Source organism: Curtobacterium sp. MWU13-2055 (assembly GCF_023242305.1).
Lineage (GTDB): Bacteria > Actinomycetota > Actinomycetes > Actinomycetales > Microbacteriaceae > Curtobacterium.
This window is the reverse complement of sequence record NZ_JALLIO010000002.1, coordinates 1-223,029: the sequence shown is the minus strand read 5'-3', so window position 1 is coordinate 223,029 and position 223,029 is coordinate 1. Positions and strand designations below refer to the sequence as shown.

General features: G+C 71.2%; 235 protein-coding genes, 5 tRNA genes and 1 riboswitch (1 of these 241 only partly in view). Of the genes, 131 read left to right on the top strand and 109 right to left on the bottom strand.

All coding sequences use genetic code 11. From position 1 onward, the window contains the following. Both M4960_RS05765 and M4960_RS05760 read left to right on the top strand, forming a co-directional pair. Positions 1-1,705, top strand: partial view of an acyltransferase family protein gene (locus tag M4960_RS05765; protein ID WP_123291945.1) — the 3' portion only. Its footprint begins 428 nt before the window's first position; only the last 1,705 of its 2,133 coding nucleotides appear in the window; the start codon falls outside the window, past its left edge; the stop codon is at positions 1,703-1,705. 110 nt (positions 1,706-1,815) lie between these two features. Then, positions 1,816-1,995, top strand: coding sequence for a hypothetical protein (locus M4960_RS05760; RefSeq protein ID WP_131845817.1), 180 nt, complete (start codon positions 1,816-1,818; stop codon positions 1,993-1,995). A gap of 56 nt (positions 1,996-2,051) precedes the next feature. On the opposite strand, the gene M4960_RS05755 is transcribed toward M4960_RS05760, so the two are convergent. The 4 genes from M4960_RS05755 to M4960_RS05740 are packed head-to-tail and all read right to left on the bottom strand — an operon-like array spanning position 2,052 to position 4,726. Beyond that, positions 2,052-2,900 (bottom strand): ABC transporter permease, encoded by an 849-nt coding sequence (locus tag M4960_RS05755; protein WP_248703707.1) that lies wholly within the window; start codon positions 2,898-2,900, stop codon positions 2,052-2,054. After that, on the bottom strand, positions 2,893-3,726 hold the full coding sequence (locus M4960_RS05750; protein WP_248703706.1) for an ABC-2 family transporter protein: 834 nt from the start codon (positions 3,724-3,726) through the stop codon (positions 2,893-2,895). Before M4960_RS05750 ends, M4960_RS05755 begins: the two co-directional genes overlap by 8 nt. Beyond that, positions 3,716-4,162 carry a hypothetical protein gene (locus tag M4960_RS05745; RefSeq protein WP_248703705.1) on the bottom strand — a complete coding sequence of 149 codons (447 nt, stop codon included), beginning with the start codon at positions 4,160-4,162 and terminating at the stop codon, positions 3,716-3,718. Before M4960_RS05745 ends, M4960_RS05750 begins: the two co-directional genes overlap by 11 nt. A gap of 27 nt (positions 4,163-4,189) precedes the next feature. Continuing rightward, positions 4,190-4,726, bottom strand: a complete 537-nt coding sequence (locus tag M4960_RS05740; protein ID WP_248703704.1) for an ATP-binding cassette domain-containing protein — start codon at positions 4,724-4,726, stop codon at positions 4,190-4,192. Between the two features lie 76 nt (positions 4,727-4,802). Here M4960_RS05740 and M4960_RS05735 point away from each other — a divergent pair, with 76 nt between their 5' ends. After that, entirely contained in the window at positions 4,803-5,480 is a 678-nt protein-coding gene (locus M4960_RS05735; RefSeq protein ID WP_248703703.1) for a DUF402 domain-containing protein, read from the top strand. 6 nt (positions 5,481-5,486) lie between these two features. Here the strand turns inward: M4960_RS05735 and M4960_RS05730 are convergent, their stop codons facing one another. Then, complete coding sequence (locus M4960_RS05730; RefSeq protein ID WP_248703702.1) at positions 5,487-5,993, bottom strand: hypothetical protein; 507 nt, start codon at positions 5,991-5,993, stop codon at positions 5,487-5,489. A gap of 166 nt (positions 5,994-6,159) precedes the next feature. On the opposite strand from M4960_RS05730, the gene M4960_RS05725 reads away from it, so the two are divergent. Further along, positions 6,160-7,008 (top strand): ornithine carbamoyltransferase, encoded by an 849-nt coding sequence (locus M4960_RS05725; RefSeq protein ID WP_248703701.1) that lies wholly within the window; start codon positions 6,160-6,162, stop codon positions 7,006-7,008. Here M4960_RS05725 and M4960_RS05720 read toward each other — a convergent pair. The 6 genes from M4960_RS05720 to M4960_RS05695 form a co-directional block, all read right to left on the bottom strand. Then, the gene (locus M4960_RS05720) at positions 7,002-7,142 is read right to left on the bottom strand and encodes a hypothetical protein (RefSeq protein ID WP_248703700.1); all 141 of its coding nucleotides are present in this window, start codon (positions 7,140-7,142) and stop codon (positions 7,002-7,004) included. The genes M4960_RS05725 and M4960_RS05720 overlap by 7 nt on opposite strands. A 17-nt stretch (positions 7,143-7,159) precedes the next feature. Continuing rightward, on the bottom strand, positions 7,160-7,687 hold the full coding sequence (locus M4960_RS05715; protein ID WP_248703699.1) for a hypothetical protein: 528 nt from the start codon (positions 7,685-7,687) through the stop codon (positions 7,160-7,162). A gap of 11 nt (positions 7,688-7,698) precedes the next feature. Further along, positions 7,699-8,352: a signal peptidase I gene (locus M4960_RS05710; protein ID WP_248703698.1), complete on the bottom strand. Its 654-nt coding sequence runs from the start codon at positions 8,350-8,352 to the stop codon at positions 7,699-7,701. Next, positions 8,349-9,233 carry a hypothetical protein gene (locus M4960_RS05705; RefSeq protein ID WP_131921544.1) on the bottom strand — a complete coding sequence of 295 codons (885 nt, stop codon included), beginning with the start codon at positions 9,231-9,233 and terminating at the stop codon, positions 8,349-8,351. The genes M4960_RS05710 and M4960_RS05705 overlap by 4 nt, the downstream gene beginning before the upstream one ends. Continuing rightward, positions 9,230-9,826 carry a TasA family protein gene (locus tag M4960_RS05700; RefSeq protein WP_123291955.1) on the bottom strand — a complete coding sequence of 199 codons (597 nt, stop codon included), beginning with the start codon at positions 9,824-9,826 and terminating at the stop codon, positions 9,230-9,232. Before M4960_RS05700 ends, M4960_RS05705 begins: the two co-directional genes overlap by 4 nt. 152 nt (positions 9,827-9,978) lie before the next feature. Beyond that, complete coding sequence (locus tag M4960_RS05695; protein ID WP_248703697.1) at positions 9,979-10,533, bottom strand: alternate-type signal peptide domain-containing protein; 555 nt, start codon at positions 10,531-10,533, stop codon at positions 9,979-9,981. Between the two features lie 356 nt (positions 10,534-10,889). Between M4960_RS05695 and pnuC the strand changes: the two genes are divergently transcribed. Continuing rightward, a complete protein-coding gene (gene pnuC / locus M4960_RS05690; protein ID WP_123291957.1) occupies positions 10,890-11,555 on the top strand; it encodes a nicotinamide riboside transporter PnuC in 666 nt (221 codons plus the stop codon). Positions 11,556-11,682: 127 nt separating this feature from the next. Next, complete coding sequence (locus M4960_RS05685; protein WP_123291958.1) at positions 11,683-12,393, top strand: hypothetical protein; 711 nt, start codon at positions 11,683-11,685, stop codon at positions 12,391-12,393. Here M4960_RS05685 and M4960_RS05680 read toward each other — a convergent pair. The 6 genes from M4960_RS05680 to M4960_RS05655 all read right to left on the bottom strand — a co-directional run bounded on the left by M4960_RS05680 (position 12,390) and on the right by M4960_RS05655 (position 19,538). Further along, entirely contained in the window at positions 12,390-13,613 is a 1,224-nt protein-coding gene (locus tag M4960_RS05680) for an ABC transporter permease (protein WP_123291959.1), read from the bottom strand. The two genes, M4960_RS05685 and M4960_RS05680, sit on opposite strands and share 4 nt — an antisense overlap. Further along, entirely contained in the window at positions 13,610-14,536 is a 927-nt protein-coding gene (locus M4960_RS05675; RefSeq protein ID WP_123338726.1) for an ABC transporter ATP-binding protein, read from the bottom strand. The genes M4960_RS05680 and M4960_RS05675 overlap by 4 nt, the downstream gene beginning before the upstream one ends. A gap of 145 nt (positions 14,537-14,681) precedes the next feature. After that, positions 14,682-16,343 carry a glycoside hydrolase family 13 protein gene (locus M4960_RS05670; RefSeq protein WP_248703929.1) on the bottom strand — a complete coding sequence of 554 codons (1,662 nt, stop codon included), beginning with the start codon at positions 16,341-16,343 and terminating at the stop codon, positions 14,682-14,684. A 68-nt stretch (positions 16,344-16,411) separates the two neighbouring features. After that, entirely contained in the window at positions 16,412-17,317 is a 906-nt protein-coding gene (locus M4960_RS05665) for a carbohydrate ABC transporter permease (RefSeq protein ID WP_123291961.1), read from the bottom strand. Continuing rightward, positions 17,317-18,264, bottom strand: a complete 948-nt coding sequence (locus M4960_RS05660) for a carbohydrate ABC transporter permease (protein WP_123291962.1) — start codon at positions 18,262-18,264, stop codon at positions 17,317-17,319. Before M4960_RS05660 ends, M4960_RS05665 begins: the two co-directional genes overlap by 1 nt. Before the next feature lie 11 nt (positions 18,265-18,275). After that, positions 18,276-19,538, bottom strand: coding sequence for an extracellular solute-binding protein (locus M4960_RS05655; RefSeq protein ID WP_248703696.1), 1,263 nt, complete (start codon positions 19,536-19,538; stop codon positions 18,276-18,278). A gap of 168 nt (positions 19,539-19,706) precedes the next feature. Between M4960_RS05655 and M4960_RS05650 the strand changes: the two genes are divergently transcribed. After that, positions 19,707-20,963 (top strand): ROK family protein, encoded by a 1,257-nt coding sequence (locus M4960_RS05650; protein ID WP_248703695.1) that lies wholly within the window; start codon positions 19,707-19,709, stop codon positions 20,961-20,963. Here the strand turns inward: M4960_RS05650 and M4960_RS05645 are convergent. Next, positions 20,869-21,594, bottom strand: a complete 726-nt coding sequence (locus M4960_RS05645) for a CoA pyrophosphatase (protein ID WP_248703928.1) — start codon at positions 21,592-21,594, stop codon at positions 20,869-20,871. The genes M4960_RS05650 and M4960_RS05645 overlap by 95 nt on opposite strands. 134 nt (positions 21,595-21,728) lie before the next feature. Further along, on the bottom strand, positions 21,729-22,559 hold the full coding sequence (locus M4960_RS05640) for a siderophore-interacting protein (protein WP_248703694.1): 831 nt from the start codon (positions 22,557-22,559) through the stop codon (positions 21,729-21,731). A gap of 113 nt (positions 22,560-22,672) precedes the next feature. On the opposite strand from M4960_RS05640, the gene M4960_RS05635 reads away from it, so the two are divergent. Both M4960_RS05635 and M4960_RS05630 read left to right on the top strand, forming a co-directional pair. After that, complete coding sequence (locus M4960_RS05635; protein ID WP_248703693.1) at positions 22,673-23,209, top strand: hypothetical protein; 537 nt, start codon at positions 22,673-22,675, stop codon at positions 23,207-23,209. Next, positions 23,206-23,820 (top strand): bifunctional 2-polyprenyl-6-hydroxyphenol methylase/3-demethylubiquinol 3-O-methyltransferase UbiG, encoded by a 615-nt coding sequence (locus M4960_RS05630; RefSeq protein ID WP_123291967.1) that lies wholly within the window; start codon positions 23,206-23,208, stop codon positions 23,818-23,820. Before M4960_RS05635 ends, M4960_RS05630 begins: the two co-directional genes overlap by 4 nt. Before the next feature lie 7 nt (positions 23,821-23,827). On the opposite strand, the gene M4960_RS05625 is transcribed toward M4960_RS05630, so the two are convergent. The 12 genes from M4960_RS05625 to M4960_RS05570 all read right to left on the bottom strand — a co-directional run bounded on the left by M4960_RS05625 (position 23,828) and on the right by M4960_RS05570 (position 39,802). Then, on the bottom strand, positions 23,828-24,031 hold the full coding sequence (locus M4960_RS05625; protein WP_248703692.1) for a hypothetical protein: 204 nt from the start codon (positions 24,029-24,031) through the stop codon (positions 23,828-23,830). A 97-nt stretch (positions 24,032-24,128) separates the two neighbouring features. Beyond that, complete coding sequence (locus M4960_RS05620; RefSeq protein WP_248703691.1) at positions 24,129-25,112, bottom strand: glycoside hydrolase family 16 protein; 984 nt, start codon at positions 25,110-25,112, stop codon at positions 24,129-24,131. Positions 25,113-25,392: 280 nt separating this feature from the next. After that, positions 25,393-26,586 (bottom strand): alpha-hydroxy acid oxidase, encoded by a 1,194-nt coding sequence (locus M4960_RS05615; protein WP_123292314.1) that lies wholly within the window; start codon positions 26,584-26,586, stop codon positions 25,393-25,395. 128 nt (positions 26,587-26,714) lie between these two features. Further along, on the bottom strand, positions 26,715-28,193 hold the full coding sequence (locus tag M4960_RS05610) for a rhamnulokinase family protein (RefSeq protein ID WP_248703690.1): 1,479 nt from the start codon (positions 28,191-28,193) through the stop codon (positions 26,715-26,717). A 51-nt stretch (positions 28,194-28,244) separates the two neighbouring features. Further along, positions 28,245-30,344, bottom strand: coding sequence for a bifunctional aldolase/short-chain dehydrogenase (locus M4960_RS05605; protein WP_248703689.1), 2,100 nt, complete (start codon positions 30,342-30,344; stop codon positions 28,245-28,247). A 4-nt stretch (positions 30,345-30,348) separates the two neighbouring features. After that, entirely contained in the window at positions 30,349-31,521 is a 1,173-nt protein-coding gene (gene rhaI / locus M4960_RS05600) for an L-rhamnose isomerase (RefSeq protein ID WP_248703688.1), read from the bottom strand. Positions 31,522-31,684: 163 nt separating this feature from the next. Next, a complete protein-coding gene (locus tag M4960_RS05595) occupies positions 31,685-33,991 on the bottom strand; it encodes an alpha-L-rhamnosidase (protein ID WP_248703687.1) in 2,307 nt (768 codons plus the stop codon). Between the two features lie 120 nt (positions 33,992-34,111). Further along, on the bottom strand, positions 34,112-34,915 hold the full coding sequence (locus tag M4960_RS05590) for a carbohydrate ABC transporter permease (protein WP_243648916.1): 804 nt from the start codon (positions 34,913-34,915) through the stop codon (positions 34,112-34,114). A gap of 89 nt (positions 34,916-35,004) precedes the next feature. After that, positions 35,005-35,940 carry a carbohydrate ABC transporter permease gene (locus M4960_RS05585; protein WP_248703686.1) on the bottom strand — a complete coding sequence of 312 codons (936 nt, stop codon included), beginning with the start codon at positions 35,938-35,940 and terminating at the stop codon, positions 35,005-35,007. 4 nt (positions 35,941-35,944) lie between these two features. After that, complete coding sequence (locus tag M4960_RS05580) at positions 35,945-37,294, bottom strand: ABC transporter substrate-binding protein (protein ID WP_248703685.1); 1,350 nt, start codon at positions 37,292-37,294, stop codon at positions 35,945-35,947. A 332-nt stretch (positions 37,295-37,626) separates the two neighbouring features. Next, on the bottom strand, positions 37,627-38,712 hold the full coding sequence (locus M4960_RS05575) for a LacI family DNA-binding transcriptional regulator (RefSeq protein ID WP_248703684.1): 1,086 nt from the start codon (positions 38,710-38,712) through the stop codon (positions 37,627-37,629). 79 nt (positions 38,713-38,791) lie between these two features. After that, entirely contained in the window at positions 38,792-39,802 is a 1,011-nt protein-coding gene (locus M4960_RS05570) for a LacI family DNA-binding transcriptional regulator (protein WP_123291975.1), read from the bottom strand. A gap of 432 nt (positions 39,803-40,234) precedes the next feature. Here M4960_RS05570 and M4960_RS05565 point away from each other — a divergent pair, with 432 nt between their 5' ends. The 6 genes from M4960_RS05565 to M4960_RS05540 all read left to right on the top strand — a co-directional run bounded on the left by M4960_RS05565 (position 40,235) and on the right by M4960_RS05540 (position 44,979). Continuing rightward, positions 40,235-41,590 (top strand): MFS transporter, encoded by a 1,356-nt coding sequence (locus M4960_RS05565; protein WP_248703683.1) that lies wholly within the window; start codon positions 40,235-40,237, stop codon positions 41,588-41,590. Further along, entirely contained in the window at positions 41,587-41,928 is a 342-nt protein-coding gene (locus M4960_RS05560; RefSeq protein WP_131879475.1) for an L-rhamnose mutarotase, read from the top strand. Before M4960_RS05565 ends, M4960_RS05560 begins: the two co-directional genes overlap by 4 nt. 63 nt (positions 41,929-41,991) lie before the next feature. Further along, entirely contained in the window at positions 41,992-42,249 is a 258-nt protein-coding gene (locus M4960_RS05555) for a hypothetical protein (RefSeq protein ID WP_123291977.1), read from the top strand. Positions 42,250-42,272: 23 nt separating this feature from the next. Further along, complete coding sequence (locus tag M4960_RS05550; RefSeq protein ID WP_248703682.1) at positions 42,273-42,704, top strand: hypothetical protein; 432 nt, start codon at positions 42,273-42,275, stop codon at positions 42,702-42,704. Between the two features lie 70 nt (positions 42,705-42,774). Beyond that, positions 42,775-43,689 (top strand): metallophosphoesterase, encoded by a 915-nt coding sequence (locus tag M4960_RS05545; protein WP_248703681.1) that lies wholly within the window; start codon positions 42,775-42,777, stop codon positions 43,687-43,689. Between the two features lie 228 nt (positions 43,690-43,917). Beyond that, positions 43,918-44,979 carry an NADP-dependent oxidoreductase gene (locus M4960_RS05540; protein ID WP_248703680.1) on the top strand — a complete coding sequence of 354 codons (1,062 nt, stop codon included), beginning with the start codon at positions 43,918-43,920 and terminating at the stop codon, positions 44,977-44,979. A gap of 25 nt (positions 44,980-45,004) precedes the next feature. Here the strand turns inward: M4960_RS05540 and M4960_RS05535 are convergent, their stop codons facing one another. Genes M4960_RS05535 through M4960_RS05525 form a run of 3 tightly spaced genes read right to left on the bottom strand, consistent with a single transcriptional unit; the run spans position 45,005 to position 47,947 of the window. After that, positions 45,005-45,883, bottom strand: a complete 879-nt coding sequence (locus M4960_RS05535; RefSeq protein WP_248703679.1) for an ABC transporter permease — start codon at positions 45,881-45,883, stop codon at positions 45,005-45,007. Then, on the bottom strand, positions 45,870-46,832 hold the full coding sequence (locus M4960_RS05530; protein ID WP_123292318.1) for an ABC transporter ATP-binding protein: 963 nt from the start codon (positions 46,830-46,832) through the stop codon (positions 45,870-45,872). Before M4960_RS05530 ends, M4960_RS05535 begins: the two co-directional genes overlap by 14 nt. Positions 46,833-46,870: 38 nt before the next feature. Next, complete coding sequence (locus tag M4960_RS05525) at positions 46,871-47,947, bottom strand: sigma-E factor regulatory protein RseB domain-containing protein (RefSeq protein WP_165918788.1); 1,077 nt, start codon at positions 47,945-47,947, stop codon at positions 46,871-46,873. Between the two features lie 139 nt (positions 47,948-48,086). Between M4960_RS05525 and M4960_RS05520 the strand changes: the two genes are divergently transcribed. Beyond that, complete coding sequence (locus tag M4960_RS05520; RefSeq protein WP_248703678.1) at positions 48,087-49,556, top strand: FGGY-family carbohydrate kinase; 1,470 nt, start codon at positions 48,087-48,089, stop codon at positions 49,554-49,556. 116 nt (positions 49,557-49,672) lie between these two features. On the opposite strand, the gene M4960_RS05515 is transcribed toward M4960_RS05520, so the two are convergent. Genes M4960_RS05515 through M4960_RS05500 form a run of 4 tightly spaced genes read right to left on the bottom strand, consistent with a single transcriptional unit; the run spans position 49,673 to position 54,380 of the window. After that, positions 49,673-50,155: a ribose-5-phosphate isomerase gene (locus M4960_RS05515; protein ID WP_248703677.1), complete on the bottom strand. Its 483-nt coding sequence runs from the start codon at positions 50,153-50,155 to the stop codon at positions 49,673-49,675. After that, positions 50,152-51,894, bottom strand: coding sequence for a dihydroxyacetone kinase family protein (locus M4960_RS05510; protein ID WP_131879448.1), 1,743 nt, complete (start codon positions 51,892-51,894; stop codon positions 50,152-50,154). The genes M4960_RS05515 and M4960_RS05510 overlap by 4 nt, the downstream gene beginning before the upstream one ends. A gap of 11 nt (positions 51,895-51,905) precedes the next feature. Further along, positions 51,906-53,222, bottom strand: coding sequence for an MFS transporter (locus M4960_RS05505; RefSeq protein ID WP_207895492.1), 1,317 nt, complete (start codon positions 53,220-53,222; stop codon positions 51,906-51,908). Between the two features lie 27 nt (positions 53,223-53,249). Beyond that, positions 53,250-54,380 carry a zinc-binding dehydrogenase gene (locus M4960_RS05500; protein WP_123672438.1) on the bottom strand — a complete coding sequence of 377 codons (1,131 nt, stop codon included), beginning with the start codon at positions 54,378-54,380 and terminating at the stop codon, positions 53,250-53,252. 105 nt (positions 54,381-54,485) lie between these two features. On the opposite strand from M4960_RS05500, the gene M4960_RS05495 reads away from it, so the two are divergent. Continuing rightward, positions 54,486-55,358, top strand: coding sequence for a GolD/DthD family dehydrogenase (locus M4960_RS05495; RefSeq protein ID WP_248703676.1), 873 nt, complete (start codon positions 54,486-54,488; stop codon positions 55,356-55,358). Between the two features lie 25 nt (positions 55,359-55,383). After that, entirely contained in the window at positions 55,384-56,346 is a 963-nt protein-coding gene (locus M4960_RS05490) for a sugar-binding transcriptional regulator (protein WP_111084401.1), read from the top strand. Between the two features lie 125 nt (positions 56,347-56,471). Here M4960_RS05490 and M4960_RS05485 read toward each other — a convergent pair whose 3' ends face one another. Continuing rightward, positions 56,472-56,996 (bottom strand): DinB family protein, encoded by a 525-nt coding sequence (locus M4960_RS05485; protein WP_131921822.1) that lies wholly within the window; start codon positions 56,994-56,996, stop codon positions 56,472-56,474. Positions 56,997-57,206: 210 nt separating this feature from the next. Between M4960_RS05485 and M4960_RS05480 the strand changes: the two genes are divergently transcribed. Next, positions 57,207-58,739, top strand: coding sequence for an MFS transporter (locus tag M4960_RS05480; protein WP_159573218.1), 1,533 nt, complete (start codon positions 57,207-57,209; stop codon positions 58,737-58,739). A gap of 172 nt (positions 58,740-58,911) precedes the next feature. On the opposite strand, the gene M4960_RS05475 is transcribed toward M4960_RS05480, so the two are convergent. Further along, positions 58,912-59,940 carry a GTP-binding protein gene (locus M4960_RS05475; RefSeq protein ID WP_173169255.1) on the bottom strand — a complete coding sequence of 343 codons (1,029 nt, stop codon included), beginning with the start codon at positions 59,938-59,940 and terminating at the stop codon, positions 58,912-58,914. A 57-nt stretch (positions 59,941-59,997) separates the two neighbouring features. Here M4960_RS05475 and ykgO point away from each other — a divergent pair, with 57 nt between their 5' ends. Beyond that, positions 59,998-60,120, top strand: coding sequence for a type B 50S ribosomal protein L36 (gene ykgO / locus M4960_RS05470; protein ID WP_022905672.1), 123 nt, complete (start codon positions 59,998-60,000; stop codon positions 60,118-60,120). A gap of 28 nt (positions 60,121-60,148) precedes the next feature. Then, a complete protein-coding gene (locus M4960_RS05465; RefSeq protein WP_248703675.1) occupies positions 60,149-60,805 on the top strand; it encodes a histidine phosphatase family protein in 657 nt (218 codons plus the stop codon). A gap of 83 nt (positions 60,806-60,888) precedes the next feature. Here M4960_RS05465 and M4960_RS05460 read toward each other — a convergent pair whose 3' ends face one another. After that, on the bottom strand, positions 60,889-62,649 hold the full coding sequence (locus tag M4960_RS05460) for a glycerol-3-phosphate dehydrogenase/oxidase (RefSeq protein ID WP_248703674.1): 1,761 nt from the start codon (positions 62,647-62,649) through the stop codon (positions 60,889-60,891). Between the two features lie 191 nt (positions 62,650-62,840). Here M4960_RS05460 and M4960_RS05455 point away from each other — a divergent pair, with 191 nt between their 5' ends. From M4960_RS05455 to ald, 4 genes are all read left to right on the top strand, one after another. Continuing rightward, positions 62,841-63,803, top strand: a complete 963-nt coding sequence (locus M4960_RS05455; RefSeq protein ID WP_165901120.1) for a sugar-binding transcriptional regulator — start codon at positions 62,841-62,843, stop codon at positions 63,801-63,803. Positions 63,804-63,852: 49 nt separating this feature from the next. Then, complete coding sequence (locus tag M4960_RS05450; RefSeq protein ID WP_248703673.1) at positions 63,853-64,812, top strand: AraC family transcriptional regulator; 960 nt, start codon at positions 63,853-63,855, stop codon at positions 64,810-64,812. Positions 64,813-64,866: 54 nt separating this feature from the next. After that, positions 64,867-66,255, top strand: a complete 1,389-nt coding sequence (locus M4960_RS05445; protein ID WP_248703672.1) for an FAD-binding oxidoreductase — start codon at positions 64,867-64,869, stop codon at positions 66,253-66,255. Between the two features lie 128 nt (positions 66,256-66,383). Further along, a complete protein-coding gene (ald, locus tag M4960_RS05440; RefSeq protein ID WP_123291994.1) occupies positions 66,384-67,484 on the top strand; it encodes an alanine dehydrogenase in 1,101 nt (366 codons plus the stop codon). Positions 67,485-67,587: 103 nt separating this feature from the next. Here ald and M4960_RS05435 read toward each other — a convergent pair whose 3' ends face one another. After that, entirely contained in the window at positions 67,588-68,388 is an 801-nt protein-coding gene (locus tag M4960_RS05435) for a tryptophan-rich sensory protein (RefSeq protein ID WP_123292320.1), read from the bottom strand. Positions 68,389-68,552: 164 nt separating this feature from the next. Between M4960_RS05435 and M4960_RS05430 the strand changes: the two genes are divergently transcribed. The 7 genes from M4960_RS05430 (at position 68,553) to M4960_RS05400 (ending at position 75,794) form a co-directional block, all read left to right on the top strand. Further along, the gene (locus M4960_RS05430; protein ID WP_243698069.1) at positions 68,553-69,536 is read left to right on the top strand and encodes a magnesium and cobalt transport protein CorA; all 984 of its coding nucleotides are present in this window, start codon (positions 68,553-68,555) and stop codon (positions 69,534-69,536) included. 14 nt (positions 69,537-69,550) lie between these two features. Next, positions 69,551-71,665 (top strand): alpha-galactosidase, encoded by a 2,115-nt coding sequence (locus tag M4960_RS05425; RefSeq protein WP_248703671.1) that lies wholly within the window; start codon positions 69,551-69,553, stop codon positions 71,663-71,665. A gap of 60 nt (positions 71,666-71,725) precedes the next feature. Next, entirely contained in the window at positions 71,726-73,009 is a 1,284-nt protein-coding gene (locus tag M4960_RS05420; protein WP_123338757.1) for a chloride channel protein, read from the top strand. 54 nt (positions 73,010-73,063) lie between these two features. Continuing rightward, positions 73,064-73,318 (top strand): antitoxin, encoded by a 255-nt coding sequence (locus M4960_RS05415; protein WP_374202887.1) that lies wholly within the window; start codon positions 73,064-73,066, stop codon positions 73,316-73,318. A gap of 134 nt (positions 73,319-73,452) precedes the next feature. Further along, the gene (locus M4960_RS05410) at positions 73,453-74,745 is read left to right on the top strand and encodes an aminotransferase class V-fold PLP-dependent enzyme (RefSeq protein WP_248703927.1); all 1,293 of its coding nucleotides are present in this window, start codon (positions 73,453-73,455) and stop codon (positions 74,743-74,745) included. Continuing rightward, on the top strand, positions 74,742-75,191 hold the full coding sequence (gene sufU / locus M4960_RS05405; RefSeq protein ID WP_131921813.1) for a Fe-S cluster assembly sulfur transfer protein SufU: 450 nt from the start codon (positions 74,742-74,744) through the stop codon (positions 75,189-75,191). The genes M4960_RS05410 and sufU overlap by 4 nt, the downstream gene beginning before the upstream one ends. Positions 75,192-75,326: 135 nt before the next feature. Beyond that, positions 75,327-75,794, top strand: coding sequence for a GNAT family N-acetyltransferase (locus M4960_RS05400; protein ID WP_248703670.1), 468 nt, complete (start codon positions 75,327-75,329; stop codon positions 75,792-75,794). Between the two features lie 7 nt (positions 75,795-75,801). On the opposite strand, the gene M4960_RS05395 is transcribed toward M4960_RS05400, so the two are convergent. Both M4960_RS05395 and M4960_RS05390 read right to left on the bottom strand, forming a co-directional pair. Continuing rightward, positions 75,802-75,954 (bottom strand): hypothetical protein, encoded by a 153-nt coding sequence (locus M4960_RS05395; protein WP_165901119.1) that lies wholly within the window; start codon positions 75,952-75,954, stop codon positions 75,802-75,804. 16 nt (positions 75,955-75,970) lie between these two features. After that, positions 75,971-76,402: a GNAT family N-acetyltransferase gene (locus M4960_RS05390; RefSeq protein ID WP_248703669.1), complete on the bottom strand. Its 432-nt coding sequence runs from the start codon at positions 76,400-76,402 to the stop codon at positions 75,971-75,973. 63 nt (positions 76,403-76,465) lie between these two features. On the opposite strand from M4960_RS05390, the gene M4960_RS05385 reads away from it, so the two are divergent. After that, the gene (locus M4960_RS05385; RefSeq protein ID WP_248703668.1) at positions 76,466-77,035 is read left to right on the top strand and encodes a uridine kinase; all 570 of its coding nucleotides are present in this window, start codon (positions 76,466-76,468) and stop codon (positions 77,033-77,035) included. Between the two features lie 24 nt (positions 77,036-77,059). Here the strand turns inward: M4960_RS05385 and M4960_RS05380 are convergent, their stop codons facing one another. From M4960_RS05380 to M4960_RS05370, 3 genes are read right to left on the bottom strand one after another with little or no spacing between them, the layout of a single operon-like run. Further along, positions 77,060-77,635 carry an HdeD family acid-resistance protein gene (locus M4960_RS05380; protein WP_248703667.1) on the bottom strand — a complete coding sequence of 192 codons (576 nt, stop codon included), beginning with the start codon at positions 77,633-77,635 and terminating at the stop codon, positions 77,060-77,062. A 52-nt stretch (positions 77,636-77,687) separates the two neighbouring features. Continuing rightward, positions 77,688-77,930, bottom strand: a complete 243-nt coding sequence (locus tag M4960_RS05375) for a hypothetical protein (RefSeq protein WP_248703666.1) — start codon at positions 77,928-77,930, stop codon at positions 77,688-77,690. Between the two features lie 52 nt (positions 77,931-77,982). Further along, complete coding sequence (locus M4960_RS05370) at positions 77,983-78,465, bottom strand: MarR family winged helix-turn-helix transcriptional regulator (protein WP_248703665.1); 483 nt, start codon at positions 78,463-78,465, stop codon at positions 77,983-77,985. A 61-nt stretch (positions 78,466-78,526) separates the two neighbouring features. Here M4960_RS05370 and M4960_RS05365 point away from each other — a divergent pair, with 61 nt between their 5' ends. From M4960_RS05365 to M4960_RS05355, 3 genes are all read left to right on the top strand, one after another. Beyond that, positions 78,527-78,895, top strand: a complete 369-nt coding sequence (locus M4960_RS05365; protein WP_248703664.1) for a VOC family protein — start codon at positions 78,527-78,529, stop codon at positions 78,893-78,895. A gap of 210 nt (positions 78,896-79,105) precedes the next feature. Further along, complete coding sequence (locus tag M4960_RS05360) at positions 79,106-80,509, top strand: LLM class flavin-dependent oxidoreductase (protein ID WP_308221993.1); 1,404 nt, start codon at positions 79,106-79,108, stop codon at positions 80,507-80,509. A gap of 4 nt (positions 80,510-80,513) precedes the next feature. Further along, positions 80,514-81,017, top strand: a complete 504-nt coding sequence (locus tag M4960_RS05355; RefSeq protein WP_248703663.1) for a GNAT family N-acetyltransferase — start codon at positions 80,514-80,516, stop codon at positions 81,015-81,017. A 4-nt stretch (positions 81,018-81,021) separates the two neighbouring features. On the opposite strand, the gene M4960_RS05350 is transcribed toward M4960_RS05355, so the two are convergent. Both M4960_RS05350 and M4960_RS05345 read right to left on the bottom strand, forming a co-directional pair. Continuing rightward, on the bottom strand, positions 81,022-81,609 hold the full coding sequence (locus M4960_RS05350) for a VOC family protein (RefSeq protein WP_123292003.1): 588 nt from the start codon (positions 81,607-81,609) through the stop codon (positions 81,022-81,024). A gap of 117 nt (positions 81,610-81,726) precedes the next feature. After that, positions 81,727-82,482, bottom strand: a complete 756-nt coding sequence (locus M4960_RS05345) for an SGNH/GDSL hydrolase family protein (RefSeq protein ID WP_200849207.1) — start codon at positions 82,480-82,482, stop codon at positions 81,727-81,729. Between the two features lie 173 nt (positions 82,483-82,655). Between M4960_RS05345 and M4960_RS05340 the strand changes: the two genes are divergently transcribed. The 6 genes from M4960_RS05340 to M4960_RS05315 all read left to right on the top strand — a co-directional run bounded on the left by M4960_RS05340 (position 82,656) and on the right by M4960_RS05315 (position 89,845). Continuing rightward, on the top strand, positions 82,656-84,215 hold the full coding sequence (locus tag M4960_RS05340) for an NCS1 family nucleobase:cation symporter-1 (protein ID WP_123338768.1): 1,560 nt from the start codon (positions 82,656-82,658) through the stop codon (positions 84,213-84,215). An 82-nt stretch (positions 84,216-84,297) separates the two neighbouring features. Then, on the top strand, positions 84,298-85,062 hold the full coding sequence (locus M4960_RS05335) for an aspartate/glutamate racemase family protein (RefSeq protein ID WP_131879412.1): 765 nt from the start codon (positions 84,298-84,300) through the stop codon (positions 85,060-85,062). After that, positions 85,059-86,483, top strand: coding sequence for an allantoinase AllB (gene allB / locus M4960_RS05330; RefSeq protein WP_248703662.1), 1,425 nt, complete (start codon positions 85,059-85,061; stop codon positions 86,481-86,483). The genes M4960_RS05335 and allB overlap by 4 nt, the downstream gene beginning before the upstream one ends. A gap of 43 nt (positions 86,484-86,526) precedes the next feature. Further along, positions 86,527-87,759 carry an alanine--glyoxylate aminotransferase family protein gene (locus M4960_RS05325; RefSeq protein WP_248703661.1) on the top strand — a complete coding sequence of 411 codons (1,233 nt, stop codon included), beginning with the start codon at positions 86,527-86,529 and terminating at the stop codon, positions 87,757-87,759. Further along, positions 87,756-89,015, top strand: a complete 1,260-nt coding sequence (locus M4960_RS05320; protein WP_131879406.1) for an allantoate amidohydrolase — start codon at positions 87,756-87,758, stop codon at positions 89,013-89,015. The genes M4960_RS05325 and M4960_RS05320 overlap by 4 nt, the downstream gene beginning before the upstream one ends. Beyond that, a complete protein-coding gene (locus M4960_RS05315; RefSeq protein ID WP_123292009.1) occupies positions 89,012-89,845 on the top strand; it encodes a MurR/RpiR family transcriptional regulator in 834 nt (277 codons plus the stop codon). Before M4960_RS05320 ends, M4960_RS05315 begins: the two co-directional genes overlap by 4 nt. Here M4960_RS05315 and M4960_RS05310 read toward each other — a convergent pair. Together M4960_RS05310 and M4960_RS05305 are read right to left on the bottom strand one after the other, a co-directional pair. Further along, the gene (locus tag M4960_RS05310; protein WP_248703660.1) at positions 89,812-90,318 is read right to left on the bottom strand and encodes an SRPBCC family protein; all 507 of its coding nucleotides are present in this window, start codon (positions 90,316-90,318) and stop codon (positions 89,812-89,814) included. The two genes, M4960_RS05315 and M4960_RS05310, sit on opposite strands and share 34 nt — an antisense overlap. Next, positions 90,315-90,890 (bottom strand): GNAT family N-acetyltransferase, encoded by a 576-nt coding sequence (locus M4960_RS05305; RefSeq protein ID WP_248703659.1) that lies wholly within the window; start codon positions 90,888-90,890, stop codon positions 90,315-90,317. Before M4960_RS05305 ends, M4960_RS05310 begins: the two co-directional genes overlap by 4 nt. 44 nt (positions 90,891-90,934) lie before the next feature. On the opposite strand from M4960_RS05305, the gene M4960_RS05300 reads away from it, so the two are divergent. Both M4960_RS05300 and M4960_RS05295 read left to right on the top strand, forming a co-directional pair. After that, positions 90,935-91,972, top strand: a complete 1,038-nt coding sequence (locus tag M4960_RS05300) for a dipeptidase (RefSeq protein ID WP_248703658.1) — start codon at positions 90,935-90,937, stop codon at positions 91,970-91,972. 78 nt (positions 91,973-92,050) lie between these two features. Next, positions 92,051-93,079, top strand: a complete 1,029-nt coding sequence (locus tag M4960_RS05295; RefSeq protein ID WP_248703657.1) for a YhcG family protein — start codon at positions 92,051-92,053, stop codon at positions 93,077-93,079. Here the strand turns inward: M4960_RS05295 and M4960_RS05290 are convergent. Further along, the gene (locus M4960_RS05290; protein ID WP_123292329.1) at positions 93,070-93,741 is read right to left on the bottom strand and encodes a DUF899 family protein; all 672 of its coding nucleotides are present in this window, start codon (positions 93,739-93,741) and stop codon (positions 93,070-93,072) included. The two genes, M4960_RS05295 and M4960_RS05290, sit on opposite strands and share 10 nt — an antisense overlap. A gap of 166 nt (positions 93,742-93,907) precedes the next feature. Here M4960_RS05290 and cysK point away from each other — a divergent pair, with 166 nt between their 5' ends. Together cysK and epsC are read left to right on the top strand one after the other, a co-directional pair. After that, positions 93,908-94,846 (top strand): cysteine synthase A, encoded by a 939-nt coding sequence (gene cysK, locus M4960_RS05285; protein ID WP_111084370.1) that lies wholly within the window; start codon positions 93,908-93,910, stop codon positions 94,844-94,846. Then, a complete protein-coding gene (gene epsC, locus M4960_RS05280; RefSeq protein ID WP_248703656.1) occupies positions 94,843-95,427 on the top strand; it encodes a serine O-acetyltransferase EpsC in 585 nt (194 codons plus the stop codon). The genes cysK and epsC overlap by 4 nt, the downstream gene beginning before the upstream one ends. 56 nt (positions 95,428-95,483) lie before the next feature. On the opposite strand, the gene M4960_RS05275 is transcribed toward epsC, so the two are convergent. Further along, complete coding sequence (locus M4960_RS05275) at positions 95,484-95,783, bottom strand: excalibur calcium-binding domain-containing protein (protein WP_243649928.1); 300 nt, start codon at positions 95,781-95,783, stop codon at positions 95,484-95,486. Positions 95,784-95,938: 155 nt separating this feature from the next. On the opposite strand from M4960_RS05275, the gene M4960_RS05270 reads away from it, so the two are divergent. After that, positions 95,939-96,313 (top strand): MmcQ/YjbR family DNA-binding protein, encoded by a 375-nt coding sequence (locus M4960_RS05270; protein ID WP_248703655.1) that lies wholly within the window; start codon positions 95,939-95,941, stop codon positions 96,311-96,313. Here the strand turns inward: M4960_RS05270 and M4960_RS05265 are convergent, their stop codons facing one another. Next, positions 96,314-96,979: an MOSC domain-containing protein gene (locus tag M4960_RS05265; protein ID WP_133937901.1), complete on the bottom strand. Its 666-nt coding sequence runs from the start codon at positions 96,977-96,979 to the stop codon at positions 96,314-96,316. It lies immediately after the preceding gene. Between the two features lie 106 nt (positions 96,980-97,085). Here M4960_RS05265 and M4960_RS05260 point away from each other — a divergent pair, with 106 nt between their 5' ends. The 3 genes from M4960_RS05260 to M4960_RS05250 are packed head-to-tail and all read left to right on the top strand — an operon-like array spanning position 97,086 to position 98,586. Continuing rightward, positions 97,086-97,640, top strand: coding sequence for an RNA polymerase sigma factor (locus M4960_RS05260; protein WP_111084365.1), 555 nt, complete (start codon positions 97,086-97,088; stop codon positions 97,638-97,640). After that, positions 97,637-98,281 carry a hypothetical protein gene (locus M4960_RS05255; RefSeq protein WP_248703654.1) on the top strand — a complete coding sequence of 215 codons (645 nt, stop codon included), beginning with the start codon at positions 97,637-97,639 and terminating at the stop codon, positions 98,279-98,281. Before M4960_RS05260 ends, M4960_RS05255 begins: the two co-directional genes overlap by 4 nt. Beyond that, positions 98,278-98,586, top strand: a complete 309-nt coding sequence (locus M4960_RS05250) for a hypothetical protein (protein ID WP_248703653.1) — start codon at positions 98,278-98,280, stop codon at positions 98,584-98,586. Before M4960_RS05255 ends, M4960_RS05250 begins: the two co-directional genes overlap by 4 nt. Positions 98,587-98,660: 74 nt before the next feature. Here M4960_RS05250 and M4960_RS05245 read toward each other — a convergent pair whose 3' ends face one another. From M4960_RS05245 to M4960_RS05210, 8 genes are all read right to left on the bottom strand, one after another. Beyond that, positions 98,661-99,827 (bottom strand): low temperature requirement protein A, encoded by a 1,167-nt coding sequence (locus M4960_RS05245; protein WP_248703652.1) that lies wholly within the window; start codon positions 99,825-99,827, stop codon positions 98,661-98,663. A 92-nt stretch (positions 99,828-99,919) separates the two neighbouring features. Next, positions 99,920-100,687 carry a hypothetical protein gene (locus tag M4960_RS05240; RefSeq protein WP_248703651.1) on the bottom strand — a complete coding sequence of 256 codons (768 nt, stop codon included), beginning with the start codon at positions 100,685-100,687 and terminating at the stop codon, positions 99,920-99,922. Between the two features lie 413 nt (positions 100,688-101,100). Continuing rightward, entirely contained in the window at positions 101,101-101,556 is a 456-nt protein-coding gene (locus M4960_RS05235; RefSeq protein WP_111084361.1) for a MarR family winged helix-turn-helix transcriptional regulator, read from the bottom strand. A gap of 186 nt (positions 101,557-101,742) precedes the next feature. Further along, complete coding sequence (locus tag M4960_RS05230; protein ID WP_131921791.1) at positions 101,743-102,393, bottom strand: GntR family transcriptional regulator; 651 nt, start codon at positions 102,391-102,393, stop codon at positions 101,743-101,745. An 80-nt stretch (positions 102,394-102,473) separates the two neighbouring features. Beyond that, on the bottom strand, positions 102,474-102,947 hold the full coding sequence (locus tag M4960_RS05225) for a DUF1810 domain-containing protein (RefSeq protein WP_123292022.1): 474 nt from the start codon (positions 102,945-102,947) through the stop codon (positions 102,474-102,476). Then, positions 102,944-103,735: a YqjF family protein gene (locus tag M4960_RS05220; RefSeq protein ID WP_248703650.1), complete on the bottom strand. Its 792-nt coding sequence runs from the start codon at positions 103,733-103,735 to the stop codon at positions 102,944-102,946. The genes M4960_RS05225 and M4960_RS05220 overlap by 4 nt, the downstream gene beginning before the upstream one ends. Further along, entirely contained in the window at positions 103,732-104,130 is a 399-nt protein-coding gene (locus tag M4960_RS05215) for a hypothetical protein (RefSeq protein WP_123338786.1), read from the bottom strand. The genes M4960_RS05220 and M4960_RS05215 overlap by 4 nt, the downstream gene beginning before the upstream one ends. Before the next feature lie 29 nt (positions 104,131-104,159). Beyond that, a complete protein-coding gene (locus M4960_RS05210) occupies positions 104,160-105,434 on the bottom strand; it encodes a phosphopantothenate--cysteine ligase family flavoprotein (protein WP_248703925.1) in 1,275 nt (424 codons plus the stop codon). 64 nt (positions 105,435-105,498) lie between these two features. On the opposite strand from M4960_RS05210, the gene M4960_RS05205 reads away from it, so the two are divergent. After that, a complete protein-coding gene (locus tag M4960_RS05205; RefSeq protein WP_248703649.1) occupies positions 105,499-106,290 on the top strand; it encodes an NRDE family protein in 792 nt (263 codons plus the stop codon). Positions 106,291-106,452: 162 nt separating this feature from the next. On the opposite strand, the gene M4960_RS05200 is transcribed toward M4960_RS05205, so the two are convergent. Beyond that, complete coding sequence (locus tag M4960_RS05200; RefSeq protein WP_248703648.1) at positions 106,453-107,361, bottom strand: SDR family oxidoreductase; 909 nt, start codon at positions 107,359-107,361, stop codon at positions 106,453-106,455. 88 nt (positions 107,362-107,449) lie between these two features. Here M4960_RS05200 and M4960_RS05195 point away from each other — a divergent pair, with 88 nt between their 5' ends. The 3 genes from M4960_RS05195 (at position 107,450) to M4960_RS05185 (ending at position 110,190) form a co-directional block, all read left to right on the top strand. After that, the gene (locus M4960_RS05195; protein ID WP_248703647.1) at positions 107,450-108,559 is read left to right on the top strand and encodes an LLM class flavin-dependent oxidoreductase; all 1,110 of its coding nucleotides are present in this window, start codon (positions 107,450-107,452) and stop codon (positions 108,557-108,559) included. A gap of 149 nt (positions 108,560-108,708) precedes the next feature. Further along, on the top strand, positions 108,709-109,338 hold the full coding sequence (locus tag M4960_RS05190; protein ID WP_248703646.1) for a hypothetical protein: 630 nt from the start codon (positions 108,709-108,711) through the stop codon (positions 109,336-109,338). A 360-nt stretch (positions 109,339-109,698) separates the two neighbouring features. Next, on the top strand, positions 109,699-110,190 hold the full coding sequence (locus M4960_RS05185) for a pyridoxamine 5'-phosphate oxidase family protein (RefSeq protein WP_123292028.1): 492 nt from the start codon (positions 109,699-109,701) through the stop codon (positions 110,188-110,190). 128 nt (positions 110,191-110,318) lie between these two features. On the opposite strand, the gene M4960_RS05180 is transcribed toward M4960_RS05185, so the two are convergent. Beyond that, positions 110,319-111,560, bottom strand: a complete 1,242-nt coding sequence (locus tag M4960_RS05180) for a hypothetical protein (RefSeq protein ID WP_133937891.1) — start codon at positions 111,558-111,560, stop codon at positions 110,319-110,321. A gap of 226 nt (positions 111,561-111,786) precedes the next feature. Here M4960_RS05180 and M4960_RS19635 point away from each other — a divergent pair, with 226 nt between their 5' ends. Continuing rightward, complete coding sequence (locus tag M4960_RS19635) at positions 111,787-112,188, top strand: RidA family protein (protein ID WP_235035960.1); 402 nt, start codon at positions 111,787-111,789, stop codon at positions 112,186-112,188. A gap of 50 nt (positions 112,189-112,238) precedes the next feature. Here the strand turns inward: M4960_RS19635 and M4960_RS05170 are convergent, their stop codons facing one another. From M4960_RS05170 to M4960_RS05150, 5 genes are read right to left on the bottom strand one after another with little or no spacing between them, the layout of a single operon-like run. Beyond that, entirely contained in the window at positions 112,239-113,912 is a 1,674-nt protein-coding gene (locus tag M4960_RS05170) for an amidohydrolase family protein (RefSeq protein ID WP_248703645.1), read from the bottom strand. Next, positions 113,909-114,568, bottom strand: a complete 660-nt coding sequence (locus tag M4960_RS05165; protein WP_248703644.1) for a bifunctional 4-hydroxy-2-oxoglutarate aldolase/2-dehydro-3-deoxy-phosphogluconate aldolase — start codon at positions 114,566-114,568, stop codon at positions 113,909-113,911. Before M4960_RS05165 ends, M4960_RS05170 begins: the two co-directional genes overlap by 4 nt. Positions 114,569-114,623: 55 nt before the next feature. Then, positions 114,624-115,601: a sugar kinase gene (locus M4960_RS05160; RefSeq protein WP_123292033.1), complete on the bottom strand. Its 978-nt coding sequence runs from the start codon at positions 115,599-115,601 to the stop codon at positions 114,624-114,626. Further along, the gene (locus M4960_RS05155; RefSeq protein ID WP_123338793.1) at positions 115,598-116,443 is read right to left on the bottom strand and encodes an IclR family transcriptional regulator; all 846 of its coding nucleotides are present in this window, start codon (positions 116,441-116,443) and stop codon (positions 115,598-115,600) included. The genes M4960_RS05160 and M4960_RS05155 overlap by 4 nt, the downstream gene beginning before the upstream one ends. After that, on the bottom strand, positions 116,443-117,672 hold the full coding sequence (locus tag M4960_RS05150) for an alanine racemase (protein WP_248703643.1): 1,230 nt from the start codon (positions 117,670-117,672) through the stop codon (positions 116,443-116,445). Before M4960_RS05150 ends, M4960_RS05155 begins: the two co-directional genes overlap by 1 nt. A 171-nt stretch (positions 117,673-117,843) precedes the next feature. Here M4960_RS05150 and M4960_RS05145 point away from each other — a divergent pair, with 171 nt between their 5' ends. Then, on the top strand, positions 117,844-119,241 hold the full coding sequence (locus M4960_RS05145) for an MFS transporter (RefSeq protein ID WP_123938771.1): 1,398 nt from the start codon (positions 117,844-117,846) through the stop codon (positions 119,239-119,241). 164 nt (positions 119,242-119,405) lie between these two features. Then, positions 119,406-120,182 carry an endonuclease/exonuclease/phosphatase family protein gene (locus M4960_RS05140; RefSeq protein ID WP_248703642.1) on the top strand — a complete coding sequence of 259 codons (777 nt, stop codon included), beginning with the start codon at positions 119,406-119,408 and terminating at the stop codon, positions 120,180-120,182. A gap of 483 nt (positions 120,183-120,665) precedes the next feature. Here M4960_RS05140 and M4960_RS05135 read toward each other — a convergent pair whose 3' ends face one another. The 3 genes from M4960_RS05135 to M4960_RS05125 are packed head-to-tail and all read right to left on the bottom strand — an operon-like array spanning position 120,666 to position 123,357. Further along, positions 120,666-121,283 carry a methionine ABC transporter permease gene (locus tag M4960_RS05135; protein WP_111084480.1) on the bottom strand — a complete coding sequence of 206 codons (618 nt, stop codon included), beginning with the start codon at positions 121,281-121,283 and terminating at the stop codon, positions 120,666-120,668. Positions 121,284-121,333: 50 nt separating this feature from the next. Then, positions 121,334-122,404: a methionine ABC transporter ATP-binding protein gene (locus M4960_RS05130; RefSeq protein WP_173169286.1), complete on the bottom strand. Its 1,071-nt coding sequence runs from the start codon at positions 122,402-122,404 to the stop codon at positions 121,334-121,336. Continuing rightward, on the bottom strand, positions 122,404-123,357 hold the full coding sequence (locus M4960_RS05125) for a MetQ/NlpA family ABC transporter substrate-binding protein (RefSeq protein WP_248703641.1): 954 nt from the start codon (positions 123,355-123,357) through the stop codon (positions 122,404-122,406). The genes M4960_RS05130 and M4960_RS05125 overlap by 1 nt, the downstream gene beginning before the upstream one ends. 146 nt (positions 123,358-123,503) lie before the next feature. Between M4960_RS05125 and M4960_RS05120 the strand changes: the two genes are divergently transcribed. Continuing rightward, positions 123,504-123,998: a 2'-5' RNA ligase family protein gene (locus tag M4960_RS05120; RefSeq protein ID WP_248703640.1), complete on the top strand. Its 495-nt coding sequence runs from the start codon at positions 123,504-123,506 to the stop codon at positions 123,996-123,998. A gap of 182 nt (positions 123,999-124,180) precedes the next feature. On the opposite strand, the gene M4960_RS05115 is transcribed toward M4960_RS05120, so the two are convergent. From M4960_RS05115 to M4960_RS05105, 3 genes are all read right to left on the bottom strand, one after another. After that, on the bottom strand, positions 124,181-125,428 hold the full coding sequence (locus tag M4960_RS05115) for an FAD-binding protein (RefSeq protein WP_248703639.1): 1,248 nt from the start codon (positions 125,426-125,428) through the stop codon (positions 124,181-124,183). A gap of 41 nt (positions 125,429-125,469) precedes the next feature. Further along, positions 125,470-126,951 (bottom strand): MDR family MFS transporter, encoded by a 1,482-nt coding sequence (locus M4960_RS05110; protein WP_131879367.1) that lies wholly within the window; start codon positions 126,949-126,951, stop codon positions 125,470-125,472. 132 nt (positions 126,952-127,083) lie between these two features. After that, on the bottom strand, positions 127,084-127,365 hold the full coding sequence (locus M4960_RS05105; RefSeq protein WP_228504877.1) for an acylphosphatase: 282 nt from the start codon (positions 127,363-127,365) through the stop codon (positions 127,084-127,086). Between the two features lie 166 nt (positions 127,366-127,531). Here M4960_RS05105 and M4960_RS05100 point away from each other — a divergent pair, with 166 nt between their 5' ends. The 7 genes from M4960_RS05100 to M4960_RS05070 all read left to right on the top strand — a co-directional run bounded on the left by M4960_RS05100 (position 127,532) and on the right by M4960_RS05070 (position 134,046). Next, entirely contained in the window at positions 127,532-128,230 is a 699-nt protein-coding gene (locus M4960_RS05100) for an NUDIX domain-containing protein (protein WP_111084339.1), read from the top strand. Between the two features lie 8 nt (positions 128,231-128,238). Further along, positions 128,239-129,510, top strand: a complete 1,272-nt coding sequence (gene nadA, locus M4960_RS05095; protein ID WP_248703638.1) for a quinolinate synthase NadA — start codon at positions 128,239-128,241, stop codon at positions 129,508-129,510. A 69-nt stretch (positions 129,511-129,579) separates the two neighbouring features. After that, entirely contained in the window at positions 129,580-131,211 is a 1,632-nt protein-coding gene (gene nadB, locus M4960_RS05090) for an L-aspartate oxidase (RefSeq protein WP_248703637.1), read from the top strand. Further along, positions 131,208-132,086, top strand: a complete 879-nt coding sequence (nadC, locus tag M4960_RS05085; protein WP_173169291.1) for a carboxylating nicotinate-nucleotide diphosphorylase — start codon at positions 131,208-131,210, stop codon at positions 132,084-132,086. Before nadB ends, nadC begins: the two co-directional genes overlap by 4 nt. A gap of 2 nt (positions 132,087-132,088) precedes the next feature. Next, the gene (locus M4960_RS05080; protein WP_248703636.1) at positions 132,089-133,282 is read left to right on the top strand and encodes a cysteine desulfurase family protein; all 1,194 of its coding nucleotides are present in this window, start codon (positions 132,089-132,091) and stop codon (positions 133,280-133,282) included. A 93-nt stretch (positions 133,283-133,375) separates the two neighbouring features. Continuing rightward, complete coding sequence (locus tag M4960_RS05075) at positions 133,376-133,642, top strand: hypothetical protein (protein ID WP_123938580.1); 267 nt, start codon at positions 133,376-133,378, stop codon at positions 133,640-133,642. Positions 133,643-133,964: 322 nt separating this feature from the next. Beyond that, positions 133,965-134,046 (top strand) — tRNA-Ser (locus M4960_RS05070). 69 nt (positions 134,047-134,115) lie between these two features. Here the strand turns inward: M4960_RS05070 and M4960_RS05065 are convergent. Further along, positions 134,116-134,628, bottom strand: coding sequence for an MSMEG_6728 family protein (locus M4960_RS05065; RefSeq protein WP_248703635.1), 513 nt, complete (start codon positions 134,626-134,628; stop codon positions 134,116-134,118). Between the two features lie 89 nt (positions 134,629-134,717). On the opposite strand from M4960_RS05065, the gene M4960_RS05060 reads away from it, so the two are divergent. Further along, the gene (locus tag M4960_RS05060; RefSeq protein ID WP_165901113.1) at positions 134,718-135,314 is read left to right on the top strand and encodes an NAD(P)H-dependent oxidoreductase; all 597 of its coding nucleotides are present in this window, start codon (positions 134,718-134,720) and stop codon (positions 135,312-135,314) included. A 116-nt stretch (positions 135,315-135,430) separates the two neighbouring features. On the opposite strand, the gene M4960_RS05055 is transcribed toward M4960_RS05060, so the two are convergent. Both M4960_RS05055 and aroQ read right to left on the bottom strand, forming a co-directional pair. Further along, entirely contained in the window at positions 135,431-136,483 is a 1,053-nt protein-coding gene (locus M4960_RS05055; protein WP_248703634.1) for a Gfo/Idh/MocA family protein, read from the bottom strand. Positions 136,484-136,758: 275 nt separating this feature from the next. Further along, positions 136,759-137,202 (bottom strand): type II 3-dehydroquinate dehydratase, encoded by a 444-nt coding sequence (gene aroQ, locus M4960_RS05050; RefSeq protein ID WP_123313893.1) that lies wholly within the window; start codon positions 137,200-137,202, stop codon positions 136,759-136,761. Between the two features lie 143 nt (positions 137,203-137,345). On the opposite strand from aroQ, the gene M4960_RS05045 reads away from it, so the two are divergent. Both M4960_RS05045 and M4960_RS05040 read left to right on the top strand, forming a co-directional pair. After that, positions 137,346-139,016, top strand: coding sequence for a sodium:solute symporter family protein (locus tag M4960_RS05045; RefSeq protein WP_248703633.1), 1,671 nt, complete (start codon positions 137,346-137,348; stop codon positions 139,014-139,016). A gap of 22 nt (positions 139,017-139,038) precedes the next feature. Beyond that, a complete protein-coding gene (locus M4960_RS05040) occupies positions 139,039-139,374 on the top strand; it encodes a hypothetical protein (RefSeq protein WP_111084327.1) in 336 nt (111 codons plus the stop codon). 215 nt (positions 139,375-139,589) lie between these two features. Here the strand turns inward: M4960_RS05040 and M4960_RS05035 are convergent, their stop codons facing one another. Next, positions 139,590-140,117, bottom strand: a complete 528-nt coding sequence (locus tag M4960_RS05035) for a hypothetical protein (RefSeq protein ID WP_248703632.1) — start codon at positions 140,115-140,117, stop codon at positions 139,590-139,592. Positions 140,118-140,213: 96 nt separating this feature from the next. On the opposite strand from M4960_RS05035, the gene M4960_RS05030 reads away from it, so the two are divergent. From M4960_RS05030 to M4960_RS05020, 3 genes are read left to right on the top strand one after another with little or no spacing between them, the layout of a single operon-like run. Next, complete coding sequence (locus M4960_RS05030; RefSeq protein WP_248703631.1) at positions 140,214-140,630, top strand: VOC family protein; 417 nt, start codon at positions 140,214-140,216, stop codon at positions 140,628-140,630. Positions 140,631-140,679: 49 nt separating this feature from the next. After that, positions 140,680-141,351, top strand: coding sequence for a DNA-3-methyladenine glycosylase I (locus tag M4960_RS05025; protein ID WP_248703630.1), 672 nt, complete (start codon positions 140,680-140,682; stop codon positions 141,349-141,351). A gap of 50 nt (positions 141,352-141,401) precedes the next feature. Then, the gene (locus tag M4960_RS05020; protein WP_123292056.1) at positions 141,402-142,220 is read left to right on the top strand and encodes a DJ-1/PfpI family protein; all 819 of its coding nucleotides are present in this window, start codon (positions 141,402-141,404) and stop codon (positions 142,218-142,220) included. A gap of 61 nt (positions 142,221-142,281) precedes the next feature. Here the strand turns inward: M4960_RS05020 and M4960_RS05015 are convergent, their stop codons facing one another. Together M4960_RS05015 and M4960_RS05010 are read right to left on the bottom strand one after the other, a co-directional pair. Next, entirely contained in the window at positions 142,282-142,752 is a 471-nt protein-coding gene (locus M4960_RS05015; protein WP_248703629.1) for a GNAT family N-acetyltransferase, read from the bottom strand. Further along, positions 142,749-143,546 (bottom strand): LysR family transcriptional regulator substrate-binding protein, encoded by a 798-nt coding sequence (locus M4960_RS05010; RefSeq protein WP_248703628.1) that lies wholly within the window; start codon positions 143,544-143,546, stop codon positions 142,749-142,751. The genes M4960_RS05015 and M4960_RS05010 overlap by 4 nt, the downstream gene beginning before the upstream one ends. 33 nt (positions 143,547-143,579) lie before the next feature. On the opposite strand from M4960_RS05010, the gene M4960_RS05005 reads away from it, so the two are divergent. Further along, complete coding sequence (locus tag M4960_RS05005; protein ID WP_123292059.1) at positions 143,580-143,969, top strand: DUF5997 family protein; 390 nt, start codon at positions 143,580-143,582, stop codon at positions 143,967-143,969. Between the two features lie 38 nt (positions 143,970-144,007). After that, positions 144,008-144,514 carry a hypothetical protein gene (locus tag M4960_RS05000; protein ID WP_248703627.1) on the top strand — a complete coding sequence of 169 codons (507 nt, stop codon included), beginning with the start codon at positions 144,008-144,010 and terminating at the stop codon, positions 144,512-144,514. Between the two features lie 19 nt (positions 144,515-144,533). Here the strand turns inward: M4960_RS05000 and M4960_RS04995 are convergent, their stop codons facing one another. Further along, positions 144,534-144,974 carry a phage holin family protein gene (locus tag M4960_RS04995; RefSeq protein ID WP_248703626.1) on the bottom strand — a complete coding sequence of 147 codons (441 nt, stop codon included), beginning with the start codon at positions 144,972-144,974 and terminating at the stop codon, positions 144,534-144,536. Positions 144,975-145,170: 196 nt separating this feature from the next. Beyond that, the gene (locus tag M4960_RS04990; protein WP_248703625.1) at positions 145,171-146,646 is read right to left on the bottom strand and encodes an MFS transporter; all 1,476 of its coding nucleotides are present in this window, start codon (positions 146,644-146,646) and stop codon (positions 145,171-145,173) included. 112 nt (positions 146,647-146,758) lie between these two features. Here M4960_RS04990 and M4960_RS19265 point away from each other — a divergent pair, with 112 nt between their 5' ends. Together M4960_RS19265 and M4960_RS19630 are read left to right on the top strand one after the other, a co-directional pair. Beyond that, on the top strand, positions 146,759-147,325 hold the full coding sequence (locus M4960_RS19265; protein ID WP_123292063.1) for a TetR/AcrR family transcriptional regulator: 567 nt from the start codon (positions 146,759-146,761) through the stop codon (positions 147,323-147,325). Between the two features lie 9 nt (positions 147,326-147,334). Further along, positions 147,335-147,862, top strand: a complete 528-nt coding sequence (locus M4960_RS19630) for an Lrp/AsnC family transcriptional regulator (protein WP_123292064.1) — start codon at positions 147,335-147,337, stop codon at positions 147,860-147,862. 40 nt (positions 147,863-147,902) lie between these two features. On the opposite strand, the gene M4960_RS04970 is transcribed toward M4960_RS19630, so the two are convergent. Next, positions 147,903-148,334 (bottom strand): GNAT family N-acetyltransferase, encoded by a 432-nt coding sequence (locus M4960_RS04970; RefSeq protein ID WP_123292065.1) that lies wholly within the window; start codon positions 148,332-148,334, stop codon positions 147,903-147,905. Positions 148,335-148,445: 111 nt separating this feature from the next. On the opposite strand from M4960_RS04970, the gene M4960_RS04965 reads away from it, so the two are divergent. The 6 genes from M4960_RS04965 to ribH all read left to right on the top strand — a co-directional run bounded on the left by M4960_RS04965 (position 148,446) and on the right by ribH (position 156,235). Further along, on the top strand, positions 148,446-149,774 hold the full coding sequence (locus tag M4960_RS04965) for a hypothetical protein (RefSeq protein WP_248703624.1): 1,329 nt from the start codon (positions 148,446-148,448) through the stop codon (positions 149,772-149,774). Positions 149,775-149,862: 88 nt separating this feature from the next. Then, positions 149,863-151,512: a hypothetical protein gene (locus tag M4960_RS04960; protein ID WP_248703623.1), complete on the top strand. Its 1,650-nt coding sequence runs from the start codon at positions 149,863-149,865 to the stop codon at positions 151,510-151,512. 91 nt (positions 151,513-151,603) lie between these two features. Then, positions 151,604-153,997 carry a bifunctional lysylphosphatidylglycerol flippase/synthetase MprF gene (locus M4960_RS04955; RefSeq protein ID WP_148058251.1) on the top strand — a complete coding sequence of 798 codons (2,394 nt, stop codon included), beginning with the start codon at positions 151,604-151,606 and terminating at the stop codon, positions 153,995-153,997. A 167-nt stretch (positions 153,998-154,164) separates the two neighbouring features. Next, positions 154,165-154,299, top strand: a riboswitch (FMN riboswitch). 90 nt (positions 154,300-154,389) lie between these two features. Next, positions 154,390-155,079 (top strand): riboflavin synthase, encoded by a 690-nt coding sequence (locus M4960_RS04950; RefSeq protein WP_173169301.1) that lies wholly within the window; start codon positions 154,390-154,392, stop codon positions 155,077-155,079. Continuing rightward, positions 155,079-155,759 (top strand): 3,4-dihydroxy-2-butanone-4-phosphate synthase, encoded by a 681-nt coding sequence (ribB, locus tag M4960_RS04945; RefSeq protein WP_173169302.1) that lies wholly within the window; start codon positions 155,079-155,081, stop codon positions 155,757-155,759. Before M4960_RS04950 ends, ribB begins: the two co-directional genes overlap by 1 nt. Next, on the top strand, positions 155,756-156,235 hold the full coding sequence (gene ribH / locus M4960_RS04940; protein ID WP_123292070.1) for a 6,7-dimethyl-8-ribityllumazine synthase: 480 nt from the start codon (positions 155,756-155,758) through the stop codon (positions 156,233-156,235). The genes ribB and ribH overlap by 4 nt, the downstream gene beginning before the upstream one ends. Positions 156,236-156,595: 360 nt before the next feature. Here the strand turns inward: ribH and M4960_RS04935 are convergent, their stop codons facing one another. From M4960_RS04935 to M4960_RS04915, 5 genes are all read right to left on the bottom strand, one after another. Continuing rightward, entirely contained in the window at positions 156,596-156,766 is a 171-nt protein-coding gene (locus tag M4960_RS04935; RefSeq protein WP_159574085.1) for a hypothetical protein, read from the bottom strand. A 66-nt stretch (positions 156,767-156,832) separates the two neighbouring features. Then, complete coding sequence (locus tag M4960_RS04930; RefSeq protein WP_248703622.1) at positions 156,833-157,381, bottom strand: TetR/AcrR family transcriptional regulator; 549 nt, start codon at positions 157,379-157,381, stop codon at positions 156,833-156,835. Between the two features lie 95 nt (positions 157,382-157,476). Beyond that, on the bottom strand, positions 157,477-158,391 hold the full coding sequence (locus tag M4960_RS04925; RefSeq protein ID WP_123292072.1) for a carbohydrate ABC transporter permease: 915 nt from the start codon (positions 158,389-158,391) through the stop codon (positions 157,477-157,479). Then, positions 158,388-159,422: a carbohydrate ABC transporter permease gene (locus M4960_RS04920; RefSeq protein ID WP_111084305.1), complete on the bottom strand. Its 1,035-nt coding sequence runs from the start codon at positions 159,420-159,422 to the stop codon at positions 158,388-158,390. The genes M4960_RS04925 and M4960_RS04920 overlap by 4 nt, the downstream gene beginning before the upstream one ends. After that, positions 159,419-160,729 carry an ABC transporter substrate-binding protein gene (locus M4960_RS04915; protein WP_235036058.1) on the bottom strand — a complete coding sequence of 437 codons (1,311 nt, stop codon included), beginning with the start codon at positions 160,727-160,729 and terminating at the stop codon, positions 159,419-159,421. Before M4960_RS04915 ends, M4960_RS04920 begins: the two co-directional genes overlap by 4 nt. Positions 160,730-160,931: 202 nt before the next feature. Here M4960_RS04915 and M4960_RS04910 point away from each other — a divergent pair, with 202 nt between their 5' ends. From M4960_RS04910 to M4960_RS04890, 5 genes are all read left to right on the top strand, one after another. Beyond that, the gene (locus tag M4960_RS04910; protein ID WP_123292074.1) at positions 160,932-162,968 is read left to right on the top strand and encodes an aldo/keto reductase; all 2,037 of its coding nucleotides are present in this window, start codon (positions 160,932-160,934) and stop codon (positions 162,966-162,968) included. Next, positions 162,947-163,978, top strand: coding sequence for a LacI family DNA-binding transcriptional regulator (locus M4960_RS04905; protein WP_248703621.1), 1,032 nt, complete (start codon positions 162,947-162,949; stop codon positions 163,976-163,978). Before M4960_RS04910 ends, M4960_RS04905 begins: the two co-directional genes overlap by 22 nt. Before the next feature lie 398 nt (positions 163,979-164,376). Beyond that, a complete protein-coding gene (locus M4960_RS04900) occupies positions 164,377-165,900 on the top strand; it encodes an MFS transporter (protein WP_123292076.1) in 1,524 nt (507 codons plus the stop codon). A gap of 199 nt (positions 165,901-166,099) precedes the next feature. Next, positions 166,100-166,609: a flavin reductase family protein gene (locus M4960_RS04895; RefSeq protein WP_111084301.1), complete on the top strand. Its 510-nt coding sequence runs from the start codon at positions 166,100-166,102 to the stop codon at positions 166,607-166,609. A 44-nt stretch (positions 166,610-166,653) separates the two neighbouring features. Next, positions 166,654-167,268, top strand: coding sequence for a superoxide dismutase (locus M4960_RS04890; RefSeq protein ID WP_111084300.1), 615 nt, complete (start codon positions 166,654-166,656; stop codon positions 167,266-167,268). Between the two features lie 84 nt (positions 167,269-167,352). Here the strand turns inward: M4960_RS04890 and M4960_RS04885 are convergent, their stop codons facing one another. Continuing rightward, positions 167,353-167,928: a hypothetical protein gene (locus M4960_RS04885; protein ID WP_248703620.1), complete on the bottom strand. Its 576-nt coding sequence runs from the start codon at positions 167,926-167,928 to the stop codon at positions 167,353-167,355. Positions 167,929-168,082: 154 nt separating this feature from the next. On the opposite strand from M4960_RS04885, the gene M4960_RS04880 reads away from it, so the two are divergent. Beyond that, positions 168,083-169,054, top strand: coding sequence for a carbohydrate kinase family protein (locus M4960_RS04880; RefSeq protein ID WP_248703619.1), 972 nt, complete (start codon positions 168,083-168,085; stop codon positions 169,052-169,054). A gap of 63 nt (positions 169,055-169,117) precedes the next feature. Here the strand turns inward: M4960_RS04880 and M4960_RS04875 are convergent, their stop codons facing one another. The 5 genes from M4960_RS04875 to upp all read right to left on the bottom strand — a co-directional run bounded on the left by M4960_RS04875 (position 169,118) and on the right by upp (position 174,612). Then, the gene (locus M4960_RS04875; protein ID WP_248703618.1) at positions 169,118-170,575 is read right to left on the bottom strand and encodes a serine hydrolase; all 1,458 of its coding nucleotides are present in this window, start codon (positions 170,573-170,575) and stop codon (positions 169,118-169,120) included. Then, positions 170,572-171,921, bottom strand: a complete 1,350-nt coding sequence (locus M4960_RS04870) for a deoxyribodipyrimidine photo-lyase (RefSeq protein ID WP_248703617.1) — start codon at positions 171,919-171,921, stop codon at positions 170,572-170,574. The genes M4960_RS04875 and M4960_RS04870 overlap by 4 nt, the downstream gene beginning before the upstream one ends. After that, positions 171,918-172,430, bottom strand: a complete 513-nt coding sequence (locus M4960_RS04865) for a MarR family winged helix-turn-helix transcriptional regulator (protein ID WP_123338832.1) — start codon at positions 172,428-172,430, stop codon at positions 171,918-171,920. The genes M4960_RS04870 and M4960_RS04865 overlap by 4 nt, the downstream gene beginning before the upstream one ends. A gap of 278 nt (positions 172,431-172,708) precedes the next feature. Further along, entirely contained in the window at positions 172,709-173,479 is a 771-nt protein-coding gene (locus M4960_RS04860) for a winged helix-turn-helix domain-containing protein (RefSeq protein ID WP_123292081.1), read from the bottom strand. A gap of 497 nt (positions 173,480-173,976) precedes the next feature. After that, positions 173,977-174,612, bottom strand: coding sequence for a uracil phosphoribosyltransferase (gene upp, locus M4960_RS04855; protein WP_111084293.1), 636 nt, complete (start codon positions 174,610-174,612; stop codon positions 173,977-173,979). A gap of 76 nt (positions 174,613-174,688) precedes the next feature. On the opposite strand from upp, the gene M4960_RS04850 reads away from it, so the two are divergent. After that, entirely contained in the window at positions 174,689-175,120 is a 432-nt protein-coding gene (locus M4960_RS04850; RefSeq protein ID WP_248703923.1) for a nucleoside deaminase, read from the top strand. Positions 175,121-175,132: 12 nt separating this feature from the next. Here M4960_RS04850 and M4960_RS04845 read toward each other — a convergent pair whose 3' ends face one another. Then, complete coding sequence (locus M4960_RS04845; RefSeq protein ID WP_194672211.1) at positions 175,133-176,089, bottom strand: cation diffusion facilitator family transporter; 957 nt, start codon at positions 176,087-176,089, stop codon at positions 175,133-175,135. Between the two features lie 64 nt (positions 176,090-176,153). Here M4960_RS04845 and proC point away from each other — a divergent pair, with 64 nt between their 5' ends. Next, a complete protein-coding gene (gene proC / locus M4960_RS04840) occupies positions 176,154-176,984 on the top strand; it encodes a pyrroline-5-carboxylate reductase (RefSeq protein WP_248703616.1) in 831 nt (276 codons plus the stop codon). A 12-nt stretch (positions 176,985-176,996) separates the two neighbouring features. Here proC and M4960_RS04835 read toward each other — a convergent pair whose 3' ends face one another. Beyond that, on the bottom strand, positions 176,997-177,662 hold the full coding sequence (locus tag M4960_RS04835; protein WP_111084290.1) for a TrkA family potassium uptake protein: 666 nt from the start codon (positions 177,660-177,662) through the stop codon (positions 176,997-176,999). Positions 177,663-177,684: 22 nt separating this feature from the next. After that, the gene (locus tag M4960_RS04830) at positions 177,685-179,118 is read right to left on the bottom strand and encodes a TrkH family potassium uptake protein (RefSeq protein ID WP_248703615.1); all 1,434 of its coding nucleotides are present in this window, start codon (positions 179,116-179,118) and stop codon (positions 177,685-177,687) included. 74 nt (positions 179,119-179,192) lie between these two features. Between M4960_RS04830 and M4960_RS04825 the strand changes: the two genes are divergently transcribed. From M4960_RS04825 to M4960_RS04805, 5 genes are all read left to right on the top strand, one after another. Next, positions 179,193-179,708, top strand: a complete 516-nt coding sequence (locus tag M4960_RS04825) for a helix-turn-helix transcriptional regulator (protein ID WP_123292085.1) — start codon at positions 179,193-179,195, stop codon at positions 179,706-179,708. 100 nt (positions 179,709-179,808) lie between these two features. Then, entirely contained in the window at positions 179,809-180,003 is a 195-nt protein-coding gene (locus M4960_RS04820) for a helix-turn-helix domain-containing protein (protein WP_022902482.1), read from the top strand. Between the two features lie 128 nt (positions 180,004-180,131). Then, entirely contained in the window at positions 180,132-180,230 is a 99-nt protein-coding gene (locus M4960_RS04815; RefSeq protein ID WP_003792170.1) for a 30S ribosomal protein bS22, read from the top strand. 84 nt (positions 180,231-180,314) lie between these two features. Beyond that, positions 180,315-180,569 carry a glutaredoxin family protein gene (locus M4960_RS04810; protein ID WP_123338836.1) on the top strand — a complete coding sequence of 85 codons (255 nt, stop codon included), beginning with the start codon at positions 180,315-180,317 and terminating at the stop codon, positions 180,567-180,569. Next, positions 180,566-180,859, top strand: a complete 294-nt coding sequence (locus M4960_RS04805; RefSeq protein WP_123292087.1) for a Dabb family protein — start codon at positions 180,566-180,568, stop codon at positions 180,857-180,859. Before M4960_RS04810 ends, M4960_RS04805 begins: the two co-directional genes overlap by 4 nt. A gap of 160 nt (positions 180,860-181,019) precedes the next feature. Here M4960_RS04805 and aspS read toward each other — a convergent pair whose 3' ends face one another. Continuing rightward, the gene (gene aspS / locus M4960_RS04800; RefSeq protein ID WP_248703614.1) at positions 181,020-182,360 is read right to left on the bottom strand and encodes an aspartate--tRNA(Asn) ligase; all 1,341 of its coding nucleotides are present in this window, start codon (positions 182,358-182,360) and stop codon (positions 181,020-181,022) included. 227 nt (positions 182,361-182,587) lie between these two features. On the opposite strand from aspS, the gene M4960_RS04795 reads away from it, so the two are divergent. Both M4960_RS04795 and M4960_RS04790 read left to right on the top strand, forming a co-directional pair. Next, positions 182,588-182,872 carry a hypothetical protein gene (locus tag M4960_RS04795; protein ID WP_194646420.1) on the top strand — a complete coding sequence of 95 codons (285 nt, stop codon included), beginning with the start codon at positions 182,588-182,590 and terminating at the stop codon, positions 182,870-182,872. Next, positions 182,872-183,114 carry a hypothetical protein gene (locus M4960_RS04790; protein WP_248703613.1) on the top strand — a complete coding sequence of 81 codons (243 nt, stop codon included), beginning with the start codon at positions 182,872-182,874 and terminating at the stop codon, positions 183,112-183,114. Before M4960_RS04795 ends, M4960_RS04790 begins: the two co-directional genes overlap by 1 nt. Here the strand turns inward: M4960_RS04790 and M4960_RS04785 are convergent. Further along, positions 183,091-183,465 carry a MerR family transcriptional regulator gene (locus tag M4960_RS04785; protein WP_111084475.1) on the bottom strand — a complete coding sequence of 125 codons (375 nt, stop codon included), beginning with the start codon at positions 183,463-183,465 and terminating at the stop codon, positions 183,091-183,093. The genes M4960_RS04790 and M4960_RS04785 overlap by 24 nt on opposite strands. Positions 183,466-183,534: 69 nt before the next feature. On the opposite strand from M4960_RS04785, the gene M4960_RS04780 reads away from it, so the two are divergent. The 6 genes from M4960_RS04780 to ccsB all read left to right on the top strand — a co-directional run bounded on the left by M4960_RS04780 (position 183,535) and on the right by ccsB (position 189,838). Beyond that, complete coding sequence (locus M4960_RS04780; RefSeq protein ID WP_131879310.1) at positions 183,535-185,025, top strand: SulP family inorganic anion transporter; 1,491 nt, start codon at positions 183,535-183,537, stop codon at positions 185,023-185,025. Positions 185,026-185,093: 68 nt separating this feature from the next. Then, the gene (locus tag M4960_RS04775; RefSeq protein ID WP_123292091.1) at positions 185,094-185,750 is read left to right on the top strand and encodes a histidine phosphatase family protein; all 657 of its coding nucleotides are present in this window, start codon (positions 185,094-185,096) and stop codon (positions 185,748-185,750) included. Next, positions 185,747-186,367: a TlpA disulfide reductase family protein gene (locus M4960_RS04770; protein WP_123339052.1), complete on the top strand. Its 621-nt coding sequence runs from the start codon at positions 185,747-185,749 to the stop codon at positions 186,365-186,367. The genes M4960_RS04775 and M4960_RS04770 overlap by 4 nt, the downstream gene beginning before the upstream one ends. A 45-nt stretch (positions 186,368-186,412) precedes the next feature. Beyond that, positions 186,413-187,111, top strand: a complete 699-nt coding sequence (locus tag M4960_RS04765; RefSeq protein ID WP_123292336.1) for a cytochrome c biogenesis CcdA family protein — start codon at positions 186,413-186,415, stop codon at positions 187,109-187,111. After that, positions 187,095-188,804 carry a cytochrome c biogenesis protein ResB gene (locus M4960_RS04760; RefSeq protein ID WP_235036025.1) on the top strand — a complete coding sequence of 570 codons (1,710 nt, stop codon included), beginning with the start codon at positions 187,095-187,097 and terminating at the stop codon, positions 188,802-188,804. Before M4960_RS04765 ends, M4960_RS04760 begins: the two co-directional genes overlap by 17 nt. A 5-nt stretch (positions 188,805-188,809) precedes the next feature. Beyond that, positions 188,810-189,838 (top strand): c-type cytochrome biogenesis protein CcsB, encoded by a 1,029-nt coding sequence (gene ccsB / locus M4960_RS04755; protein WP_173169456.1) that lies wholly within the window; start codon positions 188,810-188,812, stop codon positions 189,836-189,838. A gap of 119 nt (positions 189,839-189,957) precedes the next feature. Here ccsB and M4960_RS04750 read toward each other — a convergent pair whose 3' ends face one another. Continuing rightward, positions 189,958-190,947 (bottom strand): o-succinylbenzoate synthase, encoded by a 990-nt coding sequence (locus M4960_RS04750; protein WP_248703612.1) that lies wholly within the window; start codon positions 190,945-190,947, stop codon positions 189,958-189,960. A gap of 133 nt (positions 190,948-191,080) precedes the next feature. Here M4960_RS04750 and M4960_RS04745 point away from each other — a divergent pair, with 133 nt between their 5' ends. Genes M4960_RS04745 through M4960_RS04730 form a run of 4 tightly spaced genes read left to right on the top strand, consistent with a single transcriptional unit; the run spans position 191,081 to position 194,642 of the window. Next, positions 191,081-191,491, top strand: coding sequence for a hypothetical protein (locus M4960_RS04745; RefSeq protein WP_123292094.1), 411 nt, complete (start codon positions 191,081-191,083; stop codon positions 191,489-191,491). A 22-nt stretch (positions 191,492-191,513) separates the two neighbouring features. Then, positions 191,514-192,443 carry a 1,4-dihydroxy-2-naphthoyl-CoA synthase gene (locus M4960_RS04740; protein ID WP_111084280.1) on the top strand — a complete coding sequence of 310 codons (930 nt, stop codon included), beginning with the start codon at positions 191,514-191,516 and terminating at the stop codon, positions 192,441-192,443. 16 nt (positions 192,444-192,459) lie between these two features. Further along, a complete protein-coding gene (locus M4960_RS04735; RefSeq protein WP_248703611.1) occupies positions 192,460-193,590 on the top strand; it encodes an AMP-binding protein in 1,131 nt (376 codons plus the stop codon). Positions 193,591-193,640: 50 nt separating this feature from the next. Continuing rightward, positions 193,641-194,642, top strand: a complete 1,002-nt coding sequence (locus M4960_RS04730) for a 1,4-dihydroxy-2-naphthoate polyprenyltransferase (protein WP_248703610.1) — start codon at positions 193,641-193,643, stop codon at positions 194,640-194,642. Positions 194,643-194,654: 12 nt separating this feature from the next. Here M4960_RS04730 and M4960_RS04725 read toward each other — a convergent pair whose 3' ends face one another. Continuing rightward, on the bottom strand, positions 194,655-194,990 hold the full coding sequence (locus M4960_RS04725; protein ID WP_123292098.1) for a DUF4229 domain-containing protein: 336 nt from the start codon (positions 194,988-194,990) through the stop codon (positions 194,655-194,657). 64 nt (positions 194,991-195,054) lie between these two features. On the opposite strand from M4960_RS04725, the gene M4960_RS04720 reads away from it, so the two are divergent. Then, positions 195,055-195,411, top strand: coding sequence for a PLD nuclease N-terminal domain-containing protein (locus M4960_RS04720; protein WP_131921755.1), 357 nt, complete (start codon positions 195,055-195,057; stop codon positions 195,409-195,411). Beyond that, positions 195,404-197,149: a 2-succinyl-5-enolpyruvyl-6-hydroxy-3-cyclohexene-1-carboxylic-acid synthase gene (gene menD, locus M4960_RS04715; protein WP_308221998.1), complete on the top strand. Its 1,746-nt coding sequence runs from the start codon at positions 195,404-195,406 to the stop codon at positions 197,147-197,149. Before M4960_RS04720 ends, menD begins: the two co-directional genes overlap by 8 nt. 19 nt (positions 197,150-197,168) lie before the next feature. Here menD and M4960_RS04710 read toward each other — a convergent pair whose 3' ends face one another. Continuing rightward, positions 197,169-198,428, bottom strand: a complete 1,260-nt coding sequence (locus tag M4960_RS04710; protein ID WP_248703608.1) for an isochorismate synthase MenF — start codon at positions 198,426-198,428, stop codon at positions 197,169-197,171. A 108-nt stretch (positions 198,429-198,536) separates the two neighbouring features. Here M4960_RS04710 and M4960_RS04705 point away from each other — a divergent pair, with 108 nt between their 5' ends. The 4 genes from M4960_RS04705 (at position 198,537) to M4960_RS04690 (ending at position 203,018) form a co-directional block, all read left to right on the top strand. After that, a complete protein-coding gene (locus M4960_RS04705; RefSeq protein ID WP_123313846.1) occupies positions 198,537-199,328 on the top strand; it encodes a demethylmenaquinone methyltransferase in 792 nt (263 codons plus the stop codon). Between the two features lie 32 nt (positions 199,329-199,360). Continuing rightward, complete coding sequence (locus M4960_RS04700) at positions 199,361-200,437, top strand: polyprenyl synthetase family protein (RefSeq protein WP_111084273.1); 1,077 nt, start codon at positions 199,361-199,363, stop codon at positions 200,435-200,437. 86 nt (positions 200,438-200,523) lie between these two features. Further along, on the top strand, positions 200,524-201,897 hold the full coding sequence (locus tag M4960_RS04695; protein WP_123338847.1) for an FAD-dependent oxidoreductase: 1,374 nt from the start codon (positions 200,524-200,526) through the stop codon (positions 201,895-201,897). 5 nt (positions 201,898-201,902) lie between these two features. Beyond that, positions 201,903-203,018 carry a heparan-alpha-glucosaminide N-acetyltransferase domain-containing protein gene (locus M4960_RS04690; protein ID WP_248703607.1) on the top strand — a complete coding sequence of 372 codons (1,116 nt, stop codon included), beginning with the start codon at positions 201,903-201,905 and terminating at the stop codon, positions 203,016-203,018. Between the two features lie 180 nt (positions 203,019-203,198). On the opposite strand, the gene cls is transcribed toward M4960_RS04690, so the two are convergent. Both cls and M4960_RS04680 read right to left on the bottom strand, forming a co-directional pair. Beyond that, positions 203,199-204,659 (bottom strand): cardiolipin synthase, encoded by a 1,461-nt coding sequence (gene cls / locus M4960_RS04685; RefSeq protein WP_123292102.1) that lies wholly within the window; start codon positions 204,657-204,659, stop codon positions 203,199-203,201. A gap of 5 nt (positions 204,660-204,664) precedes the next feature. After that, positions 204,665-205,153 carry a YajQ family cyclic di-GMP-binding protein gene (locus M4960_RS04680; protein ID WP_111084269.1) on the bottom strand — a complete coding sequence of 163 codons (489 nt, stop codon included), beginning with the start codon at positions 205,151-205,153 and terminating at the stop codon, positions 204,665-204,667. A 137-nt stretch (positions 205,154-205,290) separates the two neighbouring features. Between M4960_RS04680 and M4960_RS04675 the strand changes: the two genes are divergently transcribed. From M4960_RS04675 to M4960_RS04655, 5 genes are all read left to right on the top strand, one after another. Beyond that, positions 205,291-205,375: transfer RNA gene (locus M4960_RS04675), tRNA-Tyr, on the top strand. 57 nt (positions 205,376-205,432) lie between these two features. Next, on the top strand, positions 205,433-206,254 hold the full coding sequence (locus tag M4960_RS04670; RefSeq protein ID WP_248703606.1) for an inositol monophosphatase family protein: 822 nt from the start codon (positions 205,433-205,435) through the stop codon (positions 206,252-206,254). A 148-nt stretch (positions 206,255-206,402) separates the two neighbouring features. Then, on the top strand, positions 206,403-207,626 hold the full coding sequence (locus M4960_RS04665) for a M23 family metallopeptidase (RefSeq protein ID WP_159573795.1): 1,224 nt from the start codon (positions 206,403-206,405) through the stop codon (positions 207,624-207,626). Positions 207,627-207,719: 93 nt separating this feature from the next. Beyond that, a tRNA-Thr gene (locus M4960_RS04660) sits at positions 207,720-207,791 on the top strand. A 32-nt stretch (positions 207,792-207,823) separates the two neighbouring features. After that, a tRNA-Met gene (locus M4960_RS04655) sits at positions 207,824-207,897 on the top strand. Between the two features lie 154 nt (positions 207,898-208,051). Here the strand turns inward: M4960_RS04655 and M4960_RS04650 are convergent. Next, positions 208,052-208,450 carry a hypothetical protein gene (locus tag M4960_RS04650; RefSeq protein ID WP_248703605.1) on the bottom strand — a complete coding sequence of 133 codons (399 nt, stop codon included), beginning with the start codon at positions 208,448-208,450 and terminating at the stop codon, positions 208,052-208,054. A 129-nt stretch (positions 208,451-208,579) separates the two neighbouring features. On the opposite strand from M4960_RS04650, the gene M4960_RS04645 reads away from it, so the two are divergent. From M4960_RS04645 to M4960_RS04635, 3 genes are read left to right on the top strand one after another with little or no spacing between them, the layout of a single operon-like run. Further along, positions 208,580-209,029, top strand: a complete 450-nt coding sequence (locus M4960_RS04645) for a MaoC family dehydratase N-terminal domain-containing protein (protein ID WP_248703604.1) — start codon at positions 208,580-208,582, stop codon at positions 209,027-209,029. Further along, positions 209,026-209,451: a MaoC/PaaZ C-terminal domain-containing protein gene (locus tag M4960_RS04640; RefSeq protein WP_131921749.1), complete on the top strand. Its 426-nt coding sequence runs from the start codon at positions 209,026-209,028 to the stop codon at positions 209,449-209,451. The genes M4960_RS04645 and M4960_RS04640 overlap by 4 nt, the downstream gene beginning before the upstream one ends. Positions 209,452-209,465: 14 nt before the next feature. Further along, a complete protein-coding gene (locus tag M4960_RS04635; protein WP_248703603.1) occupies positions 209,466-210,482 on the top strand; it encodes a UDP-N-acetylmuramate dehydrogenase in 1,017 nt (338 codons plus the stop codon). Between the two features lie 114 nt (positions 210,483-210,596). Here M4960_RS04635 and M4960_RS04630 read toward each other — a convergent pair whose 3' ends face one another. After that, positions 210,597-211,778, bottom strand: coding sequence for a pyridoxal phosphate-dependent aminotransferase (locus M4960_RS04630; RefSeq protein ID WP_248703922.1), 1,182 nt, complete (start codon positions 211,776-211,778; stop codon positions 210,597-210,599). Positions 211,779-211,958: 180 nt separating this feature from the next. Here M4960_RS04630 and M4960_RS04625 point away from each other — a divergent pair. The 6 genes from M4960_RS04625 to M4960_RS04600 all read left to right on the top strand — a co-directional run bounded on the left by M4960_RS04625 (position 211,959) and on the right by M4960_RS04600 (position 215,514). Then, positions 211,959-212,031: transfer RNA gene (locus M4960_RS04625), tRNA-Trp, on the top strand. 35 nt (positions 212,032-212,066) lie between these two features. Next, positions 212,067-212,330 (top strand): preprotein translocase subunit SecE, encoded by a 264-nt coding sequence (gene secE, locus M4960_RS04620; protein ID WP_228504884.1) that lies wholly within the window; start codon positions 212,067-212,069, stop codon positions 212,328-212,330. 119 nt (positions 212,331-212,449) lie between these two features. Further along, positions 212,450-213,463 (top strand): transcription termination/antitermination protein NusG, encoded by a 1,014-nt coding sequence (gene nusG / locus M4960_RS04615; protein ID WP_248703602.1) that lies wholly within the window; start codon positions 212,450-212,452, stop codon positions 213,461-213,463. A 144-nt stretch (positions 213,464-213,607) separates the two neighbouring features. Beyond that, positions 213,608-214,039, top strand: coding sequence for a 50S ribosomal protein L11 (gene rplK, locus M4960_RS04610; protein ID WP_022906459.1), 432 nt, complete (start codon positions 213,608-213,610; stop codon positions 214,037-214,039). A 90-nt stretch (positions 214,040-214,129) separates the two neighbouring features. Beyond that, positions 214,130-214,819: a 50S ribosomal protein L1 gene (rplA, locus tag M4960_RS04605; protein WP_123292110.1), complete on the top strand. Its 690-nt coding sequence runs from the start codon at positions 214,130-214,132 to the stop codon at positions 214,817-214,819. 86 nt (positions 214,820-214,905) lie between these two features. Continuing rightward, positions 214,906-215,514, top strand: a complete 609-nt coding sequence (locus M4960_RS04600; RefSeq protein ID WP_123938622.1) for a Pr6Pr family membrane protein — start codon at positions 214,906-214,908, stop codon at positions 215,512-215,514. Positions 215,515-215,523: 9 nt separating this feature from the next. Here the strand turns inward: M4960_RS04600 and M4960_RS04595 are convergent, their stop codons facing one another. Both M4960_RS04595 and M4960_RS04590 read right to left on the bottom strand, forming a co-directional pair. Next, a complete protein-coding gene (locus M4960_RS04595) occupies positions 215,524-216,207 on the bottom strand; it encodes a YqaJ viral recombinase family protein (protein ID WP_248703601.1) in 684 nt (227 codons plus the stop codon). Between the two features lie 67 nt (positions 216,208-216,274). Further along, positions 216,275-217,486, bottom strand: a complete 1,212-nt coding sequence (locus M4960_RS04590; protein WP_185002799.1) for an ROK family protein — start codon at positions 217,484-217,486, stop codon at positions 216,275-216,277. 144 nt (positions 217,487-217,630) lie between these two features. Between M4960_RS04590 and M4960_RS04585 the strand changes: the two genes are divergently transcribed. From M4960_RS04585 to M4960_RS04565, 5 genes are all read left to right on the top strand, one after another. Further along, positions 217,631-218,377 carry a sugar phosphate isomerase/epimerase gene (locus M4960_RS04585; RefSeq protein ID WP_248703600.1) on the top strand — a complete coding sequence of 249 codons (747 nt, stop codon included), beginning with the start codon at positions 217,631-217,633 and terminating at the stop codon, positions 218,375-218,377. Further along, positions 218,374-219,519 carry a Gfo/Idh/MocA family protein gene (locus M4960_RS04580; RefSeq protein WP_248703599.1) on the top strand — a complete coding sequence of 382 codons (1,146 nt, stop codon included), beginning with the start codon at positions 218,374-218,376 and terminating at the stop codon, positions 219,517-219,519. Before M4960_RS04585 ends, M4960_RS04580 begins: the two co-directional genes overlap by 4 nt. Before the next feature lie 104 nt (positions 219,520-219,623). After that, positions 219,624-220,925 (top strand): ABC transporter substrate-binding protein, encoded by a 1,302-nt coding sequence (locus tag M4960_RS04575; protein ID WP_123938625.1) that lies wholly within the window; start codon positions 219,624-219,626, stop codon positions 220,923-220,925. 225 nt (positions 220,926-221,150) lie between these two features. After that, a complete protein-coding gene (locus tag M4960_RS04570) occupies positions 221,151-222,146 on the top strand; it encodes a carbohydrate ABC transporter permease (protein ID WP_111084254.1) in 996 nt (331 codons plus the stop codon). Next, positions 222,139-222,978: a carbohydrate ABC transporter permease gene (locus M4960_RS04565; RefSeq protein ID WP_111084253.1), complete on the top strand. Its 840-nt coding sequence runs from the start codon at positions 222,139-222,141 to the stop codon at positions 222,976-222,978. The genes M4960_RS04570 and M4960_RS04565 overlap by 8 nt, the downstream gene beginning before the upstream one ends. The last annotated feature ends 51 nt before the right edge of the window (positions 222,979-223,029 follow it).

The following is a 223,029-nucleotide window of genomic DNA, read 5'->3' as shown; positions in this document are numbered from 1 at the left end:
GGATTACCTCGCCGAGGGCAACGGCGCGTCCCCGTTCCAGCATTTCTGGTCACTGTCGGTCGAGGAGCAGTTCTACATCGCGCTGCCCCTGCTGCTGCTCGGGGTCCTGTGGTTCGCGCACCGCGCACGCCGAGCACAAGCCGACCCGGTCGTCGTGACCCGCGTCGTGCTCGGCGTCGTCGTGGTGCTCTCGCTGACGTGGAGCATCGTGCAGACCGGGACCGCGTCCGGGATTGCCTACTTCTCGACGGCGACGCGAGCGTGGGAGTTCGCACTCGGCGGACTCGCCGCGACGATTCCCCTGGGCGTGCCGCGGTCGAGTGGGACGCGGACGACCCGGGCGATCGTTGCCTGGGTCGGTGCCGGCGGGCTGGTCGTCTCGCTGTTCGCCATCACCGCTGCGACGCCGTTCCCGGGCATCGCGGCGGTGCTGCCGGTCGTGTCCGCGACGCTGGTCGTGCTTCTCGGTTCGCATTCGGGACTCGAGTTGGTCGGTCATGTCGCCCCTGTCCGTTTCACCGGTCGGATCTCGTACGCCGTCTACCTCTGGCACTGGCCCGCGATCGTCCTCCTGCCGATCGTCACGCGCCACGAAGCGACCACGCTGGACAAGGTCGTGATCGTCGTCGGTGCGCTGACCCTCGGCGCGGCCACCACCCTGCTCGTCGAGGAGCCGCTCCGGTTCTCCGCGCGCGTCCGGCGCCTCCGACCCCGCCGGGTTGCGGTCTACGGTGTGCTGAGCACCCTGGTCGTGGTGGCGCTGGGCGCGACCTCGCTCACGGCCCTCCACGTCCAGCAGGTCCGGACAGCGCTGCTGGCGGAGCGCCTCGGCTCCGGCAACGTCGCGTGCTTCGGAGCCGCGGCGGAGATCGCTTCGGCCGACCCGTGCGTGAACCCAGCCCTCGCCGACGTCCGCGTGCCGTCCGCAGCGAACGCGGTCGCCGACGACGCCAACCGATCAGCCTGCTGGTCGAACGACTCGAGCACGTTCCGAGTGTGTTCCCTCGGTCCGACCACCGGGTACTCGAAGCACCTCATCGCGATCGGTGACTCGCACAACAACGTGCTGGTGGACGCCTACGCGCGGATCGCGGAGCAGCGCAACTGGCGCATCGACGTCGCCGGTCACCAGAGCTGCTACCTGACGACTGCCGAGCAGCAGGCGGGGTCCAGACGCCAGGTCAACGCGTGCACCGGCTGGAAGCAGAACGCCATGGACCACCTCCGGTCACACCCCGACCTGGACGGCGTGATCGTGACGCACTCGAGCGGTAACGGCCCGGTCGTGGTGCCGGAGGGGAGCACGGACGAGCAGACGGTCGTCGACGGACTCGTCACAGGATGGAGCGCCGCCGCCGAAGCCGGTATCCCGATCATCGCGCTCCGCGACAACCCTGCAGCACGCCCCGATGTCGTTGCGTGCGTCGGTCAGATGTCGGGACCGACCACCCCAGCCTGCGACTCTTCGCGTGCCGACGCCCTCGCACGGTTCGACGGATCCGCGGAGGCCGTCGACCGCGTGCACGGCGCTGCCCGTCTCGTCGACCTCACGGACTCGTACTGCACCGACACGGTCTGCCCCGCCGTGATCGGCGGCGTACTCGTCTACCGCGACCAGACACACCTGACGAACACGTTCGCGACGACACTCGCGCCGTACCTCGGCGACGAGATCGACGCCGCGTTGACGGCGATGCGATCTTGATCGGAACCGCCGGCGGAGGAAGCCCCCGTTCTTGCCGACGGCTTGCCCCTGAGCGTCAACGGCGCTTCGCAATGGTTGCACCCGCGATCGGTCGCACCTACGCTGCCCGCATGTGGTGGTGGATCGGAACCGGCGTGGTCCTGGCTGTGCTCCTCGTGCTGTGGTTCGTCATGCACCGGTACACCAACTTCGGCTCTCGGGCGGCGCGGTACGAGGGGAGCGACCCCGAAGTCGCTGAAGCCCTTCGGCAGGCTGAGTCCGACATCGCGCGGGGGCGCATGTACTTCTGAGGCTCTCGCAGGCGAGCGAGCGAAGCGAAGGAGGACGTCCCCGGCTACAAGGGGCGTCAGGCCCCGGGGCTCGTGTAGTGCCGGGACTGCCGCATGAAGAACCACCATCCGAATGCGAGCATCAGCGGCCCGGCCATGGGTGCGATGTCAGCGAGCCACGTCGGGACCAGCAGCTCGTCGGTCTTGCCGAGCACGACGGTCGCAGGCAGGTACGCGATGAACGCCAGCGGCAGCGCGAACGTCAGCGCGAAGGCGCCCGCGGGACCGAACACGGGAAGCGGGTAGGCCCCGAAGTCGGTGAGCGTGTTGTCGACGCTGACCTTGAGGTCACGGGTGGATCCCAGCCGGAACGACAGCCCTGCGAGACCGATCTGCAGCCCGGCCTCGAGCAGACCGCCGCCGATCGCGGCCGCCACGGTGAGTGCGACCAGCCAGGGCGTCCAGTCGATCGGCGCGAGCGTGATGGCGGCCACGAGGATCCCAAGCCCGTGCACCAGGTCGCCGAGGGTGCCCAGGTTGAACCACCTGGTCAGCAGCTGGATCAGCGGTGGTACGGGGCGGAGCAGGAAGCGGTCGTACTCGCCCTCGCGGATCACCATGTCGGTCGCCAGGTGCTGTCCGAAGAACACCGTCCCGACGCCGTGTGCAGTGAGCCGCAGCCCGTACAGGAAAGCGATCTGCGCCGTCGACCAGCCGGCGATGACGCCGAACCGGTCGAGCAGGACGCCGATGAACAGCAGCTGCGTCCCTTGCAGGGCCGCACTGCCCGCCATCATCAGGATCAGGTTGCCCTTGTAGATGAGGGACTGCCGGAACGCCGCGGCGAGCAGGATCCGCCACTGGCGGAACCAGCCGGGAGGCTCGGTGGCGGTCCCCGGGGCGACCGTGCGTCCGATGTCAGCCACCGTTGATCACCGTCCTCCGCAGGGCGCGCAACCACACCAGGTGGGCGGCGAACGCGAGCGCGACGATCCAACCGGCCTGCAGGGCGAGCTCACCGAGGACGTTCCAGCCAGGCGTCCGGTCGAACCAGATCGAGAGCGGGGTGAAGATCTGCGCACTGAACGGCAGCACACGGAGCACCGCGGCGAGGCCGTCCGGCATGAACCACAGCGGGATGAGCGAGCCTGAGCAGAACGCCGCCGCCATGCTGTAGATCATGTAGGCGCCGCCGACGTCGGTGGTCCAGAACGCGGTCAGCCCGACGATGAGGTTGCACTGGATCGCGATGACCAGACCGAGGACGGCGCTGAGCACGAACACGAGGGTCTGCCACCAGGTGCTCGGAGCGGGAACCGCTCCGAGCAGCAGCGCCAGGGCGAGCCCGACGATCGCCTTCGGCGCGTTGGCGAGGGAGCTGCCGAGCTGCGCGGCGACGGTCTGCGTGATCAGCCCGACCGGCCGCATGATGTCGAACACCACATTGCCGTCGCGCACCCGTCGGTTCAGCGACGAGAACTGCCACGGCTGGAACACGACGGCGAACAGGGCGCCGAGGACCGCGTACCCGACGGCGTCGGCACGGTCGACGCCGCTCACCGAGGTGCGGTCGCCGTAGACCGCGTTCCACACGAGCATCACGAGGACGACCCGCATCACCGTGCTCACCGTGCCGACGAGGACATCGGCGCGGAAGACAAGGACGGAGCGCAGCCCTTGCCCGACCAACGCGAGGCGGACCGCGAGCGGGCCGGCGGGCCGGTCGCGGGCCTCCAGGACGTCAGCCGACACGGCGCACCGAGCGTGCCGTGTAGATCTCGGTGATCACGTCCTCGAGTTCCGGCTCGTGGACCGTGAGGTCCGCGATCGGCAGCGCGGCCGTGGTCCGGGCGATCGCGGTCGAGGTGGACACCTCGGTCGGGTCGTACCGGAGGTCGAGGAGGTGCGCATCACCGTGCTCGTGCGTCCCTGCTCGCTCGACGCCCTCGACCCACCAATCGCGCGGCTCCGGCCCGGACAGTTCGACGCGCAGGGTTCGGTGTGGCAGGTACGCCCGGCGGAGCGCGTCGATGTCGCCGTCGAACAGGATCCGACCGTCGTCGATGATCACCACACGACGGCACAACTGCTCCACGTCACCGATGTCGTGGGTGGTCAGCATGACCGTCGTGCCAGCGGTGCGGTTGCGCTCCCGGACGAATTCGCGGATGCGTGCCTTGGCGACCACGTCGAGCCCGACGGTCGGCTCGTCGAGCTACAGCACCGGCGGCTCGTGCAGCATCGCCGCGACGAGGTCCCCACGCATCCGCTGTCCGAGGGAGAGCGTCCGGACCGGCCGGTCGATGAAGGACCCGAGGTCGAGCAGGTCCACGAACTCGTCGAGCGTGCGTCCGTACGCCGACGGGGCGACGCCGTAGAGCTTCGCGAGGACGTCGAACGAGTCTCGGAGCGGCAGGTCGAACCACAACTGCGTGCGTTGCCCGAACACCGCACCGATGGTGCGTGCGTTCGCCGAACGGTCCTTCCACGGCACGACACCGTTCACTCGGACCTCGCCACTCGTGGGGACGAGCACACCTGTCAGCATCTTGATCGTCGTCGACTTCCCGGCGCCGTTCGGGCCGAGGTAGCCCACGATCTCGCCCGGCTCGATCGACAGCGAGACGCCGTCAACGGCCCGGTTCGTGATCGTCTTCGTGGTGAACAGGTTCCGCACACCCGAGAACGCACCCTGCACCCGGACGGGGCGTGAAAACTCCTTGACCAGACTGTCGGCGACGATGAGCGACATTCGTCCAACGTATCGAAGAAAGCCCCCAGTGGCGAGGAACCGACATCGCCCGACGCCGCTGTGAGAGCATCGCCGGATGCACGACGATGTTGCGAACGACGTGCGGAGCGAACCGTTCCGCGCCGGTGAATCCGTGGTCCTCCGCAGTCTGCACGCGCTCGGTTCGCACGGTCGAGCCGTCGCCTTCGCCGTCGCGGGTCGAGTCCTCGTCGATGACGACGACGTCGCGGTGGTCGCGAGTCCGCTCGGTTCCGCGGTCCGTCGCCGGGCCGGTACCGGCAGCGGACCGAACGCGCGCCTCGTCCTCCCCTCGGACTGGGACGGCTCCTACGTCGAGGACAGCTGGTTCGGAGCGACCGTGGTCCGCGTGCACCCGAAGGGCGCAGCGTGGTCGGTGTGGCGCTGGCACGATGGGACGCAGTGGCTGCCGGACTGGTACATCAACCTCGAGCTGCCCTGGGTGCGTACCTCCGTCGGCTTCGAAAGCCAGGACTGGACCCTCGACGTCATCGCGACCCGAGACGATGCGGGCCGCTGGTCGATTCGGTACAAGGACGAAGACGAACTCGCGTTCTACAGGGACGAGGGCCTGGTCACGGAAGTGGACCGCGCGATGATCGAACGCACCGGCGAGGATGCCACCGCGGCCGTGCACGCGGGCTCGTTCCCGTTCGAGACCGACTGGTCGCGGTGGGTGCCGGACCCGAACTGGTCCGCTCCGCAGATGCCCGCAGGGTGGGATGCCGTCCGCTAGCTCCGCTCAGTGCGTCTGCGCTGCGAGGTCGGCGTAGGCGGCGGCGTACCAGCTGACGGTCGAGTCACCTGCCGTCGGCCCGATGGTGATCGAGTCGGCCGACGTCACGACGTAGAGGTCTTCGTCGTGGCCGCACTGGACCGAGCGCGCCGCGAGCTCCCTGCCGGTGTCAGCGCCGTCGGCGATGCGACCGCCCCAGACGGCCATGCGGACGGTTCCGTGTCCCTGGCAGGCGAGGGACACGCGGACGTGTGCGCGCTCGCCGCCGTCTGCGACGCCCAGGGACAGCCGACTCGACGCGTCGTTGGTCCCGGCACCAGCGCCGAGTTCGCCGGGCTGGTCCGCCCACCGATCCTGGACGTTCTCCATCCAGGCGGAAGCGACCTCGACGTCGTCAACCGGCGTCGCATGCCCGGAGCAGGCGGTGAGCGACACCACGACCACGAGCGTCAGCCCGATGATGCTGCTCCATCGGCCGCGGCGAAGGTGGTCGTGCACAGACGAAGCAATCATGTCGATCACAGTGTCGTGCACGCCGGCCGCTCCCGCACCCTCCCGTTCTGGCGTCGTGCTCGTGACGGGGTGCGACGCATCGGAGCCGTACCTTCACGACGAGTTCGTCTGAGGCTGACGCCGTCCCGGTCCAGGAAGGCGCTCTGACAGTCCCTACGGTGGTGGGATGCGTTCTCTCGCCAAGCTCGATGACTGGTCTCCGTCCGACGTCCATGCGGTCTTCGAGCTTGCCGACGCGTACCAGCACCGCCGGGGACCGGTGACGGCGGGGTCGGCAGCCATGTTCTTCCCGCCGACCAGTCTGCGAACCAGGGTGACGTTCGAGCAGGGTGCTTCGCTGATGGGGCTCGATCCGATCGTGTTCCCGGACACGACGCTCGACAAGCCAGAGGCGCTGGCAGACGTCGCCCGGTACCTCGACAACTGGGTCGACATCATCGTGGTGCGTCACCGTGACCTCGCCGTCATCGAGGGACTGGCTGCCGCGCATGCGTTGCCTGTCGTGAACGCCATGACCGACGAGAACCACCCGTGCGAGGTCCTCTCCGACCTCTACGCACTGCGGCAGCGTGGGGAGATCTCGTCGCTCCGCTTCCTCTTCGTCGGGGCGGACGGCAACATCGCCAGGGCATGGCAGGAAGCTGCTCGAGTCCTGCGACTCGACCTGGTCCAATGCTGCCCGGCCGGCCTCGCAACGCCGGGCGCTGCATGGACCGACGACCTCGAGACTGCCGTGCGGTCAGCGGACGTGATCCTGACGGACGGCCCCGGAGCGCACGCCGACGCCCTCGAGTCGTACCGGATCACCGCGGCGCTCCTCGACCTCGCGCCCACGGGAGCCCGCTTCGACCCGTGTCCGCCGTTCGTGCGTGGCCGTGAGGTCAGCGCCGATGCCGTGGAACACCCCGCGTTCGTCGGGCACGGGTTCAAGGCCGCACTGCTCCCGGTGCAGCAAGCAGTGATGGCGTTCTGCCTCGGTCTCGGACCGTCGGGCGGCTCCGCCAGTCGTCAGTAGTCGGGGTCCTGGCGGTCCTGGTCCTGCCAGGGCAGCATCCGACCGGCGACCAGCGACAGCATGCCCCCGAACATGAAGACGAGCAGCACCGCCCACCAGGGGTTGCGTCGTTCGCGCGGCTGCTGTCCGTCCATGCCGTCACGATAGCGGGTCAGTCGGTCGCACCCCGGGGCGGTTCGACGAGCAACCCGACGCGGTCGGCCAGGTAGTCGGCGAGCGGGACGGCGGAGCCGGCAGCCGGTGACCAGCGGACGAGCGGCACGTCGTCCTCGACGAAGAGCACCCCGGTCGAGCCGACGAGCGTCCCGTCCAACGCGATCGCCGTTGCGCCGTGGTTGACGGTGTCGCCGGCCGCGAAGTGCCCCTTCGCCGCAGCAGCACGGTAGGCCCGACGGACCTCGGCCGAGACCGACTGGAACTGTGCCCGGCCCGGGTCGGTGACCCGGGTGATCGCCCCGGTGGCCCAGACCCGGCCGCCCGATTCGAGCGACGACCCGATCAGCAGTGCACCGACCCGCCACACGCGACCGAGGAGCCGCATGGTCGCTTCGCGCCGGATGCCGAGCACCGCCTTCGGCTGCGCGTACTCGCCGAGCGCCTCGTCCGGCACCCCGGCGGCACGGAGCCGTCGTGCGGCGTCGTCGAGCAGTTCCCTCGCTCGCTGCACTCCGTCGGTCACGTCCACCGAGCCTAGACCGAGGCCTGCCCCGAGCCCCGGTGCGATGCCCTGCGGCGCCCGTGACCGGCCGTCGCACGTCGCCCGCGCCCGGACGCCCCACGTCGACGGCGAGCGGCCGTGACCGTGCCGATGGTGATCATCACGCCGCCGTACGCCAACAGGACCCCGGCGACGGTCGGGATGAGCCAGCTCCGCGACCCGTTGACGAGCTGGTTGACGACTCCGATCTCGGGGATGCTGTACCAGACGACGCCCCGGATCTGCGCGGCGGTGACGGGGTGCGGGTCCGCCTTCGCGTTGTTGTCGCCCTTGAGCACGAAGGTGCGTTCGCCGTTCGACGACGAGGACACCGAGGTCACGCGGTGGCTGATGACGGCCGGCTGGCCGGAGACGATCTGGTAGGTGACGACGTCGCCCACCTCGATGTCGTCGACGGCGGTCGGGCGGACGACGAGCAGGGTGCCCGGGGGCAGCGTCGGCTCCATCGACTGGGTCAGGACCGTCAGCGGCATCGACCCGGTGGCCTTGGGGACGACGATGAGCACGACGGCGAGGGCCGCGACGAGCAGGAGCAGCCCGGTGCTGAGACCGAGGACGACGGCGTGCACGACCGCACGCCCACCGGAGCGCTCCGCACGTTCGGGACGAGCCGCCGCGCGGGTCACGCGCCGCACCGGATCGCCGCGCCGTTGTTCTGCGTGAAGAGCGTGACCGGGCCGCTCCCGGCGACGGTCGAGGTCGGGTTGCCGGCGCTGTCGAGGACCTTGACGGTGACGGTGAGCGTGCCGGAGGTACCCGCGCTCGCCGGGATGTCGCTCGGGGCGATGGTGATGAACGCCGAGTAGTCCTGGGCCTTCTGTCCGACCGGCGTGGTCCCGACGTAGGCGGCGTACCAGGTCTCCTTGGGGCGGCCTGCGGCGTCCCAGGTGACGTCGACGTAGTTGCCGCTGTGGTCGTTGCAGGTCAGCGCTGCTTCCGCTGCGGAGGTGTTCAAGTAGAAGCCTCCCTGCACGACGCCCGACGTCCAACTGCCGCTCGCCACGGTGAGGTTCACGTTCACGTTGGCCGTGGCGGATGCCGGCGCCGAGGACTTGGGCGTGCTGCGGGTGCACCAGATGGCCGAGGCGCCGGCGGCGAGCTTGGACGTCATGCTCGGCAGTGACGCCCAGGTGCCGGTGACCGAGCCGCTGCCGACCGCGGTGTTCGTCGTGCACGCCGCGGTCGTGGCGACGGGCCACGCGACGACGGTGACCGCCTGCGCGAGCGCCGTCGAGCTGCCGGAGACGACGGACACGGTGGTCGTCGCGGTGCCGGCGATGGAGCCCGAGTTGGTGAGCGTGATCGGCTTCGTGACCGACGTCACCGTGGACGAGAAGGTGGTGGTCAGCGCGCTCGTGCCGGCGATCGACGCGGAGACCTTGCCGATCGTGACGCTCGAGGCCGTGGTGCCGGACGCACTCCACAGTGCCCAGGCGGCGCTCGACCCACCGCCGACGAACACGGCGGTGAGCAGCACGGCGACGACGAGCCGGAGACGGCGGTTCATGCGGAGACCTGCGTTCCGGTGACGGTGAGGGTGAAGTCGGTGACGGCGCCGGACACGCTCTGCGGCGCGTCGGCGTCGAGGACCAGCTCGACACAGCCGACGGTGCTCGCACCGGGCTGGAGCGTGAACGAACCGCTACCGGTGTCGAAGGCGGCGAGACGGCCGCTCGCGCCGGACAGCCCGGCGGTGCAGGCCGCAGCCGATGACACGTTGGTCAGACGGAGCGTCAGCTCGCCGAGGACGGCCGCCGACGACGCGTTCGTCGCGTAGGCGACGTTCGTGGACGTCGTGGCGACGCGCATCGACAGTGGGATCGAACCGGTGTTCTTCACGGCGAAGGTGCCGGTGACTCCGGTACCCGGTCCGAGGACGGTGGTGTTCATCGTCGACAGGGTGCCGACGGTGATCGTCGCGGTCGCGGACTTCACGGTGGTGGCCGCGGTGCTGGCGGTGCCGTTCCAGAGGGCGTAGGTCCCGCCGACGCCGAGGAGCGCCGTAGCGACGGCGACGACCAGGGCGAGCGCGACGGGCAGGATCCACCGGTGGCGTCGTGCCGCGCGGTGGCGGCCCGTCGTCCTCGGTGTCCCGGTCATGTGCGTCCCCTGGTGCTCGTGAGCCTCTGCTGGTGCGGGCCACAAGGGCCCAGACGGGCCACAAGGGCCCAGCACGGGCCACAAGGGCCCAGCACGGGCCACGACCGGCGGATCAGGGGCCGGTCGTGGCCCGCGTCAGTGCGATCGGTGGATCAGGAACCGATCGCGGTCTGGGTGAGCGTGAAGGCCAGGGCGCCGACGTTGATCGACCCGTTCTGCCCGGTCGTCGCCGAGGACGGCATCGTGATCGTGAAGACGACCTTGACGGTCGAGGTCGACGCCGACGGCGAGACGACGAAGGTGTTCGCGTTCGACGTGGACTGCACGACGGTGGCGCTCGAGGACGTCACGGCGAGGGTCTTCTGCGTCGCGGCGAGGAGTGCGGAGTCACCGGTGATCGACTGGCTGGCGTAGGTCAGGTTCGCCTTGAGGTCCTGGCCGGTCGCACCGATGTTCAGCGTCTGCGTGAACTGGAACGTGTTGCCCGGCACCATCAGGGCGGTGGTGGGGTTGATCGCGGTCGAGCGGCCGTTCGTGATGTCCGTCCAGGCGCCGTCGTTGTTCGCGCTGAGGGTCAGCGTGCCGGAGCTCACCGAGGACGCGGCGCTGGAGGCACTGGCGTTCCAGAGGGCGAAGGTGCCTGCTCCACCGAGGAGGAGGGCGATGCCGGCTGCGCCGGCGATGGCGCCGGTGACGATCTTGTGCATGGTGGCGGGTCCGTTCTGTGCGTTCGGGGCGCACTGGATTCCACCGGCTCGTGATTCGGGTCGTCGTGCCGGTGGGACGGTGTCATCGACCTCGCGGGTGAGGGGTCGCGGCTGACCTTTGCCGAGAGCGGTCGCCGGGCTCCGGAGCGCAGATCTGCTGCTCGGGCGGGCTGGACTCGCTCTGATGACGACGGTACTCGTCCCCCAAAGTGCGGACAAGTAGGAACATGCTTTCGCATGGACCCAAAACGGGGGTGATTTTTGTCCACCCTGTGGAGGACATGTTTGTACCCCGATCACCACCGGAATGCCGGACATCCCCCGACCGTTGCACCGACCGGAAACGAGGAGGGCCCATGGGCATCGTGCGCTGGCTGTTCGACGCGCAGATCGTCATCGGCGACCAGACGGTGCTCTGGCGCGAGGTGATCGGCAACGTCTTCGGGCTGCTCAGTGCGCTCGGCGGGATGCGCCGCAAGGTCTGGGCCTGGCCCGTCGGGCTGGTCGGCAACGCGCTCCTGTTCACCGTCTTCATGGGCGCACTGTTCGACACCCCGAACCCCGTCAACCTGCTCGGCCAGGCCGGCCGCCAGGTGATGTTCATCATCGTGAGCATCTACGGCTGGTACCGCTGGACCCACCGCCCCGACGACACGTCCACCGTGATCGAACCGCACTGGGCATCGTGGCGGACCCGCGTCCTGCTGGTCGTCGGCATGGTCGGTGGGACCGCCCTGCTCACGCCGGTGTTCCGCGCCCTCGGGTCGTACGAGCCGGTGTGGAGTGACGCGTGGATCTTCGTCGGTTCGCTGCTCGCCACCTACGGCATGGCGAAGGGCTGGGTCGAGTTCTGGCTCATCTGGGTCGCGGTCGACCTGGTCGGTGTCCCGCTCCTGTTCTCGGCCGGGTACTACGCGTCGGGTCTCATGTACGTCTTCTACGGCGTCTTCACGCTGACCGGGTTCTTCGTCTGGGCGAAGCAGCGGGTGAAGCCCCCGGCAGCCCCCGTCACCGTCGGCTGACGAGTCGGCTGACGACCCGGCTGAACGGCCCGCCCACGCCGAGCCGGTCCACGCCGACCCGGCGTGGATGTGACGGCCCCCGGTCTGGGACGAGACAATGGGGTACCGCACACGATGGGATGGTCGGATGGAACCCCTGCACGGCGAACGCGTCGAGGACGATGAGTCCCTCGCCGAGCGCACCGTCCGCGGAGCGATCCGCGCCTACCGGCTGCACTCCTTCGACGCGGTCGACGCCTCGGTGGTGGCCGAGGTCGCGGGCATCCCGCTCGAGACCGTGGAGCGGTTGTTCCCCGCGTGGGAAGCCCTGTTGCTGGTGACGTACGACCGGTGGACGCAGCTGCGTGGCACCCGTCGGAAGACCCCGCCGGCGTGCACGATCGACCACGTCCGGCTGACCCTGGCCGAGGACGTCGCCGACCCGGGGCTCGTCCGCGTCCTCGCGGGGGTGATCACCGTCGCGAGCTCGGAGTCCGGCTTCGCCGAGCTGTTCCGCAAGCGCTTCGACGAGTACGTCGAGCAGCTCAGCAACGGTCTGCAGCGCGACTTCGACAACGGTGCCGAGGAGTCGGCGATCCCGTCGTACCAGGCGGCCACGCAGCTGCTCGCGGTGTACGAGGGACTGCAGATCCAGATGCTCGTCCGGCCCCACATCGACGTCATGGTGGAGTTCGACCGGTCGGTCCGGACGCTCCGCCAGGGCTGGAAGCAGCACGAGTTGCCGTCGTGGGACCTCGACGCCGACGTCCCCGAGCGCGAGACGCCACAGCGCCAGCGACCGGCTGAACACCAGCAGACCGCACGCGAAGCCGAGCGGGAACCCCAGAGCCGTCCCTAGCGGGAGACCGACCGCCGCCGCCACGACACGATCTGTCGCAGCGTCACCTTCGACCCGTACTGCGCGACCGAGTGCCGGAACAGGTACTCGGCGAACCAGAGCAGCAGGCCGGCGGCGACGAACACCTCGACGATGCAGACCACCGACTCGGTGACGCTCAGCGAGCCGACGGCGTTCCGCACCATGGCGGTGACGGGCGTGAACGTCGGGAAGTAGGTGAAGAACGCGGCGACGGGCGACGTTGGGGTGGTCATCACGAAGAACGCCGCGTAGAGCGGGATGATCAGGGCGAAGATCGCCGCCGACTGCAGTGCCGAGGCGTCCTTGATCGACGGCACCGCGGCACCGACAGCGACGAACAGCCCGGACGCCAACAGCACGCCGCCGACGAGCAGCAGGGCACCGACGAGCATCCGCCACGGGTCGATCGTCAGCCCGCCGAGCTGCGAGGCGACGAGTGGCAGGACGGCGAGCATCCCGACCAGCCCCGGGATGACGAAAACCCCGACCTGCACGAACCCGACGAGCAGCATTGCGATCACCTTGCCGCGGATCAGGTCGCCGGCGGTGACGGCGGTCAGGATCATCTCGGAGATGCGGTTCTCCTTCTCCTCGACCACGACGGTCACCATGCGTGCCGCGAGCAGGATGACGAGTCCGAAGAAGGCGGCGACGTACAGGAACGGCGGAACGATCGACAGCCAACCCGGCGCGACCTGCCCGTCGGCGTAGGTCGTGACGTCGGTGGCCGGTGGGGAACGCAGGAGCTCGACGGTCTCGGGGTCGTCGACGGTCGCGGCGACGCTCTGCTCGAGCACCCGTTCGGCGAGCGACGAGTAGCCACCGTTCGCGAACAGGCCGCGGTCGGCGGCGTCGACGGTGATCGGCGAGGTCGAGGGGGAGGACGGGAACGAGATGAAGGCGTCGAGGTCCCCGGAGCGCACGGCGGCGCGGTCGGCGTCTGCGTCGGTGGACGGCGACCCGCCCCACTTCGCCGCGACGGACTCGGACACCAGCCCGGAGTGGTCGACGTAGCGGAACGGGGTCTTCGTGGCGGACGAGCCCGAGACGACCGAGTCGGTGCCGGCTGCCTGTCCGATGCCGACGAGCAGGGACACGATGACGATGACGACCGGCAGCGCGAGCGTGCCGATCCAGAACGCGGGCTTCTTGACCGCGCGGACGAACTCGAACCGGACGACGGTCCCGAGGCGGCTCACGCTGCTGCCCCCGCGGCGGCGAGCGCGTCGTGGCCGTAGACCTGCACGAAGATCTCGTCGAGCGGGATCCGACGCATCTCGAACGCGGTGACACGGACACCGTCCGCCACGAGCGCCGCGAGGATGTCGGCACCGTCCGGTGCTGCGGCCGACGTCGGCACGAGGTAGGCGACGTGCCCCTCGTGCCGCGCGAGCTTGTACAGCGGCGAGCGGGGGACCGGTCCGTCGAGGCCGACCCGGGCGACGGCGCCGCCGAAGGCGTCCTGCACGTCGGGGATCGACCCGTAGGCGGCGGCGGTGCCGTCCTTCAGCAGCAGGATCCGGTCGCAGAGTCGCTCGACCTCGTCCATGTGGTGGGTCACGAGGATGACGGTCGCACCGTCGGCCTTCCGTTCGTCGACCAGGTCGAGCAGCAGCCGTCGGTTCACGGGGTCGAGGCCCTTCGTGGGTTCGTCGAGGATGAGCAGCCGCGGCCGGTCCATGATCGTGATGCCGAGCTGCACCTTCTGCTGCTGCCCGCCGGAGAGCTTGTCGACGCGGAGCTTGGCACGGTCGGCCAGGCCCACGCGTGCCAGGTAGTCCATGCTCCAGGCCGTCGCCTCGGGGCCCCGGAGCCCGCGGAGCCGTCCGAAGTAGGACATCACGTCGATGACGGATTCCTTGCGGTAGAGCCCGCGCTCTTCGGGCAGGTACCCGATGCCGCCGGTGGCCGGTCGGTACGGCTGGCCGTCGATGGTCAGGGTGCCCGCGGTCGGGGTGGTGATGCCGAGCAGGGCGCGGATCGTCGTGGTCTTGCCGGAGCCGTTGCTGCCGAGCAGGCCGAACGTCTCGCCGGCGGCGACGTCGAACGACAGTCCGTCGACCACGTTCCGGTCCCCGAACCGCATGACGAAGTCCTGCACGCTGATCGTCGCCCCGCTCATGCGGCGACCCTACCGGCAGCGGCTGACGTCTCGGATGCCGGTCGCGGCCCGAGATGGTGACCCCACGGCGGACGGGAGGCCCGGTGCCTGCCTGCACCGTGCCTCCTGTCCGTCACCTGGTCGCGTCCACGACGCGCACCCTGCGTCAGGAACGCAACCAGGCCGTCCCCACGCCCGTGAGGGCACCGTCTGCCACCGGTGCCGAGGCGAGCAGCAGCTCGCCGGCGGGGAGTTCGTAGGGCTCGTCACCGAACACCGTCACGCTCGTCCACCCGTTCGGGCGTCGGAACGCGAGCACGTCGTCGCGGCCGGTCTCGAGCCACTCCAGGTGCTCCTCGGACTGCAGCTGCCCGCGCAGCCCGAGGGCCTTCCGGTACAGCTTCAGGGTCGAGTCGGGGTCGGTGTCCTCGGCCTCGACGCTCGCGTCCGCGAACCACGCCGGCTGCGGCAGGTGCGCGGAGCCGGAGCCGAAGCCGAACGACGGGCCGGACCGGGTCCACGGGATCGGGACACGGCAGCCGTCGCGGCCGACGTCGACGCCCGGGTTCCGGAAGAACGCTGGGTCCTGGCGGTCGGCGTCGGGGATGTCGCCGACCTCGTGCAGACCGAGCTCTTCGCCCTGGTACAGGTAGGCGGAGCCGGGTAGTGCGAGCTCGAGCAGGGTCGCCGCCTGAGCGCGGCGCAGCCCCAGCGAGCGGTCCAGCGCGTCCTGCGACCCACCGGCGAGCAGCCACGCGCCGCCCTGCTTGTCGGGGGAGCCGTTCCGCGCCGGCAGCGCGTAGCGGGTGGCGTGCCGGACGACGTCGTGGTTCGAGAACACCCACGTGGTCGACGAGCCGGACTGCTCGGCCAGGCCGAGGTTGAACTCGATGATCTCCTTGAACGAACCGGCGTCGAAGTCGGCCTCGAGCAGGTCGAAGTTGAACGCCTGCCCCAGACCGTCGGCGCTGGCGTACCGGGCGCGGCGGTCGGCGGCGACCCAGGCCTCGGCGACCGCAGTGCGCGCCGGGGTGTACTCGTTGAACACGGTCCGCCACTCGGCGTAGATCTCGTGCACGTCATCGCGGTCCCACAGCGGGTGCGAGCCGTCCTTCGGGATCTCGGCGAGCTCCGACCAGGTCGGCAGGGCGCCGGAGGGCAGGTCCTTCGCGAGCCCGTGGGCGACGTCGATGCGGAAGCCGTCGACGCCACGGTCCGACCAGAAGCGCAGGGTGTGCAGGAAGTCGTCGCGGACCTCGCGGTTCGCCCAGTTCAGGTCGGGCTGCTCCTTGGCGAAGGAGTGCAGGTACCACTGGCCGTCGCCGACCGCGGTCCACGCCGGGCCGCCGAAGATCGAGATCCAGTCGGCCGGAGCCTGTTCGCCGGACGGCCCGGTGCCGTCGCGGAAGACGTAGCGGTCGCGGGCGGGGGAGCCCTTCGGCGCGGCGAGCGCCTCACGGAACCACTCGTGCCGGTCGCTCGTGTGGTTCGGCACGACGTCGACGATCACCCGGATGCCGGCGGCGTGCAGCGCCTCGACCATCCGGTCGAAGTCGTCGAGCGTGCCGAGCTTCGGGTCGACGTCGCGGTAGTCGTCGACGTCGTAGCCGCCGTCGGCGAGGGCGGACGGGTAGAACGGGCTGAGCCAGACGGCCTCGACACCGAGCGACGCCAGGTACGGCACGCGCTCGGTGATGCCGGGCAGGTCGCCGATGCCGTCGCCGTTCGCGTCCGCGAAGGAGCGTGGGTAGATCTGGTAGACGCTCGCCTGGCGCCACCAGGTCTCGTCGGCGCTGGTGGTGGCGGGCTGGGCGAGGGTGTCGGTCACGACGGGCCTTTCGTGGTTCGTGGCGGTGCCGGTCGGTTCGGTCGTACCGGCCGGGTCGGTCGTCTTGCTCACTTGATGGCGCCCTGGGTCACACCGGCCATCACCCATCGCTGCGTGACGAGGTAGACGATGATCGCCGGGGCCATCGCCATCAGGTACGAGGCGAACGACACGTTGTAGTTGTTGCTGAACTGGGTCTGGAACATCTGCTGCAGCACCGGCAGGGTCTGCAACGCCGGGTCCGAGGTGATCAGCGACGGCATCACGAAGTCGTTCCACGACGCCAGGAACGCGAAGATGCCGACGGTGGCGCTCATCGGTGCCAGCAGCGGGAACACGAGCCGCCAGAACACCTGGCCCGTGCTCGCGCCGTCGATGCGGGCGCTCTCCTCGAGCTCGGCCGGGATCGACCGCAGGAACGCGGTGAAGAGCAGCACGCTGAACGACAGCTGGAACATGACGTGCAGCAGCGCGACGCCGAACGGGTTGTCCAGGTGCGCGAGGCCGGTGAGCTTCACCTGCGACAGCGCGAGCACCGGGAACGGCAGGAACATGGCGGCGAGCAGGTAGAAGAACGACCAGCGGAACAGCCGACGGTCCCAGTTCCGGGCGATCGCGAACGCGGTGAACGACGCGAGCAGGATCGTGCCGACGACGGTGATCGCGGCGACGAGCACCGAGACGCCGAACGCCCGCGGGAAGTCGGTGAGCTCCCACGCCTGCACGAAGCCGTCGACGCTGAACGGAGCCGGCAGCGAGAACGCGTTGCCGTCGACGGCCTGGCCGGTCGTCTTGAACGCCATCGTCAGGGTGACGTAGAGCGGCACCAGGATCGAGAGCGCGCAGAGCACGAGGACGACGGTGACGGGCCAGTTGGCGTTGCCGCCGCGGCGGCCGGCAGTCCGGTCGGCGTCGACCGATCTGATGCTGCCCGTCTTCGTCGTCCCCGGACGGAGGGGTGTCTGGATGGTCATCAGAGCGCTGCCTTCCCGCGGGTCGCCCGCAGCTGGATCACGGCGATGACGACCGCGATGATGAAGAAGATCGTGGCGTTGGCCATCTGGTAGGCGTAGTCGCCGCCGTTGAAGCCCTTGAAGATCGACATCGCGACGCTCGTGGTCGAGGTGCCGGGGCCACCGTCGGTCAGGCCGACGATGATGTCGTACGAGTTCAGGAAGTTCTTGAACCCGATCACCAGGTTGATCAGGATGTAGCCGGCCGTCAGCGGTGCGGTGATCGAGATCAGCTGCCGCCACGCGCTCGCGCCGTCGAGGGCAGCTGCCTCGTAGACCTCGCCAGGGATGGACAGCACCCCGGCGATGTAGATGAGGAGCGTCGACGGGATCGCCTGCCACGCGGTGACGATCACGATGGCGACCCACGCCAGGTCGGGGTTCGCCAGGATGCTCTGCTCGAGCGGACCGAAGCCGATGGCACTGGCCAGGGCCGGCAGGCTGTTCGCGAACAGGAACGAGAACACGTACGCGATGACGATGCCCGAGATGACCATCGGCAGCACGAACACCGCGCGGAGGGCGATCTTGCCGCGGATCTTCGACGTCAGCGCGATGGCGAGCAGGAACGCGATCGCGTTGACGACGATCACGGTGACGAGCGAGAACCCGAGGGTGAACAGGTACGCCTGCAGGATCGCGGGGTCGGAGAACACCGCGACGTAGTTCGTGAGCCCGATGAAGCGGAACTCACCGAACCCGACGGAGTTCGTGAAGCTGAGCACGATGCCCATCACGGCCGGCAGCGTGATGGCGAGCGTGAAGAGCAGCAGGGTGGGGAGCAGGAAGGCGAGGAAGAGCGGTTCGATCCGCTTCCGCTTGTGGGTGACGGACGGGAGGCCCGGGGCGGCTCCGCCACGTCGGCGGCGGTCCGCCGTCGTGATGGCTTCGGTGGTCGTGGTTGCCATGGGACGTCTCCTTACGCGGCCGTGCGGAGCGCGAGACGCGCCCAGTCGGCGTCGAGGGTGCGGAGCTGGCGCTGCGGGTCGCCTCCGAAGGCGATCGACTGCGCGTAGTTCGCGACCGGGATCTCGGCGGGGATGAGCTGCGACGCACCGAGGTAGAAGGCGGCGTCGTCGTAGTACGACTGCATGCCGGTCAGCGCCGGGTTCGACGCCGGGGGAGCGTCCTTTCGGACACCGAAGCCGTTGTTGTCGGCGTTGTACTTGTCGTTGACCTTCGACTGCATCAGGAACGTCAGGAACTCGCGGGCGGCCTCCTGCTTGCGGGACGCCTCCGGGATCCAGAGCGCCAGGTCGACGTTCACCCGCACCTTGTTGTCCGCGGCGTCGTCGGTGACGGGCAGCGGGAAGGTGCCGAGGTCCATGTCCTTGTTCGTCTTGGCGATCTCGCCGAGCGCCCACGGCCCCTGCAGGTACATCGCGGCCTTGCCCTGTGCGAACGCGAGGTTGCCGTCGCCGTAGCCGCGGCTGGCGGCACCGTCCTGGTGCCATGCGCGCAGCTGGGTCATGCGTTCCATCGGCGCCCGCAGGTCCTTCTCGAACGACACCGACGAGTCCTTGCCGACGCTCGTGCCCTCGCGTCGCAGTGCGTCGAACGTCTTCGGGGTGTCGATCGCACCGCCGACCGTGTAGTCGAACATGCCCTGCGCGATCGTCCAGTTGTCCTTGAACGTCCCGTAGATCGGGGCGATGCCGGCCTGCTGCAGCCGCCCGCAGAGATCGGCGAACTCGCTCCACGTCGTCGGCACCTCGAGCCCCTGCTCGGCGAACAGTGCCTTGTTGTAGATCACCGAGGCGGCGGTCACCGAGTACGGCAGCGCGCTCTTGCGACCCGGGTAGTCGGCGGTCTGCTGCATGAGCGGCCACAGGTCCGGGTTGATCGTGTCGGCCTGCGACAGGTCGGAGAGGTCCGTCAGGGCTCCGTGCTCGACGAAGGGCACGACCGAGAAGTTGTAGTTCCAGCAGCCGAGGTCCGGCGGTCGGTTCCGGACGAAGTTCGCGGACATGCTCGAGGTCGAGTCGCGGACGACCCGCACCTTCGACTGGCTGTCGTGGAACTGCGCGATGACGCCGTCGAAGTACCCGATGACCTCGGGCTTCGAGACGTAGAACGTGATGGTCTCCGGCTTGGCGCTCGAGGACCCGATCGGGGCGCACCCGGCGAGCGCGAGGCCCGCTCCGATGCCGCCGGCTCCGAGCAGGAACGAGCGTCGGCTCACCGATGCCGCCGTCCTGGTCGTGGCGTGTGGTTGCACGTCGTCTCCGTCCGTCCGGACCCGGCAGCCCTGCCGTTCCGTCCTGCGATCGGCTCCGGTGCCGACCGCGTGATTAAATCTAGCGACAAAATCTAATTACGCAAGGAACTCGTTGCGCGATAAGGTCACGGCATGCCGCCACCCCGTCGAACGAGCGCCGAGACACTGCTCGCGCACGCCTTCGACGCTGGCGCCTTCACCGCGACCGAGGCCATCGACGCCACCGGCCTGACCCGCTCGACCGTGCTGGCCGCGTGCGAGGAACTCGTCCGACTCGGCTGGCTCCACGAGCTCGACGACGCCCGTGCCGCCGGGGAGTACCGGATCGGCCGGCCCGCCCGTCGCTACGAACTCGACACCGCCGCCGGGGTCGTCGTCGGCGTGGACGCCGGACAGCACCGGGTCACCGCCATCGTCGCCGACCTGCGCGGCACCGTGCTCGGTCGCGCCGAAGGGGCACTCGGTGAGTCGGGACTCGAGGTCCCCGTCCGGCTCGCAGTCCTCGCCGACACCGTGGACGACGCGCTCGCCGCCGCCGGAGCCGACCGCTCCCGCGTCCTGGTCACCGTCGTCGGCATCCCCGCGCCGGTCGACGCCGGCGGGGCATCGCCGGGCGACGGCGGCTTCTGGGACCGGATGAACCCGGGCTTCGCCGACGCCGTCCCGCACGGCCGCGTCGTCGTCGAGAACGACGCGAACCTCGCCGCGCTCGCCGAGCGGCCGTCATCGGGGGACGCCTCGTTCGCCGCACTGCTCTCCGGCGAGCGGTTCGGCAGCGGTCTCGTGGTCGACGGTGTGCTGCTCCGCGGTGCGCACGGCGGCGCGGGGGAGATGCGCGTGCTCGACATCGTCCAGGGCGTCGGGTCGTCGGACGGCATCGGCGCGACGGCGCGGACGCTGGTCGCCGAGGCGGTCGCTGCGGGCGAGGTCCGGCCGGGCAGTCCGCTCGCTGTGGACGCCGGTGCCTCCGCCGTGTTCCGCGCGGCGCAGGACGGCGACGCCGTGGCGCTGGCGATCGTCGACCGCCTCGGCGACCGACTGGCCCGGGTCTGCGTCCTGCTCGCCAGCCTGCTCGACATCGACCGCGTGGTCGTCGCCGGTGCGATCGCCCAGCCCGCCGTCGCCGTCATCGACCGTGCCCGCGCGCTGCTCGACGGCTGGCACTTCGACCCCGTGCCCGACCTGGTGGCGTCGACGCTCGGCGGCGACGTCGTCGTCATCGGGGCCGTCGCCCACGCGGTGGACGCGGTCCGTGCCGACCCGCTGTCGTTCCCCCTGGGCGGTGCCGACCGGATCAGTACCGACGATCGAGCGGCAGTTCCCGCTCCCGATCCCAGTCCTCGGTCCACCCGAGCCGGTCGAACAGCGCATCCAGCAGCATCGCGGTGAACCCCCACACCAGGTGGTCGTCGTGGTGGTCGTCGTCGTGGTGGTCGCCGTGCTCCGCATCGACGGTGAAGCCCGGCCCGCGCCACTCCTGACCACCGCGTCGGATCACCGTGACCCCGCGGTTCGCCGGGTCGAGCAGGTCCGCCACGGGGACCCGGAACACCGCGGCCGACTCGCGCTCGTCGACGACCCGGATCGGGGACGGCTCGCGCCACCACCCCAGCACCGGGCGCACCAGGTGGTTCGAGAACGCCAGCGGCACCGCGGGCAGCGTGCCGAGGACCTCGACGCCCGTCGGGTCGAGCCCGGTCTCCTCACGCGCTTCGCGGAGGGCTGCGGCGACGGCGTCGACATCGCCCGGGTCGATCCGTCCGCCGGGGAACGCGACCTCGCCCGGGTGCGCGCGCAGGGTCGTGGCACGCGCGAGCAGCAGGACGTCGAGGTCGCGTGGGACGTCGGTGGCGACGGCCGGGCGGTCGCTGGGAGTGCGGTCGAGCGTGCCGAAGAGCATCAGGACGGCGGCGTGCCGCGGGGTGGTCGTGCCGCCGGGTTCGACGGGAGGCTCGGCGTCGCCCCACCCGTTCGCTGCGACGGTCGCGAGTGCCGCCCGTGCTCGCCCCTCGTTGCCCATCACCCGCCCACCCTAGGCGTGCGGCGCTGGTGGCCGTGCGCCGTGCGCCGTGCTTCGTGAGCAGAAATGGTCGGGTCGGGAATCGGCACTCGACCATTCCTGCTCACGAAGACGCCGGAGGTGCCCGAACGCAGTCAGCCGGACCGGCCCGCGCGCCAGTACCCGGTGAAGGCGATCCGCTCCTTCGGGATGCCCGCGCCGACCCAGTGGCGTCGCGCTCCGCCGGCGAGGGACTGCTCGCCGGCGACCCAGGCAGCGTGGTCGGGGCTCACCGATGATCGGGTGACCGCGTCGAGCGCCGCGGCTCCGGGACGTCGACCGGGTTCACGGGTGATCCACGTCACGTCGATGCCGGTCGGGGCATCGATGGTCCGCACGTCGGCGTCCGTCGGGATCTCGAGGATCGCGGTGCCCTTCGTCGAACGGGGGAGCGACTCGAGGATCCCGGCTGCAGCGGGCAGGGCGCTCTCGTCCGCGACGATCGCGATCGGACGACCGAGGGCGTCCCGGTCGAAGCCGATGCCCTCGTCGATGAGCCCGGCCACGTCGCCGGGCTGTGCGCCGAGTGCCCACCCAGCCGCGGTCGGTCCGGTCGGTGCGTGGTCGTCACCAGTGCCGTGCACCACGAAGTCGACGTCGAGCTCGTCGCCCTGGTGCAGTCGGCGGAGGCTCCGCACGGTGTAGCTGCGGAGCATCGGTCGGCTCGCCTTCGCCATCGTCAGGAACTTCAGGTAGCTCACGGTGTCGAGCTTCTGCGGGGCCCGCGTGAGGTCACCGCCGTCCACCGGCAGGAACAGGCGGAACCACTGGTCGTAGCCCATGTGGGTGAATCGGCTCAGGTCGTCGCCGCCGAACACCACGCGGATGAAGGACGGCGAGATCCGTTCGGTCCGCACGACGTGCAGGGTGAGGAGCTCGACGCGTTCCGGCTTCGTGCGGGTCGCCTGCATGTTCGTCCGTGCCATGTAGGTAAGGCTAACCTAACTAATACTCGAGCGGGAAGGCTCAGCCGACTCCCGGGCACCGTCGGCATGGTGGAGGAACCGAGGACCACTCGAACATTCGACGAGGAGACACCGTGGACCGCTTTCGACGACTCCCGCTGCCGGCACTGCTGCCCATCGTGTTCGTCCTGGTCGGCGGACTGTACTTCGCCATCGGTCTGGCTTCGAACCCCGACGGTGGCGGTCTGGCCGCCCGCGCGATCGGATCGCTCTTCTACGCCGTCTTGATGACGGTGTTCTTCGGCTTCCTCATCGCCTACCGCCGCCGCCGAGCGGGTGGCACCGAGGGTGCTGCCGCGATCCAGCGAGCGGTGCGCTCCGGAGACCTGCCGGACGACGTCGACCACGTCGTGTGGACCCGCGAGCTCGAGTCGACCCGTAAGCGGTACCGGAACAACCGGGTCATCGTCCCGATCATGGTCGTCGTCTTCGCGGCGTTCTCGGTGTGGGCAGCTCTGACGGTCAGCCCGTTCTGGTGGGCGATCCTGGTGCTGTTCATGGGGATGTGCGCGTACTCCGTCTGGGAGACCCGACGGGCACTGCGGAACATCGACCACCTGCTGGCCACCCTGCGCGGAACCTGGACCGTCCCGCAGTCCAGCAGCACGTGACCCAGGACGTCCCGAGTCCGGAGCGGCCATGGAACCACAACACGCACTTCCACGCCCGGGTGCTCGATGCCGTGCCGGACGGGGCGCACACCGCCCTGGACGTCGGGACCGGCAACGGTCTGCTCGCCCGTGACCTGTACGACGCGGGGCTCGACGTCACGGCGATCGACCTGGATGCGGACGTCCTGCGCGCCACCCGCACCGCGAACGCCGACACCGGGATCCACTGGCTGCACGGTGACGTGATGGGACACGACTTCGGTCGGCAGTTCGACGTGGTGGCCTCGGTCGCGACGGTGCACCACCTGCCGGACCTGTCAGCCGGGCTCGCTCGCCTCGCAGACCTCACGGCGCCAGGCGGCACCCTGGTGGTCGTCGGACTCGCGAAGCCCACCCGGCTGCGTGATCACGTGCTCGGGTTGGCTGGTGTCGCGCAGCATCGTTGGTTCTCATGGCGGCGCGGCTACTGGGAACACTCCGCGCCGACGTGCTGGCCACCACCGCACTCGTACGCCCAGGTCCAGCACATCGCGCGAGCAGTCCTGATGGGCTCCGAGTACCGCCGACACCCGCTGTGGCGGTACGTGATCACGTGGCGCCGCCCGCGCTGACGCACGACTATCGGTCGCGCTTCGCCGATCGATGCGCGAACCGCCACGACATCACGCCCACGATGAGCAGCAGGATCCCGTACAGCGCATTCAGCAGGATGAGCGCGACGTCGGAGTCCGCTCGCACAATCCGCACGACCGAGGTCACGACGAAGACCGCGCCGCCCAGCAGTGCGAGCGTTCCGAGTACCTTCGCGCTGACGACGTCCATCGCCCGAACGTACCGCGGCACAGTCACCGAGTGAGCAGAAGACGTCGGGTCCCTGGTGGGGACCCGACGTCTTCTGCTCACTCAGTGGGCCGAACGCTCATTCCGTGGTGGAGACCCAGTCGATGAGCAGGTTGCCCTGGTCGCCCCAGTTGCCGACCTGGAACATGAAGCGGTGCGGGGTCGTCGGTACGTCGTGGGTGATCGTGTCGAGGACCTCGCCGTCGACGCTGTAGGTCACCGACTGTCCGGGCACCCAGTCCACCGTGTAGGTGTGCCAGTCGCGCCACGAGACGCCGGTGCCGATCTGGACGCGGTCGGCTTCCTTGCCCGGGGTCATCGAGTGGTGGAAGGCCGAGGGGCTGTCCTCGAAGTTGCCTTCGGGGAAGTCGATCTCGCCGTCGGACCAGGTGCCCGACGTCGGCCACAGCATGAACGCCGCGCCGTTGCCGTCGCCACCGGTCGCCTTGGCGCGGACGGAGAACGAGCCGCCGACGTGGTCCCAGGCTCCGGCGGAAGAGCCGAACGTGCCGGCCGCCCCTGCTCCGGTGCCGAGGGCGACGTCCATCACGCCGTCGTGCACCGAGACGGTCTTGCTCGGCGCGTAGATGCCGGAGGTGCCGTCGGGGTAGGGCTGCCACGACTGCGGGTAGAGCCGCGAGACGAGGCCGGTGACGGCGTCGGTGGTGAAGTCCTCGACGAACGAGGCGGCCGGCGCAGCGGAGGTGTCGGCGACCTCGTTCTGCGGTTCGGCCGCGACGTCGGCTTCCGGCTCCGCGGCTTCGGCGTCGTCGGTGGGCGCGACTGCCTCGGGTTCTGCGGTCGGGGTGGTGTCCTCGATCGGCGCGGCCTCGGCGGTCGGCGCGGGCGTCTCCGTCGGCGTCGCGTCCGAGTCCTCGTCGTCCGACGGGGCCGGGGTCGCAGTGTCCGAGGGGGTCGGGGTGGGGGTCACCGGGGCGTGCTGCCCGTGGCGGTGTCCGCCCCAACCCCACCAGCTGTCAGCGGAGGCGGCGGAGGCGGTGGGGACTCCGAGTGCCAGGCAACCGGCGGTCGCGGCCGCCAGGATCGCGCGACGGCGGCTCATCGGGTGTGCCGTTCGGTGGTGGTGGTGGGCGTGGTGGGAGTGGTGGTCGCGGGGGTCGTGCCGCGCATGGGCGTGCACGTGCTTCGGGTCGAGATGTCGGGCTCCTCGTGGTGCTCGGGCGCAGGATGCGGGGAGGGGACGGCGCGCCAGGGGGCAGGATGCCGAGGGGTTCGGTGACGCGTCCACGGACATCTTGCATCATTTGTGCCCCGTTCGGGGGTAATCGCCCGAATCGGCACTCGAACGCGCGGTGAACGGCGGGCAGCCCGCGCCCGCCGCCTCAGCCGCGCGGTACCGGCTGCAACCGCTGCAGCTGCGTCACGTGCCCGGGCTCGAGCTCGTCGAGCGACGTGACCCCGAGCAGCCGCATCGTGCGCTCGATCTGCTCCGACAGGATCTGGATCATCCGGTCGACACCGGCCTCGCCGCCCGCCATCAGCCCGTACAGGTACGCCCGGCCGACCATGGTGAACTTCGCACCGAGCGCCACGGCGGCGACGATGTCCGCGCCCGACATGATGCCGGTGTCGAGGTGCACCTCGGTGTCCATGCCGACCTCCTTCACCACGGAGGGCAGCAGGTGGAACGGCACGGGTGCCCGGTCGAGCTGGCGTCCGCCGTGGTTCGACAGCGTGATCCCGTCGACGCCCATGTCCGCCAGGCGACGCGCATCGGCCAGGGACTGCACGCCCTTGACGACGACCTTGCCCTTCCACTGGTCGCGGATCCAGGCGAGGTCCTCGTAGGTGACGGTGGGGTCGAACATGTGGTCGAGGAGCTCCCCGACGGTGCCGGACCACCGGTCGAGCGACGCGAACGCCAGCGGCTCGGTGGTCAGGAAGTCGAACCACCACCACGGCCGCGGGATGGCGTTCAGCACGGTCCGCGCGCTGAGCTGCGGCGGGATCGAGAAGCCGTTGCGCTTGTCCCGCAGTCGCGCGCCAGCGACGGGCACGTCCACGGTGACGAGCAGTGTGTCGAACCCGGCCTTCTCGGCGCGGGAGACCAGCGCCATCGACTTCTCGCGGTCCTTCCACATGTACAGCTGGAACCAGTTGCGGCCGTTCGGGTTGGCGTCGCGGACGTCCTCGATGGCGGTGGTGCCCATGGTGGAGAGCGAGAACGGGATGCCCGCGCGTCCGGCTGCCCGGGCACCGGCACGCTCACCCTCGGTCTGCATCATGCGCGTGAACCCGGTGGGGGCGATGCCGAACGGGTACGCGACCGGCGCACCCAGCACGTCCCGCGACGTCGACACCGTCGACACGTCGCGCAGGATCGCGGGCGTGAACTCGATGTCCTCGAACGCCTGGCGGGCGCGCGCGAGCGAGATCTCGGCCTCGGCGGCGCCCTCCGTGTAGTCGAACGCGGCCTTCGGCGTGCGGCGGGCGGCGATGTCGCGCAGGTCCCAGATCGTCAGGGCCTGTTCGAGGCGCTGACGCCGACCGGGCAGCGAAGGCTTCTTGAACTGCATGAGCGGCGCGAGGTCACGCACGGTCGGCAGCTGCCGCTTGATCGGGGTCCGCCGGGCCGACGGTGTGCCCGGGGTGGCTGCCGGTGCGCCCGTGGCGGGGTCGACGCGGTGCTGGTCGTCGGTCGAGGTCATACAGACATCCTACGTCTCGAGGTGGATTGGCGGAGGGAAGCGTCGGAGGAACGCGGGGTGTACCGGACGGGCTCGACGGTGCGCGCGATCGTTGCGCGCAGGGCCTCGAGCGATGCGCCGCGCAGGCCGCCGAGTCCGGCTGCCCGCGCCTGCACCAGGATGTTGCCGAGTGCTGTCGCCTCGACGGGCCCGGCCAGGACGGGCAGCCCGGTGCGGTCGGCCGTCAGCTGGCAGAGCAGCCGGTTCTGCGATCCGCCGCCGACGATGTGCACCTGTCGGACGTCTTTGCCCGTGATGGTGCTGATCGTCGCAAGTGTCTCCGCGTACGCGGCGGCCAGCGACTCGAGGATCGAGCGCACGAACTCGGCCCGCGACGCGGGCGCGCTCAGCCCGTGGTCGCCGCACCAGGCGGCGATGCGCGCGGGCATGTCGCCGGGCGCCGTGAACGACTCGTCGGCGGGGTCGAAGACGGGGACCGGGGCCGTGACGGCCGCTGCGGAGGCGAGCAGGGCCTCCAGGTCGATGCTCGCGCCGTCACGTTCCCAGGTGCGGACGCTCTCGGAGAGCAACCACAGTCCGGACACGTTCTTCAGGAACCGGACGCGGCCGTCGACCCCGCCCTCGTTGGTGCAGTTCGCGTCGCGCGCCGCGTCCGACAGGACGGGTGCGTCGAGCTCGACGCCGACGAGCGACCAGGTGCCCGACGAGATGTACGCGAAGTCCGGTTCGGTCGCGGGGACCGCGACGACGGCGGAGGCCGTGTCGTGCGAGCCGACGAGCGTGACGGGTGCCTGCCCGCCGACGGCGTCGGCGACGGACGGCAGCAGCGGCCCGAGTCGGTCGCCCGGGTCACGCAGGGTGGGCAGGAGGCCGGCCGGGAGGCCCGCAGCAGCCCGCAACGCCGGGTCCCACCCGCGGGTCGTCGCGTTCAGGGCCCCGGTCGTCGACGCGTTCGTGCGCTCGGCCGCCTCGACACCGGTGAGCCAGTAGCCGAGCAGGTCGGGGACGAGCAGCGCCCGCTGCGCGAGCTGCAGGGACGGGTCGGCCGCGAACTGGAACACCGTGTTGAAGGGCAGGTGCTGCAGACCGTTCCGGGCGTACAGCTCGGCCGCGTCCATCCGTCGGTGCACGCGGTCGACGCCGCCCTCGTGCCGCTCGTCACGGTAGTGGTACGGCAGGCCGAGCAGCCGACCGTCGCGCAGCAGGCCGTAGTCGACCGCCCACGAGTCGATGCCGATGCTGACGATCGCCGGGTGCGTGGCGAACGCCTGACGGAGGCCGTCGGTCACCTGTCGGTGGAGCTCGACGACGTCCCAGTGCAGGGCCTCGCGGTCGTGCTCGTGCAGGGTCACGGGGCCGTTCGGGAACCGGGCGACGTGCTCCATCCGGACGCCGTCGGCGTCGACGTGCCCGAGGATCACGCGGCCGCTGGTGGCCCCGAGGTCGACGGCGGCGACGGTGCCGCTGGTGGACATGCTCTTACCTCTTGTCGGACATCGGCTTGTCGTGCATCAGCTTGTCGTCCATCAGCGCAGGAACGCGGCGGCGACACCCGCGTCGACGGGCACGTGCAACCCGGTCGTGTGCGAGAAGTCGTCGGTGCAGATGGCGTAGACGGCGTTCGCGACGTTCTCCGGCACGACCTCGCGCTTGAGGATCGTTCGCTGGGCGTAGAACGCGCCGAGGTCCTGCTCCTCGATGCCGTAGGTCTTCGCGCGGTTCGCACCCCAACCGGACGCGAAGATGCCGGAGCCGCGGACGACGCCGTCGGGGTTGATCCCGTTGACGCGGACCCCGTGTTCGCCGAGCTCGGCGGCGAGCAGCCGGACCTGGTGCGCCTGGTCGGCCTTGGTCGCCGAGTACGCGATGTTGTTCGGGCCGGCGAACACCGAGTTCTTCGACGAGATGTAGACGATGTCGCCGCCGAGGCCCTGCTCGATGAGGACCTTCGCCGCCGCCTTGGACACCAGGAACGACCCCTTCGCCATGACGTCGTGCTGCAGGTCCCAGTCCTGTTCGGTGGTCTCGAGCAGGCTCTTGCTGAGGGAGAGTCCGGCGTTGTTCACGACGAGGTCGAGGCCGCCGAAGTGCAGGAGGGTCTCTTGGATGGCCTGCTCGATCTCCGCTGCAGACGTCACGTTCGCCGCGACGCCGATGGCCCTGTCCGTGTTCCCGATCTCCGCGGCAGCGTCTTGCGCCTTCGCCAGGTCGAGGTCGGCGATGACGACCGCGGCGCCCTCGGCGGCCAGGCGCTTCGCGATCGCCTTGCCGATGCCGCTCGCGGCTCCGGTGACCAGGGCGATGCGGGTGGCGAGCTTCTTGGGGGCCGGCATCCGCTGCAGCTTCGCCTCTTCGAGGGCCCAGTACTCGATGCGGAACTTCTCGGCCTCGTCGATGGGGGCGTAGGTGCTCAGCGACTCGGCGCCACGCATGACGTTGATCGCGTTGACGTAGAACTCCCCGGCGACGCGGGCGGTCTGGGCGTCCTTGCCGTACGAGAACATCCCGACGCCGGGCACCAGCACGATGAGCGGGTCGGCGCCGCGGATCGCGGGGGAGTCCGGGTTCGCGTGGCGGTCGTAGTAGGCCTGGTAGTCGGCGCGGTACTGCTCGTGGAGTTCGTGCAGGCGGGCGGTCTGCTCGTCGACGCTCGCGGTGGCGGGCAGGTCGAGGATCAGGGGCTTGACCTTGGTGCGCAGGAAGTGGTCGGGGCAGCTCGTGCCGAGCGCGGCGAGCTCCTCGGCGCGCGACGACGCCAGGAAGTCGAGCACGACGTCGCTGTCGGTGAAGTGCCCCACCACCGGCTTGTCGCGCCCGGCGATGCCGCGGATCGTCGGGGCGAGGGCGGCGGCGCGTGTGTGGCGTTCGTCGGTCGGCAGCGCCTCGAAGCCTGCTCGGGTTCCGCCGAACGGGTCGGCCTTCCCGTGCTCCGCGATGTACTGCTCGGCGGTGTCGATGATCCAGCGCGAGTTCGCCTCGGCCTCCTCGCTCGTCTCGCCCCAAGCCGTGATCCCGTGGCCGCCGAGGATCGTGCCGATCGCCTGGGGGTTGTCCCGCTTGATCGCGGCGATGTCGAGCCCGAGCTGGAACCCGGGTCGGCGCCACGGCACCCACACCACCCTGTCGCCGAAGATCGTCGACGTCAGGGCCGGTCCGTCCGCCGCCGTCGCGATGGCGATGCCGGCGTCCGGGTGCAGGTGGTCGACGTGCGCGGCGTCGACCAGGGCGTGCATCGCCGTGTCGATGGACGGCGCCGCACCGCCCTTGCCGTGCAGCGTGTAGTCGAACGCGGCGACCATCTCGTCCTCGCGCTCCACCCCCGGGCCTGTGTCTGATGCGTACATGTCCTGGAGGGCACGGACGCGGTCGACGCGCAGGACTGCGAGGCCCGCCGGGGTGAGGGTGCCGAGGTCGCCCCCGGAGCCCTTCACCCAGAGCAGCTCCACCGGCTCGCCCGTGACCGGGTCGGTGTCGGTGCCCTTCGCCGAGGTGTTCCCGCCGGCGTAGTTCGTGATCCGCGGATCCGAGCCGAGCGCGTTCGAGCGCGCGATGAGCGCACTGATCGTGGTGTCTGCATCCGTGAGCTGCGTTGCGGGGTCCACCCGAGCCTCCAGTGTGTGTGCCATGTGTCTACGCGCCCCAACCGGCCTGGACGCCGCCGACGCGGTCCTCGGCGATCGACTGCTGGTACCCGGAGTCCAGGTACGCGCGCATCGGGTTCGCCGGCAGGCCGCGGGATTCGCGCCACGCGGCGAGGTCCGCCCGGACGTCGGTCTGGTACGCGTCCATGAAGACCTCGTTCGCGCCGAGGACGTCGTGGGCCTCCTGCGCTGCGGTCAGGGCCACGCGATCGAGGAGCAGTGCCCGGGCCGTCATCTCCTGCACGTTGAGCACGGAGCGGATCTGACCGGGGATCTTGTCCTCGATGTTGTGGCACTGGTCGAGCATGAACGCGACGTCGTGGTTGTCGTAGCCGCCGCCGCGGATGACCTCGACCAGGATGCGGAACAGCTGGAACGGGTCCGCTGCGCCCACGATCAGGTCGTCGTCGGCGTAGAACCGCGAGTTGAAGTCGAAGCTGCCGAGCTTGCCGAGGCGCAGGAGCTGCATCACGATGAACTCGATGTTCGTGCCGGGGGCGTGGTGGCCGGTGTCGAGGCAGACCATCGCCTTGTCGCCGAGCGCGGACGTCTGCACGTAGCTCGTGCCCCAGTCCGGCACGTCGGTGTGGTAGAACGACGGCTCGAAGAACTTGTACTCGAGCACCAGGCGCTGGTCGGCACCGAGGCGGTCGTAGATCGTGCTGAGCGACTCGTGCAGGCGGTCCTGGCGGGAGCGCATGTCCTCCTGCCCGGGGTAGTTCGAGCCCTCGGCGAGCCAGATCTTCAGGTCGCGGCTGCCGGTGGCGTCCATCACGTCGATGCAGCGCAGGTGGTGGTCGATCGCCTTCTGCCGGATCGTCTCGTCGACGTGGGTCAGGGCGCCGAACTTGTAGTCGTCGTCCTGGAACGTGTTCGAGTTCACGGTGCCGAGCGACACCCCGTGCTCTTCGGCGTGCCGCTTGAGGTCGCTGAAGTCGTCGACGAGGTCCCACGGGATGTGCAGTGCCACGGTCGGTGCGAGGCCCGTGTACTTGTGCACCTGGGCGGCGTCGGAGATCTTCTCGTACGGGTCGCGCGGGGTGCCGGGCGTGCTGAACACCTTGAAGCGGGTCCCGGAGTTGCCGAAGGCCCAGCTGGGCAGCTCGATCTGCTGTCGTGCGAGCTGGTCGGCGATGCCGGTGAAGGTCGGGGTCGATGTCATCGTGTCACTTCCTCGTGTGCGATTGAATCGTTTCATACAGTACGGGTCGCGGCGGTCTGCCGCAACCGTGTGGTGCCGTTCCCCGCCGCACCACCAAAGTGCATTCGAGCCGCGCGATCGTGCGGCTCGAAGTCACTTTGGTTGTGCGGCGGACGACAAGGCCCTACGCCGCGGGGACCGCAGCCGGCGCGCGGAGCTCGTGCGAGCCAGCGCCGAGCCGCTGCTCCGCAGCACCCGGCAGGCGCACGACCGCGGTGACGCCCTCCGGCACCTGTGCACGGACGAGCAGCTCGCCGTCGACGAGCTCCCACCGCACCGCGATGTGCCCGTGCACGGAGTCGAGCGACGTCGACGCCCACGTCAGGCCGCCGCCCGGCTGCGGTGCGATGAGCACGGAGGCGTACCCCGGTTCGAGCGCCGACAGGCCGCCCACCACCCGGTGCATCCAGTCCGCCACGGCACCGAGTGCGTAGTGGTTGAACGAGGTCATCTCACCCGGGTTGATGGTGCCGTCCGGCAGCATCGAGTCCCAACGCTCCCAGACCGTCGTCGCACCCATCGTCACCGGGTACAGCCACGACGGGCACTCCGTCTGCAGCAGCAGCCGGTACGCGTCGTCGAGGTGGCCGGTCTGCGTCAGCGCGTCGGTGATGAACGGCGTACCCGCGAAGCCCGTCGAGATCCGGTACCCGGACTGCTCGGCCAGCTCCGCCAGGCGGTCGCCCGCACGGCGCTCGTCGTCCTCGTCGAGGATGCCGAACACGATCGCGAGCGCGTAGACGGTGGTGCAGTCGCTCCGGATGCGGCCGTCGGTCACGTAGTGCTGACGGAACGCGGCCTGGAGGCCCGTGGCGAGCTCCTCGGCTTCCGTCGCCTCCGCCTCGTGGCCCGTCAACCGCGCCGCCTGCGCCACCAGGGTCGCGCTGCGGTACGCGCACGCCGTCGCGACGACGCCCGGGTCGGCCTTCGCCTTGGCGGCGTCCTCCGGCGGGGCGTCCGGGTCGAGCCAGTCGCCGAACTGGAAGACGGTGTCCCACAGGCCCTCGGGTGACAGGTGGCCCTTGATGCGGCGGAGGTGCGCCGTCATCGAGTCGAGCTGCTCCTCGAGCACCGCGGTGTCGCCGTACGCCTGGTACAGGGTCCACGGCACCCAGACGCCGGCGTCCGACCAGATGGCGGTGGCGTCGGGGGTACCGAAGTCCTCGGCGGGGGAGTACTTGAGCACGTCCGGCACCACGAACGGGATGACACCGTCGGCGTGCTGCTGCTCGAGCCACACGTCGCGGAGCCAGTCGCCCAGGAACGCGCGGGTGTCGAACAGGTAGGACGCCGTCGGCGCGAACGCCGCGATGTCGCCCGTCCAGCCGAGGCGCTCGTCACGCTGCGGGCAGTCGGTCGGGACGCTCAGGAAGTTGCCCTGCATGCCCCGGATGACGTTGTCGTGGAACGTGTTGAGCAGCTCGTGGCTGGACTCGAACGTGCCCGTCCGGGTCAGGTCGGAGCCGACCTGCACCGCGGTGACGGCCGCGCGGAGTTCGTCGAGCGTGCCGGTCCACCCGTCGACCTGGGCGTACCGGAAGCCGTGGAAGGTGAAGCGGGGCTCGAAGCGGTCCTCGCCGCCGCTCAGGGTGAAGTGGTCCGTCGCCTTCGCGGTGCGCAGCGGGCGGGTGCCGAGCTCGTCGTGTTCGAGCACCTCGGCGTGCTTCAGGGCCAGCACAGTGCCCGCGGGCCCAGAGGCGACCACGCGGAGCCAGCCCACCAGGTTGACCCCGAAGTCGATCAGCGTCGCGCCGGACGGGCTCGTCCAGACCTCGACGGGGGCGATCTCGGCGAGGGGTCCCACCGGCGGCACGGTGTCGGCGACGAGTTCGCGCTCGCCGATGTCGACGGTGCGCACGGCGCTGGTGCGTCCCTCGTGGCCGTCGACGCTCGGTGTGGTGACCTCGCCGGGCGTCAGGAAGGAGCCGTCGCGGAGCCGGGCGTCGATGTCCTCACCGTCGTACAGCTGATCGGCGGTGATCGCGCTGGACAGCGCCTGCCAGTCCGTGTCGGTGGCGACGAGCTGTTCGTGGCCGTCGGCGAAGGTGATGCGGAGTTCGGCGAACCCGGCGGGCTCGTCGGCGTACCAGCCGCCGCCACCACCCCAGGCGAGCCGGCCGGCGGCCCAGCCCTTGCCGAGCACGAGTGCCAGCACGGCGGCACTGCCCGCGGCCGTCTCGGTCAGGTGCGCCGTGACGTCGTGCGAGACGACGCGGATGCGCCACTCGTAGCTCGTCCACCCCGGTTCGAGCAGGTGGTCGGAGACGCGTTCGCCACCGAGCCACGCCTCGACGACGCCGAGGGCGCTGACGTCGAGGGTCGCTCCGGTGACGGCGCCGTGGCCGTCGTCGAGGGTGAACTCACGGCGCAGGATCGGTGCGCTCCCGAGGTCGGCGTCGCTCGTGATGAACGGTGCTGTCCAGGCGGTCATGTGGTGTGTCCTTTCACGCGACCGGTCGTCGTCGACCGGTGCGGGGGTCCGGGGCCAGGCCGCCCGCCCGGGTGGGCGGTGCGGCGGAGGCGGGTCGCGCCTCCAGGCCGGGGTCGGGCGTCAGCCCTTGACTGCGCCGCTGGTCATGCCGGCGACGATCTGGCGGTTGAAGAAGATGTACAGGATCAGCGGCGGGATCGTGATGAGCAGGACGTCGGTGAACAGCAGGTTGAGCTGGCTGACCGACTGGCTCTGGAACGAGTAGAGCGTCTGCTGCACCGTGGCGTTCTCGGATCCCGGCAGGAAGTACAGCGGGTTCGTGAAGTCGTTGAACACCGTGACGGACTGCACGAGCACGACCGTGATGATGACCGGCTTGAGCAGCGGCAGCACGACGCCGAAGAACAGACGGATCGGTCCGGCGCCGTCGAGGACGGCTGCCTCGTCGAGCTCCTTCGGGATCGTCGCCACGAACGCCCGGAAGAGCAGGATGCAGAACGACAGGCCGAAGGTCGCCTCGATGAGGATCATCCCGCCCATGGTCTTGAACAGGTTGAGCCCCTGCAGCACCCAGATCGTCGGGACGATCGCGGGCGGGACGATGAGGCCCGCCAGGACGAAGAAGTTGATCACGCCGTTCCACTTGCTCGGACGACGCTGCAGCACGTACCCGACCATCGCGGAGAACACGACCATCACGATCACGCTGCCCACGGTCAGGACCGCACTGTTCAGGAACGCACGGACGATCACGCCGTCACCGGATCCGAACACGGCCTGCAGGTTCTGCCAGAGCTGCCACTCGGTCGGCAGGCTGAAGCCGAGCTGGTTCGCCTCGGCCGGGTTCTTCATGGCCTGCAGCAGGACGAAGACGAACGGCACCAGGAACACCACGAAGCTGACGACGATGGCGATCGAGCCGATGACCCACCGGCGGGTCCGGCCCGGGTGGCGGTTCCGGCTCGCCGGCGTCGGCGCACGGCCGGCGGTCCGGCGGGGGCTGGTGACGGCGGTCACAGGTCCGCCTCCTTGCGGTTGAGGAGCCACGAGATCGGGACCATGATCGCCGTGACGACCACGAACAGGACCACGTTGCCGGCGGTCGACAGGCCGTAGAACCCGGCCTGGTACTGCTTGTAGATGACGCTCGCGATGACGTCACTGGTGAACCCTGGCCCACCGCCGGTCATCGCCCAGATGAGGTCGAAGGACCGCAGCCCGCCGATCAACGACAGGATGATGACGGTGCCCATCGCGGGACGCGACAGCGGCAGGGTGATGTTCCGGAAGATCGACCACGCGCTCGCGCCGTCGACCCGTGCGGCCTCGAAGTACTCCAGCGGGATCGCCACGATGCCGGCGATGAAGATGAGCGTCGCGATGCCGACGCCCTTCCAGACGTCCACCGCGGCGACGCTCCACAGGGCGAGGGCCGGGTCGGTCAGCCACCCCGGAGTGGGGAGGCCGACCGAGCCGAGGACGCCGTTGATGATCCCGTGGAACGGGTCCATCAGCGCCTTGAACGTGATGCCGATGCCGATCGTCGACACGAGCACCGGGAAGAACACGACCGCCCGCAGGTAGCCGCGCCCCAGCACGGGCGACGTGAGGAGCAGGGCGAGGGCGAGTCCGATGACCACCTTCGCCGCGCTCGTCACGAAGCCGTACTGGAACGTGTGCACGAACCCGGAGACGAGCTGCGGGTCCTGGAAGAACCGGACGAAGTTGTCGAAACCGATGAAGGTCTGGTCGAACAGCGTCCAGCGGGTGAGGGAGAAGTAGAACCCGGCGAAGGTGGGGACCGCGAAGAACACGACGTACAGCGCGATCGCGGGGATGAAGAACCACGCGGGGTAGAACGAGCGCATCCGCTTGCGCGCGGGACCGGTCCCGCCGGAACCCGCTCGGGTCTTCGCCGGCTCGAGTGCCGTCGTGAGTGTCGCGGTCACCGTGTCACCAGCCCTTGATGCCGAGCTGCTGTGCCTGCTGGACGACGTCGTCGTCGTACTGGTCAGCACCCTTGGCCGCATTGGTGATGCCGGAGCCGACCTGCACGCAGATCTTCTCGAGGTTCGGGCCCTTGATCGGGGACAGGAACTCGAGCGCCGGGCTCGCCTTGCCGTCGTCCAGGTACTTCTGCAGGTCGTCGATCATCGGGGGCACGTCGTCGGGCAGCGAGCAGGTCGAGATGACGTACGGGCCACCGGGGGTTCCGGTGTCGTTCTGCACCTTGCAGCCGTCGGCCGAGTTCGCGAAGGCGATGAACTTCTTCGCGGCGGCGAGCTCGTCGCCCTCGGTGGTCTTCGGGATGTACAGGCCGTTCGGCTCCCAGATGGTCAGGTTCGTGTCGTCGGCGTCCTCGGCCGGCAGCGCGAACGCTCCGATGTCCGCGACCGCGTCGGGGCTGTCCTGCTGCAGGGTCGAGATCGCGTTCGTCAGCATCGGGTACTGCGCCCCGGTGCCGTCGGCGAGCATCTTCAGGCCGTTCGCCTGCGTGGCCGAGGCGTAGTCCTCGTTGTAGAGGTCCTTGTCCTTGCCCTCGGCGAGGTGGTCGAAGCCGGCGAGTGCGGGGTCCTTGGCGTAGGACTCCTTGTTCGCGGTGTAGTTGTCCGCCCAGTCCTTGTCCTGCGCCGTGATGTTGGCGAAGTCGCCGAGCACGAACAGCTGGCTGGTCCAGGTGTCGCCGTACGTCTGGATGATCGGGGCGACCTTGCCGGCGTCCTTGATCTTCTCGCTGTTGCTGATGAATTCGTCCCACGTGGTGGGGACGCTGAGTCCGAGGTCGGAGTAGACCTTCTTGTTGTACATGACGCCGCCGCCGAAGCTCGTGCCGAACGGAGCGCCGTAGACGCCCTTGTCGGTGCTGACGACCTTGGTGAACTGCTCGTCGACGTCCTTCGTCCAGCTCTCGTCGGACAGGTCCACCAGGGTGTTGTCCGGGTTGAGGGCCTGCATGAGCGAACCGGAGTTGTAGTTGAAGACGTCGGCCATCTCGCCGGTCGACAGCTGGGTCTTCACCAGGTTGTCGCCGTCGGTGCCCTGCGGGCGGGTGTCGAACTTGACCGTGATGTCGGGGTTGGCCTTCTCGAACGCCTCGATGAGCGGCTTCGCGGTGGCTGCGGTCGCGGGTGAGTTGTCGGCCTGGTAGGTGATCTGCACCTTGCCGCCGCCTTCGTCGGCGGAACCGCCGGACGAACACGCCGCGAGCCCGCCGATCAGGACCGTGGCGCCGCCGATGGCGACGAGCCGTTTGACGACGGCGCGCTTGGTGAGCGTCCTCGTGGTCAGGGAACGAGCTGACATTCCTTACCTCCTCGTAAGGCCCGGGGCGGGGTACCCCGGGTGAAACGGACCCGGATCCCGCGTCGTCGTGGGCTCCGGTTGCTGCTGTTTAGAACGTTTCAATCAGGATGGAACCACGTGGATTGAAGCGTGTCAATCGCTGTGCCGATTTCGTTACGGGAACGCGCATGCCTGGTGCGCGCGGTCCCGCCTCGCCCCACCCGCCCTGCTTCGCCCGCCCTGCCTCCGCCCCACCCGCGAAAGCGACAGTGTGCCGCGAACTGTTCGCGTGGATCTGTCGCTTTGCCGGACCAGACGGCGTCCCGTGCCGCAGGACTGTCGCTTTCGGGCGCTCAGGCCTCGGTGCGGCGCGGGTCGCTCGGCGCCGTGGCCCGCGCGGCCGCTGCACCGGCGCGGCCGAGCGTGCTCTCGCGGGGGACGAGCTCGCTGCCGAGCACCACGGTGCGGTGGACGTGCATCGGGTCGGAGAGTTCCTCGAGCAGCAGGGCCACGGCGGTGGCGCCCATCTCCTCGCCGTGCATGGTGACCGAGGTCAACGGCACCGCGCCGCCCCACGCCACCGAGTTGTGGTCGCACCCCGACACCGGGATGTCCTCCGGCACTCGGATGCCGGCGGCTCGGAGCTCGGAGACGACCGCCATCGCGAGCAGGTCCGTGACGCCCAGGACGCCGTCGGGCCGTTCGGCGACCGGCATCGCGGCGATCCGCGCGCCGGCGTCGGTGCCGCCGGGCGGGTCGATGTCACCGGCGTCGACGTCGACGAGTTCGACTCCGGGGTGTTCCGCGATCGCGCGGAGGAGCCCCGCGCGGCGACGGGCCACCGGCTGCAGGTCGGGCCGGGCGCTCACGAAGCCGATGCGTCGGCAGCCCTGCTCGATGAGGTGCTGCGCGGCCACGTACCCGGCCTGCTCGTTGTCGACGACCACCGAGCAGGCGTCCACCTCGGTCGGTTCGTAGTTGACGTAGACGACGGGTAGGCCGTGCTGCTTCGCCGCCTCGACCTGTGCGCGGGACTCCGTCATCGAGGCCAGCAGGATGCCGGACACCCGGGTGCTCTCGAGGAACGCGAGGTGTTCGCCCTGCGCCTCGAGGTCGTTCTCGCTGCTGGCGACGAGCAGGGTGCGCCGGCGATCGCGGGCGGTCGTGTGCGCGCCGCTGACCACGTCGGTGAACAGCGAGTTGCGGAGCGAGGCGACCACGAGACCGATCGCCCGGGTGCTGCCGGACACCAGTGCCCGGGCGTTGCGGTTCGGCGTGTACCCGAGTTCGGCGATCGCGTCGTGCACGCGTGCGGCCGTGGGCTCGGCGACCCGCTCGGGGTGGTTCAGCACGTTCGAGACCGTCGCCAGCGAGACGCCGGCACGAGCTGCGACGTGGTGCACGCTCGGCGGGCCGTCGCGCCGGGGGACATGCACCATGCTCCGATCGTAGGCCGCGGCGGCGGCCGGTCCGTGCCGCAGAGCAGGGCAGGCTGGTGGGCAGACGCGAGGCGGTCGGCTACGCGTCGGCGACGGAGGACTGCCGGACCACGAGCTCCGGCGTGAACTCGACGTGCTCGAGGTCGATGCCCTGCCCGAGCTCGACCTGCTTCGTCAACAGCTCGATCGCCTGGCGCCCGAGGTCCTGTGCAGGCTGGCGCACCGAGGTCAACGGGACGACGGCTGCCTCGGCGAAGGCGATGTCGTCGTAGCCCACGATCGCGATCTCGTCCGGCACCGCGATCGTGCCGCGCATGATGAACGCCTGTTCGAGGCCGACCGCGAGCAGGTCGTTCGCCGCGAACACCGCGTCCGGCCGTTCACCGCGGGGGCGTGCCTGGAGTTCTTCGCCGATGCGACGCCCTTCGAGCACCGAGAGTGACGCGGTCGGCAGGACCTCGAGCTCGATACCCGCTGCCCGAGCCGCCGACAGTGCCCCGGCGTGCCGATCGGCAACCTGGCGGATGCTGGACGGGCCACCGACGAACGCGATGCGTGTCCGCCCGATGGCCGCGAGGTGCTCGACCGCGATGCGACCGCCCGCGACGTCGTCCACCGACACCGAGGCGAAGTGCTCGTCGTCGGCGCGGCGGTCGACGAGCACGACGGCGGTGCCCTGGTCACGCAGGCGGGCGAGGCGGGACAGGTCGTCACCGGCGGGGGAGATGAGCAGGCCGGCGACGCGGCGTTCCTCGAACAGGTCGACGTAGGTGCGCTCGCGGTCGGTGGACTCGTCGGAGTTGCCGATCAGGACGGCCAGGCCCTTGTCCATCGCGGCGTCCTCTGCACCGCGCGCGACGTCGGTGAAGAACGGGTTGCCGCCGTCGAGCACGATCAGGCCGACGGTGGAGCTGCGGCCGGCCCGGAGCTGGCGTGCGGAGTCGTTGCGGACGAACCCGAGCGCGGCGATGGCGGACTGCACCCGGTCGACGGTGGTCGGGGCCACCTTGTCGGGACGGTTCAGGACGTTCGACACCGTCCCCAGGGACACGCCGGCGAGCGCTGCCACCTCTCGCACACTGACCGCCATGTGGCCATCCTGGCATCGCACCTGCGCTTCCGGGTGGTGCGCGCCGTGATCTGTGGAAAACGGCGGACGGGAGGCGCGGTGCGGGCTGGGCCCGGGCCTCCCGTCCGGTGGGTGGTCGCGTCCGCCGCACGGTGCGAGATCGTGGGTGCGGCCGCGCCCCGTGCGTGCTCCGCTCCGGCGTCGCACCGTGCGTGCTGCGCCGCCACGTGCGAGGTTGGCCGCTCGGTGCGCGCTTGCAGCGCCGCACGGAGCGGGCAACCTCGCACCGAGTGAGCGACCGCGCACCGTGCGGACGCGGGCGCGCACCGTGCGGACGCGGGCGCGCCGCACGCGGACGCGCACAGCACGGACTTGCCAACGCCCGCCGGGGCGCACTATCGTCTCGCTGTCCCGTTGAAACGATTCACTGGCGAACACGCGAACGGAGGACCAATGGCGGTCCGAATCGGAGCCCGGAGCACCACGGGCTGGAAGGCGACCGTCTCGGTCGCCATGTCGAACTACATCGAGTCGGGGTCGATCATCGCGATCGCCACGAGCCTCAGCCTGTGGCAGGCGCAGTTCCACGTCGGCGACCTCGAGGTCGGTCTGCTGGCGAGCCTGTCGGCGAACGCGTTCGGCGCGGCCGCCGGCGCCATCATCGGCGGACCGCTGTGCGACCGCTACGGCCGGAAGTTCATCTACACCTACGACCTGCTGCTGTACATGCTCGGCATCCTGCTCGCGGTCTTCGCCGGCAGCTACGGCATGCTGTTGGTCGGCTTCATCCTGACCGGCATCGCGGTCGGCGCCGGGGTGCCGGCGAGCTGGACCTACATCGCCGAGCAGGCACCGGCGGACAAGCGTGCGGCCCACGTCGGCACCGCGCAGCTCGCCTGGTCGATCGGCCCGATGGTCGGCTTCGCGTTGGCCATCGCCGCCGCACCCCTCGGACTGCTCGGCAGCCGGCTCATCTTCGCGCACCTGTTCGTCGTCGCCGCCGTCGTCTGGTGGCTTCGCCGCGGGCTGCCGGAGTCGGCGATCTGGAAGGACGAGCGCGCCGCGACCGGCACCGCGAACTTCTTCCACGGGATCACCCAGCTGTTCAGCCGGCGCCGGAACCTGACCGCGATGCTGTTCCTGTTCGGCGTCTACGCGCTCTGGAACACCGTCGCCGGGCAGGCCGGCATCTTCCAGCCGCGGGTGTACTCGGCCACCGGGGTCACGAGCGTGACCGAGCAGTACGGCCTGCAGATCCTGGTGTGGGGCTGCACCGTCGCCGCGACCTACTTCGGCTTCATGCGCTACGGCGACCGGGTCAGTCGACGGCTGCTGTTCGCCCTCGGCGCGGTGCTGGCGATCGTCGCCTGGGCCGTCCTGATCTACGCACCGGCGAACCTCGGCACGCTGCTGTTCTTCGCCGTGGCGTGGGGCATCTCGTCGGGCATCGGTGCCCAGGCGTTCTACGGCCTCTGGACGAGCGAGCTCTTCGCCACCCGGTACCGGGCCAGTGCGCAGGGCGTGCTCTTCCTCGCCGCGCGGGTCATGGTCGGTCTGCTGAGCATCTGGTTCCCGCTGCTGCTGTCCGACATCGGGCTCCGTGCACTCGGTGGACTCATCCTGGGGCTCCTCGCGATGTCGTTCCTGGTCGGCACCATCTGGGCGCCGCGCACGCAGGGCAAGACGCTCGAGGCGATCGAGGCCGAGCGGTACGGCACCGTGACCACCGTCACCGGTACCGTGCGCACCGCCGACGAGCGCGCCGTGCAGGACGCCGAACGGCGTCGCCGCGCCGAGGCCGACCGGTGACCCGCGTCTGCTTCCGACTGCAGGTGCAGGCCGAGCACCTGGACGCCTACCGCGAGCGGCACGCTGCGGTCTGGCCGGCGATGCTCCGGGCGATCGCCACGGCGGGGCGGCGGAACTACTCCCTGTTCCTCGACGACGACGGCCTGCTGATCGGCTACTACGAGACCGACTCGGTGGCCGATGCCGACGCGTCGCTCGCGGCCTCCGAGGTCGCGAGCGCATGGGAGGCGCACATGCAGGACCTGTTCGACGGTGCCGCGGGTCGGGCGGACCAGACCGCGCGGGTGCTGCCTGAGGTTTTCAACCTGGAGGACCAGCTGGCGGCCGCCGCCGAGTGAGGAGCGCTGGACACCTCGAACGGGGAGTCGTGCGCCGTCGGTCCGCGGCCCTACGGTGGCGGGATGCGATTCCTGCGTGGCCGAAACCCGTTCCAGTTCGCCCTCGGTGCCCTCGCGATCCTGGGTGCGGTGATCCTCGTCGTGCGGTGGATCACGAGCTTCGTCGCGCCGCACACGTACAGCTACGCCTACATCGCGGGCGCCGGTGTCTCGATCGACCTGCCGTTCATCGTGGTCGTCGAGCTCGTCACGATCCTGTCGTTCGTCGGGTGGCTCGTCGTCGGCGCGCTGCACTGGGGGCCGCGGCGCACCGACGGCTGAACACCACGGGTAGCGTCCGGTCCATGGCCGACGTGACCCACGCCGCGGACCTCGGGATCGACCTGTCCGACGGCAAGCCCCAACAGCTCTACCGGTGGTTCCTCGCGAGCATGCTCTTCGGCCGGCCCATCCGGCAGGAGCAGGCGGCGGCGACCTACCGCGTCCTCATCGACCACGGGTTCACCAGCCCGGGGAAGTTCGCGGGCGCCGGACGCGAGCAGCTGCGGAGGGTTCTGGACGAGGGCGGCTACGCGCGGTTCGACTACCAGATGACCGATGCCCTGCACGAGACGATGCACACGCTCGACGCCGACGAGGGCTCCGTGTCGCACCTGGTGAAGACCGCGGCGTCGCGGAAGGACCTGCGCGAGCGAATCGCCGCGCTCAAGGGGATCGGTCCGAAGACGATCGAGATCTTCCTGCGGGACATCCCGGACGCGGTGCTGCCGGACTGAGCACGGGTGCTCACGAACCGCTCCCGACCCGCCCAGCCCACCCATCGCCCCCGTGGCTACCGTGGACCCCATGCAGCCGCCCGCAGCAGGAACCCTCCGCGTCCTCCACCTCTCCGACACCCACCTGACCGGCGACGGTGCCCTGCACCAGGGGGCCGTCGACACCACCGCAGCGCTGGACGCCGTGCTCGCCCACGTCGACGGGGTGCCCGGCATCGGCCTCGTCGTCATCTCGGGCGACGTGTCCGAGGACGGCAGCCCCGAGTCGTACGCCGCCGTCCTCGAGCGGGTCGGCGGATGGGCCGAACGCCACGGAGCCGCCCTCGTCGCGGTCCCGGGCAACCACGACCTGCGCGAGGGCTTCCGCCAGGTGCTGTCCAACGGCCACGTCCTCGGCGAGGGCGGCCGCCCCGTCATGCACACGATGGAGTACCACCCGCCGACCGTGCCGGTGTGGGGGCAGTCGCTCGTCGCCGGCCGGAGGATCGTCACGGTCGACACGAGCGTGCCGGGTGCCGGCTACGGCGAACTCAGCGACGCCAGCCTCGAACGATTCCGCGCCGCGCTCGCCGGGGACCACGCCCCGCACGGCACGGTCGTCGTCCTGCACCACCCGCCCCTGCCGGCCCCGACCGAGCTGCACGAGGCGCTCCGGCTGCAGAACCCCGAGGCGCTCGCTGACGTGATCCGGGGGTCCGACGTCCGCGTGGTCCTGGGCGGGCACTACCACCACCACTTCGCCGGATCGCTGGCCGGCGTCCCGGTCCTCGTCGCCCCCGGGGTCGCGAACGACACGGACGTCACCGGCGCCTACGACCAGGAATCCGCGTACGCCGACAGCGGCGCCCTCGTCGTGGACGTCGCCGAGGACGGCTCCGTCTGGTCGACGCCGCTGCGCGTCCCACGCCCCGACACCGACCCGCTCGCGTTCCACCTCGACGCCGAGACCGTCGCGTCCGTCATCGCGGCAGCCGGCAAGCACTGAGCGGCAGCCGGAAAGCACCGAGCGGCTGGCGTGCAGTGAGCGCGCGACGTGCACCGAGCGCGCGAGGCGCACTGGACGTGCGCGACCGACGGACGGGAGGCCCGTGGCGACGCCGCCACGGGCCTCCCGTCCGCTCGTCGGTACCGCCCACGGCCGGTACCCCGCCTGCTCGGGCTGCACGCGGGGAAACCGAGTAGGCCGGAGGCACACGCCAGCGAAGGAGCACCCATGCGGAACGGCAAGGCAGTCCAGTACGACCGGTACGGCGACTTCAGCGTGGTCGAGCTCGTCCCCCAGGAGAAGCCGACGGCCGGCCCCGGCGAGATCGTCGTCGAGATCGTCGCCGCCGGGCTGAACCACATCGAGCGCTTCCTGCGCGAGGGGAAGCTCCGGGACCACATCGAGCTCGAGTTCCCGGCACGGCAGGGCGTCGACTTCGCCGGCATCGTCCGGGCGCGGGGCGACGGGGTGAAGGACCTGCGGGTCGGTGACGAGGTCATGGGGCACGCACCCCAGGGCGGCTCGCACGCGAACTGGATCGCGGTGCCGCGTGGTGCCGTCATCAAGAAGCCCGAGTACGTCGGGTGGGAGGTCGCCGGTGGCCTGTACCTGGCCGGGTGCACGGCGGTGTCGGTGGTGCGATCGCTCCGCCTCGGACCGGACGACACGGTCGTCATCACCGCTGCAGCGGGCGGTGTCGGCCACATCGAGAGCCAGCTGGCGCACGACGCCGGTGCGACCGTGATCACCCTCGGCAGTGCGCGCAACCACGACTACCTGCGGCAGATCGGTACGCTGCCGGTCGTGTACGGCGAGGGCGAGGAAGACCGGATCCGAGCGATCGCGGACGGCCGACCGATCACCGCCTTCATCGACAACCACGGGGAGAGCAACGCCGAGCTCCTGGCCGAACGCCTCGGGGTCAGGGACGAGCGCTTCGTGTCCTCGGAGGAACGGCGCGACATCGAGCTGCGGTTCCTGCGCGCCCCGGCAGAGGACGAGGAGACCCGGGAACTCCTGACCACGTTGGCGAAGGCCCTGCAGGAACGTCGCTTCCAGGTGCTCATCTCGGGGTTCTACCCGTTCGAGTACATCGTCGAGGCGTACGAGGACCTCGCCGAGATGAAGTCACGCGGCAAGGTCGTCATCGGGATGCAGACGGTCGAGACCGGAGCACGGCTCGACTGGTACCGCTCCGAGAAGGCCCGCGACCTGCGGGACCGCTACGCGGATGCGCGCGGCTCGGAGGCGGAGACGATGGCGGGCGGCTCAGCGAGCCCGGCGAGCTGACGGCGGTCGGGCTCGGCGGTCGGGCTCAGCTCAGGATGTCCTTCGAGGCGAACCGGCTGTACGCCAGCGCGCCGAACACGACGACGTAGCCGAGCTGCAGCAGTGAGTTCGACCCGAACGAGTCGAACGAGATCGGGTCGCGGAGCAGGTCGCCGAACCCCAGCCACTGGTGCGAGAACAGGTACGGGTGCAGCCAGTCGAGCTGGGGCAGCTGGTCGAGGACCTGGGAGGCCCCGGCCAGCACCACCGTCGCGGCCATCGCCCCGACCGGCACGTTCGTCAGCGTCGACGCGAACATGCCGATCGCCACGAGTCCGAGCATCGACATCGCCACGTAGAGGGCGAGGAGCAGTGCCCGACCGGCGTACGACGCTCCGCCGACCTGGGTGCCGGACAGCAGGGTGACCGGACCGATCGGGAACAGCACGGCACCGATCGCCGCACCGACGAGCACCACGAGCAGCGTCGCTGCCAGGCAGAACGCGACCGCGCCGGCGAACTTGACCAGGATGAACCGCACCCGGCCGGTCGGTGCGACGAGCAGGTAGCGGATGGTGCCGTGGCTGGCCTCGCCCGCGACGGTGTCGCCCGCGACGACGCCCACCGTGAGGGGCAGGAACAGCGGGATCGACACCGTCAACGCGGTGAACGCCACGAACAGGCCGTTGTTGGTGATGTCGCCGAGGAACGCCGGGCCGCCGTCGTCGCCGTCGGTCGTCAGCTTCACGGCGACCGCGATCAGGACGGGGACGAGCGCGAGCGCCCCGAGCATCGCCCACGTGCGGCGACGTCGGAACACCAGCGCGAGTTCGGAGCCGAGCAGGGCGAAGGGACGCTGGCGGCGCGGGGCCTCGGCATCGGCCTCGGCGTCGGGCAGCGCACGGGCAGTGTCAGGCAGCGACATCGAAGCCCTCTCCGGTGAGCGCGACGAACAGGTCCTCGAGCGTGCCGCCGCCCACCGTCAGCCCACGGACGCGGACGTCGGCGCGGACGAGTTCGGCGGTGATGGTCTCGGGCAGCAGCTCGTGCGGCAGGTCGGCGACCAGGACGTCCGCGCCGCCGTCGTGCCGGGGGACGAGCCCGAGCCGGGTCAGCACGCTGCCGGCCTGCCCGATGTCGGGCGTGCGGACGGTCACGGTGCGGGCTCCGGCGGACCGCAGTTCGTCGAGTTCGCCCTGTGCCACGAGCTTGCCGGTGCGCATCACCGCGGCGTGGGTGCAGACCTGCTCGATCTCGGCGAGCAGGTGGCTCGACACGAACACCGTCGTGCCGTCGTCCGCCAGGGACCGGATGAGGTTGCGGACCTCGCGCGTGCCCTGCGGGTCGAGGCCGTTCGTCGGTTCGTCGAGCACCAGCAGGTCGCGCGGGGAGAGCAGTGCGTTCGCCAGGCCCAATCGCTGCTTCATGCCGAGCGAGTACGCGTGCGCCTTCTTGTCCGCCGCGTGCGTCAGGCCGACACGGTCGAGGGCGCTGGCCACGCGGGCCTTGCGGGTGCGCGGGTCCGACGTGGGGTCGGCCGCGTCGAAGCGCTGCAGGTTCGCGCGCCCGGACAGGTACGGGTAGAAGGCCGGACCCTCGACCAGGGCACCGACGCGCGGCAGCACCTGGTGGAGCGCCTTCGGCATCGACTGGCCGAGCACCTCGATCGTGCCGCCGGTCGCGCTCGACAGCCCGAGCAGCATCCGGATCGTCGTCGTCTTGCCGGAGCCGTTCGGCCCGAGGAACCCGAACACCGCGCCGCGCGGCACCGACAGGTCGATGCCGTCGACGGCGCGCTGCTTGCGGAAGACCTTCTGGAGGCCCGTGGTGCGGATCGCGAGGTCGGTGCCCGTGGTCGGACGGGTCGCGTCCACGGCGGCCGGTTCCGTCGTGTGCGCGGGTTCCGGTGTGCTCACTTCGCGGCGGCGACCAGCGACGACACCGGCACGGCGCCGGCGAGGACCCGGCCGTCGTCGGTCAGGTAGACCGACACGAGCGAGGTCTGGACGGCACGGCCGCCGTCGACGGCCTTCGTGAGCTGGCCGAGCAGGCCCGATGCCTCGTCGCCGAGGGACGACTGGTCCACCGTGCCGGCGGGGAGCTCGGCGATCGTGCCCCAGCCCTCGCCCGTGAAGGTCGGCTCGTCACCGTCGTGCGCACCGCGGGCGTGGTCGCCCTTCGCGTGCGCACCGTGCTCGGCGTCGGACAGGTCCTTCTCGGTGACCTTCGCGTTCGACGGGGGAGTGAAGTCGAAGAGCCGTGCGGCCGGGGCGCCGTAGTCGAGGCTCGTGAACCCGACCTGCACCGCGGGGTCGTCCTGCCCGGCGGCCTGGATCGTCGCGCGCAGCGGGAGCCCGGTCTGCTGGTCGACCGCCAGTCGGACGGTGCCGACCAGGGTGTCGGAGGACTTCGGCGTCAGCGTGATCTGCCAGGCGTCGTGACCCGCGACGCTGACCTCGGTCGGCTTCGAGACCGTGGTGCTGGGGGTGATGGCGTCGATGGCCTGCTCGGCGATGTCGGTCGGCGTGGTGGCGCCGTCCTGCAGGTCCTTCGCGGTGTCGGAGGGCAGGGTCACGTGCGTGGCCGTGCGTTCCTTCGAGTCCCAGGTCCAGACCTCGGACCCGTTGCGGACCACGTCCTGCTCGGCGAGCTGCTGCGTCAACTGCACGCGCTGCTTGTCGGCGCCGTCGACGTACACGCGGGCGGTGTGCGACGAGGTGAGCAGCCCGAGCACGTCCGAGGCGTCGCCCTCGAGCGAGGAGCCGCCGGAACCGGTCGGCAGTTCGGGGAGCCCGAGGTCGCTCGACTGCGAGAGCTTGCCGGAGTACTGCGCGTCCGAGGACTTCGCGATGCTGGCGATGACGTCGGCCGCGGTCGGGTTCGTCCCCGCGATCGGGTCGTTCGCCGCGTTCGCGATCATCGGGGCGGCGACGGCGCCGGCGACGACCACCGGCGCGATGACTGCTGGCAGCCAGGCTGACTTCTTCATCGGGTTCCCCTCGTGGAGCATCGGAGTCGTGAGTACGGTACGTCCGGCCCCCGACAGGACGCTGGGCGTCGACGGATCGCGATCGTTCGTAGACTCGGGACGCGACCGACGGCGGTCGCGTGGCGGCGAAGGAGGCGGCATGCGGGCGGTGCTCGGTCTGGACATCGGGACGTCGAGCACGAAGGCGCTGCTGGCCCGGTTCGACGGCACCGTGATCGCCGAGGTGAGCCGTCGGCACGACGTCGACCGTCCTGCCCAGGGACTGGTCGAGATGGACGCGGCCGTGTGGTGGGACGAGTTCACGACGTTGACGCACGAGCTCCTCGCGCTCGTCCCCGATGCCGACGTGCAGGCCGTGGGCGTGAGCGGCATCGGCCCCTGCGTCCTGCTGACCGACGACGCGGGTGATCCGCTGCGCCCGGCGGTCCTGTACGGCATCGACACCCGGACGGCCGACCTGCTCGACGAGGTCACGGCCGAGCTCGGGGGCGAGGACACGATCCGCGCCCGGTGTGGCTCTGCGCTGAGCACCCAGGCCGCCGGGGCGAAGCTCGCGTGGGTCGCCCGGCACGAGCCCGACGTCTGGGAACGGGCGGTCCGGTTCACGATGCCGGCGTCCCGCGTGGTGGAGCTGCTGACGGGGGAGTACGTCCTCGACCACCACTCGGCCAGCCAGACCACGCCGCTCTACGACGTCCACGAGAACACCTGGATCACCGAGTGGTGCGAGCAGCTCGCGCCCGGCCTGCCCCTGCCGCGGCTGCTGTGGTCCGGCGACCAGGCGGGCGTGGTGACGCGCGAGGCGGCCGCGGCCACGGGCCTCCCGGTCGGTATCCCCGTGACGGCCGGCACCATCGACGCATGGGCGGAGGGCGTGAGCGTCGGGGAGTCCGTGCCGGGCCGGATGTTCCTGCAGTACGGCACCACGATGTTCATGATCGCGCCGACCGCCGAGCCGACGCCGGTGCCGGGCATGTGGACGACGGTCGGGACGCACCCGGGACAGCCGAGCGTGTCGGGTGGGATGGCGACCTCCGGGGCGATCACCGACTGGCTGCGTCGGCTGGTCGACGGCGAGTGGCCGACGATGCTCGAAGAGGCTCGGTGTGCGGGCATCGGCGCGAACGGGCTGCTGATGCTGCCGTACTTCGCGGGGGAGCGGACGCCCATCGCCGATCCGGACGCGCGCGGGGTGATCGCCGGGCTGACGGTGCGGCACACGCGTGGGGACATCTACCGGGCGACGCTCGAGGCGACGGCCTACGCGGTCCGGCACAACATCGAGGTACTGCGTGCGGCCGGGGTCGAGGTCCGCGAGCTCGTCGGGGCCGGCGGCGGGTTGCTCGGACGGCTCTGGCCGACGATCGTGAGCGACGTGACCGGGCTGCGGCAGACGGTGCCGTCGGTGACCGTGGGAGCGTCGTACGGGTCGGCGTTCTTGGCGGCGCAGCTCGTGGCCGACGTCGACATCCGGCAGTGGAACCCGCCGGCCACGGTCATCGAGCCGGACCCCGTCGCGACGGCGGCCTACGAGCCCGGGTACCGCGACTACCGCGAGCTCTACGAGGCGACGAAGGCCGTCGTGCACCGCTTGGCCGCGCGCAGCTGAGGTGGCGACCGCGGCGCGCACAACCAAAGTGAGCCCGAACCACGCGATCACGTGGTTCGGGCCCACTTTGGTTGTGCAGAACGGTTGCGCGCCGCGCCGCGCCTACGCCGCCGCGCCTACGCCTGGGCGTCGACGCCGGCGGGCGCGCTGCCGTCGTACTCGCAGATGGCCTGGACCTTCTCGGCGCTCGCGCTCGTCCGGTCGAACTCGTAGCCCAACCACTCGCGAGCCATCCGGCGGGCGACCTCGACGCCGACGACCCGCTGGCCCATGCAGAGGACCTGGGCGTCGTTCGACAGGACCGAACGCTCGACGCTGAACGAGTCGTGCGCCGTGACGGCCCGGATGCCCGGGACCTTGTTCGCCGCGATCGCGACGCCGAGTCCGGTGCCGCAGATCAGGATCGCGCGGTCGGCCTCACCCGACGCGACGAGTCGCGCTGCGTCGACGGCCACGTGCGGGTACGCGGTGTGCCCGTCCGCGTCGACGCCGACGTCGACGACCGACGCCACCCGCGGGTCGGCCTGCAGGTCCTGCTTGATGATCTCCTTGTAGTCGAACCCGGCATCGTCCGAGCCGACCACGAGACGGTACGTCATGCGTGTGTTCCTTCCAGTTCGTTCGCACGGGCAGCGAGGACTTCGCCGACCCGCGTGAGGATCATCCCCATCGAGGTGGCACCCGCGTCGGGTGTCCCCAGGCTCTTCTCCGCCAGCGGCCGGGCACGCCCGACCTTCGGCGTGAGGTCGGCTGTCTTGTCGGCCTCGTCACGAGCGACTTCCGCTGCAGCCTGCCACGCGTCGGTGAGCGAGGAGCCAGCCGACACCGAGGTCCGCAGTGCATCCACGAACGGCAGCAGTGCGTCGAGCAGCGTCTTGTCCCCGCGGGACGCCCCGCCCAGGTGGACGATCGAGTCGGCGAAGGCCTGTGCGGCCTCCACGACGTCGGACGCCTCGTACGCGGAGCGGTCGTCGCGCAGCGACCGTCCGAAGGCCTCGAGTGCCGCACCCCACAGGACTCCCGAGGTGCCGCCCGCGAACTCGGCCCACGCGTCACCGGCGCGTCCGAGGACGAAGGCGACCCCTGCCTCCTGGCCGACCCGGTCGACTGCCTTCCGAGCCGCGCCGATCCCCTTGACCATGCCGCGTCCGTGGTCGCCGTCGCCGGCGACGGCGTCGATGCGGCCGAGCTCCTCCTCGTGCTCCCGCAGGAGCGCGTCGATCGCCTCGATCGCGTCGCGTGCCGTCTGCGCGGCCTGCCGGGAGGCATCACTCGCGTCCGGCACGACCGTCGCCTCGTCCTCGGCGTCGTCCACCGCGTCGGCCGGCAGCAACGCTGCGATCGGCGCGGCCGCCTTGCGGTACGCGGGCGTGTAGGTGTCGGCACGCCACAGGGGGTCGAGCTCGTCGTCGAGCCACTGGAGGGTCAGCGAGCAGCCGCCCATGTCGAGGCTCGTGACGAGTTCGCCGACCTCGGGTTCGACGATCTCGAGGCCGGCGTCCCGCAGCAGCGGGAGGACGCGTCCCCAGAGCAGGAACAGTTCCTCGTACTTGGTGTCGCCGAGGCCGTTGAGGATCGGGGCGACCCGGGTGCCCGCGTTCGCCGGTCGGTCGGCGAGGAGTCGTTCGACGAGCAGCGCCGCGAGGTCGGTGGCGCGGAGCAGTGGGACGTCCTCGATGCCGGGTTCACCGTGGATGCCGAGCCCGAGTCCGAGGTGGCCGTCGGGCACGGTGAAGAGCGGCTCGGTGGCGCCGGGCATGGTGCACCCGGAGAACGCGACACCGATCGTGCGGGTGGCGGCGTTCGATGCGTTGCCGAGGCGCTCGACCTCGTCGAGGTCCGCGCCCGCGGCGGCCGCGGCACCCATCGCCTTGAAGACCGAGAAGTCCCCGGCGATGCCACGACGCTTCGACTCCTCGTCGGCGCTCGCGATGTCGTCCGTGACCACGACGATCCGGGTGTCGATGCCCTCGGCACGCAGCCGCTCGGCGGCGAGCCCGAAGTTCATCGTGTCACCGGCGTAGTTGCCGAACGACAGCACGACGCCCTTCCCCTGGTCGGCCGCCTTGGCGACCGAGTACACCTGCGCGGTGGACGGCGAGGTGAAGACGTTGCCGACGACGGCGCCGGTGGCGAACCCCGGGCCGACGATCCCGCAGAACGCGGGGTAGTGGCCGGAGCCGCCGCCGACGACCACCGCGACCTGGGGGTCGGCGCCGTCGGTGGGCAGGGTGACGACGCCGCCGTGGACGCCGCGGACGCGGTCGGCGTAGAGCGCGAGCCAGCCGGCGAGCTGGTCCTCGGCGAACTCGTCGGGAGCGTCGTGGATCGTGGTCATGCTGGAGTCCTTCAGTGGGAGGTGCGGGTGCCCTGCGGCACCTTGAGGAAGTGGATCATCACGAACGCGCAGGCGTACAGGCCGACGAACGTCCAGGTCGCGGCCTGACCGCCACCGCCGAGCGCGAAGACCGCGGCGACCACACCGGTGCCGAGGAACGCCGCGCCACCGGCCGCTGTCGTGTACATCGCCATCGCGGCGCCCTTGTGCTCGGGGGCGAGCGCCGGCATGATCGCGCCCATCGGCACGAAGCCGGCGAGCAGGCACCCGAACACGCAACCGGCGACGACGGAGAGCACGTAGCCCCAGTCCGAGCCGGCGGGGACGAGCTGCGGGACGTACCACCAGGCAATGAGGCCGAGGGCGGACCCGACGATGCCGAACCACTTGACGGTGCGCTGCCAGCCGATCTTGTCGCCGACCCAGCCGAACAGCGCGTTCACCAGGATGTTCGTCGCGTAGACGCACACGGTCATGAGCAGCCAGCGGCTCTGGCCCCACCCGCGCTCGTTCGCGATCACGGCGGGCAGGACGACGAACATGCCGAACTCGGGCGCGGTGTTGATCAGGCGGACCAGGAAGCCCATCAGGATCTTCGGCCGGGTGACGGTCAGGCGGATGCCGCTCGTCAGCACCTGCCAGGCGCTCTCACCGGCCGGTGCGATGCGGGAGAACCCGTTCGGCAGCCGCACGCCGAACAGCATGATGAGGAAGCCGATCACGACGAGGCCGATCGAGGCGACCATCGCGCCGGTCTCACCGATCGTGCCGCCGCCGAACACCGGGATGGCGCCGATCGCGAAGAGGGAACCGAGCGTCGGCAGGCCACCCGTGAAGGCGACGTAGAACCAGCCGACCGCCGAACCGTTCCGCTCGACCGGGGTGGTGATGTTCACCCAGACCAGGAACGCGAAGGCGAAGAGCGGGTAGCCGAAGCCCCGGACGGCGTAGGCGACGGCCGCGAACGGCACGCTGCCGATGTTCAGCGCGAGCAGGAAGAGCACCTCGAAGACGACCCAGACGGCGAACCCGAGGATCATCACCCGGCGCGGCCCGATCAGGTCGGAGAGGGCGCCGGAGACGTAGCTGCCGATCAGGGCGGCGAGGCTGTAGAAGGTCACGATCGTCGCGACGGTGGCCTCGGGACTGCCGAGGACCGCGACCATGTGCGGGGTGATGAAGTTCGACTCGACGCCGTTCCCGGTCATGAAGACCAGGACGGCGACGAACCCGAGGGCGAGCGGGCGGGGGATCCCCATCCGGTCGAGGCGGCCCTCGGCGCGAGGGGTCGTGGGCGCACCGGTGGCGCGCTGTGTCGTCGTTGACATGCTTGCTGACTCCAGGGGTCGGCGGGCTCAGGCCTGCAGGGACGGGAGGATCGAGACCTTGACGCTCGCGCCGGCGGAGTCGCCGACCAGGTCGAGGGCCTCTTGGAACCGCTCGAGCGGGAACTGGTGTGTGCAGATCTCCGACATCGGCAGGGTCTCGGCCTCGAGCAGCTTGATCGCCGCCGGCCAGGTGTGCGGGCCGAGGTGGGCGCCCCGGACGTCGAGCTCCTTGTCGTCCGAGATGATCGACCAGTCGACGGAGACGGCGTCCTTGAACACCGAGTACTCGACGAAGGTGCCGAGCTTGCGCAGCAGGTTGAGGCCCTGGGGGACCGCGGACGGGTGGCCGGTCGCCTCGATGTAGACGTCGGCGCCGTACCCGTCGGTCAGTTCCTTGACCCGGGCGACGGCGTCGTCCTCGGCGATGTTGATCGTCAGGTCCGCGCCGACCTTGCGGGCCAGCTCGAGCTTCGCCTCGACCACGTCGAGGGCGATGATCCGGAGCGGGTTCTTCTGTCGAGCACCGGCGATGGCGGAGAGGCCGATCGGTCCGGCGCCGGCGATCACGACGGTGTCGCCGAACTTGATGTCGCCCCGCTCGACGGCGTGGAACGCGCAGGACAGCGGCTCGGCGAAGGCGGCGACCTGACCGGGCAGGGCGCTCGACACCGGGTGGGTCAGGGCCTTGGCGGGGACGAGGACGTACTCGGCCATCGCGCCGTCGTAGCCCTTGAAGCCGAACATGTCGTGGACGTTGCACATCCAGTACGCGCCCTCGAGGCAGTAGCGGCACTCCCAGCACGGCACGATCTGCTCGCACGCGATGCGGTCGCCGAGCGAGACCTTCCGCTTCGCCAGGGTGTCGTCGTCGCCGGAGACGATCGTCCCGACGAACTCGTGCCCGGGGATGCGGTCCGTCTCGGCCCAGGCGGCGCGGTTCTCGTCACCCCAGAACTTCGCGGCGCCGTGGTAGCACTTCAGGTCGCTCGCGCAGATGCCGACGGCGTCGGTGCGGAGCAGGAGCTCGCCGGGGCCGGGCGTCGGCACGGGGCGTTCCTCGAGCCGGTAGTCGCCCGGGCCGTGGACGACGACGGCTCGCATCGTCGTGGGGATGGTCGTGGTGGCGGTCGTGGCCGCGTTCTCGGTCGTCGTCGACATGCGCTGCTCCTTCGTTGGATGGCTTCGGCGACGACTGTACACCTCGCAGAACGTTTGTCCAGAACACAATTTCTGCTAGGTTCGACCCGACGCAAAGGAGCGAACATGACGACCAGCACCACCCCCGACTTCGCCGCAGCCCTGCGCCCGGGCCCGGACACCGTCGACCTGACGAACGACTTCACCGGCCGCACCGCAGTGGTGACCGGAGGCGCCTCGGGCATCGGGAACGCGATCGCCCGGGCGCTCGCCGCACGGGGTGCGCGGGTCGCGATCGTCGACGTCCGTGCGGACGGCGCCACGGCGGCGGCGGCCGACCTGCCGGCCGCCGCCGATGCACCGGCCGCGGCCGACCTGCCGGCTGCGACCGATGCGCCGGCCGCGGCCGCGGGCCTCCATGCTGGGTTCGGCTGCGACGTGACGGACGAGACGTCCGTGGCGCGCACCGTCGCCGACGTCGTCGCGCACTTCGGTCGCGTCGACGTGCTCGTCAACTGCGCCGGGATCGCCGCACTCGCTCCGGCGGACGAACTGTCCGCCGAGACCTGGTCGAGGACGATCGACGTCAACCTGACCGGCACCTTCCGCGTCGCCCAGGCCGTCGGTCGGCACATGCTCGCTGCCGGGTACGGGCGCGTGGTGAACATCGCCTCGCAGGCCGCGCACGTCGGCATCGATGGGCACGCCGCCTACTGCGCCTCGAAGGCGGGCGTCATCGGACTCACCCGTGTGCTCGCGCTCGAGTGGGGCGGTCGCGGCGTCACCGTCAACACCGTGTCGCCGACCGTCGTCCTCACCGACCTCGGCCGTGCCGCGTGGGCGAACGAGAACGGCATCCGGCACCAGGACGAGATCCCCACCGGCCGCTTCGCCACCCCCGACGAGATCGCCGCCGCGGTGCTGTTCCTGGCGGGGGAGTCGAGCGCGATGGTGAACGGCGCCGACCTCCGGGTGGACGGCGGGTTCACGATCCGCTGAGGTGTGCCGGGGATACGATCGGCGCATGTCCGCCGAGAACCCTGCCGCCGAGGGTGCCCGGACCCGGTTCCCGCTCGACACCGTGTACCAGGCGGCGCGGATGTACTACCTCGAGGACGCCACCCAGGTCGAGATCGCCTCGCGCCTGGGTGTCTCGCGTCCGACGGTGTCGCGGCTCGTGGCCGAGGCGCGCAAGGCCGGTCTCGTCCGCATCGAGGTCGTCGACCCGTTCCAGGACGAGACCGTCGCGCTCGCCGAACGGCTGCAGGTCGTGCTCGGCATCCGAGCGGTGCACCTGGCCGCCGTCACGCACACCGCCACGCTCGGCGCCGACCTCGCCGCGCCCCTGGCCGCAGCGGTCGAGGGCATGGGACTCGTCCCCGGCGACGCCGTCCTGATGTCGTCGGGCCGCACGGTGTACGACGTCGCACACGCCGGCATGCCGAGCCTGCCCGGCGTGCAGCTCGTCCCGACGGTGGGCGGGCAGGCCGACCCGATGCCGTGGTTCCAGACGAACGAGATCACCCGGACCGCCGCGGAGCACTCCGGAGCGATCCCCGCCTTCCTGTTCGCGCAGGCGCTGCCGTCGCCCGCGATGCGCTCCTCGCTCGACGAGGACCCGGCCTTCCAGCACGTCGTCGGGCTCTGGGGCCGGGCGAAGGGCGCGATCCTCGGCATCGGGGCGCCGACCCCGACGCGCGACGCCCTGGCGCGGGGCGTCCCCGTCGAGGACGCCGCGTTCGACCACGCCGCCGGTGACGTCTGCCTCAACTTCTACGCCGCGGACGGCTCGCCCATCGAGTTCCCCGGCAGCGACCGGATGGTCCGGACCTCACGCGAGGTCCTGTCCGGTGTGCCGCACGCCGTCGGCGTCGCCGTCGGCAGCGCCAAGGTCGGCAGCATCGTCGGCGCGGTGCGCGGGGGGCTCGTCAACGAGCTGGTGTCGGACGCCGCGACGGCCCGCGCCCTGCTCGACGCGCTCGCCTGAGCGGTCTGCTCGGCGCCTGCAGGTGCGCGTTCCTTCCCAGAACGGGCGCGATGGAAGGCGCTTTCGGGCATACCTGGTCGTTTCTTCGTGGCAGGTACGCCCGATTCCGGCAGGTACGCCCGAACCTAGTGCGTGCGCCGCACGTCCCACAGGTGGTGGACGGGGTCGTGCGCGTAGTACGTCGCGAGGCTCGCGACGGTGAAGGCACTGCCGTCCGACCGCAGTCCGGTGCGCTCGAGCTGGTCGTCACGGACCTCGTCGAACGCCCGCGCTGCCCGGTGTGCGGCCTCGCCGAGCTCCCGGACGACGACGGCCGGGTCCTGCTCGCCGTACTGGTCCTGGACCGCGGTGGCGTCCTGGTCCCAGTTCGGGAACGTCGGGGCGTCCTCTGTGAGCATCAGGGCGAGCCGCTCGGTCATCTTCCGGTGCACGTCGCGCACGTGGGCGCCGTACTCGAGTGCCGACCAGGTGTGGTCGTCGGGACGCTCGCGCACGTCATCCCGGCCGAGTTCGGTCGGCCACGCAGTCGTGTTCGCGTCGATGATCCCCGGCACGTCGCGGATCGACACCGTGGTGCCGTCGTAGCCGCACTCGGGGCAGGTGCCCTCGATGACCCAGGTCCAGCTCTTCGTCTCGGGCTCGATCGCCATGCGCCGATGTTATGTCCTCGATACTCAGCCTTCCGGATCCGCAGGCGCATGCGGATCGGGCCCTCCCCCCGTTCGGGTGACACGCCGCTGCCTGGGAATCACCGGCCAATGACATTTCGGTCGCTCGGTAACGTCGCTCGCTGTTCCTGAGCCGGTCTCCACCGGCCCGAGCCGGTCCCTGCCGGCTCGTCACGATCCTCGAGGAGAGACATGGGCTCCGATCCCAGCCATACCCCGACCCGGCCGCACCGACGTCTGCGCGAGAGCGACGTCACCGTGGTCGACAAGAGCATGATGCGCCGCGCGGTGAGCGGCATGGTCGTCGGCAACACGATGGAGTGGTACGACGTCGGCGTCTACGGCTACCTGGCGGTCACGATGGGGAAGGTCTTCCTGCCGACCGCCGAGCCCGCCGTGCAGATCCTGTTCAGCCTCGGTGTCTTCGCTGCGACGTACATCGCCCGTCCGCTCGGCGGCATCGTCTTCGGCCGTCTCGGCGACCGCATCGGGCGCCAGAAGGTGCTCGCGACGACGCTCATCATGATGGCGGCGTCGACGTTCCTCATCGGAGCGCTGCCCGCCTACGCGACGATCGGGGTGTTCGCACCGATCGTGCTGGTCGTGCTGAAGCTGGCGCAGGGGTTCTCCACCGGCGGTGAGTACGCCGGTGCGACGACCTTCGTGACCGAGTACGCCCCGGACCGTCGCCGCGGGTTCTTCGCGAGCATCCTGGACTTCGGCAGCTACCTGGGCTTCGCGCTCGGTGCGACCGTGGTCTCGGTGCTGCAGATCACCCTCGGCGAGGACGCGATGGTCGCCTACGGCTGGCGCTTCCCGTTCCTGGCAGCCGGTGTGATCGGCGTCGTCGCGATCTGGTTCCGTCTGCGCATCGAGGAGTCGCCGGTGTTCCAGGCGACCCAGGCCGCGCAGGAGGCCGCCTCCGAGACCCGCGCGTCCTTCGACGGGGAGCGTCCCGCGAACGTGCTCGTGATGGTCCGAGACCACTGGCGGCCGATCGTCATCGCGATCATGCTCGTAGCGGCGTCGAACACCGTCGGGTACGCCCTGACCTCGTACATGCCGACCTACCTGACCGACTCGCTCGGGTACTCGCCGCTCGACGGCACTCTGCTGACGATCCCGGTGCTCCTGCTGCTGGCGGTCATGCTCCCGCTCACCGGCAAGCTGTCCGACAAGCTCGGTCGACGCGTCGTGATGTGGATCGGTGCCGCGACGACCGTGGTGCTCGTCGTGCCGGCGTTCATGCTGATCGGGCACGGTGCGCAGTGGTCCACGCTGGCCGGGCTCGGGCTGCTCGCACTGATGACCGCGCTGTGGGTGTCGAACCAGGCTGCGTCGCTGCCGGCGCTGTTCCCGACCTCGACGCGGTACGGCGGCATGGGTTTCGCCTACAACATCGCCATCGCGGTCTTCGGTGGGACCACGCCTCTGATCGTGCAGGCGCTGCTGACCGTGACCGGGGACGAGCTCGCCCCGGCGTACTTCTTGATGGCGATGAGCGTGGTCGGTGCGATCGGCGTCTTCTGCATGAAGGAGTCCTCGCGCCGTCCGCTGCCGGGTTCGATGCCGGCGGTGGAGACCGAGGCCGAGGCGAAGGAGCTCGTGCTCACGCAGGACACGAACCCGAACCTGGACCTGGGGGACCTGCCGTTCGCCGCGCAGGACGCCGCCGCCCGGGCCGCGGGCGAGGCCGCCGACGCCGAGGCCGTGCCGGCGCGCTGACGCCGGGGGCGCCCGCGGGTCGCTCAACTCGGAACGACGAGGTCGATGTCGTACGACATCGACCTCGTCGTTCGTTGCACGCGCGGGCTGTTGCACGGGGGCGGGAACGACATCGTGGTCGTCGCACGACGTCGCGGATGTCGTTCGGAGTCGGAGCAGTCGCGCTCGCGCCTCACTCGTGCCGGTGCTCCGACGCCGGGTCCACCGCCGGCCACACGGGGAACGGGTCCGCCCACCCGCGCCACAGATCCGGCCCGGCCAGCAGCTCCGGCGGCGTGAGCAGTGCCCCGTCGAGGGCCCGTTCGATCGCCCGCACGTCGAGCCGCTCGCCGACGAACCACAGCGCCTGCCCGATCGGGGCGTCGGCGTCCCACGACGGGTTCGCGGTGGGGTCGAGCGCGAGCATCGCGCCGAAGCTCGACCACGAGCCGACGTGGTCCGGGCGTGACGCCAGCCGGAAGAACCCCTTCGAGCGGAGCACCCGGCCCGAGGCCCCGGCGGCCAGGTCCCGCTCGATCACGGTGGCCAGTCGCCCGGGGTGGAACGGCAACGGCTCCCGGTAGCGCATCGCGACCAGGTCGTCGCGGGCGTCCCGGCCGGTGTCGGCTCCGCTCGACAGGGCGCGCATCCACCCGGCGCCCGAGGCCAGGACCCGAGCGGCTCCGCCGTTCGATGCGGGCAGGTCGCGCGCGGTCCGGAGTGCGGGCAGCGCCACGATCACGGCCTGCGGCGCGAGCCGGTGGAGCAGTGCGACCAGTGCGCGACGGCGGCGCAGGGACAGTGGCGCGAGACGGTCGAGTGCGATGACGGTCGCGTACTCGACGAGGGACGCCACCCGGTCGGCGGCCACGAATGCGTCGTCGACGTCGGACCACAGCAGGTGGGCGACGTCGTCGGCGCGCAGTACCCCGACCACGTGCCGGAGCACCCGGTCGTCACCGGTCTCGCTCCGGGCGGCGTTCGCGAGCATCATGCCCACGGCACGGGCGTCGGAGCCGGGCTGCAGCGTGACGACGAGGCCGTGGTCGGCGTCGGGGCCGCAGGCGCGGTCGAGGTGGTCAGCCCGCTCGGCGACCGCGCGGGCCGCTGCGAACGCACTCCCGTCGACGTGCATCCGGTGCCCCGTGGCGATCCGGGCGGCGACGCGGTCGGCGTCGACCTCGTGGAGGGCGGTGACGAGGGTGATGGCAGCAGCACGCATGTCGAGTACCCTACCTGAAAACCGTTCTCAACAAGAGAGCGCCGACGGAGGAGAACCATGAAGGTCCGCAACTCGCTCAAGGCACTGAAGAAGATCCCCGGCTCGCAGGTCGTCCGTCGCCGCGGCCGGGTCTACGTCATCAACAAGCAGAACCCCCGCTGGAACACCCGCCAGGGCTGACGTCGGCGGTGGTCCGTAGGGTGGATCCATGCGACTGCTGCTCATCCGCCACGGCCAGACCCCCGCGAACGTGAACGGTGTCCTCGACGCCGTGGTGCCCGGACCCGGCCTGACCGAGCTCGGCCAGCAGCAGGCGGATGCCCTGCCGGCAGCCCTGGCCGACCGGGGGATCGAGCGGCTCTTCGCCTCCACCATGATCCGGACGCAGATCACCGCGGCACCCCTGGCGGCGTCGCTCGGGCTCGAGCCCGTCGTGCTGCCCGGTCTGCGTGAGATCGAGGCCGGGGACACCCAGGGCAAGAGCGACAAGGTGTCCGTGCAGCTGTACATCTCGACGGTGCACGGCTGGTCCGGCGGGGACCGCACGACCCGGATGCCGGGGGCGGAGAGCGGGCTCGAGTTCTTCGAGCGGTACGACGACGCCGTGCGGCAGATCGAGGCCACCGGCGTCGGCGTGGCGGCGGCGGTGAGTCACGGTGCGGCGATCCGTACCTGGGCGAGCGCGGCCGCCGACAACACCCCGGACCACTTCGGCACCAAGCGCCACCTGGAGAACACCGGCATCGTCGAGCTCGAGGGGTCCTTCGCCGACGGCTGGCACCTGGTCGACTGGGAGGGCGAGCCGATCGGTGGTGACCAGCTCATCGACCGCACCGCGCTGGACCCGACCGGCGAGCGCTACTGACGCACGAGAACGCAACCCCATGACGGACGGGAGGCCCGGTACCAGCTGGTACCGGGCCTCCCGTCCGTAGGTGGTCGCGTCGACTACGCGAGCTGCGACGCCGACGCCTGTGCCGTTGCGGACGTCAGCGGCACGATCACGCGGTGCGCCTCGCGCAGCACGTCGAGCGTGCGCTGGACCTCGTCCGCGCGCTCCTCGGGCGTCCAGTCGAGCGCCCCGGCGAGCACGTCGGCCAGCTCGTCGAGCAGATCGATCGTGACACCGCCGACGAACGCGAGGTTCGTGCGGCGCAGCACCACGTCGACCAGGTGGACGGCCTGCTCGTGCTCGGCGAAGTACGCGACCTCGGCGCGGGTCAGCGACGGGTCGGACTCGAGCGCCTCGACGGGGCCGTCGGTCAGGACGTCCACGACCTCGGCCGCACGGGTGCCGTAGCGCTCCAGCAGGCCCTCGACCAGGGATTCGTCGAGGCCGTCACGGTGCGACGTGATCCACAGGGCGCGCTGCGCGTCGGTGGTGGGGAACTCCTTGCCACCGCCGATCGCCATGCCGGTGGTGTCGACCTTGCGGGGCATGCCGAGCTTCGTGGTGGCCTCGGTCGACAGGTGCGCGGCGAGGGCACGGAACGTCGTCCACTTGCCGCCGACGAGCGACAGCACGGTCGACTTCGGCAGCCCGGCGATCTGGGTGTCCACGATCCGGTAGTCACGCGACACGAAGCCGGGGGCGGTGTCCTCGTGGCGGGGGAGCGGGCGGATGCCGGAGTAGCTGTAGACGATGTGGTCGCGCGTGACGTCGATCTGCGGGAACACGTGCTTCACGAGCCCGAAGAAGTAGTCGATCTCCTCGTCGGTCGTCGTGACCGGCTTCGAGGGGTCGGCGTCGATGTCGGTCGTGCCGATGAGGACCCGGCCCTTGAGCGGGTAGATGAGGACGATGCGTCCGTCGTCGTTCTCGAAGAACAGTTCACGGCCCTTGGTGGCCTCGAGCAGCTCGTCGTTCTGGACGACGATGTGCGAGCCCTTGGTGCCGCCCATGAACTTCGTCTCGCCGCCGAACGCCTCGTTCGTCAGGTCGGTCCAGGGGCCGGACGCGTTGATGACGACCTCGGCGGTGAACACGAACTCCTCGCCGGTCTCGCGGTCGCGCAGCAGCACGCCGCCGTCGCGGGTGCCGGCGGCCTCGACGTAGTTCGTCGCACGGGCGGTCGCGGCGGAGCCGGTCCCGGTGCCCGCGGCGATGCCGTCCTTGAGGACGTCGAGGGCCAGGCGCTCGGGCTCGTGCACGCTCGCGTCGTAGTAGGTCCCCGTGTACTTCAGGTCCTTGTTGAGGGCGGGCATGTCCTCGAGCGCGGCCTTCTTGGTGCGGAAGACGTGCTTCGGGACGGAGCCGCCGTCGCGCGAGAAGGAGTCGTAGATCGTCATGCCGATCTTGATGAGCATCGCGCCGCGCTCCTTGGTGGAGCGCTGCTTGTGCGTCAGCATGCGCAGCGGGGCGTTCATGATGCCGGAGAACGTCGAGAAGATCGGCATCGTCGTCTGCAGCGGCTTGACGTAGTGCGGGGCGATGCGGATGAGGCCGTTGCGCTCCTGGACGCTCTCGCGCACCAGGCGGAACTCGCCGTTCTCGAGGTAGCGGATGCCGCCGTGGATCATGTGGCTCGACGCGGCGGACGCACCGGAGGCGTAGTCGCCGCGCTCGACCAGGGCGACGTCGACGCCCTGCAGCGCGAGGTCGCGGAACGTGGCGATGCCGTTGATGCCGCCGCCGACGACGAGGACCTGCGCGTTCGGGCGCTCGGTGAGGGCGGTCACCGTGTTCCGGGGCTGTGTCTTCTTCGACATGGTTCGTCGCTTCCTTCGTCTGTTCTCGTGGTCAGGATCGATCGTGCGCCGGTTTGGGAGGTCGGGCAACTCGCGTGCACGAACGTGCAGCACACGTGTCGTGCGCTCCGATCCGGGGGCCGGGAGGCGCGACAGGGGTTGCAGAGGCCGTGCACGTCCGTGCATGGTTGCGTTCGACAGATCGGAGCACCATGAGCGATGCGGCTCAGCCCATGCGCACGCAGCAGGCGCTGCGCGCCGCCCACCTGTACTACCTGCAGGACCTGACGATGGACGCCATCGCGGACGAACTCGCCACCTCGCGCTCCTCGGTGTCACGCCTGCTGAAGTACGCCAGGGACACCGGCCTCGTCGACATCCAGATCCGCTCACCCCTCGACCAGGCCGCCGCGCTGAGCCGCAGCATCCGCTCGCGGTTCGGCGTGCACGCGCACGTCGTCCCGGTGCCGGACCACACGAGCGACGTCGACCGCCTGGAACGTGTCGCCCTGTCCGCCGCCCGGATCCTGACGCAGTACGTCGAGTCGAACATGGTGATCGGGATCTCGTGGGGCTCGACGGTGAGCGCGGTCAGTCGGTACCTCGTGCCGAAGACCACGCACGGGTCGACCATCGTGCAGATCAACGGCGCCGCGAACACCCGGACCACGGGCATCGTCTACGCCTCGGAGATCCTGCGGCGGTTCGGCGAGGCGTACGGCGCGTTCGTGCAGCAGTTCCCGGTGCCCGCGTTCTTCGACGACCCCGCCACGAAGGAGGCGCTGTTCCGCGAGCGCTCGATCCGCCGTGTGCTCGACCTGCACGAGCGGATGGACCTGGTCGTGTTCGGTGTCGGCGCCCCGCAGGCCCCGGTGCCGTCGCACGTGTACTCCGGCGGCTACCTCGACCCCGCGGACCGCGACGAGCTGACGAAGGCCCAGGTCGTCGGCGACGTCTCGACCGTGTTCTACCGGGCCGACGGGTCGTGGCGGGACATCGGCGTGAACGCGCGCGCGGGCGGCCCGGACCTCGACACCATCAAGCGCGCTCCGCGTCGGGTCTGCGTCGTCGCGGGCCGGTCGAAGGCCGCGTCGTTGCGGGGTGCGCTGGCGTCCGGGCTCGTCACGGACCTGATCCTGGACGAGAGCGTCGGGCAGGCGATCCTGCAGCCCTGAGTCAGGATGTGACCCGGTTCTGTCGGGGGTGCCGGGTACGTTCTCGGCCATGGTGATCTCGATGGACCGACCGGGCGGCCGGTACTCCCGTCGCGTGGTCGGCACTGACGTCGACCAGGCGCTCGCGTTCTTCGGGCGCGACTACGACTTCCGGGCACCCGCGGTCCGGCGCACCCGCCCCACCGCGCACTGGGACTTCGCCGGCGTCGGCGACGACCGGATGTCGCTGCGGTCGTCGCGGTTCATGGTCGACCTGCGCAGCGAGAGCCAGGTCGACGACGAGTTCCTGGTGGCCTGGATGCGGAGCGGTTCCAGCCGGATCACCTGCGGCGGCGACACCTGGGCGCTCGAAGCCGGCGTGCCCGTCGTGCTGCCGTTCGCCGAGCCGTACTCCCTGCACCACCGCGACATCGCGCTGAACCTCGTGCACCTGGACCGCGACTTCGTCCGGGCGATCGTCGGCGAGGACGACTTCGCCTTCGAGCCGATGCAGCGCCCGACGGCTGCGGGCACGGCCGCGTGGCAGGACGTGGTCCGGACGCACTCGTCGACGTGGCTCAACGTCGACCACGACCTCGACCCGATCGCGCAGCGCGACATCGCCGAGGCCTTCGCGACCGCTGCGATCCGCGCGTTCCCGCAGCGCGATCGCTGGCGCTCGACCGTGGCCGGCGGCGGTCCGGAGCACGGCCGCGTCCGCCGGGCGCTCGACTTCGTGCACGAGCACGCCCGCGAACCCATCGGCACACCCGAGATCGCCGCGGCGGCGGGGCTCAGCCCGCGCGGGCTGCAGCAGTCCCTGCGACGGCACCTCGACCAGACGCCCGGCGACCTGCTGCGCGAGGTGCGGCTCGACGGTGCGCGGGCGGACCTGCTCGGGGGTGCGCGCAACGAGACCTCGGTCGCCGAGATCGCCCGGTCGTGGGGCTTCGGGCACCTCGGGCGGTTCTCGGCGACGTACCGTGCCCGCTTCGGCGAGCTGCCGAGCGAGTCGCTCCGTACGCGCTGACCGCCGTGGGGGCACCGAGCCGGGGAGTCCACCCGGCGGCGGTAGCGTGACGACATGGACACCGTCGTCACCGAGCTCCGCTCCGCCCTGCACGACCCCGACGGCACCGTCGTCCGGACCGAACCGGGCGTGCTCGACGCCGCGCGGACCGACAAGTCCGGCTGGATCGCACCCGGCGGTCCGGTCGCCGTCGTCGAGGCCCGCACCGTCGAACACGTGCAGGCGACGCTCCGGACCTGCTCGGCCCTGGGCGTCCCCGTCGTCCCGCGCGGCGCCGGCACCGGTCTGGCGGGTGGCGCGAACGGCACCGAGGGCACGGTGGTGCTCAGCGTCGCGCGGATGGACCGCATCGTCGAGGTGTCCGTCGAGGACGAACTCGCCGTCGTCGAACCCGGGGTGCTCAACGGTGCGCTGAACGCCGCCGTCGCCGAGCACGGGCTGCGCTTCGCACCGGACCCCGCGAGTGCGGCGATCGCGAGCGTCGGCGGGAACATCGCCACGAACGCCGGTGGTCTGCGGTGCGTGAAGTACGGCGTCACGCGCGAGGCCGTACTCGGACTCGACGTCGTGCTGGCGGACGGTCGGCTCGTGTCGACCGGCCACCGCACCGTGAAGGGGGTGACCGGCCTCGACCTGACGGCGTTGCTCGTCGGGTCCGAGGGCACGCTCGGCGTCATCGTCGGCGCCACGGTCCGACTCGTCCCGATCCCGGCGGGGGAGCCCGCGACCCTCGGGGCCGTCTACCCGTCCGTGCAGCAGGCGGCGGCCGCGGCAGCGGCCGTCGTGGCGGGAGCGGATCGGCCGTCGACGGTCGAGCTGCTGGACGTCCTCGCCCTCGAGGGGATCGCGGCGTACCTGGGACCCGAGGTGATCGTGGAGACGGTGGGGAGCACCGCGGCGGGCGGGGTCTTCCTGCTCGTGGAGTTCGACGGCCCGGGCGCGACCGAGGCCGCGCTGGGAGCCGTGCCGCGCCTCCAGGCCGAGGGCGGGACCGTGCACCTGGCCGGGTCGGCGGCGGAACGCGAGCGCCTGATGACGATCCGTCGGTCCTTCCACGCCGCGATGGAGTCGCGAGGCCGGGTGCTCATCGAGGACGTCGCGGTGCCGCGCAGCCGGCTCGCCGAGATGTTCGCCCGTGTCGAGGCCATCGGCCGCGAACACGGCGTCCCGATCCCGACCGTGGCGCACGCCGGTGACGGCAACCTGCACCCGAACTTCGTCTTCGACGGCGACGAGGTGCCGGCTCAGGTCTGGGACGCCGCTGATGCGATGTTCCGTGCCGCGATCGAGTTGGGCGGCACCCTGACGGGCGAGCACGGCGTGGGGGTGTTGAAGCGTCGGTGGATCGGTGACGAGCTCGGGGACGACGTGCTCGAGCTGCAGCGGGGGATCCGACGGGTGTTCGACCCGGCAGGCATCCTGAACCCGGGCAAGGTCTTCTGAGCGGCTGATCGCCGAATCTCATCGCACGGATGCGCCGTGTGTCGTCAGGATCTTCGGCCGTAACGTCACCGCAACGAATCCGGCGCTGAATGGTGTGGACGAGAGCACCACCCACGAAGGAGTCTGCGATGCGCATCGGCGTCCCCACCGAGATCAAGAACAACGAGTACCGCGTGGCGGCCACCCCGGCGGGTGTCGCGGAGCTGGCGCTGCACGGCCACCAGGTCCTGGTGCAGGCCGGCGCCGGCACCGGGTCGGCGTTCCCCGACGACGAGTACCGCACCGCGGGCGCCGAGATCGTCGACACCGCCGCCGAGGTCTGGGCGCGCGCCGAGCTGATCCTGAAGGTCAAGGAGCCGGTGGCGTCCGAGTACCCGCTCATCCGTCCGGGACAGGTGCTCTTCACGTACCTGCACCTGGCGGCCGACCGCCCGCTGACCGATGCACTCATCGACTCCGGGGCCACCGCGATCGCCTACGAGACCGTGCAGCTGCCGGACCGCTCGCTGCCCCTGCTGTCGCCGATGTCCGAGGTCGCCGGACGGCTGTCCGCCCAGGTCGGCGCCTACAACCTGATGCGCACGAACGGCGGACGCGGACTGCTGCTCGGTGGGGTGCCCGGCACGCCGAAGGGCCGCGTCGTCGTGATCGGCGGCGGGGTCGCGGGCGAGCACGCGGCGACGATGGCGCTCGGCATGGGGGCCGACGTGACGGTCTTCGACATCAGCCTGCCCCGGCTGCGCGCGCTCGACGCCCGGTTCGACGGGCGGATCACGACGCTGCGGTCGTCGGCGCACGCCATCGCGGAAGCCCTGCGGGACGCCGACCTGGTGATCGGTTCCGTGCTCATCCCCGGGGCGTCCGCGCCGAAGCTCGTCACCGATGCCATGGTCGCGGACATGCGGCCGGGATCGGTGCTCGTCGACATCGCGATCGACCAGGGCGGCTGCTTCGAGGGCTCGCACCCGACCACCCACGACGACCCGACGTTCGCGGTGCACGACACCGTGTACTACTGCGTGGCGAACATGCCCGGTGCCGTCCCGCGCACGAGCACGATCTCGCTGACGAACGCGACGCTGCCGTACGCCGTCGCGATCGCCGACCGCGGGTGGGAGGCCGCGCTGGCCGCCGACCCGTCGCTCGCCCTCGGCCTGAACGTGCACGCCGGCGAGGTCACGAACGAGGCCGTGGCGTCCGCGCACGGGCTCGTGGCGTCCGCGCGGTAGGCCCCGGCCGCCTGCGGGCCCGGCGCTGGCGCGCGTTGTTTCGCGCTCAGCGACAGTTCACGCAGCCTCGCGGCCGTGAACTGTCGCTGAGCGCGAATGTTGGCTAGGCCGTGCGCGCCGCCAAGCCACGCGCGCCGGACCAACCCGCACGCGCCCGCACGGCGACCGTCACCACCACGACCGCGGCGGCTGCGACCACCGCGGCCACGGCGGTCGGCGTCGACACCAGCGGACCGTCGAGCCGCGCGACCGCCACCCAGGCCAGCCCCCAGGCCAGGGAGAGCATCGGCGCCAGGCGACCCCGACCCCACACCGCCAGCAGCAGCCCGACGAGCCCGGCCACCGCTGCGACGAGCACACCCCACACGTCCTGCCCGAGGTCGAAGCCCCGGAAGCCCGCTGCCGTCAGCACCGCGGCCGTGTTCGCTGCCGTCGCGACGCACACCCACCCGAGGTAGAGGCCGAACGTGCCGTCGGTGACGATCGCCTCGACGACGCCGGAGGGCTTCGTCCGCCGCAGGATCGTGAACGTCCAGACCAGCACCGCGAGCAGGGCTACGATGATCGGTTCGCTCGCCCACAGGAACCCGAACTGCACCGACAGGATCCACGCCGCGTTGAGCAGCAGCGACAGGATCGCCGGCACCGCCAGCTTCGCGTGCCGGTCATCGTCCGACGTGCGGAAGAGCTGGCGGATGGCGTAGGCGATGAGGCCGACGTAGACGACGCTCCAGATCGAGAACGCCGGGCCGTCCGGTGCGATGGCGGTCGACGACGCGGACAGTGCTCCGCCGGCAGCGTCCTGGATCGGTGTCCCGCCGGCGGCGCCGGACCCGACGAACGCCCCGACCACCGCGACGACGGCACTCACGGCGACCGCGATGCGCTTCCAGATCCTCTTCATGACCGTTCCCTTCGTCAGCATGCTGATGACCTGCACCGTAGGCGGGCGGTCCTGTCGGGCGCGCAGCGTGCGTTCAGCCTGTGGGGGACGGCGGACTGGAGGCCCGTGGCGGGCCCGCCACGGGCCTCCCGTCCGAAAGCCGGTCACCTGCGTACGGTGGTCGCGTGAGCGTCGAGATGAACACCGTGTACGTCGACCGGATCGCCCCGATGGCGAGTCCGTCGCTGGACGACACCTTCCGGATGCTCGACGAGCAGGGCGCGAGCGCGTGCATCGTGCTGTACCAACCGGACGCGCAGGAGCTCGGCGACGTCGCGGTCGCCCTGGGCCTGCACGAGCTCGCGGTCGAGGACTCCGCCGAGGGGCACCAGCGGCCGAAGCTCGAGCGGTACGGCTCGACGCTCTTCGTGGTCCTCAAGCCCGCGCTCTACAACGACGGGCAGGAAGAGGTGGCGTTCGGCGAGGTGCACGCCTTCGTCGGTGAGGACTTCTTCCTCGTCGTGGTGAAGGCCGACCCGCGCGGCAAGCCGACCGTCCCGCGAGCGCTGCAGCGGATGAGCGGCAAGCCCGGCCTGGTGACGGTCGGACCGCAGGCGCAGCTCTGGGCGCTCATGGACACGATCGTCGACGGCTACGTGCCGGTGATCGACGGGCTGGAAGAGGACATCAACCAGATCGAGGACCAGCTGTTCGCGGGCGAGGCCGGGGTCTCTCGGCGCATCTACGAACTGTTCGGCGAGGTCGTCGACTTCCAACGTGCGGCCCGACCGCTCATCCACATCATCGAGAACCTGCACCGCGGCGCCGAGAAGTACCACCTGCCGATCGAGATGCAGCGCCGGTTCCGCGACGTCCTCGACCACGCCATCCGCACGGTGGAGCGGCTGGACACGTTCCGGCAGCTGCTGCAGAACGCCCTGACGGTCGACTCGACGCTCGCGGCGCAGAAGCAGAACGACGACACGAAGCGGATCTCCGGCTGGGCGGCGATCCTGTTCGCCCCGACGCTCATCGCCGCCATCTACGGCATGAACTTCACGCACATGCCCGAGCTGACGTGGACCTGGGGCTACCCGCTGTCGATCGTCGGGATGGTCCTGTTCGCCGCGATCCTGTGGGTCGTGTTCAAGGTCAAGCGCTGGTTCTGAGGAAGACTGGGGCCGTGACCTCGTCCGACCTCGTCCACCTGACCGCCGGGGGCGTCTCCCTCGTCCTCGACTGCCGTGACCACGCGCTGCCCGCGGTGGTGCACTGGGGAGCAGCCCTCGGGCCACTCGACGACGACGCGCTCGTCGCACTCGCCGACGCGGACGTCGCCCCCGTGGCCCAGAACGAGATGGACGACCCCGTCCGTGTCGCCGTGCTGCCCGAGCCGAACCGCGGGTGGAGCGGACGACCCGGCCTGGCCGGACACCGCGACGGCCACGACTGGTCGCCGGCGTTCACCGTCCGGGCGCTCGACGTGACCGACACGACCGTCACGGCCGAGGCTGCCGACGACACCGCGGGGCTCGCCGTCCGGCTGACGATCGAGGTGCTCGTCTCCGGACTCGTCCGCGCCCGGGCTGCCGTCACGAACACCGCCGACGGCGTCTACACGGTGGACGACCTGACGGTGGCGATGCCGATCCCGTCCGGGGCGCGCGAGGTCCTGGACTTCGCCGGTCGATGGGGCAAGGAACGCACCCCGCAGCGCCGCGAGCTCGTCGTCGGCACCCACCAGCGCGAGAGCCGCAAGGGCCGGACCGGCGCCGACGCCGCGACCGTCCTGACGGTGGGGGAGCCCGGCTTCGGCTTCGCCCGCGGGCAGGTCTGGGGCGTGCACACCGGGTGGAGCGGGAACCACCGGCACCACGCCGAACGCCTGTCGACCGGGCGCCAGGTGATCGGCGGCGGCGAACTGCTGCTGCCGGGCGAGGTCCGGCTCGGCACGGGCGAGACGTACGAGGGGCCGTGGGTGTGGTTCACCCACGGTGACGGGCTCGACGACCAGGCCCGACGGTTCCACCAGTGGCTCCGCAGCCGGCCGCAGCACCCGACGACGCCGCGGCCGATGACGATCAACGTCTGGGAGGCCGTGTACTTCGACCACGACCTCGCCCGGCTGACCGACCTGGCTGAGCGCGCCGCGGCCCTCGGGGTCGAGCGGTACGTGCTCGACGACGGGTGGTTCCGCGGCCGCCGGAACGACCACCTCGGGCTCGGCGACTGGTACGTCGACGAGGACGTCTGGCCCGACGGGCTCGGGCCGATCGTGGACCGTGTCCGGGCGCTCGGCATGGAGTTCGGCCTGTGGTTCGAACCCGAGATGGTGAACGAGGACAGCGACCTCGCCCGCGCCCACCCGGAGTGGATCATGCAGGCGGACGGCCGTCTGCCGATGCGGTCCCGCGACCAGCAGGTGCTCGACCTGGCGATCCCCGAGGCGTACGAGTACGTGCTCGAGCGGATGACGGCGATCATCGGCGAGTACGGCATCGAGTACGTCAAGTGGGACCACAACCGCGACCTGGTGGAGGCCGGGTTCCCCGGTGGCGGCGCGGCGGTGCACGAGCAGACCCTGGCGACGTACCGGCTGATGGCGACCCTGAAGGGGCGCTTCCCGACGCTCGAGATCGAGTCGTGCGCGTCGGGTGGCGCCCGGGTCGACCTCGGCGTGATCGAGCACACCGACCGCGTCTGGGTGTCCGACGACATCGACCCCCTCGAGCGGCAGCAGATGCACCGGTGGACGCAGCAGCTCCTGCCCCCGGAACTCCTCGGCGCGCACATCGCGAGCGGCAGGAACCACTCGACGGGCCGCGTGCACGACCTGGCCTTCCGGGCCGGCACCGCGCTCGTCGGGCACCTGGGCATCGAGTGGGACCTCACCGAGGCGACGGCGGAGGAGTCGGCGTCGCTGGCCGAGTGGATCGCGCTGTACAAGGAGCTGCGCGGGCTGCTGCACGGCGGCGACCTGGTGCGGATGGACGAGGTCGACGACTCCCGGCTCGTGTACGGCACGGTCACGCCGGACCGGCAGCACGCCGTCTTCTTCCTGGCGAGCATCGGGCGGTCCGAGGTGTCCGGCACCGGTCGGGTCACCTTCCGCGACCTCGACCCGGACGCCTCGTACCGCGTCGACCCGATCGTGGTCGGCGACGGGCACGGGATCGTCCGGCCGGACTGGTGGAGCGGCGCACGGGTGTTCAGCGGTCGCGTGCTCGGCACGGTCGGCCTGCACCCGCCGCTCATGCCCGCCGACTGCGTGGTCCCGTTCCGTCTGACGGCCGTCTGACGGCGGGTGGGACGACCGGGAGGCCCGGTGCCGGTGATCGGAGCCGCTAGGGTTTCCGACATGCCGCGCTCCGGACACGCGACCCCCGTCTGGGCGCTCAAGCTCGCCGTCGTCACCGCCCTGGTGGGCGTCTCCGGCGGCATCGCCGGCATCGCCGTGTGGCTCGCGCTGCAGCTCATCCAGTTCGTGGCCTTCGGGTACGGCTTCGGTGGGCACCTCGAGGCGGCGGACGCACCGTCGGCGCTGAACCGGTTCCTCGCCCTCGTGGCCGCCGGTGTCCTGACGGGCTTCGCCTGGTGGGCGCTCCGGCGCTGGGGGCGTCCGATCGTGTCGGTCACCGCGGCGGTCGGCGGCAAGCGGATGCCCGCGCTGGCGACCCTGGCGAACGCCGGCGTGCAGATCCTGGCGGTCGGTCTCGGCGCCTCGATCGGCAAGGAGGTCGCGCCGCGCGAGGTCGGCGCCTGGCTCTCCCAGCTCGTCACCCGTCGTGCCGGTCTGACCCCGCGCGAGACGAAGATCCTGGTCGCCTGCGGAGCGGCAGCGGGCCTCGCCGCGGTGTACGACGTCCCGCTCGGTGGTGCGCTGTTCGCCGTCGAGGTCCTGCTCGGCGAGATCAGCTTCGCCACGGCCCTGCCCGCGTTCGCCACGAGTGCCGTCGCCGCGTTCGTCGCCCGGCTCGTGATCCCGGACGAGGTGCTCTACCACGTGCCCGCGATGCACATGTCGCCGTCGCTGCTCGTCTGGGCGATCATCGTCGGGCCCGTCCTCGGCCTGGCGGGCGTCGGGTTCGTGAAGCTCACCAACCGGCTGCAGGGCATCGCGCCCAAGGGCTGGCACCTGCTCGTCGTGCTGCCGGTGGTGTTCGCGATGGTCGGGCTCATCGCGGTGCCGTTCCCCGAGATCCTCGGCAACGGCCGGGCGCTGGGCATCGTCGCGATGAACGCCTCGCTCGACGACGACACCGTCGCCGGCCTGGCGCCGATCGTGCTGCTCCTGCTGCTCGGCGTCGTCCGCACGATCACCACGTCGGCCACGATCGGTGCCGGCGCGGTCGGCGGCACCCTGACGCCCTCGATCGCGATCGGTTCGGCGATCGGCGGCGGCCTCGGTGGCGCGTGGCTCCTGCTCTGGCCGGCCGACGGCCCGGGCCTGGCGGCCTTCGCGTTCGTCGGCGCCGCGGCGTTCCTGGCGACCACGATGCGGGCCCCGTTCACGGCGCTCGTCCTGGTGGTCGAGTTCACCCAGGAGGGCACCGACATCCTCATCCCGTCGCTCCTCGCGGTGTCCGGGGCGGTCGCGGTCGGGTACGTCCTGGCACGTCGACGCAGCGCACAGATGGTGTGAACACTTCGTCACGTTCCGGGACAGAGGTCGGTTCTGCGGCCTACGATCTGCGGCATGACGGAGCGATGGGCTCCGCACCGAGCTGAGGAGCAGGCCATGGCGGGGTTCGACGACATCACGAAGAAGGCCCAGGACTTCCTGAAGGACAACAAGGTCCAGGACGCCCTGAAGAGCGAGAAGGCCGAGGACATCAGCGACAAGGTCCTCGGGGGCGTCGCCGACGCGGTCAAGAAGGCCACCGGCGGCAAGTACGACGACAAGATCGACGGTGCCCGCGACGCTGCGGACAAGAAGATCGGCAACGAGTAGCCCCACCGTGCGACGGCCCAGGACCCGGCGTGGTCCTGGGCCGTTCCCGTGCCGACTGGACGCCGTCGGGAACAACGGCCACCATTGACGGGTTGCTCCGGACAGCAACACCAGGAGGACGAGACGTGACAGTCGTGGCGCCGAACCAGCCGCTCACCGAGGCCGAGGTCGAGACGATCAAGTCGGACTTCCCGATCCTCGCGCAGGACGTGAACGGGCAACCGTTGGCGTACCTGGACTCCGGGGCGACGGCGGAACGCCCGACCCAGGTCCTCGACGCCGAACGCCGGTTCCTCGAGCACGACAACGCCGCCGTCCACCGCGGGGCGCACACGCTCGCGGCGCTGAGCACCGATGCCTACGAGGACGCCCGTGCCACCGTCGCCGACTTCATCGGCGCTGCCGGTCCGAGCGAGGTCGTCTGGACCGCGAACGCCACCGACGCCCTCAACCTCGTCGCCTACGGCATCGCGAACGCCAGCCGTGGCCGCGGCGGGGTCGACGCCGCTCGCTTCCGCATCGGACCGGGCGACGAGATCCTGGTCACCGAGGCCGAGCACCACGCGAACCTCGTGCCGTGGCAGGAACTCGCCGCGCTGACCGGCGCGACGCTCCGCTGGGTCCCGGTCGCCGCCGACGGCACCTGGACCGCCGAGGACGCCGCGGCCCTGATCACCGACCACACCAAGGTCGTCGCGTTCGCGCACGTCTCGAACGTCACCGGCATGGTCGCCCCCGTCGAGCAGATCGTCGGTCTCGCTCACGCCCGCGGCGCACTGGTCGTCCTCGACGCCTGCCAGTCCGCGCCGCACCGGCCGCTCGACGTGCAGCAGCTCGGCGTCGACTTCGCCGCGTTCTCCGGGCACAAGATGCTCGGCCCGAACGGCATCGGCGTCCTCTGGGGCCGCAGCGAGCTGTTGAACGCGCTGCCCCCGTTCCGCACCGGCGGGTCCATGATCACCACCGTGACCATGCAGGCGTCGGAGTTCATGCCGGCACCCGAGCGGTTCGAGGCCGGCACGCAGCCCGTCTCGCAGGCCGTCGCCCTTGCCGAGGCCGTCCGCTACCTGCAGGGCATCGGCATGGAACGTGTCCGCGCGCACGAGGAGCACCTCGCCCGGCGCATGCTCGACGGCCTGGCCGCCGTCCCCGGCATCCGCGTCGTCGGTCCGCCGGTCGGCGTCCCGCGATCGGGCCTGGTGTCGTTCGACGTCGACGGCGTGCACGCCCACGACGTCTCGCAGTACCTCGACGCGCAGGGCATCGCCGTCCGCTCGGGGCACCACTGCGCCCAACCCCTGCACCGCCGCCTCGGCCTGGTCGCCACCAGCCGCGCGAGCACCTACGTCTACACGACCGAGCACGACGTGGACCGGTTCATCGCGGCCGTCGGCGAGGTCCGCGGCTACTTCGGAGCGACCGTATGAACTCCCTCGACAGCCTGTACCAGCAGGTCATCCTCGACCACGCCAAGGCCCGGCACGGCGACGGCGACCTGCCCGACGCCGACGCCTCGCACTTCGAGCGCAACCCCACGTGCGGCGACGAGATCACCGTCCGCATCCGTCTCGAACCGGGCACCGACCGCATCGCCGGTCTCGCCTGGCAGGGCGACGGCTGCTCGATCTCGATGGCGTCGGCATCGGTCCTCACCGACATGGCCGTGGGCCGCACGGTCCCGGAGCTCCTCGCACTGACCGACGAGTTCCGCACGATGATGCGCTCCCGCGGCGTCGGTGAGCCCGACGAGGACGTCCTCGAGGACCTCATCGCCTTCCACGGCGTCTCGAAGTTCGTCATGCGGGTCAAGTGCGGCATGCTCGCCTGGGTCGCGGCGGAAGCCGCTGCGCGTGAGGCGACGGCGTCCCGCTGAGCCGGGTGCGGCTCGCGATCGCGACCACGTGACGGCCAGGAGGCCCGGTGCGGGCCCGCCCAGCGCCTCCCGTCCGCAGCTGGTCACCGACCGGGCCCCGAACGGCTTGAATGGTGTGCCTGTTGAAGGAGCGCGATGATCTTCGAGGCGGAGCGACCCGGCGCAGGCCGGGCCGACGCGATCGTACGGGGCTACCTGACCGAGGTCGCGTCGCGGTGGTACGGGCGGGCGGCGACGCCGGCCGAGGTCGACCGCGCGATGCTCGACGAGCCCTTCGACGACCTGCAAGGGGACTCCGGGCTGTTCGTCGTCGCCTCGGACGGGGGAGCGGTGGTCGCGTGTGCCGGCGTGCGTTTCGTGGGTGCCGTCGGTGAGCCGACGAAGGTGTTCACGCTGCCGGAGCGCCGCGGTCGGGGTGCCGGTTCGGCGCTCCTGCGCCACGTCGAGGAGGTCTGCCGGGTGCGCGGGATCACGTCGCTGCGTCTCGACACCCGGGCCGAGCTCGCCGAGGCCTGCGCGCTGTACGAACGGCTCGGGTTCGTGCAGGTCGCGCCGTTCAACGACGACCCGCACTCCGACCGCTGGTACGCGAAGGTGCTGTAGGGCCTGGTCAGGGACGGTACTCGTCCCGCGGCTTCGTGGATCGGGTGGGTGGCTGGGCCGGGGCGGTGGCACCGCCGGAACCGATGGCGCTCAGTACGGCGGCCAGGTACTGCAGCGTGGTCAGCACCACCCGGCCGATGGATCGCAGGACGTGGCTCATGCGTCGAACCTATCGTTCAGACGTGACGATGCGTCATGAAGACGTCGACGTCGTCCTCGGTGTCCACGACGAAACCGTGCCGTTCGTAGAGCCGGCGCGCGGCGCTGCCCTGCAGGACGTTGAGTCGCGTCGCACCCGTGTGGGGCTCGGACAGGACGGTCCGGAGCACTGTCGATCCGACGCCCCGCCCCTGGACCTCCGGCGCGAGGTAGAAGTGCTCGATCCACCGGGTGTCGGCGTCCGGACGCACGGTGATCGAGCCGCGATCACACCCGTCGACCACGACGACCCGGGTGTGCTCGGGCGCGAAGGCATCACGCATCCGCCCGCGGACCCGGACCGCGTCGAAGCGGCCGAGACGCTCCAGGTCGGCACGGAGGACCTGTGCACGCAGCTCGACGAGCCACTCGATGTCCTCGGGGATGCTGTTCCGCAGTGTGACGTCCACCCGTCGAGCCTAGGAGTCGTCGGCGTGGATCCCGTGCTGGTGATCGGCTCGTACCCTGGTCCGATGGATCAGGACGGTGTCATCGACCTCGTGGCGGCACGCCGCGCCTCGGCCGGGTACCCCATCGTCGTCGGCATCTCGGGGTACTGCGGCTCCGGGAAGTCCACGCTGGCGCGCAGTCTGGCCGGGACGGTGCCGGGCGCCGTGCGGATCCGTGGAGACGACTTCCTCGATCCGGAGCGGTCCCACCGGCGGTCGGGTGACTGGGACGGTGTCGATCGGGAGCGTCTGACGTCGTCCGTCCTCGAACCGCACCGGACGGGGCGAGCGAGCACGTTCCAGCGGTTCGACTGGTCGGTCCGGGCACTCGGTCCCGCGGAGCCACTGCCGACGACGGACGTCGTGGTCGTCGACCTCATCGGCCTCTTCCACCCCGACGCGATGCCGCTCATCGACGTGGCGGTCTGGTGCGACGTGGGCCTCGACACCGCCGCTCGTCGCGGCATGGCCCGCGACCGCCGGCTCGGACGTGATCACGACGACCTGTGGTGGGACGTGTGGATCCCCAACGAACGCGACTTCGAAGCGCAGTTCGCCCCGAGGGACGCTGCCGACGTCGTCTTCGACGGGTGACGAACCCCCGCACAGAGGTCGTGGTCAGGCCGCTCGACCGGCGGCCGTGGCGGATCGGTCAGTGCGTCCGACGGTGACCCCGAGGGCGATCTGCACGATGCCGAACAGGATCAGGAAGCCGGCGATGGCGACGACGGCCAGCGCTGCCCCGATGGACGGCAGGTTGATGACGAGCACGCCGATGACGATGCTGAGCACCGCGGCGCCGATCGTCAGGGCACGGTTCGTCGGTGTCGGGGCGTAGAGCAGGGTGATGCCCTCGACCAGCCAGGCGAAGCCGATCACGAACGCGATCCACCGCACCCCGACCGGCGGGGCGACGAGCGCCACGATGCCCCCGGCGAGGATCAGCGCACCGAGGACGACCAAGCCGATGCGGCGGCCGGTGCCGATCCCGCGGGCGAACGCACGGACGATCATCGACAGGCCGGACACCAGCAGGTAGATGCCGAACACCCACGCGACCGCGAACAGCGTCGCGTGCGGGAGCGCGAGTGAGGCGACACCGACGAGGACCGCCACGATGCCGACGATCAGCAGCGCGGTCCGTAGTCGTCGATCCCCGCCGACGTCGGTGACGACGTCGTCCTGCAGCGCCATGGTGTCCGCCCTTCCCTGAGAGGATCTGGTCCTGCGCGCTTCTGCGTCAGGGCTACTCCTCGGAACCGCCCGTGTCCGGTGCCGATGCGGACGCATCGGTCCGCGCGGGGTCGGTCCGGCCGGGCGGGCGCGCCGGCCACGTGACGAGCAGCAGCACCGCGAGCGGGCCGAACAGCAGCGTCAGGAGGAACCAGGTCCACGCCGATCGGTTCCGGGTCCGGGCGTACCCGCCGGCGAGCGTCGCGACGCTGAGCCAGAGGCTCGACAGGTACAGGCCGGTGAAGTCCTCGTGCACGAACAGTTCCCTTCGAGAGATACATCAATACCGGTCGAAGGGTAGCGCGTCGTCAGACCGTGCCGGCCTCGTCGTCGCTGGTGCGGCGGAGTGAGCGCACCATGCTGCGCAACGCCCCCCGCGCCGCCACCTGCTGCTCGTCCGACAACCCGTCGAGCATCCGGACCTCGACGCCGCGGACAGCCGCGCTCGCGAGCTCGAGGCTCGCCCGGCCGCTCGCCGTCAACCGCGTCGGGAGTGCCTTGCCCACCGGTGCCTCGGTGGCCCGCGTCACGAAGCCGTCCCGTTCCAGGGCCTGCAGCAGCACGTTCATCGACTGCCGCGTGACGAAGGCGCCGCGTGCGAGCTCGGAGTTCGACAGCCCGGGCCGCTGTGCCAGGAGTTCGAGGCACGAGTAGTGCGTCATCGTCATGCCGAGTGGGCGCAGCACGGCCTCCATCGCGGCGCGGAGCGCGCTCGCGGCTTCCTTGAGCAGGTACCCGAGGGACGTCTCGAGGTCGATGACGTCGCTGCTGTCGGTGCCGTCTTGACTCATGTCAGGAGTCTGACATAGGTTGTGCCGTGTCAGAAAACTGACACAACCGAAGGAGCACCACATGCCCGTCACCGGCCCCGACTTCATCTCCCTGCAGACCCGCGACCTGGCGGCGTCGCAGGCGTTCTACGAGCAGTACCTCGGTCTCGTCCGCTCCCAGGCCGGCCCGCCACACGCCGTCGTCTTCGAGACGACGCCCATCGCCTTCGCGCTGCGGGACGTCGTCCCCGGCGCCGACCTCGACGCGGTCTCGCAGCCGGGCATCGGCGCGGCGATCTGGCTGCACGCGACCGACGTGCAGGCCATCCACGACGCCCTGGTGGCCGACGGCCACACGATCGTGTCGGCACCGATCGACGGCCCGTTCGGCCGGACGTTCACGTTCGCCGACCCGGACGGCTACCAGGTCACGCTCCACGACCGCGCCTGAGTCGTGGGCAGTGCACCGCCGCACAACCAAAGTGCATCCGAGCAGGGTGAATCGCCGGTTCCGGACGACTTTGGTTGTGCGGGACGGACCGGCACCGGCACCGGCACCGGCACCGGCAACGGCACACGCAGCAGCACCTACCGACAGTCGGCCGTCACGCTTCGTCACGATGGATGACGGACGCAGACCCCGCACGTAGCGTCGCCAGGCGTGACCAGCAGCAGCGAGCCCCGGCAGATCCGCTTCAACGCGTTCGACATGAACTGCGTCGCGCACCAGTCCTCCGGGCTGTGGCGTCACCCGCGCGACCGATCGCGGGACTACCGCGACCTGACGTACTGGACGGACCTGGCGAAGACGCTCGAGGGCGGGGCGTTCGACGGCATCTTCATCGCCGACGTGCTGGGCACGTACGACGTGTACGGCGACTCGAACGAGGCCGCGCTCCGAACGGGCTCGCAGGTGCCGGTCAACGACCCGATCCTGCTGGTGTCGGCGATGGCGTCGGTGACCGAGCACCTCGGCTTCGGGATCACGGCGGGTACGGCGTACGAGCACCCGTACCCGTTCGCTCGGCGGATCTCCACGCTCGACCACCTGACCAAGGGGCGCGTCGGCTGGAACGTCGTCACCGGGTACCTGCCGAGCGCCGCGCGGAACATGGGCCAGACCGACCAGCTGTCGCACGACGACCGCTACGACGTGGCCGACGAGTACCTCGAGGTCCTCTACAAGCTGTGGGAGGGCTCGTGGGAGGACGACGCCGTCGTCGCCGACCGCGCGTCCGGCGTCTTCACCGACCCGGCGAAGGTGCACCCGATCGAGCACCACGGCAAGCACTTCGACGTGCCGGGCATCCACCTGTCCGAGCCGTCGGTGCAGCGTTCGCCCGTCATCTACCAGGCGGGCGCGTCACCGCGCGGCATCCGCTTCGCAGCGGAGAACGCCGAAGCCGTCTTCGTGGGCGCACCGACCGTCGAGCAGCTCGCGTCGACCGTCGCGAAGGTCCGTGACGCCCTGGAGGCAGCTGGTCGCGACCGCTACGCCGCTCGCGTCTACACTTTGCTCACCGTGATCACGGACGCCACCGACGAGCTGGCCCAGGCGAAGTACGAGGACTACCTGTCGTACGCGTCGGAGCTCGGTGCACTCGTGCTCAACTCCGGCTGGATGGGCGTCGACCTGTCGCAGTGGGACCTCGACGAGCCCCTCGGCGACGTGGAGTCGAACGCGATCCAGTCGGCGGCGGCCAACATCGCCGCGGCGACCGGCGAGGACGGCAGCTCGTGGACGATCCGCGACCTCGCCCGGCACACCGCGATCGGCGGACTCGGGCCGGTCGCCGTCGGCGGGGGAGCGACCATCGCCGACCGGCTGCAGGAGATCCAGGAACGCACCGACGTCGACGGCTTCAACCTGGCGTACGCGGTGACCCCGGGCACGTGGGAGGACGTCATCGAGTTCGTCATCCCCGAACTCCGTGCGCGCGGGGCGTACCCGACCGGCTACGAGCTCGGGTCGCTGCGGCACAAGCTGCACGGCCGCGGTGACCGGCTGCCCGACGAGCACCGTGGGGCGTCGTTCAGGATCGGCAGCAGCGCGGTCGTAGGCTGACCGGGTGATCGAACCGTCCGTGTCCGTGCGTCCAGCGGCCCCGGACGAGGTGTCGGCGTGTGTCGACCTGTGGGTCGCAGCGGTCGCGGCACGGGACGGCGTTCCGGAGTCCGATGCGGTGCGAGCCCGCGCGGCGTCGAAGTTCGCCGTGCCGCGCGTCGCACTGCTCGTCGCTGCCGGAACGGCCGGTGCGATCGACGGCTTCGCGCTCGTGACGGCGCCGGGGTCCGGGCGTCCGACCGACCCGTCCGACGCCGCCTACCTGTCGCTGCTCGCCGTCCGCCCGGACGTGCAGGCGCGGGGTGTCGGGCGTGCGCTCCTGGCCGCGTCGGTCGACGCGGCGTCAGCGGCGGGACACCCCGCGGTGGTCCTGCACGCACTCGCCGGCAACGAGCGGGCGCTGCGGCTCTACGAAGCCGGCGGGTTCCGGGCGGACGGGGTCGAGTTCCCGCACGCACTGACGGGCGGGCCGACGCGGACGTACATCGCGACGGCCCCGGCGCGCTGAACCGTCAGACGCGCCACTTCGGTCGCGGGGCGTGGTCCTCGTACGACTGCCGACTCGGGTAGGTGATCAGCTCGATCGTCGATCCCCACGGCGTTCCGACGTACACGAACCGGTTGCCGAACCCACCCTCGTTGCCGCCGAGGTCACGCGGGTCGGCGTACCGCTGGCCGCCCGCCGTCTCGATGTGCGACAGCGCGTGGTCGATGTCGTCGACGTAGAACGCCACGTGCTGCCAGCCGAGGTCGCTCGCGCGGACGGCCGGGCGCTGGTCGGGGCCGTGGTACTCGAAGAGCTCGAGTCCCGGCCCGTTCGGCAGCGCGAGCATACGCAGTGCCCCCTGGGCCATGGTCTTCGGGATGCCGAGGCGCCGCTGGACGTCGGGTTCACCGCGGAGCGGTTCGCTCCGGAGGAACCGGTCGTACAGGGGGACGGCGTCGAGTCCCAGGACGAAGAAGTCGGTGGCCTGGTCGATGTCGGGCACGGTGAGGCCGATGTGGTCGATGCCGTGTGCGGTGCTGGGGGTGCCCGTCGGGGTGGTGACGGTTGCAGGACGTGTCGCGGTGGTGCCGGATGGGCGTGGCGCAGTGTGCATGGTGCCGTCTCCCCTGAGTTCGGCTCGGACGTGGATCACCCGAGTAGAACGGCTGTTCGCGGGGGAGGACAAGCGGAGCGCGGGACGCGTGCGGAGAACCGCCGCGATCGTGCGTGATCAGTCGACGGGGGTCCACGCCGGGTAGGTTGCCGAGCGTCCGTCGCCCGAGGACCGCCGGGTGACGCGGCGCTGTACCCAGGGCAGGACGTGCTCGCGGTAGTAGCGGAGTTCCTCGGAGAGTCGGGTGCGGCCGGTCTGTTCGGACGCCGGCTCGATCGGTGCCGGTCCGTCCTCGATCGCGTGCAGGGCGAGGTCCGCGACGCGCTGGTGGCCGGTGTCGTTCATGTGCAGCCGGTCCTCGGACCAGAACTCGGCACGGCGCAGGTGCGGATCACGGGACACGTCGACGAAGGGCAGGTCGTACCGGTCGGCGAGGTCGGCGAGGGCGTCCGCCCAGGCGTCGCCGCGCGCGTTGATGAGGCGTCCGAGGGGGAGTCGTGCGCTCGGGTCGGCGGGGCTCAGCAGCGCCAGCCGGACCCCGCGGCCCAGGACCGTGTCGACCGCCGCTTCGAGTGGTGCGATGAGGGCGTGGGCGTCGAACCGTGGCCGCAGCAGGTCGTTGCCGCCCGCGCAGAACGTGATCAGCGTCGGTGCGGGGTCGAGTGCGAGAGCCGCGTCGAGCTGCTCTCCGAGGACCCCGGCGAGCAGGCGCCCGCGGACCGCGAGGTTGGCGTACCGGACGTCTGCGTCGTGCGCACGGGCCATGCCGCTCGCGAGTCGGCCGGTCCAGCCGGGGAACGGTACGGCGCCGGCGTCGCCGATGCCCTCCGAGAAGCTGTCGCCGATCGCGACGTAACGGATGGTGTCGGGCATGCGGCCATCATCGTGCACATGTCTGTGCACGTTCTGGTGTGGAACGAGCGTTTCAGGACAGCGACCACGACACACGACCGTTACACGAGGGAAACGGCGGGCGCGAAGAGGCTCCCTAACTTCTGTGGTGGAGGCGATCACCGCCTCCCCACCCCACTCCCTCGGAGGACGCCATGGCTACCGATCTCGTGACACCCGTCGCAGCGCCCCACGCCCCCACCACGACCGCCGCACCCGCTGGTGCCGGCGTCGTCAAGCCCGGGTACGACCCGGCGCTCACGAACGAGGACCTCGCCCCGCTGCGCAAGCAGAGCTGGACGAGCTACAACTTCTTCGCCTTCTGGATGTCCGACGTGCACTCGGTCGGCGGCTACGTCACCGCCGGGTCGCTCTTCGCACTGGGCATCGCGAGCTGGCAGGTGCTCATCGCCCTGGTGGTCGGCATCCTGATCGTGCAGGTCTTCGCCAACCTCGTCGCCAAGCCGTCGCAGCGCACTGGCGTGCCCTACCCGGTCATCAACCGTGCGGTGTTCGGGGTGCTCGGGGCGAACGTGCCCGCGATCATCCGCGGGCTGATCGCGATGGCCTGGTACGGCGTGCAGACGTTCCTCGCCGCGCAGTCGCTCAACATCATCTTCCTGAAGTTCATCCCCGCCTCGGCCGGGCTGCTCGACCACTCGTTCCTGGGGCTGTCGGCGCTCGGGTGGATCTCGTACGCGATCCTGTGGGTCGCGCAGGGGGCCCTGTTCTGGATGGGCATGGAGGCCATCAAGAAGTTCATCGACTGGGCGGGCCCGGCGGTGTACGTCGTGATGATCGCGCTGGCGATCTACCTCGTCAGCCAGGCCGGCATCGGCAACATCTCGTTCACGCTGTCGGTGGGGGAGCCGCTCTCGTTCGGCGCGTCGATCCCGGTCATGCTCTCCGCGGTCGCCCTGGTGGTCAGCTACTTCTCCGGCCCGATGCTCAACTTCGGTGACTTCTCGCGCTACGGCAAGTCCTTCGCGTCCGTCAAGCGGGGCAACTTCTGGGGCCTGCCGATCAACTTCCTGTTCTTCTCGGTGCTCACCGTGCTGTGTGCGAGTGCGACCGTGCCGGTCTTCGGCAAGCTCATCACCGACCCGATCGAGACCGTGCAGGCGATCGGCGCCCCGTTCGCGATCCTGCTCGGCGGCCTGACCTTCGTCACGGCGACGGTCGGCATCAACATCGTCGCGAACTTCATCAGCCCCGCGTTCGACTTCTCGAACGTCGCTCCGCGCAAGATCTCGTGGCGAGCCGGCGGCATGATCGCCGCGGTCGGCTCCGTGCTGCTGACCCCGTGGAACTGGTACGGCAACGACCAGGCCATCCTGTACACGCTCGGGGTGCTCGGCGCCCTCATCGGCCCGCTGTTCGGCATCCTGATCGCCGGGTACTACATCGTCGGGAAGCAGCGCATCGCCGTCGACGACATGTACACGAAGGACACCTCGGCCCGGTACTGGTACCGCGGCGGCTTCAACCCGAACGCCATCGGTACCCTCGTCGTCACCGGGGTGGTCTCGGTCGCCAGTGCGGTCCTGCCGCCCGCGCTCGGGATCCTGCCGGGGCTGAACAACTACAGCTGGTTCATCGGCTGCGGCCTGGGACTCGTGGTCTTCTGGGGACTCGAGCGGGTCCGGCCGAGCATGCCGGAGCTCGCCTCGGACGACCCGACGGTCGACGACGGCGCCGCCGTCGGACGAGCCTGAGACGCCGCAGCGACACCGCACCACCAGCGAGACCCGTACCACCAGCGACACCCGCACCGCCCGCACCACCGGAAGGACCCCGATGCGCATCCGCGTCGTCAACCCGAACACCACCGCCTCGATGACCCGCTCGATCGGCGTCGCCGCCACCGCGGTCGCCGGCCCGGGCACCATCGTCGAGGCGGTGAACCCCACGATGGGCCCGGCGTCGATCGAGAGCCACTACGAAGAGGCGCTCGCGGTGCCGGGGCTCCTCGAGCAGATCGCGCTCGGGGAGCAGGACGGCGTGGACGCCTACGTCGTCGCCTGCTTCGGTGACCCGGGCCTCGACGCCGCGCGGGAGCTCGCCGCCGGGCCGGTCATCGGGATCGCCGAGGCGGGCTTCCACGCAGCGGCGATGCTCGGGCGCCGGTTCGGCGTCGTGACGACCCTGGCGCGGACGACCGGACGGGCCCACGAGCTCGCCGAGCGCTACGGCTTCGCGTCGCTCGTCACCGAGATCCGGGCGTGCGAGGTCGCGGTGCTCGAGCTCGACGACCCCGCTTCGGGCGCACGCGCCCTGGTGATCGAGGAGTGCCGGGCCGTCATCGCCGGCGGAGCCGACGCGGTCGTGCTCGGCTGCGCGGGGATGGCGGACTTCTGCGCCGAGGTCTCGCGGGCGATCGGGGCACCGGTCGTCGACGGCGTCGCCGCGGCGACCGTGCTCGCCGAGTCGCTCGTGCGGCTCGGGCTCTCGACGGGCAAGCACGGCGAGTACGCCACCCCGCCGACGAAGGCGATGTCGGGTCTGCTGGCGGGCTTCGAACGCCAGCCGGCGGCGGGCGCGACGGTCGGGGCGGGCGCATGACGGGCCTCCCGGCCGACGGCAGCACCGAGTCCCGCACCGACGTCGACACCGACACCGTCGCGGACCTCGTCCTGCGCGCAGATCGCGCCTGGATCGACGGAGCCTTCCGCCCCGCAGCGGTCGTCGTGCGCCACGGCCGCGTCGACACCGTCCTGCCGGTCGACGCAGCCGTGGCCGCCGTCGACGACCGCACCGTGCCGGCCGACCAGGTCCTGCTGCCCGGCCTCGTCGACACCCACGTGCACGTCAACGAACCCGGACGCACCGAGTGGGAGGGGTTCGCGTCCGCGACCCGGGCCGCCGCACTCGGCGGGGTCACGACCATCATCGACATGCCGCTCAACTCGATCCCCGCGACGACGACGGTCGAGGCGCTCGCCGTGAAGCGCGCGAGTGCCGAGGGGCGGGTCGCCGTCGACGTCGGGTTCTGGGGCGGGGCGGTCCCCGACAACGCCGGCTCGCTCGGCGCACTGCACGACGCGGGCGTCTTCGGGTTCAAGTGCTTCACCGCGCCGTCCGGGGTCGACGAGTTCCCGCACCTCGACGCCGACCAACTGCGCGACGCGATCGAGGAGGTCGCCCGGATCGACGCCCTGCTCATCGTGCACGCCGAGGACCCCGAGTTCCTGGTCGACCACGCTGCGCTCGGCGGGCACTACGAGGACTTCCTCGCCACCCGCCCGGTCGACGCCGAGCGGTCCGCCATCGCGCGGGTCATCGACGGCGCACGGGCCACCGGCGCCCGGGTCCACATCCTGCACCTGTCCGACGCCGGTGCGATCCCGATGATCCGCGCCGCGAAGGACGACGGCGTCCGGATCACGGTCGAGACCTGCCCGCACTACCTGTCGTTCGAAGCGGGGTCCATCCCCGACGGCGCGACCGAGTACAAGTGCTGCCCGCCGATCCGTGACGACGCGAACCGTGACGCCCTGTGGGCCGGTGTGCTCGACGGCACGATCGACATGATCGTGTCGGACCACTCGCCGTCGACCGCCGACCTCAAGGTCGACGACTGGGGACTCGCCTGGGGCGGGATCGCCGGCCTGCAGGTCGGCTTCCAGGCCGTCTGGACCGAGGCCCTCCGCCGCGGCGTCCCGCTCGAGGTGCTGTTGCCGCTGTTCACGACCGGTCCGGCAGCACTCGTCGGCTTCCCCGACCGCGGGGTCATCGCCCCCGGCTCGCTGGCCCACTTCGCCGTGTTCGAACCGTCCGCCACGGCGGTCATCGACGTGGCCGGCCTCGCACACCGCAACCCGGTCTCCGCGTTCGCCGGCCTGGAGGCCCGTGGCCGCGTCACCGAGACCTGGCTGCGCGGGCGCGTGGTGGCGTCCACCGCGTCCGGCGTCACCGCCGTCGAGGGGCAGCTCGTCGCGGCTCCCGCGACCGCGGATGCCCGGGTCACCGAAACACGTCTGTAACGATCGTTCCGGTACGCTCGTGACCGGAACGGAAGGACCAACCATGCACCCCGTGAACCCGCCAGCCCGCCTCCTCATGGGCCCCGGCCCGATCACCGCCGACCCGCGTGTGCTCCGCGCCCTGTCGACCCCGCTCGTCGGGCAGTACGACCCGTGGATGACCTCCGCCATGAACGACACCCAGGAGCTCTACCGCGGTGTGTTCGGCACCACGAACGAGGCGACCGTGCTCGTCGACGGCACCTCGCGCGCCGGGATCGAAGCGGTGCTCGTGTCGCTCCTCGTGCCGGGTGACCGCGTGCTCGTGCCGGTGTTCGGCCGGTTCGGGCACCTGCTCGCCGAGATCGCGGGCCGTGCCGGGGCCGAGGTCCACACCATCGAGACCGCGTGGGGCCAGGTCTTCACGCCGTCCGCGATCGAGGACGCCATCGTCCGTGTCCGGCCGAAGGTGCTGGCGATCGTGCAGGGCGACACCTCCACCACGATGAACCAGCCGCTCGACGAACTGGGCGCGATCTGCGAGCGGCACGGCGTGCTGTTCTACACCGACGCCACGGCGACCGTCGGCGGTAACCCGCTCGAGGTCGACGCCTGGGGCATCGACGCCGTCAGTGCCGGCCTGCAGAAGTGCCTCGGCGGGCCGTCCGGCAGCGCGCCGGTCACCGTCTCGCCGCGTGCGACCGCCGTGCTCGACGAGCGCCGCAGCGTCGAGGCGGGCATCCGCGAACCCGGTGACGACGTCGCCGACGAGCCGATCCGCTCGAACTACCTCGACCTCGCGATGATCCTGGACTACTGGGGTCCGCGGCGGCTGAACCACCACACCGAGGCCGCGTCGATGCTCTACGCCGCCAACGAGTGCGCCCGCATCCTGCTCGACGAAGGGCGCGAGCAGGCGATCGCACGCCACGAACTCGCGGGCCGCGCGATGCTGCAGGGCGTCCAGGCGCTCGGGCTCGGGGTGTTCGGTGACGTCGCACACAAGATGCACAACGTCGTCGCGGTGGAGATCCCGTCCGACGTCGTCGGCGACCAGGTCCGTGGTTCGATGCTCGACGACCACGGCATCGAGATCGGCACCTCGTTCGGACCGCTGCACGGCAAGGTCTGGCGCATCGGCACCATGGGCTACAACGCCCGCAAGGACACCGTCGTGACGACCCTCGCCGCCCTCGAGCACGCGCTCCGCCGGGCGGGGCACGCCGTCCCGCACGGCGGTGGGGTCGACGCGGCCCTCGACGTCTTCGCCGGTGCGCCGGTCGGGGTGCTGGCGTGAGCGCGGCCCCGGTCGTGACCGCCACCGCCCTGGGCACCGCCGACGCCGAGCTCGTGGCGCGCTGGTGCGACGAGCTGGCCCTGGTCACCGAGGAGACCGGCCGGATCACCCGCGTGTACCTGTCGCCCGAGCACGCCCGCGTCAACGGGATCGTCGCCGGGTGGATGCAGGACGCCGGACTCACCACCTGGCAGGACGCCGCCGGCAACCTGCACGGACGGGTCCACGGCGCGACGCCGGACGCCCCCGTGCTGCTGCTCGGCTCGCACCTCGACACCGTGGTGGACGCCGGCCGCTACGACGGGATCGTCGGGGTCCTGATGGCCATCCGCACCGCTGCGCGCTTGACGGCCGCGGGACCGCTGCCCGTCGCGCTCGAGGTCATCGCGTTCTCCGACGAAGAGGGGACCCGCTTCGGCAAGGCCCTGCTCGGGTCGTCCGCCGTCGCCGGGGTGTGGGACGAGTCCTGGTGGGACCTGGCGGACGGCGACGGCGTGACCCTGCGCGAGGCCTTCACCCGGTTCGGGCTCGACCCGGCCCGGGTGGGTGACGCGGCGGCCGACCCGACCACGCTCGCCGGCTACCTCGAGGCGCACATCGAACAGGGTCCGTACCTCGAGCAGGCCGGTCAGGCGCTCGGCGTCGTCACGAGCATCGCGAGCGCCCGACGCTTCTCGGTCGAGGCCGTCGGCGAGGCCCGGCACGCCGGCGGAACGCCGTACGAGCGCCGCCACGACGCGCTGCTCGCCGCGGCCGAGGCCGCCTTGGCCGTCGAGCGGATATGCCGGGCGTCGCACCACGTCGGCACCGTCGGCACGATGACCGTCGAACCGGGCGCGGTGAACGTGGTCCCCGGGCTCGCACGGTTCTCGGTGGACCTGCGCGGCGAGTTCGACGACGGCCGCGACGCGGTGTGGGACGAGCTCACGAAGGCGTTCTCGCTGATCGGGGAACGACGCGGGGTCAGCGTCACGCCGACCGAGGTGCACCGCGCGCCGGCGGTGTTCTGCGCGCCGCGGCTGATGGACGCCGTCCGCGCCGGCATCGAGTCGACGGGCGAGGCCGCGCCGATGGAGCTGTTCTCGCGAGCTGGACACGACGCCATGTCGCTCGGGCTCGTCACCGACGTCGCGATGCTGTTCCTGCGCAACCCGGACGGCATCAGCCACCACCCGGACGAGTTCGTCTCGACGCCCGACATCGCGCTCGGGCTCGACGCGCTCGCCGTCGCGGTGGAGCGGGTGGCCCGGGCATGAGCACCGCCGGACCGGACGTCCGCGCCCGCATCGACTCCGTCTGGGAGCAGCTCTCGCCCGCCGAACGACGCGTCGCCGCGATGGTCCGGCACGACCCGGAACTCCTGCTCGTCGGGACCTCGGCCGAGCTCGCCGCCGAGTCGGGCACGTCGAAGGCCACGGTGTCCCGGCTCGTCCGGTCGCTCGGGTTCCAGGACGCGGCCGAGGTCCGGCAGAACCTGATGTCCGCACGCGGTTCCGGCCTGCCGTGGGTTGCGGAAGACGCCGCCCACGTCGACCAGCGCGCCGTCGAGGCCCGCAACCTCGACGCGGCCTTCGCCTCGCTGGCCCGTGCCGATCGTCCGCGACTCGCTCGCCGCATCGTCCGCGCTCATCGCGTGCTCGTGTTCGGGGAGCGCGGCGCCTACCCGGTGGCGCTGCAGCTCCGCGCGCAGCTCGCCCAGGTCCGCTCCGACGTCCGGGTCGGTCCGGCACCGGGGCAGCGGCTCGGCGAAGAGGTCGCCGACCTCGACCGCCGTGACCTCGTCGTCCTGGTGACCGTGCGTCGGCACACTGCCGGGGTCGACCGGATCGTGCGGCACTGCGTGTCGACCGGCGCCGACGTCGTCGTGCTGGGCGATCCGACCGCAGCCGTCATCGCGGCACCGGCGAACACCGCGATCCTGTGCCCGGTCGACTCACCGGCGGCGTTCGACTCGATGGCGGCCTTGTTCGCGGTCGTCGCGGCCATCGCGAACGACGTGTACGAAGCCTCGGGACCGGCCGGCCGCGCGCGGGTCGACGCGGTGGCGAGTGCCTACGACGCGCTGGGGGAGCTCGCAGCGCCCTGACCGTCGGGGCTGTCGGGGCCGTCGGCGTGCAGCTCGGTGGCGAGCGACGCGTTGCGCTCACGGATGAGCCGCGGCAGGTAGCGCTCGAGGGCGACGACCTCGGCCAGACGACCGAGCGGGCCGAACGGTGCGCGGAACGTGATGGTGTCGACCATGCGCGTGCTGCCGGCCGACGGCTCGAACCGGTGCTCGTGGTGGAAGCGGGCGAACGGCCCACGCACCTGTTCGTCGACGAACCGGTGTGGGGCCTCCAGGCTGGTGATCTCACTCGTCATCCGCCAGACGATCCCGAAGTGCCGCGCGCGCCAGGTGACGGACTCGCCCAGGCCGATCGTGCCGGACGTCGTGCCGGCGACGGCGCGTTCGTCGGTCGCAGCCATCGACCGCTCGTGCGCGCCGATGTCGAGCGACAGCGCGAACGCGCGCTCGGGCGGTGCCGCGAGCTCGGTCACCACGCGGAACGTCACCGTCACGAGGCTGGCCAGACCGTCGGCGTCGAGCGGTCGTCATCGTGCAGAGCAGCCGCGATGAGCTGGTCGTGGCGTCGTCCGCGGTGGAACACGCCGGACCGGAGCCGTCCCTCGTAGCGGAGCCCGAGCCGCTGCGCGATCGCCGCAGACGGGGCGTTCGCCGCGATCGCCCGCCACTGCACGCGGACGAGCGCGAGCCCGTCGGGCGACGGCGCGAACGCCCACGCCAGGACGGCGGCTGCGGCCTCGGTCACGAAGCCGAGGCCGCGACCGTCCGGGTGCACGGCGTAGCCGACCTCGGCCGCGCCGTCGACGAACCCGAACAGTCCGATCGTCCCGAGCAGTCGGAGGTCGTCGGCCCGCCGGATGCCGAACTCGTAGCGGGAGTCCGTGGACCAGCCAGCGCGCACGACGTCGGTGATCCAGTGGTGCGCCTCGGCGTGGCCGTACGGCACCGGTACCGGTGTGTAGGCGACGACGTCGGGATCGTTCGCGTAGGCGATGACGTCCTCCGCATCGGACGGTTCCGGCACGGAGAGCACCAGGCGATCGGTCCGGAGGGTGACGGGGTCCACGCACCGAGCCTAGCCACGGGGACGTGCGCGGTAGCGTCGGGGGCATGACGTTCGACGCGATCCCGTTCCCGGTCATCGACGGCCACAACGACCTGCCGTGGGAGCGCCGCGAGACCCACGACTCCGGGGTGGAGGGCATCGACACCGAGGTCGACTCGCTGCACACCGACCTGCCGAAGCTCCGCGCCGGTGGGGTCGTCGGCCAGTTCTGGTCGGTCTTCGTGCCCGTCGACGAACCGGACCCGGTGCGGACGACGCTGCAGCAGATCGACCTGGCGCACCGGATCATCGAGCGGTACCCGGAGTCGCTCGCACTCGCCCGGACGGCGGCCGAGGTGCGGGCGGCGGTCGAGTCCGGCCGGATCGCGTCGCTGCTCGGCGCCGAGGGCGGGCACTCCATCGGCGACGACCTGGCGGTGCTCCGCGACTTCGCCCGACTCGGCGTGCGCTACATGACGCTCACGCACAACGACGACACCCCCTGGGCCGACTCGGCGACGGGCTCGCGTCCGCACGGCGGGCTGACCGATCGCGGCCGCCAGGTGGTGGCCGAGATGGAGCGGATCGGCATGCTCGTCGACCTGTCGCACACCGCACCGGCCACCATGCGGGACACCCTCGACGTCGCCACGCAGCCCGTCGTCTTCAGCCACTCGTCCACCGTCGCCGTCGACGACCACCCGCGCAACGTGCCGGACGACGTGCTCGCCCGGTTGTCGGACAACGGCGGCATCGTGATGATCACGTTCGTGCCGAAGTTCGTCTCCCGCGACTGGGCGGACTGGGAGGACGCCGGCTCGGTGGGGGAGCCGCCGCTCGTGACGGTGTCGGACGTCGCCGACCACGTCGAGCACGCCCGCGACCTCGCCGGCGCAGCACACATCGGCCTCGGCGGGGACTACGACGGCACCCCGGTGCTGCCGCCGGACCTGCGAGACGTGTCCCGGTACCCGGTGCTCGCCGCTGAGCTGCAGCGGCGCGGGTGGGGAGCGGACGACCTGCGGGCGCTCGCCGGGGGCAACGTGCTGCGGGTGCTCGAAGCGACCGACGAGCGGTTCGCGCGGACGGCGTTCGTGCGCTGACCCTGGCCATGTGCCCTCACACGTGACGTCCATACCGATTCGTGGACGGCGCGTGCCAGCAGCCCCCACGATCGGCGGATGACTGATGGATCGACGCTCCCGGCCGAGTACGAACACACGTTTCGAGTGATCCGCGAACAGGTGACCGCGACGCGGCATCGCGTGCAGCTGGCAGCGAACGCGCAACTGGTGCACCTGTACTGGTCGATCGGCACGGTCCTGCTCGAGCGGTCGAAGAGCGGGCAGTGGGGGAGCGGTGTCCTGAACCGGCTCGCCGACGATCTGCGAAGCGAGTTCCCGTCGATGAAGGGGCTGTCGGTGACGAACCTCAAGTACATGCGGCAGTTCGCGGCAGCCTGGCCTGAGGAAGCATCAATTGGTCCACAGCTTGTGGACCAATTGCCGTGGGGGCACATCCGTGCTCTGCTCCCAGTGGCGGAGCCTGATCGCCGGGCTCGGTACGCAGTAGCTGCAGTTCAGGGCAGCTGGTCGCGCAGCGCGCTCGTGCACAACCTGCGAACCCGTGTCCTGGAGCGCCGCGGGACTCCGCCAACGAACTTCAGTCGTCTCCTGGACGAAGACGGTGCCGATCTGGCTCGGCAGATGACCCGGGACCCGTACGTGCTCGACTTCCTCGCCGTCGACGGCGACCTCGACGAGCGAAAGCTCGAGCGCGCACTGGTGCACCGGATCGAGGAAACCCTCCGCGAGTTCGGTACCGGGTTCGCATTCGTCGGGCGGCAGGTGCACTTCGACGTCGATGGCAACGACTTCTTCGTCGATCTCCTCTTCTTCCACGTCGAGCAGCTCCGGTACGTCGTCGTGGAACTCAAGACCGGGGAGTTCCGGCCGGACAACATCGGGCAGCTCTCGTTCTACGTCGCCCTCGTCGACGACAGACTGCGTCGCGACACTCACGCGGCGACGGTCGGTCTGTTGCTGGTCGCAGGCAAGAACGACGCGGTCGTCCGGTACTCGCTCGGTACGTCGAGCGCGCCTGTCGGCGTCTCGTCGTACGAGTTCCTGCCTGCGGAGATCCAGCGAGCGCTGCCTTCGGAGGCGCAACTCCGGCGGGCGCTGCGGCCCGCGGAGGACACTCAACCGTAGGTGGGGTACTGCGGCCAGCCCTCGGGGCTGTCCTCCCAGTCCTGCTGGCGGCCGTACGCGGTGCGGTCCATGATGTGCGCGACGGGCAGGATCGCCTCGGTCCCACGCGATCCGGTGGCGTACGTCAGGTAGGGCACGCCGTCGCGCAGCAGGTAGTACGAGTAGCCCGGCACCGGACCGTCGTAGTCGTCGTGGTGCAGGGTCCACCCCCAGTCGTCGTGGTAGCTCGTGGCACCCGACGACACCCACCGGTGCGGCCAGCCGCGCAGCTCCCGCCAGCGCTCGAGCTTCTCGATCGGAGCCTGCGAGACCATGGCGAACGCGATGCCCTCGTCGTCGAGCCGACCCGTGTTCGCCGGCAGGTTGTCCACGGCCCAGGTGCAGCTCGGGCAGCCGTCGTCCCAGTCGGGCGCGAACATCACGTTCTGCACGAGGAGCAGGTAGCGGCCGTCGAACAGCTCGGAGAGCCGGACCGGGCCGTCGGCGCCCTGGAACTCGTAGTCCTCCACCTGGACCATCGGGAGTCGTCGGCGGGCGGCGGACACACGGTCGCCGTGCCGGGTGAGTTCCTTCTCGTCGCGGACCTGGGTGGCGAGTGCCTCGTCGAACGCGGCACGGTCGACCACGGGCGGTGCGACCTCGGGTTGCTGCAGCTTGGACATGGCGACCTCCTCGTCGTTGCCCGGCACCGTACGCCCAGGTGGGCCACACGGCAACGGGAGCCCGATGCCGTGGACAGGACCACCTGGGGTCCGGTCGCTAGGATCGGGCGCACACCGCGCCTCCAGGAAGAGCGATGCGCGACCTGACCCGATGAGGACGGACCGGATGAGCGGCACGATCTACGACAACATCTCCCAGGCGTTCGGCAACACCCCGCTCGTCAAGCTGAACCGGCTGCCGAAGGCGGGTGGCGCCGAGGTGCTGGCCAAGCTCGAGTTCTACAACCCCGGCGCCAGCGTGAAGGACCGCCTCGGCGTCGCGATCATCGACGCGGCCGAGCAGTCCGGCGACCTGCAGCCGGGCGGCACCATCGTCGAGGGGTCGTCGGGCAACACCGGCATCGCCCTCGCGCTCGTCGGTGCGGCCCGCGGGTACAAGGTGATCATCACGATGCCGGAGACGATGAGCGTCGAGCGTCGTGCGGTGATGCGCGCCTACGGTGCCGAGATCGTGCTCACCCCCGGTCCCGAGGGCATGAAGGGCGCGGTCGAACGAGCGGCTGCGATCGTCGACGAGACGCCCGGCGCGATCCTCGCCCACCAGTTCGAGACCGCCGCGAACGCCGCGATCCACCGGAAGACCACCGCTGAGGAGATCCTGCGCGACACCGAGGAGCACGTCGACGTGTTCGTCGCCGGCGTCGGGACCGGTGGCACGATCACGGGTGTCGGCCAGGTGCTCAAGGAGCGCGTGCCCGGCGTGCAGATCGTCGCGGTCGAGCCGAAGGACTCCCCGCTGCTGACCGAGGGCAAGGCCGGACCGCACAAGATCGCGGGCATCGGTGCGAACTTCATCCCCGAGGTCCTCGACCAGTCCGTCATCGACGAGGTGTTCGACGTCGAGCTCGACGACGCCCTGCGTGTGGCGCGGGCGCTCGCGACCGACGAGGGCATCCTCGCCGGCATCTCGTCCGGCGCGATCATCCACGCCGCGCTCGAGATCGCCGCACGACCCGAGAACGCCGGCAAGCGCATCGTCGCGATCGTCTGCGACACCGGGGAGCGCTACCTGTCGACGGTGCTCTTCGAGGGACTCACTGCGTGAGTCGTCCCGTCCGAGGAGGCGTGCTGCGGACGGTCCGGGAGGACCTGGCCGCAGCACGCCGCGGCGACCCCGCCGCCCGTGGTGACCTCGAGAACGCGATCGTCTACTCCGGGCTGCACGCCATCTGGACCTACCGCGTGACGCACCGGCTCTGGCTCGCCAGAGGCCTGCCCGGGTCCCGGTTCGTCGCACGGGTCATCGGCCAGGCAGCACGGTCGGTCACAGGCATCGAGATCCACCCCGGCGCCCGCATCGGCCGACGGTTCTTCATCGACCACGGCATGGGCGTCGTGATCGGGGAGACCGCGGTGATCGGGGACGACGTCGTGCTGTTCCACGGGGTGACCCTGGGCGGGCGCGGTGGCGACCACGGCCCAGGAGCTCGCCGGCATCCGGTCGTCGGCGACCGCGTCGTGCTCGGCGCGGGATCGTCCCTGATCGGGGCGATCAGCATCGGACAGGACTCCGTCGTCGGTGCGAACACCGTGGTGACGAAGGACGTCCCCGCGGGGTCGGTCGTCACCGGGGTCGCCGGGACCGCCCGCCCGCGGTCCGGGCACGAGGGCGTCCCGACGCTCTGAACGCCCCGCCGGATCGACGGGGCGTTCGAGGGCCAGCGCTTCGGTGCGTCAGCGCGTCAGCTCTTCTCGCAGGCGATGCCGTCGGCGTCGCGGTCCATCTTCTTGTTCGCCTTGTACAGGGCGTCGTCCTTCTTCACCGTCCCCTTGAGGGCGCGGTAGGTCACCTTGCCATTCGAAGTGACCTTGTTCTTCGTGACCGACTTCTTCGCGATGCCGCCCGAGTACACCTTGTGCACCGCGGTGCAGTTGGCGTATGTCTTCGGGGCGGCCTGCGCGGTGGAGGCCCCGCCGACGACGACGGTGGTGGCGAGGACTGCGGTGGCGGCGGCGATGCCGAGGGTACGGATGATGCGCACGGGTTCCCCCTGGAACGAGTGGGTGATCGCCGGAGCGACCGCCGCGTCGGGTACGCGGCGACCTGATCCTACGATGTGAACGACGCTCATGACATGCCCCCGAACAGGTCCGGTCCGCGAGCCGCGGTGTCGGGCGTCTGGGGCATGCTGGGTGCATGGACGGCGCGCAGTTGCACGAGATCGCGAGTCGCACCGCGATGGCCCTGCCCGCGGTGTTCGAGACGGAGCCCTTCGGCGAGGGCGCCCTGGTTTACAAGGTCGTCGACAAGATGTTCGTGATGACGAGCGAGCTCCGCGGTGTGCCGATCGTCAACCTGAAGTGCGCGCCGCCGCACGGGGCAGCACTCGTCCGCGACCACGCCGAGATCACACCGGGGTGGCACATGAACAAGCGGCACTGGATCACGCTCGCTCCCGGTGACGGCATCGACGAGACCCTGGTCGAGGACCTCGTCGCGAACGCCTACGACCTGGTCGTCGCCGGGTTGCCCCGAGCGAAGCGGCCCCTCGACCCGACGCGCGGCGACTGATCAGGAGCTGGCGGCTGCCGAGGACCGGGCGGCTGCCGAGGACCGGGCGAGGACCTTCGAGACGTCGCGGACGACCTTCGGCGCGAGTCGCTCCCCGGACTCGAGCACGGCACGGGCACGCTCGGGGGTCAGCCCCGCGAAGACCTCGCCGATCGTCACGCCGTGCTCCGGCCGGTACGTCACGACGACCGGGTCGCCTGCTGCCACCGGGCCGGACTTCACGACCCGCAGGTAAGCGCCCGGACGGCCTTCCTCGGTGAACCGCCGGACCCACTTGTCGACGCCCATCCGGCGCGCGAACGTGCCGCACGGGATCCGCGGGATCGTCACCTCGAGCTCCAGCGTCTCGCCGATGCGCCACCGCTCGCCCGTCACGGCCCCGGTGACGTCGACACCCGTCGTCCGCAGGTTCTCGCCGAACAGGCCCGGCGGGATCTCGCGCTCCAGCGACGCGGCGAAGTACGCGGCGTCCTCGTCGGCGTAGGCGTACACGGCCTGGTCCTCGCCACCGTGGTGCTTCCGGTCGGCCTGGACGTCGGCGTACAGCCCGAGCGGTCGGACCCGGACCTTGCCGTCGACCGGACGCTTGTCGATGGCGGTGACGCCGATCGTGCCGGAGTCGGGTAGCAGGCGGTCGACGCGGCAGACGGCGGTGACGAGCGACATGCCACAACTCTGGCGCAAGTGTGACGAGAAGTGTGACGATCCGCCGTCCTCGCGCGTCCCATCAGCGACCGACCTCGTTCCCAGCCCCGACCAGTAGAAGGAAAGCGTGCACCACCAGTCCCTCGCCGAGCTCGACGACGCGGTCCTCGCCGGCCGGTCGTCCGATGGCGACGTCCGGGCCTTCGAGGTCCTGATCCGCCGCTACACGCCGCTCCTGCGCGCCTACGCCCGTCGGACCCTGGGATCGACCGACGAACTCGACGACGTCGTGCAGGAGACCTTCATCACCGCGTGGGACCGCCTGGACCGGCTCGAGGACCACGCCAAGGTGAAGTCCTGGCTGATGCGGATCCTCAGCCGGAAGTGCCTGGACCGCATCCGGGCCCGACGGTTCCACGACGACGTCACCGAACTCGAGGTCGCCGCACCCGCCGACGACGCTCCCGACCGGGTCGCCGAGGCCCGCTCGCGTGAGGAAGCGGCGGAGACGGCGCTCGCTGAACTGCCCGAAGCCCAACGACGCTGCTGGATCATGAAGGAGGTGCTCGAGTACAGCTACGACGACATCGCCGCAGAACTCGACCTGCCTCCCTCGACGGTCCGCGGACTCCTGTCCCGAGCGAGGAAGAACATGATCCGACTCATGGAGGGATGGCGATGAGCGACCTCGACGCACTCGAACTCGACGACCTCGACGGCCACTCCATCGACGAGCTCGCCGACTACCTGGACGCCGGCATGCAGCCGCCGGACCCCAGCATCGACGGCTCACCCGCGTGCCAGAACGCCCTCGCGGCGATCCTGCGGGTGCGGCACGCGTCGCTCGGCTCCCTCGAGGCCGCCGCCCGCGACGAAGCCCCGGCCGACGAGTCGTGGATCGGCGGCGTGCTCGCCAACATCTCGTTGGAGTCCCGCTCCGGACGGGACGTCCCGCTCCGCGCGCAGTCCGAGTCGGAGCGCCCGGTGATGACCGAGGGAGCCATCCGATCGCTCATCCGCCGGACCGGCGACGGTGTTCCCGGCGTCCTCGTCGCCCGGTGCCGGCTCGAGGGCGACGTCACCGAACTCGCCGCACCGATCCGCGTGGTCGTCGAGGTCGCGATCATGTCGGGTCCGTCGATCGTCGCGACGGCGGACCTGGTCCGCACCGGGGTCGCCCAGGCGCTGGCCGAGCAGACCGACCTGGTCGTCGAGTCGATCGACGTGGTGGTCCGCGACCTGCTCGAACCGCAGCCCGACGCCGACGCCGACGACCCGCACACCGACACCGACACCGACATCGACACCGAGGGGACCCGATGAGCACCACCGACGACACCCTCGCCGCGGTCGAACAGGCCGTGGTCGACGTCCCCGGCGTCACCGACCTCTACCGCGCCCGCCCGACCGTGGCCAGCACGGTCAGCGCCGTCCGCGGCATGGCGTCCAGCACGGCCCCCGCCCGCGTCGTGGTCGACGACGGCGTCCTGCGGGTTGTCATCGGCACCGACGGACACCGCCCCGCGCCCGAGGTCGCCCGCGCCGTGCACGACGTCGCCCTGACGACGGCGTCGGCGCACGGCCTGGCGCTCACGCGGGTCGACGTGCGGGTCGCGCGGGTGGGGTGAACCCGGCCCACTGACGGACGGGAGGCCCGTGGCGGCACCGCCACGGGCCTCCCGTCCGACCCCCGGTCGCGTCCTCAGCGCACGCGGCGCGTCCCCGGCCGCCGCTCGGCGACCTCGAGCACCACGACGATCGCGGCGACGAGCAGCGCGGTCGCGACGAGGGAGACGTCGGGCACCACGATCGTCGCGAGGATCGCGACGGCGAGCACGACGACGATCGCGTTCCACCCGGCGGACAGTGACGGCCGGAGTGCGAGCGCCCAGATCGCGAGCACGAACAGCGCGACCGGGACGGCCACGGTCGCAGCCACCGTGGCGTGCGACAGGTCGGCCTCACCGGCGTCCGCGCTGACCGCGACCTCGATCCCGGCCGGCAGCGCACCCGCGGCGGCGAAGACGAAGTAGTGGCCGTAGCCGAACACGAGCGCGCTCGGCAGGTTCCCGATGTGGTCGTGCTGCTCACGCGAGAAGTAGATCCACCACAGTCCGGCGACGATGACGAGCCCGGCGGCGGCCAGCACGAGCAGCGACGCGAGGTGGTCGGCCTGGGCGATGCCGTCGATGACCGCGTTCGCCGAGGCGACGAGTCCTTCGCCCAGCACGATGAGGGTGAACAGGGCGTACCGCTCGGCGATGTGGTGCGTGTGCCACGGCGTCGTCTCGCCCGTGCCCTCGGCGATCGGCGGGACGAGGACCTCGAGCAGGACGAGGACGGGGAACGCCCACGCCGTCGATCCCTGCGGCAGCGCGAGCATGCCGACCCAGAGCACCTGGACGACGACGATGCCCACGGCGTACCGGAGTGCGGTGCGGCGGTACCGCGAGGACGACACGGCGACGCGGAGCCACTGCGCCACCATCGCCAGGCGCATCACCACGTAGCCGATCACCGGGACCGTGAAGTCCCCCTCGGTCATGGCGGCGTGCACCCCGGCGGCGAGTACGAGCACGCCGGCCATCTGCACGAACGTCGTGACGCGGTACAGCCAATCGTCGGTGTCGAACGACGTCGCGAACCAGCTGAAGTTCAGCCACGCCCACCAGATGGCGAAGAACACCATGGCGTACGCCACCACCGCGGAGCTGACGTGCCCCTCGGTCTCGATCTCGTGCAGGTTGGTGGCGGCGAAGCCCACCGCGACGACGAACACCAGGTCGAACAGCAGTTCCAGGGGGCTCGCGGCACGGTGTCCCTCGGCGGGGTCGCGGGGCGCCATCCGGCGCAGTCCGATCGTCGTCACCCGGCATGCCTACAGGACGAACGGCCCCGGGCGGTACCCGGGGCCGTTCGACGTGCAGGTGCGTGGGCCAGCAGGCGGCCAGCCCGCGCCGCTCAGTAGAAGTTGCTCGCTTGCGAGTGCGCCCACGCCGAGCACGGGGTGCCGTACGCGGCGCTGATGTACTGCAGGCCCCACTTGATCTGGGTCGTGGCATTGGTCTGCCAGTCGGAGCCGATGGTCGCCATCTTCGAACCGGGCAGCGCCTGCGGGATGCCGGTCGCCCCGCCGTTCGCGTTGACGGCCTGGTAGTTCCAGCCCGACTCCTTGGTCCACAGGTTGTCGAGGCACTGGAACTGGTCGGAGCCCCAGCCGTACTCGGACGACGCCAGTGAGGTCGCCGTCGCCTTGGCGCCTGCGACGGTGTTGCCCGCCGCCAGCTTCTGTGCGGCCTCCGCTGCTGCTGCGGCCGCCCGCTTCTCGGCGGCGGCCTTCGCGACGGCTGCTGCCTTCGCGTCGACGTCGCGCTTGTCCTGCGTGGCGCTGGCCTGCGCGACGTGCGCGGTCGACTCGACGGTCGACGAGATGCGCGTCGTGAGCGCGGCGCCGGACAGCTCCGGGTAGTCACTGAGCGCGTCGATGTGCTGCTCGAGCGAGGCCGTGTCGGTCTTGGCGTTCGCCGTCGTCATCACGGTCTTCGCGGTCGAGATGGTCGCCGCTGCCTGGGCACGGTCGAGGGCGGTGCCGCGCAGGGCGGGCTGGGCCGTCGCGATCGCGCTCGCGGTGCCGGTCGGCATGCCGAGCGCTTCGCCGATGGCGGGCTGGGTGCCGATCGTGAGGGCACCCCCGGCGACGGCGAGGACCGCGGCGCCGCCGACGATCAACGTCGCACGGTGTCGGAGCGCACGGTGGTGGAGGGCGCGGCGCACACGCCGGCTGGGGGAGTTCAGGGCCTCACGTCGGGTCGAGGCGGTGGTGGTGGGGAGGTCGGGGGTGTGTCCTGGCATCGGTTCCGGTGGTCGGGCGGTTCGTGGTGCGGGACTCCGGGCTGCGCGACGCGTCGGGGACGGTGAGCGATGCTGCGCGCGTCGAGGTGCGCGCAGCAGGGGGAGTCCGGCGAACCGGGGAGGACCGGACGGTGGTGTGGGGCCCGTCCGTCCGCCGCGACCGGCCCTGGGGAGGCCGCCGTCGGGCGAAGCCGACACGATGACTCGTCAGACTGGATGACGCGTCCAGGATCGCTGGCAGAACCGTCCGTCCACCCGTTGGTAACGGTTCGGTAACGGCCCGTTCGGACCTAGAACGTGTGAGGTTCCTGGGTGCGGTCGCCCTGGGCGACGCGTTCGAGGGCGTCGAGCGCTCCGGCGATCGCGGTGACGTCGGACTCACCGAGCTCGGCGATGAGCTCGGCGACGATCCCGGTGCGGTCCGAGCGTGCTCGTTCAACCGCCGCGATGCCCTCGTCGGTGGCCGAGACCATGAAGGCGCGGCCGTCCCTCGGGTCCGCTTCGCGCTCGATGAAGCCGCGCTGTTCGAGCTCGGTCAGGATGCGGGTCATCGTGGGCTTCGTGACGACCTCGATCCGCGACAGGTCGCCCGGGCGCAGGGGTCCTTCGCGCTGGATGGTGGCGAGTGCGGACACGATCCCGTACCCGAGCGAGGCCGAGTCCGTCCGTGCTCGCCGGTTGATCCGTCCGACCGCCGCGGCCAGACGTGCGGCGACCTCGGTACGGTCCGTCGATCGAGGACTCATGTGCTGCTCCGGGTGGGCGATCGGGTGGTCGCCAGCGATGCTATCGGCTCGCCGGATCCGCAGTCTGGGAGCGTCGTGCGCGTCGGTCGCGGGTCCGGACGGGGTGTCCGGGAGGCCCGTGGAACGCGGACCGCCCGCCTCGCATGCGCGAGACGGGCGGGTTCCTGTACGGCGGTACAGCCGGACTCAGTGCTTCTCGCCCGGCAGCTGGTGGATCGCCTCGGTCGCGAGCTCGGCGGCGACGTTGTCGCCGGACTCGGTCGCGGTGCGCAGCCGACGGAAGTCCGCGGTCATGCGGTCCCAGTCGACGAGCTCGTCGAGGTTCGGCAGGCGCAGGCGGAAGGCCAGACCGTCCATGGTGTCGCGGCACACGCGCTGCAGGTTCTCGTTGCCGCACTCGGCGACGTAGAGCGCGAACACGTCGAGCGAGTCGTGGTTGACGGCGGGGACGTCGTGCGACTCGAGCTCGGCGATCGTCTTGTCGAGCTGCGCGAGGATCTTCTTCCGTGCACCCGCGCCGAGGCGCGGGACCGCGAGGCGGACGACACCACCGAACAGCACCCCGAGGGTCTGCATCGCCTCGATGACCTCGGCGGGGTTCGGCGTCGTCACGCGCGTGTACCGGTTCGGCGCCATCTCGATGAGGCCGGCGCGGGAGAGCTGGCTCAGCGCCTCGCGGATCGGGGTGCGGGAGACGCCGAGCCAGGCGATGAGCTCGTCGTCGTTGAGCCGCTCGCCGGGGACGAGCGTGCCGTCCATGATCGCGTCGTGGATCTTGTGCCGGACGGTGTCGCGGAGTAGTTGGTGCTCGGTCGGGGCGCTGCGGGGGACCGGCATGGGTTCTCCTTCGATCGGGGCGCGGTCAGTGCACGCGCACCGATCAACGTACCTGATATGAGACCGGCGTTCCGCTCGGCTCAGCGCGTGTCACCGGTCGCTCGCTCGCCCGCGTCCAGCAGCCGGACGGTGACCGGGTCTTCCGCCCCGTCGTACCACCGGTCGAGCACCGCCGCGAAGGGCTCCGGGTCGGTCGCCGCCCGGGCGAACAGCGTCATCGAGGACCGGAGCTTCAGGGCGTCCGTCCCACCGAGCAGCGCCTCGGCCGACGGGGCCGGCGCCGCCGCGACGACGGTCGCGGCGGTCCGGAGTCGGTCCCCGAGCACCGGGTGCGCTAGGTACGCGCGGGCCTCGGTGAGCCCGCGCACGCCGTAGCGCTCAGCGGTGGCGCTCCGCCCGAGGCCGGCGAGCTGCGGGAAGACGAACCACATCCAGTGCGAGGTCTTCCGTCCATGCCGCAGCTCGGCGAGGGCGTCGTCGTGCACGCCGTCCTGCGCCCGCACGAAGCGGTCGAGGCTGTCCTGGGCGGCATCGTCCGTGGCGTGGTCGCTCACCGCACGACCCCGCCCCAGGCGTACCGCACCGTGGTGCCGTCGACGACGAGCAGCGAGTCGGGTGCCCGGTCGAACAGCCCCGGCATGCCGACGGCGTCCGGCAGGTCCCCCTCGAGCCGGTCGAGGTGCGCGGCCCGAACGGTCAGCGGCGGGTGCTGTCGCTGCCAGAACAGCGTCTGGGCCAGGTACCGGGCGTGGATGCCGGCGCGGGTGGTGAGTTCGGCGGCCAGTGGCGTGTCGACGACGTCGCCTGCGGTGACCCGGATCGAGGCCGCGTGCCGGGGTCTGGCCGTGCCCGAGGGGCGTTCCTGCCGCAGCGACCGCGCCCAGCGCACCGGGTGCAGTGCACGTGCGGGGTGCCGGACCGACCGGTGCGCGACGACCTCGCCGCGGCGGCGCGACCGGGCGTGCGCGAAGGTGTACGGCACGCCGAGCAGCGCGTGTGCGGCCACGATCGCCGGCACGTTCGCGGTGTCCACGGTGCGGTACGCGACGCCGCGTCGGCCCTGGTCGTCCACGGTCAGGACCTCGATGGTGACCTCGGTCATGCGGCCGAGGCGGCCGGCGGAGGGGAACGGCGGCACCCGCGTCTCGTGGAAGACGTAGGCCGTCAGTCCCACCCAGGCGCTGCCGTCGACCACGTCGGGACGCGTTCCCCGCGGGACGAGTCGCGCCAGCGAGCCCGGGTCGTGTCGCCAGTGCGCGAAGACGATGTCGTCCCACGCGTGCTGGGTCACCGGCCGGTGCAGCAGTGGTGCGGCCGCACGGGTCCAGGACGGCTGGGTCACCGCTTCGGTGCGTGCCGACCGACGCGCACGGCCCACAGGACGAGCGGGGCCTGCAGCGGGAGCCGCAGCACGGAGACGAGGCGCATCGCCCGGGTCGACCGCGGGCTGTCGAGCAGGTCGTTCGCCATCTTCACGTTCGCGGGGAAGACCGCGGCGAACAGGGCAGCTGCAGCCCACCCCGAGGCCCGGCGAGTGGCCGGGAACGCGAGCCCGGCGGCGATGCCGAGTTCGGCGACGCCGGACGCGACGGTCGTCAGGCGCGGTGGCAGTGTGTCCGGCACGATCCGGTCGTAGTGGCGCGGCTGCAGGAAGTGGGTGACGCCGGCCCCGCCGAGCAGCACCGCGAGCAGTGTGGCAGTCCGGGTGGCTCGTTTGATCCGCTCACGTCGTCGCATGCCCCCATCGTGCTCGCCCGTCCTCGGAATCAGGTCAGTGCGGTCGCGACGAGGTCGAGGACCGCCGCCGCCATCTCGGCCTTCGTGCCCGAGGTCTCGCGGACCACCTCGCCGCCCGGCACCAGGACCTCGATCGCGTTCTCCTCGCGCTCGAACCCGGCCGACCAGCCGACGTGGTTCACGACGAGCAGGTCGGCGGGCTTGCGGGCGATCTTCGCGCGGCCGAGTGCGATGCGGGCGTCGCGGTCGGGTTCGGTCTCGGCGGCGAACCCGACGATGACCTGCCCGGTGCGCCGCGCCGCCACCAGGTCGGCGAGCACGTCGGGGTTCCGCACCAGCTCGAGCGTCATCCGCTCGCCCTGGGCGTCCTTCTTGAGCTTCTCGGCGAGGACCTCGGCCGGCCGGTAGTCGGCGACGGCAGCGGTCATCACGACGACGTCGGCATCGACCGCCGCGGCGTGCACGGCCTCGGCGAGCTGGAGCGCTGACCCCACCGGCACCACGGTCGCGTCGATGCCCGCGGTCAGGCCGGCCTCGACGTTCGCGGCGACGACGGTGACGACGGCGCCGCGCGCCGCTGCGTCGGCGGCGATCGCCAGGCCCTGCCGACCGCTCGACCGGTTGCCGACGAAGCGCACCGGGTCGAACGGCTCGCGGGTGCCGCCCGCGCTGACGACCATGCGGACGCCGGACAGGTCGCCCTGCTCGCCACGGGCCCCGGCGCCGGACTGCGTCCCCCCGTCGGTGCCGGCGCGACGCCCCGCGCCTGCACCGGCCGGGTCGTCCAGCACGGCGAGCGCCGCGGCGACGATGTCCTCGGGTTCCGCCATCCGGCCGATGCCGGCGTCGTCGCCCGTCAGCGCGCCGACCACCGGTCCGACCAGGTGCACGCCCCGCTCGCGCAGGACGGCGACGTTGGCCCGGGTCGCGGGGTGCTCCCACATCTGCGGGTGCATCGCCGGAGCGACGACGACCGGGGCGTCGGTGGCGAGCAGCGTCGTGCCGAGCAGGTCGCTCGCTAGGCCGTTCGCCATCCGTGCCAGGGAGTCCGCGGTCGCCGGGGCCACCACGACCAGGTCCGCGCGACGGCCGAGGGCGACGTGGCGGACCTCGGAGACGTCGTCCCAGACGCTCGTGGTGACGGGGTTGCGGCTGAGCGCCTCGAGCGTCGGCAGCCCGACGAAGCGCAGCGCCCCCTCGGTCGGGACGACGTGCACCTCGTGCCCGCGCTTGACGAGGTCGCGGACCACGCCGACGGCCTTGTAGGCGGCGATGCCCCCGGTGATCCCCACGATGACGGTCAGGGTGCGCTCTGCTGCTGCGTTCACGCCGCTCACGCTACCGGGGGCACGTGCGAGGATCGACGGCATGTGCACCGTCGTCGTCCGCGTCGACCCCGGGTCCGCGTGGCCCGTCACCGTGCTCGCCCTGCGGGACGAATCACCCGAGCGTCCGTGGGATCCGCCCGCTGCGTGGTGGCCCGATCGCGACCCCGGGGTCCGCGGCGTGCGTGACCGTGCTGCCGGCGGTGCGTGGCTCGCCGCCTCGGACCGCGCCGGACTGGCGGTCGTGCTCAACCGCGGCGAACCGGTGCCGAGTGTCGACGGCACGTGGACGACCCGCGGCGTGGTGCCGGTCGACGCCGTCGCCGACGACCTGTTGCCCGGACACGACGGCACGCTGCCGACCACCCGCGCGTTCAACCTGGTGCGGGCGACCGCCGACGGCGCCGCGGTCCTGACCTGGGACGGCACACGGGTCCGTACGACCGAACTCGGCCCCGGCGTGCACATGGTGACGCACGGCGAACCGGACGACCCGGCGGCGCCGCGCATCGGCCGGTGGCTCGAGGCCTTCCGCGCCGCGGAAGCCCCGGTCGGGCCACCGGTGCTCGGACCCTTCGACGAACTCCGGACGGTGGACGCGGGCGACGACGCCGGAGACGGGTGGAGCGGCTGGTTCGGTGTCCTGGCGGAGTCCGCAGCGCTGCCGAGCGACCACCCCGACGCGATCCTCCGCGACGCGCACGAGGCCGAGGGGCACATGACGACGCTGTCGATCGTCGCCGCGGCGATCGGTCCGGACCGCACGGTCCTGCAGCACGCCCGCCTGACCGAACCCGGTCGGCTGGACGGGTCCGTGGAGCTGCACCGCGCCTGACGCGGGCGGCGGGCCGGACGCGCCACGGGCCTCCCGGCCGCGCCCCGCGCCCGCGCACCGTGCGAGGTTCCGTACTCAGTTCGAGCCGCGGTCCGCCGCACCGAGTGCGGAACCTCGCACCAGACCGCAGCGCCCTCGCACCGTGCGAGCGGCGCCCCGCGCTCAGAAGGGCGGACGCGTCCCGGTGAGGTCCTCCGCGACGGCCCAGAGCGAGCGGGCGAGGTCGGCGCTCCGTGCCGACCCGGGGATCGAGACGGCGGTCGTCGGTCCGGTCAGGCCGAAGGGGCCGGCCGGGCCGTAGTAGGCGCCACCGACCGCGTTCGGGCCGACCGCGGCGTAGAGCAGCGGCTCGGTGCCCTGCTCGACCGCCTGCGTGAAGGGGAGCGCGCGGTTGCTGGGCCGCACCGGCTTCGCGCGTCCGAGCGAGCGCCCGGCCGACTGCAGGTTCGTGCGGGTGTAGCCGGGGTGCGCCGCGGTGCTGACGAGGGGGACGTCCGCCTCGACGGTCAGTCGGTGCAGGTGCAGCGCGAGGAGCAGGTCGGCGAGTTTGGACTGGCCGTAGGCGCGCCAGCCGTTGTACCCGCGGTCCCACTGCAGGTCCCCGAATCGGATCCGGCCGGGGATCGCGGCGAGGCTCGACATGGTCGCGACCCGCGGCGCCTCGGCGCGCAGCAGCGAGGGCAGCAGCAGGTTCGTCAGCGCGAACGGGCCGAGGAAGTTCGTGCCGAACTGCAGCTCGAACCCGTCGACCGTCTCGAAGCGCTGCGGCGGCGCCATGACCCCGGCGTTGTTCACCAGGACATCGATCGGGCGGTCCTCGCCGACGATGCCGTCGGCGAAGCGGCGCACGCTCGCCAGGTCCGCGAGGTCGAGTTCGCGCACCTCGACGTCGGCGTTCGGGTGGGCTGCACGGATCTCGGCCGCGGCGGCATCGCCCTTCGCGGTCGTGCGCACGGCGAGCACGACGCTCGCGCCGGCGGCCGCGAGACGGGTCGCGGCTTCCTTCCCGGTGCCACTGTTGGAGCCGGTGACGACGATCCTGCGTCCGGTCTGGTCAGGGAGCTTCGGCATGCGGGCGACCGTACACGCGGGCGCTGGCCATCACGGCTCGGCCGTGCTAGTTTGATGCAAACGCATGGAAGTGCGACCAGGAGGAACCATGAGCAACGCATTCGGCACCGACCGCCCCTCGGACGTCCCGCCGCCCGCACCCGAGCGGATCGGACGCGTGGAGCTCGGCATCGACACCTTCGGCGACGTCACCGAACTCGCTGACGGCAGCCTCAAGTCCGACGCGCAGAGCATCCGCGACGTCGTGGCCCAGGCCGTCCTCGCCGACCAGGTCGGCATCGACTTCATCGGCGTCGGCGAGCACCACCGCGCCGACTTCGTGGTGAGCGCACCCGAGGTCGTCCTCGCCGCGATCGCCGCCTCGACCTCCCGCATCCGGATGGGCTCCGCCGTCACGGTGCTGTCGTCCGACGACCCCGTGCGCGTCTACGAGCGCTTCGCCACCGTCGACGCGATCTCGGACGGCCGTGCCGAGGTCATCCTCGGGCGCGGTTCCTTCACCGAGTCGTTCCCGCTGTTCGGCCACGAGCTCTCCGACTACGAGGTCCTGTTCGAGGAGAAGCTGCAGCTCTGGGCGGCCCTGCGCGGCGGCGACGCCGTCACCTGGTCCGGCACGAAGCGCGCGAGCCTGGTCGACCAGGACGTCTTCCCGAAGCTCGAGCACGGCGCCATCCCCACCTGGATCGGCGTCGGCGGTTCCCCGCAGTCGGTGATCCGTGCGGCGTCGTACGGCCTGCCGCTGTTCCTCGCCATCATCGGCGGGCAGCCGGCCCAGTTCGCCCCGTTCTCGCGGCTGTACCGTCAGGCGCTCGCCCAGCTCGACCTGCCGCAGCAGCCCATCGCGATGCACTCGCCGGGCTTCGTCGCGGCGACCGACGAGGAAGCCGCCGAGCGCTACTGGCCGTACCACAAGGCCGTCACCGACCAGCTCGGCCGGGAGCGCGGCTGGCCGCCCCTCGACGTCGGCGGCTACCACGCGGGCCTGTCCGCCGGTGGCTCGCTGTACGTCGGGTCGCCGGAGACCGTGGCGCGGAAGATCGCCCGGAACATGCGGATCCTCGGCGCCTCGCGGTTCGACATGCGGTACGCGACCGGTCGTCTGCCGCACGAGGACATGCTGCGGTCCATCGAGCTCTACGGCACCCGGGTCGCGCCGCGCGTGCGCGAGCTGCTCGCCGAGCCCGTCCCCGTCCCGTAGGCGATCACCCCGGCGGGCCTACCCCGCGAAAGCGACAGATCGCCGCGGAACGTTCGCGGCGATCTGTCGCTTTCGCGCACCCGTCGGCCGGGAGGCGCGGGTCGGCTCCGTCGGTCCGGCTCACGGGCGCGCCGGGTACGGTCCACGGCATGCCGTCACGCCCCAGCACCCCTCCCGTCGAGCGCCGGTTCCGCGGCCGGATCATGGGCGTCGGCACCACCTCGGGCGTCCGGATCGTCGTCGGGATGTGGGACCGCTCGCCGTTCGGGGCGTTCACCGACGTGTTCCTCGAGCTCCCCGACGGCACCAGCGTGCTGCTCGCGCCGGACGAGATCGTCGCCGCCTACGTCTCCGGCACCTACCGGTTCGACACCGTGTCCGTGGTCGACGTCCGGGCGCGACGGACGGCCCGTGGCCTGGAGCTCGACGCCGGCGCCCTGCAGGTCTCGGTCGACGTCGGCACGATCTCACCGCTCGGCCGGGTGCTGCGCGTCGTGCCGAAGCCGATCGCCCGCGACCCGCGGTGGCTCGCCGTGATCGACCCGATCGCCCGGCTCGTCGCTCCGGGGTCCGGCACCGCCGGCTCGGCGGGGAACGGCCGCCGTGAGTACTACGGCGTGACCGGGGCGCACGACGTCACCGGCGTGCGCGGGACCTGGGCGGGGGAGCCCCTCGGCACCCTGGCGCCGCTCGACCCGCCCGTGGCGTTCGGCTTCGCATCGATGCCGCGGGTGCCGCAGGTCGTCGACGTCGAGACCACCATCCGCGAACCCGCCTGACGCGTTCCGTACGGGCGCATCTTCCGTCGATCCACCACCGGATCGACTCGTGGAGTGTCGCTCGTTGCGCATGCATCCGGTGCGTGTGCATGTTCCGACGATGCACGCGGTGATCGTCTGGTGGAGTGTCGCTGTGTGCGGACGCATGGAGCGCGCCGGACCGGGTGCGGGCACTGCGGACCGGCCACCTGCGTGGCCGGAAGTGTCCGGGGGAGTCGGCACGGGCCTCCCGGTCGGGGTGGTGCTGCCACGTGCCGGACGCGCCCAGCGTCGAGGGGCACACTGGCGGGAACGGTACGGCCCCGCCGGACCCGCGGTCGAACGTCGGGACGGGTGGGGCGCACGACGCAAAGGAGCATCATGACCGACACGCAGACCGACCAGCGCGCCGCCATCTCGGACATCGTCCACGGCGCCCACACGGCCCTGTTGACGACGGTGAGCGAGGACGGCCAGCTGCACGCCCGGCCCCTCGCCGTGCAGGACAAGGCGTTCAACGGGACCCTCCGCTTCCTGGTGCAGGACGGCAGCGAGAAGGTCGACGACATCGCCAGGAACCCGCACGTCAACGTCTCCATCGAGTCGCAGGGCGGCTACCTGTCCATCGCCGGCACCGCCACGGTGACGCAGGACAGTGCCGTGATCGACGAGCTGTGGTCGCCGTTCGCCGAGGCCTGGTTCCCGGACGGTCGCGACGACCCCTCGATCCGACTCCTCACCGTGTCGGGGGACTCGGTCGAGTACTGGACGCAGGACACCGGCCCGGTCGGCAGTCTCGTGCAGACGCTCAAGGCCGCACTCGGCAAGCAGAGCCAGCCGGACACCGGGGACCACGGGACCGTCGAGCTGTAGGGGCGGGGCGGGGCGGGCTCGGCTCGGCTCGAACCGACTCCGAACGACGGGACCGATGTCGTACGACGTCGGTCTCGTCGTTCGGAGTCGGAGCTGTCGTCGGGCCGCTGCCGGCGTCGCCGTCCTCGCTACGGAGGCCCGAGCAGCCAGAGCACCGCGACGAGCACCGGCTGCCCGGCCAGCGCCGCAGTGACGAACGTCCACCGCATCCACGGCTTCGCGACGAGCTCCGGCGAGCCGAACAACGGCGCCAGGGGCATGAGCAGCCGCGGGGTCGAGGCCATCGGCAGCGACACCGCGAAGATGTAGAGCGCGTAGGCGGCCGAGTACAGCACGGTGGTCGACCCGAGCCGCTTCGTCGACCGGCGGAGCAGCCAGATCGGGAACCCGACGAGCAGGAACACCACGATCAGGATCCCGCCGACGCCGAGCCAGCGCCCGGCGATGAGGAACCACGGCGACAAGGGCACGAAGTCCACGCGGCCGATGAAGTTCACCCACCACGACATCTCGGTCTCGAGGTAGGCGTTCGGCGTGCCGGTCACGTGCGACGCGATGACCGGCCACGCGAGGCCCGCCGCCACCATCACGGCACCGGCGGCCACGACCTGCACCTGCTCGCGGATCGGGAAGGTGTCGAGCACCCGCCCGGTCTCGCGGCGAGCCCGGACCCACCGCACCAGGGCGATGACCCCGAGCACGAGCGGGACGGCCAACGCACCCGGACGGGTGAAAGCAGCGGCGACCCCGAGCACGGTGAGCAGCCCGTACCGGCGACGCTCCAGGGCGAGCAGTGCGCCGAACGTGAGCGCGAGGAACATGCTCTCCGCGTAGCCGACCTGCAACAGGAACGACAGTGGCCCGCACGTGAAGAAGAACACCGCCCACATCGCGGCGGCGTTGCCCGCACGGTCCCGGACCAGGCGGTGCAGCAGGTAGGTCGCCAGCAGACCGGCCAGCACGGAGATGAGCGGGGCACCGACGGTGAACGGCAGCCCGGTCGATGCGGTGAGCATCCGGATCGTGAACGGGAACGCCGGCAGGAAGGCCCAGGCGTTCTGTGCCACGTTGCCGACGGCGTCGAGCGGCAGCACGTCGGGGTACCCGTGCAGCGAGATCTGCTCGTAGTACTGGCCGTCCCAGGCGGTGAGGAACGCCGTGAAGCCGTGCCCGTTGCCCCAGATGGCGTTGTCCGGCATCGCCCGTCCGATGAGCGGGTACGCGAGTGCCAGCCACAGCGTCGACACGATCCGGCCGCCGGTCCAGACGAGCAGCACGGCCGCCCACGCCGGCAGGGAGGTCACGGTGTCGAGTGCGCGGCGCCGTCCGGTCGCGGCGGTCCCGGTGACCGCGCCGTCGAGCCGGCTCATGCGCGTGCTCGGCGCGAGCCCGTGCGCGCTCGGCGGCGTTCGGGCAGGGAGGACGGCACCCGGCCAGGGTAGTCGCCCTCCACCTGGGTGGTCGGTGCGGCACCCCGGACGGGAGGCCCGCCCCGCGTTCTGCAATGCGGAATGCGCTGGTCGGGTGGTCGGCCCCACCGAGTGGCGTCCGCCTAGCCTGGAGTCCGCCCACGACCGACGAACCACAGGAGCAACCGTGCCGAACCCCACCGCGCCGAAGACCGCCATCGTGACCGACAACGCCCCGAAGCCCGCCGGGCCCTACAGCCAGGGCATCGTCGCCAACGGCTTCATCTACACCGCCGGGTTCGGCCCGCAGGACCCCGCCACGGGTGCGATCGCCGACGACGTGGCCGGTCAGACCGCGCAGGTGCTGGCCAACGTCGCAGCGGTCCTGGCCGAGCACGGTGCCACCCTCGACGACGTCGTCAAGTCCACGGTGCACCTCGAGCACTCCGACCGCGACTTCCCGGCCTTCAACGAGGAGTACGCGAAGCACTTCTCGCAGCCGTACCCGGTCCGCACCACCGTGCAGTCGCACCTGGCGAACATCCTGGTCGAGATCGACGTCGTGGCGGTGCTGCCGAGCGCTTCGTGACGTCGGCGCAGGCTGTGAGAAGCCTCACCGAGGCGCCTCGCCGCGCTGGATCACCGACCCCCGGTGCCCGCTGCTCCCTGCCCGTGGTCGATCCGACCCGGGTGGCGACGCAGCCCGGCACCGGGGGTCGCGTGCGTCAGGGCGCCTTCGGCCAGCACGGGGACGCCGGCGACGAGGACGTCGTCGATGCCCTCGGCCAGGCGCATCGGTTCGTCGTAGGACGACCGCGCCGCGACCCGATCGGGATCCACGACCACCAGGTCGGCGACCGCCCCGACGGTGACTGCGCCCCGTCGACCGAGACCGAGTCGCTCGACCGCAGTGGCGGACAGGTGCCGCGAGGCCTCGAGCCACGTCAGGAGCCCCGTGCGGGCGAAGTCCTGCAGGTACCGCCCGAACGTCCCGTACGCCCGTGGGTGCGGGTGCGTGCCCACGAAGATGCCGTCGGACCCGGCCGTGTGCCCGGGCAGCCGGAAGAGCGGTGCTAGGTCGTCGGCAGTCCGAGGACGGGGCACGCGCATCACGGCGGTGACCTGCAAGGCCGAGTCGACCAGGACGTCGAGGGCCAGGTCCACCGGATCCGTCCCGGTCGCCTCGGCGGCGTCGGCGAGGGTGCGGCCCTGCAGCGCGTGGAACTCGGCGGCGGGCACGTGCGACAGCGTGATCTGCTCCGCCCAGCCGGTGCCGAGGTCGGCGCGGGACAGCACGCGGTCGAGCACGGCCGCCCGGACCGCGGCACGACCCTCGTCGTCGGCGATCGCGTGGGCGAGGTCCTCGGTGCCGGGGCGGGCCAGGGCCGCGGGCAGCAGCAGCATCGACAGGATCGTGCAGCCGCGCGAGTACGGGTAGGCGTCGAACGACATCGGGGCGCCCTCGGCCTCGAGCTCGGCCAGTGCGGTCACCGCGAGGTCGACGGGCGCGTGCAGGTGGGAGACGTGTGCGCGGACGCCCGACGCGCGGACGATGTCGGCGATCTCGTCGAGGCCGGCGCGGGCGTTCCCCTCGTAACCACCGCGCATGTGCGACACGTAGAGGCCGTCGACGGCAGCGACCTCGGTGCACAGCGCAGCGAGTTCGGCGGTGCCGGCGAACAGGCCGGGGACGTAGTCGAGCCCCGTCGCGAGGCCGACCGCACCGTCCGCGAGGCCGTCGCGCACGAGCTCCCGCATCGCGGCCAGCTGCGCGCGGTCCGCCGGCCCGGGGTCGTCGCCCATGATCTGGTGCCGGACCGTGCCGGCGGGCACGAGCGTCGCGATGTTGATCGGGGTCGTTCCGTCGTAAGTCGTCAGCAGGCCGTCGACCCCGCCACCGCGGTACGTCGGGTGCGGGCCGTCGATGGCGGCGAAGTACGTGTCGGCGTACGAACCGTCACCCGGCGCCGGTCCGACGCCGTCCTGTCCGGTCACGATCGTGGTCACACCCTGGCGCAGGAGCGCGAGCTGCACGCCCTCGTCGAACACGAGCGACCCGGCGTGCGAGTGCGCGTCCACGAAGCCCGGCAGCACCAGGCGTCCGTCGCAGTCGATCACGTGCGCGTCGGCAGGGGCGTCCAGGTCGGCACCGACGGCGCGGATGACGGCGTCGGTGACGAGGACGTCGGCGCGCACCGGGGCCCCGTCCGCACCGAGGACCGACCCGCCGCGCAGCAGGACGACGCCGCCGGCGGACTGCTCGCCGGTGGGCTGCTCGGAGCCCGTCAGGTGCTCGGGATCGCCGGTGGTCATCGGTCGAGCGCCGCGACGAGCCGGCCGGCCCGCTCCCGCAGGGCGTCGAGGTCGCCCGAGGTCAGCGCGTCGCCGACGAGCGGGGACCCGAGTCCGACGGCGACCGCACCGGCGGCCAGGTAGTCCGGGGCGTCGTCGACCCCGATGCCCCCGGTCGGGATGACGTCGACGAAGTCGAGCGGTGCCAGGACCTGCTTCAGGAACGCGGGGCCGCCGAGCTGCGCCGCCGGGAAGACCTTCACCGCGCGGGCTCCGAGCCGCCACGCGTGGACGATCTCGGTCGGGGTCGCGGCACCGGGGTACCAGCCGAGGCTACGCTCGTGCGCGCGCTCGCCGAGTTCGGCGTCGAGGTGGGGACTGACGGCGAACGAGGCGCCGGCGGCGGCGGCCTCGTCGAGCTGGCGGACGTCGAGCACCGTGCCGACGCCGATGGAGGCCGCGGAACCGTACCGCTCGACCGCCCACGCGATGCCCTCGCGCCAGCGTGGGGTGTTCGTGGTGATCTCGATCGCCGTCACGCCGGACTCGACCAGGGTGGCGATGACGTCCTCGACGTGGTCGCCGGTGCCGCCGCGGAGGATCGCGATCGCCGGTCCGGCCTGGTGGCGGTGCCGTGCGCCGGCGTGCTGCTCGGTGCTCGTGGTGTCGTTCGTCATGGTGCGCTTCCTCGAGTGGTGGTGTTCGGCGGACACGGTGTCGGCGGACGCGGTGTCAGCGGTCGACGTGGTCGTGCACGGTGTGGTCGGTGTCCGACGGGTCCGGGGCGTGGTGCAACGCGGCCGGGTCCGGTCGGCGCCAGTCGCTCTCGACGGTGCAGGCGAGGGCGCCGGCGTCGGCGGCCCGGTCGAGCGCCTCGGCGGCGTCCGCTCCGCCCATGCTCGCCGCGAGCCAGCCCGCGACGAACGCGTCACCGGCACCGACCGGGTCGACGACGCGCACCGGGGTCGCGGGCCGACGGACGAACACGCCGTCGATCGACGCCACGGCGCCGCGGGAGCCGAGCTTCACGACCGCGCGGCCCCGTGCCAGTGCGGCGAGGTCGTGCGCGAGTGACTCCTCGTCGTCGTCCTGTTCGTCGCGGTCGAGCACGAGTCGGGCCTCGTCGTCGCCGGCGAACACCACGGCGGACCGTGCTGCGACGGCTCGGTACCGGTCTCGTGCAGCGTCGGCGCCGATGAGCTTCGGCCGGTGGTTGACGTCGAACGACACCGGCACACCGGCGGCGGCGGCCCGGTCGAGCGCTGCGGTCACGGTGTCGTGTGCGGACTCGGAGAGCGCGAGGGTGATCCCGGTGACGTGCACGAGCGCAGCGGTCTCGACGACGCTGCCGGGCAGGTCCGTCGCGGCCAACGCCGAGCCGGCCGAACCACGGCGGTGGTAGGTCACCCGGGTGCGGCCGTCGAGCAGCCGCTCCTTCATCATGATGCCGGTGGAGCGCTCGGCGTCGGGGACCGCGAGGACGTCGACGCCCTCCCCACCGATGTCGGCGGCGACCCGGTCGCCGGCGGGGTCCGTGCCGACCCGACCGATCCACGTGGCCGGCACCCCGGCGCGGACCAGGCCGATCGCGACGTTGCTCTCGGCGCCGCCGGTGTCCACCCGCATGTGCTCCAGGTCCGGCACCGCGCCGACGTCGCGCCCGGTCAGGAGCAGCATCGTTTCGCCGAACGTCAGCACCGAGCCGGTCACCGGGCACCCCGCGCGAGGGCGAGCTGCGCCGACGAGGACCCGAGCGCGACGGAGATCTCGTGGGCAGTCCGCACGACGCCGTCGCCGAGTTCGCGGACCGCTGCTGCGGGGAACCGCGAGGCCAGCCCGGAGATGCTCATCGCGCCGACCACCTGGTTCGCGTGGTCGAACACCGGGGCGGCGACGCACCGGATGTCCGGCTCGTTCTCGCGGTCGTCGATGCCGTACCCCCGTCCGTGCGTGCGGTCGACCTCGTGCCGCCAGCGGTCGTCGTCGGTGATGGTGTGCTCCGTCATGACCTGGGCCGGTTCGGCGAGCACCCGGTCGAGCAGCTCCGGTTCACCGAACGCGACGATCGCCTTGCCGGACGCCGTGTTCCGCATCGGCAGGCGGTTCCCGATCCGGGAGCCCATGCGGACGGTGCCGCGGGTCTCGACCTTGTCGACGTAGACGATGTCGGTGCCGTCCGGCACGACGAGGTGGCACGTCAGCCCGGTCTGCTCCGCCGTCCGACGCAGGAACGGGGCAGCGGCGGAGCGCAGGTCGATCCCCTCGAGGTAGCTCTGCCCGAGCAGCAGGGCGCCGAGGCCGAGCGTGAACCCGGCGTCCGGGGTGCGGCGCAGCAGGTCGTTCTCGAGCATCGGGGCCGTCAGGCGGAGCACCGTCGACTTCGAGGTGCCGAGCTCGGCGGCCAGCACGGACAGGCTGACGGACACCGCGCCGCTGCGGGTCCGGTCGGCGATGCAGTCGAGCAGGCGGAGCCCGCGACGCAGGGACAGTGCAGCGTTCCGGGCAGGACCGTCGCCGTCCGTCGGCACCGGGGCCGCGGTGGTCGCGCGCATCAGAACCACGTCGCGATCGTCCGGAGCACGGTGTCGTCGTCGGCCAGGACGTGCACCTGCCGCCACTTGTCGAACACCGTGCAGGGGTGCGAGATGCCGAACACGACGACGTCGCCGGGCGTCAGCTCGGGGGCACCGTCCGCCAGCGCGAGGTAGCAGTGCTGGTCGTCGAGGCGGGTGACGGTGACCGCCCCGGGCGGCGGGACGACCTGTGTGGCGCCCGCCGGGCCTCCTGGCAGGGTCGGCCGTACCGACCGCACCGACCGCACCACCGGCAGCCCTTCGTCGAAGGAGATGTCGCGCTTGCCCACGGCGACGAACGCGAGCCCGGGCTCCGGGCAGGACGTCACGCGTCCCCAGACCTCGATCGCGGCGACGAGCGAGCCCTCGGCCGGGTGCCGGCCGAACGGCGTGCGCTCGGCGTAGAAGCCGTCGTCGTGGGTCAGGTACGCACCCGACCGCAGCAGCACGTCGAGGTCGTCGGTGCGGTCTGCCACGGCGTCCACGACGGCGTCGAACCAGGCGCTGCCGCCCATGCTGAGGAGCTCGCGACCGTCGACGAGCCCGCGGACGGCCTCGGCGACGTCGAGCACGCCGGCGACGTACTCGCGTGCAGCGTCGACGCCGGGCAGCCCGCCCTCGTACCCGGAGACACCGCGGAGCACGAGTCCGGCGTCGTGGGCGAGCAGCGCGAGGGCACGCGCGTCGTCGGGGGAGCGGACCCCGGTGCGTCCGCCCGGGAACCCGAGTTCGACCAGGACGTGCAGCTCGCCGGCGACGGTGCCCTGCGCGGCGACGGCGGCGGTGACGCCTGCGGCGGAGTCGACGTAGCAGAGGACGTCGGCGTCCGGGTCGACCGTGCGCCGGGACGCGAGCCACGCGAGGCCGGCGGGGTCGAGGACCTCGTTCGCGACCAGGATCCGGTGCACCCCGTGCTCCCACGCGACCATCGCCTGCTGGACCGACGCGACCGTGACTCCCCATGCCCCGGCGTCGATCTGCCGTGCGGCGAGGTCCGGTGCCATGTGCGTCTTCATGTGCGGCGCGAACAGCAGCCCGTGGCGGTCGACGTAGGCCTGCATGACGGCGGTGTTGTTCGCCAGGGCGGACTCGCGCAGCGTCATCACGGGCAGGTGGGCGTGGTCGAGGACGTGGTGCGGAGTGCCCGCTGCCGGGTCCCAGGCGCCCTTCGTGGTCACGGTCCGGGTCGTCGTGTCGGCGTCGGTCATCGGTGAGCCTCCTGTCGTCGCGCAGCCTCCACGCTCCCGCTCGGCGGACCCGCAGGGCAACGCGCTGGTGCGCATCATTCTGCAATGCACAACACGATCGCGGAACCTCCTGACACGATCCCCCCGCGACCCGGCACCGGGCATAGCCTTTGACGCGACATGGCGACGACGATGACGACACCCAGACGGCGGACGGGCAGCACGGCGGTCGCCGTGCTCGTGGCGGGGACCTTCTTCATGGAGCTCCTCGACGGCACGATCCTGGCGACGGCGGCGCCCGCCATGGGACGCGACCTCGGCGTCGACTCGGCCGCCGTGGGCGTCGCGATCACCGCGTACCTCGTCACCCTGGCGGTCTTCATCCCCGTCTCCGGCTGGCTCACCGACCGGATCGGGTCCCGCACCGTCTTCGCTGGCGCGATCGCGCTCTTCACGATCGCATCGGCGCTCTGCGCGATGTCGACCGGCCTCGTCGACCTGACGCTCTGGCGCATCCTGCAGGGGCTCGGCGGTGCACTGATGGTGCCCGTCGGCCGGCTCGTGGTGCTCCGGAGCGCCGGCCGCGAGCAGCTCGTCACGGCCATCGCGATCCTCACCTGGCCCGCCCTCGCCGCGCCGATCATCGCCCCGTTCATCGGCGGCGTGCTCGTCGACACCCTGACGTGGCACTGGATCTTCCTGATCAACATCCCGCTCGGCGTCATCGCGTTCGTCGCCGCGCTCGTGCTCGTCCCGCAGGAGCGCGCCGCGCAGCGTGTGCCGTTCGACTGGTTCGGATCGCTGCTCGCGTGCTTCGGCCTCGGGTCGCTCGTCGTGATGGCGTCGCTGCTCGCGCTCGACGTCATCCCGGTCCTGGCCGTCGTGGTGTCCGGTGTCGTCGGTGCCGTCTGCTGCTGGTTCGCGATCCGGCACTTCCGCCGGGCGCCGCACCCGATCATGGGGCTCGAGGCGTTCCGGCTCGAGACGTTCCGGGTGTCGCACGCCGGCGGCAGCCTGTTCCGACTTGCGGTCTCCGCGGTGCCGTTCGTGCTCCCGCTGCTGTTCCAGGACGCCTGGGGCTGGAGCGCCGTGCTCGCCGGGTCCGCCGTGCTGTGGGTCTTCGTCGGCAACCTCGGCATCAAGCCGATGACGACACCGTTCCTGCGCTGGTTCGGCTACCGCCCGGTGATCATCGTGTCGAGTGCGATCGCTGCGCTGACCGTCGTCGCGATGGCGTTCATGACCGAGGACACCCCGTTCTGGCTGCTCGCGGTCCTGCTCGTCGTCAGCGGAGCCGCCCGCTCCGTCGGCTTCACGGCGTACAACACCATCGCCTTCGCCGACGTCGAGCAGGCCGACATGACCCCGGCCAACACGCTCTCGTCGACGCTGCAGCAGACCGCCGCCGGCTTCGGCGTCGCCGTCGCCGCGGTCGTGATCCGCGCGGCCGGCGGGCTCGGAGGCGACGGCCCGTACTCCGTCGCGTTCTGGGTCATCGCGGCGCTGCTCGCCGTCGCGTGCGTCGAGGGCATCCTGATGAGCCGCACAGCGGGGGACACCGTCCGCCCTGCCCGCCGGGTCCGCGCCTGACCCGGGCGGTTCCACGAGGCTCTGCCCGCGGCCCGCGACTGTCCGTTTCCGTCACGGTCACACGCGCGAAACCCGACAGGCGTTACAGTCTCAGCATCCGTTTGCGAACGCCGAGTACGGTTGCCGCGGCAGGGTGACCCGGACCACCCGGACAGGAAGGCAGCATGGCCGCGCCAGAACAGCAGAGCACGATCGCCACCGACGCAGGCGTGCCGCCCACTTCCCTCCGGGTCGTCAGCTACAACCTCCGGGAGCACACCGCGAACGGTGAACTCGCCGCCCTGGCCGAGGCCTCCGACGCCGACGTCCTCTGCGTGCAGGAGTGCGACAGCAACGACCTCGCCCCGTCGATCGGTGGGCTCTCGCTCGCCGCGTCGACCCGCACGAACCGCCTCGGACTCGCCATCTACAAGCGCGACGACCGCTTCGAGGTGCAGGACTTCAGCATCCACTCGCTGCAGAAGTCCCTGCACGACCGGGTCCTCGCACCCGCGCACGAACGGCTCATCGCGATGCACCTGCGCGACACCGAGGCCGACGCCGAGGTCGTCGTCGCCTCGTTCCACGCCTCACCGCTGACCGCGACGAACTCCCTGCGTCGCAAGCAGATCGAGGCGGCGCACCAGTTCCTCCGCGAGCTCGCGAAGGACGTCCCCGCGGTCATGGTCGGCGACTTCAACTACCCCTGGTTCCAGACGAACCTGCGTCGCAAGATCGAGCAGGGCGGGTTCGCACTGTCGCTGTCCGACCAGCCGACGTACCTGCGGTACCGCAAGTTCACGGGCCACTTCGACTTCGCGACGAGCGTCGGGCTGCACATCGCCGGCGTCGAGACCCTGCCGGCGGGCATCTCCGACCACCGTCCGATCCTGGTGCGCGCGCACTACGAGCACCCCGGAGCGACCGGCACGATCGAGACCGTGGAGTCCCCGGCCGCCTGACCCGCGCGAGGCCCCGCGCCCCCGCCCCCGCGCCCGCCCGCCCCACTGCTCCCGAGGTTCCGAAATCTCGGCATCTCGGCGTTCGCAGCGGATGTTCGTGGAACCTCGGCGGATCGCGTGCGGCAAGTCGTGGAACCTCGACGACCTGACGGAGCAGGCACGGCACCGAGCGGCGCCTGGGACCCGCCCCGGCCCCGCCCCGCCCGCGCCGCTGCCCCGAGGTTCCGAGATCTCGGAACCTCGGCGTCCCCAGCGGGCGTTCGTGGAACCTCGGCGGAACGCGTGCGGCGAGTCGTGGAACCTCGGCGGGCGTGGGTGGCGCCTCGTCGGTGACCGCTCGGCGGACGACGCGGGGCGCGCCCGCAACGCGGCAACGCACTGGAGGCCCGGTGCCGGTTCCAGGAACCGGCACCGGGCCTCCAGGCAGTCACGACCACGGCACGTGCCGAGGTCGCAGCACACGCCGCGCGCGGCGCGCCCGCGTCAGCGACGCAGGGTCGCGCGCGCCAGCCGGTTGCCGACGAACTGGCCGAGCTGCACGATGACGACGATCGCCGCCACCGACACGTAGACGATCCACCAGTCGTACCGCTGCGATCCGTAGGTGATCGCGTACTCACCGAGTCCACCGCCACCGATCAACGCACCCTGCGCCGTCATGTCGACGATGCCGATGTAGATGAACGTGTAGCCGAGGATGAGCGGCCCGAGGCCCTCGGGGATCAGGACGGTCAGCAGGATCGAGATCGGGTGCGCACCCGATGCTCGAGCTGCCTCGACGACGCCGGGGTCGACCGCGAGCAGGTTCTGCTCGACGATGCGCGACACGGCGAAGGCCGCTGCCAGTGAGATCGCGAAGGTCACCGCGGGCACGCCGATCGTGGTCTGCACCACGACGCGCGACAGCGGGGCGATCGCGGCGAGGAAGATCACGAACGGGATCGGCCGGACCAGGTTCACGACGACGTTGATGATCGTGTACGCGGTGCGGTTGCCGAGCAGGTTGCCCGGCCGGGTCGCGTAGAGCAGCAGCCCGAGGGCGAGCCCGATGACGCCGGCGATGACGAGCGACACGAGCGACATGACGATGGTGTCGCGCATGGCGGCGAGGAAGACGTCGAACGTGTCGATCACGCTCTGGAACGAGTTGTTCACGCTGCTGCCTCCTCGTCGGTCGTGACCCCGTCGGCGCGCAGGGCGGCGACGGCGCGGTCGATGGCGTCCGGTGCACCAGCACCAGCACCGGCGTCGGCAACCCCGCCGGCCGTCAGCTCGTACGTGAGCGAACCGATCCGGCGCTCGCGGATCTCGCCGACCCCGCCGTAGACGAGCTCAGCGGTGACCCCAGCGGAGCGGAACACCGCGTCGATCCGGTTCTGCAGCCCGGCCTCGTCGGTGATCTGCACGGTCACCAGACGACCGGGGTGGCGTTCGCGCAGGCGAGCGAGCGTGTCGACCGAGGGGCGGTCGTGCAGCGCGGTGCGGACGAACCGCTGCGCAGCACCCGTCTTCGGCGCGGAGAACACGTCGTAGACGTCCCCGACCTCGACGACGCGACCCTGCTCCATCACGGCGACGCGGTCGGCGATCTGCCGGACGGCGTCCATCTCGTGCGTGATGACGATGATCGTGACGCCGAGTTCCTTGTTCACCCGGCGGAGCAGCCCGAGCACCTCGGACGTGGTCTCCGGGTCGAGGGCGCTGGTGGCCTCGTCGGCGAGCAGCAGGTCGGGCGACGCCGCGAGGGCCCGCGCGATGCCGACGCGCTGCTTCTGACCGCCGGACAGCTGCTCCGGGTAGGCGTGGGCGCGCTCGAGGAGCCCGACGAAGTCGAGCAGCTCGGCCACGCGACGGTCCCGCTCCTCCTTCGGCACACCAGCGACCTTGAGCGGGTACGCGACGTTGCCGGCGATGGTGCGGGACCGGAACAGGTTGAACTGCTGGAAGATCATCCCGATGTTGCGACGCGCCAGACGGCGATCCCGCTCGGGGATCGCCGTCAGTTCCTTGCCCGCCACGGTGACGGTCCCGGAGCTGGGGAGCTCGAGGGCGTTCACCAGACGGACCAGGGTGGACTTGCCGGCACCGGAGTACCCGATGACGCCGAGGACCTCTCCCTGGTGCACGTCCAGGGAGACGTCCTCGACGGCCACCACGGTCTCGCCGGTGTCGGCGCGGCGGTAGTGCTTCGAGACGCCGCGGAGTTCGACGAGGACCGGCACTACTCTGCTGCCGCCTTCGCGTCGGACTCGACCGTGGTGAGCTCCTTCTGCAGCGAGGCGGCGCTCTCGTCGCTCGGGACGGCGTCCGGGTAGTCCTTCGCGAAGACCTTCTGCACGGCCTCGTCCTGGAACAGCTTCGCCAGGTCGAGGTACGTCTTGTTGGTCTTGTCGGCGTCGCGGACGGCGAAGACGTTCACGTACGGGGCAGCCGAGGCGCTCTTCGGGTCGTCCTGGAAGATCGCGTCCTTGGTGTCGAGCCCGGCCGAGGTGGCGTAGTTCACGTTGACGATCGCGCCCTCGACGGAACCCTGCTGCAGGGCGTTCGCGGTCTGCGAGGCGTCGAGCGTCTGCACGTCGACCTTGTGCGAGGTGATGTCGGCCGTGGTCGAGAAGGCGTTGCCGCCGTCCTTGAGCTCGAGCAGGTCAGCGGCCTGCAGGACCAGGAGCGCACGGGCCTCGTTGATGGCGTCGTTCGGGATCGCGACCTTCGCACCGTCCTCGAAGTCCGCGACGTCGGAGACCTTCGTCGAGTACAGCGGCAGCGGGTAGACGGCCGTCGCGCCGATCGGCTGCAGGTCGTCGTCCGAGGTGACGTTGTAGTTCGCCAGGTACTGGATGTGCTGGAACTGGTTGATGTCGATCTGCTTGTCCTTGAGCGCAGGGTTCGGCAGCGAGTAGTCCGAGAAGTTCTGGAGCTTCACGGTGACGTTGAGCTGCTCCTTGGCGGCCTTCACGTACGTGTTCCAGTAGGGCAGCGACTTGTCCGAGACACCGATCGTGACGGTCTTCGGCGCAGCGTCACCGGCGGCAGCGCCACCGCTGTCGCCACCGGAGCGCACGACTCCGACGATGACGGCGACGACGATCGCCACGACGACGATGACGGCGGCGACGATCCAGCCGATCGGGCGCTTGCCCTTCGGCTTCTCGGGCAGTGCGGGGGCTGCGGACATGCTGGTGCTCCTCGTGGGCCGTGCTGTGCGGGGGAGCCGCGGTGGTCCGCGGCGTGGAGTCGAGTGTGACGGGAGCGGGTCCCCGGTGCGAGTTCCGTTCCGCCGTGTTACATCGCCGTCACGGGGTGCGTTGGTTCACTCGGTACGTGCGCAGCATCGAACTCGTCCTCGACGGCCCCTCGGACGCGGCGGTCCGTGCACTCTGGCAGACCCTCGTCGCCGCGGAGCTGCCGAGCCTCGGCCACTCGGGGACGAACGACCCACACGTCACCCTCGTGGCCGGCGAGGCCGTTCCCGTCCCGACGGACCTCGACGTCGCGGTGCCCGAGACCCTGCGCGTCGCCGGCGTCCTGCTCTTCCCCGCCGGCCCCGGTCGCCACGTGCTCGGCCTCGGCGTGGTCGTCGACGAGCCACTGGCCCGTTTCCACCGCGCGGTCGATGCCGCCGCTCCGGGCTCGGTCGACCCGTCGCTGCCCGGTCGGTGGGCGCCGCACGTCACCCTCGCTCGGCGGATCCGCGACGTCGACCTGCCGGCGGCGCTCCGGGTCCTCGCTGCGGACGCGCCCCTGCCCGAGGTGCTCACGGTGGGCGGTCTCCGGCACTGGGACGGGGGTGCGAGGGTGGTCACCCGCTTGCGCTGACGCACGCTGCGGACCGGCACCGGGCCTCCCGGACGGAAGGGGCGGCACGGTCGGCAAGGGCCTGCGGAACCAGGTTCCGGACACGGAACTGCGCGATCGCGTGGTGCTGTGTCCGGAACCTGGTTCCGGGGCGCAGGTGCGCGGGTGCGCGGGGCGCAGGGGCGTCGGACTGGAGGCGCGGGTCAGGCCCGCAGCACCCGCTCGCCGAACGCGGATGCGAACGTCCGGTCCGGGTCGGCTCGTGCGATCAGCTCACGGACGTCCGCCACCCTCGGGTACAGCTCCGCGATCGCGTCGCCGTCGAGCGAGCTCATCTTGCCCCAGTGCGGTCGCCCGTCGAACGGAGCGAGCCGCGCCTCGAGGTCGGGCAGCAGCGCAGCGACCGCCTCCGGGTGCTTCTGCCAGGTGAACGCGATGCAGAGCACGTCCTCGCCCTGGGTCGGGCTCAGCCAGAGGTCGTCGGCCGCCATCGTCCGGAGCTCGCACACGTGCAGGTGCGGCTGGATGCGGTCGGCCAGCCCGCGCAGGGCGTCGAGCGCCGCCGCCGCGTGCCGGAGCGGGACGAAGTGCTCGCTCTGCACCTCGGACCCGTGGCTCGGCACGGACTCGATGGGGAAGTGCGGCAGCCGGTCCCACCAGGGGCCCACCGACCCGTCGCGGGCCGTGTGGTGGCCGTCGCCGGGGGAGCCGGGCAGCCGGGGAGCGCCGAACAGGTCGTCCGGCACGGCGGTGTCGTCGGCGCCGTCGGGGACCCGGGACTTCACGAGCGCCTCGCTGATCTCGTCGCCGAAGACCGTGTAGGCGCACACCGAGTACCCGGCGGCGTGGACTGCGACGACGTGGTCGGTGAACGTGCTCCACGGGAACGGCCCGTACGAGTCCTGCCGCATCCGGTACGTGGGTTCGAGGTCGAGCGTGACCCGGGTCACGATGCCGAACAGCCCGAGGTGCAGGGCGGTGCCGGGGAACGCCGGGTCGGTGCGGTCGACGGTCCGGAGCGAACCGTCGGGGCCGAGCAGTTCGAGGGACCGGACCGCGGTGGTCAGCGAGCCGAGGGTGGTGCCGGAGCCGTGGGTGCCGGTGGCGACCGCGCCGCCGACGGAGATGTGCGGGAGCGAGCCCATGTTGTGCAGCGCGAACCCGGCGCGGTCGAGGTCGGGAGCGACGACGCCGTAGCGGGTGCCGGCTCCGAGGGTCGCCGTCCGCCGCTCGGGGTCGACGACCAGGTCGGTGGGGATCGCGGTCAGGTCGAGCAGGACGCCAGGGGCGTCGGCGGAGTCGTTGAACGAGTGCCGGGTGCCGAGCCCGTGCACCCGCGGGGAGCGTGCGACGACCTCGGCTGCTTCGTCGATCGAGCCCGGTCGGAGCACCTGCTCGGCCGTGTAGGTGACCGTGCCGGACCAGTTCAGTTCGCTCGCCGTCGACCGCATGCCGCCCACGATGTCACGTGGACCCGTGGGCGGCACTGCTGTCAGTGCGCGGGCGGGGGCGTCGGCGCGCCCTCGGGCACCGCCGGACGGGTGACGAAGACCGATGCCAGGATGCCGAACAGCGAGATCACCGCGCCGACCATGAACGCGGTCTTCACACCGGAGGCGGTCGCAGCGGCCACGGCGTCCGCACCCGCGCCGGTCGCTGCCGTGGCGGCGCCGATCGTGAGCAGGGTGACGAACAGGGCGGTGCCGGCGGCTCCGGCGAGCTGCTGCGCCGTGCCGAGGACCGCGCTGCCGTGCGAGTAGAGCTTCGGGGGCAGGCCACCGAGCGCCGCCGTGAACAGCGGGGTGAACGTGAGTGCCAGGCCGATGCTCAGCACGACGTGCGCCCCGAGGACGAACCACACGCTGGTGTCCACGCCGACCGTGGAGAGCGCCCAGAGCACCGCGCTGACGATGATCGAGCCGGGGATGAGCAGCACGCGCGGTCCGCGACGGTCGTAGATGCGTCCGACGATGGGGGAGAGGAGCCCCATGAGCAGCCCGCCGGGGAGCAGCAGCAGTCCGACGTTCAGGACCTCGAGCCCGAGGACGCGCTCCAGGTAGATCGGCAGCAGGATGAGCGTGCCGAACATCGCCATGAAGCTCAGCGCCATCGCGACGATCGGGACGGTGAAGCCGCGGGTCTGGAAGGTGCGCAGGTCGAGCAGGGCGCTGTCGGTGCGCTGCAGTCGGGTCTGACGGAGGATGAAGACCGTCAGGGCGACGGCACCGACGACGAGCGCGGTGACCGGGACGAACAGGCCGGTGGTGCCGGCCTCGCCGATGCTGGACAGGCCGTAGACGATCCCACCGAACGCGAACGCGGACAGGATCACCGAGACGACGTCGAGCGGTGCCCGGCGGGGCGTCGAGACGTTGCGGACCTTCACCATGCCGAGGATGAGCGCGGCGATCGCGATCGGCAGGACGAAGCCGAACAGCCAGCGCCACGAGAACGCGTTGAGGATGAGCCCGGAGATCGTCGGGCCGATGGCCGGCGCGACCGAGATGACGATCGAGATGTTGCCCATGATGCGGCCGCGGTGGGCCGGGTCGACGAGGGTGAGCACCGTCGTCATCAGGAGCGGCATCATGATCGCGGTGCCGCTGGCCTGGACGATGCGGCCGACGAGCAGCAGCGTGAACCCGGGTGCGAGCAGGGCGATCAGGGTGCCGGCCGAGAACAGGCCCATCGCCCAGACGAAGACGGGGCGGGTGTTGAACCGCTGCAGCAGGAACCCGGTGATCGGGATGACGACCGCCATGGTGAGCAGGAAGCCCGTGGTCAGCCACTGCCCGGTCGCCGCACTGATGTCGAGGTCGTCCATGAGCCGCGGCAGCGCCACGCCCATGATCGTCTCGTTGAGGATGACGACGAACGCGGAGACGAGCAGCAGCCCGATCACGAGACGGGTCTCGGCAGCGGTCGGTTGCGAGACGCTTCCCGTGCGGGGGGCGGAATCGACGGCCTGGGTCATGCGGGAGCTCCTGGTGGATCACGACTGGTGGAACGAGGTGGCGCAGAACGCGCAGACAGGGCAACCGCCTGAGTGGATTCGATTATTCCGCTCCGCACCGACATCCGCACGTGAACGGTCGGTGCGACCGGGTCAGTGCAGGATCGCGAACCCGTCGGCGTCGCCGTGCGGCACGACCGGCCGGAACTCGACGTCCGTCACGGTGGCGGACGGTGGCCCGCTCCGCAGGCACTCCATCAGCGTCTCGACCGCGACCGACGGCCCCTCGGCCTCGACCTCGACGGTGCCGTCCCAGAGGTTCCTGGCGTACCCGACGAGGTCGAGCCCGTCGGCCTTCCGTGCCGTCCAGTACCGGAACCCGACCCCCTGGACGGTCCCCGACACCACGGCATGCATCCTCGTCACCGTCGTCATGATCCTCACCGTATCCACGCGGGGCCTCCCGGAGTTTTCGGCCTCGTGACGATCTGTTTCCGGTTCGTGACGACCCGGAGCCGCCTGCGGGCGCAACACACCGCGAAGCGGTGATAGGGTCATCGCAACCCGAACACTTCGAGTCAGAATGACATTAAGGTCCACCATGGACGAAGCAGGCATCCGCGTCGCGGTCTCGACCGTGATCGTCGCGCTGCGCCCGCACCCCGACACCGGGGCGCCGGCGCTGTGGATGCCGCTGGTGCGCCGGGTGGCCGAACCGTTCGAGGGGTCGTGGGCATTGCCCGGCGGTTGGGTCGGCGTCGACGAGGGACTCGAGGACTCCGCCGCGGCCCGACTGCGCGAGACGACGAACGTGCAGCCCCGCTACCTCGAACAGCTCTACGCGTTCGGCGACGTCGGCCGCTCACCGAGCCGGGTGGTGTCGATCGTGTACTGGGCGCTCGTGCACCCGGACGAGGCGAACGTCGTGCCGGACGACTGGAACGTCCGCTGGTTCCTCGCCGACGAGCACCCGCCGCTCGCCTTCGACCACGACCGGATCGTGGAGTACGCGCTCTGGCGGCTCCGCACCAAGATGTCGTACTCCCGCATCGCCCAGGCCTTCCTGGGGGACCGGTTCACCCTCGCCGAGCTGCGCGGGGTGTACGAGGCGGTGCTCGGGCGCGCGCTCGACCCCGCGAACTTCCGTCGGCAGGTCGAGAAGACCGACGCGATCCTGCCGACCGACGAGACCACGAGCGGGGGTCGGCACCGTCCGGCCCGGCTGTACCGCTCGAACCCCGACCTGGCCTACGCGGACAACGGCCCGCTGCAGCAGGGCACACGACCGCAGAACCGATAGGAACCACCGTGTCCATCGCGACGACCATCGACCTCATCTCGAACGGCAAGGCCGGCGGCAGCACCTGCACGCCCGACCTCGCCATGCCCACGTGGGACTTCGACTCCCGGCCCGGGTACGGCCCGGGCTCGTCGATGACCGACGTCATCCCGACGAGCGCACCGCGGCAGGGCGTGCTGCCGGACGAGTACAAGACCGCGCCGACCGACGAGCTGCACGAGCGCATCGAGCGGGCGAAGGCGACGCTCGGCGACCGGGTCGTCGTCCTCGGGCACTTCTACCAGCGCGACGAGGTCGTCCGGCACGCGGACTTCCTCGGCGACTCGTTCCAGCTCGCCAACGCGGCGCTGACGAAGCCCGACGCCGAGGCCATCGTGTTCTGCGGCGTCCACTTCATGGCCGAGACCGCCGACATCCTGGCCCGCGACGACCAGCGCGTCATCCTGCCGAACCTCGCGGCCGGCTGCTCGATGGCGGACATGGCCGACATCGACAGCGTCGAGGCCGCCTGGGCCGAGCTGACCGCCGTCTACGGCACGGAGCCCGACGCCGACGGCCGGGTGCCCGTCATCCCCGTCACCTACATGAACTCCGCTGCCGACCTCAAGGCGTTCTGCGGGCGCAACGGCGGCATCGTCTGCACCAGCTCGAACGCCGCGACGGTGCTCGAGTGGGCGTTCGAGCGCGGGCAGCGCGTGCTGTTCTTCCCCGACCAGCACCTCGGTCGCAACACCGCCAAGGCCATGGGGATCAGCACCGACCTGATGCCGATGTGGAACCCCCGGAAGCCCCTGGGCGGCAACGAGACGAGCGACCTCGAAGCGGCGAAGGTCATCCTCTGGCACGGCTTCTGCTCGGTGCACCGCCGCTTCACGGTCGACCAGATCGACCGGGCCCGCCGCGAGCACCCCGGCGTCCAGGTCATCGTGCACCCCGAGTGCCCGATGGCCGTCGTCGACGCCGCCGACCACGCCGGCAGCACCGACCTGATCCGGAAGACCGTCGCCGCGGCCACCGAACCGACGACGTTCGCGATCGGCACCGAGATCAACATGGTGAACCGGCTCGCCGCCGAGTACCCGCAGCACACGATCTTCTGCCTCGACCCGGTCGTCTGCCCGTGCTCGACGATGTACCGGATCCACCCGGGCTACCTCGCCTGGGTGCTCGAGGCCCTCGTGCGCGGCGAGGTGCTCAACGAGATCGTCGTGCCCGCCGAGGTCCAGGCCGACGCCAAGGTCGCGCTCGAGCGCATGCTCGCGGCCAAGCCCCGCGGCTGAGCCCCGAGCCCCGCGGCTGAACCCAAGCGCGAGCCCGAGCCCGAACCCGAACGACCGAGGGAGACCACCGTGCACGTCGTCATCGTCGGCTCCGGCATCGCCGGACTGACCGCAGCGATCCGTGCCAGCGCCGTCCACGACGTCACGCTGGTGACGAAGGGCGCGCTCGCCGACAGTGCCACCGCGTACGCCCAGGGCGGGGTCGCGGTGGCGCTCGGAGCCGACGACTCGCCGGCACTGCACCAGGCCGACACCCACGTCGCGGCAGCCGGCAGCGCGGACGCGCGCGCCGTCGAGGTCCTCTGCACCGACGGGCCGGCCCGGGTCCGCGACCTGCTCGCCCTCGGTGTGCCGTTCGACCGCTCGACCGACCCGTCGGCACTCGACCGGTACGGCGACGACCTGGCCCGCGGGCGCGAAGCCGCGCACGGACGCTGGCGCGTGGTGCACGCCGACGGCGACGCGACCGGCGCGGCGATCGAGCGTACGCTCATCGACGCGCTGCACCGCCAGCACGTCACGATCCTCGAGCGCACCTGCCTCACCGACCTGGTCGTGCGCGACGGCACCGTCGTCGGCATCGACGTCCTCGACCTGCTCGGCGAACCCCGACGGATCGACGCCGACGCCGTCGTGATCGCCTCCGGGGGAGCGGGACACCTGTACCGCGAGACCACCAACCCGCTCGTGGCGACGGGGGACGGCGTGCCCGCCGCGTGGCGTGCCGGAGCGGTGGTCGCCGACCTGGAGTTCGTCCAGTTCCACCCGACCCGCCTCGCGGTGCCGGACGGCGGGCTCGTGTCCGAGGCCGTCCGCGGCGAAGGAGCCGTCCTCCGCGACGCGCGCGGACGCCGCTTCATGACGGCGGTGCACCCGGACGCCGAGCTCGCTCCACGCGACGTCGTCGCCCGCGGCATCGCCGCCGCCGTCCGCGACCAGGGCGGCGCACCGGTGCTCCTCGACGCCACCGGACTCGGCGCGGACTTCCTGACCGGACGCTTCCCCGGACTCACCCGGGCCACCCGTGCGGCCGGTTTCGACTGGACCCGACAGGGTGTGCCGGTGTCCCCGGCGGCCCACTACTCGATGGGCGGCATCGCCACCGACGCCGAGGGGCGCACCAGCCTCCCGGGGTTGCTCGCGATCGGCGAGGCCGCGTGCACCGGGGTCCACGGCGCGAACCGACTGGCCTCGAACTCCCTGCTCGAGGGGCTCGTCTTCGCGGTCCGCGCAGCGGACGCGGTCGCCGGAACCCGGCCCGGCCTGCTCCGCCTGCGGGGGAACGCAGACCTGCGCGTGACCAGCGTTCCCCGAGCGGCGGACGTGATCCGCGCCTCCCGTCAGACCCTGCCTGGAGGCGCGACCCACCTCGACGACGTCGGTGCCGTCCGGCAGGCGGTCCAGGCCGTCATGACCGACCGCGTCGGGCTGCTGCGTGACGCGACCGGACTGGCGAGCGCCCGGCGCGACCTCGACGCGCTCACCGCGCCCGCCACCGGCGGCGTGCGCGAGCACGAGGACCGCGCACTGCTCGACCTGGCACGGCTGGTGGCGCTCGCCGCCGAGACCCGCACCGAGTCCCGCGGTGCCCACGCCCGCACCGACCACCCCGACACCGATCCAGCAGCCCCGGCCTCGTACGCCTGGGTCGCCGAGACGGTCACTCGACACATCGCCGTTCCGCAGGAGGTTCCCGCATGACCATCGACCCCGGCACCATCCCGCCGCACGCCCTCCGCCGCGTCATCGAGACCGCGCTGGAAGAGGACGCGCCCTGGGGCGACGTCACCAGCGAGACGCTCATCCCGGCCGACGCGACCGCGACGGCGACGCTCGCGGCCCGTGAGCCCGGAGTACTGAGCGGCGGGACCGTCTTCGTGGCGGTCATGCACGCGGTCGACCCGTCGATCCGGGCGAGCCTGCACGCCGACGAGGGGTCCGCGTTCACCGCCGGCGACACTCTCGCCACCGTGACGGGGTCGGCGCGTTCGGTGCTCCGCGCCGAGCGGGTCGCGCTGAACCTGGTGCAGCGCATGTCGGGAATCGCCACCGCCACCGCGGCCCACGTCGCGGCCGCAGCGGGCACCTCGGCGCGCATCGTCGACACCCGGAAGACCACGCCAGGGCTCCGTGCGCTCGAGCGGTACGCCGTGCGCTGCGGCGGCGGGCACAACCACCGCACGTCGCTGTCCGACGCCGTGCTGGCCAAGGACAACCACCTGGCCGTGCTGCTCGCCGGCGGCATCGGCATCGGTGACGCGATCACCGCAGCGCGGCAGCGGCTCGGGCACACCGTGCACGTCGAGGTCGAGGTGGACCGCATCGACCAGATCGAGCCCGTCGTCGCGGCGGGCGTCGACACGATCATGCTCGACAACTTCACGCCGGCCGAGCTCGAGACGGGTGTCGGCATCGTCGCGGGTCGCGCGCTCGTCGAGGCGTCGGGCGGGGTGTCACTCGACACCGTCGCGGCCATCGCCGCGACCGGGGTCGACGTCATCTCGGTCGGGGCGCTCACCCACTCGGCCCGGGCGCTCGACCTCGGGCTCGACATCGCGGTGGCGGCCGGGGACTGACCGTGTTCTACCTGGACCGGGCGGCCACGACCCCCGTCCGCCGCGAGGTCCTCGAGGCGATGTGGCCGTACCTGACCGGCGTGTTCGGCAACCCGTCGTCGACGCACGGTGTCGGTGACGAGGCCGCGCGCGGGCTCGCCGCTGCACGGGCCACGGTCGCCGGCGTGCTCGGCTGTCGACCGGCCGAGGTCGTCTTCACCACGGGTGGGACCGAGGGTGCGAACACCGCGGTCAAGGGGATCGCGCTCGCCGCCCCACGCGGACGCCACGTCGTCACCAGTGCGATCGAGCACGAGGCCGTGCTCGAGAGCTGCGCGTACCTGGCACGCTTCCACGGCTTCGACGTCACGGTGCTGCCGGTCGCGTCGGACGGCCTGGTCGACCCGTCGGTGCTGCGTGCGGCGCTCCGGCCGGACACGACCCTCGTGTCGATCGCGCACGCCGACAACGAGATCGGCACCGTGCAGGACGTCCCGGCGCTCGCCGCCGAGGCCCACGCGGTCGGCGCGCGCTTCCACACCGACGCCGTGCAGTCCGCGCCGTGGCTGCCGGTCGGGCTCGACGTCCTGGGCGTCGACGCACTGTCGCTGTCCGGGCACAAGATCGGGGCGCCGAAGGGGACCGGCGTGCTCGCGGTCCGGTCGGGGGTGCCCGTCGAACCGTTGCTGCACGGCGGGGGACAGGAGCGGGGCCGACGCTCCGGCACCGAGGACGTCGCCGGCGCGGTGGCGGTCGCGACGGCGCTCGGGCTGGTGGCCTCCGGCGGTGCTGCTGCCGCCGGTGGTGCTGCTGCCGCCGGCGGTGCTGCTGCCTCTGGTGGTTCTGCTGCTGCCGCCGCCGCGACGACCGTCCGTGACGCCGTGCTCGACGGGGTGCTCGCCGCCGTCCCCGGCGCGTTCGTGACCGGGTCGCGCGAGCACCGGCTGCCCGGGCACGCGTCGTTCTGCTTCCCCGGGGTCAACGGCGAGACCGTGCTGCTCGAGCTGGAACAGCGCGACGTCGTGTCCTCGTCGGGCAGTGCCTGCGCGGCGGGCAGCACCGAGGCGTCGCACGTGCTCACCGCGCTCGGGATCCCGGACGAGGTCGCCCGCACCGCGCTCCGACTCACCTTCGACGGTTCCCTCGGCGCCGAGGACGTCCCGGTCGTCGTCGGAGCCGTCGCGGACGCCGTGGCCACCGTCCGTGCACTCGGCTGACGTGTCGAACGCAGGGTGTACTAGACGTTCTACTCCATGAGTGGGGTCGTGTCCCCCCTTATGCGGACACGGAATCTGCGCCAGAGTGTCCACATGGCAAACGTGATGTTGACCCGGACACGACGGGACGACCGCTTCCGAGCGGTGCAGCTCCTGCCCGCACCGGCGACCCTCGTCGCGCTCGCCCTGGCTGCGCAGCACGACCTCGGCACCGCCCCCCTCGGGCTGATCGCCGCCGTCGGAGCCCTCGCGACCGTCGGGAGCGCCCTGCTCCCCATGATCCGACCCGCCGCCGCTCGACGATCGATGCCCGCACCGATCGAGACGGACCGGTACCGAGAGGACACCGAACACCCTTGAGGTCCGACACCGCCCGGCTCCTCCCGTGATCCGGCCGGTGCCCCAGACCGGATGCCGATACCCCTGATCGACATCCGGAGCGGGGCGCGACGTTCCCCCTGTCGTCGCGTCCCGCCACACACCGCGACCCGCCGTGGGCCGACGTCGACCCCCTGAACGACGTCAGTTCCCCTGCAGCCCACGGCGGGCTCCCGGTGTCTCCCGCTCCCGCTACCGTCGGGGCATGCCCTCGTACCGTGTGACCCTGGCGATCGGCGCGCTCGCCGCCGGCACCGCGCCCGACGCCGTCCTGCCCGCTGCGGCCCGGCTGGTCGCCGAGCACGCCGTGGTCGAGGCGCAGGACGTCCGCCTGCTGCGCGGTGTGCCGTGCGCGGTCGTCCGGTTCGAGTCCGACGACGACGCCACGGCAGCGGTCGTGCGCGACCGGGCCGTGCACGGCCTCCGCGACGTGGTCGAGATCCGCTCCGACGTCGTCACGCGCCGCGACGGTGCGCGGTGGATCCCGGTGGCGTGACGGCTGCGGCCGTGCCGTCCGGGGCGTGCGGCGCGCCCGGCCAGACGTAGTCGAGGTCGTCGGGCGCGTCCAGGAACAGTGCGCGGTAGTGCTCCGGCGCCTTCTGCACCAACTTCGAGCGGTGTGACGCGTGCAGGGCCTCGTCGTCGTTCCACGGCGGGATCGGGACGTCGCCGCGCTCGTACGCCGCCAGGTCCTCCGGGACCCGCCCGAGGTCCAGCAGCGTCTTCTCCAGGCAGGTGTCCACGTGCCCGCGGTCGACCCAGACGCGGCACGTCGCCTCCTGGTACGCCATCAGCGCCGGACGGTAGCCGCGCCACATCGCGGTGACCGGGTGGTGCTGCCAGCCGTACCCCGGCAGCGTCAGCGCGCGCATCACCTGCAGGGTCTCCACGCGCTGCTTGCCGAGACGCCGGTCGTCGAGGACCTCGGCAGAGGCCCGGAAGTCGGCGTACGGCAAGAACGTCTGCATGCCGCGGGACGGTACCCGGGGGGCCTGGCACCCGACACATGTCGTCACACGCGGACCGCCCCGGTGGCAGGCGTGTGAGCATCGACCGCATGAGTGGAGAACTGGTCGTCGGCGTCAGCGGTAGCCCTTCGGACCCCTCGAGGACGTCCACCCTGGTCGCGGCCACGGTGGCGCGCCTCGGGCAGGAGATCGAGGGTGCCCGCACCGAGACCATCGAGATCGGCCCGCTCCTGGCCGACCTCGGTGCCGCGTCCTCGCGCGAGGCGATGTCCGAGCGCACCCGGGCGGCACTCGAGACCGTCGAGGCCGCCGACGTGCTCGTCGTCGGCAGCCCGGCGTTCCGCGCCGCCTACTCCGGCGCGTTCAAGCTGTTCTTCGACTGGATCGGGCAGTACGACCTCGTCGACACCCCGGTCCTGCTGACCGCGACGGGCGGCAGCGACCGTCACGCCCTGCTCGTCGAGCACCAGATGCGCCCGCTGTTCGGCTTCTTCCAGTCGACGACGCTGCCGATCGGGGTGTTCGGCAACGAGCGCGACTTCACCAAGCGCGAAGGCGGCTACGACATCGGCAACGTCGACCTGGAACTCCGCATCGACCAGGCCGTGCGCCGGGCGATCCCGATCATCCGCGGGGGCTTCGCCACGGCCGGCCTGGCCGACGTGCGGCGCCCCGCGGACTTCTGACGCGGGGCCGCCGCTCTCCCGCGCGTTCCTGGCCGATTCGGGCGTACCTGGTCTGAAGTTCTCACCAGGTACGCCCGAATCGACCTCGCATCGCAGACGTCGTGGGAAAGAACGCGCTACGGAGCGGGGACGGTGACCGTCTCGCCCGACGCCGCCGACCGGCGCGCCGCGTCGAGCACCTCGACCACGTGCACCGCGTCGTCGACGGGCACCGGCACCGGACCGAGCCCGCGGACGGCCTGCGCGAACCGCTCGTAGTAGTCCGTGTAGGAGCTCTGCGCCGACGGGACGTCGACCGTGCCGGACTCCGTCGTGAGGGTCCCGGACGAGGGCTCGACTCCCCAGGTCGACCGGTCGTCGGCAGGTGACGCCCCCGCCACGGCTGCCTGTGCCTGCACGTCGGTGCTCGTGGCCTCGTACGTCCCGTCGACACCGTCGAGGCGGAGCTGCCGTGCACCCAGCCAACCGGCCTTGTTCGACGTCAGGACGGACTCGACGCCGGACACGTGCGTCGCTGCGAGCGTGAAGCCGGCGTCGATCGGGCCGTCCTGGTCGCGGCCGAGCGAGCGGGCATCGCGGACGTCGAGCGTGCAGGACACCCGGGCGATCGGTCCGAACAACGACACGGCCTGGTCGACCAGGTGCGATCCGATGTCGGAGAGCACACCGCCGCCGATGCCGGTCGCGATGCCGTGCCGCTCGACCATGTCGAAGCGGGACCAGAAGCGCAGTGGCGTCCCGACCCGTCCGGCGTCCAGCACGCTCCGGAGGGTGGTGAGGTCGGTGTCCCAGCGGCGGTTGTGGAAGGGCGTGATCACGACGCCGGCGTCGGCCGCGGCCTGCCGGATCTCGCGCGCGGTGGCCGGGTCCGGGGCGAACGGCTTGTCCGCGACGACGGCGACCCCGGCGGCGATCGCCTGCAGGACGAGTTCGCGCCGGGTGGACGGGGGAGTGGTGACGACGACGGCGTCGACGCCCGCGGCGATCAGGTCACCGAGGGAGTCGTACACAGTGACGCCGGGCAGGTCGGTCGCGAGCTGCTCGCGCTTCGCGGCCGAGCGGGCGACGACGCCGACGAGGTCGATGCCTGCCGCGTCCAGCAGGAACGGGCGGTGGAATGCCCGCCCTCCGATGCCGTAGCCGACGAGTCCGATGCGCACTTTGTCCATACATGTGAACCTAGCGCGTCCAGCCCGCGTTGGGAACGTTCCAACGAGGCGGACGGGAGGCCCGCGGCGGCCCCGCCACGGGCCTCCCGTCCGCCTTTTGCGCGCGTGTCGGGCGCGACGTGCGCGCGTGACCTGCGTGACGTGCGCGACCGCCAGGTTCCACGACTTGCCGTCCGCGTGACACCGAGGTTCCACTCCGAGGCGGCAGCGGCGCCGAGGTTCCGAGATCTCGGAACCTCGGCGGGGCGAGAGACGCCCGTGCGGCGTGACGGGTGTCAGGCGATGAGGGACGCGACGTGCGCGACCGCCAGGCGGTAGCCGTCGGCGCCCGCGCCGGCGATGACCGCGGTCGCGGCGGTGGCGACGTGGTCGACGTGCCGGAAGGGCTCGCGCTTCCACGTGTTCGACAGGTGCACCTCGACGACCGGGACGGACAGCGCCTCGACCGCGTCGTGCAGCGCGACCGAGGTGTGTGCGTAGGCCGCGGGGTTGATCACCACGGCGGCGAAGTCGTCGAGGGCCTCGTGCAGCCACTCGACCAGTTCGCCCTCGCGGTTCGTCTGGCGGAAGTCCGCGTCCAGTTCGTGCACGGCCGCCTCGGTGTGCACGATCGCCTCGAGCTCGGCGAGCGTCACGGTGCCGTACTGCTCCGGGTCGCGCCGCCCGAGGATGTCGAGGTTCGGTCCGTTGAGGACGAGGATGCGCGCCTGGTCGGTCATGGGGCGAGCCTAGCGATCGCGGGCCACGGGGTACCGCCGGGCAGACACATACCTCGGCTATGTGAACGGTCACAATTCGGTGTAACGTCTCCGTCCGGGTCGGCGGAGTTGTCGACTGCAACACACTGACGTGGAGATGTTGAATGGTTCTCGCTGCAGCGAACGAAGGGATCCGGCTCGACTTGGGCTGGGTCGACTACCTGATGGTCATCGTGTACTTCGCGGTCGTCATCGGGATCGGGTTCACCGCCCGCAAACAGGTCCGGACGAGCATGGACTTCTTCCTGTCCGGGCGCTCGATGCCGGCGTGGATCACGGGCCTGGCCTTCGTGTCCGCGAACCTCGGTGCGACCGAGATCCTCGGCATGGCCGCCAACGGTGCCCAGATCGGCATGGCGACCCTGCACTACTACCTGGTCGGCGCGGTGCCGGCCATGGTGTTCCTCGGGCTCGTGATGATGCCCTTCTACTACGGCTCCAAGGTCCGGTCGGTGCCGGAGTTCATGCTCCGCCGCTTCGGCAAGGCCCCGCACCTCGTGAACTCGATCGCGTTCGCGGTGTCGAACGTGCTCATCGCGGGCATCAACCTCTACGCCATGGCCATCGTCATCGAGGCGATGCTCGGCTGGCCGGAGTGGCTGGCCATCGTCGTGTCCGCCGGCTTCGTGCTCGTCTACATCACCCTCGGCGGGCTCTCCAGCGCGATCTACAACGAGGTCATGCAGTTCTTCGTGATCATCGCCGGGCTCATCCCGCTGACGATCGTCGGTCTGCACCGCGTCGGCGGCTGGGACGGACTGTCGTCTGCCATCGTGGAGACCCAGGGCGTGCAGCACCTGCAGGCGTGGGCCGGCACCGGCTTCGGTGACGTGACCAACCCGATCGGCGCCAACTGGCTCGCGATCGTGCTCGGCCTGGGCTTCGTCCTCGGCTTCGGCTACTGGACCACCAACTTCACCGAGGTGCAACGCGCGTTCTCGGCGAAGAACATGTCCGCAGCACGCCGCACGCCGCTCATCGCCACGATCCCGAAGCTGTTCATCCCGGCCATCGTCGTGATCCCCGGTCTCATCGCCGCGGCGGTCGTCGGCAACCAGTTCGCCGACGGCTCGCTCACCTACAACGACGCGATCCCGAAGCTCATCCAGATGTACCTGCCGACCGGTGTCCTCGGCGTCGCGGTGACCGGCCTGCTCGCGTCGTTCATGGCCGGCATGGCGGCCAACGTCTCGTCGTTCAACACCGTCTTCACGTACGACATCTGGCAGCGCTACATCAAGCCGAACATGCCGGACATCCACTACCTGAAGACCGGTCGCTGGGTCACCGTCGTCGGCGTCCTGGTGGGCATCGCGACCGCGTTCATCGCGGCCCAGGCGTCGAACATCATGACGTACATGCAGACGCTGTTCTCGTTCTTCAACGCGCCGCTGTTCGCCGTCTTCATCCTCGGTCTGCTCTGGAAGCGGATGACCACGCAGGGTGCGCTCTGGGGCTACGTGCTCGGCATCGTCACGCCGACGATCACCTGGATCGCGTACCTCGTGAACCCGGACCTGTTCGCCACGGCGACCGCCGAGACCCTGTACGGCGCGATCATCTCGTTCGTGACCGTCCTGATCGTCGGGTTCATCGTCTCGATGTTCACCACGCCCAAGGACGAGAAGGAGCTCGGCGGTCTGGTCTACGGCATCGGCAAGATCGACCTGCACGGCGACTCCGTCGCGACCGACACCGCCTGGTACCGCTCGCCCGCACTGCTCGGCACCGTCGCACTGATCCTGTGCGTCGTCCTGTACCTGCCGTTCCTCTGATCCGCGAAGGAGATCACCGACCATGAGTGACACCACCACCCCCGGCGCGCTGACCGAGGAGCAGAAGGCCGCCCTCGTCCGTTCGACCCGTCGTCTCGACCTGCGCCGCATCCTCGGCGGCCTGTTCGTGCTCTACGGCGTCATCGTGACGATCGTCGGCATCGTCCACTGGGACACCGACCCCGAGAAGACCGGCGGCATCCACATCAACCTGTGGGTCGGACTGTCGATGCTCGTCGGCGGCCTGCTGTTCTTCCTCTGGGACCGCCTGAACCCGGTGCCGGCCGAGGACATCATCGGCCAGGCCGAGGCCGAGGCCGACCAGAAGGCTGCCGGCGAGGGCCGCGCGTCCGCCTGACCTCGGGCGCGCGCCACTGAGCCGACTCGGAACGACGAAGCCGCTGTCGCTCGACAGCGGCTTCGTCGTTCCGAGTCGGTGTCCTGGATCACTTGACGTGGCCCGCGCTGGACTCGTAAAATTGATATGTCGACCGCGTGCTGCTCGGTCGAAAGTGAGCCCCGGAGAATCCTGCAGCCAGCGCGGGACCGGGGTTTTGCGCTGTCCAGGGTCGTTCACCCCACGCGGACAAGGGTGCTGTCGAGCTCGTCGTCGAGGCCCGCCACGTGCGCACCGCAAGCAAGATCAGCCAGTGCGACCAGTGGTTCATCGACCCCGCGGACGTGCTCGTGTCGCACCGGAACGCCGACTCCTCGTCGTCGAAGGGCATCGAACATCGACCGGTCGCCGTCATCTCGTGCCCTCCCTCGCGATTCGAGGACGAGGAGTGTGACGCCCCGCACCTCGAGCTCCCAGACGAGTCGCTCCAAGCACCGGCGTCGTCGCCGTTCGGCGCGCGCAGCGGCTCCCTCGTAGCGGACGACGACGATCTCGACAGCCCGTCGGAGGAGGTCGAGCCACGAGAGCCGCTGACCGGGGAGGGCTTCGTACCAGTGCAGCTTCCGCATCCGCCTCGGTGTCGCTGCCCGCACGTCCACACGTGCGGTTTCGCAGGCGGATGCCGTGATGACCACGGCCGCCATGACGTACGTCGTGTGGTCGCGTCCGCCGCCCGGCTCCGATTCGTCGACGTACGCCCGCATCGGTCCAGCATATTGCGTATCAGTCCGTACCCCGACGGAACGGTTGCGCATCGCCGCGCCACGGGCCAGGTTGAGCGTGACGAAAGGAACATCCCCATGGACACGATGGTCTTCATCAACCTGCCCGTCACCGACCTCGACCGTTCGAAGGCGTTCTACGAAGCCCTCGGCTACTCGATCAACCCGATGTTCAGCGACGACACCGCTGCGTGCATCGTCATCAGCGACACGATCTACGTCATGGCGCTCACCCACGCGAAGTTCGCCGACTTCACCGAGAAGACGATCGCCGACGCCGGCACCGTCGAGGTCATCAACTCGCTCACCGCCGGGTCGAAGGACGAGGTGCACCGCATCGTCGACGCCGCCGTCGCGGCCGGCGGGAGCGAGGACCGCGCGCCGATGGACCTCGGCTTCATGTTCCAGCGGAGCTTCACCGACCCGGACGGCCACCGGTGGGAGTACGTGTGGATGGACCCGCAGGCCGCCCAGGACGGCCCGCCGGCCGAGTGACCACACGGCCGGCAACGACGGTGTCGGCGGCGCACGCCAGGATGGTGCGATGAGCACCGAGCCCGCAGCCACCGAGCCCGCAGCCACCGAGCCCGCAGCCACCGAGCCCGCAGCCACCGAGCCCGCGCCCCACTCCGACCTGGTGATCGGCGACGACGGACTCGCCCGACCGGTGTGGGCATCGACGGACGAGCTGCTCCGCGACTACTACGACACCGAGTGGGGCATGCCCGTGCGGGGCGAGCGCGGCGTCTTCGAGCGGCTGTCACTCGAGGCGTTCCAGTCCGGCTTGTCGTGGCGCACGATCCTGGCGAAGCGTCCGGCGTTCCGTGCGGCGTTCGCGGACTTCGACCCCGACACCGTCGCGGGCTTCGGCGAGGACGACGTCGCTCGGCTGATGGCCGACGCCGGCATCGTCCGGAACCGGGCGAAGATCCTCGCGACCATCACCAACGCGAACGCGACGGTCGCCCTGCGGCAGGACGGCGGGCTGTCCGACTTCGTCTGGTCGTTCCGTCCGACGACGACGCCCGAACCGGAGTCGTACGCCCAGGTCCCGACGACCTCCGACGAGTCCGTCGCACTCTCGAAGGCACTGCGGAAGCGCGGCTTCGCGTTCGTCGGTCCGACCACGATGCACGCCCTGATGGAGGCGCTCGGCATCGTCGACACGCATCTGCTCGGCAGCCACCGGCGCGGGACCTCGGGCGTCTGGAACTGACCAGGACGCCGACCCCACCGCCGGCGAGGGCACCGGGCTAGGGTCGCGGCATGAGCACCGACCAGCCCAACCCGCGCGTGCGTCCTGTCCACCCGGTCGACGCCGACGTCGTCGACGTGCCCGTCGACGTGCCGGCCCCCACGCCGGACACGGCCGGGGACGCGGCGACGGAGCCGGAGCCTGGCCACGACCCCGCCGAGGTCCGGATCGCCTTCCTGCTCTTCCCGGACCTGACGCAGCTCGACTTCACCGGTCCGGCGCAGGTGCTCTCCCGGGTGCCCGGCGCACGCGTCGAGTACGTGGCGGCGACGCTCGACCCGGTGCCGACCGACTGCGGGTTCGCGCTGGTCCCGACGACGACCATCGCCGAGGCGGGTCCGGCGGACGTCCTCGTGGTCCCCGGCGGTGACGGCGCCTTCGACGCGATGCTCGACCCCGAGCTCATCGGGTTCGTCCGGCGCGAGGCCGAGCGCGCCACCTGGGTGACCTCGGTCTGCACGGGTGCGTTCGTCCTCGGTGCCGCGGGACTCCTCGCCGGCAAGCGTGCGACGACCCACTGGGCGTCGAAGCCGATGCTCGAGGCGTTCGGGGCGCAACCGGTCGACGAGCGGATCGTCGACGACGGCGCGGTCGTCACGGCGGCCGGCGTCAGTGCGGGCATCGACATGGCGCTGTGGCTGGCGGCCGAGCTCGCGGGGCGGGCAGCGGCCGAGGCGATCCAGCTGCAGATCGAGTACGACCCGCAGCCGCCGTTCGACGCGGGCTCCGCGGAGCGCGCCGACGCCGTCGTGGTCGCCCGCGCACGGGCTGCGGCTGAGGCAGCTCGCGGGGACCGCGTCACCCGCGCAGCGGCTGCCGTCCTGCCGTGACGACACAGCGCCGCGACGACACAGCGCCGCGACGAAGCGGCAGATTCCAGCGGCAGAACCCTCAGACCAGCGGCTTCTGCATCTGCGTCGCCGTGACCTCGTACCCGAGCGAGGCGTACAGGTCCTGCGCGCCGGTGTTGTAGCCGAACACGTTGAGCCCGATGCTCGTCGCGCCGTGCTCCGCTGCAGCCCGCTGGCCGAGCTCGAGCGCACGTCGGGCGTGCCCGCGACGACGGTGCGGTTCGTCGATCTCGACGTCGAACACCCACCAGTCGGTCCCGCCCGGCGCGAACGGGCCGATCCAGAGGTACCCGACGGCCGTACCGTCCTGGTCGAGGACGTCCCACACCAGGTGTCCGTCGGCCGGGGCCCCGCCCGGGAACCACTGGTCGAGCGACTTCTGCTTGTTCGCCTCGGCCTGTTCGCGGGTCTCACCCGCCTGCATCCGCGACGCCACGTACTCGGCCATGGTCCGGTCGAGCCAGGCCGGGAGGCGCGTGGCCGGCATCTCCTGCAGGCGCGTGTCCGTCATCGGTTGCCCTTCGAACCCCGGCTCGGCTTGCCGCGCATCTTCCCGCGTCCGGGGGTGGGGCCCTTGCCGGTGTTGGACTTCTTGCCGCTGCCGGACTTGCCGCTGCCGGGCGACTTCGCCTTCGCCTTGCCGCCGGCGCTTCCGGCACCCGCTCCGCCCTTGCCCGATCCGCCCTTGCCTGATCCGCCGCCGGCCTTCGAGCCAGCTTGCGTCGCTCGCAGGGCCTCTTCGACGTCGCGATCGGTGCCGGTCGGCTGGTTCCGCGAACTGTTGGCGGTGCGTCCGCGCACCACGCCGATGAACTCCTCGGTGGTCTCGGTGGCGTCCTCGTCACGCCAGACCAGCGCGATCTGCGTGCCGGGGGCGCCGAAGAGCGGGCGCGCGACGAGGTCCTTGCGGCTCGCCGCGCGGAAGAGCGACTGGGGGAGCACGACCACGCCGACGTTCGCCTCGACCAGGTCGAGCGCGGCGGCGATGTCGGCCGGCACCGGACCGGCGTCGACGACGTGCACCTCGGCGTCGGCGAGGTCCACCTCGGCCAGGTCGGCGAGGGGGGAGTCCTTCGGCATCGCGACCACGGCGGTCTCGGTCCAGAGCGGGATGGCGTTGTGCTGGTCGGAGACGGGCATGCGTGCGAAGACCATGTCGACCTCGCCGTCGAGCGTGTCGTCGACGTCGTCGGACCCGATCGGCCGCAGTCGCAGTTCGATCGAGGGGTGTCGATCCCGCCAGACACGGGCCCACTTGGCCGGGGAGACCCCGGGCACGAATGCGATGGTGAGTGCCGCGGTCATGCAGACGAGCATAGGGGCCGTACTCTAGGGGGCATGGCGCAGGAACAGACCATGAAGCCCGAAACGGCTGCGAAGAAGCTCGGCATCTTGCTGGCGGCCGCTCCGGAGTCCTTCCAGGGCGCTCCCGTCACACGGACCGCCTTCGACGAGCTCCGGACCGAACCCCCGACGTGGCTCGAGGACCTCCGACGCGACGGCCCGCACCCGCGACCGGTCGTGGCGCAGAAGCTCGGCATCTCGATCTCCGGGCTGACCCGTGCGGGGATCGACGACGCGCTCACCACGGCGGAGATCAAGACGCTGCTCGAGCAGAAGCCCGAGTGGCTCGTCCGCGAGCGCGAGACGCAGGCCGCCGTGCACGTCGAGAACGCCCGTGTGAAGCAGGAGCGCGCCGCCAAGGCCGCTGCCCGCGCCGAGGACTGACCCGCCCGGCACCGCGCCGCCGCAGCTGAGGACCCGCCGTGCACGAGACCGTCGCCGACGCCATGCTCGTCGTGCCGCAGTTCGCGTCGGTGTGCTGCATCGTCGGGGACCGCTACCGACCGCGTCCCGGCGTGATCGTGCCGGCCGCGGTGATGCTCGTCGCGATGCTCATGCCCGTCGTGCACGCCGGTGCGGTGTGGACGCTCTTCGCGGCGACGCTCCTGCTGTTGCTCGCACCGCTGCCGGTGATGCGCCGACGCCGTGCCGACGGCCGCCGCGCCGAGCCGATGGACGTGCACCGCGCGCTGTCGGCGGTCGTGATGGCCGGCATGCTCCTGATGGGCCACGCGACCGGCTTCGCCGACGGGCACGCGGGGCACGGCATCGCGTTGTCCGCGGTGCTCGGTGCCGGCGTGATCGGCTACTGCGCGTTCAGCGGGTGGCTCCTGCGGTACGAGTGGGCGCAGGAGGACCGCCGGGCCGTTCGCAGCGGCGAGGTCTTCGCGATGACGGTCGCCGTCGTCGGCATGACCCTCGCGATGTAGCGCTCGAGCGCCGTCGGGGTCAGTCGGTCGTGGCCGACGAGTCGCCCGTGTGCGTGACACGGTCCTTCGCTGCGCGGAAGGTGTCCTTCGGCACCGGCGGCACGCCCCGTCGGATGCCTCGGAGTCCGACGACGAACAGGACGGCGGTGACGACGGCGAACACCACGAACGTGATCCCCGTCGCGGCCCAGATCGGCAGTGCCAGGGCCAGGAGCGCCACCACGAGGCCGGCCAGCAGCACGAGCGTGGTCAGTGCGAAGGCCACCGCGGCGCCGGTGAGCACCAGCCCGGTCTTCGCGCCGTTCGCCCGTTCGCTGATCTCCCGCCGAGCCGAGGCCACCTCGTCACGGACGGCGCGCAGCACGGGCTCCAGCGCCTTCTGCACCAGGCCGGCGGTGACGGTGTCGCGGAAGGACGGCTTGCTGCTGGTCGTGGTGTCGTCGTGGTCCGTGGTGCTCATGGGTCTCCTGTCCGGGCGCGGTGATCGCGTCCACCTGCTGTGACGCGTCCGGTCCGATGATCGTCACGTCGGCGGCGGCCTGTTCGGTCGCCTCCCAGCTTGCGGAGCCGCCGGTGGCGGTGGGCGCGACCGCCGGGAGGCCCGCCCCGCGTCGACGACGCAGGACGGGCCTCCCGGGGTGGTCGGGCCGAGGGCCCTACTCGGCGATCTCCTCGAGGTCGTCGATGCCACGGGCCGCCGCCGCTGCGCGGCGCGCGCGCATCGACGGGGCCGCGAGCGCGGCGAGCACGGCGAGGACCGCCACGCCGGTGCACGCCCAGAACCCGATGGTGAAGGCGTCGTCCGTCGGCAGACCCTGCGGGGTGCTGTGCGAGGTGATGAGCGCCGCGATGACCGCGGTGCCGACGCTCGAGCCGATCGTACGGACGACGGTGTTGGCGCTGATGGCCTCGCCGGTCTGGTTCGCGGGGACGCTCTCGATGATGGCGTTCGAGCACGCGGCGAGGGCCAGGCCGATGCCGATGCCGGTCAGGACGCCGGAGACGACGACCTGCCAGAGCTCGCCGTGCGCGATCGCGGGCAGCAGGAACGCGGCAACGATGGCGATCCCGCCGAGCAGCATGGGCGGCTTCGGACCGACCTTGCGGACGAGGATGCCGGCGATCGGCCCGGCGACGATCATCATCAGGACGGTCGGCAGCAGGAAGAGGCCGGCCTGGGTGACGTCCTTGCCGAAGCCGTAGCCGAGTGCGCTCGGCAGCTGCAGCAGGGTCGGCACGAGCACGAAGGTGCCGAACATCGCGAAGCCGAAGACGAGCGCGACGACGTGGGCCGTCCAGACGCCGCGGACGGCGAACAGGCGGACGTCGATGAGCGGTTCGGCGACGCGGAGCTCGACCAGGACGAACGCGACCAGTGCCACGGCGCCGAGGACCAGCAGGCCGATGGTCTTGCCGTCACCCCAGCCCCAGGTCTCGCCCTCGCTGACGGCCAGCAGGATCGAGACGAGCGAGACGGCGAGGACGAACGTGCCGACCATGTCGAGGCGGCCGGGCTTGCGGACCGGCGACTCTGGCATGCCGAAGATCGCGCCGAGCAGGGCGATGACGACGAGCACGGCGGGCAGCCAGAACAGCCAGTGCCACGACAGGTGCTCGACGATCGGTCCGGCGGCGACGATGCCGACGCCGGCGCCGATGCCGAAGATCGCGGAGAGCAGACCGATCGTGACGCTGACCTTCTCCTTCGGCAGCTCGTCGCGGACGATGCCGATCGACAGCGGCATCACCGCGCCGGCGGCGCCCTGCAGCGCACGGCCGACGATGAGGACGCCGAGGTTCGGTGCCAGCGCGGCGAGCACGGCACCGACGAGCAGGATCGACAGCACGACGATCAGGACCTTGCGCTTGCCGATCATGTCGCCGAGGCGGCCGAGGATCGGCGTGAGCACCGACGCGGAGAGCAGGTAGGCGGTGAGCACCCAGCTCGTCGCGCTCGTTGAGGCGCCGAGGTCCTGTCCGATGGTCGACAGCGCCGGGGCGACGAGCGACTGCAGGACCGCGAACGACAGACCGCCGAGGGACAGGTAGACGATGATCGCCGTGCTGTTCGGCCGGTGTCCGTCGGTGGTGGGGTGCGAGCCGGTGCGGGGGCTCTGCATGGTGTCGGTCATCGTGCTCCGTGTCTCGGGTGATGTAAACAATTGCTGACTTGACGAGGGTACGCAGTTCTCACGCGATGTCAACACTTGCTTACATCCCGGGTCGGGCCGGTACGCTTCGACCATGAGCAAGGACGCCGCCGCCACCCGACTGCTGCTCGTGCGGGCGGCGCGGCACCGGTTCGCGTTCGACGGGTACAAGGCGACGACGGTGCGCGACATCGCCGCCGACGCCGGGGTCAACGTCGCGCTGATCAACCGCTACTTCGGTTCGAAGGAGGGGCTGTTCCGTGCCTGCCTCGACCGTGTGGTGCAGGACCTCGGGGTCGAGCAGCCCGTCGAGCGCGGCCTCGAGCGCGCGCTGGCCGGCCTGGTGTCACACGTGGTCCGCGCGCCGACCGACGACGACTCCCTCCAGCTCATGCTGCTGCTCCGGTCCTCCGGCGACGACGGTGCCGACGCCATCCGCCGCGAGACCCTCCGCCGGTACGCGGAACGGCTCGCCACGGCCGTCGGCGGCGAGGTCACCGCGGAACTGCTCGTCCGGGCCGAGATCGCGCTGTCGGTGGTGCTCGGGATGACGATGCTCCGGCGGTCCACCGCTGTGGAGCCGCTCGCGTCGGCCGACGACGACGTCGTGGCCGGGGCACTCGACGACGCGCTCCGCGCCCTGCTCGCACCGTCGCGGTAGCGTCGAGCCGTGTCCGACCGACCAGCCCGCCGTCCCGACCCCGCCCCGCGCCTCGACGAGGTCGACGAGCGCATCCTCTGGACCCTGGCCGGCGACGCCCGGATCCCGAACAACCGACTCGCCGCCGCGGTGGGCATCGCGCCGTCGACGTGCCTGACCCGGGTCCGGGCCCTCGAGGACGCCGGGGTGATCCGCGGCTACCGGGCCGAGGTCGACATCGCGCGCCTCGGCTTCTCGATCGAGGCGATGGTCTCCGTCCGGGTCCACGCCGCGGCCCGCCACGAACTCCGGGACTTCGCGAAGCGACTGCTCCGGGTGCCCGTCGTGCAGGACGTCTCGTTCCTGGCCGGCGACAAGGACTTCCTCGTGCACATCGCGTGCGAGTCGACCGAGCAGCTGCGGGACTTCGTCGCCGACGAGCTCAGCGGCGACCCGTCGGTGGCGACGACCCAGACGAACATCGTGTTCGAGCGGCTCGTCGCCGACCGGTCCACGCAGGGCCGCTCGTTCGACGAGCTCCGCCGCTGGCGCGCCTGACGCGCGCCCCCAGTCAGACGCGCCTGACGAGCCGGTCCGGTCAGCGCTGCCGGGTCATCGGGACGTGCGGGATCCGGTCCTCGAGGTACTCGTCCCCGGAGCGCACGAACCCGAAGCGGGCGTACCACTGCTCGAGGTGCGACTGGGCACCGAGGGCGATGCTCGCGGAGCGGGACTCGGCGATCGCGGCCTCGATCAGCCGCCCCGACAGACCCTGCCCGCGGGCGTGCGCCGCCGTGACGACCCGGCCGATGCGCTCGGTGCCGTCGGGTTCGCGCAGGAGCCGGAGCGTGGCGTCCACCGAGCCCTGGCCCGCCCAGAACTGCACCGTGCCGGGCTCGAGGTCACGCCCGTCGATGTCGCCGTACGCGGCGCCCTGCTCGACGACGAAGACGTCCTGTCGCAGGCGGAGGATCTCGTGCAGCGTGACGATGTCCAGGTTGCGGGTCGGGGCGGAGAAGATCGAGACCACGGACGGCCTTTCCTGAGAATTTCTTCCAGAACGGGGTGCGTTCCGGAACGGACCGGCGTACATTGCCGGTCAACCACTCTACGTGCGCAGCCGAGTTCAGGAGGTGAGCGCATGGACACGACGTCGCGCGCACCCTGGCTCGCGGTGCTCCGGATCGCCCTGCTGGGCGTCGGGACCCTCGCTGCCCTCGTGCTGCTGTCCCTGGCGTTCGGGGCCCGTCCGGCCTCGGCTGCCGAGGCAGCATCCACTCCGCCCGCCCAGACGCAGCAGCGCGGGCTCGTCAGCGGTGTGGTCGACGGGCTCGGCGAGACCGTGCACGACGTGTCCGGCGGTGTCGGACAGGTCGTCGGCGGCGTCGTGGACCCCGTCCGCGCGGCGGTTTCGCCAGCTCCGAAGCCCGCACCGGCGCCGGCTTCGGCACCGGCACCGGCACCCCCGAAGCCGGCCCCGGCGCCCGCGGCAGCCCCGGCAGCGCCCGCGCCTGCGCCGGCTCCCGTCGCCCCCGCCCCAGCAGCTCCGGCTCCCGCAGCTCCGACCCCCGCCGCTCCGGCGACCGCGCCCGCGGTGTCGGCCACGACCGCCCCTGCGGCCGAGCCGGCCACGCACCCGGTGCAGGGCGTCGTCGAGCACGTGGGCACCGCCTCCCGGCCCGTCACCGACGCCGTCGCGACGGTGCTGCGTCCCGTCACCGGGACCGTGCAGACGGTCACCGACGCGCGACCCGTGACCACGGTCGTCGACACGGTCGACCACGTGGTCGGCAGCGTCCCGGTGGTCGGCCCCGTCGTCGGCGACGACACCCTCGGCACGGTCACCGCTCCGGTCACCGGCCTGGTCGACGACACCCTCGGCGGTGTCGGCACGATCGTCGGACAGGTCCCCGACGTCGTCGCGGGTGTGGTCCCGTCGGTCGGTGGCGTCCTGCCAGGAGGCACGGATCCCGTCATCGACGTCCCCGCACCTCCGGTCGTCGTCGGCACCACCCCGTCCGGCGTGCCCGGCTCAGCTGTCCCGTCCGCGCGACCGCCGCTGGCGGCCGCCCCGGTGACGACCCCGTCAGCGACCACGGTCGCGTCGTCCGACGATCATGCCGCTCGCGGAACGAGCGTCGAGCGCCGTCCCGGTCTGGCCGTCCCGTCCACCTTCGTGACCGGACCGCTCGCCGGCCCCGTCGCTGGTGCCGTGCAGGACGCGACGCTGGGCGGCACCGCCCTGCTCGTCCCCGAGCCGGGCGACGGCCACGGTGCGCCTTCCGACGGCCAGGGCGGCGCGGGCGTCCTCGGTGGCAGTGCCACCTCGACTCCCGGCGGCGTCGCAGCCGTCGGCATCGTCGGCTCGACCGACGACATCGTCTCCCTCGCCGCGGGGTCTCGCGGCACGCTCTCCGACGACGCGGTCCCCGCATCGGTCGTCGGCGAGCACGACGTCGCCCCTGACTGAGATCGGTGCGCCTGTCCGGCACGGCAGGCACGCACACACACCGACCGCGACCGCGGTCGGCCAACGATCTCGATCAGGGAGTACGACCATGAACAAGTACGTCTCGAGAGGGCTTTGGTTCGCCCTCTTCGTCGGCGGCCTCACGCTCGGAGGGGCGGCAGCGGCGAACGCTGCCACGACCTCCGGAGCGGACGGCGCCGTGTCCGGAACCCAGGTGGTTCCGTCGGTGGACGCTCCGGTGTCCCTCACCGGCAACGCCCTCGGGGTGCTCGGCGACGCAGTGTCGTCGGTGACCTCGCCCGCCGCGGCTCCTGCAGCTCCTGCAGCCCCAGCCGCCGCGCCTGCACCGGCTCCTGCTCCTGCGCCTGCACCGGTTCCGGCCGCCGCCGCTGCTCCGACCACGTCCGGTTCGGACGGCACCGGCTCGGGGACCCAGGTCGCCGGCGACGTGACCGTCCCCGTCACGGTCGGTGGCAACGCGGTCGCCGTCGGCGGTGACGCGGCGTCGACCACGACGCCGCCCACCCCGGCGGCCTCCACCCCGGCTGCACCGGCCGAGCCCGCTGCTCCGGCACCGGTCACCTCGGGTGAGGACGGCACAGCCTCGGGGACCCAGGTCGCCCCGGTCGTGTCGGTCCCGGTGACCGTGTCCGGCAACGGCATCGGGGTGCTCGGGGACGGCACCGCTGCGGGGTCCGGCCCTGCGGCGACGCCGGCACCGGCCGCTCCGGCCACGACCACGCCGAGCACGTCCGGCGACGGCGGGCTGCTCTCCGGCACGCAGGTCGGCGGACTGGTCGACGTCCCGGTCACGATCGGCGGCAACGGCATCGGGCTGCTCGGTGACGGCACCTCGGCGGGCACGACGCCCGCCGCGGGCACCGGCACGACCGCCGGTCCGGCTCCGGCTGCCGGTGGCACGACGGACGGGGCGGACGGCACCGCCTCGGGCACCCAGGTGGCCCCGGTGGTCGCGGTCCCGATCACCATCGGCGGGAACGGCATCGGCGTCGTCGGCGACGGCACCAGCACCGTCGGGGCGACCCCGGCGGGCACCACCCCGAGCAGCACGACCCCGTCCGCCGGAGGGTCGACCTCCGGTGACGGTGGCCTGCTCTCCGGCACCCAGGTGGTCCCGGTGATCAGCCTGCCGATCACCATCGGTGGGAACGGCATCGGCGTCGTCGGTGACGGTACCGCCACCACCCCGGGCACCGGCACGACGCCCGGCGACGGCACGGACCCGGGCACCGACCCCGGTACCGACCCCGGTACCGACCCGGGCACGACCCCGGGCGACGGCACCGACCCGGGCACGACCCCGGGCGACGGCACAGACCCGGGCACGACCCCGGGCGACGGCACAGACCCGGGCACGACCCCGGGCGACGGCACGGACCCGGGCACGACCCCCGGTGACGGGACGGACGCCGGCGACGGCACCGTGCCCGGAACCGTGACCACCCCGGCCGGTGCGACCGGCGCGGACGGGCCGACCCGGGCCTCCACGGCGGGTGTGGTGACCACCACGGCCGCCGCGACCACCGGGATCCCGGCCGTCGCACGCACGGTGGCCGACACGGTCGCCGCCGGTGACGGCGCGACCGCGCTCGCCTACACGGGAGCGACCTCGCCGGTCGTCCCCGTCGGGTTCGCGCTCCTGCTGCTGCTCGCCGGGGCGGGCACGCTCGTGCTCCGTCGTCGGCACTCGGCGGTCGACACCGACGGGCCGCGCTGACAGCAGGTGACCGAGGGGCGTCGCACCGCCGGCGCCCCTCGTCACCGTGCCCGGAGTTGTCCGAACGGCCGGCCGGCACCACCATGAGGGGGTGCGCTCCGCCCTCGTCCGGCATCCGGTGACGGCCGCCATCACGTTCCTCGTGGTCGCGACCGCGGTCTTCGGCATCGTCGTCCGGGTGCTGCACGGTGCCGACCCGGCCTCGTACGGGCCCTTCCGGATCTTCGCGGCGTCCACCGGCGCGGTCGCGTTGCTCACCACGATCGCCGGCGTCGTCGTCCTCGTCGGTGCCGCCGAGCGGCTGATGGGGTCGTGGCGGACCGCCCTGGCGTTCGTCGTCACCACGGTCGTCGGCACCGCGGCCGGCGCGCTCACCGCGTTCGTCGACACGGACGGCCGCGACCTCACCGGCCTGCTGCTCGGGCGGGCGACGGCCTTCGACCCCTGGACCGCGATCGTCGGGACGATCGTGACCGCGAGCGCGTTCGCCGGACCGCTCTGGCGACGGCGCATCCGGGTGAACGCGCTCGCCGTCGTGGCCGCGCTCCTGCTCTACGCCGGACACGCCTCCGACCTGTACGCGGTGCTCGCCGCCGGGACGGGATGGGTGCTCGGTGAGCTGCTCCGCCGCACCCCGGAGCGCGGCGGATGGGTGCGCAGCTCGCACCGCGAGACCCGGGTCCTGCTCGGGACGGTCGTGCTGGTGTCGGCGATCGGCCCCGTGGTGGCGCTCGTCTCCCGCGCACGGATCGGACTGCTCGCGCCGATCGCCGCGGTGCTCGGCACCGGGCCGGTCACTCCCGTGAGCGGCTGCGGCACCGACGGGGCCGCTGGGCAGTGCCTCCGCGCGCTGCTCGCGTACCGCGCGACGGACCCGTGGACGCTGCTGCTCGCGATCGCGCCGCTGCTCGTCCTCGTGGTGGGCGGCCTCGGGCTCTTCCGGGGCAGCCGGTTCGCCGTCTGGCTCGTGGTGGCGGTCGACGTGGTGACGGCGGTCGCGGCCGCGGTGACCTACGGGGTGCTGCCGGCGCGGGCCGGTGGGCTGCAGGGCACCGCCGACGAGTTCGTCACGGCGCTGTCGGTCGGTGCGTCGATCGTGGTGCCGCTCGCGACCGCGGCCGTCCTCGTGCTCCGGCGCCGGTCGTTCACGGTGCTGCCCTCACGGCGGCGTGTGGTCGCCTTCGCGGTGACCGTCGTCGCTGCGGTCGCCGTCGTGGTCGGCACCGTCGCGGTGTTCGCGGCGTCGGCCCCGGAGCACGTCGAGGACCCGCTCCGGCTCGCCGTCGCCGCCCTCGGCCCCCTCTCGCCGCTGACCTTCTGGGAGCAACTGCCCTCACTCGGCACGGCGCTGCGCATCGTGATCGGACTCGCCGGCCCCGTGCTCTGGTTCGTCGTCGCGCTCGCCGCGGTCCGGCCCACCGGCGCAGTGGAACCCGACACCGACGCGGACGGCTCCCGGTCCGACCGCGAACGGGCCCGGGCGCTGGTGCTCGCCGGCGGCGGCGACACCTTCGGGTGGATGACGACCTGGCGCGGCAACGCCTACTGGTTCGCGGCCGACGGGCGCGCCGGGGTGGCGTTCCGGCGCAACGGTGGTGTGGCCGTCACCGTGGGCGGCCCGTTCGGCTACCCGGACGCCCGCGCCGCCGCGATGACGGACTTCGCCCGGTACTGCGACGACAACGGGTGGACGACGGTCTTCTACGGCATCGACGCCGGGACGGCCGAGCTGCTCACGACGCAGGGGTGGTCGACGTTGCCGGTCGCCGAGGACGCCGACCTCGACCCCCGCACGTGGACGACGACAGGCAAACGCAAGCAGGACGTCCGCACCGCCGTGAACCGGGCGCGTCGTGAGGGCATCACCGCCACCTGGTCGTCCTGGCAGGACCTGCCGCCGTCGACGGCGCGGCAGATCGAGGCGATCTCGGAGGAGTGGGTCTCCGAGCGCGAGCTCCCCGAGATGGGCTTCACGCTCGGCGGGGTGGACGAGATGCGCGACCCCGCCGTCCGGACGCTCGTCGCGCAGGACGCCACCGGGCGGGTGCTCGCCGTGACGAGCTGGTTGCCGAGCCACCGCGAGGGGCGGGTCGTCGGCTGGACCCTCGACGTGATGCGCCGGACCGAGGCCGCGCCGAACGGCGTGATGGAGTTCCTCGTCGCGAGCGCCGCCGAACGGATGCGCGACGACGGCGTCGAACGACTCAGCCTGTCGGCGGCCCCGCTCGCGCAGGCGGGCGAGAACGCTGCACCGAGCGACGGCGTGCAGAGCCTGCTCGAGCTCGTCGGGGGAGTCCTCGAGCCGGTCTACGGCTTCCGGTCGCTGCTCCGGTTCAAGCAGAAGTTCGGCCCCGACCTGCACCCGCTCGTCCTCGCCTACCCCGACCCGGTCGCGCTGCCGTCGATCGGCCTCGCGGTCGTCCGGGCGTACCTGCCGGACCTGTCCCTGCGGCAGGCGGTCGCGCTCGCGCGCGGACGCGGCTGAGGCGGCACGGTCGACGGGGCCGGTGCGGTGGACGCGACCGGGCGGCGGACGGGAGGCGCGGTGCGGGCCCGCCCCGGGCCTCCCGGTCGTGCGCCGCGTCGCCCCGTTACGTGCCCCGCTCCGGCCCGACGCGTCGGTCCCCGGTCTGGGGTATCGTTCCGACTACGCAAGCGCTCCGGGGTCGGTGCAATTCCGAACCGGTGGTGACAGTCCACGAACTGATGACGGGTGCGAACCCGGCAGAGGTTGACTCGGTGAAACTCCGGGACCGACGGTGAGAGTCCGGATGGGAGGCGCGCTGGCGGACGAGACGACCCACCCTGCGTGGGACGACCCGTCCGTCGATGCCGACGATCGTCGAACACCCCCGGAGTCCCGTTGAGAGGACACCAGTGTTCACCGGCATCATCGAGGAACTCGGCACCGTCACCGCCGTCGAGCAGCACGGCGACTCCGTCGCGCTCACCGTCCGCGGGCCGATCGTGGTCGCGGACGCCAGCCACGGCGACTCCATCGCCACCAGCGGCGTCTGCCTGACCGTGGTCGAGCAGACCCCCGACTCCTTCACCGCGTTCGTCATGAAGCAGACGCTCGACATGAGCGCGCACGGAGCGTTGCGGGTGGGCGACCGCCTGAACCTCGAGCGCGCGGCGTCGGTCGGCGACCGGCTCGGCGGCCACATCGTGCAGGGCCACATCGACGGCACCGCCACCGTGCTCGAGACCGCGGACGGTGACGGCTGGCGCCGGGTGCGGTTCTCGCTCGCGCCGGCGCTCAGCCCGCTCGTCGTCGACAAGGGGTCGATCGCGCTCGACGGCGTCTCGCTCACCGTCAGCGCCGTCTCGCCCGAGGACACCGCGCCGGACGCCGCCTGGTTCGAGGTCAGCCTGATCCCGGAGACGCTCGAGGCGACGACCCTCGGCCTGCGCGTGCCGGGGGACCGGGTGAACGTCGAGACCGACGTGCTCGCGCGGCACGTGCGGCGGATGCTGCGGCTCGACGCCGCCGTCGGTTCGCTCGAGCCCGCGGGCTCGCTCGAGCCCGTCGGTTCGTTCGAGGCCGTCGGATCGGAGGCCCGGTGATGGTCGCCTCGGTCCCGCAGACGCTCGGCTCGTCGAGCATCGAACTCGCGATCGCGTCGGTCGCGGCCGGCCGCCCGGTGATCGTCGTCGACGACGAGGACCGCGAGAACGAGGGCGACGTCATCCTGTCCGCCGAACTCGCGACGCCGGAGTGGATCGCCTGGACCGTGGCGCACTCGTCGGGGTTCATCTGCGCGCCCGTCAGCACCGAGATCGCCGACGCCCTCGACCTGCCGCCGATGGTCCAGCACAACGAGGACGTCCGCGGCACCGCGTACACCGTCACCGTCGACGCAGCCGTCGGGGTCACCACGGGCATCAGCGCCCACGATCGTGCACGCACGCTGCGGGTCCTCGCCGACCCGACCTCCGTGCGCGACGACCTGCACCGCCCCGGCCACGTCGTCCCCCTGCGGGCACGACCGGGCGGGGTCCGCGAGCGTGCGGGACACACCGAAGCCGCGATCGAGCTCGTCACCGCAGCCGGGCTCCGGCCCGCCGCGGCGATCTGCGAGATCGTCGACGAGGACGGCAGCATGATGCGGCTGCCGGCGCTCGTCGCACTCGGGGCGCGCGAAGGCGTGCCCGTCATCACCATCGCCGCGCTCGTCGAGTGGCTGGACGCGGCAGACCGGACGGCGGCAGCAGCTGCCCTGTCCACGGAAGGAACAGCACGATGAGCGGAGCAGGCGCGGCGGACCGCGACCACGTCGACGGCACCGGGATCCGGGTGGCCATCGTCGCCGGGCAGTGGCACGACACGATCGCGGCGGGCCTCCTCGCCGGGGCGCAGCGCGAGGTCGAACGGCTCGGCGCCACCGCGTCGGTGTTCCCGGTCCCGGGGAGCTTCGAGCTGCCCGTCGTCGCGAAGACCGCCCTCGAGGCCGGGTTCGACGCCGCGGTCGCGCTCGGCGTGATCATCCGGGGCGGCACCCCGCACTTCGAGTACGTGTCCGACGCCGCCACGAGTGGGCTCACCCGCGTGGCGATCGACACCGGCAAGCCCGTCGGGTTCGGCGTGCTGACCCTGGACGACGAGCAGCAGGGCATCGACCGGGCCGGGCTGCCCGGCTCGAAGGAGGACAAGGGCGCCGAGGCCGTGCACGCCGCGGTCGCGACCGCGGTGACGCTGCGCTCGCTGCGCGTGCTCGCGTAGCGAACGCCCGCGGCCGCGCCGGCGGCCGCGCGCGGATGGCGCGGATGCGCTGCGCACAACCACAAGGCGCCCGAACCGAGCGACGGCCCGGCGCGAGCGCACTGTGGTTGTGCGGCGGGCTGTGGACGCGCGCGACGACGGACGGGAGGCCCGTGGCGGCCCCGCCCTGCGCCTCCCGTCTGTGGCGTCGTGCGTTCCGAGCACGTGACCGCACAACCAAAGTGCATCCGCGCTGCGTGATGCCGCGGCGCGGATGCACGTTGATTGTGCACCGCGCTCGCGCGGGCTCCCGGCACGGCGCCCGTACGCAGAACGGCCCCGCACCTCGAGAGGTGCGGGGCCGTTCTGCGTGCGGAGTGGTTACCGCTTGCCGAACACGTGGATCGGCAGGAAGAAGGAGAGGGTCATCAGGATGAGACCACCCATGAAGATGAACGCCTGGCCCGAGTCGACCTGGAACGCGAACCCGAACAGGTACATCGACACCAGCAGCAGCAGGATCGAGAAAACAGCGGCGATGACGCGGCCCACGGGATACCTCCGGGTGTCGACGAGTGGAACGTCGCCAAGTCTATCCCCAGGAACGGGGATGGTCGTTCACGCGCCGGGCTTCGTCGCGATCAGCCGGTCCACGACGGCGAGGAGCGCCTCCATGTCGACGGTGCTGCGCTTCGGTCGACCGTCGCTCGCGGCACCGAGGGAGGCCTGGTGGTACAGGCCGTCGCCGAGGAGCTTGACCGCCTGGGCGGTGGGCTCGTCGTGCAGGGCGTCGACGAGGGTCACGAGCCACGCGTTCTCGGTGTCGTCGAGGGTCCGGCCCGCTTCTTCGTAGCCGGCCTGCTGCAGGCGGCTCGCGGCGAGGAGCGCGAGGTCGAGCTCGCTGCCGACGAACAGGCAGTTGCGGACGAAGTAGCGGGCGGCGCCGTCCTCGGCATCGGCCATGCGCTCGACGTCGATGGCGGACAGGTCGGAGAGTCGCTCGCACAGCCCCTCGACCAGGGCCGCCTTGGAGCCGAAGTGGTACAGCAGCCCGCCCTTGGAGACACCGGCGCGGGCGGCGACGGCGTCGAGCGTCGCGGGACGTTCGCCGTCTTCGCACACGATGGCGACGAAGCTGTCGAGGACGCGGTCGCGGGCACTGGCCATGGGCACGAGTCTAGGAGGAGTTGTGCACGAGCAGGTGCAGGCGTCGCGGGCCGTCCCGCGACGCCTGCACCCTGCCGGTCGGGGCGCTCGGCGCGTCAGCCCTTCAGCGCTCCGGCGGCGATGTTGGCGATGAAGTGGCGCGAGCCGATGATGAACACGCCGATGAGCGGGAACACGCTGATCACGGCTCCGGCCATCACCGCCCCGAGGTCGGTCGCGTTCACCGAGCTCAGTCCGGCCAGGGCCACCTGCAGGGTCTGTCCCTTCGGGTCGATGAGGACGATGAGCGGCCAGACGTAGTCGTTCCAGGCGGTGATGAAGGTGAAGATGCCGAGGAACGCGAGCCCGCCGCGGAGCATCGGGACCGCCACCGACCACCAGGTGCGGAAGAACCCCGCTCCGTCCACCCGGGCCGAGTCGATGACCTCGTTCGGGATCGACGAGGTGGCGAACTGCCGGAGCAGGAAGATGCCGAACGCGTTCGCCGCCCCCGGGATGATGAGCGCCTGCAGACCACCGATCCACCCGAGGTTCGCCATGAGCACGAAGCTCGGCACCAGCGACAGGCTGCCGGGCACCAGGAACGTGGCGAGCATGACGGTGAACAGTGTGCGCTTGAACGGGAACTCGTACTTCGCGAACGCGAACGCGGCGAGCGAGTCGAACAGCATGACCAGGACGGCGGTACTGCCGGCCACGAGCACGGTGTTGAGGAGTGCCCGCAGCATGTCCACGTTGCTGAAGACGGACGCCACGTTCGCGAGGGCGTTGTCCCCGAACCAGAGCGACGGCGGGTAGCCGAAGATCTCGGCGTTCGTCGACGTCGACATCACGAGGAGCCACCAGAACGGGAAGATCGACAGCAGCACCCCGATGATCAGGCAGAGGTGCGTGACGGCGGTCCCGAGCCAGCCGCGGCGGAACCCGCGGCCGCGGTCGTTCCCCGCGGCGCCCGGTCGCCCGAGTGCCGCGGCGGTGTTGGTCGTCGTCGTGGTCGGTGTCGCGGTCATGCGTCGACCCCCTTCGTGCTGGTGCGGACCGTGCGGGCCACGCGGAGTCGTCGTGGGGTCTTCAGGCCGTCGCGTTCACTGAGCAGACGCCAGTTGATGATCGCGAACACCACGGAGAACAGGAACAGCACCCAGGCGATCGCCGAGCCGTACCCGAAGTCGAACTGGTTGAACGCCTGCTCGTACTGGTAGAGCACGATCGTCATGCCGGCCTCGTCGGGGCCGCCCACCGCCTGTCCGTTGAACAGGATCTGCGGCTCCGTGAAGAGCCCGAGCCCACCGATCGTCGACGTGATGAGGGTGAACAGGATCACCGGGCGCAGCAGGGGCACGGTGATGCGCGAGAAGATCTGCCACGCGTTCGCGCCGTCCACCTTGGCGGCGTCGTACAACTCGGTCGAGATGGACTGCAGTCCGGCCAGGTAGATGATCGCGTTGTAGCCCGTCCAGCGCCAGATCACCATCACCGAGATGGTGACCTTGATGCCCCAGTACGACGACAGCCACCCGACCGGGTCCGCGCCGAGTGCGCGCAGTGCCGCGTTCACCAGGCCGAAGCCGTCGGAGAACACCGAGCCGAACACGATCGCCATCGCGACCATGCTCGTGACGTTCGGCACGAAGAACGCGACGCGGTAGAAGCCCTTCGCCCGGATGTTGCCGTGCAGCAGGAACGCGAGCACGAGCGCGAGGAACAGCATCGGGATCGTCGACATCACCCAGATGAGGAACGTGTTGCCGACGGCGTTCCAGAACCGCGGGTCGCCGAGCAGGTACTGGTACTGGGCCAGACCGACGAACGCGGGGGAGCCGACCCCGTCCCAGTCGGTGAACGACAGCACGATCGAGAACACGATCGGGAACAGCCCGAACACCAGGAAGAGCACGTAGAACGGCGCGATCGCGACGTACTGCGGCCAGAACCGGCGGAGGCCGTACCGTTTTCCGGTCGCTGCGGTGGTGATGGAGGACGTCGGGGTCCCGACGACCGCGGGGATGCTCGTGGTCGGTGGTGCCTGCTTGGTGCTCATGCGCGGACCCCCCGCTTGTCGAGGACCCGGTTGGTCTGGTCCACGGCGTCCTGCCAGGCGCGGTCCGGGTCCTTGCCCCCGGCCTCGACGTTCGTGATCTCGGTCGCGAACGCACCGATGAACCGTTCGGAGTTCGAGATGTACGTCACCGGGACGTCCATCGCCGAGGCGTTGAAGAACGCCAGCGGGTCCTGGTCGCCGAAGTAGTCGCCGGGCTTCCGCATGATCCCGTTGTCGAACGACGCCGGGGTGGAGGGGAACAGCTGGATGTCGTTGTACGTGTGCGACTGCACCTCGGGCGAGGTGATCCACTGCGCGAACGCGGCGGCCGCGGCCGGGTCCTTCGAGGTCTTCGGGACGGCGAGGAACGACCCGCCGCTGTTGCCCGGGCGATCCGGTTGCCGGGCGACCCGCCACGTACCGGCGGCGTCGGGAGCAGTGTCGTGGATGACCTGCGTCCACCACGCTCCCTCGATCTGTCCTGCGACCCGGCCGGACACCCACCCGGCGTTCTGGTCAGTGCCGGACTGCAGGTTGCCGGTGAGGCCGGAACGGACGCAGGCGACGGCGTTCTCCCACGCCTGCCGCACCGAGCTGTCGTCCTGCTCGAAGACCGGCTGGTCGTCGCGGTCGAAGTACCGTGTGGGGCTGGCGTAGATGTACTGGTTGAAGAGCTGGTTTGCGGTGATGACCGTCGCGGCGTCCGCACCCTTCCGGATCTTCGCGCCGAAGGAGCGGAACCCGTCCCACGTCGCGATCGCGTCGGAGACCTCGTCCGGGTCGGTCGGCAGCCCGGCCTTCGCCAGGACGTCCTGCCGGTAGAAGAAGCCGGTCGGTCCGGTGTCGACGGGCCAGAAGCACTGCCGGCCGCTCGGCGTCCGGCCGAGCGCGCTCTTCCAGTCGTAGTACTCGTCCCGCTTCGCCGCGCCGCCGTGGTCGTCGAAGTCGGTGAACAGGTCTTCGTCGGGGAAGTACAGCCAGCAGTTCGAGTTGACCATGAGGACGTCGGGGATGAACGCGTTCCCGGCGAGTGCCGTCCGGAACTTGGTGTCGTACGAGGCGCCGCCGATCAGGTCGGGGCGGAGCCGCTTGGACCCCTGCCCGGCGATCCCCCCGGCGGCCTGCCGCAGGAACTTCGGGTCGAGCGACCGGTTCCAGTACCAGAGGACGAGTTCGTCAGGGTCCTTGGAGATGGCGGTGCTCGTGGAGCACCCGGCCAACAAGGCGGTGGTGGCGAGGGCTCCGAGGGCACCTGCGCCGGCGAGGAACCCCCGCCTGCTGAGACTGATCGATGGAGATGACGTCACGAAACTACCTGCTCTCGTCGTTGAGATCGGGTTGGAAACAGCGATACCGGGTCCCCGGAGCGTTCGACCGTGAACGCTCACGAAGTGGTCCAGAGCATCCTCTGTGAGACACGCCGTGTCAAGCACTTCCGCATTGATCCGCCGGGCGTGTGGCACTAGCGTCGTCGTGACCGTGAAGGTTCACGAGACGACAAGGATCCGCATGTCAGCGCAGACCGCGAACACCGCCAGCACCCCGACCCCGACGGTCGCCGACCGCCCCGGCTGGGCCGTCCTCGGCCCCGGGGGCATCGCCCGCCGCTTCCTCTCCCAGCTGCCCGCGAGCGGTGGTGCCCTGGTGGCCGCCGGCAGCTCGTCCACCGAGCGGGCGCAGACCTTCGCCGACGAAGCCGCGCAGCTCGGGTTCGCCGACGTCTCCGCTGCGACCTACGACGAGGTCCTCGCCGACCCGCGCGTCGACGCCGTGTACGTCTCGACCGTGCACACCGGGCACGCGCGGCTCGTCCTCGCCGCGCTCGAGGCCGGCAAGGCCGTCCTGTGCGAGAAGCCCCTCGCCCCGAACCACGGCACCGCCATGGCGCTCGCCGATGCCGCACGCCAGGCCGGCCTGCCGCTGGTCGAGGCGTTCATGTACCGCTTCCACCCGCAGACCGCCGCACTGCTCGACCTCGTGCGGGACGGCGTGATCGGCGAGGTCACGCACATCGACGCCTCGTTCGCGTTCCGGACCGGTGAGCGGACCGGCCGACTGTTCGACGTCGACACGGCCGGCGGCGGGATCCTCGACGTCGGCGGGTACCCGGTGACGATGGCCGCCGCGATCGTGCAGGCCGCGACCGGTGTCGCCGTCGCCGAGCCGACGGAGCTCACCGCCACCGGCACCCTCGGGCCGACCGGTGTCGACGAGTGGACCGTCGCGCAGCTGACCTACCGCGGCGGCATCACGGCGTCCGTCCGCACCGGCGTCTTCGTGCAGGACGACAACGCGGTCGCGGTGTACGGCACGCGCGGTCGCCTCCTGCTCGCCGACCCGTGGACCCTCGGCGCCGACCCGACGATCGAGGTGCACACCGTCGACGAGGATCCGCGCACGCTGTCCTTCGCCGGCGAGCACCCCTACGCACGTGAGGCCGACGCCACCACCGACGCCCTGCGTGCCGGTGCGGTCGAGGCAGCACAGATGACGATCGACGAGTCGCTCGCGACCGCCCGCACCCTCGACAAGTGGCGCGCCGCGATCGGCCTGCGCTACCCGTTCGAGGCCGAGTCCGCCGACATCCCCACCGTGAGCGGTCGGCCGCTCCGGGTGCAGGACGGCAACCCCATGCAGTACGGCGAGATCCCGGGTGTCGGCAAGCGGCTGTCGCGCCTGGTGATGGGCGTCGACAACCAGCCCGACCTCGCCCACGCCAGCGCGATCTTCGACCTGTTCGTCGAGCAGGGCGGCAACGTCTTCGACACCGGCTACATCTACGGCGGCGGTGTGCTCGAGGGTCGGCTCGGCAAGTGGATCCAGAACCGCGGCATCCGCGAGGACGTTGTCGTCATCACGAAGGGTGCGCACACGCCGTTCTGCGACCCGGAGTCCCTGACGAAGCAGCTGCTCGAGAGCCTCGAGCGCCAGGGCACCGACTACGCGGACATCTACATGATGCACCGCGACAACCCGGACATCCCGGTGGGGGAGTTCGTCGACGTCCTCGACGAGCACCGCCGCGCCGGCCGCATCCGCGTGTACGGCGGGTCGAACTGGACGCCGGCACGCTTCGACGAGGCGAACGCCTACGCACGGGCGAACGGGAAGCACGAGTTCGAGGTCCTCAGCAACCACTTCGGCCTGGCCGAGGCGTACGACGTGCCGTGGGACGGCTGCGAGCACGCGACCGACGCCGCGTCGAAGGCGTGGCTCGAGGAGCGTCAGGTCCCGCTGCTGCCGTGGTCGTCGCAGGCCCGTGGCTTCTTCACCGGCCGTGCGACGCCGGAGGACACCAGCGATGCCGAACTCGTCCGCTGCTACTACAGCGACGAGAACTTCGAGCGGCTCCGTCGCGCGCGGGAGCTCGGCGACCGGTTCGGCGTCCCCGCCACGGCGATCGCCCTGGCGTACGTGCTGAACCAGCCGTTCCCGACGTTCCCGCTCTTCGGACCGCGTACGATCGCGGAAGCCCGATCGTCCATGACGGGCCTCTCCGTCGACCTCACCCCGGAACAGGTGGCATGGCTGGACCTCCGCGACTGACCCAGTCGCCACCGGACGGCCCGCACTCCGGCGGCCGCGCGACGATCATCGACGTCGCTGCGGCCGCCGGGGTGTCCCGGCAGACCGTCACCCGCGCGATGAACGGCATGTCCGGCATCAGCGCGACCACGAAGGAACGGGTGCTCGCCGTCGCGGCGTCGCTCGACTACCGGCCGTCGCGGTTCGGCCGCGGGCTGGTGACCGGCGGCGACCACCAGCTCGGGCTCGTCGTGAACGACCTGCGGAACCCGTACACGCCCCAGCTCGCGTCCGCCGTGTTCCGGCTCGCCGCCGAGCAGGGGTGGAACGTCATGCTCGCCGACGTCGACCTGGCGAGTGACGCCGACCGGATGGTCCAGGCGCTCGGTGCGCAGACCGACGTGGTCATCGGTTACCTCGGCTCGCGCCGGCACCGGTGGAGCGAGCTCCTCGGCAACGTGCCGATGGTCGAGCTCGACCCGTCGTCCGACCCGCCCACGGCTGCGGTGTGGATCGACCCCGCCGACGCGATCGAAGCGCTCGCCGATCACCTGGTGGCGACCGGGGTGCGGCACCCGGTCGTGCTCGACAACTCGTCGCCGGACCACACGAGTGCGCGCGGGCTGCTCATGCTGGACGCGCTGCGCCGCCGCGGCTACCTGCCGGAGCTCGTGCACGCGCCGCACGGCACCGCCGAGTGCGGTGCCGAGGAGACGGTGCGGATCCTGGCTCGGAAGCGCCGGCTCGACGCGATCTTGGCCTTCAATGACGTGATGGCGCTCGGCGTGCTGCAGGCCTGCCGCCGCGCGGGCGTCGACGTCCCCGGTGAGGTCCGGGTCGTCGGCGTCGACGGCCTGCCGCTCGGCGCTCTGGTGTCGCCGATGCTGACGACCCTGGCGGTCGACCTCGACGCCGTGGCGCGCGAGGCCCTCACGCTCGCGCTCGGCATGCTCGCCGGTGAGCTGCCACGGCACGGCGCCGCAGTGCAGCGCACCGTGCGCCACAGTCTGCTGGTCCGCGACTCAGCCTGACGGCGCCCGCCCCGCCGGCCCAGCCCTGCCCCCGAGGTTCCGAAATCTCGGCATGTCGGCGCTCAGGCCGCCCGACATCGGAACCCGGGCGGAGACCACGCGGCGTGTTGTGGAACCCCGGCACCGGAACCCCGGCACCGGAACCCCGGCACCGGACGCAGGTCGTGCCGCCGCCCCAGCCTCCCGCCCTGGGCGGGACCAGCCGTCGGACGGGAGGCCCGTGGCGAGCCCGCCACGGGCCTCCCGTCCGCTTGTTGGTTGCATTTGCAACCATCACCGTCCAGACGGTACACTGACGGAGTCCTGACGGGGCGCGTGTCCATCCCGCGTCCCGTCTCGTCTGCCCCACGCACCGCCCGCCGTCGACCAGGTCCGGCTCGAAGTCCCAGGAGTCCGCCGTGTCCGCACTGCTCACCAGTCCCATCGCCACCCGCGTCACCGGCAGCCGCGCCCGACGGTTCCTCGCGCTCGCCGTGCTGATGCTGCCGGTGCTGCTCATCTCGGTGGACAACACCGTGCTGAGCTTCGCGCTGCCGTCGATCAGCCGTGCGCTCAACCCGGACGCCACCACGCAGCTCTGGATCGTCGACGCGTACCCGCTCGTCCTGGCCGGGCTGCTCGTCGTGATGGGCAGCATCGGTGACCGCATCGGCCGCCGTCGGATCCTGGTGATCGGGGCCACCGGCTTCGCGCTGTTCTCCGTCGCCGCGGCCTTCGCGACCGACGCCTGGATGCTCGTCGCCGCCCGGATCGCGATGGGGGTGTTCGGCGCGATGCTCATGCCCGCGACACTCTCGATCATCCGCAACGTCTTCGTCGACGCGGGGGAGCGGCGGATGGCGCTGGCCGTCTGGTCGACCATGTTCGCGGCCGGCAACGCCCTCGGTCCGCTCGTCGGTGGCACGCTGCTCGCGCACTTCCACTGGGGCAGCGTCTTCCTGGTCGCGGTGCCGATCCTCGTGCTCATGCTCGTCGGCGTCCCGTTCTGCGTGCCGGAGTCGCGCGACCCGATGCCGGGGCCGGTCGACGTGCCGAGCATGTTCCTGTCCCTCGGCGCGCTGGCGCCGATCGCCTGGGCGATCAAGTCGTTCGTGCACCCGGAGGAGCGCGGGTTCGCGGTCGCGATGCTCGCCGTCGGCGTCGTGTGCGGTATCGCGTTCGTCCGCCGGCAGCTGCGGTCCCGCACGCCGATGCTCGACCTGCGCCTGTTCCGCAGCACGGCGTTCACCGGCAGCGTGCTCATGAACCTGATGGCGATGTTCTCGCTGACCGGCTTCCTGTTCTTCATCGCGCAGCACCTGCAGCTCGTGGCGGGGCTCGATCCGTTCGCCTCGGGCGTCGTGCTCATCCCCGGATCGGTGCTCACGATCGTCGCCGGCCTCGCGGTGGTGCCGGTCGTCGCCCGGGTCGCACCGCGCTGGGTCGTGTCGGTGTCCCTGCTGTTCTCCGCCGCGGCGTACGCCCTCGTGGCGGTCCTCGGACACCACGCGTCGATCGCGGCGCTGGCCTTCGCGTTCGTGCTGCTCGGCATCGGGATCGGCGCATCCGAGACCGTCACGAACGACCTCATCATCTCGACCGCTCCGGCGGACAAGGCCGGTGCCGCGTCGGCGATGTCCGAGACGGCGTACGAGATCGGTGCGGTCCTCGGCACGGCCGTCCTCGGCACGATCCTGGCGACCACCTACCGGGCACACGTCGTGGTGCCGGGCGGGCTGAGCTCGACGGCGCACACCGCTGCCCAGGAGACGCTCGGTGGTGCGGTGTCCGCCGCGTCGTCCCTCGGCGGCGGCGCCGGCCAGGCGCTCCTCGAGTCGGCACGGGCAGCGTTCGACTCCGGCGTGACGATCACGGCCGGCGTCGCCGCGGTGCTCATGGTGATCGCTGCCGCAGGCGCCGTCGTCATGCTCAAGCGTCGCTGACGCGCGTCGCTTCGTGAGCGGAAATGGTCGGGTTGCGCCACGCGACCCGACCATTTCTGCTCACGAAGCCATCGCCACGGCGCGCCCGGGAGCCGTCGAACCTGTGAATCGTTGACCTCAACCATGGTTCAGGTCATACGTTGGGACATGCCCGCCCAGTGACGGCACACCCCCGCGCGAAGGAACGACGACGAACACCATGCCCGACGAAGCCCCGGCGAACATCGCCGAAGCGTACAAGTCCGCGTTCCGCGGGCACCCGGCCGGCGTCGCCGTCATCACCGCCGAGGGACCGGACGGTCCGACCGGACTCACCGCCTCGAGCGTCGCGAGCGTGGCTGTGGACCCGCCGGTGCTCGTCTTCTCGCTGTCGACGAACTCCGGGTCCGCCGGGGTCGTGCTCGGCGCCCCGGTCTTCGTCGTGCACCTGGTCGACTCGCTCAGCGTGGCGCTCGCCCGGCGGTTCGCCTCGACCGGCAGCCCGACCGCGGACGACCCGATCTGGGGCACCCTGCCCTCGGGTGACCGCTACCTGCCCAGTGCCGCGAGCGCGCTCCGGTGCCGCCCGCTCTCCACGACCCCGATCGGCAGCTCGACCGTCGTCGTCGCCGAGGTCCTCGATATCGTCGTCGGCCTCGAGCACGGCGAGCCGCTGGTCTACCACAACCGGGAATTCCACTCCCTCACCGATCGTTCCCGGCTCTCGTGAGCCGCGGAATCCCATCCGCAACCCACTGATCGAAAGGACCTCACATGGCTGAGTACACCCTGCCGGAGCTGCCGTACGACTACGCCGCACTCGAGCCGCACATCAGCGGCAAGATCATGCAGCTGCACCACGACAAGCACCACCAGGCCTACGTGACCGGAGCGAACACCGCGCTGCAGCAGCTCGGTGAAGCGCGCGAGTCGGGCAACTTCGGTGCGATCAACAAGCTCGAGAAGGACCTGGCGTTCCACCTCGGTGGCCACGTCAACCACTCGATCTTCTGGACCAACCTCGGCCCGGACACGAAGGTCCCCGAGGGCGAGCTCGCCGCGGCGATCGACGAGTTCTTCGGCTCGTTCGACACCTTCAAGGCGCAGTTCGCCGCCGTCGCGAACGGCATCCAGGGCTCCGGCTGGGCCGTCCTGGCCTGGGACACCGTCGGCCAGAAGCTGACCACGTTCCAGCTGTTCGACCAGCAGGCCAACGTGCCGTTCGGCCTCGTGCCGATCTTCCTGCTCGACATGTGGGAGCACGCCTTCTACCTCGACTACCTCAACGTCAAGGCGGACTACGTGAAGGCCGTCTGGAACATCGTCGACTGGGAGAACGTCGCGGCTCGCTTCGCCAACGCGAAGTCGCAGTCGTTCGTGACGCTCTGATCCACCGACCGCGGGTCGCGTGACGCGACCGACGGACGAACGGGAGGCACGGTGCCAGCTGGCACCGTGCCTCCCGTTCGTGCATCACGCCGCGGTGACTGCCGCGCCGGCGGCGAGCCGGTCGGCGATCGCCCGGAGCACGGCGTCGGTGTCGGCGCGCTCGCGGTCGACGATCGCGGTCCACTGGGCACCGCGGGCAGTCGTCACGGCGTCGCGTGCGACGCGGTCGGCGGCCTCGGCGTCGTAGCCGTGTGCGAGGCACCACGAGGCGACCGCTGCCACGTGGTCCCGGTGCAGACCGCGTTGCCGGACCCGGCCGTCCATCGCCTCGATGGACCCGAGCTCGAAGGTGAGCCGGGCGGCGAGGGCTCGGTGCGGGTCGTCGAGGCGACCGAAGCTGGTCACCAAGTAGTCAGCGAGGGCGGAGCGGTCTGCAGCGGGATCGAGCGCAGCGTGGCAGACCGTGTCGGCCAGGTGCACGACGACCGAGTCGATGAGGGCGTCGCGGGAGCCGAAGTGGTAGACGATCGGGTACGCACTGGTGCCCAGGATGCGCCCGAGGCTGCGGACCGAGACGTCCTCGAGCTTGGTGTCCAGCAGGTGCAGGGTGACCTTCTCGAGGATCGCCGGCTTGAGCGTCGGGTCGGGCTTCCGGGGCATGGCATCTCCGTCGGATCGTCGGCGGCGGGCACAGGACCCGCCACATGGTGGCATTGCGTATGTTACCGGTCGGGCAGTGCGATTGGCCACCACGGCGAGGGTCCGTGCGGTCCCGAAAACGGAGCTTTACTCGGTTCCCCGTACACTGGGGCAGATGTCCATGCCGCAAGAGGCCTCCGTGCCCGTGTCGCAGCCCGAGGGGACCCGTGCCGGACGGGTGGTCGCGGGGCGCCGCCGGGGGGCCGGAAAACGCTTCCTGGTCGTCGGCGACGTCCTGGACGGCGTGCTCGTGCAGACGACCGCGCACACCATCGGGGTCCACGATCCCGCCGCCGTCATCCGCCACCGACCGACCGGTGCCGCCGGCAACACCGCCGCCTGGCTCGGCTGGCTCGGCGCCGAGGTCGACCTGGTCGCGCGGGTGGGTGTCGACGACGTCTACCGGCACGAGCGGTCGCTGGAGGACGCCGGTGTCCGCCCGCACCTGCGGTACGACGCGATGACCTCGACCGGGGTCGTGGTGTCGGTGCGCAACGACAGCGGCCGCACGGCGATGTCCGACCCGGCCGCGAGCGGGAAGCTCACGGCTGCCGACGTCCCCGAGGCCGTGGCCCGACGCGCGGACATCGTGCACCTGACCGGGCACGCGATGCTCGGTGGCGGCGCCGACCGCATCGCATCGCTGGTCGCACGCGCCCGGACCGGGTCGGCCCGGGTGTCGCTCGACCCGTCCTCGGCGGCCATCGTCCGGTCGGTCGGAGCTCCTGCCTTCCTCGAGGCCCTCGTCGGCGTCGACGTCCTCTTCCCCGGCCGGCAGGAGGCCCTCGAACTGACCGGGACGACCGACCTCGACGACGCGGTGCGGCGACTGACCGAGCACGTGCCGCTCGTGGTGGTCACGGTGGGCGCCGACGGCGTGCTGGTGGGGCGACGCGGACGGAGCGTGCACCGCGTCCCCGCGACGCCGGCCACGGTCGTCGACACCGTCGGCGCCGGTGACGCGTTCTCCGCGGGCTTCGTGCGTGCCTGGGCGACCGATCCCGTGCGCGTCGGAGCGGCTGCACGTGAGGGCACGCGCGTCGCGGCCCGAGCACTCGGGTTCGTGGGGGGTCGCCCACCGGTGTGACGGGCAGTCGTCAGACCGGTACCGACACGGACCTGGCCGGCCCGTCGCGTGCGGTCCGGTGTGTCAGTGCTCGGCGGGCTCCGCCACGACGGTGAGGGTCTGGACGCGTCCTGCCGCGCCAGGGGCGAGCCGGATCTCGACGCGCAGGCGCCCGCAGGTGCCGGGCAGCCACCACCGCAGGTGCGACGGCGCCGACGACTGCTCGGCGACGGGAGCGGCGGTCAGGTCGGCACCCACCTCGGCCACCGCCGCCGCGATCGCCCGCCGGCGTCGGTCGTAGGGGTCGTCCATCGCCACGTTCGGCGTGCAGACCGCGTCCGCCACGGCGTCCTGCCAGTCGGCCAGGAGGCCCGTCACGGCAGCCTGCGCCGCTCGCGTCGCCCGGACGGTCGGCTCGGCGCCGGGGCGGCGCACCGGTCCGGTCGTCGTGTCGGCGTACCCGCCGGACGCCGCCGGACGCGCTGCCTCGAGCAGGAGGTCGTGTGCCTGCTGGGCAGCGGCGGAGACCTTCGCCTGCGTGGCGTTCTCGAACGCGACGACACCGAGGCCGGTCTGCGCGGACCAGCGCATGTGCGCCGAGAACCCCGGGTAGCCGCCGGAGTGCGAGACGAGTTCGCCGAACCGGTCGTCCTGTTCGACGAACAGCCCGAAGCCGTACGCCGTGGCGCGTGACGAGCCGGGGACGACGGACGACGGCACGACCCGCATCGCCTGCTGCATGAGCCGGCGGTCGGCGGGGGAGACCGGGCCGGGTTCCGGGGCGTCGGAGGATGCCGACCCGAGGTGCGTCGCCCACCGTGCGAGGTCGCGGACGGTGGAGAACAGTCCGCCGATCGACGAGAACGCACCCGGGCCGGTCATCGGCAGGGGCTCCCAGTCGCCGTCGTGCGGGCGGAACCCGGTGACGACCGGTCCCTGCGCCTCGGCCGCGCTGAACACCGTGTGGTCGAGACCGAGCGGTCGGAGCACGGTGTCACGTGCTGCCTGGGTGAACGGACGGCCGGTGACGACGGCGACGACCCGCCCGAGCAGGGCGTAGCCCAGGTTCGAGTACGCGAACCGGGTGCCGGGCACCGAGTCGAACAACAGCCCGCCGCGCAGGACGTCGTCGAGCTCGGCGTCGCTGATCGACTCCTGCCGGTCCGCCCAGGGGTCGTCGGTGGGGAAGCCGGCCGACATGGTCAGCAGCATCCGCACGGTCGGCACGGGGGAGTCCGGTGTGGGCAGGGGCACCGCGCCGAACGCCGGGACGAACGCGGTGATCGGCGCGTCGAGGTCCAGTCGGCCGTCGGACACCAGCGTCAGCAGTGTCGCCGCGGTGATGCTCTTCGTGCACGACGCGATCCGGTAGACGGTGTCGGCGTCCGGCCGCTGCCCGTCGCCGCGGTCGCCGTGGCCCCCGGAAGTGACGAGACCCGTCCGGTCGAACACACCCCACGCACTGCTCGGCGCGACGCCACGGTCGACACGGTCACGGAAGAGCGCGTCGACCTGCGCGACGGCGGCGTCCCACGGACTCATGACCGACGCATCTCGGCGTACGCGTCGAGGGCGCGCTGCCGGGTCGCCTTGAGGTCGACCATCGGCTCGGGCCGGAGCTCCTCCGACGGCACCCACCGGTGTACGTACTCGCGGTGCGGGTCGAAGCGCTCGAGCTGCCGGTCGGGGTTGAACACCCGGAAGTACGGCGCCGCGTCGAAGCCCGACCCGGCGACCCACTGCCAGTTCGCGGCGTTGTTGGCGGAGTCGGCGTCGACGAGGGTGTCCCAGAACCACTGCTCACCCACCCGCCAGTCGACGAGCAGGTTCTTGACGAGGAAGCTCGCGGTCGCCAACCGGACACGGTTGTGCATGGCGCCGGAGTGCCACAGCTCGCGCATGCCGGCGTCGACGAGGTCGAACCCGGTCGTCCCGGTGCGCCACCGGTCGACCTCGGCATCGGGGGCGTCCCGCCACGGGAACGCGTCGAACTCACGACGCACGTTCACCGTCGTGATGTCCTCGCAGTGGAAGTACTCGTTCCAGTTGAACTCGCGCCAGGCCAGCTGCCGCAGGAAGGCCGAGGCGTTCTGGCGCTGCTCGGGCTCGAGCGCTCCGTGCAGCCGGTGCCACACCTGGTACGGGCTGACCTCGCCCCAGCGCAGGTGCGGGGACAGGTCGCTCGTGGCGGCCATGGCGGGTTCGTCGCGTTGGTCGTAGTCCTCGAGCGCATGGGTGACGAAGTGCTCGAGCCGCTGGTGTGCGCCGTGCTCGCCGGGCTCCCAGGCATCGCGGAGTCCGCCGGCCCAGTCGGGGCGGGTCGGCAGGAGGTCCCACTGGCTCAGGTCGTCGCTCTCGACGCGGGCCGGGGCGGGCAGGTCGCGCGGCTTCGGGAGCGGGTGCCGTGGTTCCGGCATCGCCTGGGCAGCGCGCCAGAACGGGGTGAACACCTTGTACGGCTCGCCCTGTCCGGTGCGGACGGTCCACGGTTCCCAGAGCAGGCTCGCCGCGAAGCTGTGCGCCTCGATGCCGCGCTCGTGCAGGGCGCTCTTGATGCCGGCGTCGACCTCGCGCTCGGCCGGACCGTACCGACGGTTCCAGAACACGGCGTCGGCACCGGTGTCGGCGACGAGGGTGTCGATCACCGCGGCGGCCGCACCCCGTCGCAGCACCAGCCGCGAGTCACGGTCACGCAGTTCGCCGTCCAGTGCGGTGAGCGAGTGGTGGAGCCACCAACGGCTCGCCGCGCCCGCGGGACGGATGCCGGGGGATTCGTCGTCGAGGACGTAGACCACCGTGACGTCGCCGCCGTGGTCGATCGCGGCACGCAGCGCAGGGTTGTCGGCCAGCCGCAGGTCGTCGCGGAGCCAGACCAGTGCGCCGGTCACACCGCTGCCGGGTCCGACTCGGAGACCGACCGCGCGACGGCCCGTCGGCCCGGGGCGGTGCCGACCGCGAGGCGCAGCTTCGTGCAGAGCTCGGTGAGCGTGCGGAGTTCGGCGTCGGACAGTCCGGCGCCGACCTGCTGCGCGATGCTCGCCGCGTGCTGCACGGCCACCTGGCGGTAGACGTCGAACCCGTGCGGGGTGAGTGCCACGATGACGCCGCGGGCATCGGACGGATCCGGCTGCTTCTCGACGATCCCGCGGGCGAGCAGGCGATCGACCAGGCGACTCACGCTCGGCTGGGTGAGGAGCAGGTGGCCGGTGAGGTCACGCATGCGGCAGCGTCGACCGGGCTGCGTCGACAGGTTGAAGCAGACGTCGTACTCGTTGAAGGAGATCTCGCCGCCGGGGAAGTCCGCGTTGAGGCTCCGCATCACGGTGACCTGGGCGCGGAACAGTGATTCCCAGGCAGCGACGGCGGTCGCCTTCTCGCTGCGGCGTGACTCGCTCACGATGGCGCTCCCCTCTGGTCGGACGGTCCGTCAACACTACCGACGGCCCCCGACAGGCGCGGGTTCGACATGCACGCGCTCGGACATGCACGAGGGCCGGCCGCTCTTCCGAGCGACCGGCCCTCTCCCTTGCACCAAGAGTTTCCTGCAATCACATTCCGCAGGCGGTGCCACAGCAAACACCGTCTGCACCACCGACTGTATAACGAAGCGGTAACGGCGCGCTAGCCTCCGCGTGCGTCGTTCGCTGCGAGTTCACCAAGAGCGGCCGATCAGGATCAGAAGAGGTCGGGCGACGGCGTCGAGGCGTAGCGCACGGCCACGTCGGCGTGCCGGTCGAACCGGTAGCCCACGCCGCGGACGGTGCGGACGATCTCCTCGAACGCGCCGAGCTTGGAGCGGAGCCGGCGCACGTGCACGTCGATGGTGCGCTCGTTCGGGGTCTCGTCCTCGCCGTCGGACCACAGGCCGTCGATGATGGCCGAGCGGTCCACCGTCTGGCCCTCGCGCAGCACCAGGAACTGCAGGAGTTCGAACTCCTTGTAGGTCAGGGGGGCTGCGTCGCCGTCGAGCGTGACGCGCTTGCGGGAGATGTCGATGACGACCCCGGTCTCCTCCGGCTCGGGCTTCTCGGCCTGCTTGCGGGCGGCGACCGCGGACCGGTCCTGCAGGGCCAGGCGGACGACGTCGACGTCACGGCCACCGGACTGCTCCGCGGCGACGGCGACGGCCGCGTAGGTCTCCGAGTTCGGCACCAGCTGCGCGGTCAGTGCCTTCAGCTGCTCGACGACGGCTGCGAGCGTCGTGCCGGCCGCCGCCGCCTTCGCCTCGTCGATCCCGACGTAGAGCGCGAAGCCACGGGCCTCGGTGCCCTCGGGCAGGGAGCGGTTGCGCTGCGGTGCGACGACCGGGCTGGTCGGCACGCTCGTCTGCCCGGTCGTGGCCGGTGTCGCGGGACGCGGACGGATCGGGGTGACCGTCCCGAGGTCGGTCGGCGCCGGAGCGGCGGTGCGGAGCGCGGTGCGGGGCTGGGCGATGGTGAGCGACATGGTGGTTCTCCGGGCGATGTGGCCGGTGCGCGTGTGGCGCTGGCGGCGGTGTCGAATGCGTCGACCCGGGTACGGCTGGATGCCGATGTGCCCTGCGGTCCTGCTGCGGACCGGGGCGGACCCGGGGGAACGGGAGACAGACCTCGTGACGTGGTGCGCGTCGCCGACGGTGTCCGTCACCCGGGGATCACACGCTCGCGACCGGGGTGGTGTCGCGGGGGATCCGGCTGGAACGGGTGCCGATCAGGCACACATTCGACAACGCATGACGGCGACCGGCATCATCATGCCGGCAGTCCCCTGGACCTCGGAGAGGACGCGGGTGGACACGGTTGCAGTCATGGGACGAGTATCGGCGGTATACCAAGGTGGTGTCAACCGTCCGAGCAGACGGTGCGTTCCGCGCACCGGTCGCGGTGGACCGGGCTGACGGACGACGGGAGGCCCGTGGCGGTGTCGCCACGGGCCTCCCGTCGATCGTCGGTGACGTCGACTGCCTACTCGGCCAGACCGTAGAGGCGGTCGCCGGCGTCGCCGAGACCGGGGACGATGTACCCGTTCTCGTCGAGCTTCTCGTCGAGGGCACCGAGGACGATCGAGACGTTGCGGTCGCCGACGGCCTCTTCGACCATGGCGAGCCCCTCCGGCGCACCGAGGATGCACACGCAGGTGATCTCCTCGGCACCGCGGGCGAACAGGAAGTCGATGGCAGCGGCGAGGGTCCCGCCGGTGGCCAGCATCGGGTCGAGCACGAAGCACTGACGGCCGGACAGGTCGTCGGGCAGGCGCTCGGCGTAGGTCTGCGGCTCGAGCGTCTCCTCGTTGCGGGCCATGCCGAGGAACCCGACCTCGGCCGTCGGCACGAGCTTGACCATCCCTTCGAGCATGCCGAGGCCGGCACGCAGGATCGGGACGACGAGCGGACGCGGCTTGGCGATCGAGACGCCCATGGTGTGCGCCACGGGGGTGTCGATGGGCGTCGCGGTGACCCGGACGTTCCGCGTGGCCTCGTACGCGAGGAGCGTGACGAGCTCTTCGGTCAGGGCGCGGAACGTGGGGGAGGGTGTGGTCCGGTCGCGGAGCACCGAGAGCTTGTGGGTGATGAGCGGGTGGTCGGCGACGTGGACTCGCATAGGGTCGAGCCTACCGTGCTGCCGACCACCTGGAGGTCCCGTGGAAGCGCCCGCTGCCCGTCCGTTCGTCCCGGCGATGGAGCGCGCGCTCGACGAGGCCCGGGCCTGCCTGGCGACCGGCGACGTGCCCGTGGGCGCGGTGGTGCTCGACCGCGACGGCTTCGTCGTCGCCGTCGGCCGGAACGAGCGCGAGGCGCTGCAGGACCCGACCGCCCACGCCGAGGTGCTCGCGCTCCGCGCGGCCGCCGCGGTCACGGGGGACTGGCACCTCGACGAGCACACGCTCGTCGTGACCCTCGAACCGTGCCCGATGTGCGCCGGGGCGATCCTGGCCGCACGCGTGCCGCGGGTCGTGTTCGGCGCCTGGGACCCGAAGGCGGGCGCGACCGGCAGCGTCTACGACATCGCCAGGGACCGTCGGCTGCCGCACCGCTCCGAGGTCGTCGGCGGCGTGCTCGAACGCGAGTGCGCCGCGCTGCTCGACGCGTTCTTCGCCGGGCGGCGCTGAGCCGGGCGGCGCTCAGTCAGCGGTGAGGATGACGATCGCCTCGGTCGGCGGGCGCGGACCGGTGCGGAGCACGTCGGGCTCGACGTAGATGACCCGGGCGATCGGCACCGCGGAGCGCACCCGCTGCTCGACCGTGTCGATGCCCGCGGCGACGTCCCCCAGGCGGCGGTCGCCGTCGACGGCGACCTTCACGCCGACCATCAGCTCGTCCGGACCCAGGTACAGGGTCTTGATGTGGATGATCGAGTCGACCTCCGGGCCGTCGAGCACCGCGTGCTTGATCCGCTCGACGTCGGCGGCGGTCGCGCCTTCCCCGACGAGGAGGCTCTTCGTCTCGATGCCCAGGACGACCGCGACGGCGATGAGCAGGGCAGCGATGAAGATCGTGCCGATCGCGTCGAAGACGCCGTTGCCGGTGATCGCGGTCAGCCCGACGCCGAAGAGTGCGAACACCAGGCCGAGCAGTGCCGCGGTGTCCTCGAGCATGACGACGGGCAGCTCCGGAGCCTTGGCACGGCGGACGAACTGGACCCAGCTGAGCGTGCCCTTCTGCGGGCGGGCCTCCTTCAGCGCGGTGCGGAGCGAGAAGCCCTCGAGCCCGATCGCGATGACGAGCACGACGAGCGGCAGCCACCAGTTCTCGAGCGGGTGCGGGTGGGCGAGCTTCTCGATGCCCTCGTAGAGCGAGAAGACGCCGCCGACGGAGAACAGGATGATCGAGACGACGAAGGCGTAGACGTAGCGCTCGCGGCCGTAGCCGAACGGGTGCTCCTCGTCGGCAGCGCGGCGCGCCCGGCGACCACCGAGCAGCAGGAGGAGCTGGTTCGCGGAGTCGGCCAGGGAGTGCACGCCCTCGGCCAGCATCGACGCGGACCCGCTGATCGCCGCCGCGACGAACTTCACGATCGCGATGCCGACGTTAGCACCGAGTGCGGCGAGGATCGCCTTCGTGCCTCCTGAAGCGCTCACAGCTGTCCCCTTCTCCCGATCTGGAAGACGATCCTAGGCGAGGCCGGTCGGTAGGGTCGGGAGCATGACGATCGACCTGCCCCGTACCGCCCTGCTCGGCGTCGGCTCCATGTCCGGCTCGGTCCTCGACGGCCTGCTCGCCGCCGGACTCGACCCGGCGACCGTGACCCTCACGACGAAGTCCGAGGCGTCGGCGGCCGCCCACCGGGAGCGCGGGCTCGACGCCACCGCGAGCGACACCGACCCCGACGCGAACCGCGCGGCCGTCCGTGGCGCGGCACTCGTCGTCGTCGGTGTGAAGCCGTACGTGATCGCGGACCTGCTCGACGAGGTCGCCGCCGACCTGGAGCCCGGTGCGGTGCTGGTCAGCGTGGCGGTCGGCACCACCACCGCGAGCATGGAGGCGCGGGTGCCGGCCGGGGTCCGGGTCGTCCGGGCGCTGCCGAACACGCCGATCGGCGTCGGCCACGGCGTCACCGGGATCAGCGCCGGGGCGTCGGCGGACGCCGAGGCCGTCGCGCTCGCGTCGTCGGTGTTCACGGCGTCAGGACGGGTGCTCGAGGTGCCCGAGGCGCAGCTCGACGCCCTGTCGGCGGTGTCCGGCTCGGGCCCGGCCTACGTCTTCCTGCTCGTCGAGGAGTGGCAGCGTGCCGCCGAGGCGCTCGGCTTCACCCCGGAGCAGGCGGCCGCGATGGTGCAGGGCACGCTCCGGGGTGCCGTCGAGCTGCTCGAGCGGTCGGATCGCGGACCCGCAGACCTGCGGCGTGCCGTCACGAGCCCGAAGGGCACCACCGAGCGGGCCGTCGCGGTGCTGCAGGACGCCGACCTCGCTGACACGTTCCTGCGCGCGTCGCGCGCGGCGATCGCGCGTGCGGAGGAGATCGCGGCGTCGTAGACGCGTCCGGGACTACTCGTAGGCGGCGAAGCGCTCCAGGTCCGTCTCGGAACCCGAGACGATGATCACGTCGTTCTCGCCGATGATGCTCTCCGGGGTCGCCGGCACGAACGGGCTGCCCGGCGGCTTGATGCCGAGCACCGTCAGGCCGAACCGCGTGCGGATCACCGTGGTCGCGAGGTCCTTGCCGCGCACCGCCCGCGGCGGGAACATCTTCACCACCGCGAAGTCGTCGTCGAACTCGATGAAGTCGAGCATGCGTCCGGACACCAGGTGCGCCGTGCGCTCACCGGCCTCGCGCTCCGGGTAGACGACGTGGTTCGCGCCGATGCGGGACAGGATCGTGCCGTGCGACCGGCTGATGGCCTTCGCCCAGATCTGCGGGATGCCGAGGTCGACCAGGTTCGCGGTGATCAGCACGCTCGACTCCAGGTCGCTGCCCGTGCCGACGACCGCGATCGCGAAGTCCTGCGCACCGATCTGGCGCAGGGCGTCGATGTCCGTCGCGTCGGCCTGCACGGCGTGCGTGACCCGGTCGGACCACTTCTGCACCAGGCCCGGGTCGGTGTCGACGACCAGCACCTCGCGGTCCTGCCGTTCGAGCTGACCGGCGGTGGCGGCGCCGAACCGGCCGAGGCCGATGACGAGCACGGGTGCGTCGTGACTGATCGCACCCATCGGGTGCGGGGGACGGGTTCGGTCAGCCAACGATCGGCCTCTCCTCGGGACGGCGGAACAGTTGCCGGCTCTGACTCGCGGCCAGGGCTGCGGCGATGGTCACTGTACCGACCCGGCCGAGGAACATGGTGGCGGCCAGGACGTACTTGCCGGACTCGGGCAGGTTCGCGGAGACACCCGAGGACAGCCCACTGGTGGAGAACGCCGAGATCACCTCGAACAGGACACGGTCGAGCGAATCGTCCGTGATCTGCAGGAGCACCACGGTCGCGACGGCCACGATCGTCGCCCCCCAGAGCACGATGGCGACCGCGACCCGCAGCACGTCGCTCGGGATGCGGCGGCCGAACGCCTCCATGCTCTGCCGGCCCCGGGCCTCGGCGACCGCGGCGAGGAACAGCACGGCGAGCGTCGTGACCTTGATGCCGCCGGCGGTCGAGGCCGACCCGCCGCCGATGAACATGAGCATGTCGGTGACGAGCAGGCTCGAGCCGTTCAGCTGGTCGAAGTCGACGAGCGAGAAGCCACCGGACCGGGTCATCGTCGACAGGAAGAGGGCCTGGAACGCGGTCCGGCCGGCCCCTTCCTCGCCGAAGGTCGTCGGGTTCGACGCCTCGAGCGCGGTGTAGACGATCGCACCGCCGATGAGCAGGACGGCGCTCGTGGCCAGCGTGAGCTTGACGTGGATGGGCCAGCGGCGCGGCGTGCGGAGCTGCTTCGTCAGGGTGCGGATGACCGGGAACCCGATCGACCCCGCGACGACACCGATCATCAGGAGCGTCAGGAACCAGTAGTCGTGGGCGAACGGGTCGAGGCCGTCCGCGTTCGGTGAGAAGCCGGTGTTCGTGAACGCCATGGCGGCGTAGTAGAAGGAGTCACCGACCGCGGTCCAGAACGGGATGCCGGCGATCAGCACGGACGGCAGCAGCAGCAAGCCGAGGACGATCTCGATCGACAGGGTGCTCACCGCGACCGTGGCGAGCAGGGTGCCGACCTCGCCGAGGCGGACGGCCTGCCCCTCGGGGACCGCCCCGTGGTGGGTGCGGAGCGGGTTCGAGTCGCCAGCGGCCATCAGCTTCGCGCGGAGCCCGAGCTTGCGGGTCACGAAGAGCCCGAGGATCGACGCGAAGGTCAGGACGCCCACCGCACCGATCTGCGTCCCGATCACCACGAGGACCTTGCCGAACACCGACCAGTGCGTGGCCATGTCGACGGTCGCGAGGCCCGTGACGCAGACCACCGACGCCGCCGTGAACAGCGCGTCGGAGAAGTGCGTGCCGGTCCCGTCGGCCGCAGCCCACGGGGTCATGAACAGCGCTGTGAACACGAAGATGAGGGCGACGAACACCAGGATCGCCAGACGTGACGGCGACGAGCGCAGGACCGTCGCGATCCGTCCGCCGCGTCGTCGGGTGACGGTCACGTGCCGCGGGAGCGGCTCGGTACGGTCGAGCATCGTATGCCTCCGAGGACATGGGCCGGGACGGTTCGTCATGGTACATCCGTGGTGCCCCGGCTAGCCTTGCCCGCATGGCCGACATCTTCTCCGTCGTGGCGGACCCCACGAGGCGCGAGCTGCTCGGGACCCTCCTCGCCGCGTACGGATCGGACGTCACCGGCGGGGAACTCAGCGTCGGGCAACTGGTCGAACGACTGGGCGTCAGCCAGCCGACGGTGTCGAAGCACCTCCGGGTCCTGCGCGACATCGGACTCGTCACCAGCCGTGAAGAAGGGCAGCACCGCTTCTACCGGCTCGACCCGGAACCGCTCGTGTCGCTGGAGGACTGGGTCCTGCCGTTCACCGGCGCGGTCGACGCCGACGGCATGCCCGCGACCACGGCCTGGACCCCCGACGGTCAGCCCGTGTCCGTCCGCCGCAACGGTGCTGCCGGCAAGACCACCGTCGAGGTCGGGACTGAGCTCGGGCGTGTCATGGCCGAGGCGTCCTACCGGGCCACCGCGGCGATCTCCGGTGCGCAGCAGGGCTGGGAGCGTGTCGTCGACCGCAGCCGCAAGCGCTTCACCCGCCGCGGCGACGAAGACTGAGCCTGGACACTGGGTCGCACGCGCCTCTACAGTTGCCAGTGACCACACAGGTCACACCAAACCCGTGCGCGGATCGCGTGCGAGCCACCGAAGGCGGATCATGACCGGCAGTTTCGACGACGTGCGCTTCCTCACCGTCGCTGAGGTCGCCGAGATGATGCGTGTCTCGAAGATGACCGTGTACCGCATGGTCCACGCCGGTGAGCTCCCCGCCATCCGTTTCGGCCGGTCCTTCCGTGTCCCCGAGTCAGCCGTCGCCGACGTGCTGCGCGGCGGCATCGCAGACGTCGGCTGAGCGCACACCCGTCCGTTCCGGGCGCGTTCGACATCGCGTCAGCCCTCCGGTAGACTCGGCCGGGTTGATTTTCCGCGGTCTCGACGGCCCGGTGTCCGATACATCAGCACAGTCCGAGCGAGGTCCACATGGGTTCTGTCATCAAGAAGCGTCGCAAGCGCATGGCGAAGAAGAAGCACCGCAAGCTGCTTCGCAAGACGCGCCACCAGCGTCGCAACAAGAAGTAGGCCCCGAGCCTGCAGCGTCAAGCCCCGGTTCGCCGGGGCTTTCGCATTCCCCAGGGGACGCGGACCGCGGGCTACGCTGGAGCCATGCCCGCAGTGACGTTCCTGACGAAGCCCGGATGCCACCTCTGCGACGACGCACGGCCCGTGGTCGAACGCGTCGTCGCCGAACACCCCGGCGTGACACTGCAGGAACGCTCGATCCTCGACGACGACGCCCTCCGCCAGGAGTACGCGGAGGACATCCCCGTCGTGCTGGTCGACGGGCGCGTCCACAGCAACTGGCACGTCGACGCCGACCGGCTCGCACGTGCCCTCGAGAAGGCCGGTTCCCCCGCATGATCTCCCACGTCGTCGCCTGGACCCTGCGCGAAGACCTCGACCGCGCCGCGACCATCGCCCGGATCCGCGAACTCCTGACCGGCCTGACCGGCACCATCGGGTCGATCCGTTCGCTCGAGGTCGTCGAGAACGTCGCCTACCCGGAGAAGAACAGCGACGTCGCCGTCGTCGCATCGTTCGACGACCTCGCCGGACTCGACGAGTACCAGGTGCACCCGGACCACCAGGCTGCCGCAGCCGAGATCCGTGGACTGGTCACGGGGCGGGCTGCCATCGACTGGCAGAGCTGAGCCGGGCGTCCCGTCCCGCCCCCGGCGCTGCGTGCGCTGTGGCGCTTCGTGAGCAGAAATGGTCGCCTCCCGCATCGGGAGGCGACCATTCCTGTTCACCATGTGCGCTCGCGCGGGGCGCCGCGCGACGTGCGCTCGCGCGGGGCGGCGCGCGATGTGACTACGGGGTCAGGCGCGTCGGTCCACGGAAGAGGTACGTGACCTCGCGGATGGACGGCTCACCCAACATGAGCATGAGCACGCGCGCAAGGCCCATGCCGAACCCACCGTGCGGCGGCACGCCGTAGCGGAAGAAGTCGAGGTACCAGCCGATCTCCTCGGGGTCGAGGCCCTTCTCGACGGCCTGCGCCTCGAGCACGTCGACGCGGTGCTCGCGCTGCGCGCCCGTGGAGATCTCCGCGCCGTTGAAGATGAGGTCGTAGCTGTTCGTGAGCGACGGGTCGCCGGGCTTCCGCATGTGGTAGTACGGCCGGATCGAGGCGTCGTACTCGGTGACGAACACGAACTCCGAACCGTGGTGCTCCTTCGCCCAGGCGGCGACGCGGCGCTCGCCCTCGGGGTCCAGGTCGCCGTCGGCGCGGACGACGTCGTGTCCGCTGTCGGCCACGATCTTCCGGGCCTCGGCCAGGGTCACGCGGGGGAACGGCGTCGCGGGGACCTGCAGCTCGAAGCCGAAGACCTCCTCGACGTCCTTGCCGTACTTCTCCTTGACCGCGGTGATGCCGGCGACCAGGACTTCTTCGTGCATCGCCATGACGTCTTCGTGGGACTCGATCCACGAGAACTCGGCGTCGACGCTCGTGAACTCGGTCGCGTGGCGGCTCGTGAAGGAGGGGTCCGCGCGGAACGCGTCGGCGATCTCGAACACGGCACCGAAGCCGGCCGGCTGGGCCATCTGCTTGAAGTTCTGCGGCGACTGCGCCAGGTAGGCGGTCGTCTCGAAGTACTCGAGCTGGAAGAGTTCGGCGCGCGACTCGGACGCCGACGCCATCAGCTTCGGGGTGTGGATCTCGATGTAGTCGCGGTCCACCCAGTAGGTGCGGAACGCGTGCTCCAGGGTCGTCTGGATGCGGAAGATGAGGTTCTGCTTGCGGTTGCGCAGGTCGAGGAAGCGCCAGTCGAGCCGCTTGTCGAGCGACGAGTCGTCGGCGATCGGGGTCTCCGGGATCGCGGCGCTCACCACCTCGAGCGTGCCGACCTTGACCTCGAGCCCGCCGAGCTTGACGCGCTCGTCGTGCTTCAGGGTGCCGGTGGCGTGGATGAAGGTGCCGTGGGCGAGGGCCGAGATCTCGGTGGTGGTGGCGAGCGCGGCTTGGGCGGCGTCGTCACCGTCCTCGGCCTCGCGCGTGGCGGGGTTCACGAGCTGGACGGCGCCGGATTCGTCGCGGAGGACGACGAACTGCACCTTCTTCTGGTCTCGGACGGTCTCGACCCATCCGGCCACGGAGACGGGGCCGTCGGGGAGGGCAGCGAGGTCGGCGATGCGGGTGCGTTCGATCACGGTGGTCGAGTCTAACCGTCTGCGTCCGGCGGCGTCGGTCCGCAGGGTGTTCCTCTCCACAGGGCGGATCGCTTCCGGCGTCGTCCACAGGTCTGACCGGGAGGCCCGTGGGGCGTCGAGTGGCTCCGTAGCGTTCTCGACGTGGCCGGGTCGCGAGACGAGAGGGGGACCGGGTGGGGACGGGGACGGGGGAGCTCGCGACCTGGCCGCCTGCGGCGGTCGCTGTCGTGGCAGCAGCGCTGTGCACGGCGGCGTTCACGCTGCTCGCGGCGTTCGTCGGTGGGCTGTGGGCGGTCATCCGCTGGCGGCGGGACGTCGCGCGCGAGCAGCGGGACCGCTACTGGACGCGGCTGACGGTGGTCTTCGACCTGATCACTGCGAGCGAGGTCGGACGTCGCGAGATCGGACGCAATCTGGCACAGGCGATGTACGACATGCAAAAAGTGCCCGCCGGAGAAGAACCCGCTGCAAGGGTGCTGGCGGAACTGTTCATCGAGAAGAGGAGACCGTGATGACGACTCGTCTGCGTCGTGCTTGGCGAGAACTGGTACGGAAGGAAGCGGCTCCTGCCGAGCGGCCGCACATCGGTCCTGCGCCCGGCGAGAGCATGTGGGACTGGGCGCAACGAGGAGCGATCGACTGGCAGCTGCACGTCGAAGAAGGAGAGCTGAAGCTCGAGCTCGAGCGGCAGCGCATGCGGGCTCGGGTGCTCGCCGAGGACAGCGGGGTGTCAGGGGAGCGAAGCGCGGAGTGACCCCAGGGTGCCGATGAACTCCTCGGCCATGCCGGCGCGCTCGACGAGCTTGGCGTGCCGGGCCCGGGCATCGTCGAGGTACTCGTCGAGGCGTGCAGCCAGCGCTGGCTCGTCGTCGGGGTCCTTCGCCGCCAGCGCATCGACGACCCGCAGCAGGTCCGCCATCTCGTCGAGCGTGAACCCGAGTGGCTTCATGCGGCGGATCACGAGCAGCCGGTCCAGGTCCTGTGCGGTGTAGACCCGGAACCCGCCCGTGGTGCGGCCGCTCGGCACGAGCAGCCCGACCTCGTCGTAGTGGCGGATCGTCCGCAGGGACATGCCGGCACGGTCCGCCAGCTCGCCGATGTGCATCGTGTCCGGGGTGTCGGTGGCGCTCACGGTGCACAACTCTACCCTCACGTGAGGGTAGAGTTCCGATCGATGTCCGTGATCACACACGCGCCGGCGGCCCCGAGCGTCCTCACCGCCCTCCGCTCACCCCGCATGCTCACCCGCGAGGTCCTCGCCGGTGTCGTCACCGCGCTCGCGCTCATCCCCGAGGCGATCTCGTTCTCCGTCGTCGCCGGGGTCGACCCCGCGGTCGGCCTGTTCTCGAGCGTCATCATCGCCGTCGTCATCTCGATCGTCGGCGGCCGTCCGGCGATGGTGTCCGCCGCGGCCGGTTCGGTGGCCCTGGTCATCGCGCCGCTCGTCCGCGAACACGGCATCGAGTACCTCGTGCCCGCGATCGTCCTCGGCGGCGTGTTCCAGCTCGTGCTCGGGTTCCTCGGGGTCGCGCGCCTGATGCGCTTCATCCCGCGCAGCGTCAACGTGGCGTTCGTCAACGCGTTGGCCATCCTCATCTTCACCGCGCAGCTGCCCAACCTGCTCGGCCCCGACGTCCCGTTCGTCGTCTGGCCGCTCACCGCCCTCGGCATCGCGATCATCGTCGGCTTCCCGTTCCTGACCAAGGCCGTCCCCGCGCCGCTCATCGCGGTCGTCGTGATCACCGGCATCACCATGCTCTTCAGCGTCGTCGTCCCCACGGTCGGCGACGAGGGCGAACTGCCCACCGCACTGCCCGGGTTCAACGGCATCGTCACCCCGTTCTCCTTCGAGACGCTGCAGATCATCGCGCCGTACGCGTTCGGCGTCGCGATCGTCGGCCTCATCGAGACCCTGTTGACCGCGCAGCTCGTCGACTCCATCACCGAGACCGGCTCGAGCAAGTGGCGGGAGTCTTGGGGGCAGGGCGTCGCCAACATCGCGTCGGCGTTCTTCGGCGGGACGGGTGGTTGCGCGATGATCGGCCAGACGGTCATCAACGTGAAGACCGCGGGCGCACGGACCCGGATCTCGACCTTCGTCGCCGGTGCGTCGGTCCTCGTCCTGACGATCGTGCTGCACGACCTCGTGGCCGAGATCCCGATGGCCGCGCTGACCGCCGTGATGCTCATGGTGTGCGTGGCGACCTTCGACTGGCACAGCATCCGTCCGCGCACCCTGCGGCGGATGCCCCTCGGGGAGACCGCCGTCATGCTCATCACCGTCGTGGTGGTCGTCGTGACCGAGAACCTCGCGACCGGCGTGCTCGTCGGGGTCGTCGTCGCAGCACTGGTCTTCGCTCGCCGGGCGGCGCACGTCGTCACCGTCGTCCGCGAGCCGGTCGACGAGCACACCGTGCGGTACCGGGTGCGCGGCGCCCTGTTCTTCGCGTCGTCGAACGACCTCGTCACGCGGTTCTCCTACGCCGAGGACCCGGAGCACGTGGTCATCGACCTGTCCGACGCGCACGTCTTCGACGCCTCGACGGTCGCGGCGCTGGACGGCGTCGAGCAGCGGTTCGCCAAGCACGGGTCCACGGTCGAGGTCGTGGGCCTCAACACCGGGTCGGTGGCCATCCACGGGCGGTTGTCGGGCGAGCTCGGCTGAGCGCTTCCGCATCCGGTGAATCGGCTGTGGGGCCGGTGAGCACCGGTGGGCGACCTACACTGGAACCCATGCCCGCCACCCGACTCCACCTCGTCCGGCACGGTGAGGTGCACAACCCCGACCGCGTCCTGTACGGGCGGCTCCCGGGCTTCGGACTGAGCGACCTCGGCAAGCAGATGGCCCTCGCCTCGGCGACCGCGTGGAAGGACGCCGGTGTCGACGTGCGCCGGATCGTCGCCTCGCCGCTGCAGCGCACGCAGGAGTCCGCGGCGCCGTGGTCGGCCGCGTACGGGCTCGACGTCACGCTGGACGAGCGCCTGATCGAGCCGACGAACCGGTACGAGGGGCAGCCCCCGGGCTTCACGAAGCGTTCGCTCGGCCGTCCGGCGGAGTGGCCCTGGATCGCGAACCCGTTCCGGCCGAGCTGGGGCGAGGCGTACGAGTCGATCGCGAACCGCATGCTCGCCGCGATGACCACGGCGTGGGAGAGCGTGGACGGCGGCGACGTCGTCCTGGTCAGCCACCAGCTGCCGATCTGGACGGTCCACCGGAAGCTCGCGGGGGAGTCGCTCTGGCACGACCCACGCAAGCGCCGCTGCGACCTGTCGAGCATCACGACCGTCGAACGGGTACCCGCCACGTCGACCGGTCGGTTCACCGAGGTCGGGTACACGGATCCCGCGCAGGAGCTGCGCGCGACCGCCATCGACGAAGGAGCAGTGTGAGCGTCATCAGCAAGCGGTTCGCGGTCCTCGCAGCGACGGCGGTCGCCGCGGCGCTCGTCCTGTCCGGGTGCTCGTCGGACAACGGTGGCCTCGCCAAGCAGTACGGCAACGGCACCACCCAGAACTACATCTCCGGCGACGGCGCGGTGACCGAGGTCACCGCCGACAAGCGGTCCGACGCGGTCGACTTCGAGGCGAAGGACTCCGACGGCGACACCGTCTCGTCGAAGGACCTCAAGGGCAAGGTCGTCGTCCTGAACTTCTGGTACGCGAGCTGCCCGCCGTGCCGCGCCGAGGCGAAGTACCTCAACGAGGTGCACGAGTCCTACGCCGGTGCCGACGACGTCGCGTTCATCGGCGTCAACGTCCGCGACGAGGCAGCGACCGCAGCCGCCTTCGAGCGCACCTTCGGCGTCGACTACCCGACCGTCCTCGACCAGAAGACCGGCACGATGCAGCTCGCCCTGTCCGGTCAGATCGCCCCGAACGCCGTGCCGGCCACGATCGTCCTCGACACCAAGGGCCGCGTGGCTGCCCGGGTGCTCGGCGCCGTCGACGGCACGAGCATCCTGAAGACCCTGATCAGCGACGAAGTCGACGCCGGCAAGGCCTCCTGACCCGTGGCCTCCAACCCCTTCGCCGAGGCGATCCTCAGCGGCCAGATGGCCGTTGCACTGCCCGTGGCGGCGCTCGCGGGACTCGTCTCGTTCCTGTCGCCGTGCGTGCTCCCGCTCGTGCCCGGCTACCTCGGGTACGTCGGTGGGATCGCCGAGGGCGGGCAGCGCCGCGGGCGGGTCGTGCTCGGCGTGCTCCTGTTCATCCTCGGGTTCACGGCGGTCTTCGTCGCGTACACGACGGTGTTCGGGGCGCTCGGCTTCTGGCTCGTGCGGTGGCGCGACCTCATCACGCAGATCCTGGGCGTCGTCGTCATCGCGATGGGGCTGGTGTTCGTCGGCCGGTTCACGTTCATGCAGCGCACCATCAAGCCGAGCTGGACACCCGCGACCGGACTCGTCGGCGCCCCGCTGCTCGGCATCGTGTTCGGCCTCGGCTGGACCCCGTGCCTCGGCCCGACCCTCGCCGCCATCAACCTGCTCAGCGTGCAGTCGGGCAGTGCCTGGCAGGGCATGTGGCTCGGCGTCGCGTACTGCCTGGGCCTCGGCATCCCGTTCGTCCTCGTCGCCCTCGGGGCCGGCTGGGCGACCGGTGCGATCCGCGCCGTGAAGCGGCACATGCGCACCGTCAACATCATCGGAGGAGCGATCCTGATCGTCATCGGTCTGCTCATGGTCACCGGAATCTGGTCGGCCGTCATGTCGAGCGTCGGGGCGGTGATCCAGAGCTTTGTCCCCGCGGTCTGATCCCGAAACCGAAGCGACGGGCGCCGACACCGCGTCGGACCCGCAGCGACCGTCCGACCACGTCGACGGCTCCGGACCCGGCGACGCCGGCATCAACCAGCCGAAGCTCGGCTTCGTCGGCACCCTCCGGTTCTTCTGGCGACAGCTCACGAGCATGCGCACCGCGCTGTTCCTGCTCATGCTGCTCGCCCTCGCGGCGATCCCGGGCTCGCTCGTGCCGCAGCGCACCGCCGACCCGAACGGTGTCGTCCAGTACAAGGCCGACCACGCCACGCTCTACCCGATCCTCGACAAGCTGCAGGTCTTCGACACCTACACGTCGGTGTGGTTCTCGGCGATCTACCTGCTGCTGTTCGTCTCCCTGATCGGCTGCATCGTGCCGCGCACGAAGCACCACTGGCAGGCGCTCCGCACCCGTCCGCCCCGGACCCCCGTCCGCCTGACGCGACTGGCGGGCTTCCGCACCGTGGCGGTGCAGCCCGACGCGATGATCGACGGCACCACCGGGATCGACGTGACCACGGGCCTCCCGTCCAGCGAGCACGCGGTCACGCGCGCGATGGCGATCCTGAAGCGCTCCGGGTACCGCGTCGAGCGCTTCGGCGACTCGGTGAGCGCGGAGCGCGGCTACCTGCGCGAGACCGGCAACCTGGTGTTCCACGCGGCGCTCGTCGGTGTCCTGCTGGCCGTCGGTGTCGGCGGCGGGTTCGGGTTCACCGGCCAGCGGCTGCTGGTCGAGGGGCAGACGTTCTCGAACGTCCTCGGCTCCTACGACTCGTTCAACCCGGGTCGCTGGTTCCAGCAGACCGACCTCAAGGGCTACAACCTGACGCTCGACAAGTTCGTCACGAAGTACGAGGAGCGCAACCTCGACGCCCTCGGCCAGGCGCTCGACTACTCGGCGACCGTGACGAGCAAGGAGAAGGGCGGCGAGTCGACGACCAGCCGCCTGGGCGTGAACGACCCGCTGCACGTGGGCGGCACCAACGTCTACCTGCTCGGCAACGGCTACGCGATGAACGTCACGGTGCGCGACGGCGAGGGCAACGTGGCGTTCCAGGACGTCGTGCCGTTCCTGCCCGAGGACGCCAACTACACGTCCACCGGCGTCATCAAGGTGCCGGACGCGCTGCCGGACCAGCTCGGCATGGTCGGGTTCTTCTACCCGACGGCGTCGAAGCTCGCCTCGGGTGCGTACACGAGCGCCTACCCGGACACGCAGAACCCGCTGCTGACGCTGCAGGTCTACACCGGCGACCTCGGCCTCGACAGCGGCGTGCCGCAGAGCGTCTACACGCTCGACACCAAGGGCCTCACGCAGATCGCGGGCCGTCAGTCCGACACGGCGAGCATCGCGCTCGAGCCCGGGCAGACCAAGAAGCTGCCGAACGGTGCCGGGTCGATCACCTTCGACGGCGTCAAGCGCTACGTGTCGCTCGACGTGCACCACGACCCGTCGCAGGCGTGGGTCGCCGCCTTCGCGCTGCTCTCGACGCTCGGGCTGCTCACGTCGCTCTTCGTCCCGCGCCGACGCGTGTGGGTGAAGGTCGTCCCCCGCAAGGGCGCAGAGCACGGCGAGTACGACTTGGAGTACGCGGGCCTCGCCCGCGGTGAGGACCCCAACCTCGAACGGGCCGTCGCGGACATCGCACAGCGCCACACGTCGGACCTCGGAGTTAGGATGCCCCAGTGAACGACATGACCACGAACCTCGCGACCTACTCGGTCGTGCTGACGTACTCCGCGATGGCGGTCTACGTCATCGCGTTCATCTCGTTCGCGCTGGACATGGCGAAACGCTCCGGCGAGGTGACGGCAGCTGCGAAGAACGCTGGTGCGGACTCGGACGACGCTGCGGCGACCGCCTCGGTGGGCGCGGCCCGCTCGGCGAAGACCGTCGCCACCGTCCGGGGCGGCACCGTCGTGCTCGAACCGGTCGCGGCACCCCCGGCGCACGCCGGCGGCTCGGCCGCGCGCGGCACGAAGTTCGAGCGCGTCGGCATGGCCATGACGATCCTCGCGCTGGTGCTGCACGTCGCATCGGTGGTCCTGCGCGGCATCGCGGCCGACCGTGTGCCGTGGGGCAACATGTTCGAGTTCTCGCTGACCGGCACGGCGCTCATCACGCTCATCTTCCTGCTCGTGCAGTTCTGGCAGAACCTGAAGTTCCTCGGCGTCTTCATCACCGGGCTGACGATCATCCTGCTCGGCATCGCGACGGTGAACTACTGGGTCCCGGTCGTGCCGCTGCAGCCGGCGCTGCAGTCGTACTGGCTCGTCATCCACGTCTTCGTGGCGATCGCCGGCACCGGGTTCTTCGCGCTCGGTGCGGGGCTCGCGGTGGCGCAGCTCGTGCAGACGTACCGCCAGGGCCGGACCGCCTCGGGCAAGCTCCGCTTCATGGCGACCCTGCCGGACGCCGACCGCCTCGAGGTCCTGACCTACCGCGTCCTGCTCGTCGGCTTCGTCCTCTGGACCTTCACCCTGATCGCCGGTGCGGTCTGGGCGGAGCGTGCCTGGGGCCGGTACTGGGGCTGGGACACCAAGGAGGTCTGGACCTTCATCATCTGGGTCGTCTACGCCGGGTACATCCACGCCCGTGCGACCCGCGGCTGGCGCGGTGCGCGGTCGTCGTGGCTGGCGCTCATCGGCTTCGCCGCCGTGATGTTCAACTTCTCGGTCGTGAACGTCTTCTTCAAGGGCCTGCACAGCTACTCGGGCCTGTGAGCGACGCGCGTCACTGACGCGGCTCTGGTCGCGACCAGGACCGGACGGGAGGCACGGTGCCAGCTGGCACCGTGCCTCCCGTCCGTCGTCCGGTCGCGTGCAGGGCCGGGAAGACGGGTCTACGCGGCGGCCAGTACGGCGTGCACCCGCGCCACCCGCGCGAGCCACCACGCCGTCCGCTCCGGCGACGCGGCGTTCCGGTCGAGCAGGTCCGCCGACACCGCGACCCGTCGCACCGGCACGCGGCCCCCGACCGGCAGCAGCGGGTCCACGGTGACGTCGGACGCGAACATCGCGGCGGTCCCGAGCCCGGCGGCGTACCCCGGGGACATCGCGGCCGCGGCGAGGAACGCGCCCATGCCGAGCCCCACCGAGGTGTCGAGCGCGCTGGAGACCACGCACGGCAACCCGGCCTCGGCGATGACCGTACGCGCTGCGGTGACGCCCCCGAGCGGTTGTGCCTTGACGACCAGGACGTCAGCCGCTCCGGCTCGTGCGACGGCGAGGGGGTCCGCGGCCTTGCGAACGCTCTCGTCCGCGGCGATCCGCACCCCGAGGCCGTCGATCCGTGCTCGCAGCGCGGCGAGCTCCGGCACGGTCCGACAGGGCTGCTCGGCGTACTGCAGGTCGAAGGGAGCAAGGCGTTCGAGCGCCTCGGTGGCCTGGTCGACGCTCCACAGCCCGTTGGCGTCCACCCGGACGGCGGCCGCGGGGCCCATCACCCGTCGGACCTCGGCGACCCGGGCGACGTCCTCGTCGACGGTGGTGCCGGGTTCGGCGACCTTGACCTTGGCGGTGGTGCACCCGGGATAGCGCGCGAGCAGTGCGGCGACCTGGTCCGGGGCGATCGCCGGCACCGTGGCGTTCACCGGCACCGAGTCGGCGGCGGCCTCGTGCTCGGTCCAGCCGAAGTCGATCGCGCCCCGGAGCCACGCGGCGGCCTCGGCGTCGTCGTACTCGACGAAGGGTGAGAACTCGGTCCAGCCCGAGGGGCCGCGGAGGACGACCGCCTCGCGCGTGGTGATGCCGCGGAACCGCACCCGCATCGGCAGGGCGACCACGTGCGCGTCGGCGGTGAGTTCGGCGAGGTCGGGGAGCACGTCGGCCATCCTCCCACCGCACCCAGGGCACCTGCCGGTTCCTCGGAGGGGACCGCCAGGGCAGGGCATTAGCATGCATCGGTCGGCCTCGGTCGGCACTGGTCACGACCCGGATCGAACCGTCCGGAACGAGGGAGGCGCGGTGGCGCGGGAACCGCAGCAGCGTGCGCAGCGCCCCGGTCGCGACACCGACGAGTTCGCGCGGCTCATGCAGCAGAACACCGTCGACGTCCGCCAGACGGCGGGTCGGAAGCGCCGCAGCCCGATCGTCGGCAAGATCGCCCTCGGCCTCGCGGTGGTGTCCGCCGCGGTGGACGCCAGCGCCTTCGCGGTCTTCATGGGCGGTGACACCGAGTTCGCGTTCGGGATCTGCTTCGTCGTGGTCTTCCTGACCCTCATCGCGGCGGTGCTCGGCTTCGTCGCGGCCGTCGGTGGCCTCGGCCGGTGGTACGGGGCGATCGGTGTCGTGGTGGCCTTCTTCGCCAACCCGGTGATCCTCATCGTGATCCTGGTGTTCGTCGCACCCGAGGTCCTGACCGGCATGGGCGCCTGACCGGCGGCGGTACGTTGGGGGCATGGCTGCTCCCGTCTCCGACCTGTTCGATCCCGACGTCTGGACCGCGGCTCCGATCGCGGAGCAGTTCACGGACATCACGTACCACAAGCACGTCTCGAAGGGGATCGTCCGGGTCGCGTTCGACCGGCCCGAGGTACGGAACGCCTTCCGTCCGCGCACCGTCGACGAGCTCTACCGGGCGCTCGACGACGCCCGCCAGGACCCCCGCGTCGGCGTCGTCCTGCTGACCGGCAACGGCCCGAGCCCGAAGGACGGCGGCTGGGCGTTCTGCTCCGGCGGCGACCAGCGCATCCGGGGGCGCAGCGGCTACCAGTACGTCGGCGACGAGGGTGCGCCGCCCGAAGGAGTCGACCCGGCCGCCGCGCAGGCGTCGATGGGACGACTGCACATCCTCGAGGTGCAGCGCCTGATCCGCATGATGCCCAAGGTCGTCATCGCCGTGGTCCCCGGTTGGGCAGCCGGCGGCGGGCACTCGCTGCACGCGATCTGCGACCTGACCATCGCCAGCGCCGAGCACGGCAGGTTCAAGCAGACCGACGCCGACGTCGGATCGTTCGACGGCGGCTACGGCAGCGCCTACTACGCCAAGCAGATCGGCCAGAAGTTCGCGCGCGAGGTCTTCTTCCTCGCGCAGGAGTACTCGGCGCAGCGCGCGTACGAGATGGGTGCGGTGAACGCGGTCGTCCCGCACGAGGACCTCGAGCGCGAGGCGATCCGCTGGGGCGAGATCGTCCTGGGCAAGTCCCCGACGGCGATCCGGATGCTCAAGTACGCGTTCAACGCCGTCGACGACGGGATGGTCGGCCAGCAGGTCTTCGCGGGCGAGGCGACGCGGCTCGCCTACGGCACCGACGAGGCCGTCGAGGGCCGCGACTCGTTCCTCGAGAAGCGCGCCCCCGAGTGGACGTCGTTCCCGTGGCACTACTGAGCCCGGCGGTGCCGGCATGACCCGTCCGCTGGTCGCGCTGGGCACGTCGGATCCGCTGGCAGTGCTCCGCGGCCTGGAGGCAGCGCTCGCCGGCGGCCCCGCGTTGCTCCCCGTCGCCGAAGGGACACCGGCGCTGCCGACCCCGCCACCGGCCGACGTCCGGCAGCGGGTCGCCCTGGTGGTCGAGACGAGCGGGTCCACCGGCACCGGCAAGCGCGTGGCCCTCTCGTCCGAGGCGCTCCTCGCCGGTGCCGCAGCGGCGGACGCAGCGCTCGGCGGACCGGGCAGCTGGGTGCTGGCGCTGCCCACGCACTACATCGCGGGCCTCAACGTCCTGACCCGCTCGATCGCAGCGGGGACGACGCCGGTCGTCGTGGCACCGGGGCACTTCGACGCCACGGCGTTCGCGGACGCCGTGGACCAGCTCGTCACCGGCCCAGCGGCTCCCCGTCGCTACACGTCGCTCGTCCCCGTGCAGCTCGCCCGCGTGCTCGACGACGACCGCGCGACGGCTGCGTTGGGCAGGTTCGACGCGGTCCTCGTCGGCGGGCAGGCGACCCCGGCGGCGCTCCGCGAGCGAGCGGTCGCCGCGGGCGTGCGCATCGTGACGACCTACGGCGCCAGCGAGACGAGCGGCGGCTGCGTGTACGACGGCGTGCCGTTCGGGACCGTCCGCACCGCGGTGGTGGACGAGGAGCTCCAGTTGGCGGGTCCGATGCTCGCCGAGGGGTACCTCGGCGACGAGGACCGCACGGCTGCGACCTTCGTCGAGCGCGACGGCCTGCGCTGGTACCGCACGGGGGACACCGCCGCGGTGTCGGACGGGGTGGTCCGGGTGCTCGGACGCCTCGACGACGTGGTGATCTCCGGCGGCGAGAAGGTCCGGCTCGGCGCGGTGGAGCGGCTCGTGCGCGACCTGCCCGACCAGCACGGTGCAGTCGTCACCCGACGGGCCTCGGGGGAGTGGGGCGAGGTGCCGGTCGTCGTCACCGAGCAGCCGCTCGACCTCGACACCGTCCGGTCCCACGTGGGCGACGCCCTCGGCCGAGCGGCACGTCCGGCCGCGGTGGTGGTGGTCGACCGGCTGCCGATGCTCGCGTCCGGCAAGCCCGACCGGCGGGCGATCCAGGACCTGGCGTCCTCGTAGGCCCGCGCGTCGGCACCGCGGTGCAGTGCGACGCGGCGCGGATAGGATCGGTGGTCGTGGCACGAACGAAGAACACGACGCACAAGCAGGGCCGCTCGGGCAACCCGGCGAAGGCTGCGACCCCGGTCCGCTCGAAGCGCCGGGCGACCGCGCGGGACTGGATCGGCGGGGCACGGCTCCGCACCCTGACGCTCGGCGTCGTCCCCGTGGTGCTCGGCACCACCGTGGGCTTCGTCGACAGTGGCACCACGGGCGACTTCGGTGCGTTCCTGGCGCAGGACGGGCACCTCGCCATCGCGCTGCTCGCCCTGGCAGTGGCACTGTTCCTGCAGATCGGCGTGAACTACAGCAACGACTACTCCGACGGGGTCCGCGGCACCGACGAGTACCGCGTCGGCCCCGCTCGACTGACGGGGGCCGGCCTCGCGAAGCCCCGCACGGTGCTGACCGTCGCGCTGACGTTCTTCGGGCTGGCCGCGGTCGCCGGGATCGTCATCGTGGTGCTCACCCAGCTGTGGTGGCTGCTGCTCGTCGGCGCCGCCGCGATCGTCGCTGCCTGGTTCTACACCGGCGGCAAGAAGCCCTACGGGTACAACGCGCTCGGCGAGGTCTTCGTCTTCGTGTTCTTCGGACTCGTCGCCGTGCTCGGCACCCAGTACGTGCTCATCGGCCAGGCCACCACGAGCGGATGGGCCGCCGCGGTCGCCGCCGGGTTCTTCGCCTGCGCGGTCCTGATGGTGAACAACATCCGCGACATCGACGAGGACCGTCTCGCCGGCAAGCGCACCCTGGCCGTCGTCGTCGGACGACCGGTGGCACGGGTGCTGTACGGCCTGTTCCTGCTGCTGCCGTACGTCGTGCTGCTCTGGTTCGTCCTGCTCTACTTCCGCACGGGCTTCGCGTACTTCTCACTGCTGCTGGCCCTGCCGGCGCTCGCGATCGGGGTGTCGTCCCGCAAGCCCCGTGAACTCATCACAGCACTGCAGCTGTCGTCGTTCGCGTCGCTGGTCTTCGGCGTGGTGCTCGGCATTACACTCGCCGTCCAGCCGTAGGACTCCACCGGACTACTCCGCGTCGGTGTCCCGGCGCGCGGCGTGCCGGTCGGCGTCCGACACCGGGCGCACGGTCGGGGTGTCCGCGGCGTCGGTGTCCGCCGCGTCGACGAAGTCGTCCTCGAAGTCGGTGTCCGCATCGCGCTCCGGGCCACCGCGGCGGTTCGCCAGGCTCAGGGCGACCTTGGTGCGGAGTCCGGCGAGCGCGATGTAGGACACCAGCAGCCCGACGAGGGCGGCGATGATCGTCGCCCAGTACCAGGGCATCGGGGTCAGGAGCCGGAGGAGCACGAGCGCCGCCGCGAAGATGCCGAGCCGGGCCAGGGTGTACAGGAGCCACGCTTTCACCCTGCGAGTCTACGGACGGCCGACCGGCAGGGTCGTCACAGGCTCGCGACCTAGACTCCTGGGCATGGTCCGCTTGTGGTTGATCGTCGTCGTCGCCGCTGTCGCCTTCACGGTGTACGCGGCCATCGACTGCGCGACGATGCCCCGCGAACGTGTCCGATCCCTCAGACGCGGTGTCTGGATCCTCCTCGTGATCGTCCTCCCCGTCCTCGGTGGGGTGCTCTGGTTCCTGCTCGGCCGCTCGCCGGCGTCCCCGGGCACGACCGCCCGGTACCGTGGACCCGAAGACGACCCGGACTTCCTCGGCACCACGCCCGTTCCGGGGGACACCCTCACGGACAAGGACCAGGACGACGCGACCCTCCGAGACCTCGAAGACCAGTTCCACGACCGAGACGACGACGGCCGCACCGATCGCTGACGGTCCCGCCGGATCGGGCAGTCCGGCGACGGACGCCGCCCTGACGCTGCTGCAGGAACTCGTGCGCGCCGGCGTCACCGACGTCGTCGTCAGCCCGGGCTCACGATCCCAGGCCCTTGCGCTCGCGGCCGTCGCCCTCGAGCGTGCCGGCGGCCTGACCGTCCACGTCCGGCTCGACGAGCGCACCGCCGGGTTCTTCGCCCTCGGTCTCGCGGTGGAGTCCGGTCGACCGGCCGCCGTCGTGACGACCTCGGGTACCGCCGTCGCCAACCTGCACCCGGCCGTCCTCGAAGCGCACCACTCCGGTGTGCCGATGATCGTGCTGAGCGCCGACCGGCCGGACGAGCTCCGCGGCATCGGCAGCAACCAGACCACCGTGCAGCCGGGGATGTTCGGCGACGCGGTCGCCTTCGTCCGCGACGTCGAGGCGCCCTCTGCGCACGGAGCCGACGCCTCGGTGCGTGCAGCGCTCCGCGACCTCGCCCGCCAGGCCGTCGCCGCGGCCGCCGGACACACCGGGCAGCCGGGGCCGGCGCAGCTCAACGTCGCGTTCCGTGAACCCCTGTCCGCCGGCCTCGACGCCGAGCGCGTGCAGGGCGTCCCCGACGACGAGGTCGACACCGCGTTCGCCACCCGTCGTGCGCACGGCGGACTCCCGGTGGCCGAACTGTCGCCGGACGACGAGCCGGGCACGGTCGTCATCGCCGGGCACGACGCCGGCGAGGACGCCGAGCGCATCGCGTGGGAGCTCGGGGCGCCCCTGCTCGCCGAGGTCTCCAGCGGCGCACGGTTCGGCCGGAACCTCGTCGTCACCTACCGCGAACTCCTGCGCGACCAGGACTTCGGCGGCGCGGTCCGTCGTGCCGTCGTGCTCGGCCACCCCACCCTGAGCCGCGAGGTCCCGGCGCTCCTGCAGCGGCAGGGGGTCGAGACGATCGTGGTCCGCGGACACGCGGCCGACCCCTTCGACCCGGCCCGCGCCTCCCGGCCCTCCGACACCACCTTCGTGTCCGACGTCCGCGTGACGGGCCGGACCCGGCCGGAGCACCGTGCGTGGGTCGGCCGCTGGGTCGGTGCGAGCCGTCAGCTGTTGGGCGACGGTGACGCCGGACCCGACCTCGGCGCCAAGCGGTCAACGGACCGCGCCGAACGCAACAAGTTCCTGCGCGACGAGGTCGCCCTCCGCCGCCGACCCGTCGACCGCGCGATGCTCGCCGACGCCGTGTGGGGCGTGACGTGGCCGCACGACCGGCTCGTGTTCGGCGCCTCGCAGATCATCCGCGTCGCCGACGGGCGCGTGCTCGGCAAGAAGATCCGGGTGCACGCGAACCGCGGGCTCGCCGGCATCGACGGCACCGTGTCGACGGCGCTCGGGATCGCCGCGGCCCTGGAACAGTCGTCGGCGTCGGTGGGCACCACGCGCGTGCTGCTCGGCGACCTGACCCTGCTGCACGACCTCGGGGCGTTCGTCACGGGCGCCGAGGAACGCACGCACCGGGTGCAGGTCGTCGTCGGCAACGACCACGGCGGCGCGATCTTCCGTGGGCTCGAGGTGGCACGCACCACCCCACCAGAGGACATGCGGCGGATGATGTCGACCCCGCAGCACGTCGACGTCGAACGGGTCGTGACCGGCCTCGGCTGGGAGTACCGCCGCGCGGAGACGTGGGGCGACCTCGAGCGGGTGCTCACCGACCCGGCCGAGCGCGTCGTGATCGAGGTCCCGCTGGCCGACTGACGCGTGGCCGCAGCGCCGCTCAGGCCAGCGCGTCGGTGACCGGTCGGAACTTCAGGGCGGTCTCGGCGACCTCGCGCGCCGGTTCCGACCCCGCGACGACGCCCGCACCCGCCCAGGCCCGGACGGTGCCGCCGTCGTCGATCCGGGCGCTGCGGAGCGCCAGCATCCACTCACCGTCGCCGGTGGCGCTCATCCAGCCCACCGGGCCGGCGTAGCGACCGCGGTCGACGCCCTCGAGCTCGGCGACGAGCCGGACGGCCACGTCGGTCGGGGTGCCCGCGACGGCGGCGGTCGGGTGCAGGGCGTCGGCGACGTCGAGCGAGGTGGTGTCCGGCGGCAGGGTCGCCTGCACGTCGGTCGCCAGGTGCCACAGGTTCGGCAGCTGCAGCCGGAACGGCTCGGGGTCGGCGCGCAACTCGGTCACGAGCGGGCGGAGCGAGGCGAGCAGGCTGTCGATCGCGAACGCGTGTTCCTCGACGTCCTTCGCGCTGGCGGCGAGGGCTTCGGCAGCGGCACGGTCCGACACCTCGTCTTCGCCGCGTGCGGCGCTGCCGGCCAGCACCCGCGCCGTCAACCGGGTGCCGTCGGTGCGGGCGAGCGTCTCGGGGGTCGCACCGACCAGGCCGTCGACCGCGAAGGTGACGCACTGCGGGTAGGCGGCGGCGAGGTCGAGCAGCAGGGCGCGGTGGTCGGCGTTCGCTGGCATCTCGCCGACGAGGTCGCGGGCGAGGACGACCTTCTGCGCGCTCCCGGCGGCGATGCGCCGCACGGCCTCGGCGACGTTCGCGGCGTAGGCGGCCTCGTCGATCCGGCCGGGGTGCAGCGCGACGGAGACGTGTGGTCCGACGTGGGGGACCGGCACCGAGGTCCGCGTGAACGTGAGCGGCTCGGCACCGACGGTCGTGTCGATCGCTGTGAGCCAGGCCTTGCCGCGCCGACGGCCGATGACCACGCGCGGGACGATCAGGACGCTCTCGTCGGCGGAGTCGTCGGCGAAGGCGAAGGAGCCGAACGCGACCAGGCCGGAGCCGCGCAGCTGCACCGGGTCGTCGACGACGGCCGACTCCACGACGGTGCGCCACACCGCGGCGGCGTCGCGCATCCGGTCGGGGCCGGTGAACGTGAACCGCAGCGCCTCCCCGATGCCGACGATGCCGTCACCGTTCCGGACGAAGGCCAGGGGACGGTCGCGCAGGGTGTGGCGGAGGACGGTGCCCGGGTCGTCGAGGATCCGGGTGGAGACCGTCAGCGGGGGCGCCGCCGTGGTGGTTCGGGTCACGGCTCCGATGCTACGCGCGGTCGGTGGACCACCTGGCCGCGCGCTCGACGAGTGGGCCGTTGCTGCGAGTCCGGTGAACGTACGGTCGGGACCTCTAGGATTGGTCGGGTGAGCAGAGCGGACCTGAACAAGCGGCCGGACGAGGTGGCGGCGATGTTCGACGACGTCGCGGCCAAGTACGACCTCACGAACGACATCCTGTCGGCGGGCAACGCACCGCTGTGGCGTGTCGCCACGGTGCGGGCGGTCGACCCCCAGCCCGGCGAGAAGGTCCTCGACATCGCCGCGGGCACCGGGACGAGTGCCGCGGCCTTCGCGAAGAAGGGGGCAGAGGTCAGCGCGCTCGACCTCTCCGCAGGCATGATCGCGGTCGGTCGCGAGCGGCACCCCGAGATCACCTTCGTCGAGGGCGATGCAGAGCACCTGCCCTTCGACGACGACACGTTCGACGCCGTCACGATCTCGTTCGGGCTGCGCAACGTGAACGACCCGAAGCAGGCGCTCGCCGAGATGCTGCGGGTCCTCAAGCCCGGCGGCCGAGTGGTCATCTGCGAGTTCTCGACCCCGCCGCGTGCGCTGCTGCGCCTCGGCTACGGCACCTACCTGAAGCGCGTGCTCCCGGGCATCGCGAAGCTCTCGAGCAGCAACCCCGCCGCCTACCGCTACCTCGCCGAGTCGATCGACGCCTGGCCGGACCAGCAGGTCCTCACCCAGTGGCTGCGCGGCGTCGGGTTCTCCGTGGTCGCCTACCGGAACCTCACGGCCGGTATCGTCGCACTGCACCGTGGTCGCAAGCCCGTCGCCGACACGGTGCGCGAGTCCGCGGCCCGTCGTGCGAAGGCACGCCGCGACCACCAGGCCACCGGCGAGCAGCCGCGCGTCGACCCGGCCGACGACTGACCGGTCACCATCCCCCGAAGACGGAGCAGCACTTGAATCCGAGCGTCCCGGTCGCACGTCGCGCGCCGAGCCTCCGCGCCTCGCTGGGCATCGGCGAGCGGTTGTTCGCCACGCCCGCCGACCGCCGCTTCATCGCCGCCGTCGACGACGGTCTCGAGCTCGTCGAGCAGGGGCTCGAGGACGCCATGCGTTCCACGGACACCCTGGCCGACACCACGAGCCGCTACCTGCTGTCCGCGGGCGGCAAGCGGATCCGTCCGACGCTGACGCTGCTCATCGCGCAGCTCGGCGACGGGGTGACCGACGCCGTGGTCAAGGCCGCCGTCAGCATCGAGACGACCCACCTGGCGTCGCTCTACCACGACGACGTCATGGACGAAGCGCCCGTCCGCCGCGGGGTCCCCGCAGCGCAGATCACGTACGGCAACAACGTCGCGATCCTGACCGGCGACCTGCTCTTCGCCCGCGCCAGCCTCATCACCGCCGACCTGGGTACCGAGGGCATCCGGATGCAGGCCGAGACCTTCCAGCGCCTCTGCATGGGTCAGCTGCACGAGACCACCGGCCCGCAGCCCGACGACGACCCGGTCGAGCACTACATCCAGGTGCTCAGCGACAAGACCGGCTCGCTCATCGCGACCGCCGCCCGCGCCGGTGTCATGTTCTCCGGTGCCGACCGTGCCTACCTCGACGCCGTCGGGACCTTCGGCGAGAAGGTGGGCGTCGCCTTCCAGCTCGTCGACGACGTCATCGACCTGGCACCGGCGACGGACAAGACCGGCAAGATCGCCGGCAACGACCTCCGTGCCGGCGTCGACACGCTGCCGATGCTGCACCTGCGGCGGCACGCGGCGACCGACCCGGCGGCGCAGGACCTCGTCCTGCGCATCGAGCGTGACGTGAACGGCGCCCCGGACGACGCGGTCGGCTCCGTGCCGTACCAGTCGGCCGTCGCCGCACTGCGTGACCACGAGGCGACTGCGTCGACGCGCACGGTCGCGGTCCGCTGGGCCCGCGAAGCCGTGGACGCCCTCGCCCCGTTGCCCGACGGCACCGTCAAGCGGGCACTCACCCGCTTCGCCGACTCCGTCGTCGACCGCAGCCGCTGAACACCACCCGCGACCGGTCGACCCCACGGTCGCCGCGCGGGACGCACCACCGGGAGCACCCCACCCGAACGAACTGGAGACGATCAGTGCCCACCCTCCGAATCGCCATCGTCGGCGCCGGACCCGCCGGCATCTACGCCGCGGACATCCTGCTGCGCGAGGCCCACGGACACGACGTGTCGATCGACCTGTTCGAGCAGCTCCCCGCGCCGTACGGACTCGTTCGCTACGGCGTCGCACCCGACCACCCGCGGATCAAGGGCATCGTCAACGCCCTGCGCGACGTGCTCGACCGCGGTGTCGTCCGGCTGTTCGGCAACGTCCGCTTCGGCGAGGACATCACCCTCGAGGACCTGAAGAAGCACTACAACGCGGTCGTCTTCTCGACGGGCGCGATCAAGGACGCCGACCTCGACGTCCCCGGCGTCGACCTCCGGGGCTCCTACGGTGCCGCCGACTTCGTCAGCTGGTTCGACGGTCACCCCGACGTCCCGCGCACCTGGCCGCTGACCGCGGAGAGCGTCGCGGTGATCGGCGTCGGCAACGTCGCGCTCGACGTCTCCCGCATCCTCGCGAAGCACGCCGACGACCTGCTGCCGACCGAGATCCCGGCGAACGTGTACGAGGGCCTCAAGGCGTCGCCCGTCACGGACGTCCACGTCTTCGGCCGCCGTGGTCCTGCCCAGGTGAAGTTCACGCCGCTCGAGCTCCGCGAGCTCGGCGAGGTCCGTGACGTCGACATGGTCGTCTACGACGAGGACTTCGACCACGACGAGGCGTCGAAGACCGCGATCGCCACGAACAAGCAGGTCATGGTCATCAACCGGGTGCTCGAGCAGTGGCGCACCCGCGAGACCGGCCAGGCGAGCCGGCGGCTGCACCTGCACTTCTACGCGAAGCCGACCGAGTTCGTCGGCGACGAGCAGGGCAACCTCACCGCGATCCGGTACGAGCGCACCCGGCCGAACGGCGAGGGCGGTGTCGAGGGCACGGGCGAGATCCGTGAGATCCCGATCCAGGCGGCCTACCGCGCCGTCGGCTACTTCGGTTCCCCGCTGCCCGGGCTGCCGTTCGACGAGCGCCATGGCGTCATCCCGAACCACGAGGGCCAGGTCCTCGACGACGACAACCAGCAGATCCCGGGCGTCTACGCCACCGGGTGGATCAAGCGCGGTCCGGTCGGGCTCATCGGGCACACGAAGTCCGACGCCATGGAGACCGTGCAGCACATCGTCAACGACCAGGCGAGCTGGTGGACGCCGGAGGACCCCTCCGAGGGTGCGATCCCGGCCCTGCTCCGCGAGCGTGGCGTCGAGTACACCGATCTCGAGGGCTGGCACCACCTGGACACCCACGAGCTCGCGCTCGGTGCTGCCGAGGGCCGTGAGCGCATCAAGGTCGTGCCCCGCGACGAGATGATCGACGTGTCCCTCGGTCGCGTCGACGTGCCCACGAACTGACACCGATGACCGACACGCGCCCCGTCCCACCCACCGCGGTGCGGGGCGCGTCCGTGTCCGGCGTGCGACTGCAGGGCGTCGACGTCGCGCGGGCCGTCGCGTTGCTCGGCATGATGGCCGCGCACATCGGCGGCATCGCGGACCAGCTCGACTGGTCCGATCCGTCGACGTGGTCCGCCGTGGCGCACGGGCGCCCGTCCACGCTGTTCGCAGTCCTCGCGGGGGTGTCGATCGGGCTGACGAGCGGTCGCACGACTCCGCCAGGACCGCCGACGATCGGGCGGGTCCGGGCGCGCCTGGCGGTCCGCGCCGCGGCCGTCGTCGGCATCGGGTTCGTGCTCATCGCGTTGGACACCCCGGTCTACGTCATCCTGCCGACGTACGGAGTGCTGTTCCTGCTGGTGATCCCGGTGCTCCGGGTCCGCCCGGCGTGGCTCCTCGCCATCGCGGGCGCCTGCGCCGTGCTGTCGCCGATCGTCGCTGTCGCGACCGCACCGGCCTACGCCGACGCGGGCATGGTCGGACAGCAGCTCGGCCTGGTCTACCCCGTGGTCACCTTCCTGGCGTACGTCCTCGTCGGTCTCGCGGTCGCCCGGGCCGGTCTGGGGGCGCGGAGCACGCAGGTCGCGCTCCTCGCATCCGGCGCACTGGTCGCCGCCACCGCGTACGTCGTCGGCACGGTCCTCGCGCCGCTTCCGTCCGGGGCGGCGTTCGCGTTCCCGGGGGTCCCGTACGCCGCCGAGGGCAGCACGCCGGCCGAGGCCCTCGCCCAGCTCTTCCTGTCACCGCGCGACCACTCGTCGACGACGGTGGACGTGGTCGGCACCGCGGGGGTGGCGGTGGCGGTCATCGCGCTCTGCACCCTGGTGTTCGACGGGCGCGGGCGGGTCGCCGAGCGGATCGCGTTCCCGCTCGCCGCCGTCGGGTCGATGCCCCTGACGATCTACTCGGGACACCTCGTGGTGATCGCGATGCTGCCCGAGTACCCGGAGTCGGCCGAGGCGTGGGGCTGGTTCGCGCTGGGCTCGGTCGTGTTCGCGATGGTCTGGCGCCGGTTCCTCGGCCGGGGCCCGCTCGAGCGGGCCGTCGCGGCCCTGGCGTCCACCGTCCCGATGCGCTGAGCGCTCCTGCCGGGCCGATCCGGTCCCGGAGCGCTGCCGCACGGTGCAGCGTTGTTCGTTCACCGCGGGCTTGCCCGCTGGGTGACACGCTGTCGCGACGCACCGTGCTGCGGAGGTCGCACCGGGTGGCTGACGACGCACCGTGCGCGGCGGAGGCGAGCCGCGCCTCCCGGTCGTCCGCTACTGCAGCGCTGCCGTGAGCCGCGCGACGTTGTCGAGCACCTTGGACCGGCGCGGACGGTCGACCCACTCGTCGAGCGTGAGCTCGAAGCTGTGCTCCTTGTAGGCGTCCTGCACCTCGCGCAGGGCGTCGACGAAGCGGTGGCCCCGGACCATCACGGAGACCTCGAGGTTCAGGCTGAACGAGCGCATGTCCATGTTGCTCGACCCGATCACCGACACCTCGTCGTCGATGGTGAAGTGCTTGGCGTGCAGGATCGTCGGTGCCCGGTACAGCCAGATCCGCACGCCGGCGCGGAGGAGTCCCTCGTAGTACGAGCGCTGCGCGTGCCACGTCATGGCGTGGTCGCCCATCTCGCCGACGAAGAGCTCGACCTCGACGCCGCGCTGGGCGGTCGTCGTGATGGCGTAGAGCATCGAGTCGTCCGGCACGAAGTACGGCGAGGTGATCGACACCTTCTTCTGCGCCGAGTAGAGCAGTGCGTTGAACAGGCGCAGGTTGTTCTCGCCGTCGAACCCGGGCCCGGACGGCACGACCTGGCAGTCGAGGGCGTCGCCGCGGTCGGCCCGCTGGACGGGGTCGCTCTCACGGAGCAGCAGTTCGTCGGTCTCGCTGTACCAGTCGGTGACGAACAGGGCGTTCAACCCCGCGACGACCGGTCCCTCGAACCGGGCGAACAGGTCCTTGTAGACCATGCCCTTCTCGATGTGCGACTTGATGTCGTACGAGGGGTCGATCAGGTTCTGCGACCCGGTGAACGCGACCGAGCCGTCGATGACCATGATCTTCCGGTGGTTGCGCAGGTCGGGGCGCTGGAACTTCCCCTGCAGCGGCAGCAGCGGGAGCATGAGGTGCCACTCGATGCCGGCGCGGTCCATGAACGCCAGCGTGTCCTTGTACCCGGGGTAACCGCGGCTGGCCCAGTGGTCGAGCAGGAACCGGACGGTGACGCCGCGGGCCTGTGCACGGGCGAGCGCGTCGAAGAACGGTCGCGTGGTGTCGTCGAGCGTCGCGATGTAGAACTCGACGTGCACGAACCGCCGCGACTGCTCGATCGCCCGGGTCATCTCCGCGATCGACTCCTCGGAGTCGGGGTAGAGCTCCGCCGAGTTGCCGCCGACCAGCGGCATCGCGCCGAGTTCGCGGTTCAGCGTGGTGATGCTCTCGAGCCACAGCGGCCACGGGTGGTCACGGCGCACGCGTTCGATGCCCTCGGTCTGTTCGAGGATGTACGCGTTGATCTCGGTCTGCTTCTCACGCCGGGCACGCGGCAGCTTCGTCGACCCGATGACGAGGAAGACGATGAAACCGATGTAGGGGATCAGGAAGATCGCGAGCAACCAGGCGGTCGCCGTCTGCGGCTTCCGGTTGATCGGGACGTAGATGATCGAGAAGACGCGGATCGCCAGGTCCAGCAGGACGGCCAGGACCGTGATCGCGACGGTGAGCCAGTGCTCCACGGACGTCAGCGGAAGTTGATGTACTGCAACGGGACGTCGAACTCTTCACCCTTGAGGAGCTGGATCGTGTTCTGGAGGTCGTCGCGGCTCTTCGAGGAGACCCGCAGTTCGTCGCCCTGGATCTGGCTCTTCACGGTCTTCGGGGCGTTGGCGCGCAGGAACGCGCCGATCTTCTTCGCGACGTCCTGCTCGATGCCGTTCTTGAACTTCACCTCGATGCGGTACTCCTTGCCCGAGGGGTAGGGGTCGCCGGCGTCGAGGCTCTTCAGGCTGATGTTGCGCTTGATCGCCTTGCTCTGCAGGACGTCGAGGACGGCCTTCGCGCGCTCTTCCGAGTTCGCCTTGATGAGGACGTCCTCGCCGCTGAAGGCGACCGACGCGTCCGCGCCCTTGAAGTCGTACCGCTGCTCGATCTCCTTGGCCGCCTGGTTGAGGGCGTTCTCCGCCTCCATCTTGTCGACCTTGCTGACCACGTCGAAGGAACTGTCTGCCATGCCGGACAGCCTAACGGCGGACTGGAGGCCCGGTTCCGGTCGCGCGGATCGGCTCGCGGTGGTCACGACCACCGTTCCGGATCCGCTATGCTTTTGTGCGCGCCTTCGGTTGGTGATCACACCGGCTGGGTGCGCATGGCAAGTTACCCAAGCGGCCAAAGGGATCTGACTGTAAATCAGCCGGCGTAGCCTTCGGGGGTTCGAATCCCTCACTTGCCACCATCGCGAAGCCCCGTCCGACCCGGACGGGGCTTTCGTCGTCCCTGGCAGGATCGGTGCATGGCATCCGACCTCGCACCGTCCCAGTTCGCCGACCTCGCCGAGACGATCGCGCGCGAAGCGGCCACGCTCGCCGCACGACGACGGACCGAGGGGGTCGAGGTCGCCGACCGGAAGTCGAGCATCGTCGACGTGGTCACGGCGGCGGACCGCGAGGTCGAGGCGCTCATCCGTGCCCGGATCGCCGAGGCCCGGCCGGATGACGCGTTCCACGGCGAGGAGTCCGGCTCCGCGTCGGGGGAGTCGGGCATCACCTGGGTCGTCGACCCGATCGACGGCACGGTGAACTACCTGTACGGCAGCGCCGAGTACGGCGTGAGCATCGGCGTCGTGCGGGGTTCCGCCGACCCGACGACGTGGGAGCCGATCGCCGGTGTCGTGGTGGCCCCCGCGACCGGAGTGGTGTTCCGTGCCGCCGCCGGACAGGGCGCCACCCGTGACGGCGTCCCCCTGTCCGTCAGCGCTCCAGCCTCGCTCGCCGAGACGCTCGTGGCGACGGGCTTCGGGTACACGGCCGACCGGCGCCGTGAGCAGGTGTCCGTGCTCGCCGGGCTGATCGGCGAGGTGCGGGACATCCGGCGCGGGGGAGCGGCGTCGCTCGACTGCTGCGCGGTCGGGACCGGGGTCGTCGACGCCTACTACGAGCGCGGGATCAACCCGTGGGACATGGCCGGCGGCTCCGTCGTCGCGCGTGAGGCCGGAGCATCGGTCCGCATCTGGGAGGCCGGCGGCACCCGTTCCTTCCTGTTCGCGAGCCCCGGGGTGGCCGACGACCTCGAGGCGCTGCTGCGCGGGCTGGAAGCCGAGGCGCTCGGCGTCTGAGGTCCGTCGGTCCCTCGGTCTGGGGGTGCCCGGTGGACACGACCACGACTGGCGACGTGCGACGACGTTTGCTACCGTGCTCAGGTCCCGTTATCTGCTCGTTACCAACGAGCGCGCCCCTTCCCCGATCAGGATCGCCACCGCACGCATGCCCCACTCCCCACTGACGTCCGTCCCCACCGGTCCCGTCGACGCCGCCACCCCGGTCGTCCACCTGACCCGACGAGCACGGATCGAGGCGGAGCGAGCGGCTGCGAAGGGTGCTCCCGTCACGCAGGACCACGCGCAGGACGTCGCAGCTGACCGTGCCGCGGGCCCGTCGTTCGACGAGGTCGTCGGGCTGACCACGCCGTCGTCGGCCGCGGCTCCCGTGTCGCCGATCGACCTCGCACCGGTGTCGCCCGCGCTGCCCGAGTCGGCGGTCCGTCCGGCCTCGCGCATCACGACGCCGCCGGCTCCCACCTCGCCGGACGTCCGCGCCACGGCGCCGCACACCGCGACGGCTGCAGCGGAGTCCGTCGCGCCCCAGCCCCGCCGTGTCATCGGCCAGGTCCCGGCGTCCCGTCGGCGGACCGGCCGTGCCGCACCGGCCGTGCAGGTCGACCGCGCCACCCGGCACATCGCGGCCAGCCGCACCGCCGCCGTGCCCGCCCCGGCTCCGGCCGCCCGGAAGCAGGGTGCCTCGTTCCGCCGTGCGGCCTCGCGCGTGACGGCCGTCGGTGCGCTCCTCTTCGTCGCCGGTCTCGTCGTCTCGACGTCGCTGCCCGCCCAGGCGCTCTACGTGCCGGAGACCGGCTCGACCGCGGCCCGGTCGACGGCGAGCGGTGCGACCCAGTCGATGAGCGTCAGCGCCGCAGCCGACGGGTCGACGAGCCGCGACCAGTACACGGTGTCGGACGCCACGCAGTACAAGAACGTCGACGCCTCGAGCTTCACCAACGACCCGACCGGCACGATCCAGTGGCCGTTCCTCACCGGCGTCCCGATCACCTCCGGCTTCGGCGGTCGTCAGGTCGCGGGCTGCTCGTTCTGCTCGACGAACCACATGGGCGTCGACTTCGCTCCCGGCGAGGGCACCCCGATCCGGGTGATCGCCGCCGGCACCGTCATCAAGGTCCAGGCGAACGACGGCGGCTTCGGCAACGACGTCTGGGTGGAGCACGACGTCGACGGCAAGCAGTTCGTCAGCGTGTACGGCCACATGGAGGACAACTCCTTCAAGGTGGTCACCGGTCAGCAGATCGAGGTCGGCGACGAGCTCGGTCTCGTGGGCAGCACGGGCAACTCCACGGGCCCGCACCTGCACCTCGAAGTGCACGTCGACGGGGTCCCCGTGGACCCGCTGGCGTGGCTCCAGACCAACGCGAACTAGCGGTCGCCGACGCGGCACGCCCGGGCGTCTCGCCCGGTTCCGGAGCAGCGTCGGAGGTCTGCTATCCTCGTGTGGTGCCGTTCGCGGCACATCGCCCCGATAGCTCAGTGGTAGAGCACCTCCATGGTAAGGAGGGGGTCGTCAGTTCAATCCTGACTCGGGGCTCCGACCCGGTGCGCGTGTCGCTCCGGATCTCTGGCGGGGTAGCTCAGTTGGTTAGAGCACACGACTCATAATCGTGGGGTCGCGGGTTCAAGTCCCGCCCTCGCTACAGCAAGCCCGGCGATCTGTTCGCCGGGCTTTCGTCGTTCCCGGGCTGCGTGCACAGCGGTGCGGACGCACTTCGGCTGTGCACTTGGCCAGGTGTGTGCCAAGAGGCACGTGGCGGACGCACACCGGGCCTCCCGTCCGCCCTGGGGTCGGCCCTACAGCGCGGAGTGCGACCCGGTCTCGGTCCGCGTCTGCAGCACGCCGGCCGCGCGCAGCGCGCGCTCGATCGCCGCGTTCACCTCGTGCCACGCGGCCCGTCGCCGGCTCGCGCCGATGCTGCCGCCGGAGACGGCCGTGCCGTGTCCGCGGTGCCGCAGCGTGATCGTGGTGGAGGCCCCGGTGACGGTCGTCGACAGCTCGTAGCGGCGGAACTCGCGGGACGGGTGCACGAGCGCGCCGAGCAGGATCGTCAGCAGCAGGTTGCCGGTCGTCGCGGTGAGGGTCCCACCGGTCGACTCGACGCGGTGTCCCGCCGTGCGGAGTGCCGCGCCGGCGGCCTCCATCGCGGTGCACCGGTCGCCCGTGTGCACGGCGAACTCGGTCCTGGTGTCCATGGTTGCTCCCCCGTCCCCTGATCCGGTGTCGCGACCGGACCGCCGATTCCCCCGAACCGGTCCGGCAAGCCTAGCCGATGCATCCTCAGCATCGACAGGCCCCCGGACGGGCGTCGGTAGACTGCCGACGTGTCAGTGAACCCCGAGCTCGTCGGCAGGACGTTCCCGCCGGCCCAGCCCTACCTGGTCGGTCGCGAGAAGGTGCGCGAGTTCTCGCGCGCGGTGTTCGCGACCAACCCCGTCCACCACGAACCCGACGCGGCCCGCGCCGCCGGGTACGCCGACGTCGTCGCCCCGCCGACCTTCGCGGTCGTCGTGCAGGAAGCCACGCTCGCGCAGCTCCTGGCCGAGTCGGACGCCGGCATCGACTTCTCCCGTGTCGTCCACGGCGAGCAGTCCTTCACCTACGACCGGCCCATCGTGGCCGGTGACGAACTCACCGCGACCCTGACCGTCACGAGCGTCAAGACGCTCGGCGGCAACGCGATGGTCACGGCCCAGAGCACCATGAACGACGCCGCGGGGGAGCACGTCGTCACGGCGACGTCGACCCTCGTGGTCCGAGGAGACGACGCATGACCGCCGCACCCGCCACCGCGATCGAGGTCGGCACGGTCGTCGCCGAGCGCGAGGTGCACGTCACCCGCGACTCGCTCGTCCGCTACGCCGGCGCCTCCGGTGACTTCAACCCGATCCACTACCGGGACGACGTCGCCACCTCGGTCGGCCTGCCCGGCGTCCTCGCGCACGGCATGCTCACGATGGGCATCGCCGTGCAGCCGGTCTCCGAGTGGCTCGGCGACAGCGGTTGGGTCGCGGGCTACGGCGTCCGCTTCACCCGCCCCGTCGTCGTGGACCCGGAGCAGGGCGCGACCATCGGCATCGTCGCCAAGGTCGGCACCGTCGACGACGACGGCCGACCGAAGCGCATCGACCTCACCGTGACCGCCGGCGGGCAGACCGTGCTCGGCAAGGCGCAGGTCACGGTGGCGTTCCGCTGACCGTGCACGAGCCGGTGCTCGCCGACCTCACGACGCTCGGCGTCGGTGGGGCGCCCGCGCGGCTGCTCACGGCCACGACGACCGACGAGCTCGTCGCCCACACGCGCACCGCATGGGACGACCACGAGTGGCTGGTCCTCGGCGGCGGCAGCAACGTGCTGGTCGCCGACTCCGGCTTCGACGGCACCGTCGTCCTGGTCCGCACCACGGGGGTGGACGCCGACACGGACGCCGACGGTGTCACCGTCCGTGTCGCGGCCGGCGAACCCTGGGACGCGTTCGTCGCCACCACCGTCGCGAACGGCTGGACCGGCCTGGAGGCCCTCAGCGGCATCCCGGGCACCGTCGGCGCCGCCCCCGTGCAGAACATCGGCGCCTACGGGGTCGAGCTCTCCGACGTGCTCACCCGGGTCGAGTTCCTCGATGCGGCCACGGGGGAGCGCACGTGGGTGCCCGCGGCCGAGCTGGCGCTCGGCTACCGCACGTCGACCCTCAAGCACGGACGCCGCGGTGTCGTGCTGACGGTCGAGTTCCGGCTCGGCACGGCGGGGGAGCACGGCGTGCCGGTGCGGTACGCCCAGCTCGCCGGTTCGCTCGGGGTCGACCTCGGTGCCCTCGTGGAACCCGCGACGGTCCGCGACGAGGTCCTGCGCCTCCGCGCCTCGAAGGGCATGGTGCTCGACGCCGACGACCGGGACACCTGGAGCGCCGGGTCGTTCTTCACGAACCCGATCGTGTCCGCGGCCTTCGCCGAGACCCTCCCCGCCGACGCGCCACGGTGGCCGGCCGGCGACGACGTCAAGCTCAGCGCCGCCTGGCTCATCGAGCACGCGGGGGTGCACCGGGGCTACGCCGTGCCGGGGTCGCGCGCGGCGATCTCGTCGAAGCACACCCTGGCCCTGACGAACCGTGGCGGCGCGACGGCGGCCCAGGTGGCCGAGCTCGCGCGGTACGTGCAGGTCACGGTCCTGAACCGCTTCGGGGTGTCGCTCGTGCCGGAGCCCGTCGTGGTGGGGGACCTGCTCGACTGAGCGCACGGGCATGGACACGGGCACGACCCGGCCACGGGCCTCCCGGAAAGCAGAACGGGCCACCTCGACGAGGCGGCCCGTTCTGCGTTCTGCGGGGTGTCGTGGGCGCGGCGACTACGCGAAGAACTCCGCCAGGCGGGCCACACCCTCGGCGATGTCGTCGTCGCCGAGCGCGTACGACAGGCGCAGGTAGCCGGACGGACCGAAGGCCTCGCCCGGGACGACCGCGACCTCGGCGTGCTCGAGGATCAGGTCGGCCAGCTCGAGGGTCGTCGTCGGGGTCGAGCCCGCCCACTCGCGACCGAGCAGTGCGGTGACGTCGGGGTAGACGTAGAAGGCGCCCTGCGGGGTCGGCGTGACGAAGCCCGGGATCGCGTTGAGCCCGGCGACGATGGCCTGGCGACGGCGGTCGAAGGCCTCGCGCATGGCCGCCACCGGCTCCTGCGGCCCGGTGAGCGCGGCGATCGCGGCGCGCTGGGACACGTTCGACACGTTCGACGACAGGTGCGACTGCAGGTTCGACGCGGCCTTGACCGCGTCGGCGGGACCGATGAACCAGCCGACGCGCCAGCCGGTCATCGCGTAGGTCTTCGCGACGCCGTTGACCAGGATCGTGGTGTCGGCGAGGGCCGGCACGGCGTCGAGGATGCCGGTGAAGGGGAGTCCGTCGTACACGAGGTCCTGGTAGATCTCGTCGCTGATCACCCAGATGCCGTGCTCGAGTGCCCACTCGCCGATGGCCGTGGTCTGCTCGGCGGTGTACACGGCGCCGGTCGGGTTCGACGGCGAGCAGAACAGCAGCGCCTTCGTCTTCGGGGTGCGCGCGGCCTCGAGCTGCTCGACGGTGACGAGGTAGCCCTGGTCGCTGCCGGCGAAGACCTCGACCGGCTCGCCACCGGCCAGGCGGATGGCCTCGGGGTAGGTGGTCCAGTACGGGGCGGGGAGCAGGACCTCGTCGCCGGCGTCGACGATCGTCTGGAACGCCTGGTAGACGGCCTGCTTGCCGCCGTTGGTGACGATCACCCGCGACGGGTCGACGGTGATGCCGGACTCGCGTGCGGTCTTCTCGGCGATGGCCTGCTTCAGCTCCGGCAGACCGGTCGCCGGCGTGTACCGGTGGTTCTTCGGGTCCTGTGCGGCCTCGACCGCGGCGACGACCACGTGGTCGGGCGTGGCGAAGTCGGGCTCGCCGGCGGCGAAGGAGATGACGGGTCGGCCCGCGGCCTTCAGGGCCTTGGCCTTCGCGTCGACCTTGAGCGTCGCGGACTCGGCGATCGCCGCGATGCGGGACGCGATGCGCGGCCGATCGGTCGGCGCGGCGGCGGGGGTTGCGGTGGACTCGGGGCCGGGGGCTGCGGTGCTCACGGGTGCCAGCCTATCGGCGCGGCACGCCGTGGAGGGGGCCAAGTGGACACCGTGTGACGGACTCCCGTACACTCGACCACCGGAACACGATCGGTGACGGACGTGCTCTGAAGGGCGGTGGCTCAATTGGTAGAGCAGCGGTCTCCAAAACCGCAGGTTGCAGGTTCGAGTCCTGTCCGCCCTGCAACTCTGGAAGGGTAGAAGTTGGCGAGCAAAGACATGGAGACGACGGCGGACGACGTCGTCGCCAAGGCGAAGCAGGACCGGGCCGAGCGCCGGGGTCCGATCGCTGCCATCGTGCTCTTCATCCGTCAGGTGATCGGCGAACTGCGCAAGGTCGTGACGCCGACCCGCAAGGAGCTCTTCAGCTACACGCTGGTCGTGCTCGTCTTCGTCGTCGTGATGATGATCCTGGTGTCGATCCTCGACTTCGTGTTCGGTCTCGGCGTCGGGTACGTCTTCGGCAACGGGCCCACGGCCTGACCCGGACGTCGACTGCCGAGTGCGGCAGTCCACTGGAGTACGGTCGCCCGAGACGGTGCCGATCGTGACCAGGACCGTCCGCCATCCCGACCCGCACCACCGAACGGAAAGAATCGACTGTGTCTGACTACTCCCGCGACGACATCGACCTCGCGACGGCTGCCGAGCAGTCCTCCGAGGTCGAGGAGAACCAGGAAGGCGACGTCGAGACCGGCGAGGAGCGCTCCGCCGAGTCCGCCGAGGAGCGCGCGATCTCCGTCGAGTCCGAGGACGACGAGTCCCTCGGCATCGACGAGGAGCTGACGGCACTGCAGGAGTCCAAGGACCCCGAGGCCGACGCCGTCGTCGAGGACGCCCTCGAGATCGACTCCGCTGACGAGGCCGAGGCCGCCGTCGAGGCGGTCGAGGACGAGGAAGAGATCGAACTCGAGTCCGAGACCGCCGAAGAGGCGAACGAGACCCTCGCCGCCGACGAAGCCATCGACGCCGAGGACGACGACGCCGAAGAGACCGAGGTCGACCCGTACGAGGCCTTCAAGGTCGAGCTGCGGATGAAGCCGGGCAAGTGGTACGTCATCCACTCCTACGCGGGCTTCGAGCGCCGCGTGAAGTCGAACATCGAGAACCGCATGGTGTCGATGTCGATGGAGGAGTCGATCTACCAGGTCGAGGTCCCGATGGAGGACGTCGTCGAGATCAAGAACGGGCAGCGCAAGCTGGTCACCCGCGTCCGGATCCCCTCGTACGTGCTCGTCCGCATGGACCTCAACGAGGACTCGTGGTCCGTCGTCCGGCACACGCCCGGTGTCACCGGCTTCGTCGGCAACGCCCACAACCCGACGCCGCTCCGTTTCGACGAGGCGTTCGGCATGCTCAAGTCCCTCGTGCAGGTCGCCGAGGCCGCCCCGACCAAGGGTGGCTCGAAGTCCGGCGGTTCCCTGCAGGCGCAGCCCGCGGCCGAGGTCGACTTCGAGGTCGGCGAGACGATCACCATCAAGGAAGGCTCGTTCGCGGGCCTGCCGGGTTCGATCTCCGAGATCAAGCCGGAGAGCGGCAAGCTCACCGTCCTCGTCTCGCTGTTCGAGCGCGAGACCCCGGTCGAGCTCAGCTTCGACCAGGTCACGAAGCTCTAGTCCAGGTCTCCCCGTTCGGGTAGACTCATCGAGTTTGGGCCCGCACGCCTCGTGCGTGTGGGCCTTCACCGCGGTCCGGAACGGCCGGACCAGCGGGAGAGTGCACGGATCCCCGTGCGTTCGATTCCAGGAGGAAGACAAGTCATGGCACCGAAGAAGAAGGTCACGGGCCTGATCAAGCTGCAGATCAACGCGGGAGCCGCCAACCCGGCCCCGCCGATCGGTCCGGCACTCGGTCAGCACGGCGTCAACATCATGGAGTTCTGCAAGGCGTACAACGCGGCGACCGAGTCGCAGCGTGGCAACGTCGTGCCGGTCGAGATCACCGTCTACGAGGACCGTTCGTTCACGTTCGTCCTCAAGACCCCGCCGGCCGCTGAGCTCATCAAGAAGGCTGCTGGTGTGCAGAAGGGGTCCGCGACCCCGCACACGGTCAAGGTCGCGAAGATCTCGATGGACCAGGTCCGTCAGATCGCCGAGACCAAGCAGGCCGACCTGAACGCCAACGACATCGAGCAGGCCGCGAAGATCATCGCCGGCACCGCACGCTCGATGGGCATCACGGTCGAGGCCTAAGCACCGATCGGGCTCCGGCCCACACCCAGACACCTTTCCGTGGGAGAGCCGCGCCGGCTCGTCAACCACGTATCTCGCAAGGAGACCACCATGGCGAAGAAGTCCAAGGCCTACGAAGCCGCGGCCGCGAAGATCGAGGCCGACAAGTTCTACACCCCGACCGAGGCAGTCGCCCTGGCCAAGGAGACCGGTTCTGCGAAGACCGACTCCACGGTCGAGGTCGCACTGAAGCTCGGCGTCGACCCGCGCAAGGCGGACCAGATGGTCCGCGGCACGGTCATCCTGCCGCACGGCACGGGCAAGACCGCCCGCGTCATCGTGTTCGCGACGGGTGCAGCGGCCGAGGCCGCGATCGCAGCCGGCGCCGACGAGGTCGGTGGCGACGAGCTCATCGCGAAGGTCGCCGAGGGCTACACGTCCTTCGACTCCGCCGTCGCGACGCCCGAGCTCATGGGCAAGGTCGGTCGTCTCGGCAAGGTGCTCGGCCCGCGTGGCCTCATGCCGAACCCGAAGACCGGCACCGTGACCCCGAACGTGGCGCAGGCCGTCAACGACATCAAGGGCGGCAAGATCGAGTTCCGCGTCGACAAGCACGCCAACGTGCACTTCGTCGTCGGCAAGGCCTCGTTCACGCCGGAGCAGCTCGACGAGAACATCTCGACCGCGCTCGAGGAGATCAACCGCCTCAAGCCGAGCTCCTCGAAGGGCCGTTACGTCATGAAGGGCGCCGTCTCGACGACCTTCGGCCCCGGCATCCCGCTGGACGTCAACAGCATCTGAGTCCACTGACTCGCAGAAGGGCCCGCACCGGCAACGGTGCGGGCCCTTTTCGCGTGCAGGGGCGCGCGTCCCGGTAGCGTGGTCTCGTGCGCACCCTCGTGAACTCGCTCCGGTTGATCGCCGTCATCGCCGTCGTCGTCGCGATCGTCGCCCAGTGGCTCGTCAGCTCGAAGACGGACGTCTACAACCCGTGGAACTTCTTCGGCTACTTCACGATCCAGTCGAACGTCATCATCGCCGTGGCCCTGGCGGTGACCCTCGTCGCCTCGGCCCGCCGCAAGCGTGGGGACCTGCGGGTGAGCCTGCTCCGGGGCGCCGGCACGGTCTACATCGCCACGACCGGCATCGTCTACAACACCCTGCTGACGAACGTCGACGTGTCGGCGAGCGTCCAGTGGTCGAACGACGTGCTGCACAAGGTCATCCCCGCGTACGCGGTCCTCGACTGGCTGCTGTTCTCCGACCGGTCGAAGCTGCTCCTCCGCCACGTCTGGTGGTTCCTGATCTACCCGGCCGTGTGGACGATCGTCATCCTGATCCGGGGCGCGACCGACGGCTGGGTGCCGTACCCGTTCCTCGACCCCGCGCAGGGGTACGGGGTCGTGGCGATCTACTGCGTCGGCGTGGGCGTCTCGATCGGGTTGCTCGGCGTCCTCGTCGTGGGGATGAGCCGGCTCCGACTCGTCAAGGTCTGAGCTGACGGGCTACGAACGGAAGTCGCGCAGCTTGTCGAGCACCAGGTCGGCGAGCTGCACGAGTCCGCGGATCTGGTCGTCGTCACGGTCGACCCAACGGCACTCGGGCTCGTCGGCGACGGGGACGAAGCCGTCGTGGCGCTCCCAGACGAACAGGGTGCGGTCGGCACCGAGCACGTACTGCTGCCACCAGATCTGCCGCAGGTAGTGCCGGGGGATGCTCCGCCAGCCCTTCGCGGTGGTCTTGATCTCGGCGAGCACCACCCGCGAGCCCTGGACACCGACGCCGTCGGGGGTCGCGAGGTGCGCCCGGTTCGCGGCGGCGTGGAACAGGTGCGCCGAGGGCTGGATGCCGTGCGTGGCCGCGACCCAGGCGGCGATGTGGGGCTCGCGGTCCTTGCCGTGCTCGGTGAACGCGTTGCCGGAGAACCGTGAGCCGTAGCGCTTCTCGGTGACGACGGCCTCGACCGCGTGCAGCGAGGCGAGCCGAGCGACGTCGGTCGCAGTGATGCCCGCGGCGCGGGCGCGGAGCCAGGCGAAGCGGTCCGAGGAGTGCGCGACGATCCGCTCGGTGTGGCCGCGCAGGGCGGTGAACGCATCGCGCCCGGGGACCGCAGCCGGCGTGGCGGAGGCAGAAGGCGCCTCCGGGCCGGGGTCCAGGTCGCCCCACAGGGTGGGCTGCACGATCGTCACCCGACGATTCTCCCCCCGACCACCGGCAAGACCGAATCCGACGCGCTCACGAGGCGCAGCGCCCACGTCAGGAGACCAGCTCACGCCCCTCGGCGTACGCGACCAGCTCGTCGACCCCGGCGGGGGAGAGCGCGTAGCCGATCGCGAGCGCCGCTGCGCCCTGCAGCGCGGCGAGCGACCCCGCACGCGACTGGGCGATGACGAGGTGTTCGGTGGCGAGCGGCATCGACCGCGAGTAGACGACCTCGCGGACGCCGGCGAGCAGGTGCTCACCGGCCTGCGTGATCGAGCCGCCCAGGACGATCACCGACGGGTTCATGAGCGAGACGCAGGTGGCGAGCACCTCGCCGATGTCGCGGCCCGCCTGTCGGACGGCGTAGATCGCGTCGAGGTCGGACCGGTTCACCAGGTCCAGCACGTCGGCGCCGGTGTGGGCGTCGTGCCCCTTTGCACGCAGGGCACGGGCGATCGCGGGACCGGACGCCACCGCCTCGAGGCACCCGGTGTTGCCGCAGTGGCAGGGGACGTCGCCGGCGCGGGACACCCGCACGTGGCCGATGTCACCGGCGGTGCCCTGGGCGCCGCGCTGCAGTTCGCCGTCCGACACGATGCCGGACCCGATGCCGGTGGCGACCTTGACGAACAACAGGTGGTCGACGTCGGGCCAGCCGTGCTCCCGCTCGCCGAGGGCCGCGATGTTCACGTCGTTGTCGAGCAGGACGTGCGCTGCGATGTGCTGGCGGAGCCACGACGGCACGTCGAAGCCGTCCCACCCGGGCATGATCGGGGGGTTCGCCGGGCGTCCGGTCGAGAACTCGACCGGACCGGGCACGCCGATCCCGATGGCGATGACGTCCTGTCGGGCGCGGCCGACCTCGTCGAGCAGCTCGTCGATGGTGGCGACCAGCCACGACAGGGTCTCCACCGGGCCGGCGGCGATGTCGATGCGCGCTTCGCGGGTGGCGAGCGGGGCGGCGACCAGGTCCGTGACGGCGACACGGCCGTGCGAGGCGCCGAGATCGGCGGCGATCACGAGTCGGGCGCGGGGCTTCAGCGCCACCTGGGCCGGCGGCCGTCCTCCGGTGGAGACGGCGGTGTCGACGGGGCCGACGAGACCGACCTCGATGAGGGAGTCCAGGCGCACGCCGATGGTGGAGCGTGCGAGTCCTGTCAGTGCGGCGAGCTCGGCCCGGGTCCGCGGCACGCCGTCGCGGAGGATCTGGAAGAGCTCGCTCGTCCCGACCGGAGGCGACGCTGCCGTCCGAGTCAAGTCGACCATGGGGGGAGTGAAGCACACATCGAACGCGCCACGCAACGAAGTTCGTCGACCTTCCACGAACTTCTGCTTGACCGCCGACAGAAGTGGTCATAGTGTGACGCTCGGTCAGTGACGACCGCACCATCTCGACGAGGAGAACCCCTGGTGACCCAACCGATCTCGGTTCAGCTCTACACCGTCCGCGACGCCCTCTCGGCCGACCTGCCCGGCACGCTCAAGCGCATCGCCGACATCGGCTACACGAACGTCGAGGCCTTCGGCTTCGTCGACAACGCCGACGAACTCGCCGCCGCGCTCCGCGACGCCGGCCTCGCCGCCCCGAGCGGACACGCACGACTGCTGGACGCCGGCGAGCAGGACCTCGAGCGGATCTTCCACGCGAGCGTCACCGTCGGACTCGGCACCCTCATCGACCCGCACATCGACGAGGCCCGCTGGACCACCCGCGAGGACGTCGAGGCCATCGCCCGCGAACTGAGCGCCCTCGCCCCCCGCGCGGCCGACCACGGCCTGGTGCTCGGCTACCACAACCACGCGTTCGAGTTCTCGAACCGCATCGACGGCGTCAGCGCCTACGAGGTCTTCGCCGACGCGCTGTCCGACGACGTCGTGCTCGAGCTCGACACCTACTGGGTCAAGGTCGGCGGTGACGACCCGGTGGCGATCATCGGCAAGTACGGCGACAAGATCGAGTTCCTGCACGTCAAGGACGGCGACGGCTCGCACGACGACGACAAGCAGGTCGCCGTCGGCAACGGCATCATGCCGATCCGCGAGATCCTCGCCGCCGCACCCGACGCACTCCACGTCGTCGAGCTCGACGGCCACGAGGGCGACGTCTTCCAGGCGGTCGCCGACTCCTACACGTTCCTCGAGGGGGCCCGCGCATGACCGACACCACGGCGTCCACCGCCCTCGACAGCAGCACCCGGACCGGCCGCGTCGGCGTCGGCGTCATCGGCGCCGGGGTCATCTCCGACCAGTACCTGTCGAACCTCACCGTCTTCCCCGACGTCGAGGTCCGCTTCATCGCCGACATCGACCTGCCGCGCGCAGCCGCCCAGGCCGAGAAGTGGGGCGTCGCCGGGTCGGGCACCGTCGAGGAGCTCCTGGCCGACGACGACATCGAGATCGTCGTCAACCTCACGATCCCGGCCGCCCACGTCGAGGTCGCCCTGCAGGTCCTCGCCGCCGGCAAGCACGTGTGGGGCGAGAAGCCCTACGCCCTCGACCGCGAGAGCGCGACCGAACTCCGTGACGCCGCACGCGCCGCGGGCAAGACCGTCAGCGTCGCACCCGACACCTTCCTCGGTGCCGGCCTGCAGACCGCGCTCCGCACCATCCGCGACGGCCGCATCGGCAAGCCGCTCAACGGCCTGACGCTCTTCCAGAGCCCCGGCCCGGAGTCCTGGCACCCGAGCCCCGAGTTCCTCTTCGCGTACGGTGCGGGCCCGCTGTTCGACATCGGCCCGTACTACATCACCACCCTGGTGCAGACGTTCGGTCCGGTGAAGAAGGTCACGGCGACGGCGTCGAAGTCCCGCGCCACGCGCACGATCGGCTCCGGCCCGAAGGCGGGCACCGAGTTCCCCGTCGACGTCCCGACGAACCACTCCGCACTGATCGAGTTCGAGGACGGCGGGAGCGCGCAGAGCGTCTTCTCGTTCGAGTCGGACCGCGGTCGCACGGGCGTCGTCGAGATCGCGGGCGAGACCGGCACCGTCGTGTTCCCGGACCCGAACAACTTCGACGGCGACACCGAGCTGTACGCGCTCGGCGCCGAGGAGCCCGAGACGATCCCCGCGATCGGCTCCACCTACTCGCGCGGCACCGGCGTGGTCGACCTCGCCCGCTCGCTCCGCGCAGGCGACGAGAACCGGGTCCCCGGTGCCCTCGCCTTCCACGTCCTCGACGTGATGGTCTCCATCGCCGAGGCGGCAGAACGTGGCGAGGCGGTGCTCGTCGAGAGCACCGTGTCGCCCTCCCAGACCCTCCCAGAGGGTTGGGACCCCGCGGAGCAGACCCTGGCCTGACCGGCCCGGATCCGCCCCGCACACCACAGCAGCACCCGAAGATCCATCCCGCACCACCCCTGCACCATCCCTGCACCATCTCAACGACGAGAAAGTAGAGAGTCATGCGCACTGCCATCCGCGCACTGGCCATCACCGCGGCCGCCGCACTCACCGTGACCGGCCTCGCAGCCTGCTCCTCCGGATCGTCCGGTTCCTCCGGCGACTCCAAGACGCTCACCTACTGGGCGTCCAACCAGGGCACGTCGCTCCAGAACGACAAGGAGGTGCTGACCCCAGTCCTCAAGAAGTTCACGAAGGAGACCGGGATCAAGGTCGACCTCCAGGTCATCGGCTGGAACGACCTGCAGACGAAGATCCAGACCGCCGTCACCTCGGGCCAGGGCCCGGACGTCGTCAACATCGGCAACACCTGGGCCACCTCGCTCCAGGCGACCGGTGCGTTCCAGGAGTACGGCGACTCCGAGATGAAGGCGATCGGCGGTGCCGACAAGTTCGGCAAGGTCGCGCTCTCCACCGGTGGCGCCCCCGGCAAGACCGTCACGAGCGTCCCGCTCTACGGCCTCGCGTACGGCCTGTACTACAACAAGTCCATGTTCAAGGACGCCGGCCTCGAGGCACCGACCACGTGGGAGGACCTCACGGCGGACGCCAAGAAGCTCACGACCGGCGGCAAGTACGGCTTCACCATCGCCGGTGGTTCGTACACCGAGAACTCGCACTTCGCGTTCATCACCTCGGCGCAGAACGGTGGCGAGTGGTTCGACAAGGACGGCAAGCCGACCTTCACCGACAAGGCGAACGTCGACGGCATCAAGCGCTACCTCGACCTGATGCAGTCCGACAAGGTCGTCAACACCTCGAACGCGCAGTACGACAACGGCACGCAGGCCGTCTCGGACTTCGCGAACGGCAAGGCCGCGATGATGCTGACGCAGAACAACGCGAACGCGACGATCACCTCGCAGGGCATGAAGACGGACGAGTTCGGCGTCGTGCCGTTCCCGACCACTGCTGACGGCGCGGACATCGCGTCGTTCCCGGCCGGCATCAACCTGTCGATCTTCAAGAACACGAAGAACAAGGACGGCGCGCTCAAGTTCGTCAAGTACATGACGAGCGCGGACACGCAGACCACGCTCGACAAGCCGTACTCGGCCCTCCCGGTGCTCGCCGCCGCGGCTGACTCGGTCACCGACGAGCAGACGAAGACGTTCCTCGACATCTACAACAACAAGGCCAAGCCCCTCCCGCTGGTCCCCGCCGAGGACCAGTTCGAGTCCACCGTCGGCAAGGCGATGAACGACATGTTCGCCAAGATCGCCACCGGCGGCTCCGTGTCCGACAGCGACATCAAGACCGCGCTGCAGACCGCCCAGGACCAGGTGTCCCAGGCGAACGGCTGATCCAGCCAGGAGGCCCGGGGCGCGTCCGCAAGGACGCCCCCGGGCCTCCACCCCTCGCGTCCACAGCCGGACGCGCCGGGGCAGGTCGTCACCGGCCCCACAGCCCCAGAGCCGGCCATCCGCCGGCAGTGAGCGTCCCGTCTCACGCACGCCGTGCCTCCCGTCCGCTGCCACGGACCGGAGTGCGAAGCACCCGAACCCCCTCCTGCCGAAAGGCCCCCGCCCATGTCCACGACGGTCCTGCCCGATGCGGAGCGCATCGACCTGACGCACACGAAGGGCTCGACGCTGTCGGGCCGTCCGCCAGGTCGCAAGCGCAAGACCAACTGGCTGCCCTACGCGCTCGTCGCGCCGGCCATCCTGTTCGAGCTGCTCATCCACATCGTCCCGATGCTCACCGGCATCTGGATCTCGTTCATCCAGCTCACCAAGTACTTCATCGCGAACTGGGGCGCTGCACCCTTCGCGGGACTGCACAACTACTCGGTCGTCGTCGACTTCGACCAGGCGATCGGCAAGGGCGTCCTGCACTCCTTCCTGATCACCTGCGGCTTCACGGTGCTCGTCGTCGGCCTCTCCTGGACCTTCGGCATGGCCGCCGCGGTCGCACTGCAGAAGCCGTTCAGGGGCCGCGGGCTGTTCCGCACCCTGTTCCTGGTGCCGTACGCGCTGCCGATGTACGCCGGCATCATCACCTGGAAGTTCATGTTCCAGCGTGACTCCGGCGCCGTGAACCACGTCCTGGTCGACCAGTTGCACCTGTTCAACGGCACCGGCCCGTTCTGGCTGATCGGCTCGAACGCCTTCGTCTCCGTCGTCGTCGTGGCGATCTGGAAGACCTGGCCCTTCGCCTTCCTGATGCTGATGGCCGGCCTGCAGTCCGTGCCGAACGACGTGTACGAGGCCGCCTCGGTCGACGGTGCGAAGCCGTTCCGGCAGTGGCGCTCGATCACGCTGCCGATGGTCCGCCCGGTCAACGTGACGCTCGTGCTCGTGATGTTCCTCTGGACCTTCAACGACTTCAACACGCCGTTCGTGCTGTTCGGCTCGACCGCGCAGCCCCCGGCCGCGGACCTGCTGAGCTTCCACATCTACAACGCGTCCTTCATCACCTGGAACTTCGGCTCCGGTGCCGCGATGAGCGTCCTGCTCCTCATCTTCCTGCTCATCGTCACCGGCATCTACCTCGCCGTGACCAACCGGAGGTCCGTCCGTGCGTGAGACATTCGGCGCCAAGTCCTTCAAGGTCGTGACCCTGGTCATCCTGACCCTGTTCACGGTCGTGCCCCTCTACGTGATGATCACCACGGCCATCAAGCCGCTCGGTGACGTGCAGAACGACTTCACGTGGATCCCGACCAACATCACCATCCAGCCGTTCATCGACATGTGGTCGACGGTGCCGCTCGGCAAGTACTTCGTGAACTCGCTCGTGGTCTGCACGGTCGCCACGGTGTTCTCGCTGATCATCGCGACGTTCGCCGCCTACGGTGTCTCGCGCTGGAACTTCAAGGGCAAGAGCACCTTCACCACCGCGGTGCTCTCCACCCAGATGTTCCCCGGCGTGCTGTTCCTGCTCCCGCTGTTCCTCATCTTCACGAACCTCGGGAACTCGCTCGGCATCCAGCTCGTCGGCAGCTGGACCGGCCTGATCATCACGTACCTGACGTTCACGCTCCCGTTCTCGATCTGGATGCTCGCGGGCTACTTCGAGACCATCCCGCGTGAGCTCGACGAGGCCGCGATGGTCGACGGTTCCGGCCCGATGGGTGCCCTGTTCCGGGTCATCCTGCCCTCGGCCCGCCCGGGTCTGGTGGCGGTCGGCATCTACTCGTTCATGACGGCCTGGGGTGAGGTGCTCTTCGCCTCGGTCATGACCAACGGCGACGGGCAGACCCTGGCGGTCGGTCTGCAGCAGTACTCCACGCAGACGAACGTGTACTGGAACCAGATCATGGCCGCGTCCCTGGTCGTGTCCATCCCCGTGGTGATCGCGTTCCTCATCGTGCAGCGCCAGTTCGTGGCCGGCTTGACCGCCGGTGCGGTGAAGTAGCCAGCTGACTTCAGCTCTAGCTCCAGCTCCGCGAAAGCGACAGATTCCCGG

Bases quoted from the DNA above. Each gene is read 5' to 3' on its own strand.
- M4960_RS04570 (WP_111084254.1), top strand. From the start codon at position 221,151: ATGTCCACGACGGTCCTGCCCGATGCGGAGCGCATCGACCTGACGCAC.
- M4960_RS05030 (WP_248703631.1), top strand. From the start codon at position 140,214: ATGGACACGATGGTCTTCATCAACCTGCCCGTCACCGACCTCGACCGT.
- M4960_RS05265 (WP_133937901.1), bottom strand. From the start codon at position 96,979: ATGTCGCTCGTCACCGCCGTCTGCCGCGTCGACCGCCTGCTACCCGAC.
- M4960_RS05705 (WP_131921544.1), bottom strand. From the start codon at position 9,233: ATGAACCGCCGTCTCCGGCTCGTCGTCGCCGTGCTGCTCACCGCCGTG.
- M4960_RS04995 (WP_248703626.1), bottom strand. From the start codon at position 144,974: ATGAGCACCACGGACCACGACGACACCACGACCAGCAGCAAGCCGTCC.
- M4960_RS05535 (WP_248703679.1), bottom strand. From the start codon at position 45,883: ATGTCGCTGCCTGACACTGCCCGTGCGCTGCCCGACGCCGAGGCCGAT.
- M4960_RS05295 (WP_248703657.1), top strand. From the start codon at position 92,051: ATGACTGATGGATCGACGCTCCCGGCCGAGTACGAACACACGTTTCGA.
- allB (WP_248703662.1), top strand. From the start codon at position 85,059: ATGACGGGCCTCCCGGCCGACGGCAGCACCGAGTCCCGCACCGACGTC.
- proC (WP_248703616.1), top strand. From the start codon at position 176,154: ATGACGATCGACCTGCCCCGTACCGCCCTGCTCGGCGTCGGCTCCATG.
- M4960_RS05490 (WP_111084401.1), top strand. From the start codon at position 55,384: ATGTCCGCCGAGAACCCTGCCGCCGAGGGTGCCCGGACCCGGTTCCCG.
- M4960_RS05500 (WP_123672438.1), bottom strand. From the start codon at position 54,380: ATGTCGACGACGACCGAGAACGCGGCCACGACCGCCACCACGACCATC.
- ald (WP_123291994.1), top strand. From the start codon at position 66,384: ATGCGCATCGGCGTCCCCACCGAGATCAAGAACAACGAGTACCGCGTG.
- M4960_RS04805 (WP_123292087.1), top strand. From the start codon at position 180,566: ATGATCTCCCACGTCGTCGCCTGGACCCTGCGCGAAGACCTCGACCGC.
- M4960_RS05315 (WP_123292009.1), top strand. From the start codon at position 89,012: ATGAGCACCGCCGGACCGGACGTCCGCGCCCGCATCGACTCCGTCTGG.
- M4960_RS04670 (WP_248703606.1), top strand. From the start codon at position 205,433: ATGGCATCCGACCTCGCACCGTCCCAGTTCGCCGACCTCGCCGAGACG.
- M4960_RS04830 (WP_248703615.1), bottom strand. From the start codon at position 179,118: ATGCTCGACCGTACCGAGCCGCTCCCGCGGCACGTGACCGTCACCCGA.
- M4960_RS04815 (WP_003792170.1), top strand. From the start codon at position 180,132: ATGGGTTCTGTCATCAAGAAGCGTCGCAAGCGCATGGCGAAGAAGAAG.
- M4960_RS04690 (WP_248703607.1), top strand. From the start codon at position 201,903: ATGACCGACACGCGCCCCGTCCCACCCACCGCGGTGCGGGGCGCGTCC.
- nadC (WP_173169291.1), top strand. From the start codon at position 131,208: ATGACCATCGACCCCGGCACCATCCCGCCGCACGCCCTCCGCCGCGTC.
- M4960_RS04785 (WP_111084475.1), bottom strand. From the start codon at position 183,465: ATGCACATCGGCGAGCTGGCGGACCGTGCCGGCATGTCCCTGCGGACG.
- M4960_RS05555 (WP_123291977.1), top strand. From the start codon at position 41,992: ATGCGATTCCTGCGTGGCCGAAACCCGTTCCAGTTCGCCCTCGGTGCC.
- rplA (WP_123292110.1), top strand. From the start codon at position 214,130: ATGGCGAAGAAGTCCAAGGCCTACGAAGCCGCGGCCGCGAAGATCGAG.
- M4960_RS05345 (WP_200849207.1), bottom strand. From the start codon at position 82,482: ATGCCCGACACCATCCGTTACGTCGCGATCGGCGACAGCTTCTCGGAG.
- M4960_RS05565 (WP_248703683.1), top strand. From the start codon at position 40,235: ATGGCGGTCCGAATCGGAGCCCGGAGCACCACGGGCTGGAAGGCGACC.
- M4960_RS05325 (WP_248703661.1), top strand. From the start codon at position 86,527: ATGCACCCCGTGAACCCGCCAGCCCGCCTCCTCATGGGCCCCGGCCCG.
- M4960_RS05250 (WP_248703653.1), top strand. From the start codon at position 98,278: ATGAGCACCACCGACGACACCCTCGCCGCGGTCGAACAGGCCGTGGTC.
- M4960_RS05385 (WP_248703668.1), top strand. From the start codon at position 76,466: ATGGATCAGGACGGTGTCATCGACCTCGTGGCGGCACGCCGCGCCTCG.
- M4960_RS04810 (WP_123338836.1), top strand. From the start codon at position 180,315: ATGCCCGCAGTGACGTTCCTGACGAAGCCCGGATGCCACCTCTGCGAC.
- M4960_RS05640 (WP_248703694.1), bottom strand. From the start codon at position 22,559: ATGGCACGGACGAACATGCAGGCGACCCGCACGAAGCCGGAACGCGTC.
- M4960_RS04575 (WP_123938625.1), top strand. From the start codon at position 219,624: ATGCGCACTGCCATCCGCGCACTGGCCATCACCGCGGCCGCCGCACTC.
- M4960_RS05010 (WP_248703628.1), bottom strand. From the start codon at position 143,546: ATGACCGCGGCACTCACCATCGCATTCGTGCCCGGGGTCTCCCCGGCC.
- M4960_RS04880 (WP_248703619.1), top strand. From the start codon at position 168,083: ATGTCCATGCCGCAAGAGGCCTCCGTGCCCGTGTCGCAGCCCGAGGGG.
- M4960_RS04930 (WP_248703622.1), bottom strand. From the start codon at position 157,381: ATGGCCAGTGCCCGCGACCGCGTCCTCGACAGCTTCGTCGCCATCGTG.
- M4960_RS04875 (WP_248703618.1), bottom strand. From the start codon at position 170,575: ATGAGTCCGTGGGACGCCGCCGTCGCGCAGGTCGACGCGCTCTTCCGT.
- M4960_RS05540 (WP_248703680.1), top strand. From the start codon at position 43,918: ATGCGGAACGGCAAGGCAGTCCAGTACGACCGGTACGGCGACTTCAGC.
- M4960_RS05545 (WP_248703681.1), top strand. From the start codon at position 42,775: ATGCAGCCGCCCGCAGCAGGAACCCTCCGCGTCCTCCACCTCTCCGAC.
- M4960_RS04750 (WP_248703612.1), bottom strand. From the start codon at position 190,947: ATGGCCGACGTGCTCCCCGACCTCGCCGAACTCACCGCCGACGCGCAC.
- M4960_RS04790 (WP_248703613.1), top strand. From the start codon at position 182,872: ATGACGACTCGTCTGCGTCGTGCTTGGCGAGAACTGGTACGGAAGGAA.
- M4960_RS05270 (WP_248703655.1), top strand. From the start codon at position 95,939: ATGGACGGCGCGCAGTTGCACGAGATCGCGAGTCGCACCGCGATGGCC.
- M4960_RS05460 (WP_248703674.1), bottom strand. From the start codon at position 62,649: ATGTCGAAGAAGACACAGCCCCGGAACACGGTGACCGCCCTCACCGAG.
- M4960_RS05370 (WP_248703665.1), bottom strand. From the start codon at position 78,465: ATGAGTCAAGACGGCACCGACAGCAGCGACGTCATCGACCTCGAGACG.
- M4960_RS05150 (WP_248703643.1), bottom strand. From the start codon at position 117,672: ATGACCGACGCCGACACGACGACCCGGACCGTGACCACGAAGGGCGCC.
- M4960_RS05665 (WP_123291961.1), bottom strand. From the start codon at position 17,317: ATGACCATCCAGACACCCCTCCGTCCGGGGACGACGAAGACGGGCAGC.
- M4960_RS04850 (WP_248703923.1), top strand. From the start codon at position 174,689: ATGGAGCGCGCGCTCGACGAGGCCCGGGCCTGCCTGGCGACCGGCGAC.
- M4960_RS05650 (WP_248703695.1), top strand. From the start codon at position 19,707: ATGCCGCCACCCCGTCGAACGAGCGCCGAGACACTGCTCGCGCACGCC.
- M4960_RS05450 (WP_248703673.1), top strand. From the start codon at position 63,853: ATGGTGATCTCGATGGACCGACCGGGCGGCCGGTACTCCCGTCGCGTG.
- M4960_RS04860 (WP_123292081.1), bottom strand. From the start codon at position 173,479: ATGTCGCTCACCATCGCCCAGCCCCGCACCGCGCTCCGCACCGCCGCT.
- M4960_RS05235 (WP_111084361.1), bottom strand. From the start codon at position 101,556: ATGAGTCCTCGATCGACGGACCGTACCGAGGTCGCCGCACGTCTGGCC.
- M4960_RS04740 (WP_111084280.1), top strand. From the start codon at position 191,514: ATGGCTGCTCCCGTCTCCGACCTGTTCGATCCCGACGTCTGGACCGCG.
- M4960_RS04990 (WP_248703625.1), bottom strand. From the start codon at position 146,646: ATGACCGACACCATGCAGAGCCCCCGCACCGGCTCGCACCCCACCACC.
- M4960_RS05455 (WP_165901120.1), top strand. From the start codon at position 62,841: ATGAGCGATGCGGCTCAGCCCATGCGCACGCAGCAGGCGCTGCGCGCC.
- M4960_RS05720 (WP_248703700.1), bottom strand. From the start codon at position 7,142: ATGGACGGACAGCAGCCGCGCGAACGACGCAACCCCTGGTGGGCGGTG.
- M4960_RS04580 (WP_248703599.1), top strand. From the start codon at position 218,374: ATGACCGACACCACGGCGTCCACCGCCCTCGACAGCAGCACCCGGACC.
- pnuC (WP_123291957.1), top strand. From the start codon at position 10,890: ATGGGCATCGTGCGCTGGCTGTTCGACGCGCAGATCGTCATCGGCGAC.
- M4960_RS04905 (WP_248703621.1), top strand. From the start codon at position 162,947: ATGGCTGGACCTCCGCGACTGACCCAGTCGCCACCGGACGGCCCGCAC.
- M4960_RS05620 (WP_248703691.1), bottom strand. From the start codon at position 25,112: ATGAGCCGCCGTCGCGCGATCCTGGCGGCCGCGACCGCCGGTTGCCTG.
- M4960_RS05065 (WP_248703635.1), bottom strand. From the start codon at position 134,628: ATGCAGACGTTCTTGCCGTACGCCGACTTCCGGGCCTCTGCCGAGGTC.
- M4960_RS05660 (WP_123291962.1), bottom strand. From the start codon at position 18,264: ATGGCAACCACGACCACCGAAGCCATCACGACGGCGGACCGCCGCCGA.
- M4960_RS05040 (WP_111084327.1), top strand. From the start codon at position 139,039: ATGAGTGACACCACCACCCCCGGCGCGCTGACCGAGGAGCAGAAGGCC.
- ribH (WP_123292070.1), top strand. From the start codon at position 155,756: ATGAGCGGAGCAGGCGCGGCGGACCGCGACCACGTCGACGGCACCGGG.
- M4960_RS05520 (WP_248703678.1), top strand. From the start codon at position 48,087: ATGCGGGCGGTGCTCGGTCTGGACATCGGGACGTCGAGCACGAAGGCG.
- M4960_RS05420 (WP_123338757.1), top strand. From the start codon at position 71,726: ATGCCGCGCTCCGGACACGCGACCCCCGTCTGGGCGCTCAAGCTCGCC.
- M4960_RS05105 (WP_228504877.1), bottom strand. From the start codon at position 127,365: ATGACGACGGTGACGAGGATGCATGCCGTGGTGTCGGGGACCGTCCAG.
- M4960_RS04965 (WP_248703624.1), top strand. From the start codon at position 148,446: ATGGACACGACGTCGCGCGCACCCTGGCTCGCGGTGCTCCGGATCGCC.
- M4960_RS05075 (WP_123938580.1), top strand. From the start codon at position 133,376: ATGGCAAACGTGATGTTGACCCGGACACGACGGGACGACCGCTTCCGA.
- M4960_RS05510 (WP_131879448.1), bottom strand. From the start codon at position 51,894: ATGACCACGATCCACGACGCTCCCGACGAGTTCGCCGAGGACCAGCTC.
- M4960_RS04910 (WP_123292074.1), top strand. From the start codon at position 160,932: ATGTCAGCGCAGACCGCGAACACCGCCAGCACCCCGACCCCGACGGTC.
- M4960_RS04960 (WP_248703623.1), top strand. From the start codon at position 149,863: ATGAACAAGTACGTCTCGAGAGGGCTTTGGTTCGCCCTCTTCGTCGGC.
- M4960_RS05740 (WP_248703704.1), bottom strand. From the start codon at position 4,726: ATGTCGCTCATCGTCGCCGACAGTCTGGTCAAGGAGTTTTCACGCCCC.
- M4960_RS05605 (WP_248703689.1), bottom strand. From the start codon at position 30,344: ATGGCACACACACTGGAGGCTCGGGTGGACCCCGCAACGCAGCTCACG.
- M4960_RS04775 (WP_123292091.1), top strand. From the start codon at position 185,094: ATGCCCGCCACCCGACTCCACCTCGTCCGGCACGGTGAGGTGCACAAC.
- M4960_RS05435 (WP_123292320.1), bottom strand. From the start codon at position 68,388: ATGAAGAGGATCTGGAAGCGCATCGCGGTCGCCGTGAGTGCCGTCGTC.
- M4960_RS05015 (WP_248703629.1), bottom strand. From the start codon at position 142,752: ATGACGGACACGCGCCTGCAGGAGATGCCGGCCACGCGCCTCCCGGCC.
- M4960_RS05165 (WP_248703644.1), bottom strand. From the start codon at position 114,568: ATGACGAACGACACCACGAGCACCGAGCAGCACGCCGGCGCACGGCAC.
- M4960_RS04885 (WP_248703620.1), bottom strand. From the start codon at position 167,928: ATGCCCCGGAAGCCCGACCCGACGCTCAAGCCGGCGATCCTCGAGAAG.
- sufU (WP_131921813.1), top strand. From the start codon at position 74,742: ATGAACTCCCTCGACAGCCTGTACCAGCAGGTCATCCTCGACCACGCC.
- M4960_RS05340 (WP_123338768.1), top strand. From the start codon at position 82,656: ATGGCTACCGATCTCGTGACACCCGTCGCAGCGCCCCACGCCCCCACC.
- M4960_RS05625 (WP_248703692.1), bottom strand. From the start codon at position 24,031: ATGGACGTCGTCAGCGCGAAGGTACTCGGAACGCTCGCACTGCTGGGC.
- M4960_RS05445 (WP_248703672.1), top strand. From the start codon at position 64,867: ATGGACACCGTCGTCACCGAGCTCCGCTCCGCCCTGCACGACCCCGAC.
- M4960_RS05580 (WP_248703685.1), bottom strand. From the start codon at position 37,294: ATGTCAGCTCGTTCCCTGACCACGAGGACGCTCACCAAGCGCGCCGTC.
- M4960_RS05550 (WP_248703682.1), top strand. From the start codon at position 42,273: ATGGCCGACGTGACCCACGCCGCGGACCTCGGGATCGACCTGTCCGAC.
- M4960_RS05350 (WP_123292003.1), bottom strand. From the start codon at position 81,609: ATGCACACTGCGCCACGCCCATCCGGCACCACCGCGACACGTCCTGCA.
- M4960_RS05230 (WP_131921791.1), bottom strand. From the start codon at position 102,393: ATGCCGGTCCCCCGCAGCGCCCCGACCGAGCACCAACTACTCCGCGAC.
- M4960_RS04780 (WP_131879310.1), top strand. From the start codon at position 183,535: ATGTCCGTGATCACACACGCGCCGGCGGCCCCGAGCGTCCTCACCGCC.
- M4960_RS05695 (WP_248703697.1), bottom strand. From the start codon at position 10,533: ATGCACAAGATCGTCACCGGCGCCATCGCCGGCGCAGCCGGCATCGCC.
- ykgO (WP_022905672.1), top strand. From the start codon at position 59,998: ATGAAGGTCCGCAACTCGCTCAAGGCACTGAAGAAGATCCCCGGCTCG.
- M4960_RS05300 (WP_248703658.1), top strand. From the start codon at position 90,935: ATGACGTTCGACGCGATCCCGTTCCCGGTCATCGACGGCCACAACGAC.
- M4960_RS05475 (WP_173169255.1), bottom strand. From the start codon at position 59,940: ATGCGTGCTGCTGCCATCACCCTCGTCACCGCCCTCCACGAGGTCGAC.
- M4960_RS05415 (WP_374202887.1), top strand. From the start codon at position 73,064: ATGACGGAGCGATGGGCTCCGCACCGAGCTGAGGAGCAGGCCATGGCG.
- M4960_RS05380 (WP_248703667.1), bottom strand. From the start codon at position 77,635: ATGGCGCTGCAGGACGACGTCGTCACCGACGTCGGCGGGGATCGACGA.
- M4960_RS05115 (WP_248703639.1), bottom strand. From the start codon at position 125,428: ATGCGGTCGACGGCGAGCGAACTGAACTGGTCCGGCACGGTCACCTAC.
- M4960_RS05255 (WP_248703654.1), top strand. From the start codon at position 97,637: ATGAGCGACCTCGACGCACTCGAACTCGACGACCTCGACGGCCACTCC.
- M4960_RS05025 (WP_248703630.1), top strand. From the start codon at position 140,680: ATGAGCACCGAGCCCGCAGCCACCGAGCCCGCAGCCACCGAGCCCGCA.
- M4960_RS05685 (WP_123291958.1), top strand. From the start codon at position 11,683: ATGGAACCCCTGCACGGCGAACGCGTCGAGGACGATGAGTCCCTCGCC.
- ribB (WP_173169302.1), top strand. From the start codon at position 155,079: ATGGTCGCCTCGGTCCCGCAGACGCTCGGCTCGTCGAGCATCGAACTC.
- M4960_RS05100 (WP_111084339.1), top strand. From the start codon at position 127,532: ATGGACGAAGCAGGCATCCGCGTCGCGGTCTCGACCGTGATCGTCGCG.
- M4960_RS05110 (WP_131879367.1), bottom strand. From the start codon at position 126,951: ATGACCCAGGCCGTCGATTCCGCCCCCCGCACGGGAAGCGTCTCGCAA.
- M4960_RS05170 (WP_248703645.1), bottom strand. From the start codon at position 113,912: ATGACCACCGGCGATCCCGAGCACCTGACGGGCTCCGAGCAGCCCACC.
- M4960_RS04925 (WP_123292072.1), bottom strand. From the start codon at position 158,391: ATGACCGCGACACCGACCACGACGACGACCAACACCGCCGCGGCACTC.
- M4960_RS05725 (WP_248703701.1), top strand. From the start codon at position 6,160: ATGCGTTCTCTCGCCAAGCTCGATGACTGGTCTCCGTCCGACGTCCAT.
- secE (WP_228504884.1), top strand. From the start codon at position 212,067: ATGGAGACGACGGCGGACGACGTCGTCGCCAAGGCGAAGCAGGACCGG.
- M4960_RS05145 (WP_123938771.1), top strand. From the start codon at position 117,844: ATGACGACACCCAGACGGCGGACGGGCAGCACGGCGGTCGCCGTGCTC.
- M4960_RS19265 (WP_123292063.1), top strand. From the start codon at position 146,759: ATGAGCAAGGACGCCGCCGCCACCCGACTGCTGCTCGTGCGGGCGGCG.
- M4960_RS05505 (WP_207895492.1), bottom strand. From the start codon at position 53,222: ATGTCAACGACGACACAGCGCGCCACCGGTGCGCCCACGACCCCTCGC.
- M4960_RS05060 (WP_165901113.1), top strand. From the start codon at position 134,718: ATGAGTGGAGAACTGGTCGTCGGCGTCAGCGGTAGCCCTTCGGACCCC.
- M4960_RS05595 (WP_248703687.1), bottom strand. From the start codon at position 33,991: ATGACCGCCTGGACAGCACCGTTCATCACGAGCGACGCCGACCTCGGG.
- M4960_RS05215 (WP_123338786.1), bottom strand. From the start codon at position 104,130: ATGCGACGACGTGAGCGGATCAAACGAGCCACCCGGACTGCCACACTG.
- M4960_RS05465 (WP_248703675.1), top strand. From the start codon at position 60,149: ATGCGACTGCTGCTCATCCGCCACGGCCAGACCCCCGCGAACGTGAAC.
- M4960_RS05485 (WP_131921822.1), bottom strand. From the start codon at position 56,996: ATGGCGATCGAGCCCGAGACGAAGAGCTGGACCTGGGTCATCGAGGGC.
- M4960_RS05645 (WP_248703928.1), bottom strand. From the start codon at position 21,594: ATGGGCAACGAGGGGCGAGCACGGGCGGCACTCGCGACCGTCGCAGCG.
- M4960_RS05700 (WP_123291955.1), bottom strand. From the start codon at position 9,826: ATGACCGGGACACCGAGGACGACGGGCCGCCACCGCGCGGCACGACGC.
- M4960_RS05495 (WP_248703676.1), top strand. From the start codon at position 54,486: ATGACGACCAGCACCACCCCCGACTTCGCCGCAGCCCTGCGCCCGGGC.
- M4960_RS04680 (WP_111084269.1), bottom strand. From the start codon at position 205,153: ATGGCAGACAGTTCCTTCGACGTGGTCAGCAAGGTCGACAAGATGGAG.
- M4960_RS05125 (WP_248703641.1), bottom strand. From the start codon at position 123,357: ATGTCCGCAGCCCCCGCACTGCCCGAGAAGCCGAAGGGCAAGCGCCCG.
- M4960_RS04890 (WP_111084300.1), top strand. From the start codon at position 166,654: ATGGCTGAGTACACCCTGCCGGAGCTGCCGTACGACTACGCCGCACTC.
- M4960_RS05400 (WP_248703670.1), top strand. From the start codon at position 75,327: ATGATCTTCGAGGCGGAGCGACCCGGCGCAGGCCGGGCCGACGCGATC.
- M4960_RS05190 (WP_248703646.1), top strand. From the start codon at position 108,709: ATGCCGTCACGCCCCAGCACCCCTCCCGTCGAGCGCCGGTTCCGCGGC.
- M4960_RS04895 (WP_111084301.1), top strand. From the start codon at position 166,100: ATGCCCGACGAAGCCCCGGCGAACATCGCCGAAGCGTACAAGTCCGCG.
- M4960_RS05735 (WP_248703703.1), top strand. From the start codon at position 4,803: ATGCACGACGATGTTGCGAACGACGTGCGGAGCGAACCGTTCCGCGCC.
- M4960_RS04640 (WP_131921749.1), top strand. From the start codon at position 209,026: ATGACCGCCGCACCCGCCACCGCGATCGAGGTCGGCACGGTCGTCGCC.
- M4960_RS05195 (WP_248703647.1), top strand. From the start codon at position 107,450: ATGAGCAACGCATTCGGCACCGACCGCCCCTCGGACGTCCCGCCGCCC.
- M4960_RS05005 (WP_123292059.1), top strand. From the start codon at position 143,580: ATGGCGCAGGAACAGACCATGAAGCCCGAAACGGCTGCGAAGAAGCTC.
- M4960_RS04720 (WP_131921755.1), top strand. From the start codon at position 195,055: ATGGTCCGCTTGTGGTTGATCGTCGTCGTCGCCGCTGTCGCCTTCACG.
- M4960_RS05205 (WP_248703649.1), top strand. From the start codon at position 105,499: ATGTGCACCGTCGTCGTCCGCGTCGACCCCGGGTCCGCGTGGCCCGTC.
- M4960_RS04590 (WP_185002799.1), bottom strand. From the start codon at position 217,486: ATGGTCGACTTGACTCGGACGGCAGCGTCGCCTCCGGTCGGGACGAGC.
- M4960_RS04835 (WP_111084290.1), bottom strand. From the start codon at position 177,662: ATGGGTGCGATCAGTCACGACGCACCCGTGCTCGTCATCGGCCTCGGC.
- M4960_RS05045 (WP_248703633.1), top strand. From the start codon at position 137,346: ATGGTTCTCGCTGCAGCGAACGAAGGGATCCGGCTCGACTTGGGCTGG.
- M4960_RS05020 (WP_123292056.1), top strand. From the start codon at position 141,402: ATGAGCACCGACCAGCCCAACCCGCGCGTGCGTCCTGTCCACCCGGTC.
- M4960_RS05610 (WP_248703690.1), bottom strand. From the start codon at position 28,193: ATGTCCACCAGCGGCACCGTCGCCGCCGTCGACCTCGGGGCCACCAGC.
- M4960_RS05180 (WP_133937891.1), bottom strand. From the start codon at position 111,560: ATGAGCCGGCTCGACGGCGCGGTCACCGGGACCGCCGCGACCGGACGG.
- M4960_RS04920 (WP_111084305.1), bottom strand. From the start codon at position 159,422: ATGAGCACCAAGCAGGCACCACCGACCACGAGCATCCCCGCGGTCGTC.
- aroQ (WP_123313893.1), bottom strand. From the start codon at position 137,202: ATGACCGACCAGGCGCGCATCCTCGTCCTCAACGGACCGAACCTCGAC.
- M4960_RS05760 (WP_131845817.1), top strand. From the start codon at position 1,816: ATGTGGTGGTGGATCGGAACCGGCGTGGTCCTGGCTGTGCTCCTCGTG.
- M4960_RS05055 (WP_248703634.1), bottom strand. From the start codon at position 136,483: ATGGACAAAGTGCGCATCGGACTCGTCGGCTACGGCATCGGAGGGCGG.
- M4960_RS05480 (WP_159573218.1), top strand. From the start codon at position 57,207: ATGGGCTCCGATCCCAGCCATACCCCGACCCGGCCGCACCGACGTCTG.
- M4960_RS05140 (WP_248703642.1), top strand. From the start codon at position 119,406: ATGGCCGCGCCAGAACAGCAGAGCACGATCGCCACCGACGCAGGCGTG.
- M4960_RS05395 (WP_165901119.1), bottom strand. From the start codon at position 75,954: ATGAGCCACGTCCTGCGATCCATCGGCCGGGTGGTGCTGACCACGCTG.
- rplK (WP_022906459.1), top strand. From the start codon at position 213,608: ATGGCACCGAAGAAGAAGGTCACGGGCCTGATCAAGCTGCAGATCAAC.
- M4960_RS04665 (WP_159573795.1), top strand. From the start codon at position 206,403: ATGCCCCACTCCCCACTGACGTCCGTCCCCACCGGTCCCGTCGACGCC.
- M4960_RS04825 (WP_123292085.1), top strand. From the start codon at position 179,193: ATGGCCGACATCTTCTCCGTCGTGGCGGACCCCACGAGGCGCGAGCTG.
- upp (WP_111084293.1), bottom strand. From the start codon at position 174,612: ATGCGAGTCCACGTCGCCGACCACCCGCTCATCACCCACAAGCTCTCG.
- M4960_RS04765 (WP_123292336.1), top strand. From the start codon at position 186,413: ATGGCCGTTGCACTGCCCGTGGCGGCGCTCGCGGGACTCGTCTCGTTC.
- M4960_RS04820 (WP_022902482.1), top strand. From the start codon at position 179,809: ATGACCGGCAGTTTCGACGACGTGCGCTTCCTCACCGTCGCTGAGGTC.
- M4960_RS04735 (WP_248703611.1), top strand. From the start codon at position 192,460: ATGACCCGTCCGCTGGTCGCGCTGGGCACGTCGGATCCGCTGGCAGTG.
- M4960_RS05675 (WP_123338726.1), bottom strand. From the start codon at position 14,536: ATGAGCGGGGCGACGATCAGCGTGCAGGACTTCGTCATGCGGTTCGGG.
- M4960_RS05570 (WP_123291975.1), bottom strand. From the start codon at position 39,802: ATGGCGGTCAGTGTGCGAGAGGTGGCAGCGCTCGCCGGCGTGTCCCTG.
- M4960_RS05615 (WP_123292314.1), bottom strand. From the start codon at position 26,586: ATGCAGTTCAAGAAGCCTTCGCTGCCCGGTCGGCGTCAGCGCCTCGAA.
- M4960_RS05155 (WP_123338793.1), bottom strand. From the start codon at position 116,443: ATGCGCGCGACCACCGCGGCCCCGGTGCCGACGGACGGCGACGGTCCT.
- ccsB (WP_173169456.1), top strand. From the start codon at position 188,810: ATGACCACGAACCTCGCGACCTACTCGGTCGTGCTGACGTACTCCGCG.
- M4960_RS05185 (WP_123292028.1), top strand. From the start codon at position 109,699: ATGACCGACACGCAGACCGACCAGCGCGCCGCCATCTCGGACATCGTC.
- M4960_RS05200 (WP_248703648.1), bottom strand. From the start codon at position 107,361: ATGCCGAAGCTCCCTGACCAGACCGGACGCAGGATCGTCGTCACCGGC.
- rhaI (WP_248703688.1), bottom strand. From the start codon at position 31,521: ATGACATCGACCCCGACCTTCACCGGCATCGCCGACCAGCTCGCACGA.
- M4960_RS05035 (WP_248703632.1), bottom strand. From the start codon at position 140,117: ATGCGGGCGTACGTCGACGAATCGGAGCCGGGCGGCGGACGCGACCAC.
- M4960_RS05575 (WP_248703684.1), bottom strand. From the start codon at position 38,712: ATGGTGCATGTCCCCCGGCGCGACGGCCCGCCGAGCGTGCACCACGTC.
- M4960_RS05335 (WP_131879412.1), top strand. From the start codon at position 84,298: ATGCGCATCCGCGTCGTCAACCCGAACACCACCGCCTCGATGACCCGC.
- M4960_RS05515 (WP_248703677.1), bottom strand. From the start codon at position 50,155: ATGACGTACCGTCTCGTGGTCGGCTCGGACGATGCCGGGTTCGACTAC.
- cysK (WP_111084370.1), top strand. From the start codon at position 93,908: ATGAGCGGCACGATCTACGACAACATCTCCCAGGCGTTCGGCAACACC.
- M4960_RS05365 (WP_248703664.1), top strand. From the start codon at position 78,527: ATGCCCGTCACCGGCCCCGACTTCATCTCCCTGCAGACCCGCGACCTG.
- M4960_RS05730 (WP_248703702.1), bottom strand. From the start codon at position 5,993: ATGATTGCTTCGTCTGTGCACGACCACCTTCGCCGCGGCCGATGGAGC.
- M4960_RS04650 (WP_248703605.1), bottom strand. From the start codon at position 208,450: ATGGACACCAGGACCGAGTTCGCCGTGCACACGGGCGACCGGTGCACC.
- M4960_RS05290 (WP_123292329.1), bottom strand. From the start codon at position 93,741: ATGTCCAAGCTGCAGCAACCCGAGGTCGCACCGCCCGTGGTCGACCGT.
- M4960_RS05525 (WP_165918788.1), bottom strand. From the start codon at position 47,947: ATGAAGAAGTCAGCCTGGCTGCCAGCAGTCATCGCGCCGGTGGTCGTC.
- M4960_RS05135 (WP_111084480.1), bottom strand. From the start codon at position 121,283: ATGCGCGACACCATCGTCATGTCGCTCGTGTCGCTCGTCATCGCCGGC.